We start from the raw sequence: 230,686 nt of genomic DNA, 5'->3' as shown, positions 1-230,686 counted from the left end.
CCTTTACTTTTTCTTAATTTTAGGCATTGCCTTGCCCATCAATTATTTTACATTAACCAAGATGATGCAAATGACTCATTTGATGAATACGCAAATCGGAATTATTATTCTGTACGCAGTCGTGCAAATTCCATTCAGTGTATTTATTTTATATGGATTTGTGGGAACTGTTCCCAAAGAACTCGACGAATCCGGTATTATTGATGGTTGCGGCCCACTAAAGCTATTCTTCTCCATCATATTTCCCTTATTAATGCCTGCTGTAGTGACCACATTTATTCTAGCTTTCATTAATTCATGGAATGAATTCTTACTTCCGCTCTACTTCTTAAACAATGCCAAACAGTGGCCCATGACGTTATCTGTTTATAATTTCTTCGGCCAATATCAAATGGACTGGAATTTAGTGAGTGCTGATATTGTAATGACCTGTCTGCCTGCAGTTATTTTGTATTTATTAGGTCAGCGATACATTATTTCTGGTATGACATCTGGCTCGGTAAAAGGGTAGTGGTTTCATATTTCTTTGACAAGGAGAATCATGATGCAAATCATTCGACATATTGTGCAGAAGGATCGTCTGCTGCTAGAAACGACAAGCGGGAGAATCATGCTTGCCCCATATTCCAACAAGATCATTAGGATTCGCTATACATTGGAAGCTGAATTTAGTACGCAGAAAAGTCTAATGATAACAGGTTTGCCTGATTCGAAGATTTCCTTCACCGTAGAAGATCTCCAAAGTCATCTAGTATTTTCAACGGCAGAACTGACAATCCGTATCCTCAAGAAGACGGGGGCTTTTACTTATCTGGATGCATCAGGAGCTGTACTAACGAAAGAGCCGGATCGTAGAGGCAAAACGCTGGTTCCTATGGATGTTATGAAATCCGTATTTGATGAATCCGCCAATATTGAAGCTGGACAGGGAGCCGATGGCCTGCGTGTCCGGGCTGACAACGTGACCAAAGTGAGAGATCGAAAGGCATTTCATACAAAGCTTGAGTTTGAATGGATGGAAGATGAGGCATTATACGGCTTGGGTTCGCACGAAGAAGGCGTAATGAATTTGCGGGGAACGCATCAATACTTGTATCAACAAAATATGAAGGCGGTTGTTCCCGTCCTTGTATCTACGCGTGGATATGGCATTGTAGTGGACAGCTATTCCATGATGACGTTTCGAGATGATGCTTTTGGTTCCTATATATGGACAGAAGTAGACGATGAAATGGATTATTATTTCATTCTTGGTCCGGAGATGGACAGTATTGTGCATGGGATCCGTGAATTAACTGGAAAAGCGCCGATGCTGCCCAAGTGGTCATACGGTTATGTCCAATCCAAAGAACGTTATACGTCGCAAGAAGAATTGATAGCCGTTGTTCGCGAGTACCGTGAACGAGGACTGCCGCTTGATTGCATTGTGCTGGATTGGAAGTCCTGGACTGGAGAACTTTGGGGTCAGAAAACGCTCGATCCTGAGCGGTTTCCAGATCCGAAAGCTATGGTGGAAGAGCTTCACGGGATGAATGCACGATTGATGGTTTCTATCTGGCCCATTATGAATCCTCAGAGCGACAACAATAAGGAAATGAATGAAAATGGTTGCTTGCTTGGCAATCAAGCAACGTATGACGCTTTCCAGGAAAAAGGCAGACAATTGTACTGGAAACAGGCAAACGAGGGTCTTTTTGTACATGGTATTGATGCTTGGTGGTGTGATTGCACAGAGCCTTTCGAAGCAGATTGGCATGGATCTATTAAGCCTGAACCCGAACAACGGATGCAAATTAACACAGAAGAAGCGAAGCTTTATCTTGATCCGGAGTTCATTAACGCGTATTCCTTGCTGCATTCCAAAGGCATTTATGAAGGGCAACGCCAAACCACGGAGAGCAAACGCGTCGTGAACCTGACCCGTTCAGCTTATGCAGGGCAGCATCGTTACGGGACGGTAACATGGTCGGGGGACATTGCAGCAAATTGGGAGACGCTGCGGAAGCAAATCCCAGCTGGATTGAATTTTTGCGCAACAGGATCGCCATATTGGACGTTAGATATCGGAGCTTTCTTTGTTCAAAACAAACCTGAACTATGGTTTTGGAATGGCGATTACGACACAGGCATCCAGGATATGGGTTACCGGGAATTGTATGCTCGCTGGTTCCAGTATGGTTCGTTTCTTCCGATGTTTCGTTCTCATGGAACGGATACTCCCAGGGAGGTATGGCGATTTGGTGAGCCAGGTGAGCCTGTCTATGATGCCATTGTTAAATTCCTCCGTCTTCGATACGAATTAATGCCATACATCTATTCCTTATCTGCCCACGTTCATCACTATGATTATACGTTCATGCGAGCGTTATCATTTGACTTCAGGCATGATCCGAACACATATAACATTGGAGATCAGTTTATGTTTGGTCCTGCATTTTTAGTAAATCCAGTCACTGAGCCCATGTACTACAATAGTAATTCTGAAGTGCTAGAAGGTGTGAAGAAAACCAGAGATGTGTATTTGCCAACAGGAACGGCGTGGTACGATTTCTGGACCAGTCGCATCTTTGATGGTGGGCAAATGATAGAAGCTGAGGCTCCTCTTGACCGTATACCGCTATATGTGAAGGCTGGATCGATCGTGCCTATGGGCGGAAGTATTCAGTTTGCTGAACAACGTACGGATGATAATAGACACATTCGTGTCTACACGGGGCAGCACGGCACATTCGATTACTATGAAGACGAAGGCGACAATTATAACTATGAAAAGGGTGCTTACGCGCTAATTCCTATGGTGTGGGATGAGGAGAACCGAACTTTCATTATCAAAGAGCGGGAAGGCACTTATCTCGGGATGAGCATAAATCAGTCATTTAATCTAACATTTTATGGTGTTAATGATGGTGATGGATCTCTCAAGGAGGCAGAGAAGAAAACGCAAATTCACTACACAGGAAACTACATAGAAATCACGCTAAAAGACTTGTAAGGGGAGATAGCCAAGATATAGCTTGAGTACGTTACCAAATGGTACTTGAGCTTTTCCTTGTCTTACCTTGGCATTCTTATACGATGTCCAATCAATGTTCCTACAAAATTCCTTCTGTCCGTATGATTGTCTCTGTACGAAAGAGTCGTGAAAAACTACAATGAACTCAGAAATGATATCGCTTACATAACACTGTTAAGTTCGGAATGGAAGGGGGTGATTCGAACAAAACTCCTACTGTCGTGCTAACCAGAACAGTTTATAAATTGCTATTCCAAGGAGGTTTTATGAAAGTGAGAAACAGAGCATTCATTTGGATTATGACTTTGGTAATGCTATTTTCCATGTTACCATTTTCAGGGTCGGTAGTTGCGGCTACCAGTGTGCCAAGCGCAACGATCTATGTTGCTACAAATGGCAATGATAACACAGGCGACGGAACACAAGCAAAGCCGTACAAAACGCTTGCCAAGGCAAAAACAGTAGTAAGGACTCTGCCTAAGACGGGCGGTGATATCATCGTTCAAATTGCGGATGGATATTATCCGCTTGATGAAACCCTAGTTTTTGACAAAGATGATTCCGGAAGTGCAAGCAGCACGATTCGCTATGAGGCGGCGCCGGGTGCGAAGCCGGTAATCAGCGCTGGTGAAATGTTGGAAAAAGGCGTATGGACAGAAGCTGTTGGCCTTACCCAGACTGGCGGCTTAAAGGCGTATAAAACGACCCTTAACCGGAGCGATAAGCTGCGCGCACTCTATGTAAACGATAAGGGCGCCACCATGACGAAGAGCTCGGAAATAGCTTCGGCCAACAGAACCGTTACCGGCACCCCTACAGCCAGCTTTACCGCTGCCAATAACCCTTGGGCGTGGCAAAACGGCACCAACATCCGGGCGGGTATCGTATTCGATGCCAGCGTAGGACTGACGACGGCAACGAAAAACCCCCAAAACATCGAAGCCGAAAGCACGGGCGGCTCCACAGCCAGATGGGCGAGGCCTTTTATCACCTTCGCATCGATCGAACAGGCGCCGGCAGCCAGCAACAAGCCCGGCGGTATCATGTTCCGGTTCCAGATGCCGTATGGGTTCATTTCACAGTCTTTGGGTAATAACACGCAATACAATCCTGGTAACAATCAAGTAATCCGCAACGCTTTCGAGTTCTTCAACAAACGCGGAGATTTTTATTTCGACCAGGCGGAAAGCACGCTTTACTACATCCCGCTTGCAGGCGAAGATATCAACACTGCCGACGTGGTCATTCCAAGGCTTGAGACGGTCCTCGACATTAGAGGGATCCCTGTAGGAGATCGGTTGAACCCTGTTGCGGGCTCGGACGATGGTCGTGTCAAAAACATAACTTTCAACGGGCTGAAGTTTGCCCATACCGACTACAAACTGACTGAACTGACGGGCACCTATACATATAGCGACGGGTCCGGTCCGGTAACAACAAGTTCCCGCGGCTATGCGTCCGTTCAGGGCTCTATCGTGAACAAAGTTTACTTCCCCAGCAGCATAAACTGGCATGAGACTTTCTACCGGGGGTATGACATACCGCCAGCAGCGGTAATGATCAACGCGGCGAGGAACATCAAAGTGCTGAACGGTGAGATTGGACTAACTGGATTTAATGGCATCCATGTAGAAAACGATGCCAAGGATATCGAAATCTCGGGCAACTATATCGTAGATACGCTCGCTTCCGGCATTGTAATCGGACATCCGCAGCATATCTATGAAAACGATGTAGCGATTACGCATGAATCTAGTGTTTCGGTCTCAGGCACGCCAATAAGGAACTGGGCTGGCGTTGATAAGGAGAAATTTACGGCGGGTACGGAAGCCGTGCCGGAGAATATTTATATTACAAATAACTTTTTGTACAGGACCTGCTACGGATTCCCGGGCGCCAACGCACTGGCTTCTTTCTACACAACGAATATGCAGGTACTGCACAACTACATCTATGACACCACTTACGGCGCCATGAGCATCGGATGGGGTTGGGACGAGTATGACGGGTTCGGCTTTACCGCCCAAGGGACCAACAAGACCGGTGGCCCTTACAATGGTACGAGTGAAACGAGCATCGCAAGGTCTCCAGCAATATCTACGACTTCCAGGAATAACAAAATAAACTATAACCGGGTAGAGGAAATTTGCACGGTAGTTAACGACTCCGGAGCCATTTACTCACTGGGACGGCAGGGTGATCCGGGTAATTTGCCAGGTGGAGGGACATGGGACACCATCAACACCGTCTATCCTTTGACAAACGATCCCGTCACTAACAAGAATAGTAACTGGAATTCTGACAACTGGACGAATTTCACCGAGATGAACTACAACTTCCTTAACCCAAATCCAACGGATAAACCCACGAGCTCCAACAACTGGATGAACGGGTTCCATCCCGACGAAGGCAGCACGTTCATTAAGATGATAGGCAACGTCGTGCAGGCAAAGCTCTCCTATGCCCCTGGACAGAGCCGTCTTATTGAGTTTAATAACTGGAAGCGCAAAAGCGATATGATTATGGTCCAAGGTTATGTGGACGGGGACAACAACCAGAATGGCGCCCCTAGGACTACTTTTGACAATTACAAAAGCACAAGCCGCATTTGGCCACTTAAAGGCAACGAAATCGTTTTGAATTCGGGCCTTACTAACGAATATACGAAGATGATCCCAAGAAGCCTCATTGCCGATACGGAGTTTGAGCTGGCTTCCAACGTCATTATGGGTAAAGGTGAAAAACTGAACCGCAGGGGTCTGCTAAAGGCTGAAGACACTGTCTGGCTCGCGCCCGCGAACACAACTGTCTTTAATGAAGGCAATACGATGACAAAAGCTGCCGGCGACGTTAAGTCAATCAACGCTCCGTCTGCCGCAGGAGAATACAAACTATATATCAAATATGGAGACGGCAGAGAAACGGCGACTTCCAAGTATACGGTATACGTCGATGCGAGCGGTTCAGCAACCAATGTGGAAAATGGGAAAAGCTACGAAGTTTCAGCGGTACGGCCGCTTAAACTGACTTTGAGTACTGATTACACCTTTACGCTTAACGGCAAGCCCGTGGCGAATGGGTACGAAATCCGCACCGAAGGAAGCTGGACCTTGGTAGGCAGCACTTCGACGCCTGCCATAACCCTCAACTTTACCACCACAGTATCGGTGGCGAATAGGCTGCTCCCGGCTGACGTGTCAGTAGCCCCCGGCGGGAAAGTCAGGTTTGCGTACGATTTGGACGACGCCACAAAACAGATATGGATTTCCTCATCGAGCGATGGAAATTTTATTGAAAGCGACAAAGAAACAATGGCCTCCGGCAACATGATAGAAATAACCGCGCCAAAGTTGCCCGGTCCATACATTATTTATGTACGGTCGAAAGAAGGCGATGTACTCAGCCAGTCTCACGCTCGTGTTGTGGTGCGCGATATGACGCCTGTCGATATTCCTAGAAATGGTCTTGACTTATGGCTCAAGGCTGATGAGGGCGTGGAAAAAGATAGCAGTGGCAATGTGATTGGATGGACAAATATGGGAAGCGTCCCGGCGAAGCTTGTCCCAGCGAACGTCCCCGGTAGCGGTGGCGATAATCTTGGAACACCAAATGGCAACCCCACGCTAAAGAACGATGGATACGACTATGTAGATTTCGCAGCGATGTCAAGGCCGCTAAAAGCTGCAGGCTTTAAAAATTATAACGGCAGTACGCAGATGACGATATACGCGCTGGTTAGACCAACAACCACAGCCAACAACTCGAGTGACCAAAATGGTCTTGTTTATTTCGGATTGAACGAGTCTTACCAAACTTGGGCGGCCAACAGCGGTTGGAGCGGTATTAATCTAGGTGTAGGAACAAACAGAGTTAACGTCCGCTTTGGTAACACGGATGGCAGCGTATCGGGAGGCGGGCAACAAATTACAACAACAGCCACTGACGGTCTGGCCAGCGTTCGGGCGCAGCTAAACGGAACCAATAGAGCCGTTTTTGTTAATAACAATGTCATCGGAACTGGAACCAACGCTAAGGCACTTTTAGGGAACAGCTCGGATCTGGGCGTAGGTTACACGATGGCGGCTGCAACCCCTTACCGCTTCCTGGGTAGGGTCTCGCAGATTCTCATCTACAACAGGGTGCTGACAACGGATGAAATTACGAAAGTAGAAACATATTTTAACAATGTCAAAGCGGGCCGTGGTGGACCCGCGAACCCAATTGTCTCCGCGGTCGACAAAAACCTGCTGACTGCCTTGATAGAGGCCGCCAATAACAAGGAAGCTACCATTTATACAAGCAATTCATGGAACGCTTTTGCAAGCGCATTAAGTGAGGCCAAAACAGCGCTCTCAAATGGTGAGATCGGGCAGGCAGCAGTGGACAATTCATATTACGCGCTCCGTAACGCGAGCAAAGCGCTTCAACTGGTACCCAGCGGAGTTGCGACTGCCATATACGGTACGCCTGTTCTCGGCGGGGCCGTGCTCGACCTGCTCTGGGATAAGACCGCCACGCTGCCGATATTTAAGCATCTGACAATGGTGAACGGTCCGACGGATGGCTCCGCTAAAGTGCTATGGGACGATACTAACCTGTATGTTCTGGTGCGTGTAAAATCCCCTGAGCTGAACAACAGCAGCAGCAACGCGTGGGAGCAGGACTCGGTCGAGATCTTTGTGGATGAGACCAATAGTAAACAAACCTCCTACGGCACAGGTATGGGACAATACCGTATTAACTATCTTAATTCGAAAAGCTTTAATCCAGGCAGTATCAGTGCGGGTTTTGAGTCTTTTGCCAAAGTCGTGGATGGCGGTTATTACATTGAAACGAAGATCCCCTTTAAAGCTGTCCTTCCTACGGTTGATCGTGTAATTGGATTTGATTTGCAGATCAATGACGCGAAAGCAACGGGTGGCCGTCAGGACATTATCATGTGGCACGACGTGACCGGACAGTCCTATGCTAACGGTTCACAATGGGGTGTGGTTACACTTGTGGGCAAGCCGCCGGTGGTTACCGGCGCTGCTGGAGCGACCTCCATCACGACGAAAGCCGGCACGCTGCAAATGTTGGCGGGAGTGCCCGTCGTATGGTCGGTAACCGCAGAAGACGGTTCGGAGACAAATGCGGCGATCATCAGCGAGACAGGATTGCTGTCGGCCAAAAAGAACGGCGTCGTGAAAGTAACGGCGATAGCCAACGGGTCCAGTTTGAGCGGCAGCGCGCTGGTCTCAATCAGCGGTCAAGAGGGCGATACGACTCCACCGACAACGGCCGATGATGCACCGATCTATTGGGTTAATCATGATGCAGTGGTCAATCTGACGGCAACTGATAGCGGGTCTGGCGTCGGAGAGACGTATTACACGATAGATGGCGGAGTTCAACAGGCAGGAACGACAGTGTACATTGTCGGCGAAGGCACTCATTCCCTCGTTTATTGGAGCGTGGATAACGCTGGCAATGTGGAACAGTCGCATACAGCTTCAGTGAACATTGACATGGAGGCACCTGTTACAGACTTATCTGTTAATCCCGAAGCTCCTAACGGCAGCAATGGCTGGTATGCAGAAGCTGTAACGGTAAGCTTTAGCGCAGCCGATAATCTCTCAGGTGCGGCCAAGACGGAGTACAGCCTGGACGGCGGCAGCACATGGTTAACCTATACGGCTCCGGTAACGCTTAGCCAAGACAACAAATATACCGTGAGTTACCGTTCGACGGACAATGCCGGCAATGTGGAAGCAGCGAGAACGATCAGCTTCAACCTGGATCAGGCCGCTCCGACGATTACGGTATCCGGCCTAGTATACGGCTCGTACAGTGATTCCATGGATATCACGCCAATCCTGACGCTCAGCGATAACTTGTCCGGAGTGGACAGCAGCAAAACAACGATCATGCTGGATACAAATGGCGTACAGCAAGGAGCGACGATTCCACTCTATACGCTGCCTCTCGGTTCGCACATGCTGATCGTGACGGCAAGCGATCTGGCAGGGAATACGAGTAGCCGGACGATCGCGTTCCAGACGACTGCCAGTATCCAATCCTTGCAAACTCTGGTCTCACGCTTTAAGAATGCCGGATGGATCGATAACGCAGGCATTGCGAACAGCTTGCAGAGCAAGCTCACTGCAAACAGTCTGGCCGATTTCGTGAGTGAAGTTCAGGCGCAAAGCGGCAAGCATATCTCTGCGCAAGCTTCAGGCTACTTGCTCAGGGATGCCCGGTATTTGTTATCCAAACACTAAGAGAGTATTGGCCGGCTGCCGTGAACTGTTGTAAGAGTGAACGGTGGTTCGTATGTCAGGATTCGTAATGCGGGTTTCGCTAGATTAATGCCCAATAAGCTGTATGTCTCTTTCAAGATGACATGTGCTTATTGGGCTTTTCATGCCAAAATTCTTACAAGAATGAATATTGTATTGTTAATTTCTTGCTTATATAATGGTGGGAATGGGATGAGCTGGCTCATTAGTAAACGCTTACATTACAGTTTATCTGCTTTGGTTGAAAGGTGAGGTGGCACCAACATGAAATGGTTTACGAAATATTTCAGTGGAATCTCCATTAAAAACAAAATCTTCAGCACAAATATTTTAATTATTATTATTTCGATTTCAATTATTGCACTTTTCGCCAACATCGTCTCTCAAAAAGCAATTATCGAGAAAGCAGTCAAAAATTCATCAAGGGAACTCGTTCTTATCGACAATAACCTGCAGACATTAATCACTACAGTTGAAGATTATTCAAAAATATTGGCAACCGATTATAGGTTACAAAACGAACTATATAGCGATTTTTTAGAAAATAATAACTCATCCGCCTCTCAACATGTGGGGGGATTAGATAATTTATCGATGAAGAAGACACTCTCTGAAGTCATTAGCAACATTGTTGAACCCAATACCAATATCAAAGCGGTAAGTGTTCTCACCTCGAATCATCAATGGGTCGATGTCGGCTTTGCGGATAATGAGTTTGCGTCCCGCATATTCGGATCCGGTCCAGAAGCCACTGATCATTCCTTTGAGCCTGTCTTGACAGGGTTAATGAAGTTCAAATTCCGCTATGAAGGAGATGATAACGTATTTGCTGTTTCCAAAACTGTGATCCATAAAGATACTGGAAAAACGGTTGGATTGGTTGTTTTATATGTAAAAGAAACGGTTATCGCCTCTATTTATGAAAGGAAAATGAATTACAAGGGAGGAAATTTCTATATTCTTGATCAATATGGGAAAATCATCTCCTCCCAGAATAAAGCTAATTTGTACCTGGATTTCAAAGAGGCAACCTCGATATCAATTCCTAATTCGACACAAGTAGAATCAGGTTTCTTTCAAGGAAACGGGAGCGAGAAGGTGCTGGTATCTACTCACCGATTGGAACCATTAGAATGGTCGATTGTAAGTGTTATTCCAATTGATGAAATTACGGTGGAGCGCAAAGAAATTAACAAATTAATTATTTGGATCGGCTCATTATGTCTATTGTTCGCATTTATTATCTCCTATTTATTGTCCCGATCGATCACCAGGCCAATCTTCCAACTTTCCAGAACGATGAGAGACATTCGGACTGGCCATTTGACGGTCAGAAGCTCGTACCAATCATCGGATGAAATCGGTTATTTAAACGATGTTTTTAATAATTTGATGGATCGTATCGAAGAACTAATGGCCGAAAATGTTGAGGAACAGAAGACGAAGGCCGAGATTGAATTCAAATTGCTGCAAACGCAGGTGCAACCCCATTTTTTGTATAATACCCTTGAAACGATCATATCCCTTATTAAGTTGAATATGAAAACAGAAGCCATTACAGCAGCGAAATATATGGCCAATTTCTATAAAATTTCGTTAAGCAAAGGTAACGATATTATTTCGCTTAGAGAAGAAATGCAACTATCTGAGAGTTATTTGGAAATCCAGCAATTGCGCTATGTGGAGTATATGGAATATTCAATGGATATTGACGAGGAAATTATGTCGTGTTTAATTTCGAAGTTAACGTTGCAGCCGATCGTGGAAAATGCTATCTATCATGGACTTAAGAGGAAAATGGAAAAAGGCTTATTGAGGATCACTGGGCGCCGCGTGGGTGACGAGGTGCGTATTGAAATTTATGATAACGGCGTGGGAATCGAAGAATCGCAAATAAAGGGATTGTTGAGGGAAGTTTCGGACACCAGTGAAAGAACTGGCTTCGGAGTTAGAAGTGTCCATAATCGGATTAGAATGCTGTATGGGGACAGATACGGATTAGAGGTAGAAAGCGAAGTAGGCTTATATACCAGAGTTACCATCCGTTTGCCGTTCAAACCATTGCGGGAGGTATGAGATGTTAAAGGTACTCATTGTCGATGATGAATATTACTTTAGACAAGCGTTGAAAATTTCATTGCCTTGGGAAGAGTTGGGTTTCCAGATCGCCGGCGAAGCGAAGAATGGAGAGGAAGCTCTCTCATTGATGTCTGAAATTGAACCGGATATCGTCTTGGTAGATATTAATATGCCCATTATGGACGGCATGGCATTTATTCAGAAAGCTAAACAATCTGATCAGGAAACAAAATTTATCATGTTAACAGGTCAAAGCGAGTTTGTATATGCCAAAATGGCCGTGCAGCTTGGGGTTTTTAATTATGTGCTCAAACCGATTGACGAAGATGAACTTAAAAGCTCCCTACTTGAGATTAAAAATCTGATTGACAAGGAGCACGCCGTAAAACTGGATTATGAACACTTAAAGAAGCAGGCAAAAGAGCATATGCCGATGTTGAAGGAGCGATTATTGAATGAATGGCTGCAGGGTAGTAGAGTTATAGACCCCTCATCTTCTTCAGAACGGTTGCAGTATTTGGGTATCAATCTGGATGCTCCATTTCATATGGTGGTCGTAGTCGATATTGATTCACAAGATGATCATGTTACCAAAGAAGATATGCACATTCGCAAGCTGGCTGTTCAAGATATAGCTCAAGAATTTATTCGAAACACATACTCGTTTGCGAGTTGCCACGATACCAACGATCGGGTTGTTATGATAATTGGCGTTCCTAAGGCTTCTTACGACAGAATGGAAGCGATTAGTGAAGCGATTAGGAAATCGGTTCAGGCGACTTTGGGATGTACGGTAACGATCGGCGTTGGCAATGGATACCCTGCCTTTGAATCGATATCCGTGTCCTACCAAGAAGCGTTATTTGCTTTGAAACATCGGTTTGTTTTAGGCGGCAATCAAGTTATACTTCATTCCATGATTGCCGAATCGGGTATGAAGGTCAGTTTATTCTCCGTAGAAAGGAGAATCGGACTGTTGATGAGTATGCGAATAGGTAATCTCTCTGAGGCAGAAGAGTGGCTCACGACTTTTTTCCAGGATGCTCGTACCAAGAACGCTTCCACTGAAATGCTGTTTGTTGCCGCACTTGAAATCGTATCCACTTGTTTGGAATTTTTGGATGAGATGTCTCAAAGCTTCGAACATGTATTTCAGGATACGGCTCAAACTGATATTTTTCAGTTCATTCAACAGATGAACTCTTTTGGCGAACTGGAGAGATGGATTAGTAACCTGATTCTCAAAGTGATTGCACATGTACATGGCAGAAAGCAAAATAGAGCGGCTAAAGTCGTGGACGAGGTAAAAGCGTATATTCAAAGTCATTATGGAAATGAAGAACTACGTATCGTAGATCTCGCGAAGAGTGTCCATATGAACTACAATCATCTCTGTTATGTGTTTAAAAAAGAAACCTCCATTACAATTAACGACTATTTGACCGAAATACGCATCACGAAAGCAAAGGGACTTTTCGATCAAGGAGAGAAGATTGTTCAATACGTCGCAAGTCAAGTTGGGTACGCTGATGCCAATTATTTCGGTAAATGCTTTAAGAAGTATATTGGAATTACTCCTAGTAAGTACGTGAACAATGTCCAATAAAGTACTTTTAAGAATACGGCACAATGAGGCATTTATCGATAATGTCTCATTGCGTCTTTTTTTTGCAATTGCAAACAATTTTCCTTTCTGTCCGAGAATAGTCTCTGTAATTATTTATATGGAATCCGTAGAATGAAATTAAGGATGATACCGCTTCCATTGAGGGATCAACCAAATAGATACAATTTACTTTGATCAAACTTAGGAGGTCAACAAATGGTAAGAACAGTAAAGGTACTCGGCACTTCTCTGATGGCAGGTATGCTTCTCGTTTCAGCAGGTTGTAGTACGAAGAATGAAGCCCAACCTTCCGCAACCACCGGAAATTCACCAACCCCGGCGGCAACGACAGAAAACAAGGCTGGGAGTGATAAGAAGGTAAAGCTAAGAGTTGTAACTATCACTACGGACGAGAATCGCAATAATATCATGGAAAAGCATATTAAACCGAACGTTGCCAAGGCGTTTCCGAACGTAGAAATTGAATTTGAGCCAGGTGGCGGCGGCGAAGATATGGCGAATAAACTGAAAACGTTTAACGCTGCAGGTGATATGCCTGATGTATTCTGGAACGACGCAGGTTACTTTACTCCATTGAACAATACCGGCAGTATTATGGATTTAACCTCACCGATCACCAAGGACGGGTTTTTGAACAAATTCGCTGTTCCTGATGCATTGAAACATGTTGACGGAAAGATTTACAGCTTGTCTTCCGGAGCGGATACGTATTTCACCCCGGTCATTTTCTACCATAAGGACATGTTCGAGCAAGCAGGGGTGCAAGTACCGAAAACATTCGACGAATTTATCGAAGTATCGAAGAAATTAAAAAGTAAGGGCATGGTACCAGCGGTTACTCCTGGCAAAGATGGATGGGGACCAAAGCTTTTCCTGCTTCAGCAGATGATCCAAATCGGCGATCCGCAAGCGATGGCAGATCTTGTGAGCAATAAGACAGACTTCAGTAATCCGGCGGTCAAGGCGGGGGTGTCTCGCATTGAGAAGATGGTTAAGGAAGGTGTCTTTCCGGAAGGTATTGCTAATCTAGATTACGGTCCAGCCAACGAAATGTTTACAGCTAAGAAGGCAGCTATGTACATGATGTTTACTTGGGAGCTTCCGAATTTGGCGAAAGATGATACAGTCGATTTCTTCCCGTTCCCAAGTGCTAGCGACAAATACGACCCAACTAAGCATGTTCAGTTCTGGGGATCTCCATTGAACGGATATGCAGTTAGCGCAAAAACCAAGTTTCCTGAAGAGGCAGTAAAGTTGGCGGAATTTCTAGCTATGGCAGACGCTCAATATTTTGAATCTACGGGTGCCCCAATTGCCTTGAAGACAGGGAATACAGTGGCGGAACCTAAGCCGTTAATGAAAAAATTCATTAACTGGTACAATCCTATCCCTACCAAAATTGCTTCACTCGCACTTAACTCGTTGGATGCAAAAACATCGGCAGAGCTTGCGACACAAGGGGCGAAATTGCTGACGGGACAATATCCAGCTGATAAGTTTAGTACGGAGATGGGCAAGATCTGGAGTGAAAATACGTGGTTTAAAAAGTAAATTATATAAGTTCAATTCATAAACTGAGTCCCCCTTGGAACATTGAGTTCCGGGGGGATTCTAAATCAAATCAGACGGTGGAGAGAGCCATGAACAAGTACTACAGCACCAAATTGTCCATATTTGTATTTTCCGCACCTGCGTTGATTCTGTTTACCGTTTTCTGTGTTTATCCACTCTTGCCTGAAATTTGGATGAGTTTGAATAATCATGATGGTTTTCGAACTTTAGGGTTTGTTGGTTTAGATAATTATAAGGAAATCCTAGCTTCTGCTTCTTTCTGGACTGCTCATAAGAATACGTATCTAATTGTAGGAATTTCCGTCTTTCTGGGTTTACCGCTTTCCTTAATGTTTGCTCTTTTTATGGATGTTCAAACTCTAAAGTTGCGTCGTTTTTTTAAAACGTCTGCCATGCTTCCCGCAATTTTGTCAGTTACGGTCGTCGCAGAAATGTGGATATCCTTCTATGAACCAACCTATGGGTTATTTAACAGTATTCTGAGATCTGTAGGTCTTGAAGCTTGGACTCATTCCTGGCTTACTGAAAAGAACACTGTGATGCCAAGCATCGGATTGACATTTCTATGGCAATACATTGGGCTGAACGCCATGCTATTCTATACGGGAATCAAGACGATCCCCAAAAATTATTACGAAGCTGCTTTAATTGATGGTGCTAGTTTTACCCAAGTCTGCTTACGAATTACGATTCCACTGCTTCAAGATGTAACGAAATACGTATTAATCTTGTCTACGTTAGGTTCCATGGCATTCTATTCGCAAGTCCGCGTCATGACAGCCGGAGGTCCGGGAGATTTGTCCAGGACGGTTATTTACCAAATGTATTATGTGGCATTCGAAACGTCAGAATTTGGTAAAGGAACGGCTATTGCGGTTGTATTTATTCTAGAGTGCCTATTCATCTCCTTTCTGATTCAACGGTTCGTCGCCAGAGAAAAACTGGAGTTTTAAGGAGGAGACCATCATGAAATACTTAAGCCGTGTATTTTGGCTAGCGATAGGCTGTACATTTCTGTTTCCCTTATACTGGATGATTACGATGTCACTTAAGTCCAAAAGTGAAGCTTATAATAATCAATTCGGCATTCCCTATTCATGGGATTGGATAAACTATAGTGAAGCGTTGTCAAAATATCATTTCTTTGTTTACTTCGAGAACAGTTTGATTTATACCATAGGGACAATTGCAATCACACTGACGACGGGGAGTATGCTTGCGTATTGTCTGAGCCGAATGCAATGGAGATTCAATTCGGCGGCATTACTCTATGTGTCCTTAGGGTTGATCGTGCCTATTGAAGTTGTATTAATTCCATTATTTCAATTAATAAAATGGTTACATCTTAAGGATAGTTATTGGGGACTCATATTGCCGTATTCCGGATTCGCAATCGCTTCTTGTGTGCTGATGTTATTTGCCTTTCTCCGTTCACTTCCTAAGGAATTGGAGGAAGCTGCTTGTATAGATGGGACGAACGTTTATCAGACATTCTTCAGAATTATTTTTCCGATTGTCACGCCAGCGCTAATGACACAATGCGTACTATTGTTCATGCGTATTTGGAATGAGTTCCCGCTTGCTTTCATTATAGCTTCTAAAGATCAATTTCGGCCGTTAACTGTCGGCTTGCTAAGCTTCTTCGTTAGCGTCGGGGTTTCAGACTGGGGACTTATTGGTGCAACGATGGTGCTCTCGAGTTTGCCTATGATTATTGTATATATGATAGGTAATGAAAAGATTGAAAATGCATTGACTGCAGGTGCTATTTTGAAGTAAGAGTAATAGGCACACTGTGGGAAGTCTTCAACGGCTGGTATTCGCTAATGTGTTGGCGATCAACACATACAGATTCTTCGTTACGATCTCCGGTTGGCAGTTCTAAGATGTCTAAAGAGAAGCTACAAGAAAATAACCACTTATAGTGGAAATTCACTGTACGGCCTTTACAATCAGTGTAAATTCAACAGCCACCAGTTATTTCTGGTGGCTTCATTTATTCATTCAATTCAGATTAGTTGAGCAGCTTTATACATTTTGAAAATTAGTAAAAACAGGGGGTATATGCTTTAATTTGTTAAATGGTAATGTATGCGCTTACGTACTATGATTTACTTAGGGAGGAGGTAATTTACAAAGGGTAATACTCAAGTAGTATGTAGGTACGTTGTGACAAATAAAAATATTTTAGGAGGTAGACAATGTTAAAGTTTAAAAAGAAGTTCTTGACGTTAGTTCTTACTGCTACAGTAGGTTGTACCAGCTTGTTTGCAGCAACCGCAAGTGCAGCGACAGACTACTGGCAAAATTGGACCGATGGCGGTGGAACTGTAAACGCTGTCAATGGATCTGGTGGTAATTACAGCGTTAACTGGACAAATTCAGGAAATTTTGTTGTCGGTAAAGGCTGGAATATCGGATCAGCAACTAGGACAATTAACTATAATGCTGGCGTCTGGGCACCGTCCGGCAATGGGTATTTGACACTCTATGGGTGGACGAGGAACTCACTCATAGAATATTACGTCGTTGATAGCTGGGGTACATATAGACCTACTGGAACGTATAAAGGCACTGTGACCAGTGATGGGGGCACTTATGACATATATACGACTACGCGAACCAACGCACCTTCCATTGACGGCACACAAACTTTCACCCAGTTCTGGAGTGTCCGACAATCGAAAAGAGCGACCGGTAGCAACGTCGCTATCACTTTTAGTAACCACGTTAACGCATGGCAGAGTAAAGGAATGAATCTGGGGAGTAGTTGGGCTTACCAGGTATTAGCGACAGAGGGATATCAAAGTAGTGGGAGCTCGAACGTAACGGTGTGGTAACAGCTCACCAGCAAGCAGGGCAACTGACGGGCGCCTGACGGTTTTTAGAATATTGAGAAAGTCTTTTAATCATTTGATATTGCTAAGGTCGGCCGGTCTCACAGCCGGCGGCCTTATATATGTCTAACCTACATACTACTTGAATATTACCTTTCAGAAGAGTGAAGGGGCGCGGACGGGAACGTCTTCGCGGATAAGCGGGTTTTGAGCTTATCTGAAACCATATTTATTATGGAGGGAACCGACCCCTTTTTCCTATCAGTTTAAAGGAGATATATCTATGAGAAAGCTATTAATTTTCTTTTTAATGGGAATGTTGGTTGTTGTCAGCGCTTGTTCGCAAGAAAAATCTGAAAAGAATGATAACTTTATACTCGTCAAAGGCGGGACTTTTATGAACACAAAGTCCAACTACTATGGAAAAAGTGTAAAAATATCGGACTTTTATATCGGCAAATATGAGGTAACTCAAAAAGAGTGGATTGAGGTAATGGGAAGTAATCCCTCCGAATTCAAAGGCAACAATTTGCCGGTAGAAATGGTAAGCTGGTATGACGTTGTTGAGTACTGTAATAAAAGAAGTATAAAAGAGGGCTTAAAACTGTATTACAATATAGACAAGAATAAAATTGACTCGAATAATAAGAGTGATAACGATAATATAAAATGGACAGTAACGATTAATGCGGAAGCTAATGGTTACCGATTGCCGACAGAAGCGGAGTGGGAATATGCTGCAGGTGGAGGTCAAATGAGCAAGAGTTACACTTACAGCGGAAGCAATAATGCAGATGAAGTAGCATGGTATTGGAAAAACGCTGGAGATAAATACTTATCAGGTGATTGGAACTGGCCTGCGATAGAAAGTAACCATAATAAAACAAAATCTATCGGTGACAAGAAACCCAACGAGTTAGGACTTTACGATATGTCAGGTAATGTAAGGGAATGGAGCTGGAACTGGTACGGAGACTTGGATAGTAATAGCGGGTCTTACCGGGTTGCGAAGGGCGGCGGTTGGATTGGCGATGTCAGCAACAGCCAGTTATCTTTTCGAGGCAAGTTCGAGGCAAGTGGTTTTGGCCCTGATCAAGGTTTTCGTGTGTGTCGAGGCGAGTAATCGGGAACAAGGCGTACCAAGTATGACTTGAAGTGAGAATCAAACGGCTGAGAGCAGATAGAGGATCATAGTTAAACGCTATGCCTGAACGGACGATTTTTCTAGTCGACGGCCAATCACTTGAATATTTCGCTTACTCAGTTGGTGGACGATAGCGTCTATCAGCTCACTCAATTTAAGTAAAATGGTTATCATCTTGGTATTAATATTAATTAATTGGTATCGCTTACATTTGGGGTGCCTGATAACATAGAGACGTAACAAACAAACTATAAAGCAGGAGGTAGGTTTATGAAGAAGAAATGGATGCTTGCACATATCGGAGTGATTTTATCGCTTAGTCTGGTAACGTCCGCATCAGCAGCGTGGGAGTTCTGGGAACCGCTCACTTATCACAATCCAAGCACTTGGGAAAAAGCAAATAATTACTCCAACGGTTCCATGTTTAATTGTACATGGAGAGGAAATAATGCCAATTTCACTAGCAGCGGACAATTGGAACTAAAGATCACCAGTCCATCTTACAACAAATTCGACTGTGGCGAATACCGTTCCACGAACAAATATGGCTATGGTAAATATGAGGTCAACATGAAGCCTGCTAAGAATGTGGGTATTGTCTCCTCATTCTTCACTTATACCGGTCCGAGCGATGGTACACAGTGGGATGAGATCGACATCGAATTCATTGGCAAGGATACAACGAAAGTGCAGTTTAATTACTACACGAATGGTGTGGGCGGCCATGAGAAGGTCGTTGACCTCGGCTTCGATGCTTCTCAAGGATTTCATACGTACGCATTCGATTGGCAGGCAGGCTCTATTAAATGGTATGTGGATGGCGTTTTGAAGCATACAGCCACCTCCAACATTCCACAGACACCGGGCAAGATCATGATGAATATATGGAATGGCACGGGAGTGGATTCCTGGCTCGGGACTTATGACGGTAAAAATCCTCTATCTGCTTACTACGATTGGGTAAAGTATACGAGTAATTAATATTGACTTATCGCTGAAAAAGTCATCCATCCTGCCAGCTTTTTGTAAGCGCTTGCGAGTATCCGCCGGACTTTCATTAGATGACCCATTATGCCGGGCGTACAACAGAATGGCTGCCGATGATCTAATTCATCGGCAGCCATTCGCATTTATTTCACCCGTCGTACCACCGGTTCACTTCCTCGGTGATCTGCTCCCCCCCCCGAGCTGTCTCCATGAAATCGTAAATTCACGGAAAAGTGCAGCTGGGAGCCTCGAATAATAATTTGAATCACTAACGTTCTTCATTTAGAAAATGGTTAGAGCCAATTTGTTTAAAAATTCCTTTTTGAAGTGTCAAAAAAAGTTAGTAGTCGACTCCACATTTAATATTTGTTATCCATATTAATGATTTGGTATTTCTGGCGGCAAGGGCCAAGCCTATAATGAAAACAGCCCATCGTAGCCCGCTTTACCAACTATCGTTAATAGGAGGAGTCAACGTGTATCGGAAAGTATGTTCTACACTTTTAAGCCTTAGTCTTGTTGTCCCGTTCTTCTCTTCGGCAGCGCCTGTAGTGGCTGCTTCTGCAGAAGAAAAGCCATCCTCAATGGCTGTTAATTTCGAGGACATGAATGGCCACTGGGCGAATCTTGCTGTTGCTAAATTTGCTCAGGCTGGTATTGTAACCGGTTACGAGGATCAAGAGTTTCATCCGGACGAGCCGGTAACGCGCGCTGAATTTGTTACGTTCCTTAACCGCGTTTTCCGATATGAGAGTGATGGACCGTCATCGTTTACGGATGTAAAATCTTCTGATTGGTATAAGGAAGCCGTTTCCAAAGCGACGAATGCTGGACTGATCCAAGGGTATCCGGACGGAAGGTTTCTTCCAAATGAGCAGATTCAGCGCCAGGATGCCGTACTTTTGTTAACCCGGGCATTTCAAATTAGCAGTCGTACCAATGATTCGATATCACGTTTCCATGATGCTGCAGAAATCGATGATTATGCCAAGTCCGCTATGAGCAGTCTAATCTCGGAGGGATATTTAACAGGGGACAACGGGCTGAATTTGCAGCCAAAACGTGCAATGACGCGTGCTGAAACCGTCGAGTTGCTGGGTCGCATGATTGTCTGGATGAGCCCGGATTTTGGTGATACCAAGACAAAGGAAATTAAAGGAAATGTAATCGTCAATAAGCCTGGAACGTCACTGCTAGATGTGAAAATCGACGGCAATCTTTATGTTACAGAAGGAGTAGGCGATGGAGAGGTAACGTTCAGCAACATTACGGTTGCAGGCGACACATTTATTAATGGAGGCGGCACACATTCCGTCATATTTAATAAGTCGAATCTGTCTCTCGTGGTCCTGAATAAGAAGAATAATCTGGTAAGGTTTGCTTTAAATGACAATTCCTCGGCTAAATTCGTCGAGGTCAATCACCCAGCTATTGTGGAGCTGTCTTCTGGTTCCACAGTGAAGGGAGTGCGGCTTGGGGAAGAGGCGCACGGCTCCAAGATCGTAAATAAAGGAACAATCGAGCGTCTGGAAGTAGGAGCTAACGGTGTTACGGTTAACGATAAACCGGTGAGCAAAGGCGACGATCTTAATTTGCCCGAAAATTCAGGAGTTAAGCCTGGTACGCCAACCAGTTCATCAAGCAATTCAAGCAATTCAAGTAATTCTTCGCAAGAAAATCCTTGGCAATTGATTTGGAATGACGAGTTTAACGGCAATACAATCGATACGAGCAAATGGAACGTTCAGGATACTGGAACAGTCTACAATAATGAGTTGGAATATTATAGTCCTAACAATGCAAGCATTGAGAATGACGGTAACGAAAACGTACTTGTTCTAGAAGCAAAAAAAGAATCTCACTCGGGCCGTGACTTTACGTCGGGTAAGCTGACCTCCCAAATGAAAGGCGATTGGACGTATGGAAAGTTCGAAGTTCGCGCCAAATTGCCTATTCAGCAAGGCATGTGGCCTGCCATTTGGATGATGCCTACAGATGATCTCAAGCAATATGGACCATGGCCAGGCTCCGGAGAAATTGACATGATGGAGCTTACGGGGCCATTAGCCTCTGATCCCACTAATGCGGATGTGTACCCGAGGAAGGTACAAGGCACCATTCACTACGGTAATCCTCACGAGCAGCAATATAATCATTATTTACTGCCGCAAGGACAGACGTTTGCCGACGATTATCACGTGTTTTCGGTGGAATGGCTGCCTGGGAAAATCAGTTGGTTTGTGGACGGACATAAGTTCCATGAAACCAGTGATTGGGGTTCAAGGGGTGACGGGCAGGCAGAAAATTATACGTATCCTGCGCCTTTCGATCGGCCTTTCTACATGATTCTGAATCTGGCTGTCGGTGGCGATATGCCGGGAAATCCGAAGGGCGATTTCAAGTCCGATAAAATGTATGTCGATTATGTCCGTGCCTATAAGTACAAAGATTTGGATAAATTGCCTGACGTGACTGGAAAGCGCCCAGAATCATCAAGTATCAATGTGCCGCAACGTGATCCGATGCCGGACGGGAATCAAATTTGGAACTACAAATTCGATGGGGAGATTGACGATAATGGCGTTCCTCACAAATGGCAGTTCCTTAAGAACGTCAATGGTGATGGGAATGTTAGTATCGTCCAAGATCCAGTCAAAGGAAATGTAGCGAAAGTCACTGTTACGAATGCAGGCGACCAACTTTATTCGATTCAACTAACGCAAATGCCTCTCATGTTGGAACAAGGTAAGGCATATAAGGTCACTTACGATGCCAAGGCGGATGCGCCTCGTTCGATCATGTCGAAGGTGTCGCAATATCAGGGAAGTTGGACGCCTTATTCGGGAGAAGTGACTGCACAACTTACCGATCAATGGCAGTCCTACGAGTACTCCTTCAATATGAAGAGTAAGACTGATAACAATACCCGTTTCGAGTTCAATCTCGGTAAGTCGTCTACTGCGACCGTTTATTTTACAAACGTAAGGGTGGTTGAGATTCCGTGGATTCCGGAGCCGCCAAAGGTAAGACAGCCGCTTAGCGACGGCAATCTGGTCTTTAACGGCGGATTCGATCAAGGCAGTGACAGAATGGCGTTCTGGAATATTACAAAAGCTGTAGGGGCAGTTGCATCGGCTTCGGTAAGCAATGATCTTGTACCTTCTACCTACATGATGGATCGTAAGCTTAATGTAACCGCAGCAAATGCTGGTACTACTCCTGAGAGTGTTTATTTGTCGCAATCAGGGCTTGTGCTAGCCAAAGGGGCTACGTATACGTTAACGTTTGATGCTAAGGCAGATCACAACCGTTCTATCGCAGTCGGTCTCGATACAGGTGTGAGTGGCGGTGTAACCTATACGGGAGGATCGACCGTGAATCTGACTGATACCATGAATACTTATACCAAACATTTTACGGTAATTGATACACAAACTGATTCTAACCTGAAGTTTCTTTTAGGCGGCGACACGGGAACAATTGTATTGGATAATGTACGTTTGATTAAACGTAATGATCCCTCCACAGTGAATGATTATGTTCATATTTCGGCAGACCAATATTGGGAAACGCGAGGAACAACGTTAGAAGCAAGTGGAGAGGGCGGTAAAGACGTTACAGGAATGGCCCAAGGCAATTACGCCGATTACAAAATCAGCATCGTGCAGCCAGGACGTTTTGTGCCTTCAGTAAGGGTCTCAAGCGTTAAAGACGACTCCGCATTGAACTTTACGGTTCTGGACGAATCCTTGCATGAAGTGAAATCGACCTCAGTTGCCGTTGGCAATACTGGGGGCGGGCAATCGTATAAAACGATTTATATCGAACAGTTTGATCTGCAAGCAGGAACCTATTACTTGCGTTTGGCAGGGCAGGATTATAACACCGTATGGATCGACTTCTCTCGGGAAATGATTCAAAACGGGGATTTCAGCAGCAACGATACAAGTGGATGGACACTTTTGAAAAATTCAGGAGACGCTGGCGTGCAGTCCACCGCAATTTCTGCAGCCAATGGGGAATTAAGCGTGGATATTGATGGACCTGGCGCGAACGAATACGATATCCAAGTTAAACAAACAGCAAATAAGGCGCTTGCGAACGGAAAGACGTATCGTTTCAGTTTTGATGCTTCAGCGTCAGTTTCGAGGGATATGAAAGGAATCGTACAGTTAAAAGAGGCTCCATATACGCCTTATATGGATCAAACAGTAAGTTTAACTGGCAATAAGCAGCATTTCGAGAAAGTATTCACGATGACAGCCGATGATCCGGACGCAGTACTTCTATTTAGTGTAGGCAAACTCGGCGATATTTCTGTCACTCATTCCGTTTATCTGGACAATGTTTCTCTGGTGCAGGTAATGTCACAAAAGGCGAATTTGATTCCCAATGGCGATTTTGCTTCGGGCTTATCGGGTTGGACATTATTCTCGCAAGATAGTGGCCAGCTTGCCATCTCCAATGATAACGGTTCGCTGAGGGCCGATGTCGGAACTGTCGGGACAGAATCCTGGCAGCGCCAAGTTTACTATGAGGGAGTCGGTTATAAAAATGGCAACCAATACACGCTGTCATTCAAGGCGCATTCGACAACACCGCGTAAGATGAACATCAGTATCGGTTGGTCGGATGATGCCGCCCATAACTACGAATGGCATGGTTATGGCAGTAAAATCATTGATTTGGGTACGACCGATCAGACATATACGTTTACCTTTATTGATGACAAGGATACTACGGATAAAGGACGAGTGAGCTTTGAGCTTGGGAATATTGCCGGAGGCAATGCCGGGGACTTAAGCGTATTTATCGACGACATTATCTTAGTCAATGACGGCGCGATTACCCCTTGATTTGTTAAAAGCGGGAGAGAGTATGGAAGGTCACGTGAATGCTTGTACTATATATTCGCGAACCGGGGGACTCTCCCCGTTTTTTTATATCATAAACTCATTATTTCCGACCCAATCCGATACTAATTTTGTAGTGAATAGCTCGTATATTGCTTTTTTGTTATCAATGCTGTCGATTTGTTATTTAAGGCCTATTCTCTCAAATTTATAATAAAGGAGTAACAACGGTACCGGTTACATACAACTACTTATTTAGGGGGACTATCAATGCGTCTGCTTGGCAAAAAAGGATTAACTGTATTGACTACCTGTTCAATGGCACTTGTTTTCACGGCATGCGGCGGCAATACGGCAACGACAGACAGTAAACCAAAAGATAATCAAAGCACCACTTCTGCGCAAACAGCAAAAGCAGAAAAACCGATCACGTTGAAACTGGCTACATGGGAACAGCCAACGAACATTGCGGCTTTGACGAAAGTCAACGAAAAGTTTCATGCGAAATATCCAAACATTACAATTACGTTAGATACTTCAAAACCGGACGCCGCATATCAAACATTACTGCAAACCCGCTTAAACGCTAACGATGCGGATATCATAACGGATTTCGCGATCAACCCGAAAAAAGATTGGCATAAAGGCGCAGCCGTTCCTCCGCTGCAGCAATACATCGATGCCGGCTTGATTGAGGATTTGACGGGAAAACCTTACTTGAATAATTACTTCCCAGAAGCTTTGAAAAATGCCACTACATACAAGGATAAAGTTTGGGGTGTCGATATCGGGACCGTTACTTACACAGGCGTATTTTACAACAAGGAATTGTTTGAGAAAAATGGCTTAAAGGTACCAACAACTTGGCCTGAGATGATGGACATCTCTAAGAAGCTTAAAGATAGCGGAGTTGCTCCGTTCACACTCGCAGGCAAAGATGTGTGGCCGCTTGGAATGGTAGCTAATGGATTTATTCAGGCTATTGAGCCTAATGTTGAACAATTAGACAAGAAGTTATGGTCTGGTGAAACTAAGTTTACCGATCCGGTATTCTCGGAGATATTTACTAAATATCAACAAATGTTGAACTATACCGAGAAGGATTTTATGGGTATCGACTATGCTTCGGTCGTTGGACGGTTCGCAACGGGTAAAGCGGCTATGATGCCTGACGGGATTTGGAATTCAGGTGCTATCGAGAAAGCGAATCCGAATCTGAAATTTGGATACTTCCCGATGCCAGCCAGCGACAAAGCGGAGAATAATAAAAATTTCTTCGGTAAATATGACATGTCTCTATTAGTCGCCGCAAAATCGGCCAATAAAGATGCCGCATTAAAGTATCTCGAATTTATCTCTCAACCGGATATCTATAACGAATTTATTAATACAGTTGGTTTCTTGCCCACTCAGCCAAATGTCAAATTCACGAATCCGTTTATGCAGGAAGTTGCTCCGCTTGCAAGCAGTTTGAAACTGGCTATGGATATTATTTGGCAAGCGCCACAAGGAGCTGGCGATTACACGGGCAGTCCAACTCCTGTTCAGTTTCTAAAACCGGCAGGTAAGGAAACTCCTGAAGAAATTATGCAAAAGATGCAAAAAGAATGGGATGTCGAAATGAAAAACGCTAAATAATTGAAGACAAACACATGGGGGTAGTCCTGCTTTCGCACCTACCTCCATTTTTCACCATTAGACAGGAGTTGTGAAGATGTATCCGTTCGGTAAAAAATGGCATAAATGGACTCCTTATGGGTTTCTGTTACCTGCCTTAATTATTTACATTGTATTTTCGTTTGGACCCTCAATGGCTAGCGTTATATACTCATTTACCGATATTTCGGGAGTTGCAGGAGTGAAGTGGCATTTTATCGGTCTCGACAATTACAAAGAATTTTTTCATTCAGGCAGAACAGCGGCTTATTTGGCTTCGGCCAAGAGAACTGTCATTTTTTCATTTAGTGTCACGATCTTGCAGACAGCTCTCGGGCTTTTTCTCGCTATCATTATTAATTCGAAATTAAAAGGCCATTTGTTTTACAGATCACTTATCTTTATGCCAGTCGTGTTGGGAGTTACCGTCTTCGGCTTGGTTTGGTCGCTCATGTTTAATCCGATGGATGGTCCGGTTCAGAAGCTGTGGGGAATGTTTGGCAGCTCTTCAACTTTTTTGGGATCTTACGATTTGGCGTTCTACATCGTTATCTTTATACAAATTTGGGGCTCGTTAGGGTATACGGTAGTTATCTTTCTTGCGGGATTGCAAGCAATCCCAGGTGATCTTTATGAAGCAGGTCACATTGATGGCGCTAGAGCATGGCAAACTTTTGTACATATCACTTGGCCGATGTTGGCTTCAACGGCTACTGTGAATTTACTTTTGGCCATTATTGGGTCGTTGCAAACATATGATGTCGTTTTTGTTCTGACTCAAGGCAACTTTAATACAAGTGTACTTGGTTATGAAATATATCGTGCCGCATTCGGAGGTACGCCTGGTGCTTTAGGACTTCGACAAGGATTTGCTTCAGCGGTAGCCGTAATTCAATTCGGCATTGTCTTAGTTATAGCAGTAATTGCTCAATATTATTTAAGGCGAAGAGAGGTGCAATTGTAATGAAGATGCATTTGGTACCCAGACCTCTCGGCTATCTCATCATGCTGATCATGGTGATAATTTACTTGTACCCTCTTTTATATCTGTTTAATGTTTCCTTTAAGCCGGACGTGGAATTTATTCTGGATCCGGTAGGCATCGTCAAGAATTTTCAACCTGAAAACTATGTGAATGCATGGAAACAGGGGGATTTTAGCACGTACATTTGGAACAGTATATTTTACACCGTTCTATCGGTTGGGGCGTCGGTTCTGATTTCTGCTCTGGCCGCTTTCCCTGTATCCCGTGGTTATATCAGATGGAGCAACTTTGTGTACATATTTTTTATGATATCGATTTTTTTGCCGAACAATATGATTCCGCAGTGGAATTTAATCCATTCGCTAGGTTTGTATAATACAAGAATGGGGTATATTTTGGTAAACACAGGCATTGGATTGGGGTTTATGCTCATGACGGGTTATATAAAGGCGGTTCCAAGAGAATTGGATGAAGCGGCTAGCATCGATGGCTGCAGTTATTCCAGATATGTGATGACGATGATTTTGCCATTAATAAAACCCGTATTGGCGACAAGCGCGATTTTGCAGGCAATAGGTGTCTGGAATAACGTAATAGGGGCGACCGTATACCTTTCTGATAAGAAATTATTTCCAATTGTTCTAGGGTTATTCAAATTCTACGGCCAATTCAGCAACCAATGGACTTTATTAGCTGCAGCACTTGTCATCGTGGCGAGTCCGATGGTCATCTTGTACATTTTCTTGCAGCGATATATTATTGAAGGCGCCATGACGGGAGCAGTTAAATCTTAATAAAACCTTTGATGGTGTAAGCGCAAGAAGTATTACAACAATTTAGAATTTGACCAAATAAATCATGATCGATATACAGAGAGGGAAATGATCAATGGCACAAATACGATTCCCACATGATTTTCATTGGGGAGCGGCGACTGCTGCTTATCAAATAGAAGGGGCCTGGAAAGATGACGGGCGAGGACCTTCTATATGGGACACATTTTCGCATACGTCTGGTAAAGTGAAGAATGGCGATAATGGCGATATAGCATGCGATAGCTACTATCGATACAAAGAAGATGTCGCACTTATGAAAGATTTGGGAATTACGATGTACCGTTTCTCAATTGCATGGCCCAGGATAATTCCGAGCGGCACTGGAGAGATAAATTTGAAAGGCCTCGAATATTATTCAAATCTGGTGGATGAACTTTTAGCTGCTGGAATCGAACCTGTATGTACGTTATATCATTGGGATTTGCCGCAAGCGTTGGAGGATCGGGGCGGATGGGAAAACAGAGATACAATTGATGCGTTTGTTGCCTATTCGGAAGTCATTTTTCGTAAATTTGTAGGAAGAATCAAGTATTGGATAACTATAAACGAACCATGGTGCATTTCATTTCTCTCCAATTATATGGGTATTCATGCGCCTGGGAATCGGGACTTGCAACTCGCCGTTACGATTTCACATCATCTCCTGATTGCTCATGGCCGAGCCGTGAAACGATTCAGGGAGTTGGGGATCTCAGGACAAATAGGTATTGCTCCTAATGTGACCTGGTTGGAGCCGTATTCCAATCGCAAGGAAGATGTGGATGCATGCCGCAGAGGCGTCGCTTTCTTTTTGGAATGGTTTATGGATCCGGTTTTATTAGGGAAGTATCCGCAATTTATGCTCGACTGGTTTGCCTCTAAGGGAGTCTTTCTGGAAATAAAGGAAGGCGATATGAAAGATATTCACTATCCAATTGATTATGTGGGGATTAATTATTATACGGGCAATGTGGGCAGATTCAAGCAGGATGAAGGCTTATTCGATTATGAGGATGTCGATACCGGATATGCTAAGACAGATTTTGACTGGTTTATTTGTCCCGATGGATTCTATAATGTGCTGTGCTATATTACGCAAAAGTACGGGAATTTCCCGCTTCTAATTACAGAAAATGGCGCTTGTTATAACGATGAGGTGGAGGAGGGGCGCGTAAACGATACGAGGCGAATTCAATATCTAAAGCAGCATTTGGTCCAATTGAATCGTTGTTTGGAGAGCGGTGTGAATCTGATCGGTTATCTCACCTGGTCATTGCTGGATAATTTTGAATGGGCAGAAGGATACGGCAAACGATTTGGACTCATACATGTCGATTTTCAAACGTTAACCCGAACGCGAAAGAACAGTTTTTTCTGGTATAAGGAAGTTATTCACAAAGGCGGATTTGATTTGTAGATTTAGGTCTCCTATCAAATGCTGAGGAACCTCATAGCATAATTTACCATATAACTATTATAAAAACGCGGAGTGTCGCAACGATGCTCCGCGTTTTTGGATTTTCAATAATCCTCTCAATTTGACCGTTCTCTGAATTCCTGGGGAGTCATATGACTGTACTCTTTGAACAGCTTAATAAAATAGTGTGCAGTGGAATAACCAAGCAGAGTTGAAATCTCATAAATTTTAAGCTGGCTGTTAGTCAGTAAGTGGGCCGCTTTTTCCATTTTGACCTGAAAAAAATAATCGCTGATGCTTTTTCCGGTTTCGGATTTGTAAACTTTAGAGAGATATACGGGATGTAGCTGTACATGATCTGCAATGGACTGAAGGGAGACATAACCGATATTACTATCTACAAAGTCATGCACATCTTTAATAAGAATTGAACGCTGGTTTTGATGCTCCAAATCAAAATATGCTCTTAATTGTACGATGAGTTTCATTGCCCAATCCTTCAGCATATCGGGAGAGTGGAACTTTCTGCTTTCATTCATCGAGGGGGCGAGGATATCTCTGAGCAACTTATTGTTTTTATGTGCAAAATAATAAAATGCTGTCTTCAAATAATTTCTGGTCACCTCTATATGCTCCTGAGAGTGTTCTCCACTGCCTTTTAATTCTTGAAAAACAGCATGGAGTTTTTCTTCAATGGCATCCCAACGGTTCGCTTCGAACAAATGAAGAAAGGTCGGAGGTTCATAAAGCGATTGCATAATTTGGATGTCGTGATTCCCGATCTGTTGATCTACGGTCAAGAAGATTCCAGTTTCTTGTCCGATTCTCTGCCTGATCAAGGCAACCGCAGATTGATATAGCTCGCGCACTTTGTATGGGAATATTCCCCATGATGTAGTTGCTACTGAAATATCTCCTTTGAGGTACAAGCTAACGTTTTTTTGTAGTTGAAAGGCGGTTTGAGTTAAAGAATAAGAGCGGACGTCCGGTGATTTTGGCTTGAGAAGAAAGACTAAATATTCATGTGCATCTTTACATGACCAAATATCGAACTGTTCATGAAACAACTCATTTGCAATATTGACAATAGCGTATTCAAACAAAGTTATACTGTTCATGTCTTGCCTCTGAAAGTAATCTTCAAGCCGCACGATCATAATCGCTACATGCTCGTCAATCATCGGAGACAGTTGGTATTTATGCATATGTTCTGAAAGTTGCTCATTAGTGAATCGTCGTCCTTGAAGAGTTTCATTAAGGAGCCGGTCTCGCAGCAACGGCAAATGCTCACGAAACGTCTGCATCGTATTCTGGAAGGAAGATAATGTCTCCCATTCACGTTGAATCTCAAGATGCAGTTGTTGAAGCACTTCGATCAATTGCTCATCCCCGATTGGCTTTAGCAAATAAGCGCTTGCTTGGTTCTGGATAGCTTTCTTGGCATATTCAAATTCTGCATAACCGGTAAGTAGCACACATTTGATATGCTTCCACCCGCTGCGAATTTCCTCGATCAGCTGCAGGCCGGACATTTCAGGCATGCTGATATCCGTTATGACGATATCAATAGGATTGCGCATAAGGATTTCTAACGCTTCTTGTCCTGAGTAGGCTTTATGGACTTGATCAAACTGCAAATCCGCCCAAGGTATTGTGATAGACAAGTCATCTACAACGTATGGTTCGTCGTCAACGAGTAGTATTTGTAACATGATTCAATCCTTTCTTTTGGATGCGAAGTGTGACTTTGACCCCTCCAAGTTCAGAAGGTTCAATGAGTAAACCGGACAAGCCGCCATACTGGTGTTTCAAACGCTGCTGAACATTCCAAAGCCCACATCCGCCATCCTCGCGGTTTGGCGCGTCTAATACGGCGTAGAGCTCATCCATTTGGCGGGGAGCCATTCCTGCCCCATTGTCTTCGACAGAAATGATCAACATGTCAAATTTAGTTTCTCCATAGATCATGATCCGGCCGCCACCCAATTTCTTTTCAATTCCATGGATAATACTGTTCTCAACGATGGGCTGAATTAACAATTTAGGAATGGGTTCTGTAAGTAAAGCGTCCGTGATATTTATGGAATAATCAATACGTTGTTTACGCAGATTTTGAATCGATAAATAGTTTTCCACTAATTTTATTTCATCTCTGATCGTTGTTAATGAATGATCCATTCGTGTTATGTAGCGATAATACTCGCCAAGGTTAAGCGCCATTGCTTCAACAGAGGCTGTATCGCCTACTCTTGCCTTGCTTTTCATGAAAAAAAGGCAGTTATAAAGAAAGTGAGGATTAATCTGCGCTTGCAATTGCTTCAGATAAGCATCCTTGGCACGTAGTTGCTCGAGATAGACACGTTCGATCAGTTCCTGAACCTTCTGAGCCATTTCGTTAAACCCTTGATTTAAAATGGAGAATTCGTTATTTGCTTTCGTCCGAATTCGTGTGGACCAATAACCTTCTTTCATCTTGTTTACCGCTCTGAGTAAAATACCGATAGGGCGCTGTACCTGACGGAACATGATTAGAGAAAACAAAGTACTGAGAGCAAGCAATACAAAAGAAGCGGTGATAAATGAAACCCTGCTGGTTCTAATTGGATGCAATATTTGTTCAAGCGGTGAATAATGAATCATATACCATCCTAACGATGTCGAACGAATCATACTGACCAAGTATTGCTTGCCTTGAAGATAGACTGTGGTTGAAAACTGCTGCTCAGCTTGAATGTTCTGTAAGTTGTTCATAATCCCGGTTGCTAGATTTGTATCCAAATTCTGATTTTTTATAAGACCGAGTTTTGGATGATAAAGGAATGTATCACCGTTATACTTATATTCCCCGATCATTTTTATCAAATTGGATACTGGGAAACGGACTTCAATGATCATATTTGACAACTCAGGCGTTTCTGCGAAGTTCACAGGATCGGCGAGCAGCATGCGAAATCCGCTATCTGAACTATTCATTTTCATCGACGGATCATAATTCCAGCCTTTTTCTAAAGGTTTTTTCAGCAGTGACTCTTCGAAAACAACCGAAGCATCTGAAGACAGAGCCTCCCGTTTTTGTATATTGTAAATGTTAATCTGATTCTCCCATGTACTTGAACTGGTTTGCAGAGCCAACTTTTCAAGAACTGTCAGTGTGGTTTTGTTGGGATCAATAAGATGTTGGAGATCTTGGATATGCTCATATTCTCTGATCGTCGAGTCGCGTTGTAAGGTATAAGCCAAACCGGCTAACTGATTAACGTTATTGTCCATTTGTTTTGTAAAAAAATCTAAATGATTCAAATCGGAGGTTTTGATTTGTTCTGTGATGACTTCGACATCCTTTTTGTAGGATAATCCATATAGCAACAAGGTGATAGATATGATCGTGAACAGTAATACGGTTATTTTGACGAATAGATTAGCACGCAATCGCAAGGGCCCCATCCTTTACTGCGAAACAATTTAGTTAATGAAAGTATACCATATTGATTATACCATATAGACGATTGTTCTGTTCTGATAGGACGACCTTAAAACTTTATGATAAGATGAATATACTATGAAACTGTTTGGAAGGGGGTCTTCAGGTGAGAAAGATATGGTCGCGTTTACTGATCGTATTAGTGCTGATTATTTGTTCTGGGTGCAACGAAACTAACACTGGAAAAATTGCCAACAACACTACCGACCAAATGCAAGATTCGATACATTACGACGCGAAACTAGGAAAGTATGTTCCCCCAGTTACCATGTACACAGTTGGCTCCATAAACCCTGATATGAAATTTAAAAATGGTGAGAATTTGGAGAATAATATACATACCAAATGGGCTGAGGAACGATTGGGCATCCGAATCCGGTATTTTTGGACAATCCCCGATTCCAATGGTGCCTATGCCAACAAGCTTCGTATTGAACTTGCTAAGGGGAATATGCCTGACATTGTTACCACCAGGGAACGAGATGTAATACAAGAATTAATAGACTCGGGGCAATTCAGGGAAATCGGTGATGTATTTGAAAAATACGCCTCTCCTGTCTGGAAAAGTGCCATGAAGGAAGACCCGGCCGTATGGGATTCTTTTGTGCGTGACGGAAAAAAATATGCAATTCCGATTCTTGACTATCAATATTCTACCGATCCTGTTCTTTGGATTCGTCAGGATTGGTTAGATAAGTTAAAGCTTCCTGTCCCAAGAACGATAGAAGATCTAGAAGCGGTGATGGAAGCATTCACGAATGAGGATCCCGACGGTAATGGCAAAAAGGATACATTCGGATTGACGATCGGATTAAGAAACGGCCCCAGCACATGGATGGCTGATTCCAGTTGGATTTTTGGCGCATTCGGGACAATACCTAAACAGTGGAATTTAGTTGAAGACGGCAAAATAAAGTACGGATCGGTTCAGCCCGGTGCAAAGGATGCGCTACAGGTGCTGAAAAAGTGGATACAGAAAGGTTATGTTTCAAAAGAAAGTGAATGGTACAATGAGACAAAAGCGGCTGATTTGTTCCTTGCCGGCAAGGCAGGCATTATTGCGGGACCTTACTGGATGTCTGGATGGCCGTTATCTGATCTGCTGAAAAACGACCCTAAAGTTGTAATTAAAGCGATTCCCATACCCAATGGTCCGAGCGGCTTCGTCGGGAGAAGAGGTACGTTGCCCGTTAACGGAGCCATTCTTATCAATAAAAAGATGAAGGATCCCGAAATCTTCTTTAAGTACCAAAACTACTTATTTGATTATTATGCCACTTCAACAGGAGAATTCACACAGGGGCTTGCTAGGGACTACGATTGGACGGAAGTCAATGGAGTTCCTTCTTCTGATCCTGCTTTAATTCCGGCGGGGGCCGTTCGAGTGGCATCCTATACGTTGACTTTTGACGGAGCGCGAATTCCATCGAAAGTAGTAGATGCAATTCCTAAGGATATTGCGCCCGAGTTGTTCTCTCCAGGAGGAGCTTCCATGAAAGAAGCATTTACAGGGCCACCTACTACAACCATGAAATCAAAATGGGAACTTCTTCAAAAACTGGAACAGCAGACTTTTCAAGAGTTCCTGTTCAATAGTGACCCTAAAAGCGACTTCGATTCATTTGTAAACAAATGGTTTGCATATGGGGGAGATAAGATAACTCAAGAAGTTAATGATTGGTATCGGGATCAAAGGTCGAAATAAAATGAGTAAAAACGCTCTTCAATTCATTCTTTATTTCAAGTATGAGTACTTTTTTGATCGTCATGCTGGCATCGATGGCATCCTTTTACTTGGCCAAAGCGAATGGAAAGATACGGCATTCTTTACTTATATGTGATCGTAGGCATTATGATACCCTTCCACTCGACACTAATACCATTGGTTAAATTTGTGGCGTCGGTGAATGGGTACAACAGTTACTCGACAATTGTTGTCATATACTCGACATTTCATATCCCCTTTGCAGTTTTTCTAATTACCGGGTATATCCGAGGCTTGAACAAGGAAATCGATGAATCCGCTTTGGTGGACGGATGTGGTCCAGTGCGTTATCTATTTTCTTTTGTAATCCCGATTTGCATGCCGATTATTTCCACAACTGCGATTCTGACGTTTTTATTCACTTACAATGAATTGATTTTCGCTGTCTTGTTCTTAACTAAAAAAGAAATGTATACCATCTCGCTCTCCATGCTATCTTTTGTAGGTGAAAGAAGTGTCGAAATGGGCCCGATTTTTGCCGCTATTGTCATTGCAATCTTGCCAATGATCGCAGTCTACTTGCTGATGCAGGAAAAAGTGATAGGGGGGCTGAGCAGCGGGGCCGTAAAGGGATGAGTATAGCCTGAGTGCTTAAATAAAAGAAATGAAAAAAACAAAAAAACACGGATCCCAGTTAGGGGTACCGTGTTTTTTTGTTTTAAGATTGGACGGAAAGCAAATAAGTTATACCTTTACTCAGGGTAAACCTCATTTTGTATATGCATTATAGTGAATAATAATACAGAATTAAATTTACGGATATTCTCAATCCTTATGAAAATTACGGCTTCTTAGTATTAGACTCGGTAAATTAAGTTGTAGACTGAAAAATAAAATATTAGACTCAGGTGGCGGCGCTCAACGAACGGGCAGGATAACGTGGAGATATCTTGAATAGTAATATGGTAATTGGCGAATATCAATTTCTCCCTGTATCTAAAGGGGAACGCTCCAGATTTCTCGGAAGAAGGTATCGAGTTTGTATGTATGAAGATCGTAGGAGTATAAAATGAGAGTAAATAAAACCCCGAAGTTAGAATTAGACGTTCAAGAACGAAAAGAACTAAGAAAAAATAAAATACTTTTAAGTGATATTCACAATATATCAGTGAATGATCTATGTGTAACCTTAAAAGTATCTGAATTAAGAGCCAAAGAATTAAAGGCATTATCCGAATTTCAAAGTGTGCCTTCTATTGGACCCGCATTTGCAAAAGACTTAATTAAGTTGGGTTATTATGAATTGAATGAGTTAAAAGCAAAAGATGGGGCAAGATTATTCGATAAATTGGAAGAACTATACATGGAGAGAATAGATCCATGTGTAGAGGATCAATTTAGATTTATCGTATTTTTTGCCAATCATCATGGTTGTGACAAGAAGTGGTGGGATTTTACAGAGGAAAGGAAAAATTATAGGCGTACTTATGGATATCCCAATAAGCCATATTAAAAATGATACTATTGATTTAACAGGATAACATTAGCGGAAGAGGAGTGCGTAATCGCAACTCCTCTTTTCTCTGTTACGAACGTGCAGTTTAACACAATGAAATCTACAGGAGGGTCTTTGCGTTGAGCAGTTTCTTCATACTCGTTATAAAAGCCAACAAAAGAACTCTTTCGTAGTAGGTTTTTATAATATTTTCACTTATAAGGGATTTGAACTAGCCTTACTCATTTCATCGAGCATACGTTTTCGAACGATTATGGGGTTGAGATCGGGAGAGGAGATGTGCTCCACATAATGTGAGGCACTATTTTCTATTATGTCATCCTTCGCCTTGACCGCACCATAAAATTTATAATGCGGCAGGAAGGTCATGCCGATCTGATTGGCAAACGCTTGAAAGGGTCGGATCAGTTCACTGATTGTATAGCCAATTAAGCCACCAGATTGGTAGGACGATTCATCGCCTCCAATCGACATTGCAAGGACAAGTTCTTTACCCGTAACGGCTTTCCCGCCGGCTCCAAACAGCCAGGATGTCGTAAATACGTCATCGATCCATTGCTTGAGTAAAGCCGGCATACTATACCACTGGATTGGAAATTGCAATACGATACGATCGTGCCTGGCAACGAGATCTTGTTCATTCTCCGGATTGATTGCATAATCTGGGTAAACCTTATATAGTTCATTAACCGTTATTTGATCGGGGTATTCACGCAATTCAGCCAACCAGCGTTTATTTATGCGTGACTTTTCGATGTTCGGATGTGCCGCAATGACCAGAATTCTCATCGATCTCCTCCCTTTGCTTCGGCCTCGATGGTCTCTTTCATAACCTCTGCTCCGCGATTTACACGTGCTTGAATCTCGGGAGTGAGAAGCTCCGGAAGGAAATCGGTTATCCAGACGAGCTTGGCACCGCTGTCGCCATGGGGAAAGACTTGGAAGGATGCATGATGATGCAGCAGCGGCATGCGTCCTTCTTTTACCGCGTACGCCATTCGACGTTCCTTATCATCGATGGAAACGATGAACTCGCGTACCATGCCGCCTTTTGGCAGGATGAGTGTTCTTTCGTAACCGTCAATAATAGTGTTCTCGGTATAGCCGGGGACTAGACGATGATGGACAGCACCTACGTCGCTGACCGCTTCCCATACCTGTTCGGGCGAAGCATCAATTAATATCTCCCTGTGAATCGTTGGCAAATGATCACGCTCCTTGAGCTCATTATATTTTTGATTGAGTACTCAGTCAATGATAAAGTGTAAATTTAATCTGGCTTGAAAAACGAAATTGCCGATTCGGTAATCTGTTTGAATCTATCGCTCATTGCGTTGTGAATTTCCGACTCCTTTAAGCCTTGAGCGGCTAAATCCTGAGGCAGCTGATCCAGATAACTCATTCCTTGGGAAATTGCTCCCCAAAATTGCATGGCCATAAGGTTTGCGTCTCCCTGACGGAGGACACCTTGTTGAGTTCCTTTGTCAATGGCATGTGCCATCGGCTTGATAAAGCTCTTCATCCATTCAAAGGGTGACAATTCTCCGGGCTCATATAAATGATGCAGATCCAGGCTGATTCGCATATAGAAACGCTGGGTCTGGGGATCCTTGATGACACGTTCACAGATGAGCATGGCATAGTTCTTGAATTGCTCGAGCACTGGTGCTTCCTGTTCAAAATACACCGTTGTGTAGTGAAGGGATTGATCCATCATGTATTCGTAAAGCTCCCGAAAAAGCATCTTTTTATTCTTGAAGTAGTAAAAAACCAGTCCATGTGCAAGGCCCGCCTGATCTGCAACATCACTTAATGTTGTAGCCGAATAGCCCTTATTCACATATACGTGAATGGCCGCCTGCAAAATCTCTTGTTTACGTTGCTGACGAATGAACTCGTTCTGTTTCTTTGTACGAGGAGACATGACATCACACCTTGTATAGATTATTTATTTACAGTATACGTTACAGCCAGCAAGATGGAAAACGCAAGAAATGATTAATGTAGTAAGTATCTGATGCAAATGTCTCATCACGCAAGACGTTGGGTTACCGATTGATTCCAAACGGCTCCGTACTTCGGGTCTATGCTGCAAAGAGGTAGCCGTTCTCGCCGGTGAGAGCAGGAGGAACTGGAACCAAGCATTCAAACGCAAAGCTTTTATATTAAACGGTGAACGATAGTTAACGGGCAGTTTAGTGGAACAAAAAAGGAAAAAAACAGGGAATGAAGCGAAGTCATAAAAAAGCAATTTTATTATAAGGAGTGAATTAAATGGAGAGTGGAAAAATTATGGGTATTGCATATAATGTCGTTCCTGTATCGGATGTCAAAAAATCAGGAGAATGGTTTGTAAAACATTTTGGTTTTAATATTAGAAATGATAGAGGTACTGATTTAAGTTTATTCAAGGAAAACCGCCCAATACTTGTTTTAATTGATCATTACATAATAGATTATCTTTAGAAGGAGTTACTGTAAAGAATATCTGTGATGAAGGTATCTACGGTAAGTTTTTTGTCTTTGAGGACTTAGATGGAAACTTATTTGATGTATGGGAAAATAGAGATTGCGAGTAACGGATAACTATAGCGCAGGAGCTGCATTACCTCGATATATCGAAAAGTTAAAGTCTATATCAACTAAATTAAATGCTCGACTCCTTGGGGATGAGCAAGAGGAATACTGATTTTATCGACATATTCATTAGGTTAACGCAGAACGTTAGTTCAATAAACAGCAACGGCGGCAGCTTAAGACTTTGTTTTTTCAAGTCCTAGTTCGCCGCTGTTGCTTTTTCAATATAATTACAAACAACTATATTCTTGAAATTTTATTTTATACAAAATAATGTTTGGCATTCGAATCAAACATAACACACAATCCAGTGGGATGGTTTCCTTGTGGAGCAGCATCATGTTTTTTTGAATGTCTGTTTTAGGATTCTGGAATAATGGTAAAGGCAATAGTACGAATTGGTGCATCCAGATCATTAATTTTGTTAGTAGTGTTGTAGTATTTTATCATTAGGTCGTTTAATTCATTTTGAAACTTAATAAAATTTTCATCATCAAGCTTTAATTCTACAAGTGAAAAAGTAGAACCATCATCTGAGCAATCTTGCTCTTCTAATTTGGTAAGATAGTTTTGATATTGAGTCATAAGCGATAATTGGTAATACGAAATATAATTCAGCTTTTCCTTACTAGAAGACTTTTTCCACTCATCTGCACTAAGTCGGGCTTCTTCTTCATTTAAAATGTAGTATTTTTCGGAAATGGATCTCACTTTTTTTTCTTTCATAATGCGGATAACTCCAGCATCTAATAAAACTTGTATATGTCTATATAAAGTTGCCTGAGGCACATCTTTAATGATTTTTACCATTTCAAGTGAAGTCAGTCCATTTTCTTTGTTTCTCATTAAAGCTTGAGAAATCTTCATCCTTACTGGGTGCAGGATAATTTCAGCTTTATTAGCCATTTTTTTCTCTCCTCAATCAAAAAAATATCCCGTTATTATCTATAATGATAATATTATCATTGTAAATAACAATAAGAATTAAAACAATATTCTTTAAAGAAAAAATAAGTGTAACATTTCGATTCATATGTTATCATTATCGATAATGATAACATATTGAATAATAATGACTTAGGAAGTGATTAATTTGCAAATGCATTACGGGTGGAACGAATTAAAAGATATTGATTTCATGTCTGTATTGCCGGTTATTTTACCGGTCTTTGCTGTAGGGATGATTTTGATCCTAATAGCATTAATGGATTTATTCAAGCACAGAAAAACGAGGAAAAATGTTTTGCTGTGGAGTCTCATTATTATTTTTCTAAACACGTTTGGTCCGATTCTATACTTTGTTATTGGCAGAAAGGACAATGAAAGAATATGAAATTAGAAGTCAAAAATGTTACTAAAACATATAAAGAAAAAACGGCTGTAAATAACTTTTCAATGGTTCTGCAATCTGGAGAATGTGTGGGATTGATAGGGCCGAATGGGGCTGGTAAATCGACACTCATCAAAATTATTTCAGATATTATTAATCCTACAATGGGAGAAATATTGCTTAACGGGAAGAAAATTTCGCAAATGAAAAAGGAAATTGGCTACTTACCACAGTACCCTAACTTTTATCATTGGATGACTGCACAAGAAACTCTTGCTTTTATGGGGGAACTATCAGGATTAAGAAAAGAAGAATTAACAAAGGCTATCCCAGAAATTTTATCGAAAGTAGGGTTAAGCGGGGAAGAGAATTCAAAAGTTGGAACATTTTCAGGTGGAATGAAACAGAGGCTTGGCATTGCACAGGCGTTGTTACACAAACCATCATTGATTGTAATGGATGAGCCGGTATCGGCATTAGACCCAATTGGTCGAAGAGAAGTACTGAATCTAATTGAAGAAATCAAGAGAGAGACTACGATTTTATTGTCGACGCATATATTAAGCGATGCAGAAGAAATATGTGAAAGATTTATTATAATCAAAAATGGGCAAAAAATTGAAGATACAACTATCTCCGAATTGTTAAACAGCAATCGCGAAAATAAAATGATTTTTGAAGTTACGTCTATCGATCAAGAATGGATGGAAGTTTTGAAAAATTTGAACTATGTAAAGTATGTAGAAGCAGTAGGAAATAAAATAAAAATTGAAGTTGAACATATAGGTTTGAATAAAAACATGTTAATAAGAAGTGCTTTGGAGCATCGGGTTGATCTCGTAAAGTTTGAAATCACCAACGATACATTAGAAGAGATATTCATAAAATTGGTGGTGGAAAAATGAATAATTTTAATGTGCTAATGAAAAAAGAATTTGTTCAAATGGTACGTGAATTTAAAGTTATTTGGCTACCTCTTGTATTTATATTTTTAGGAGTAACTCAACCAGTTGTTAGCCATTATTTACCCTCCATATTAAAAACACTCGGTGGAGCACAAGGTATCACAATTGATCCTAACATGGCTGCTCAACAAGGTGGAGAAGTACTCGCAACTACTTTAGCTGCTCAATTTGATCAGTTGGGGGTTATAATTATTGCAATTTCTATGATGGGGGTCTTACAGACAGATAAAGTCAACGGTATGTTGGCTTTTATTCTTACGAGACCGGTCACTATAGTATCGTACATAGGTGGTAAAATAATTGCCAATTTCATATTTGTTGCTTGTTCTGTAGTATTAGGTTACTTGATTTCGTATGTGTATGTTAAATTGTTGTTTACAAATGTAAATTTTGTGGACGCGATAATAGCCTCTTTGTTCTATTTGTTATGGGTTCTGTTTATGGTAACCTTCACTACGATGATAAGTACTATTTTTAATAGCCAAGGTATTATTGCATTAATTTCAATTGTATTCCTACTAGGCTGTAGAATTGTACTTGGTTTTCCTAATCTTCCAGATTTTATGAATCCCGCAAGTATGAGTAAACATGCCATGGAAGTATTAATTACAGGAGCAGTCAACCCCAACGTAATATGGAATGTTTTAATGGTACTTATATGGATTGTACTAACAATCATTGTAACGATCTTTTGGATTTCTAGTAAAAAGCTCAAGTCAGACTAAAGGATGGGCTCTAAGGCACCATAGTTCGACTTTGGAACGATATAGGGAGGCAACCTGTATACATAGCATATCGCAATTCGAGGGATATAGTGAATTCAAGATTTACGGCGTTTAGTTGGTCATACGAAAGTAATTATGGTGGTAGCAGGGGCTTTTGTTTTTAATGAAAAAAAACATTTATTATTACATCGTCGTTCAGACAATGGATATTGGGGACTTCCAGGTGGTTTTATGGAACTTGGTGAGAAAGTTGAAGATACAGCAAGAAGAGAAGTCTTTGAGGAAACTGGAATACGAATTGGCAAGATGGAGTTGTTTGGCATATATTCAAACACTGAAAAAGTTTTCGGAAATGGAGACCAAACATCATTAGTCCAGATTATGTTTGTTTGTAAGGAATTTGAAGGTGAATTGCGTACTTCCAATGAGTCATTGCTTTCCGGACCACATGCAATTCTTTGAGGATTTACTGTCCGGGGGAAAGCTGCCTATTGTTAAGTGAAATGGTGGGGTAATACTAGAAAAGAACATAATTGAGCTAACGGACAACGATAGTGGAGGAGTTTGCAGCGATGCAGCTCCTCTTTTTTCATTGAAGTAAAAGCAGAATGGGAAGTTATTGCGTAGTTAGCTTAACTAACGGAATCGTCAGGTTCGAAAGGGTACTAGCTTCTCCTTATTCGCTTCGGATCAAAATCCTGCTTTAGTCACCCCAACGGGTATCTTGTATACGGAGGAAGTGGCGGTGATATACATGGTCCGTCCTGATACTCCTCCCCACGTTAAATTGGTAGTTATTTCAGGAATCTTCAACAATCCGATAACGCTTCCGTCTGGTTCAAACACCCATACGCCTCCCGGTCCTGCGCAGTACACGTGCCCCTCTGCGTCCACCTTCAAGCCATCGGCGACGCCCTCTCCCTTGCTCACGTCCAGCTTGGCGAACAGTCTGCCGTACACCAATCGGCCTTGCTCATCAAGATCGAACACTCTGATATGCTGACGTTCCGTGTCGCTGACATACAGCTTTCGTTCATCAGGCGATAACGCTAAACCGTTAGGGCCAGCAAAGTCATTGATCAGTAGTGTCAGTTTGCCTGACGGAGATAACCTGTAGACTCCCTGAAAAAACTGCTCTTGCGCTTTCGGTGCATTCAATTCATTCACTAAACCGTAATTCGGGTCTGTGAAGTAAATGGAGCGGTCCGAAGCTACAATCACATCGTTCGGACTGTTCAAGCGTTTTCCCTCATAGTGGTCAGCCAGCGTAACGATCGGTCCAATCGGATCATACAGGGAATATAAAGAGAGCCTTCGACCAGCATGTTCGCAAGCAATGAGCCGCTGTTCGGCGTCAAACGCCAGTCCGTTCGACATTCCACTTGGACGCCGCACTACGGAGAGATGGTCCTGCTCCTTCAAGCGATAAATCGTGTTTGCCTTAATATCGCTGAATACAAGCGAGCCGTCCGTTTTATCCCAAGCTGGACCCTCGGTAAAAATAAATCCGGTGGCAGCCTGTTTGAGACAGGTGATCTGAGGAAACAAATCATAAAATACGTTAGATGCAATATCAGCTTTCATTTCTTTTACCTGCAATATCCAAATGTATTTCTCCTTTAAGACCCAGGATGAGTTTTTTCTTAGGATATGCAGGAGACATGTTCGTCGTCAAAAACATCACAACTTTTTATAAAGACTTGAAGACAGCTATATAACCTAACTAACAGGGGATGTAAAAGATGTATGAAGAAATTAAAGAATTACTTATAAATAAATTAGTAGAAATTCAAGAAAGAATACTGTCTGTATTATTGCAATTAAACGATGAACAAGTAAACTGGAAAGCAAATATAGCAAGTAATAAAAAAAAGAAGTTCTATTAAGAAACCACTCTTAACGCAGAAATATAGTTCAATCACAAATATTGGGCTAGTTCATCAGCTATTTAGGAGTAAAGACCCTGAAGCGTAACAGTGTAGATGTATATCCCCATAGTAAACAGCCACAATATCAAATAGATAATTCCAGTTTTAGTTTTGGAACAAATGTATCGAAGGAGGGAAATGTCTTGCATCCTCAAATACTGCAACTAAGAGTACCGATCATCTTTGGGAATGCTATCTGGTTTATAATACTAGCTGTTCTTAGCCTTCTTCTTATCGTCTTTATCTTTTGAAGGAAAAGAGATATAAAGCTTTTGGCGTTATATTTAGGTTTGGGTGCAATTGCAGGCTATTTGGAAAATGTAATTTGCATTTGGTTTCAAAGCTATGAATACTATCCCAAAATATTGGAAGACCCGTATTACGATTTGATATTAGGGACATACCTCTCCCAAGTGTATTACGTGTCATCAGTTGCTTTGTTTATCGCTGCTTTTAATCTCAGGTATGGTTGGATGTTATTTTTTTCGGCCATGTTTGTAGGCATTGAGTACTTATTTTTAGCGTTAGGTATCTACAAGCTCCACTGGTGGCATACCGGTTATACCGGAGTAGGCTTACTCATTTATTTTTGGATATCCAAAAAGTGGTACACGGTTCTGTTGCGTGATTCATCACGCTTTATTCGATGGTTCACTTTGTTTTGCTTAAACTACATAATCTATGGAGATCTTATTGCGATCCCTCTTTTTAGTAATCATTATCATTTCGTTGGCGGTTGGTTTGATAATCCCGCGAGAGATACCGTGACGGTTATTGTTGTTACCATGTTAATACGCAGTGCCGTAATTGCAACTGTTTGTTTTTATAAGTTCCGCCCAGTAATCGTGGTGTTGATTCCGATTTTGATGTGGGCAAGTTATCTTATTTTAATTAAACAACATATATTCATGTACAAGTACATATGGGGTATTTTGTTATTTGCATTATCGGATATCGTGGTTCAGTTCTGCTGTTATTATTTTAAGCGGGTATTATCGAAGATCCCCAAGTGCAGTGAAACTTTATCTTAAGCGCAGTTCATTAATTTTTTTTACCTAAATCTAGATACACTTTTTTCTTGTCAGCAGATAATAAGCGATTCTTAGCATGGCATGTGCTACTACAATAGCTGTTCTTTTCCTACTGCTTCGTGCTAGTGTTCGCCAAAGAGCGCCCTGATAATTTAGCAGGACGCTCTTGTTTTACATGGACTACAGGCTCCTCTCTTACAAGGCCCCAACTTGTTTGGCCATTGCTTGAGGTGGGGATGGCATTCCATTTCTGATCGGTGAGAAAAGTACTAAGCATTTTTTGAACACTAATTATGGATAGATATGTATATCTTGGACAGAATAAGCACACACGTAACCATGACCTGGGAAGAGGTGAACATGTTGATAGCGACATCTCATTAGATGGACATTGTGTAAAGCTTGTCAGTATCGATCCATGATAATTTGACTATATTGAATCAAATATTTGAATGTGCAAATGATCTAGTGGTTCAAGAATGGTGTTTTGGTAAGGATTTCTCCATTTCTGCCTGTTCGATTTACTTTAAACACTTTCCAAGGAAAAAGAAACCAATTACTTGAAAAAAGCGCTTCAAGATCTGCTTAAGCCTGAAAACGGAACTACCATAGACGTGACATTGGAAGCATTTACCTCATTTTTTGAAAACCATGGTGCATCTACAAAAAGTGCTGTTCTGTAAGATCTTTAGACTAATGTGGGATTGATCCGAAAAAGGTTGCGAACCCCTGAACTTAAAATGATTTTTTTGGTAGGAGGCGGCGAATCGAAGACCAATCTCGTATACGGGTATTTAAATAGCCGTGTAAGCAAGCCTTTACTGAATGCTTTCGTTGAGAAAATAAGCTGCATCCCCGAGTTGGAAATTCTCGAGACATCTTATGTCGAAGAATTGGTGGAGGATAATATCTATTCTCCGTTCCCGCAAGTGCGATTCACCGAACGTCCAGATGTAGTAGTTGCTGGACTTCTGGAAGGAAAGATAGTTGTGATGGTAGATGGAACCGGCACGATGATGTTATGCCCGGGCTTATTTATCGAATTGTTCCAATCAAGCGAAGATTATTACCAACGGACTGTCCTATCGAGTTTAATCCGGTTGTTGCGCATTTTTGCATTTTTTATCGCACTCTTACTACCCAGCATGTATATCGCGCTCACGACATTTCATCCTGAGCTCATCCCAACACGGGAAAACATCGTCCGTAAATCCAATTTCATTCGGAGATACAAAGGTGTTATTCGTGAATTGATCTATCGTTCTTATGAGCATTCCAAAACCTCCATAACATGAAATTACTTCAAATTATGTACGGATTACTTGGATTGCTACTACTAATGCCCATTTGTTACTTTATGCTTAAAGCGAACTATAAAAAAAAGCTACTTAGAGAAAAGGAATTACAATAGAGATATTGAATTAACGGGAAACGATAGTTTAACAAACCTAAGAAGGCTGCCTCGTGCAGCCTTCTGTGTTGACGGGCGGAGAATTTAACACCCACTGATATTTGGAATTTAGTAAACTACACGCTTATTATTAGTATAATTCTCTGTATCGCAGGGCTTGTATTGTTCGTGATATATCTCAATTCTCAACATAAAAAAGTTGAATAAATTAACGGGAAACGATAGTTTATAGTCCAATCTGGTGCCTTAGCAAAAAGGCCGCAATGCGGCAATGAGTGCGTCAGCCGATGGATACCTGTCCTTATTGTTTACGTCAAAGGGATTTAATAACACACGCCTAAGATCTTTATCGCGAATTTCCGCTTTATGGATATCCGCTAGCGTCCCGTTCATGAGGAAAGCGCATATTTTGCACACAGCCTGTAACTCCTTATTCATGACAGCGGGACTCACAATCTCTTTGGCAATGTTGAAGTCTATTACTTTGACCGTCTCAGGCTTATTGTGAAGTATCATTACATTTTTGGGCAGCACATCATTATGGATATACCCCGTTTTGTGGAGTTGTCTAAGCCCCTTGAGGATGTTGATTGTAATCTCTACACTTAAGTCCTGATCACGCTTATTGGTGAAGGTATTATGAAAGTCATTGCCCAAAGTCGACCCCCGGATATACTCAGTAACCAAATAGCCTTTTTCCCCGATCTCAAAATAATCATAATAGCGTGGCAAAAACTCACCGACCCGGTAACTCTGCATAATCCGCGCTTCGCGTCTTGCCGCCTCACGGTTGGAAGTCTCTTTGATTGCCAGCTGGCGTCCTTTCGAATCATAAGCTTTATAGACCTTGCCTAAAGCTCCGGATCCGATCAAGTTAAGATCAACTGTATATCCACCCCACATGGTTCCCATCATAGCCCCTCCTATTTCTACGAGATTGATAGATTGATAGAATTATTTTATGTGGACCGTGCAAAAATTGCTTGGACTATTATATCAAAAATTATAGCGGGTTAGATAACGACAACTTACGCGCTAAAAACAATGTAGGTAGATTTGTGTCATTAATGTAGGCATTTGAGGCATCATAAGGTATTATTTTCAATTTTTTTTACTAGAGCGAAGTTCAATCCCAACATTGTAGTCTTGCGACACAAATCCACCTACTTTATAGGAGTTCGATGTTCATGTTTGTATCATCACAAGAAATTCTCCGATTACCAACAGCTAAAGGGCAGTTATGCTATATTCACAATTTTAACTTTACAAAATTTGGGTTTACTCAAAAAGTAGAGAATAAAATAATTTTACTAGGGGGGAAGAACCATGGACGAAAAAATACCGTTGTTTATAGTGACAGGTGCAAGTGGTACAGGGAAGACAACAGTTTCTAAGGAACTGAGAAAATTATTACCAGATGTTGATGTTTTCGAACTGGATTTCATTCATAGAATTGTAGGGGATGACGACTGGAGAAAAATTGAGAATATTTGGTTTCGTGTTGCTAGAAATGTAGCTGCGAGTGGACGAATATCTATAATATGCGGAACGATGATGCCATAGGATGCTGAAAAGTGTGAGGATTATCAATACTTTAAGGATAATATTTACTTTTTAAACTTACATTGTGACGATGAAACACGTGAATTACGATTACGGGCAAGAAATTGGTCAGAGGATTTGATTCAGGAGCATAAATCTTTTGCAAAGTGGTTGCTTGAAAATGCTGACAAAGCATACACACCACCAATGCCGACCGTCGATACTACTAAAACAGTGGTAAAAGAAGTGGCTATTCAAATAAGTGAATGGGTACGTGGACATATCATCAACTAAGCTAATGAGGAACAAGAGCTAATAAATAGCTGATGCAACCAGTCACACAGGAACGCAATGATGAGTGTTACGACGAACACCTCAAGCATATCTTTCCGAATGTATAGGCCATCAAGAAGAGAAGGCTACCGGGTGATCGGCAGCCTTCTGCGGAACAGTGAAGAGCTATCGTGAAATTTGGCTTCCTATTTGTTCAATCAGGCTTCCGCTTCCCTCAAGTTTCGCTCTTCCAACTTCCTGCGCGAATGGGAGCGAGATAGTCCGAGCGATGCGGCGGCTGTCCCCGCGGCGATGGTAACTCCCGCCGCCCCAATCCAACTGATGGCCGGCAACGACGCTTGCTCTATGACGATGCCCCCGATCCCCGCTCCGGCGGCCATGGCAAGCTGCACGACCGACATGTTTAGGCTAAGCATAATGCCGGAAGCTTTCGGAGCAAGCGTGATTAAATGAACCTGCTGCGTTGGACCCGACGACCAGGCCGAGAACGACCAGAGCATGAGAAGCGGGAACACGAGAGCAGGGGATAGAGCTGCCAGCGATAACAGGATTAGAGCTACTGCGTGCAGCAGCATGCCGCCGACCAGCGTGCGGGGGAATCCCCATTTGTCTGTGCTATAGCCTCCGAGCTTAGAGCCGATCAAGCTTGCGATGCCGAAAGCGAACAATCCGATGCTCACCCATTTTTCGCTCATTCCCGTAACGGTAAGTAGAAACGGCGAAATGTACGTATAGGCAATCGAATATCCACCGATCCAGAAGAAGGTTACAGACAAGGCCAAAACGATTTTTCGTTCCTTCAACAGCGCCAACTGTTTGCGAAGCGGCACTGGTTCTTCGCCATCCGTTTGCGGAATCGTGAAGGCAATAACAAGCATAGCGAACAGCCCGAGTACACCGATTCCCCCGAAAATTGTTTTCCAATCGTAGGCGGAAGCGACAACCCTTCCAAGTGGAACGCCGATGATCAGCGAAGTACTGAAGCCCATAACGAGTGTCGCTATGGCGCTGCCTTGCTTTTCAGGCGGAGCCATCTTGGAGGCTACGGTCATGGCCGTAACGACAAACACCCCGGTACTGAGTGCCAAGATGATCCGAGATCCGATTATAGATTCATATCCCGGCAAAATAAAGGTGATTCCGTTTCCTATTACGAAAAGGCCGAGTGAGTAAAGCAGCAGCTTCCGTCGCTCCAAGCGGGCAGTAACGGCCATAAGGATAGGGGTCCCGAAAGCGTAAGCGAGCGAGAAAACGGTAATGAGCTGTCCTGCAGCGGACACCGAGACACCGATATCCTCCGCAACTTTATCCAAAATGCCTGCGATGATAAACTCCGACGTTCCGACAAGAAAACTGACGGCGGCCAACATGTAAATTTTCCAAGCGTATGACATGATTTTCTTACTCCTCTCTCTGTCCGATCTTCTATATTTCTAGAAATATAGAAATAATGACAAAAAATTATCCCAGCAAATACGGTGCATACTTTTGTGCTATTTCGCGGTTCACGCTGTAGTAGATGTACGTTCCATCCTTACGGAGATCGAGCAGGCCGCAATCCGTCAATTGCTTCAGGTGATGGGATAGTGTCGAGCCAGCGATGGATTCCAGCTTGCTTCCGATATCGGAGCAGCACAAATTCCTCTCTTCGGTAAGCAAGAGGGCAATTTTAAGCCGGGTCGGTTCCCCTAGTGCTTTGTATACTTTGACGGCTTGCCGTACCTCCGCGTTATCCTCGATCATCGTTACCTCACCTTTGCTTATTGTCATTATTTCTATATCTGTCGAAATAAAAGTATCATACCTTAGGAAAAAAGTAAATAGGGTTATTTTCATTCGCTTGCCGATAAAAAAAGAGCCGTCAGGTGAAAGTGATACCTATGCAAACCACACTTATCATTAATTCATTAAACTCAGTATATAAATTCAGGTTCTCTTACTATAAGTACTAATCTTATATAGTACTGTCGAGTTGGCGTTACACTAACGGGTAACAATAGTTGGGGGGCTTGCTTCGCGGCAGCGCTGGTTAAGCAGGCGGAACAATTTAGTTAAGGGGAATGGCTGGAGGGAAAGCTAGACGTTTATACGAATATGGATTCGCCTATAATGATTTATATTCAACGAACTCGTATAGGAGTAAACATGCGGATCCAACAGATGCTACAGCAAGTCGGGGCTCTATTCATGAATCATAATGCTAGATGGTTTATCATTCTTGCTGTATTGAGTTTCGTTCTACTTATTATTATTTTTTGGAAAAAAAGGGATTCGAAACTTCTGGCATTGTATTTTTTTATAGGTTCAGCTGCGGCCTGTTTAGAAAATGTGATTTTTGTTTGGTTTCCAAGCTACGAATATTACCCCCATATGTTGAAAAACCCGTATTACGACATGACTTTGGGAGCGTACTTATCCCAACAGTTTTATGTCACTTCGGTAGCCTTGTTTATCGCTGCTTTTAATCTTGGATATGGCTGGATTGTGGCCTTAGCTGCTATGTTTGCATGCATTGAAATCATATTCTTAAAATTGGGCATTTATAAGCTCATATGGTGGAATCCTGTATATACTTTCGCGGGAATCCTACTCTATTTTTGGATTGCTAAAAAATGGTATGGCATGCTGTTACATGCTACTTCGCCATTGATTCGTTTTATCACGCTGTCTGGGATTAACTATATTGTCTATGCACACCTTATCATGTATGCACTATTATCCGATCATTTTCATTATCCAGTATATTGGTATGATAGTCCTGAGAGGACTGCACTTTCGGTTATTATTATTTACTTTTATATACGAGGGCTGTTAACTGCTCTTGTTTGTTTTTACAAGTTCCGTTGGACGCTGCAAGCTTTGGTTCCGGTTTTGATGGGGGGGAGCTATCTTTTATCGATGGCTCTCCACATCTTTACATTTACATATATTTGGGATATTTATCTTTTAATTGCGGCGGATATAGTGCTGCTGTTTTGTTGCAATTATTTTAATCGTATCTTAACGAAGCATTAGCCGCTTTCTCGAAAAGGAAAACATCATTGCGTTTGCCGATGGATTACCGAGAATATCGTCCTCACGCTTTTCCCCCGAATCCTTACATTCTGCCCGTGCCATGATCTGCAACTTCGCGTTCATACCACAGTTTTGTTAAGCTAACGGGCAGTTTCACTGAGCAATGTAATTCTCATAGTAATCCAATTTCTTACATATTATTCATGATTTTTGGTTATAGTAACTTGGTCGCGACCGTGAGATTCATCTTGAAATTTTAGAGTGAAACATAAAAAATGAAATAATTAATAAAATGACGTGGAGGCATAGAGCATGTTAAATTTATCCGAACTCGAAAATGTTCATACGGATATTGAAACCGTTCACGAGGTCGTCCAATGTTTAAAGGCTAGAATCGATGGCTTCTATATTGGAATTCACATCCTTAAGAATCGGGAAGGCAATTACTTTTATGAACTCAGTCATTGTTACAGAGGCGCAGACAATGCTGGTCCTTCAGTTGCAATGGAAAACCCTTTTACCACAGTAGATGAAGCAGCAAGGGGGGCACTACAATCTGCAACGATGTGTTACCGAAGAACTGATGAAGGCGGGTCTTGGCTAAGAAACGATTCCTTTGTTCAATAAAACAAGGGCTAATGGTTGGGCGAAGCGAAATGAATGGAAGGTTGGACTAACGATGCAGCATACACTACTCTCAGAGCTAACGCAGCTTATCGCTGTACTTAAACGGAACGAGGCAGAGACCGTTTACACTATTCCAAGTGAGATCATGGGCGCTGTTAAAAAGGCAAAGCACCTGGAAAGGTTTCTACATGAAATATTTCTTACTGTTAGTGGTAGCGGCGGGATCAACATCATTAGTATCATCCGCAGAGAATTTGGTATGCGATCGGAGATCGCCAATCATATTAACCAATGGGCGCCGTATAGCAGAGATCAATTCGAGGATGAACTCCACGATGCAATAGATCGGGCAGAAATTCGACCAGGCAAGCAGAGCTTGTTTTTTGAAGATAATGCCGACAAAAAAGAAGTAGCAGAAGCGCTTTCACTGCTCAAAGGCATCGCACATGCGGCGGTTAGGTGCCAGTTTAATCCCGAGCGTGCTGGAGAGGAAGCATATATCGAGATACTGGATCATCTCATACGGTTTTGCGGGCTTCCCTATACGCATTCTGCAGGTAATATGATCAGCTTTAGAAACCTGATTTCTTCGAATCGACTGTACTCAATGTCAGGAAACAATGAGCTTATTACAACCGCATTAAAAGCTTATGTGAAAGAGTGGTATCAACATTCATCCTTTACGTTCCTTGAAGACAGGGAGTGGTATTATACGTACGAATCCGTTCTAGAATATACATATATTTTAACTGGAGAGCAACTTGAGCGATTACAAATCGATTTTATCCAGTATATCCGAAATGAATTTATATTGGTAAAGGGCAAGCCAGAACTTCACAAGGCTGAGCATTTGAAAACTATGCTAGAAAACGTATTGAACTGGATGGCTCCTAGTGAGGCAGCCGCCATTCATTCTAATTGATTCGACAAGCAGCATGCTCGACACAAGGTCGGGATTCTGCTAACGATCTTAAGATTATACTGACTACGCCTCTTGAACCCAGCATTATAGATTTAATGTTTTTTTGCAAGAGGAATCGGGCTGATAAAAGAGACTATAGTGTCCTTGGTGAAACATGGTTTAATAAATGTACTCGAAGAGCCTTAAACCTGAACCTGTACTCATTAGAGTACGGTTTTTTTGATTGGCTTGCCCACATGACAACTAATCACAAACCTAATACTATATAGAAAAAATCTCGACGGAGAGTTAGTGAATAGTCCTTGTGCTCCAGTTAAAGAAATACAGTCACTTAACCAGATAGACAAGCAATTTGGTGAGGGAATTACTCCAATAAATCAGGTGAATGTGGAATATAAAATGTGGTTTATGACGGTTAAAGACTATGATCTATTGATCTTGGGTGGCATGTTGATAGTGTGCCTTCTGGTGATTGTATTCTATTTCAAAAGACGCCGAAGAATGAAAGCAAATGATAAATGACACATAATAGGCAGTACCTTTTTTACTGCAAAACGATATTTAAATAAACTGAAGAAACGGCAGCCGACATAAGGACTTCGTTTTCTCAACTAACGGGAAGTTTAGTAATAATCAGATTTGAACTTCTTTCCTCTTTCTGGAGTCTTTTTGAAGATAACTAAAATAGTCAAATGATTAAAAACTCGGGGGGGGGGGGGGGGGACTTGTATGAGCATATTATATGGAAGGTTCACCGAGGGCATATCTTTTACAGGAGAGATTAAGAAAGATATTGAACGATTTCTTGTTAATCATAATGAGTATGATACATACCAGCATACTATTTCTGTAGCTGATGAAGCAGTTCGAATAGCAAATATGTTCAACTTAGATAACGATCTCGCATCCCAAGCGGCTTTTCTTCATGATATAAGTAACGTGATTCCTAAAACCAGCATGATGAGTATAGCTGAGAGTTCAGGTATTGATATATTGGAGGAAGAGTACAGCTATCATCGGATCATTCATCAGAAACTTTCTAAAGACATGGCAAAAAAGATATTTGGATGTACGAATGAAATTGTACTAAATGCTATTGAATGCCATACAACCTTAAAAGCAAGATCAAGCCTATTGGACAAGGTTCTATTTGTTTCTGATAAGATTTCATGGAATCTTCCTGGAGATCATCCATACCAAGAAAAAATGAGAGAAAAAATTGAGTTATTAGATTTGAATGGAGCCGTACTTATTTACTTAAATCATGTATGGGAACAGAGAGATAAGCTAAAATTAGTACACCCGTGGCTTATCGAAGCTAGAGAAGAGATGTTCGCTCTAAGCTAGCGTTCATTGGAATTTTTTATTGCCTCTGAGTTGCCTGTAACCTTAGCAGAAGATTGCAAGTTATGGAGAGATTATATGCCTAAAATCATTTTATTTAGAGGAAGAGCTGGCACTGGTAAATCGACATTATCCAACGAACTAGCTAAGAGACTCAATGTACCCGTGTTGCATAAGGATGATATTTATGATTCTGTTGCTGGTTTCGTTCCAGAGCACAGTTCAAGAAACAAGATTTGCTTCGAATTTCTTTATCGCTTCTTAGAGAACGTAATCGATTCAAATGCCACCATTATACTCGATTTCGGTCTAAATAATAATGAGGATGTAAAGAAATTGGAAAGGTGGATTACAGAAAGAGGTGGGGAATTAAAAACAATACATTGTGTCTGCGGTGATGAGACAACCTGGTCAAAACGACTTGCTAAACGAAGTATCAATCCATTACCTAACCAAATAATAACTAATTTATCAGAGCTGAAAGAACACTATAAGGATCTGGGTCCAGAGTTTTTTGAGGGAGAATTAATTTTGGATACTGTTATACCTAAAGATATAAATGTTGAGAAAATCCATTCTTTTATGTTTGAAGTTTAGCACAGTATTGCAGAATGCTTTCAATATATATTGATACTTGTCCATTAGGTACTTTGTGGGGTATTGGCCATCAAATAGGTAAGCATTGTAGTTTATCAGGTCCTACTGTGGTAAGAGTAAAAACAATATTTGAAGGGTAGCTATTCATAGAAATAAGAGCTTCATGATTAATTCCTAAAACACACTGCAGCCAATGAGCATAATTTTCGTCGTATCAAGTCACATCATGTTAAATACCTAAAGAAATTGTTTAGGGAGTCTGGGGAGTTTATATAAGTTTAAAATGGCTCGAACATTCAGTTTACAATCAACAGTTATGGTAATTCATGAGAGTTTTTACTACTGTTGATTAAGGAGTGTGGTCCATTTGGAAACAGGATGGCAGACTTTGGTATTATCGGTTTTGATGATGGCGGTTAGCGTGTATTCCTCATCGGCCGCGACGGTTTCACAGTATGGGGATTCCGTCATCATTAACGATGTTGCAGAAAACAACTCCTCTTACGACTTGGAAAACGTTGCTCAGCTTCCATCTCATGATGCCAATTCCTTGAACAAAAGTGGGAAGAGCCAGCCCTTACTCAGCTTCCCAGTGCTCAGCGACATTCATGTGCAGTCCTGGGACATACGATCCCAGCGGAAGTTCGAGGCCGCACTGCAGGATTTGGATCAAATTAACCCGCATTCGGATACGCTCGTGATCAACGGCGATTTAACGAACGGTATGCCTGAGGATTATAGAAAATTAGCTCAGATAATGAAAGCGAATCCCCACCCGGACAGGGTAGAATACTCGATTGGCAATCATGAGTTTTATAGGGCCTGGTTTGACGATAATTGGGCCTGGAGCTCGAAGACATTTCCGAACGGCGAGACAGAACAAGCCTCGATTGAACGCTTCCTCCAGTTGACGGGAGAACAGCATGTCTTTTATAACCGTGAGATCAACGGTTACACGTTTTTATTTCTAGGGATGGAGCATTATCGGCAATCGGATCCAGCGAACTTAGAGGATGCGTATCTATCCAAAGAGCAGCTGGACTGGCTGCAGGCCAAGCTGAGGCTGAGAGCCGAAGCGGATGGGGAGAAGCCGATTTTCCTATTTTTGCATCAGCCTCTGCCGAATACAGTGGCGGGTACGCTTTTTTGTTGCACGAACAACCGGGCTGTCATTCAGCACCAGGAGCTTCGTAAGATTCTTTTACAATATCCGCAGATTATATTCTTTTCCGGCCATACACATTGGGAGCTTAAGCTGCCGGATACATTCGTACGTGACACTTACACAATGGTAAATTCGGCTTCTATCGAACAACTCTGGACTGATAACGGTAGCGGGGGAGAATTGGAAATGGAGCCAGAAGAAAGTCAAGGACTATACGTCGAGGTATATCAAGACAAGGTAAAGATAAAAGGCCGCGACTTTTACCGGAAGAGATGGATCCCCGAAGCACAATTTGAGGTGCCCGTTGGCAAAATCGGGGTACGTTGATCATTTGCTTGTGTGCACTAGAATTCAAACGCCGAATTTGTGATGATCGCACGGAATCGGGATTTTTTGTGTATACACTGCATAAAAAACTCCGAGTGTATGACGAAAAATTGGATTTACTAATGGATTAATCACATGACCATTAATCTAACGGGAGGATAGTTAAATAATACATCTTTGAAGAAAGTGAATATTCCATGCAAATGTGTTAAAAAAAGTGTCCTGTCCATACATATAGAAAAGCGAAAATGTATGGACAGGGATGAACTAAATGAAAATTGCGTTGTATATTATTACTATTATTAGTTTATTTGTATTAGCAGCTTGCAGTAACTCGTTTAGTGAATCGGATGCCGTAAAATATACTTTAGCCAAGATACATGAGTTAAATGACCCTCATTTATATGTTGATTTTCCAAAACGAAATGGAATCAGAAATATGAAGGTCACGATAGGTGGTATGTATGGAAATACAACCAATTTAAAGTTAACAACGAGTGTTAAATTGATTGATAATGAAACATACGAAGTTACCCTTATTAAAGATTTGAACTATAAGGTGAATGATATAAGAGTGAGTAGCTTTTGGAAATTTAAGGTTACACAAAGCAATGTGACTCTTTTGAAAAAAGACGACAAGGATGATTTACTGTCTGCAATAGGTTGATGATTAGAGTTAGCGTCCGGATCTCAGCCAAGTACAATATGAGAAGAAACTGGTTGCCTTCTCTATGTAAAGAGGTACGATAACCTATCTCACGGAAGGAAACTGAGGGATGAATGGAATTGAATCGTTTATTGTTGGAAGAGTACAATACTTATGGGAAGAGCTCTGGACGATAGAAGGACGCGCTTTCGAGGATATTACCGTAGGTGATATGTTAAATCATGATTCAAAAAGCACCAATGGTAAAACAAAACTGGAAGTTATATCAGTTTCAACTTACGGCAGGGAAGTTACTACCTTATCTAGTGCCAGTTACATGGAATGATGGTTGGCCAGTATTCGGTATTAACGGTACGGTTCCACAAAGTATGGCTATTCCCGTTAGTGGTGTAGCATCTAAGAACAATTTGGTAGCTTCTGATGAACTCTATCAAAGCTCCAAAAAAATTGGGGCTTCGCATACCGTTATCAATACATCTACTACTTCAACCACATCATCGACAGTGACAACACCTGTGACACCATTGCCACTAAACGAGGGAACAGAACTTTTTGTGAAAAGTGGGATGGAGAACGGGTTAACGCCATGGGAGAAACATGATACTGCATCGGTTGCGGTATCAACGGATGAGCATTTTAGCGGAACCAATAGTTTATATATTAGCGGCAGGGGAGCTACTGGTGCTGGTGTGCAACAATCTGTTACTGGAAAAATAAAAACGGGGGCTACCTATAAATTTTCCGCGAAAGTGAAATATAACTCAGGTCCTGCTACGAAGCAATTCAATTTCGATATCCAAGACGGAGATTGGACGACGATCAAGATTCTTGGATCAGGTGTCATGACCAAAGGTGAATGGGGCACAATTGAAGGAACATATACGGTTCCGACCTTCACTCTACCGCGTATATTTATTGAGACAATATGGACAACCTTGGTTGAAGTAAACTGCCAATAGCATGGTTGACTTATTTAGTCGAACATTAAATTACCTGACTGTAATTCGTAGGGGTAAGACCTTTAGTTTGTGAATTGTAAGCGCATTCTTAAAAGGTATAATAAATTGTGTAAGCAATTAAATGATTGGCCTATAGGATCACGCATCTTCATGGAGACAATAAGGGAGGATTAGAAAAATGGTTAAGAAAATAAAACGTCCTGTTTTAGCAACTTTGGTACCTGTTCTGGCTCTAGGATTAACGTTGACAGGATGCACCGACTCGAAGGATGCGGCAAGCAGCACCGCTTCACCTGTCGGTAGTCAGACAAGTCCTGAAGCGGCGAAAAACGACGCGATCAAGCCAGTTACATTATCTGTTTTCATTGGTGGTCCTGGTCAACAGCCGACTCCTGACAACAAGATCTACAAGATGATTAAAGATAAAACTGGCGTTAGCCTAAAAATGGAGTTTCTGGTCGGTGACCTGCAGCAGAAGATGGGCGTTATGATTGCCGGCGGCGATTATGCGGATATTATGACCGGGGATGATAAACTAATTGCGGCCGGTGCTTTTATTCCCCTCGAGGACCTGATTGACAAATACGCGCCGAATCTGAAGAAGCACTATGCATCCGTGCTGAATCAGGCAAAGGATCCTGCAAGCGGTCACCTTTATGTTCTGCCAGCTTACGGCGTGTTCACTGGTCAAGTTAACGATACTACGTATGAAGGACCAGGCTTTTACCTGCAAAAGGATGTCCTGAAGGAAATGGGGTATCCAACTCCTAAAACGTTGGACGAATATTTCGATATCATTGCGAAATACAAAGCGAAACATCCAGATATGATCGGGTTCGAGACGTTGAGCTTCGACTGGAGAAAATTCCCGCTGCTTAATCCGCCAGAGCATTTAGCTGGTTACCCAAATGACGGTGGTGTTATCGTCGATAACGGGAAAGCGCAAATTTTTGCGGACAAGGATATTGCCAAGACCTATTACAAGAAGCTGAATGAGATCAATGCGCAAGGCTTGATGGATAAGGAAGCACTGGTACAGAACTACGATCAATACTTAGCTAAAATTGCCAGTGGTCGTGTCATTGGGATGTTCGACCAGCACTGGAACTTTGGCGATGGAGAAAATTCTTTGAAATCACAAGGTAAATTCGGCAGCACATACGTAGGGTTCCCGCTCTTATATCCAGGCGCCACAGAGCACTACCGTGACCGTCCAGTTTTGAACATCAACCGCGGATACGGGATTTCGACGAAAGCCAAGGATCCGGTTCAAATCATCAAATTCCTTGACTCACTAATGACCGAAGATTGGCAGAAGACACTCCAATGGGGTATTCAAGGCGAGGATTATGAGGTAAAGGATGGTAAGTTCTACCGTACGCCTGAACAGCGCGCGAAAGCAGACGATAATACATGGAAGCTAGCGAATAAAGCGGATGGGTTCTTTGGTGGCCTGCCTAAGATGCAAGGGACGTATAGTGACGGAAATGCAACTGATGCGGGATCACAGCCACAGGAATTCTTCGACAGCTTGAAGCCGCAGGATCAGGAAGTGCTGAAGGCATACAACCATAAGACATGGGCAGAGTTCTTCAAATCACCTGTGGAAAATCCAATATACTACCCAGCTTGGAGTATTGATCTCGTGGATGGTTCACCAGCAAAAGTGGCCAATCAGAAGATGGAAGACCTTGCCGTCAAATATTTGCCGAAAGCAATTATGGTCAAACCGGATGAATTTGATGGTGTATGGAAGGAATATGTGGATCAGATTTCCAAAAGTAATTTCAAAGCCATCGAAGATCGTATCAATGAACAAATTAACTGGCGTATTAAGAATTGGAGCAGCAAATAAGAGAATAGAAATGTAGTAGAGTGGGGGAGACTCAGGGTCTTCTCTGCTTTACTTCCTAGGAGGGAATGTCGATGGCCGAGACCATACTATCCAAAAGACCAACGAAAAAGCAAAAAATTGATCCGGAAATCGGCGTCGGTTTAAGTTGGAAGACGATCAAAAACCAGAAGCAGTTAATGCTGATGTCGTTTCCCATCGTGATTTATATTCTAATTTTCAATTATGTACCGATTTGGGGCTGGTTGATGGCGTTCCAGAATTATCGTCCGGCTTTGAAATTTTCCAAACAGCAGTGGGTGGGGCTGAAGCATTTTAAATTTCTCTTTCAAGATGATACGTTCTTGACAGTGCTTCGCAACACGCTTGCCATGAGTATGATCAATTTGGTTCTTAGCTTTTCAACAGCCATTATTTTAGCTCTTTTACTGAATGAAATTAAAGTTCGTTTCTGGAAACGGTCCATCCAAACGATTTCTTATCTGCCTCATTTTCTGTCGTGGATCATTGCTGCGGGTATTGTAGCGACTTCCCTATCCGTTGATGATGGTATCGTTAATCAGCTGTTGATGAAGCTGCACTTCATTAAGGAACCTGTGATGTGGCTTAGTCAAGGTAAGTATTTTTGGGGGATTGTGGGCTTGTCTAATGTATGGAAAGAGGTGGGATGGAATACCATCATTTACCTTGCAGCTATCACCTCGATTGATCCGTCGCTTTATGAGTCTGCCGGAATCGACGGTGCAAACCGTTACCAGAAGATCCTGCACGTCACACTGCCTGGGATCAAGTCAACATTTATCATTCTATTAATCATGAACATCGGACATATTCTGGATGCCGGCTTTGAAATTCAGTACCTGCTCGGCAATGGATTGATCGTCGACTGGTCGCAAACGATTGATATTTTCGTTCTCAAGTACGGGATTGCTCAAGGCAACTATTCGCTGGCCACTGCGGCAGGTATTTTCAAAACAGTTGTAAGCATAATCCTTATTCTAATTGCAAATTCTACCGCCAAGCGCCTTGGTGAAGAGCGGTTGATATAAAGGAGAGATGACGATGGGAACAACGACTGCGCGCAGAATTCGGATAGAGCCGATTCTGTTCCATACGATTAACGGCATCTTCATGCTCGTTCTTGCTATAGTAACATTATATCCGTTCCTTCATACACTAACGATTTCATTCAATGAGGGCAATGATGCGCTTCGGGGAGGCATCTATATATGGCCTCGTTCATGGTCATTGCAAAATTATAAGGCGATTTTCCTTTCAGGTACGATTTACCATGCGGCGTGGATTTCAGTCGCTCGTACGATTACAACGACAGTGATAGGTGTATTCCTTACCGCCATGTTAGCGTATACAGTAGCACAGCCCCACTATCTTTTTCGTAAAATCATCGGATTAATTTTTGTGTTAACGATGTATTTTAATGCAGGATTAATTCCTAACTACTTTCTGATCAAAAGCCTGGGACTCTTGAACAACTTCTGGGTGTATGTGCTTCCAGGAATGGTGAATGCGTTTAATCTCATTGTCATTCGGACGTATATTCGAACGCTTCCATCAGGCTTGGTCGAGTCTGCGAAAATGGACGGAGCCGGTGATTTCACCATATTTTTGAGAATTATCCTCCCATTGTGTACGCCTGTTCTAGCGACCATTTCCTTGTTTATTGCGGTAGGATCTTGGAATACCTGGTTCGACACGTTCCTGTATGCTTCGTCTGATTTGAAGCTGAGTACACTTCAGTACGAAATGATGAAGTTGCTTGGATCAACGATGAGCAGCAACAACGATCCCGGTCTGATGGCTGGGGCAAACACAAATCAAACGAAGGCCATGGTTACGCCTTCTTCCATACGTGCGGCGATCACGATTGTGGCGGCGGTTCCAATTTTATTCGTATATCCTTTCCTGCAAAGGTATTTTATCGTCGGCATGAATCTTGGAAGCGTCAAAGAGTAAGAAGAAATTAACCATGATGATATTCATTTCCCGTTTCAGCTCGGAGCTGGGACGGTTTTTGCTTTATTCAAATCAATCCTTTCCTGTATAATAGCCATATCTACTCCCTGAAGGGTGGTTTCCCATGTTAAAGGTCATGTTTGTTGATGACGAGCCCTACATGCTAGAGGGACTGCGGTCAATGATTGATTGGAATAAGCTAGGCTTTGAAGTGTGCGGGGAAGCGTTGGATGGTGAAGATGCGTTAGCCATGATGGCGTCGACCCTGCCTCATTTGGTGCTGACGGATGTTCGAATGCCAGTCATTGATGGATTGGAATTGATTGAACAAGCTTCCTACCTACACCCTGGGGTGAAATTTATTATTTTGAGTGGATACGCAGATTTCGAATATGCCAAAAGAGCTATGCGACATGGTGTGGCTAATTATATGATGAAGCCTTTGATTGAAGCGGAGCTTGTAGCTGCGGTGGAAGCGGTCGCAAATACGATTCAGGAGCGTGAAGCTCACAGCCAGTACGAAAGTGCTGCCTTGGATTGCTTACGATTGGAAACGATTTCAAGGTTATTGCAGGGAGAAACCAGGCAGAAATGGATTGAGCAGGCGAACGCCTTGTTGGATCTTCATGAATGTTCCAGCTTCCGCTGCATCTTACTTGAACCTGACGTTCAGGCTCATGTCCAATCGGACCTGATACAGGTTATTGTGGATAGGATCAAACTTCCTCAAGTGACTATGCTTCCATTTGGCGTGGGCAAAGAACGACATGGATTCTTGCTGGTCTCGGGAACCGAGGAGTGCGATCTTTCTCCAGCAATAATTACAGAGTTAATTGTCAGTGTCCGAAATAACTGGGGCAGTGCGCTCTCGTTTTCGGTAAGCGGCGTACACAAGGGACCGCATGCGTTAAAAGAAGCATTCCGTGAGGGACTTTTGGCCGAAATGTGCAAGTTCCCTTCTGGAACTGAGGGGATTTACATCTATCAAGGAGAACGGTCAGCGGAGACGCTGCCTGCCTTTGTTGGAGTGACGGAATCCATCCTAGCTGCCGTCGGGAGTGGGCGTCCAGAAATGGTGCGAGATCACGTGCACCACCTATTCATTGCTCTTTCGAGGCAGTCCGTCTCTGGATCTTGGCTGAGCGCTTATTTAGGCAACATTAAGCTTGAAATTGTTAAGATTGTTACCCAAGCCGGAGGTGAAGATGTGTTGGCGCCGAATTGGTGTGCTTCATACGCGCCTACAGATCTTGGCCTCTTGGAACGCAAGGTCATGCGGGAATTCCTGCAAGCTGCAGAGTGGATTGGCCAGAAGAAAGGCATAGGGCAAGATGCCGTCATATCTGCTGCGGAAGACTACGTTAAATCGCATTACAGCGAGAAGCTGCAACTCCAGCATGTCGCAGAGCATTTTCGGCTGAATCCGGCCTACTTTGGCCAGAGGTTTAAGAAACAAGTTGGCCTCACCTTTAATGAATATTTACATGTCGTACGAATTGAAGAGGCCAAAAAGTTACTTCGTCGTGAAGAACTGAAAATATCCGATGTCGCCGATCGTGTCGGCTACTCGGATTCGGAACAGTTCGTAACCAAGTTCAAGGCACTTACCGGCCTGTTACCATCTGCTTACAAAAAAGGCTGACCTACAACTGACAAGGAGATCGCATATGAGTCGGAGATGGAATCTGTTAAGTTTAGTTAATGATATTCCGCTGAAATTCAAGTTTCTGATCATTTACTTGATGTGTGTGCTGCTTCCCATTTTGTGTATAAACGGTTTATTTTACATGCAGGATAGCAAAAACACGGAACGCAGAGAGATGGACAACTTGCGAATTTCCCTGGATCGAGTCGGAAATGAAATTATGCAAATGGTGAACGAAAGTGTCGTGATTGGCAACGCCGTATCCGCTGACCGTGTCTTTAATGAAATGCTAGAATATACGTACTCTGATAATGTCGCCTATTACGAAGAATACGATCGTTACCTTCGAGATAAATTAGGTCAGTATCCGAATATTTACCCATACATATCTTGGATTGGCGTGTATACCTCTAATCCGACGCTATCCAATGGTGGGAGTTACTTTATGCTTAAGCCTAATGATCTGAAGAGTGAATGGTACCAGAAGATGAACAAACAGAAAGATAAGGTGACAGTGACCGCTTATTTGGATACGAATCCTATGAATCCAGGAGAGAAAATGGTATACTTCAGCATCATTCGGAAGCTGGACAACTTCCCTGACCTCATGCAATTCTCCAAATATCTGCGCATCGATATTCGGATGGATAAGCTGCTGGAGCTGTTTGATAAAGAACACAATTACTTACAAATCAAGCTTGTGGATGAGGAAAATCAGCTTGTTCTAGAATCAGCAGGTACGTTTAAAGGTGTTGACCCTCTGTTGCAGATCCTGCCGGTATCTGACAAAAATCAGTTGGCAGGCTTACCTGGAAATAGCTTCGTCAGTCCTCTCAGTACCGCCAGTTACGTAGTTAACTGGCGGCTGGTCGGGATTCCGGAGGGAAGTCGAATCGCGGAGGAGAGGAAAGGGGTTATCCACTTTTTTATATGGCTGACACTCATCTCTACGATTATTCCGACGATATTGATTTATATCATTATGCATTCCTTTAATTTCCGGGTAAGAAAGCTCTCCAAACATATGCAATTGGTGAAAAACGAGAGGTTTGAACCCATCACGATGTATGAAGGGAAAGATGAGATCGGTAATCTTCTTCGCAGTTTTAATCTGATGACAGGGAAAATACGCAATTTAATCAATGACGTGTACAAGCTCGAAATTCAAAAAAAAGATTTGGAGCTCGAACGCGTGCAGGCAGAGCTGAATTATTTGCAGAGTCAGGTAGATCCTCATTTCCTGTTCAATACGTTAAACGCGATTCTCGTCGTCTGTAAGAAATATCGCTATGAGCATGTGACGGAAATCATACAAAACTTGTCCCAAATTCTGAGAAGGCTGCTAAGCTGGAAGGAGGACTTGGTAACCGTAGAAGAAGAGTTAAGCTTTACCGAAATGTATCTTCAGATCGAGAAATTCCGATTCCAAGATCGGTTTCACTATGAATTATCCGTTGACGAATCTGTTCTCGCGTATCGGATCCCAAAGATGAGTATTCAATCGCTCGTAGAGAACTCTTGCAAGCATGGTCTTCAATCGGTTAAAGGGAATCGCAGGATTCGAATATCTGTAGAGAGAGCAGGAATGAACTTGCTCATGAAGGTCGAAGATAACGGCATCGGTATGAACAGTGCGAAGCTGGATGAGATTGTTCAGAGTCTATTTAAGGGAGAAGACAACGGCAAGAACATCGGACTTCGCAATGTGTACCGCCGCTTAAATCTGTTTTACGCAGAACGTTCTCTATTCCATATTGAAAGCATCCCCTTCGAGAAGACAAGTGTTACAATACAAATCCCTCTGAGTTTAATCAAGAACCAGGAGGAGGCCCGTGAACATGTATAAGGTTATTTTTGCTGATGACGAGCCTTTCGCCTTGGAAGGAATAAGTCTCATGATGGAGTGGGAAGAGCTTGGCTTTGAAGTTGTGGGAATGTGCGAGAATGGCGAAGAAGCATTGGCTTGTATTGAAGCCTGCAAGCCCGATCTCGTGGTAACAGATATTCGGATGCCTGTGATTGACGGATTAGAATTGATTGAAAGGGTGCAAAAGGCAGGCGCTGATCCGGTATTCATTATTTTAAGCGGGTACAACGATTTCGAATACGCTCGATCTGCCCTGAGGTACGGTGTTAAGCATTATCTGCTTAAACCGGCTTTAGATAGGGAATGGGATGCTATCATTCAACTTGTTATTCAGGAGCTGCAGCACCGAGAACAGCAAAAGGTACGAAATGACCTTGTTGCTAATCGTCTTGTACCGACTTTGCTTGCTCAGATACTTCGGGGAGAAATTTCGGCAACGGATGAGAACGTAGGTGAGATACTGGATCCTTTGGTAGTAGGAGATGAGGGCTGGAGGTATATCCATTTCGAATGGCTTGGTAGCCTAGAACAGGAACTGGATGCGCGTTACTTCCTTTCGCAAAAAGCTCATCCTATCGATTTGTTTGGGAATCAGGAGGGGCTCGTCATGCCTTCTGTCCCTGAAATCAAGGAGTGGGCTCAACAAGTATATGAAGATCTTCGTCAGCGGGGTATCGAATGCTGTCTTTCGATAGGACCACGGGTGGATTCCCTCCTTCATATTGCCGATTCGTATGCAGGTGCTCTAGAGACATCCGTGCATCATTTCTTTCATGTATCAGGCGGTCCACTCGAATACGAAACGATTCATCACAGGCAAATTAGCTATGATCTCAATGCGGTTTCTATCGTAGACGACATTCACAGTGCGATCGAGGCGATTCAGGAGAAACGGGTCGAGGAGCTGATTAAACAAATGTTTGTGATGCTGTCAGCTAACAAAACTGCTCGGGAAGTCGTCCATTTGTTGGTCATCCGCATTGTTCTGAAGAGCGCTGCCGTCATGCGGGAAATGGGCATCGATTCAGAGGCACTGCCTCGTGCTCGTGATTTTTTGAGAAGGGAGCATCGTTCCTTAAAAGAAGTGGAGGACTCCCTCCAGGTATATATACAGCAGTATTTGAGCCAGTTGAAGCAGCATAAAGACAAATTCTCGGGCCATCCTCTTCGGGTTATTGAGCGTTATATCCAAGAACATTATCGGGAAACGCTAACGATTAAAGATATCGGAGAACGGTTCTTCATGAACCCGGTTTACTTAGGGCAAGCGTTCATGAAGAGGTGTGGCGTAGGAATGACTGAGTATATTCATGACCTGCGTATTCATGAGGCGAAGCGAATGCTGTGTGAATCGGATGAAACGATTCGCGTGATCGCGGAGCAGATCGGATACACTCATTATCATCATTTCCTTAAAGAGTTTGAAAAACGTGTGTCCGATAAACCCGCCGTGTATAGGCAATTAAGCAAAGCCTAATAGAATAGGGAGTGAATCCTATAGTATGGGCCGCTTCTACGAAGGACGTGTATTTCTTTAGTAAGAGATACACGTCTTTTTGCTATGAGTATGACTGGAAATATTAGACGGGAATTTCAGACCAAAAAAGCATTCAGGCGTGTATTCGGGCATAATTGAGGGGGGGTTATTCTTTATTTTGATTATGTGAAGCCAATTACCTAAGTTGTAAAATGAAATTGAAATAAAATTGTAAGCGATTTCAATAAAGAGGAGGATGCTTGTGAGGAAGAAAATTAATGTATGGATGGCAATCGTGCTGCTTTTTGGGATGATCATCCCCCAACTGCTAGCGCCTTTGGAGGCAGCAGCCAGCGGATCGGTGGTTTTGTCCCAAAGCTTTGAAGATGGCCAAACAGGTGGCTGGGTAAAGGTGCCTTGGATGGGGGACGGAAGCGTTGCCATATCATCGACAACCTATTCCGAAGGATCCAAGTCCTTGGCGATGACGAACCGTGCTGCAAGTAACAGCAGCCCGTTCTTGGATTTGACTTCGTTAACGAAACCCGGCCATACGTACGATTTATCGCTGAAGCTTAAACTCGGAGCAGGAACCGACACCTTTCATATCGCTTCTAATGTCGCCGCCGCTTCGCTGACTAACCAATATCCTTGGCTGGTAGTGGATAAATCGGTTAATTCCACAGAATGGACCTCCTTTGAATTGAAGGGATACCAGCTCCCGAGCGATACCACGGGGTTCAAAATATGGGTTGAGTCGACTAATTCCACCACAACGGAGGATCTCTATATCGATGAAGTGTCACTAACGGACGTCACGTCGATTGATCAACCGGCGATCCAGGGAATCCAATCTACTTTTGAAGACGGGCAGGGGGAATGGGTACGTAGGAACGGATCCGGCAATACCGGCGTATCGTCGGTTGACAATCACACCATCGGCGGCTCCACGAGTTTGCTGACCATGGTAACAGAGCAATATGACGGACCATTGCTTAACGTCCTGGGGGAGATGTCTGCGGGCAACAAATACAATTTGTCCGCATGGGTAAAAATGGTTTCAGGGCAGTCTCCCACAGTATTGCGACTTTCTGTACAAAGCGGTGACAGTTCTTATGCCAATGTTTCTTCTAACGTGACGGTGACATCTGATCAATGGGTGCAGTTGACCGGCACGTTCACATTAACAAGCACTCCGACTGTTTTGAATGCATACGTGGAAGTAGCCGACCAGTATAGTGATGCAAGATCTTTCTATATGGACGATTTCGATTTGTCCAATGTGGGTCAAGTAGCCGGACCACTTCCGATTCAAACGGATATTGATCATTTGAAGGACGTCTATGCGGATAACTTCAAGATCGGTGCTGCGGTGGCTGGCGACCAACTTACTTCCGATGTGCACACACTTCTGGATTATCACTACAGTTCCATCGTCGCCGAGAACGCCACAAAGCCGGGCTCTCTAGAACCGACAGAAGGGCAATGGAACTGGACGGAAGCAGACAAAATTGCACAGTATGCCAAGGATCACAATATGAATTTCCGGCTGCATACGCTTGCTTGGCATTCACAAGCTGCGGAATGGATGTTTAAGGATGCCCAGGGCCAGCCGCTTGCAGCAACACCGGAGAATAAACAGCTGGTGCTGAACCGTCTCACGACTTATATTCAAACGGTAGCGCGTCACTTCACTGACATGGAAGTACCGATCAATGCCATTGACGTTGTAAACGAAGTCATCGATCCGGGACAATCGGACGGTATGCGGAAGAGCGATTGGTATAATCTGACCGGCCTGGACTTCATTCGTACAGCCTTTAATGTTGCTCGGCAAGAGTTCCCGAACACAAAGCTGTATATCAACGATTATGGGACGCAGGATCCGGTCAAACGCGATTTCTTGTTTGATTTGGTAACGCAACTGAGAGACGAGGGAGTCCCAATTGACGGTGTGGGCCATCAAACGCACATCAGTCTTGGCGGTCCCTCTATGGATCAAATCTCCGAATCCATCCGGAAATTTGGAGAAGCCGGATTCGACAATCAGATAACGGAGCTTGACGTTTCAGTTTATACGGACAATTCCACCAGCTATGATGATTCCATGCTTGTGAAACAAGGCTACCGTTACAAGCAATTGTTCCAAGAGCTAGTTCGGCTAGATAATGAGGGTAAAAATGCTGCCCATAACACTCCGGCTTATCATTCTGACGGATGGATCAGCAATGTTACGATATGGGGGATTGCAGACGACCATACTTGGCTAGATAACATCAATAATTTAATCCGTAAAGATGCTCCTCTTCCGTTCGACGTTCAGTTTCAAGCCAAATATGCTTATTGGGGAATGATTGAGGCAGTAGAGACACTGACACCTACCCATCTTCCCATAACTCCACAAACAGCAATTACGGCTCAAGGCACACCTGCAAATGCTTCGGATTCGGTTTGGAATACGATTCCGACAATCAAGACCCCACAGTCAGGTACGCTGCAAGCTCAAGTGAAAACCTTGTGGGACGAACATAATCTCTATGCCCACGTAGCGGTCAAAGACATTACCAAAACCGCAACGGATAAAATCGATCTCTTCGTGGATGACAATGGAATCAAGAAATATACTTTTGCACGAAATGATGCTCAAATTACGGAAGGTAGCGACGGTTATGTGCTGCAAGCATCGATCCCGTTGGCAGGTACCTTAGGCAAGCAAGTGAAGTTTGACGTAAGAGTGACCGACATGGGGATTAATGACGGTACGGAGCATGGCAGCAATGGTGTCATCGTTTCCTGGAGCGATCCTCGGAACGTTCAGGACAATGACAGCCTTGGTTACGGGGTCTTGACTTATATCGATGCCACCAAAGCGGCAAGTGTTCTTTACGGAACCCCCACTATCGACGGTGAAATGGACAGTATATGGGCAAACGCTCCGGTTTATACGACCGATGTAAGGGTAGAGCAACAAAACAACGCAGTCGCCAAAGCTCAATTCCGTTCGATATGGGATGAGAATAACCTTTATGTCTATGCCGTTGTGAAGGATAGTGTATTGAACGATGCCAACGTCAATACATGGGAGCAGGATTCGGTGGAAATTTTCGTTGACCAGAACAATGGAAAAACGCAGAACTACCAAGATGACGACGGCCAATACCGGATCAACTTCAAGAACGTAAAGACTGTCGGTGGCCATGCAAAACAAAATAACTATACATCAGCCACCAAATTAATTGACGGAGGGTATGTTGTAGAAGCGGCTATCGCGCTGGATACGATAGTTCCTAAAACCGGAACCATGATCGGATTTGACTTCCAAGTCAACAATGCTCAGGACCGTGGAAGCCGGGACAGCGTCTTTACTTGGAACGACCCGGCAGGTCAATCCTATCAGAATACCTCGAGATTCGGCGTTCTGACGTTTGAGCCAAAGCCTGCACCGTCCCAGACCGGTTCTACCTCGACCTCCATACCGGACGGGATCAATAAAGTGGAAGACCAAAAGGGAGGCAAGGTCGAACAAAATGGGGCGATCATTGATTTGCCGGCAGGAGCAAGTGGCAAAGACATTATCGTGGTCGTCAAAAAGCTAAGCGATTCCTCGCATCTGAATACCGACCCGAATTTGAAGCTGGCCGGAGATGTGTACGAGATTACCAAGGACGTAGCAGGACCGTTCCAGAAATCAGTCACTATTACCCTTCCGTTCAACACTAGCTTGTTGGATAACGAGCATGAGGTGGCACTGTACTGGTACAATGAAGAAATCGGCAAGTGGGTCAAACTGGACGACATTAAGGTCAACCAGGAGAAGGGCACCGTTTCCGGCAGTGTGACACACTTCACTAAGTTTGCGGTATTAGCGGCAGATAAGTCCGCACCTATCAAGGTTCTGGCCTTAACTGATATTAAAGGACACTGGGCGGAAGCAGGCATCCAAGCTCTAGTGAAGGCCGGTGTGATCGACGGCTACCAAGACGGTTCATTCCAACCTGAAGCAGCTGTAAAGAGAGCCGAGTTCGTATCTATGATCGTTAAAGCTTTCCACTTAACGGCAACTGGAGGTTCCGGTTTTACCGATACCGGCAGCCATTGGGCGAAGGAAGCGATTGCAACTGCATCCACGTTGGGGATCGTGGATGGCTATGAGGTCGGAAACTTCGGCCCGGATGACAACATTACTCGGGAACAAATGGCTGTAATCCTTGCACGTGCCGCACATTTAGCACCTGCTGACAGTGGATTGGAATATAAGGACAGCGGCGACGTCTCCGCCTGGGCCCAAGGAATGCTTGTGGCTTTGACCGCCAATGGTGTGCTAAACGGCTACGAAGACGGTACGCTGAAGCCGAAGGCTTTCAGCACCCGCGCAGAAGCGGTGGTTATTATCAGTAGGATTTTGGATGCTCGACAGGTACAATAACGCCAGCAAGGAATCGAAAGAAGGCTGTCCGCACGTGGATTTCATGTGCGGCAGCTTTGTGGGAAAATTATATCCGAAGGGACAATAATGATCGATGAGAAGCTTAAATGTGACGTCAGTGCCTGCCGAATATCTTAGGTCAGTTAATGAAGAGTATCAAGGCACGGTTCAGGAGGTTTCCTATAAGGTAGGCAACTATATTCATTTGTCTCGACAGCTTGTAACAGATAGGAGCATTGATACCAGTGAAGCAGGAAGAGAAACCGTTGCAGGAGATGCCATATTGAAGAAATGCAACGTCTACTTGCCTGCGGGTTATGACCCAAACGACACTACTGTTAGATATAATGTATTGTATTTGCTTCATGGAGTAGGTGGGGATCAATATGAATGGTTAAGTAGTAACGGTAAGGCTGACGGACGATTTATCATTTGCAATATATTTGACAATCTTATTGTAAACGGCGATATCGATCCGCTGATCGTCGTATTTCCCAACGGAAGAAGCGCGTACGACTGGACGGATAGCTCCTTCAATTCTGAAGGAACCAATATGCTGGGATTCTATTACTTCGATTATGAGTTGAGATACGATCTGATTCCATTTATAGAATCAAACTACAAAACCTACGCAGATATAACAGTCACTTCACATGAGGGAATCATATATAACCGCAGCCGCAGAGCGATCGCCGGGCTTTCGATGGGGGGAATGCAAGCCTTGAATCTGATACTCGGCGGTTACCGACATGATTCGACGCGAATCACTGGCACCGAGAGTCCTTGGAACAACGGGTTGGATAAGACTGTGCTCGCGCCAGGCATGATAGATTTGTTTGCTAATGTCGGAGCTTTTTCAAATGCTCCTACGTCGAGTGATGGCAAAACTCTTGGAGACAGTCTCGCATCATGCGTCCATAACCTTCATCTGCTATATACCACCTGTGGCGATGCAGACGGAGTAGCAAATGGCAGTTATATAAAATCTATTGATGGGCTTATACAGCAATCGGGGAATTATCTTAATCAATTTTATCAAATTCGGATTAAGAATGGTTATCATGATTTCCATGTTTGGAATAACGGTGCTTACAATTTTAGTCGATTGATATTTAGAAATAATGATGATCATGTAAGATCCCATGTTGTGAGGAAAATAATTTAATATTTTTATGTTTGATAGTACCAAGATATACAGGATATATGTCCTTAATTAACAACTGCGTTCACTCCATTGGGTGAACGCGTATTTTATTTTAGTTTCCTCCAATCGTTACCCTTTCGGAACGTTTCGAAAAGCGCTAGGTGCAGAACCGGTTATTTTCTTAAATAATCTTGAGAAATAGTAGGGATCAGAAATACCAATGTTTGCGGCAACTTCCTTGATAGATAGACCCGTTAAACTGAGCATTTGGGCTGCTTTTTGAATTTTCATCCGCAAAAAGTATTCAATCGGCGGAATTCCTGTTGCTTCGTTAAATAATAAAATTAAATGCTGTCTAGACAAACCTATGTGGTTAGCCAATTCAGGAAGTTTGATGGTATCTTCTAAATGATCATTCATGTATTGAATGGCCACTTCTATATACTGCTCTCTTTTTTTGTCCCTGGCTGTACCTCCCGCGCTAATACCGATGCTGCTAATTAGTTGCCGGATAGATTGGGAAACGTGTGTGTGGATGGGTAACGAATAGGTTTTATCGGATAAAAGGTAATAACATTTATCAAAAACATCTTTGTATTCGGTCATAGCGCCGATGGGTAAATGTAGCGGGGCCGTATCCATCCCGTACATTTGTATAAAAGCCGTTGTATGGTCGCCCTTAAGATGAAACCAGTAAATACTCCATGGTGCATGGATAGATGCACCGTATCGATGTGGTGTATGGGCAGGAATGACGGCTAGGTGATTTGGGGTCAATGTGATCGGATGTTGTTGCCCCAGTTCAATCCAACCTTCTCCTTCGGAGCAAAAGATGAAAATATGGGAGTTACTGCCCTCAGGACGTTCCCGATAATGATGACGGGCGGACGGGAAGAAGCCAATATCACTTACGAATAAATCTCGCGTCAGCTCGGAGCGGGAGAGTTCCGTCTGCATATATTCAGGAAGGATGAACAATTTCTCTTCTTCAAACACTTCAGGCTTTCTGGTCATATCCATTTGTAAGGCCTCCCTTTGACAATAAGAATATAATCCATTACATTAAGCATTTTGTCAATTGGCTGTTGCCAGCATCCAAGGTAAAGTAGAGATAATCAGATAAGGGAGTGATGATGTTGAGTCAGAAAGTTCGCATTTGGGAAGAAGAAACGTCGATCCCGACGTATGCCATTGGTGAGCCGGATCGCAATCCAATGTTTCTAGAGAAACGTGTTTACCAAGGAAGCTCTGGTAAGGTATATCCCCATCCAGTTATCGATAAAATTGAAGATGAAAAGAAGCCCCAGTCGTATCGTATGGTGATATTGGAAAATGAATATGTTCGTATCGAGATTATGCCCGAACTTGGCGGACGCATTTATCGTGCGTTGGACAAAACGAATGACTATGACTTCGTTTATTATAATCGTGTCATTAAACCAGCATTGGTTGGCCTTGCCGGACCATGGATTTCCGGTGGCATTGAATTCAACTGGCCGCAGCATCATCGTCCGAATACGTATGGTCCGGTTGAATATAAACTCACCGAACAAGAAGACGGAAGCGCTACCGTATGGGTGAGTGAGATCGACCGCATGTACGGGACGAAAGTGACGGCAGGTTTCACTTTGTATCCGGGCAAAGCCTTCCTAGAAATTTCTGCGCAGTTATATAATCGGACATCGGAACCACAAACGTTCTTGTGGTGGGCGAACCCCGCGGTTGCGGTAAATGATCATACGCAATCCGTATTTCCGCCAGATGTAACGGCTGTCTTTGACCATGGGAAACGGGACGTCTCTAGGTTTCCAATTGCAACAGGAACGTACTACAAAATGGATTATTCCGCTGGCGTAGATATCTCACGCTACAAAAACATTCCTGTTCCTACTTCGTATATGGCCTACAAATCCGATTATAACTTTGTCGGAGGCTATGATCATGGTGTACAAGCAGGTTTGCTGCACGTAGCGAACCATCATGTTTCACCAGGTAAGAAACAATGGACGTGGGGGAACGGTGAATTCGGGCAAGCGTGGGATCGCAACTTGACGGATGAGGACGGACCTTACATTGAGCTCATGACGGGTGTTTACACAGATAACCAACCCGACTTCACGTGGCTGCAGCCTTATGAAGAAAAATCGTTCAAGCAATATTTCATGCCTTACAAAAATATCGGAGTCGTAAAAAATGCTTCGATCGATGCTGCGGTCAACTTAGAAGTTGATGAAAAGACGCGCGAAGCTGTCGTATTTGCCTATGCAACGTCCGTATTTGATGGTGCTGTTATTGAGTTGAAAGGCCGCAACCGAACGTATCTGAGGGAGTTTGTGAAGCTTTCTCCAACTGACACGTTCAAATCAATCCTTACACTGGACGAAAACGACCAAGCACACGATGTGAAACTGACTGTCAGGGATGCAAAGGGGACACTGCTCATTGCTTATCAGCCTGCAAAGCCTTCCATTGAGCAAGTACCGGATGCTGCTAAGCCACTGGTAGAGCCTGCGGAGTTGAAAACGAATGAGCAGCTATATTTAGCCGGTCTGCATTTAGAGCAATATCGCCATGCTACATTCGAACCGGAGGATTACTATTTAGAAGGCTTAAAGCGCGACCCAAGCGATAGCCGTATTAACGTCGCATACGGTACACTCTTGCTGCGTCGTGGGCTATCCTCCCGCGCAGAAGAACACTTCCGGACGGCGATCAAGTCTCTTACTTGGCGCAATCCAAATCCATATGATAGTGAAGCTCTCTATCAATTAGGCGTAGCACTTAAAGAGCAGGGACGTAAGGAAGAAGCATTCGCTGCTCTCTACAAAGCGACATGGTCGGCGAATTGGCAAGATGCGGGGTTCTTCACTTTGGCACAAATTGCTTGTGAGAAGGGTTCGTATAGTGAAGCGTTGGAATTGGTTGAGCGTTCACAGGTTCGCAATTCACGCAATTACAAAGCACGTCACCTGAAAGCTGCACTTCTTCGGAAGTTGGGACAATTACAGGAAGCAGTTGTCTTCTCACAGGAGACACTGGCTCTTGATATCGCTGATTTTGGAGCGGCCAACGAACGATACCTTACGCTTTCAAGCCAAGGTGAGCAGGATCTTGCTAATGAGGCATTATTGGAGCTGACTCGCCTCATGCGCGGGGATGCGCATAATTATTTGAACTTGGCATCGGATTACGCGAATTGCGGGTTGTTCGAGGAAGCCATTGAAGTGTTAGGGAGAATTGTGCAAGGTCATGACGCTTCCAAAGTGAATCCGATGGTCCATTACACGCTTAGCTATCTCTATGAGAAAGCAGGTCATTCGGAACTAGCTAGTATTCATAGGCATGGGGGGAATACCGCAACTTCAGATTACTGTTTCCCGAATAATTTATTTGATTTGCAAGTACTGACAAGTGTTATTTCGGCGGATACGGAGGACGATGATAAAGCACATTATTATCTTGGCAATTGGTGTTATGACAAAAAAAGGCACGAAGATGCCATCATACACTGGGAAGCCTCACGTTCGATCAGAGAAGATTTCGCAACGGTACATCGCAATTTGTCTCTCGCATATTTCAACAAAAGAGGGGATTCCGCATCGGCTCTTATCGCCATGGAGAAAGCTTTTGCTTGCAGGAAGGATGATGCACGCGTCTTCTATGAACTGGATCAATTGTATAAGAAGCTTAGTTACACCGCTGAGATTCGTTGCGCTAAGCTAGAGGAACACCAAGATTTAGTGAACAAACGCGACGATCTATACGTGGAGTATGTTACTCTTCTGAATGCGCAAGGTTATCATGACAAAGCTGTTCAAGCTATTCAAGCACGCAACTTCCATCCTTGGGAAGGTGGCGAGGGCAAAATAACGGGTCAGCATGTATTTGCCCATGTCGAGCTTGCGAAGGCTGCATTAGCCGAAAATCGCTTTGAAGCAGCAGTATCATTTTTACAAGAAGCACTTATATATCCGGAGAATCTAGGTGAAGGCAAGCTATCTGGTGCGCAAGAAAATAATGTGTATTATTATCTTGGACTCGCTCATGAAGGTTTAAAGCAAACGAAGCAAGCACAGGAATGTTTCGAAATCGCTTCACAGGGATTGGAGGAGCCAGCTAGTGCCATGTATTACAACGATCAACCGCCTGATATGATTTTCTATCAAGGAATGGCATGGCTTGCTCTGGGTAACGAAAAGGAAGCGAAGCGCCGTTTCAATAAGCTGATTGATTACGCTGAGAAGCACGTGTTCGACGATGTGAAATTTGACTACTTCGCAGTTTCTCTACCAGACTTCTTGGTATTCGAGGACAATTTGAATGTACGCAATGAAGTTCACTGTCTATATATGATGGGACTGGGCCACCTCGGTCTGGGTAACATGGCAATGGCTAGAGAACAGTTCGATAAAGCTCTGGATCTAGAGGCTAATCATGCAGGAGCACGTATTCATCGAGGTATGTGTCATTGATGAAAGAGACTACGACAAGCATAACAACGGGAATCTATAAAGGATTCTTATCCATCACCATTGAAAATGAGCAAATCCGTATGGAGATCGTACCGGATCTCGGTGGGAAGTTGGTTTCACTCATTTATAAACCTAGTGGTAAGGAGTGGCTGATTGATTCAGGAGAAAGACCATTAAGACAGCCTGAATACGGTTCCAACTTTGGTGAATGGGATATGAGCGGTTGGGATGAATGTTTTCCTACAATTAATGCTTGTCCATGGGAAATGGATAAACGCATTAATCTGCCCGATCATGGTGAGATTTGGGCACTTCCTTGGACTTATAAGGTGGAAGAGAACGAGGTTGCTTGTTCTGTAAAAAGTCCATTGCTCTCATATCAGTTCACAAGAAGCATATCCTTCCAATCTGGGAAAAAGGTAAGGATGAATTACCGTGTTGATAATACGAGCGACCAGCCCATGCCGTTCTTGTGGGTGCCTCACCCGCAATTTGCAGTTACGGAACCAACTCGTATTCTTCTCCCAGAATCCATGGCGGAAATGCTTTGCGTGTACGAAGGTCATATGCTGAAGAATGGGGAAACGTATGCTTGGGATGATGTCTCTCTGATTTCCCCCGCGGTGACTGGGGATGGAAGAAAGTTTTATTATAAGGGGCAAGTACCCGTAAGTTGGTCTGGCTTATTCGGTCAGGAAAGTGAAAACTTCCTGATCGTGTCTGTTCCCAAAGAGAATGTTTCTTATTTAGGGGTTTGGATGGATGAAGGGATGTTCAATGATCGAGTGACTTGTGCTTTGGAGCCTAGTATTGGCTATTATGATTCCCTTGATATGGCGGTAAGTAATGGGTCAGCACAAATAATACCGGGAAACACATCTTTTGAATGGTATTTAGAGCTATCCATCGGTGTAGGAGATTGGCGTGATGTGAACGACAAGGTATAAGGCTAAGGCTATGCAAAACGGGAAAGAGGATGCACCTTGGTGTGTCCTCTTTTTCAGCTTTTATCACAGTTTCATAAATTGTTTAGGCGTTTGGCCATAGGTTCGTTTAAAAATACGGATAAAATAGCTGGTCTCCATGCCCAGTTGCTGCGCCACTTTTTCAATGGTGATATCATTCTCTTGCAAGAGTTGGATGGATTGACGCATCCGGATCTGCTGAATATATTGCTGTGGCGTAATACCATAGCTACCCAGGAACAACCGGTGAAAATGTTGAACTGAGTAACCGACGGCTCTAGCCAAGTTGGACAAATGCAAGCGTTCGTTATAGTGAGTATGTATAAGTTTGACTGCTTTTTGAAGAGCGCCATTAGACTGCCCCGCTAAGTGGACACTTTGCTTTACTTCTTGACTCGACAGTTTTTCAAGAACTGACAGGAGCAAGTCATACATACGTCGCGACGCTTCCCAATAGCCGCTTTCTCCGTTCAAGCTGATAAGCTGCCATAAGGCTTCAAGCTTATCCCAAAGCGCATGAAACTGAGCTTCCATTAATGGAGTGGGCTTTTGACAGCCCAGTTGCTTCAGCATGGGATCGGCAGCGGAGCCGCTAAATGCCACGAAGCCTAGCTCCCATGCATCCTCGCCTTGCACAGGGAAATATTCATGAGAGACACCGGCGGGAAGGACGAGCATGGTTCCTGGGGTCATCACCATATCAAGTCCATTGGACATACGAAAAATTCCCCTACCGTTTCGACATAAGAAGAGCTGATGAGCCGGATAGCCATCAGGCCTGAGAAGATGTTTTTGTTCATGGCTACCAAGACAATACACATAGAGCGGTACTATGTTCTCAAGCGTTACTAATTCAGCTAAAAGGAATGGCATCATGTTGTCCTCACCACCAATGTTCATATTGTACGATTTTTTATTTCATCTGTTCTACTAGTATAGGCGGAATGTGTCTTATAATCAAAATAGATAAGAGAATACGACGATATATTATGAGGAGAGAATGACGATGACACGGAAAATTCCGCCTATAAGCCATAAACTGCCAGTCTTGATGCACGGCGCTGATTATAATCCTGACCAATGGCTGCACGATCCACAGATTTTGGAGGAAGACATCCGGTTAATGAAGCTAGCAGGATGCAATGTGATGGCTATTGGCATTTTTGCTTGGGCAGCATTGGAGCCGACAGAGGGAACCTTTACTTTTGAGTGGATGGACAGTCTGCTTGATACATTTGAAGAGAATGGTATCTACGCTTGGCTAGCAACACCGAGTGGTGCGCGTCCTGCTTGGATGTCGGAACGTTATCCAGAAGTTAGAAGAGTAGAAGCGAACCGCGTACGCAATTTGCATGGTAGTAGGCACAATCATTGCTACACAAGCCCTGTGTATAGGGAGAAGATAGCGATCATAAATGATAAACTTGCTGAACGCTATGGGGGGCATCCGGCGGTCATTGGCTGGCACATTTCCAACGAATTTGGCGGAGATTGCCACTGTGCGTATTGCCAAGACGCTTTCCGTGCATGGCTGCAAAAGAAATACGGTACGTTGGATGCGCTGAACGCGGCTTGGTGGACCTCCTTCTGGGCGCATACCTACACGGATTGGAAACAGGTCGAATCCCCGGCACCGCATGGTGAGAATGGCGTACACGGACATAACCTGGATTGGCGCCGATTTGTTACGGATCAAACGGTCGATTTTTGCAAGCATGAGATCGATGCGGTTAGGGGGGCGAATCCCGACCTTCCAGTTACGACCAACATGCATATGATCGAAGGCTTGGATTACCGCAAATTTGCCGATATATTGGACGTTGTTTCGTGGGATGCCTATCCTACTTGGCATGAACATCTCGATGACAGCGAGTTGGGAGCTTCCGTTGCCTTCTACCATGATCTGTTTCGCTCATTGAAACAGAAGCCATTCCTACTCATGGAAAGCACGCCAAGTTTAACGAACTGGCAGCCAGTTAGCAAGCTGAAGATGCCAGCCATGCACAAACTGTCATCCCTTCAAGCTGTAGCGCATGGATCGGATTCCGTGCAATATTTCCAATGGCGTAAAAGCCGGGGCTCCAGCGAGAAATTCCACGGTGCGGTCGTTGACCATGTAGGACATGAGCATACGCGCGTGTTTAAGGATGTCTCGGAGCTGGGACAAACCTTATTGAACGTCTCAGAGGTGGCAGGCACAACTACGCCAGTGGAAACTGCGATTCTGTTCGATTGGGATAACCGCTGGGCGATCAAAGACGCCCAAGGCCCGCGCAATATGGGTATACACTATGAGAAAACCGTACTTGCCCATCACCGAGCGTTCTGGGAGGAAGGCGTTCCGATTGACATCATTGGCTCGGAAGATGATTTTTCTACATACAAGCTGGTTGTTGCGCCTATGTTGTATCTTTGCCGTGAAGAAACGGGTCGTAAGCTAGAAAAATTTGTTGAGCAAGGTGGAACTCTGGTAACAACGTACTGGTCCGGCGTTGTTGACGAGCATGACTTATGCCACTTGGGTGGTTTCCCTGGTCCACTTCGCAAAACGCTCGGCATTTGGGCCGAGGAAATTGAGGGATTATATGACCATGACCGAAATGGCTTATTAATGTCGGCTAATAATTCACTTGGACTAACGGGAACTTTCGAGTCGCATGAGATTTGTGAAATTATCCATTCGGAGGGCGCTGAAGTATTGGGTGTCTACACAGACAGCTTTTATGCAGGTCAACCAGCTCTTACGGTGAACCGATTGGGCAAAGGTCAAGCCTATCATATGGCGACGCGGCTGAAGTCAAATTTTCTCCATGCATTTTACAAAAAGCTAATTGAACAAATCGGAGTTGTACGAGCAATGGATACGGTTCTTCCAAAGGGTGTAACTGCCCAGGTACGAACGGACGGTGTGACTGATTATATATTTATTATGAATTTTAGCGGAAAATCAATCAGTGTTTCCCTTGATAACGAAAGCTACTCACGCTTGGAATGGAATGAAACTGTAGAAGGTGCCATCGAGTTGGCTGTTAATGGGATTGAGCTGTTAAAACGACAGGCAAAATGAAGAAACACTGATGGTAAGCCGGATGGGAGATCCAGCCGTTTCAGCAGTGATTATAGCGGGACTAACCGTTTTCGCTGTGAACGCTGTTTACAGTGGACAAGGAAGTTATACGGATTTCGTTGCCGATTCTGGCCCTTTTTATCATTTGGCGGCCCTTAAGGACGATTGGTTACTGTGCTTCCACAGCTTTGAATGTTATAGGGGAAGGCAGGATCGTTGCAGTAATGACCGTATTCGGTATGTGGGTCATACAAGCTGGCGGTGCTTATGGCTTAGGATTTGTATCGGGTTTTGGCATGATCGGGGTCTTCCTAGCCATGTTGTTGGACGAAATTGTGCGGATGCCGGTTTTTGTTATCCGTTGGAGACTACAGAAACCGATAGAGATTCAGAAGACCGAGTTGGATAGTTGAATAACTTAGGATTAGGCTGGAGGAAAACTCTTCAGTCTTTTTTATGGATGGCAGGTAGATGGCAGAAATGCTGCGGAGTTCAAGGGCACAGTAAGCCAATTGGGAGCTTAAGTTTTCAAAGGATTTCGTAACTTTAGCAGCGATACATGGCTTCTTATTCAATTTATACTATATGGAAATAGATCTAGGGGGATGTCAGCATGATACAATATCGAATTGACGCGCGTGATGATAAGAAGAACATTTTCTCTGGACATATTCGCCAAGGGGGTTCGAATCCATCTGGTGAGCATCTCAGTTTCACAAATTACTATATGGAACGTAACGGCAAACCTTTTTTTTGCATATGCGGTGAAATCCACTTTTCTAGATATAATGAGTCTTTATGGGAAGATGAAATTGTTAAAATGAAGATGGGCGGCGTCAATGTGATCGCGACCTACCTGTTTTGGAATATGCATGAGGAAACGCAAGGCGTTTTTGAATGGGAAGGCAACAAGAATGTACGGAAGTTTGTGGAATTGTGTGGAAAACATGATTTATACGTCATTATTCGGATAGGTCCGTTCTGCCATGGCGAGGTTCGTAACGGCGGGATGCCGGATTGGTTATTCGGACGCCCGTTTGAAGTTCGTTCCAATGACGAGGGGTATTTGGCTTATGTCAAGGTGCTGTACGCGGAGATAAGCCGTCAAGTCAATGGCTTGCTATACAAACAAGGTGGTCCGATCATCGGTACGCAAATCGAGAATGAGCACAATCATTCAGCTGCCCAATGGGCGCTGACAACAGGTATTAGTAATATGTGGTTAAACAAGGGCAGCGATGGGAATAGCCACATGTTGAAACTGAAGCAAATGGCCATTGAGGCAGGGATTGAGACGCCAATTTATACATGTACGGCATGGGGAGGGGCGACGACGCCTACCGAAGAGATGATGCCGTTATGGGGCGGATATGCCTACTGGCCATGGATTTATTATGAACATGACCGCTTTGGTGAAGTGAAAGAACATCCGGCTACACCCGAGTACATATTCCGGGACAAGCACAACAATACCCTTCCGAAGACCTACAACTTTGAACCGTTATACAAGCCCGAAGATTATCCGTATATGTGCTGCGAAATGGGTGGAGGCATGACGCCATTTTATCGGTACCGCTTTAATTTTGAGTACAAAAGCGTTCCCGCTATGACGAGCATGAAAGTCGCAGAAGGCTGCAACATGATCGGTTATTACATGTACCATGGCGGTTCCAACCCGAAAGGTAAGCGAGATTTGTACTTAAATGATTTGGCTACGCCTAAAATTTCCTATGATTTTAATGCCATGATTGGCGAATTTGGTCAGGTGAGGGAATCTTATCGGAGAACCAAACTACAGCATTATTTCTTTTCACAGTTTGAAGATTGGCTCTGTCGTACGAAGACTATTCTACCTCCCGGCAGCGAAGCTATTGATCCTTGTGATGTCGATGCACTTCGTTACGCCGTTCGTGCAAGCGAGGGATCCGGGCTGTTGTTTATCAATAATTTCCAGGATCATGTCGAGACGAAGGATATGACAGATTTCAGCATTGAAATCGAACTGCAGGGAGGAGAAACGGTACGTTTTCCTGCAGATGGTGCGCTCCAAATTGGTAAGAACAGTCAATGTATGCTGCCTTTTCAATTTAACCTTGGCGGTATACACTTGCAATATGCTACCGCTCAACTAATCACGAAACTGGATGTTCAAGGCGAAAGCTATTATTTCTTTGTTGTGCCAGAGGGTATGCGTGGAGAGTTCGCTCTGAGATCAAGTACTTTGCAAGGTGAAGTAACGATAGACCATGGCTCAGTTCGTCAGCAAGGGGATCTGACTATTGTGACGCCAGTAGCAGCAGATATGGCTGCATTCCAAATGGTGTCAGATTCAGGAGCCGATGTTCATGTCATAACCTTTTCGGATGAGCGTAGTCTCGATTTCTGGAAGGCTGATATACAGGGACTGGAGCGAGTCATTCTAACTCGTGCCAATCTGCTTGTAATGAATGATCAGTTAAAGTTTGAGTCCACGAACGAGGAAGAAATTTCATTTTCTATTTTCCCGGATTTGAAGCAGTTCCACTTGCAAGGTAAAGCCGAACTTAGGGGTAAAGAGCAGAATGGCTTATTTACAACTTATAATTTGAGGGTCGAGCGCAAAGAGATTTCTTTTACATGTTCGCAAGTTAATACGGATAAAGCGGAGCTTCAGTTTGCTAAAGATGCTTTCGATAACGTTAAACAAGTCTTGTTGCGTGTGGATTATTCAGGTGATATCGGATATGCCTTCATTGACGGTGATCTCATCAATGACAACTTCGGAAATGGAGTTACATGGGAGGTTGGTTTGAAACAGTTCCAAGAACGTTTGCTGGAGAAAGGAATGTACATCTACATTTCTCCAGTCAGAAAGGGATCGTTCGTAAACAGTAATACAACGATGGCTGGTTGGAGTGAGCAAGCAACAGAACTCATTGCTGATCTTCAATCCATTCGTGCAGTACCGGTATATGAGGTAATTGCAGATATCTAATCGAATTTAGAATATCAGTTACCATGAGATACGGTATATAATGATGAATAACTAACATGATAGTGAACATTGTAGCAGACCGCGTAGGCGGCCTGCTTTCTGTTATTTGTTTTCTTTTTGCGCCGAGGAGGAATCTGTATGAGGTTAATGATTGTAGATGATGAGGAAAGAACAAGAGAGCTGCTTCGTAAACATATTGCTTGGGAAGAGATAGGGATTACGGAAGTTCAAACGGCTCGTAATGGCCAAGATGCGCTTCAGATTTGTGCCGGGTGGCGGCCTGATATTATCCTTTGCGATGTTCGGATGCCGAAGATGGATGGAATTGAATTCGCGAAGCGTCTTCGATGGACGGATGCACTGTGCAAAATCATTTTCTTGAGTGGGTATTCCGATAAAGACTATCTCTTGTCAGCAATTCAATTAAAGGCAGCAGACTATATAGAAAAGCCTATCAATATGAAAATCGTTCGAAGTGCTGTAGAAGCGGCTGTATCACAGCGAATAGAGGAGGATGATCGGATCAAGAGAGAAAAGCATTTAGAAGCGGGATATGAGCGCAGTCTGCCATTTCTCAAACAAGATATCGTCCGTAGACTGATATCCGAAGGAACTTCACAAGAAATGGTTAATTTACTTCGTTATCAGCATTCCTTACCCTATCAAATTGACGGTGTTTTCACGGTAATGGCTGTTTCCTTGTACTGGGTACCCTCAAGTCTGCCGGAAGATCCTGGTCTCATTCAAGAGAAACTGCTTCATCAACTGAATGAACATCCACTTCTGATGACACTAGGCGGACTTTGCGGATTCGATGCGATCAATTGGCTCATCCTCATTTTGCCCGAATCTTATGGAAGCGCATACCGAGATAGCCGGGATGTGTTGGAACAGCTGTACAGCGAGTTAAGAGCGATGATTGACCCGCAAATTAAACTACAAGTAGGTGTAGGTGAGCCTGTGAAAGGGCTCGAGGGGATTCATCGTTCCTATAAAACGGCATTTGAAGCGGGGAATATGCATTTTTATAAGGAGGGCAGTCCGATCCTATTCGGTGATGCCATAGGGCAGAATGAGCCTTTCGAGACAGAACGAGAGCAGCTCCGCCAATATCGTGAGTTCCTGCGAAGGGGCGAGCTGAGTGAGGCTAGTGGTATTATAGAGAATTGGACGAAAGTCGCTTTTCTAAAAAAAGACCTGGACATCATTAGGGTGAAAGATGCTTACTTTCAATTGCTGCTTGTCACGCTGGAGATTGCAGCTATTCAAGGGCTCATGGAGCAGACCGAGGATGTGGAGAATCGTTATATATGGAAAGAGTTAGATAGAATTCCTACATTGAGCCTTCTTAAGTCGTATGTTCTCTCATTTTTGGAGCCTTTCAACAAGGAAACCAATGGTATAAACGGAGGCACAGGTAAGTTAAAGGAAGCGATTCGTTATATTCATGCCCACTTTCATGAAAGGGGCTTTACGATTCAGGCTATTGCGGATCATATTCATCTAAGTGAGACCTATCTATGTTCCTACTTCAAGAAGCAGAAAGGCCAAACGATTAAGGAATATATTACGCAAGTAAGGGCGGATAAGGCGATGGAGCTGCTTCGAGAGCATGATATTAAACTGTATGATCTAGCGACTCGCCTCGGATTTACAGATGCCAACTATTTCACAACCTTTTTCAAAAAATATGTCGGGTGTACACCCTCCGAGTATCGGGAGAAACATAGCAAATGAGAAAAATACACTTTGGTAAATATGCCAAATTGAGTATTAGAAACAAGTTGTTTGCTGCTTTTCTATGTGTGATCACGTTGCCCTTCTTGCTGCTTCTATTCATTCATCTGAATATGACGACGAAGGAATCGGAAGAACAAACGCTCTTCGCAGCTCATAAGGTACTGGAAGAAACGAAGTCGTATTTGGAATACAAGGCTGAGTCTATAACAGAAGTGCTGAATTTTATTGCCTTCAACGAGCAGGTGCAATCTTTAGTCATTGAAGAACCTAAACAATATGAAGATGTAAACTTGTGGGGAACAGACGCCAACAAACTATCCAAAATCTTGCTTCAGTCACGCTATAACGAGGATATTAGTGCGATCCAGATATACATGAAAGAAGGTTTGGCTGAAGCGACTGAGAACACGGATTATTTACCGCTTGATAAATTGCAAAACTTTGAATGGTATCAAACTTATAGTGCCTCTAAGGTCGCATTTACTTGGCTTCCATCCGCTTCTCTTGGCCAGAGTATGGGCAAGGATATGGTTTCAATCTTGAGGAAAATCCCGAATTCCCATAATATTCAACAGTTTAATGGCCTCGTTCGAGCGGAAATTTCTCAGAAAGCGATTCATGAGGTATTGGACCATGCTTCTATAACACCGACAGCTGCTGCTCTCTTGTTCAATGACAGAGGCGACTTGCTGAGCTCTTCGAGTAATTTTCAGAATATTGATGATGTGGTAAATCACATAAGGCAATCCGGTATAGTTTCGAATAAGAAGGATTATTGGAATGAAAATTTTGTGACAGGTGGCAAGCGATTGCTTCTCGGTATTAAGGAGATTCCGGCCACAGATCTTCAGATCGCCATACTCGTTCCTTATTCTGATATTTTGAATTCCAGTACGAAGGCGCGGAATCGACTAATTTCTATTTTTCTAATGATCATACCACTTATGCTACCCTTATCATTTTTTGTTGCGGGCTCAGCTACCAAACGTATTAGAAATTTAATTGTTCATATCCGTAAGGTGAGAAACGGCGATTTCGGGGTGGCACCGCTACCTGTCAGTGAGGACGAAATAGGGGAGCTAGCTCACAATTTCAATAAAATGGTACAAAATGTTTCCGAATTAATGGATGAAACATATAAGCTTGGGCGCGAAGTCAAGAACAAGGAATTAAAGGCGCTTCAGGCGCAAATTAATCCGCACTTTTTATACAATACGCTGGATTTAATCAATATTATGGCCATTGAGTCAGGTGCCAAAGACATTTCGACTGTCGTGGATGAATTGGCCGTTTTTTATAAGCTCAGCTTATCGAATGGGAAAGAAATGGTCACGTTAAAGAATGAAGTGATGCATGTCGAGGCGTATGTCCATATTCAGAATATGCGTTTTGGAAATAAGATCATGTTTGTCATTGATGTGCCAGTTGATCTATATGAACTAGAGGTTCCTAAAATTATTTTGCAACCTCTCGTTGAGAATGCTATTCTTCATGGCATTCTGGAGAAGGATTCCGAGCAAGGAAAGATCACCATAAGAGCGGAAAGGTCAGACAACGAGATTGTCATTATCGTAGAGGATGATGGTGTTGGCTTAACGGAGGAGCAAATCAAGAAGATTATGGTAGGTCAACTAAGCAAACGAACTGGCGGATTCGGTGTACGGAATATTATTGAACGAATTCAATTAACCTATGGAAATAAATACGGCCTGCATTACGAGAGTGAGGTAGGTCGCGGTACCATGGCCATCTTGAGATTGCCGGAATAAAGGAAGCTAAAGGTATCCTCAATAACAGTTTTTCAAAGGTAATCGTAACTTTGTCACGTATATGCTTTGTTTATCGTTCTTTATAATTAAGATATAAAGAACGAGACAACGAGGTGAGGGAATTGCGTGCAAAGGCACCTGCAGTACAACAGATTAACACACAGGGACAAAGCATAAAGGCTTCAAGATTAGCTATGTTTCTGCAAGAGATGAGAAAGCACGGGGTTCTTTACATCATGTTCATCCCTGTGGCCATTTACTTCATAATTTTTGCTTACTTTCCAATGGCAGGCATTGTAATGGCGTTTAAAGATTTCAATTACCGTCAAGGTATTTTCTTTAGTCCATGGAATGGGTTAGACAATTTTCATTACTTTTTCGTTTCAGGTAAGGCTTGGCTAGTTACGAAAAACACGATCATGTACAACCTTGTTTTTCTGGGGACGTATACGGTATTTTCTATTGCCGCTGCAATCTTTCTATCCGAAATTTATAACAAATGGTTCAAGAGGCTGGCGCAGACGTTCATGTTTCTTCCTTACTTCATTTCATGGGTAACGGTATCTGCATTTGTATATAATTTTCTAAACTACGAATACGGAATCGTGAATGTACTCCTGAAAAAAATTGGTTTCGAGGCATTGGATATTTACGCGAATCCGTCCTACTGGTTTGTATTGCTTCCATTCTTATACGTTTGGAAATGGGTTGGTTATGGATGTGTCCTTTATCTGGCAGCTATAGTCGGGATCGATCAGGAAATATATGAAGCAGCTACAATTGATGGGGCTTCTCGCTTCCAACGAATTACTCGAATAACGCTGCCGTTGTTGAAACCGACGATGATTATCTTGCTATTATTAGGACTTGGTCGCATTATGCGTGGAGAGTTTGATATGTTCTATCAGTTGATTGGCAATAATGGAACACTTATGGATGCCACAGACATTATTGATACTTTGGTATTTCGTTCACTAGTAGGCACACAAGATTTTGGAATGGCTTCTTCTGTCGGATTCTATCAATCGGTCTTGACACTTGTCATTATTCTTTTAGCTAACTGGGCGGTAAGACGATATGACAAAGAACAAGCACTCTTTTAGTAGAAGAGAAATGGAGGGAAGAAAGAAATATGGAACAGAATAAATTAAATGCAGCACCGGTGTTTCGAGCTATTTCTTATATAGCTATTGCGATCATTGCTCTCGTATGTGTCATTCCATTCATTGTTTTGTTATCAGGTTCAATGTCATCAGAGAGTGTCATTCTGAAATCAGGATATTCGCTGCTACCCAAAGATTTTTCGCTTGATGCTTACGCATTCATTTTCAGGTATCCGCAAGATGTTGTGTCGGCCTACCGTGTGTCACTAATCGTGACAGTGGTTGGTACGGTGGTCTCGCTTTTCTTGTCCTCGATGGCTGCTTATGTGTTATATCGTAAAGAAGTCAAATATCGTAACGCACTTGCCTTCTTTCTTTTCTTTACGACGTTGTTTAACGGTGGACTTGCGCCGTACTACATTATGATTACGAAGTACATGCATTTGAAAAACACGATGTTAGTACTGATTTTGGTCCCGCTATTTAACGTATTATACATTCTAATTCTGCGAAGTTTTATTCGTAGCTCTATTCCAGAGGCATTGATTGAGTCGGCGAAGATTGACGGTGCTGGAGACTTTCGAATTTTTGTTCAGTTGGTGCTTCCGCTTTGTAAGCCAGCACTCGCCTCGATTGGCATGTTCACAGCCCTGGGGTATTGGAATGACTGGTGGACGGCACTTATGTTCATTGATAAAGCGAATTTAGTTCCACTCCAGTATTTGCTTTATAAAATGCTATCTTCCATTAACTTATCTTCTTCGATGTCGCAGCACGTGTCCAACCTGGATCAGCCCAAAGAGACATTTAAGTTGGCCTTAACCGTTATTGCAACAGGACCTATTGTCATACTGTTCCCCTTCGTTCAGAAGTACTTTGTAAGCGGTGTTACAATTGGAGCTGTCAAAGGCTAAAACTCGCTATGCAATCCTGTAAGGATTCACATAGAAACCACAAGGTAGATGAGAATAGGGAGGTTGTCTTTTTGGGGAAAATTAGAAAAAGTATGGTTGTCACACTTGCTACCGTTCTCTCGGTAGGTACACTCCTGGCAGGATGTTCAAGCAGCAAGAACGAGGCTAGTCCAAGTCCTGTCTCTTCAAGCGGTGCTAGCCCAGCTGCGTCGGCTTCAGCGAAAGTTGATAATTCGAAAGAAGTTAAATTGGTTACTTATCTATTGGGTGATGCACCTAAAGGAATGCCTGAAGTTTTGAAGGCTTTAAACGAAAAGCTTAAGAAGGACATTAATGCCACAATTGATCTTAGATATATCGGTTGGAGTGATGTCAAATCCAAATACCCATTGGTGCTTGCATCTGGTGAGGATGTGGATATGATTTTTGCAGCAGATTGGAACTTCTATGTGCAAGAATCAACAAAGTCTGCCTTTTTGCCGATCACGGAAGATATGCTGAAGACTTATATGCCAAAACATGCGGCGAAGTTAGATCCATCGGCGTTGAAAGCAACACAGGTAAATGGGAAATCCTATATGATTCCGACTTCAACACCTGATCGTAAAGTAAGCGTTGCTCTGATCCGAAAGGATATTAGAGAAAAAGCGGGTTTAGCAGAAATCAAACGTTTTTCAGAGATAGGACCATATATGGAAGCGGTTAAAAAGAATTATCCCGAAATGGTTCCGTTGAATTTGGATAGTCAGTTTGACCTACCTACCCCATATCAATACTTGATGCAAGATAAAGTAGGATATGCTGGGGCTCCTCTTGATTCTGGTGATCCGTTGGCACAAGGTACTGCTTATGATTATGAGGATAAATCAGGTAAAGTATATTCGATGGTTGAAGATGGACCTTTGTTTACGGCTCAGAAGTATGCAGCAAACATTATGAAAGATTGGTACGATAAAGGTTATATAAATAAAAATCCTTATGCCAATAAAATCCGTTCAAAAGATAACTTCTGTGAAGGTAAATCGGGTGTGGCTCTGGGTAATACAATTGACGTTGCATCAGTAATGACAGCGTGTAAAGCGAAAGGAATTGAAACTGAGGTTGTTGCCTCTGTTAATTATCAAGGTCACGCACCGCAGAACTCTTGGTTGAATAACGGAATGGCCATCGCTGCAGGTTCGAAGAATTCAGCGAGAGCACTTCAAGCGCTTGACCTCATCATGGAAGATCCTGCCTATGTTTATCTTACGTACTTTGGTATTGAAGGAAAGAATTATAAAGTCACTGATGGTAAAATAGGGCTTCCAGATGGCGTGACTTCCGAAACGAATACGTATCCGGCCGATGCAGCGGGGTTCTGGTTCGTTAATAAAGATTTGTTTAAACCAATGGGTGACTGGACAAATTCCTATGTTACACATTACAACAAAGTAAAGGATTATTTAATTCCTGTCACTTACGGTTCCTTTTCCTTTAATCCAGAAAAGGTGAAAACAGAATTAGCCAACCTGGCTAATGTTTCAACACAATATGCGAATCCATTGTATATTGGGGCTGTGAAAAGTGTAGATGATTCATTCAATACACTTACTGATAAAATGAAAGCAGCAGGAATTGACAAGGTAAAGGCAGAAGTGGAAAAACAAACAGGTGAATTTTTAAGTAAAGCCAAATAAGATCAGATAAATACACCAGATCCTCTTACAAGGATTGGGTGTATTCTGATTTTATAAGAATGAACAAGGAGGAAGAAGCATGTCATCTTATTGTGTGAAAGATCAACCGTATGAAGGTTATCTATTTGTTTATTTTACTGGTGAGTTTGAAGAAGGAGAGCAAGTTTATTTCTCACTAAGCCAAGACGGCTTGAACTGGAAAGACTTAAATAACGGCAGGCCTGTATTGAAATCCAATATCGGGGAAATGGGCGTGCGTGACCCTTTTATCCTCCGTTCTCCTTTGGATGGAAAGTTCTACATCATTGCAACAGATTTGCGCATTGCGAACAATAAAGGCTGGGATGTCGCGCAATATAATGGAAGCCGCTCAATCATCATCTGGGAATCGACAGATTTGGTTCATTGGTCGAAGGAGAGTAGCTTCGATATTGATCTCCCCGATGCGGGGTGTGTATGGGCTCCCGAGTCTATTTATGACGAGGAATTAGAGGAACATGTTATATTCTGGGCATCCATGATGATTAGGGAGGGGGAGGAGTCTAAACAAATCATTTACAGCTCCAGAACCAAGGATTTTAAGAGCTTTACGAAGCCAGGACTCTATATTGAGCGCGAAAATCATGTCATAGATACTTCAATCATCAAGGAGGGGGAGAGCTACTATCGCTTTTCTAAAGACGAAACGAAGAAGTGCATTATTCTTGAGCAAAGTCGATCTTTGTTAAGCCAAACGTTCCATGATCTAGAAGCTCCCGTTTTAGATAGCATGCTCGGGGTTGAAGGACCTATTATATTCAAATTCAATGACCGGGACGAGTGGTGTCTGATGGTCGATCAATTTGCAACCCATAAGGGTTATCTGCCCTTGGTCACAGAAGATTTATCAAGTGGTCATTTCCGTGTTTTGAATTCAGATGAATATTTCCTTGGCAATACAATGAAAAGGCACGGATCTATCTTGAATCTGACGAGGGCCGAATATGATGCCTTATTGAAAAGCTATCTTCATGATAGCCTACATTAATATCTGATTGCTTAAATAAATATAGATTCAAAAAAAAGGAACACGAACCCAATGGGCTATCGTGATCCTTTTTTTGTTTTAGGATAAAATGCACGAAGGCTACTTGAGGAATTTTTCAGAGTTGTTGAGACTGGATTTTCGGAAAGAAAAGCCGATTATTAAGTAAAATTATTAACTAAATATATTGCCATAAGTTAAGCTTTTCTATAAAAATAAAACAATGAAAAGGCTTGCATTTGGTTATTTCAAGTGATAAAATTACTTTGTTGGTAAAAAAATTAACTAAAGGTGTTGAGCCGAATGGCCACAATTAAAGATATTGCCTTACAAGCGAATGTATCAGCGGCTACAGTTTCCCGTGTAATAAACAATGATGCTACCCTCTCCGTTAGTGAGGAAACGAGAGAACGTATTTTTCTTATTGCAGAGAAGATGCAGTATAAACCAAACCGCATTAAACGTATGAAACAAGAAAGTGAATTAGCGAACAAGCAGGTAGGGCTGCTTTTATGGTTATCTACAGATGATGAGAAGGAAGACCCCTATTTCTCTGAAATTCGCATTAGTGTTGAGAAAAGATGTGACGAGCTTGGTATCAACATTGGAAGAGTTATTAGAGGAAATAATGTAGACTTGAACGCTTTTCATGGAATGGACGGTTTAATTGTTGTGGGGTCAATCGATGCGGAGGATGTTAAGAAAATATTCCCTGATCATAAATCGATTGTCTTGGTAAACCATTCTCTTGACGTAAGAGGCTTCGATTCCGTGAAAATCAATTTTAAGCAGGCAGTCGAAGATGTTATCGATCACTTTATTAATCATGGATATTCGGAGATTGGCATGATCGGAGGCCAGGATTACCTGTATAAGTTGGGTCCTAATAACAAAGGGCGCGCTTTCGTGGATAATCGTCAAATTCATTTTGAGGAAATCATGAACAAAAAAGGACTCTTAAAGCAGGAGTTTATGGTAAATGGGGATTGGACAACGATGAGCGGTTATGAGCAAATGAAGGAATTGCTCAGAAAGCCGACTCGTCCGCGAGCGTGTTTTATTGCAAGCGATCCGATGGCCATCGGTGCCCTGCGGGCACTACACGAGCAAAAGGTGAATGTACCGGAGGAGATGGCCATCGTAGGATTTGATGATATTGAGGTATCGGCATTCATAAACCCTAGATTGACGAGTGTAAGGGTATTTCCGGAGCAAATAGGTAAAACGGCTGTGCAACTGCTTCTGGAGCGTATGGAAGGCAGGGAAACGGCAATCCATGTTGAGATTGAAACGGAGCTAGTCGTAAGAGAGAGCTGCGGGGGTAGCGTTCTGAGCACTTAGACGTACATTCTGTTCGGGGGGTGATGGATGAATTACAAAGCGAATTGAAATAAAAACGCCCAGTCACGGCAATGACTGAGCAGGTTTGAAAAACTATCAATATTATTGTACCGAAAGTAAAGAATCCGTTCAACTACTATTTTAGGGGGTACTCTATGAAAAAGGCATTATCAATTACTGTTGCGGTGGCATTAGTAGCATCCGTTCTTAGCGCTTGCGGAGCAAAAGAATCAGCTACAGGCAACGGGAACAAAGTTAAAGTTGAGTTTTTTCAATATAAATCCGAAGCTGTTGCTACATATGATGCTTTAATTGCTAAATTCGAAGCGGCAAATCCTAATATCGACATCGTTCAAACGAACGTTCCTGAAGCAGGGACGGTTCTGAAAACACGCGTAGCAAAAGGTGAAGTACCTGATATTATCTCCGTAGGCGGCGACGCCCAGTTCGAGGATCTTGCTAAAAACGGTGTTTTAGCCGATATGACCAATTACCCTGGCCAAGCTAACATCATTGATGGCTACAAGAAAACCCTACAATCGGTTACAGGCTCCGACAAGCTTTACGGAGTTCCTTACGCTGCGAATGCTAACGGTATTATCTATAACAAAGATGAATTCAAAGCACTAGGCTTAACAGTTCCAACTACGAAAGATGAAATGGATAAAGTGATCGCTGCCATTAAAGCTGCGGGTAAAGTTCCATTCCATTTTGCTTTCAAAGATGCTTGGACGGCTCTTCCAGCTTGGAACGTATTTGCGGCAGATCTGCAGCCTGCGGGCTTTTACGCGGACCGTAAAGCAGGCAAAACAACCTTCGCAGCCAGCCATAAAGACATGTTGAAGCAGTATGTTGACTTTATGCAAAACGGCCAGCCTGGAGATCGCTTCGCTGATTCGTATGGGGATGGAAATACGAAGTTCGCCAAAGGTTCTTCTGTGATGTATCTGCAAGGCGTATGGGCTATTCCTGAAATTGTAAAAGCAAATCCGAATATCAAACTTGGTGTTTTCCCTTACCCGTTGACCAATGATAAATCCAAGAACTTGCTCGTTTCCGGTGTAGATGTACTGTTTGCTCTTTCTGCCAAATCCAAGGCATCGGCAGAAGCTACAAAATTCATCGATTTCCTGATGCAATCGGATAACGCTCAGAAATATATTGATGAGCAAAAAGCATTCTCAACTATCAAAAATATTTTCCAAAAAGATGAAGCGTATTCCGATCTTAAAGCCGCGTTCGAAGAAGGCCGTGTAGCGGACTTCCCGGATCACTATATTAATGGCATGGCACTTGATGTCATCGTTCAAGAATTGATGCAGAAGAAGAATTTAGATGAAGCGCTGAAAAAAATGGACGCCGAGTACGACAAATTAGCGAAACGCTAAGACATAGTAGCATGCCATTAAGGGAGGAAAAGCATCGTTATCGCTTTTCTTCTCTCTATTTTATTGGGAGAAGGAGGGGTCAGGTTGAAAAGAAAAAATATGGGCACCTATCTGTTCATGGTCTTGCCCGCATCCATACTGTTTTTTATTTTTCATACAACGCCTGCATTAATGGGAATATTTTATAGCTTTACGGATTGGAACGGCCTTCGGCCAAGCTTTGAAATTGTCGGCTTAAAAAATTATTTGAATGTGTTTAAAGATAAAGATGTTTTGGACGCTTATTGGTTTACGTTCAAGTTCGCCATTGTGACTACGATTATTGTGAATATTGTAAGCTTATCCATCGCGCTGGCGCTGAACAGCAGAATCAAGTTTAAAAACTTTTTTAAAGGTCTTTATTTTATGCCGTACATTTTAAGCATGTTGATCGTTGCTTACATTTTCAACTATTTCTTTGCGAATTTCTGGATTGATATCATGAGCTACCTTGGGATTGAAAAATGGATGGTTAATCCACTAGGTAACTCCAAAGGCGCATGGCTGGCCATTGTTTTCGTTACGGTTTGGCAGTCTGCAGCCTTTAACACGGTCTTATACCTGGCAGGACTGCAGACCATTCCGGAAGATCTTTATGAGGCTTCCTCCTTGGATGGCGCAAACAAATGGCAAGAATTTTGGGGCATAACATTTCCGCTTATTGCTCCATTTTTTACGATAAATATGGTTCTTTCGCTTAAGGGGTTTCTACAGGTTTTCGATCAGATTCTTGCCCTTACAGGCGGCGGGCCTTTCGGTGTAACTCGCTCGATAGCCCTTTTAATTTACAAAAACGGTTTTTCCGGTAATGAGTTTGCGTTCCAGTCGGCGAATGCCGTTGTCTACTTTGTCATCATTGTAGCAATCTCGTTAATCCAGCTTCGATATCTGCAGAAGAGGGAGATGAATTTGTAATGAGGTTAAATCGGACCAATTGGTTTGCAACCATCTTCTTAGCCGTAGGCTCCATATTTCTTTTGTTTCCCTTGTATATGACCATCATGCTGTCGTTAAAAAGCACAGAAGAAATTGCAAAGAGCGTGCTCGCCTTTCCTGAAGTGTGGAAGCTGGATAATTTCCGCATTGCAGCGGAGAAGGTGAATTACTGGCAAAAATTTCGTAACAGTTCAATTATTACGGTACTTACCGTTTCGCTTACATTGCTGACAAATTCGTTTGTAGCGTACGCCATCAAGAGAAACTTTGACCTTAAGTTTTTTAAGGGGTTGTATTTTTATTTTGTTAGCGCGATGTTTGTTCCGTTTCCGATCATCATGCTCCCTGTGGTGAAGGTGACGGCAAAGTTTGGTTTGGATAATTTGTATGGTCTCATCGTGCTGTATATCGTGTACGGACTATCCTTTAATGTCCTGTTGTATGTTGGTTATTTAAGAAGCTTGCCACAGGAACTTGAAGAAGCGGCTGTTGTTGACGGTGCCTCGATCTGGCAAACGTTCTGGAAGGTTATTTTCCCGCTGCTGGCTCCTATTAACGCGACGGTGGCTATCATTACAACGGTTTGGGCATGGAATGATTTTATGCTTCCGCTTATCATGTTGGATCAAGAGTCACAAGCAACGCTGCCTCTTGCTCAGTTTATTTTTCAATCCAAATTCGGGCAGGATACCAACTTTGCGTTTGCATCCTACTTAATGGCTATGGCTCCGATGTTAATTGTCTATTTATTAGCTCAAAAATGGATTATTAACGGTGTTACTCGCGGTGCAGTGAAGTAAGAATATAGATCAGCATAGAGAGAGAAAGAGAAGGAGAGAAATCAGCATGTCGATTTTCTATCATGAGCAAGAAGGCGTGTTCCATCTTCAGTCCAAGGACATGAGTTACGTGATCCAACTGGCTAACGGGTATCCGGCTCATGTCTACTGGGGGAAAAAATTACGTTCCGAAGGGAATTTGTCTGGACTCCTCCGTTTTGTAGAGCGTTGTTCCTTTATTCCGAATTCGGTGTCTATGGACAAAAGTATCTCGCTGGATACTTTACCTCAAGAGTATCCCCAGTATGGGAGCGGCGACTTCCGGAACCCGGCGTATCAGGTTCAATTGAAGGATGGGACGCGGATTACGGAGCTGAAGTACCTGACCCATCGGATTATGCAAGGAAAACCAGCTCTTGCAGGTTTGCCCGCCATTTACACGGAGGAGGGAGATGATGCGCAAACTTTAGAATTAGAGTTGAGCGACAGCTATTCTGGTCTTTCTGTGATTCTTTCCTATACGGTATTCGGGGCATTTAATGTGATTGCTCGCTCTACCCGTTTCGTTCATAAAGGCGAAAGTCCGGTTAAACTAATTAAAGCATTAAGCGCCAGTGTGGATTTCCAGGACGCGGATTACGAATGGCTGCAGCTGCACGGCTCGCATGTTCGGGAACGCCAAATGGATAGAAAGCCTCTGGGTCACGGTGGCACAATCGCTGAGAGCAGACGGGGCTCAAGCAGCCACCAGATGAATCCCTTCGCTGCCTTACTTCGCCCAAATTGTGACGAGGATCACGGGGAGGTCTTTGGCTTCAGTCTCGTATACAGCGGGAATTTTGCCATTCAAGCAGAAGTGGACCAGTTCAATACAGTCCGGGTCTCTATAGGGATTAATCCCTTTGACTTCTCCTGGAACTTGAATCCAGGTGAAACCTTCCAAACGCCGGAAGCTATAATGGTCTACTCTTCCGAAGGATTGGGCGGTATGTCACGGACCTACCACAAATTGTATCGTACCCGTCTCTGCAGGGGTGTCCATAGGGAACTAGAGCGTCCGATTCTGGTCAACAACTGGGAAGCGACATATTTTAACTTTAACGCGGAAAAAATTGAAGCCATCGCCGAAACCGCGGCTGATCTAGGCATCGAGTTGTTCGTTCTGGATGACGGTTGGTTCGGCAAACGGGACAGCGACAACAGCTCTCTTGGGGATTGGACCGTAGATCTTAATAAGCTGCCGAACGGATTGGAGAATTTGGTGCGCCGAGTGAACGAGAAGGGCTTACAGTTCGGTCTCTGGTTTGAGCCTGAGATGGTCTCTCCCGACAGCGAGCTATACAGGTCGCACCCGGATTGGTGCCTGCACGTACCGGGTCGGAGAAGGACGGAAGCGCGGGACCAGCTGATTCTGGATATATCGCGAAAGGATGTCCGGGATTATCTGTTTGATGCTTTGAGCCGCATTCTGTCCTCTTCACAGATCTCTTACGTCAAGTGGGATATGAACCGAAACATGACGGAAATCGGTTCGGCGGAGGCAGACCCAGGGCATCAACAGGAGACGGCCCACCGCTATATTTTGGGACTCTATGAGCTGCTGGAGCGCCTAACATCCCAATTTCCGGAGGTTCTCTTTGAGAGCTGTTCCGGCGGCGGAGGCCGCTTCGATCCTGGGATGCTCTATTACATGCCACAGACCTGGACTAGTGATAACACGGATGCCGTGGAGCGATTGAAGATCCAGTACGGGACATCGATTGTCTACCCAATCAGCACAATGGGCGCCCATGTGTCCGCAGTGCCGAATCATCAGGTGGGGCGTATTACGCCACTTACGACTCGCGGTGATGTAGCGATGTCAGGCAATTTTGGTTATGAAATGGACCTGACCAAATTCTCAGAGGAAGAAAAGGCAATTGTGCGGAAGCAGGTCGCTGATTACAAAGAGATCCGTTCCTTGGTACAAAAGGGTGATTTCTATCGTCTGAGAGACCCTTTCGTAGGAAAAGGGAACGAAACAGCTTGGATGTTCGTTTCCGAAAACCGTGAGGAAGCTTTGGTCTTTTACTTTCAAGTGCTCGCTGTACCGAATGCGCCTTTACAAAGATTAGCCTTGAAGGGCCTGAACCCAGAGCTTGATTATCAGGTGGAAGGCTTGGAGGAATCTTTCGGAGGTGATCGTCTCATGCAGGCAGGAATCCATCTTCCTATGTTCCATCACGATTATGCAAGCAAGTGGTGGAGGGTGAAGGCGTTTACTGATATAAACGGTATGGGTGAAGCTTGATCGAACGCCGCCAGAGCTCATAAAGGAAACTCATACAGGAGTCGGACATCGTGCTGACGAATAAAGCGCCACTTCGTATAATAGCGTGAAGAAGTAAAATGAAATTAGTGTCTAAAGGAAAGTCTCTTCCGAATATCGGGGGAGGCTTTTCTTTATTCTCTGAATGAAGCAATCATTTTACTTTGGAAGCTTGCTTGTTTTTCGATACACGCTCGGACTGGTTCCGACAACCTTACGGAACAAGTCGTTAAAGTGCCCTGTGTCCCGATAACCAACGCTTTCTGCGATATAAGAGATCTTGTTATTCGTTTCTACTAATAATCGACAGGCATATTCGATCCGTTTGTGTTGGAGAAACTCCGAAAACCCTGTTCCTGTTGCCGATTGAAATAATCGAATGAAATGACGGTTACTAATGCCAAACATGGCGGATAGTTTTTCAACGGATAACCTCTCAGTAAAATGGAGTTGTACATAATCCAAAATACTCGACAGAATCGAACTAAGGTGGACAGGTTCAACGACTTCCTCTAACGCCTCTCGATGCCAAAGGCGGGATATGCGTACGGAGAGTTGCATAAGACTCCCAATAATGGACGTTGCAAAACTGGATTGATGCTCTGAAAACTCTCTATACATATGCTCGAACAAGCTCACCAGTTCCATGGTTTTGTCGACAAGCGCGACGTGGCTACCGGGTTTGCCCATGAAAATTGAGAACGTTTGGTTCCCGGAACCATCATATCGCAACAGCCACACCGTAAGATCATCCAAGAATTCTGGCCGGATACAAAGGTTGTAAACAACGAGTTTGTTTTTGTTCGATACTCCGCTCGGTCGAAATACGTGCGAGGTCCCGATCGGCAGCACGTACAAGCACCCCTTATACGTCCGCTCGACGAGATCACCGACATAGTGGTAGCCTTCGCCTGCCATAACATACACAATTTCGATATAGGCGTGATCGTGTTCCCTCAATTCGAATCCTTCCTCCCATCTATTTAGGAAGAGCGGAAATTCGTCTCTAAAATGCTCCGAAATATTAGAATGATGGACAAAGGATCGGGCTGGGGACTTTGTGAGTTCATTCTTATTTTTGGCATATTCACCATGCATGATTGTCACTTCTCCCTGTGTTTCAGCCTTTTTACATAGTATACAATCATTTTTATAAGAACCGAAAGGGGATAGCTTCGATATGGAACAAAAGATGAATAGACAAACAGCAACCTGGATTTGGTATCCCGGCGATTTCGAAATTCGATTACATGAGAAGATGTCGGTCGTACGACGGGCTCGAGGCGTCATGTATCCGGCTTATTGGAGATTAGATCGCTGTTATTCGAACATAAAGTTTCGATATACGTACGATTTGGCGAAAGAGGAGCAAATTCACATAACGGCGGAGGGAAGGTTCTCATTTTACTTGGACGGTAAGGATAACTACCGCTCTGCAGACGCAGTCATCACATTGCCAGCCGGCCGGCACGTGATTAGCGTTAGTGTCTTCAATGATGTTGAAGCACCTGCGTTATTTATCGATGGCCCTACGGTGCGAACCGATTCGTCCTGGGAGGTCACCTCTTACCAGAACGACTGGATGCAAGCGGGATCATGGACGTTTGACACCATGGAATATCCGCCTTCGCAGTTCCGACTGCCGACGACCCCGCTGGAGCCCGCGACTTTAACGATGCGGGACGGTTACCCTCTGCTCGACTTTGGCCGTGAAACGTTTGGTTATTTGCAGTTCCACAACGTTACGGGCACAGGAACGGTACGTGTATATTACGGTGAGTCGATGGCGGAGGCACTTTCTCCAGACGAATGCGTCACGCTGGATCGATTTGAAGCACTTGAAGCTACAGACAACAGCGAAAATGGCATCTATACGTTTAAAGAGGCGAAAGCTTACCGTTATGTGTGGATTCATGCGGATCAGGGCGTTGGTTGGGAACGCATAAGTATGTTATACGAGTATGTACCGGTAACGTACCGCAGCTCCTTCCAATGCTCGGATCCGATGATGAACAAAATCTACGAGATGTCGCTGTATACGTTGCATTTGAACACGAGAGAATTTTTTCTGGACGGGATCAAACGAGACCGCTGGGTGTGGTCGGGAGATGCATACCAAGCGTTCTTGATGAACTATTACAGCTTCTTTGATCTTGATGTGACGCGTAGAACGTTGGTTGCGCTGCGGGGCAAAGACCCGCTCACCATGCACATTAACACGATATTGGACTATTCGTTGTACTGGTTTATCTCGTTGTATGACTACTATTTGTATACCGGCGATTTCGAATTCATTCAACAGTATTATGATCGAGCCGTGAGTCTAATGGACTTCTGCTTGAAGCAGCGAAACGAAGAGGGCATGGTGGAAGGCAGACCGCAAGATTGGGTGTTCGTGGATTGGGCGGACTTCCAAAACGATGGCGCCGTCAGCACGGAACAGATTTTGCTCGTGCGTGGTCTGGAGGCTATGTCGAGGTTTGCTTCTTTAATGGGAGACGAGGCAGCTGCCGGTAATTACGGTGACTTGGCGAAAGAGACGATATCCAAGACGCTCCGGATTTTCTGGGATGAGGAAAAAGGCGGATTGCTTCATCATCGGGTCGAAGGTGAAACTAAGCCGACGTTGACCAAACATGCAAGTATGTTTGCGATGACTTATGGCTACTTGTCGCAAGAACAACGAGATTCAGTTGTCCGCAATGTCATGTTAAACCCTGACGTACCGAAGATTCGCACGCCATATATGCGGTTCCACGAGTTGGCAGTTCTGTGCGAAAGCGGGGCACACGATTTGGTTCGTAGGGAGATACTTTCATACTGGGGAGGAATGATCGAGCTTGGCGCGACGACGTTCTGGGAGGAGTACGATCCTTCATTGGCGGACGATGAGCACTTTGGTATGTATGACGTGAAATTCGGGAAGAGCTTGTGCCATGCCTGGGGGGCTGGTCCGATTTACATACTCGGCAAATACTTTCTTGGCGTCACGCCGACTTCACCGGGCTATGAGACATACCGAATCGCTCCCAATCTCGGCGGTCTCGCGCATATGAAGGGGACGGTACCAACTGGAGCGGGGCAAGTTTCGGTGGAGATGAGCTTGAGCACAATTAGTGTCGAAAGTACGACGGGTACAGGGGTTCTTACGTTTAGCAGTGCGGAGAGTCCCGTATGTAACGAAGGCGAGGTACGGGATGTCGGTAACGGTTCCTATGAAGTAATTATTGAGGCAGGAAATATATATCGTGTTTCTTACCAGCCAATGAAATAAGGTATTTGTTCGAATGTTCGAATTATCAGGTTAGCCAGAAATATCTGGTTGGCCTTTTTTTTATGTTCTGAATAAGGAGGATATAGAAAAGCAAACAGTCGAAATACTGTTGTCGTCAGGTCGAAGATGAGGTGGCGGATGTTAATCCTGTTTCCTACAATGGCTTTAGGATATACGTACTTAGTAAAAGATTGTTGCAGCTGCGAGTATAAGGAGGAATGACAATGTTCGCACCACTCTCGTCCAAATATTCAAATCCAATTCTACCGGGCTTCTATCCAGACCCAAGCGTTTGCCGAGTTGGAGCCGATTTTTATCTGGTGACTAGCTCATTTCATTATTTTCCTGGTGTACCTATCTTCCACAGCCGGGATCTTGTTCATTGGCGGCAGATCGGGCATTGCTTAACGAGTAGGAGCCAATTGAACCTGGATGGATGCAAAAGCTCACTCGGCATCTTTGCCCCGACGTTGCGTTTCCACAAGGGTCTCTTTTATATGATCACAACCAATACGAATGGCTTTCGAAATTTCTATGTGTGGGCGAAGCAGCCCGAGGGGCCGTGGTCCGAGCCAGTATGGCTGGATTGGCCTGGGATCGACCCATCATTGTTCTTCGATGAAGACGGACGCGTGTATATTACGGGGAACGGGGGCTTTCTCGGTGACGAGGCATTAGGTATTTATCAGGCGGAGATCAACCCCGAAACTGGAAGTCTCTTATCCGAACGACGGTTCATTTGGGCGGGAACGGGGGCTAAAGCACCAGAAGGTCCGCATCTTTACAAAATACATGGGAAATACTACTTGTTAATTGCAGAAGGTGGGACGGAATATGGGCATATGGTTACAATAGCCCGAAGTGATCATCCCTACGGACCGTATGAGAGTCATCCGTTCAATCCGATCCTAACCCATCGCAGCATCGACAGTCCCATTCAAGCTACTGGACATGCAGATTTGGTAGAACTGGAAGACGGAAGCTGGTGGGCGGTTTTTCTTGGCATACGTCCTGCACCAGTCCAATTTGGAGGATTACATCATCACTTAGGCAGAGAAACGTTCCTGGCACCAGTCACATGGTCAACGGAAGGCTGGCCTGTTATCGGTGAACGTGGGAGAGTATCGGAAATGATGGATGCCAGATCTCTTCCTGTCACTGCGGAACCTATTTCTTATTTGCTCGAGGACGAATTTAATTTGAATCAATTAGATTTCAGTTGGAACTTCTTGCGAAACCCTGAGGAAGGTAGCTGGTCCCTGACGGAGAATCCGGGTCAACTCATGCTGAAGGGCTCGGCGGTAACTCTGGATGATGCGGATTCTGTTGCTTTCATCGGTCGGAGACAGCAGCATTTCTGTTGCGCCGTTTCAACTTCTCTTTCCTTTAATCCTACGTTAGAGGGAGAAGAGGCTGGATTAACTGTATATATGAACGAGAAGTTTCATTACGAGATCGCTTTGAGCTACCGGGAAGGGAAACGTAAAGTCATTTTTCGAAGGCGTGTAGGTTCATTATGGAAACTGGAACGGGAAGAGGAGTACGACGGACCTGACGGGATCATTCTAAGTATTGACGCGGATCCTTCCAGATATATATTCTCCTATACCAGACCTGGTAGGACACAAACAGCCTACGGCAGTGGGGAGTGCAGTTTGTTGTCGACTGAAGTGGCTGGCGGGTTTACCGGTGTCTATTTTGGGCTGTATGCAACGGGAAATGGAAGGAAGTGCTCCGCTCCTGCCCTCTTTGACTGGTTTCGATACAATCCGGAGTCTCAGCGTCGTATTTAGTTCTTTTGCTTTTGACTAGATTGAAGAACCGCCTTCACTGTAGGCGGTCTTTTTCAAATAAAGGAGGACATGCCCAGTGGTGAAATGGCTCATTTACCCTTGGACTGGAAGAAACTCCATACGAATCAAACTGGTGTTTGGCGTCCTATTACTCGCCGGACCACTCATCGCACTTCTTCATTATTATAATTATTATACTGTTCGTTTGGTTCAAAATCAGGTGTCCATCTCCAACCATAACATGATCTCCTTGTATATGAACCAAATTGACAAGGGACTGGACACCGTCGATCAATACCTGCTTAGTTTGGCAACATCCAATGATGACGTCCGGATTCTGGGAGACTCAGCTTCAGATGATGAATATCGTCTAACACAGATTTGGCTGAGCAATAAATTAAACACAGATTTGCTTATGTATAAAACTGTAGCCAATTCCATGTTTGTTTATTCCCTCTCCCGCAAGGAGGTAACCGATGCAATTGTGGGGGTAAGTGATCAGGAGTATACAAGGGTATCCAGGTATATTCGGGATGAGTTGTTTGCCATCCCGCCAGAAAGAGAATTAACCGAGGGATGGTTTGTCAGGGATATTGAAGGGAACCATTATCTGTTTCGAATCTATCGTGCCGAGAATGCCTGGGTCGGCGCTTGGGTAAATCTCATTACGTTGAAGACACCATTAACTCTCGTTCATCTCGGAGTCGAAGGGACTTCCATGTTCCTGGACGACAGTAATCGACCGCTATCGGATGTGAATTATCTCGAGTCACACGGAATTGAGTTGAACTCGCAGCAACAGGAGACAGAACTGGTCGGTACGGATGAGAAATATTTGGTGGTTTTGCAGCATTCCTCCAAAGGGAATTTCAGTCTGGCTGCGATGATTCCGGTCGCAACGGTCCTGCAGAATCTTCCATACCTGAACCGTATTGTCATTATCATTACGATAATCAGCATTCTGCTGCTGCCCGTTTTTTTTCTGTTCCTTCGGAAGGTCGTGCTGACGCCGCTCAATCGGATTCTGTCTGCCATGAAGCGAATTGGAGACGGCAATGTGCATTCGCGGATTGAACCATATCGGACCTCGGTTGAATTCATGATCGTACACTCCACCTTCAACCGGATGATGGAACAGATGGAGGAGCTGAAGATCCATGTGTACGAAGAGCAGTTAAAAAAGCAGAAGGCGGAACTCGAGCATCTCCAATTGCAGATCAATCCGCATTTCTTCATGAATACCTTGAACTTAATTTATAGCCTAGCCTTGGACAAAGATTACGAATTGATCAAGGAAATGACCCTTCGTCTGGTCCGTTATTTCCGCTATATGTTCCGTAGCAATTTAACCTTTGTGCCGCTGAAGGACGAGTTGGAGCACGTCCGTAACTACATCGGAATTCATGAATTGAGATATCAGCAGAAACTGGACTGCCAAATTGAAGCGCCTGACCAGCTTATGCAGGTCCCTGTTCCACCGCTCTTGATTCAATCCTTTGTGGCGAACACTCTTAAACATGCTTATACCGTCTCGGAAACGGCTCCTGTCCTTGAGGTTCAGGTATGTGTGGATGAATCCGAAGCCATCCCTTATATGTTGATATCCGTTAAGGATGAAGGAATTGGTTTCAAGGATGATGTGCTTGAACTTCTTAACGCTGGTGAACGAATCGTGGATGAACAAGGCGAGCATATCGGGATTTGGAATAGCTGGCATCGTCTGCGTCTTTTGTACGGTAGCGAGGCGTCCATTGTCTTCTCGAACGAAGTACCGCATGGAGCCTTGGTACGTCTTAAGATTCCTCTTCATACGAACAAATAATTAGAGGGAGGTAAGCCTAGTGAAACAACTTTTGATCGTGGACGATGAACCGCTGGCCATTCGAAGTGTTATCAATTCCGTCGATTGGAAGAGCATCGGGATCACCGAGGTGTTCACCGCAAACAATGCGAATCAAGCGAAGGATATCTATGCAAAGCACGTCATTGACGTCATGCTCTGCGACATTGAGATGCCGCACGAGAACGGCATCGAACTGCTTGCTTGGGTTCGGGAGCATTCGCCGACCACGGAATCGATCTTCCTGACCTGTCATGCCGATTTCTCCTTTGCGAAGAAGGCGATCCAGTTGGGGAGCCTAGATTATCTGCTCAAGCCGATTCCTCCGGAAGAATTGGAGGCAGCTATACGCAAGGCTGTCCAGCAAATAACGGCGGTGCATGAGCTCCAGCAACAGAGTCAATCGTGGGTAAAGCACCACCCACTGTTCATTGAGAGGTTCTGGTCTGATATTCTTACTCGAACCATCCCTTCCGCTTCTTCTGCAATCAAATCCGCGGCAGTGGAGAGAAATATCTACATTCCGGAGGATATGCAGGTGCTTCCGGTACTGATTCAAGTACGTCGTTGGCATAAGCCTCTCAGTCACCGTGACGAGAAAATCATGGAATTTGCACTAATGAATGCTTTCAGAGAGACGGTTGAAGGCTGCGGCAATAATGTGGGAACCGTTCCTGTAGAGCAGGGGCAATTGCTTGCCATTCTTTCGGAGGTGAAGGCGGACAATAAGTCCATTAAAGCGGCTATGGAGTCCTATATCGCGGCATGCCGTAAATTCTTTTATTGCGACATGACCTGTTATATCGGAATTTCTGCTCCTCTATACGAACTTCCAGAGATCAAAAAGCGTCTGTCCGAATTAGCTATGAATAATATTGCCTCCGATAACCAGGTCCTCCTCTTGCAGGATAACGGTCCTACCCGACGGGAGCTGCAACTTCCTGATATGAAGGTCTGGCAGTTCATGATTCAGGAAGGCCTTCAGAATAAGCTTCTTCGCGAGGTTGATGACTATCTGGAGAAGTTGAATTCTACGTCCGGGCTATCGGCTCGGGCATTGCATCAGTTCGTACAGAATTTCCACCAGATCGTATATTCCATCCTCCATGATAAGGGTATACAGGCTCATGAGCTGTTCCAGGACTCGACCTCCATTGAATTATCGGAACGCGCTATCGGCAGTGTGACGGATCTAAAGGAATGGACCCATCATTTGATTTGTAAAGCACTTGGCTATGTAGCGGAGCTGGAAGACGGAGGCTCCATAGTCAACAAAGTCAAATCATATATTTCAAAAAATTTGGAACAGGAGCTGAATCGGGAAAGTATCGCGAGCCAGTTCTTCCTCCATCCCGACTACATTAACCGTATGTTCAAGAAGGAGACTGGCCTATCCATGACGGAGTATCTGCTTAAAGAGCGGATGTTTCTAGCCACGGAGTTGCTGGTGAAAACGGAGCTACCCGTAACTACGGTTGCAGCCAACATCGGATATACGAATCTATCTCATTTTGCCAAAATATTCCGTAACCATATCGGCATGAATCCAAACGAATACCGTAAGCAGAGAATGGACAACGAAGATCGGTAAGTCGAAAAAGTGTTGTCCATTAGTCGAAGTTCGAGCGGTCTACCGGATGTAAGCGCTGTATGATGGGATCAGAAACAATACTAATTGTTTATGGGGGTATGGTAAATGAGTAAACGAAGAAAATTAGCGGGGATTGTTATTGCTGCGACTACATTAATGGTATCCGCTTGCGGCTCCAATAATGCTGCTGACAACAAGAACACTGGCAACACTACGGCGTCCAATTCGCCTGCAACACAAACGGGTTCCGAAAAAGCGTATGAATTGGTGATGGGTTTTCCTATGCTGGGTAATGTACCTAAAGACATCGGAGAAGTAGAAGCGGCTATTAACAAGATCACCTTACCGAAAATAAACGCAACGGTGAAGCTGATGGCCATCCCGTTCGGTCAGTGGAGTCAGCAAGCCAACTTGACACTTGCAAGTAACGAAAAGCTTGATTTGATGTTGACAGATTTCGCAAGCTACAGCGCTGCTGTGGCCAAGAAGCAATATCTGGATATGAACGATCTGTTGGATCAATACGGAGGCGGAATCAAAGCGTCCCTAGGCGATAAACTGCAAGCCGCCAAAATTAACGGAAAAGTTTACGCGACGCCAGCTAACGGATTTACCGAAGGCGGTACAGCGATTGTAATGCGCAAGGATATGGTGGATAAGCTCGGCATCGATCTTAGCAAAGTTAAAACGACAAATGATTTGGATCGAGTCTTTCAAACCGTGAAAGAGAAAGCTCCAGACATTGTTCCACTGGCCGCTTCCAATAATCCAGATGGCATGCCGATGACAGCGCTGATCGATTCGCTGGAATATGACTCACTAACCGATGGTTTGGGGGTTCTAATGACCGGAGACAGCGCGATGAAAGTTGTCAATCTTTATGAAACGACTCCATATAAGGACGCACTCAAAAAAATACGCGAATGGTATAATGCCGGTTATTTGCCGAAGGACGCTGCAACGACGAAAACGTTACCGAACGATATGCTGAGATCGGGGAAGGCATTTTCCTCCATTACGGGGGATGGTCCAACTGCGGAGGACAAGGAAACGGCAAATTCGGGTACCCCAATGGTCAAGGTCTCCCTTCAGAAGCCTATGTTCACAACTCAGAATGTGCTGGGCTTAATGTGGGCCATTCCGGCGAACAATTCCAAAAATCCGAAGAAAGCAATGGAGTTCCTGAACCTGACCTATTCGGACAAAGATATTATTAATTTGATCAACTACGGCGTTGAAGGCAAGCATTACACGAAGAAAAGCGACAATGTCATCGCGCCTGTGTCTGGTGATAACGGATACGTGGTACGCCAAAGCTTTATGTTTGGTGATCCGCATCTGACCTATCTACTGGAAGGCGATAGTACGAAAGGCCGGGATGATGAAAAGGCATTTGCGGCTGGGATGGTAAAATCCAAGGCGCTGGGCTTCATCCCGAACATGGAATCTCTCAAGTCGGAGGTTTCTGCAGTCAAAAACGTGATTACGCAATATAAAGTGGCGCTAGAAACCGGAAGTGTAGATCCGGACAATACACTTCCGCAATTCAACCAGAAACTAAAAGCAGCCGGCTTGGATAAAATCATTGCCGAGAAGCAGAAGCAACTCGATGCCTGGGTAGCCGCGAACCCGAAATAATCCAAAACTTCAAGTGAACTGACTCCATGGAGTCAGTTCTTTTTTCGTTCATCCAATCAGAACGAGTCGAAAATATGTTGTTACCAAGTCGAACCCGCGGTAGTGAGGGACGCCGTTAAATTTTATGATAAGGATAGATCAAGCGATCACACTACGTACATCCCGAAAGGAGTTCCCTTATGACGTCCAAATCTCTCACATCGCCTGTGGGCGAAAAGCCGCATGCAGCGCGCAGAACACGCAGAAGCTTAAGGCCTTATCTCCCAATTCTGGTCATGATGATGCCAGGCATGATTTATCTGCTGATCAATAACTATTTGCCCATGTTCGGCCTAGTGATTGCTTTCAAAAATATCGACTACTCCAAGGGTATTCTGGGCAGTGACTGGAATGGACTGACCAACTTTAAGTTTCTGTTCCAAACGTCAGACGCTTACATCATTACACGTAACACCCTGCTGTATAACGGTGTCTTTATCATTCTTGGCATGATCTTCTCCGTAGGCCTCGCCATTCTGTTGAATGAAGTTAAGAACCGGTTCATGTCCAGACTATATCAGAGTATTGTACTGCTGCCATTTCTGATATCTATGGTCATTGTAAGTTATCTAGTGTTCGCTTTCTTGGGCGATACACAAGGCTACATTAACAAGACGCTGCTACCGATGCTCGGCTTGGATACGATATCCTTCTATCAGGACCCGAAATATTGGCCATATATCCTGACTCTCGTGAACATATGGAAGACCGTAGGCTACAGCTGTATCATTTATTTGGCAACTATTATAGGAATCGACCCGGAATATTATGAAGCGGCAACCTTAGATGGGGCAAACAAATGGCAGCAGATCCGAACCATCACTCTACCCTTACTCACACCCATAATCATCATCATGACGCTAATGGCGGTGGGAAGGATTTTCTATTCCGATTTCGGTTTGTTCTACCAGGTGCCTATGAATTCGGGAATGCTTTATGACACCACGAACGTCATCGACACTTATGTATTCAGAGGATTGCTGCAGAGCAACGATATTGCCATGTCATCCGCAGCTGGATTCTATCAGTCGGTGGTCGGACTTATCTTGGTAGTTCTGGCCAACTATGCAGTCCGTAAGTTCAGCAAAGACAACGCCCTATTCTAAGACGAGGTGAATCCCGTGAATAATGATAAAAAGTTAGGGCAATGGATTTCCCATATCGCTCTGTCACTCTTCTGCATCTTGTGTCTCATTCCCTTTCTGCTCCTGATCATAGCGTCCTTTACATCTGAGGACACCATTCTGAAGGACGGCTATTCCTTCTTTCCAAGATATTTTAGTCTTGACGCGTATCGTTATCTGTCAGGCAATCTGGCTTTGATCGGCCGGGCATACGGCATCACAGTCTTGGTCACGGTAATCGGAACAACTGTCAGCTTGTTCATGACAGCTATGCTTGGGTATGCATTATCTAAGAAAGACATGCCAGGTCATAAGATTTTTTCTTTCATCGTCTTTTTCACCTTGCTTTTCAACGGAGGACTAGTGCCGACCTATCTGATTTACACCCAGGTCTTCATGATCAAAAATACAATTTGGGCATTAATCGTACCCGGTCTGCTCATGAACGGATTCAATGTTTTGCTCGCCCGTTCCTACTTCATCATGACGGTTCCAGCTCCTGTTCTAGAGTCTGCCAAGATAGACGGGGCGGGGGAATACCGAACCTTCTTCCAGATCGTATTGCCGCTCTCCTTGCCTATAATGGCGACAATCGGCTTAACTGTGGGAATTTTCTACTGGAACGACTGGAACAACGGCTTAATTTACATCACAAATCCGAAGTTATACAGCATTCAGAACCTGTTAAACCAGATTATGCAAAATATTGACGCGCTTAAAAATTCCAACACTGCTTACGGATCTGCCAGAATTGTGGATCTTCCTGGTGAAACGGTACGTATGGCTATCGCTGTTATCGGCATTATTCCGATTCTGGTTGCGTATCCGTTCTTCCAGCGCTACTTCGTGAAGGGAATCGCTGTAGGAGCCGTGAAAGGTTAATTTTTAAGAGCTAAGGAGGAAATTATATGTTGAAGTTTCCAGAACGATTCCTGTGGGGATCGGCTACATCAGCGCACCAAGTGGAGGGCAACAATATCAATTCTGACGTGTGGTCGGAAGAATATGCAGACGGCTCGCCTTACGCGGACAAATCGGGTGATGGCGTGGATCATTACCGTCAGTATCGCACGGATATTGCCTTGATGGCCAAGTTAGGATTGAAGGCGTACCGATTTAGTATCGAATGGGCGCGGATAGAACCGGAGAAGGGTTTCTTCTCCCGATCCGAACTGGAGCATTACCGAGATGTGCTGTATGCATGCTACGAATATGGGATTACTCCCATGGTTACTATGCATCACTTCACCTCGCCACGCTGGCTGATGCGAGACGGAGGATGGTCCAATCCAGAGGTGTCTGGTCTGTTCGCACGATATTGCGAATATGTGTTTCAGGAGTTGGGAGATCTGATCCCTTACGCCCTTACTTTGAACGAAGTTAACCTTCCTATCATGCTTCGAGAGATGTTCATTAACTTTGATTTCATGCCTCCGATCGGCATCGATGCTAAGTCATGGACCGCTCCCGGCTGGCGGGAATCGGCAGCACGAATGTGCGGAGCGGATATCGAGCACTACTTTACGTTCCACATGGCCTCCGATGAAGAGTCTCTGCAGCATGTGAAGGATTCGCATGTGAAGGCTCGTGAGGTCATACGACGATGCAGCCCTTCGACTAAAGTCGGATTGTCACTGGCGCTGCCGGATGTGCAGGCGATTGCGGGAGGAGAAGAGAACGCAGAAAAGGTCTGGCATTCTTACTACCGCCAGTTTCTCCCGATTCTTCAGGAAGATGATTATTTGGGGATTCAGAATTATACGAGGGAGCGTTATGGACCAGATGGGCAGATGAAGCCGCCGGATGGAGCCGAGCTAACCTCTATGGGTTCGGAATTTTATCCGGAGGGACTAGAAGGTGCCGTCCGTAAGGCAGCAATCGATTGGAAACGGCCAATCATCATTACGGAGCATGGGATCGCCACGGAGGATGATTTGCAGAGGTGTCACTATATCCGGCGTGGATTGGAAGGTCTTCATGCTGCAATTTCGGACGGCATCTCGGTTGAGGGCTACTTGTACTGGTCAACCTTTGATAACTTTGAATGGATCTTCGGTTATTCCAGCCGCTTTGGCATCATCGGCGTAGATCGAACAACCATGGAACGGCATGTAAAAATGAGCGGCAAATTAATAGGTGAGATCGCACAAACGAACGGTTTATGACCTAAAAGGAGACTAAGACGATGAAAATCACGCAGATGAAGACGAACCGGATAGATAATCCGTTGGGGTTTGATCTAGGGAAACCGAGATTGTCTTATAAGGTAATTGAAACAGTGGCGACCAAGCAAGCAGCTGCTCAAATACAAGTTTTTTCGGATGAAAAAGGCGAACAGCTCATATTTGATACGGGCCGAAGCGAACAGATCGACAGCCTCGCCTTTGAGTTGCCCATCCTGCTGAAGCCGAGAACGCGCTATTATTGGCGCGTAACGGTATGGGCGGATAATGGCGAAACTGCGACTAGCGAAACAGTATGGTTCGAAACAGGGAAGCTGGAGGAGAAATGGAAAGCGACGTGGATCACGCCTGAGTTGGAGCCGGACATTCATCCCATTTTGTCCAAGAATTTCTCCGTCGACAGTGAGGTGAGGAGCGCTAGGGCTTATGTATGCGGTTTGGGTTTGTATGAAATGGAACTTAACGGTCGGAAGGCTGGAAACGAGTTCTTGACCCCAAATTTTAATGCCTATGATAAGTGGCTTCAGGTTCAAACCTACGATCTAACGGATTTGATTGAACTTGGCCCCAATCTGGTGGAGTTAACCTTAGGCAACGGTTTGTATAAGGGGCGGTTTGGCTTTGATGGCGGAGAGAGCAATTTCTATGGCGATCGTTACGCCGCGCTATGTGAGATCGTGATCACCTATATGGACGGTACAATTACAACTGTTCTAACCGACGAGACTTGGCAAGCTCGGCGGAGCTCCATTATGGCCAGCAGTTTATATGACGGAGAAGTTTTCGATGCAACGTTCGAGGACATGTCCCGGAATGGGGTAACCGTGGCGGATCTTGGATATGACAAGTTGAAGTCTCGTCTAAGTCCGCCAGTGGTCATCCAAGAGCGACTAAAGCCAGTGGAAGTGATCAAAACGCCGGCAGGCGAAACGGTATTGGATCTCGGTCAAAATATGGTCGGCTGGATCGAATTCACGAATCGCGCTCCTCAAGGAACGGAGATTGTGCTGCAGTATGGGGAACTGCTGCAAGACGGAAATTTCTACCGTGACAATCTGGGTACCGCGAAGGCGGAATACCGATATATTTCGAACGGGTCCGTGAGTATGGTGAGACCGCACTTTACGTTCTACGGCTTCCGATACGTTAAAGTTTCTGGCTGGTGCGGAGATCTGGATTCGGAGGATTTCACGGGCTGCGTACTTTATTCAGACATAGAGGTTACAGGCAACATCGAAACCAGCAATCCCTTAGTGAACCGTTTGTTCCAGAATGCGATGTGGGGACAGAAGGGGAACTTCCTTGACGTGCCGACAGACTGTCCGCAGCGAGACGAGCGAATGGGCTGGACAGGGGATGCCCAAGTATTTGCGGGTACAGCCTCCTTCAATATGGATACGTACGCGTTCTTTAGTAAATACGGCTATGATCTTTGGAAAGAACAGGAAGCCGCTGATGGACGGGTTCCAATGGTGGTGCCGGCCTTCAATTTAAAAGGTGGTGGTTCCAGCGCATGGGGAGACGCCGCTACCATTATTCCATGGACGGTCTACCTGCATTATGGAGATAAGGCGATCCTTGAGCAACAGTTCGACAGCATGAAGTCATGGGTGGACTATATCAAGAAAGCAGACGACGAGTCGGGATCCAGGCGGCTGTGGACGGTGGGCTTCCATTTTGGCGATTGGCTGGCTTTGGACGGGGAAGATCCGAGCATGCCGTCTGGCGGCACGGACACCGCGTTTATCGCCTCAGCTTATTACTGTTATTCTTCTGGTATCGTTGCAAAGGCCGCTAGGGTACTCGGCAAGGAGGAATTGGCGAAGGACTACGAGGCGCTGTCCAACCAAGTGAGGGAAGCTATCCGGATGGAGTATTTCACACCTACCGGAAGGCTTGCACTGAATAACCAGACTGCTCTGGTCCTTGCTCTCTTCATGGACCTGGCACCGGAGCGGGACAGGAGGCGGGTGGCGAAGGATCTGAGAGATCGACTGAGGAAGGACAATAACCATCTCAAGACCGGCTTTGTCGGCACACCGTATCTGTGCAGAGTGCTGTCCGATTCCGGCCATCATGACCTGGCCTACACGTTGCTTCTAAACAAGGATTACCCAAGCTGGCTGTATGCGGTTAAACTGGGCGCCACGACCATCTGGGAACGGTGGAACTCCGTTCTGCCGGACGGACGGATTAGCGGCTCGCATATGAATTCGCTGAACCACTACGCATATGGTTCCATTCTGGAGTGGATGTACCGGCACATGGCTGGAATCAATCCGATTGAGGAACAACCGGGCTTCAAGCAGGTTCGGATGGCTCCTCAGCCCGATTATCGCTTGGAGTTCGTCAAAGCGAGCTTGAACTCGGCCGCGGGACGGTATGAAAGCGAATGGAGGCTGAAGGAAGACGGAGGACTTTGGTTCCGCTTTGCGATTCCTTTCGATGCGACAGCGACGGTGGAATTGCCGGATGCGATAATAGAGAATGTAGCGGCTAACGGCAAGTCTTTGAAGGATGCGGGTCTACCCTCGGAGCAGGATGGGTCGGCGGTACATGTACGTCTTACAAGCGGTACTTATGAATTCGAGTATACGCCGAGTGTAGATTATATCAAGCGATGCAGTGTTGACATGCCCTTAAATGATTTACTGAAGCAGGATGAGGCTCGAGCAGTTATTACGAACGTGTATCCTCACCTTGCCGATATTTCACCTAATTTGGGAATAAAGTCTATGCCAGAGCTGATTCACATGCCCTTCCTTAAACTGACTGCCGAGACGATCGAAGCAATGGGGCCGAAGCTGCAGCAGATTAAGTTAAGCGTCCAATAAAGAGAAATAATTATTTTTTCATCAAAAAATCAATGTCGATAGGAGTGTTGTTCAATGGAACTCGTGTTTCCGAAAGACTTTATTTTTGGATCGGCTACTGCAGCCTATCAGGTTGAGGGTAATAACGTAAACAGTGATTTCTGGGCTGAGGAACAGGCAGAAGGGTCTCCGTATGCTGATAAATCAGGGGATGCCATCGATCATTATCGTCTTTATAGAGAAGATATCGCTTTAATGGCAAGCTTGGGGCTCAAGGCTTACCGGTTCTCCATCGAATGGGCAAGAGTAGAGCCTGCACCAGGACAATACTCCAATTCAGCGATCGCGCATTATCGAGATGTGCTTGCAGCTTGCTACGAGCATGGTTTGGTGCCGGTGGTTGCTATGCATCATTTCTCATCACCTCAATGGATAATGAGACTAGGTGGGTGGGCCAGCCCAGAAATCCCACAATTGTTCTCCCGGTATTGCGAGTTTGTGTTCCAAGAATTGGGATCGTTGATTCCGTACGTGTTAACGTTTAATGAAATCAATTTGCCCACCATGCTGCGCGAAATCTTCTCGAAGATCGGAATCGTCCCGCCAGTCGGGATTGACGCCGCGGCTTGGGCGGCGCCCAAATGGAGAGAATCAGCTGCCTTGTTGTGTGGAGCGGCGCCGAATCAATACGTGACTTTCCATATGATTTCGGATGAGGTGACGATCGGGCTCCTTAAGGAAACACACAGCATGGCAAGGGAAACGATTAAGCGTCTTTCGCCTGCTACCAAGGTTGGCCTATCGATGGCCTTGTCTGATGTGCAGTCGATTCCGGGCGGAGAAGGCATGGCCGAAGCGAAATGGCAGCTCGTCTTTGGTCAATTCGTGTCCATGGTAGAAGGGGACGATTTCTTCGGCCTTCAGAATTATACGAGAGAAGTCTACGGACCTGAGGGTCAAGTTAGACCTGCCGAAAGCGCCGAGTTGACACAGATGAAATACGAATATTACCCGGAAGCATTGGGGCAGGTTGTACGCAAAGTTGCACGAACACTGTCGCTCCCTATTTTTGTAACAGAGCACGGCGTTGCGACGGATGACGACGACAGGCGCGTCGAGTTTATTCGCAAGGGACTGCAAGGGCTACATTCCTGTATCGAAGAAGGGATCGATGTGAGAGGGTATTTGCACTGGTCGACCTTTGACAACTTCGAATGGAATTCCGGTTACGGCATGAAGTTCGGACTGATCGCGGTAGATCGGAATACGCAGGAACGGAAAGTGAAAAAGAGCGCGCAATATTTGGGAAGCATCGCTCAAACGAATTCAATGATTTAATGATGGAAGCATGATATCGATAGAGATTCCCAAAGGTGTGAATGTATGATAATTCGATCAAAAGTTAGACCCCAGTTATTACTGTGGGTCTATTTTGCTATGAAATAAAATGGTGAGCACATCTTCCGACGTTATTCATCAAATTTATATATAATGATTTGTAATACTATGGATGGTACTGTAAAAGAAAAATCATCTTATAATCGTCTACTTTTCTTAGATTATTGGAATTATCATAACGCTTACATTGTTTTATGATAAGGGTGTAAACATAAAGCACATCAAAATGGAGGTCATATACAATGAAGAAAGCGTTAACAACGGTAGTTATGTCATCAGTTTTGCTAGCTTCTGCAGTGGGGTGTTCATCCACGAGTAGCGAAACCAAAAATACTACAGGAACGACAGCTCCTGTAGCATCAGAAAAAAGCTCTGCAACAACGGCTCCGGCAGCTACAAAGAAAAAACTAAAACTTTGGTTCTATTTTGAAGGAAAAGAACGTTTCGACAAAATTTCAACATTGACTCAAGGCTATGCAAAGGTAGATCCGAATGTGGAAGTCGTGCCTGAGTTCATCCCATTCGCTGAATTTAAGAAACGTCTGTCTGTTGGATTAGCAGCGCAGGATCTCCCAGATATCGTGGTGATTGATAATCCAGATCATGCCGCATATGCTGCAATGGGACTATTCGCTGACATCACGGACAAGATTAAAGATTGGCCGGATAAAGACCAATTTTATGAAGGACCATGGAAATCAGCTACACTGAACGGCAAAGTTTATGGAATCCCATTAGGCAGTAACAACTTGGCTTTGTACTATAACAAAACGATGCTAGATGGTGCAGGCGTTCAGCCGCCAAAAACGTGGGATGAGTTACGTGATGCTTCCAAAAAGCTTTCAAAAGGTGACGTGAAAGGGTTAGGATTCAGTGGCTTAGGTAATGAAGAAGGTACGTTCCAATTCCTTCCATGGCTGCTTGCTGCAGGTGCTTCTTTTGATAAAGTCGATAGTCCACAAGGCATTAAAGCTTACAGCTTCTTAGCAGACTTAGTGAAAGATCAATCGGTTAGTAAAGAAGTACTCAACTGGACACAGGCAGATGTTATGAAGCAATTCGCAGCTGGTAAAGTTGCCATGATGGTCAATGGACCTTGGCAAATCCCTGAGTTGAAAACGAGTGCGCCAGATCTGAAGTACGGAGTTGTTCTTCTTCCAAAAGGCGAAAAGAACGCTTCCGTTCTTGGCGGCGAGAACTTAGGGGTTGTCAATGGTAAGAATGTGGATGATGCTGTGAAATTCATTAAGTATGTGGCAAGCCCAGATGTCATCAAGCCATTTGCTCAAAGTTTCGGTTACTTCCCATCACGTAAAGATGTCGCTACAGATAAGTTCTGGACGGAGGATCCTGTTCTCAAAGTATTTAATGAAGAAATGCAGTATGCGCAACCTCGCGGCCCGCATGCGAAATGGCCGGAAATATCCAATGCTCTTTCTTCCGCTCTTCAGCAAACGTTGACGTTGAACAAAACGCCAGAAGTTGCAGCAAAAGAAGCGCAGGATAAAATTAGTGCGGCATTAAAATAGGTTAACTCTTTATTGTTGGAGTACAAAGTAAATTTGTGCTCCAACAATTTTTTAGAAAGGTGGTGGGTCACATCAATGAAATTAACAGATCGGTTTTATAGCAATGCCTTTATTTTACCAGCGCTTATTTATCTGCTTGTGATGGTTGGATATCCGATGTTCGAAAATATTCGTTTAAGTTTTTATGATGTTAACGTTATGAATATCGCAAGTTCACCTTCATTTATTGGATTCGCTAACTACAAGCTTATTATTAAAGACCCTATATTTCTAAAGTCCACGTATAATACGCTAGTCTATACTGTGCTTTGTATTCTTTTCCAATTTATTATCGGTTTTGCATTAGCGCTCTTGTTCAGTCAAAAATTTTCAATGGCCGAACGTCTTCGAGGGTTAGTTATGATTAGTTGGCTCATGCCGATTACAGTAACGGGGTTAATGTTTAAATTTATTTTCGGATTAAACGGCGGAATCCTAAATGAAATATTGTTGAATATGCATGTGATCAAGCAACCAGTGGAGTGGCTTGTCAATCCTTCTAATTCCTTGTGGGCTGTTATTATTGCGAATACGTGGATCGGTGTTCCCTTCAATATGATATTGATTACCACGGGTTTAACCACGATTCCGAAGGATATCTATGAGAGTGCTTCGATTGATGGTGCGAATGCTTTTAATAAGTTTTTCAAAATTACATTGCCTTTATTGAAACCCGCCATTACTTCATTACTTATTCTAGGTTTTATTTATACCTTCAAAGTGTTTGATCTTATTGTGATTATGACAAATGGTGGTCCAATCAATGCGACGGAAATGTTGTCGACTTTTTCCTATAAGCTCTCTTTTGTTGAGTACAAGTTCAGTCAAGGCGCTACGGTTGCCAATGTTTTGTTTGTCATTCTATTTATTGTAAGCCTAGGTTATCTAAGATTGGTCAGTAAGGAAGAGGTGATGTAGCGTGCAATTTCATACCCCAGCAGAGCGAAGAACGAATCGAACTCTGAATCTAGCTGCACTGCTGTTTACCTGTGTATTCCTCTTCCCACTCTATTGGATGATCGTGACGTCTTTGAAGCCTGAGTCAGATATTTTTTTAGCGCATCCCACGTTTTTGCCTGAGCATTTTCAATGGGAATCCTATACGAATCAGCTCTTCGGGGCAGATAATAATATCTTGCGATCTTTTATGAATAGCGCAATCATTTCGGTCGCAACGATGATCATATCTACGGTGCTTGCGATTCCAGCAGCCTATGGTTTGGCAAGATTCAAGACACCTTGGAAAAAAGTTTTTATTCTTTTATTTCTTGTTACACAAATGTTGCCATCTTCCTTAATTTTAACACCATTATTTATTCAATTTAAAAATTTACACATTTTAAATACATACTGGGCACCGATTCTTGCCGATGCAACGATTGGAATTCCATTCTCTGTCATGATCCTTCGGACATACTTTATTTCCTTACCGAAGGAATTAGAGGACTCTGCAAAGATTGACGGATGTAACACATTCACCACTTTCTTGCGTATCATGCTCCCAATAGCGATTCCTGGCGTTGTCGTTGCTGCCGTATTTTCGTTTTTATATGCATGGGGGGACCTTATCTATGCACTTACGTTTACAAGTAAACCTGAAATGAGACCTGTGACAGCGGGCATATATAACTTCCTTGGCTATCAAGGGATTTCATGGAATAACATCATGGCATTCGGTGTCGTTTCCGTTTTACCTGTCATTCTAATTTTTATCTTTATTCAAAAATATATTGTAAGCGGCTTAACGAATGGTGCAGTTAAAGGTTAGAGAGAGCGGATAAAGGAGTAGAGACATAGATGCAATCACTTAAATGGCAAGTTGCGAAAGCATTACCTATAAAGGATGTTCGAATTCAGGATTCGTTTTGGAGCCCTTATGTGAAGTTGATTCGAGAAGTTGTCATGCCTTATCAATGGGAAGCGTTAAATGATCGGATTCCAGAAGCGGAACCGAGTCACGCCATTCTTAATTTAAAAATTGCTGCTGGAGATGAGCAAGGCGAATTCTACGGCATGGTGTTCCAAGACAGCGATGTCGCGAAATGGCTCGAGGCTGTTGGCTATTTGTTGGAAACGGGCGAGGATCCCGAATTAGAAAAGCTTGCCGATGATGTCATCGACTTGATAGGCAGAGCTCAGCGGGAAGATGGGTATTTAAATACCTATTACACGCTCAAAGAGCCTGGTCAAGAATGGACGAATTTGTGTGAGTGCCATGAGTTGTATACTGCCGGGCACTTTATCGAAGCGGCGGTTTCTTATTACAACGCCACAGGGAAAAAGAAAATTCTCGACATTGTATGTCGATTTGCAGATTATATCAATACCGTATTTGGACATGGACCCACGCAAATCAAGGGTTATGATGGTCATCAGGAAATTGAATTGGCCCTTGTGAAACTATATCGGACGACAGGAAACGAAGTATATTTAAACCTAAGCAAGTTCTTCCTAGAGGAACGTGGGCAGGGTGACTTTTATTTAGAGGAGTACGAGAAACGCGGCAAAACGAGACACTGGTATAATGCGGACATGATCAATGATAAAAAATACAGCCAGACGCATTTGCCAATTCGTGAACAGAACTCAGCAGAAGGACATGCCGTGCGCGCTGTGTATATGGCTGCTGGTATTGCCGATGTAGCCGTTGAAACCGGTGATCAAGGGATGCTGGATGCATGCCGTAAGTTGTGGAACAATATGGTCACGAAACGGATGTATATCACTGGCGGTATTGGTTCTATGGCATTCGGTGAGGCGTTTACCGTAGATTATGACCTTCCTAATGATACGGTCTATGCAGAAACTTGTGCATCCATAGGTTTAATTTTTTTCGCGCAGCGCATGCTGCAAATCGAAGCGAAGAGTGAATATGCGGATATTATGGAGCGTGCACTTTTTAACACTGTGGTCGCTGGAATGTCTCAGGACGGGAAGCAATTCTTCTACGTAAACCCACTTGAAGTATGGCCAGATGCCTGCGGGGTTAATCATAATTACGACCATGTGAAGCCTGTCAGACAAGGTTGGTTTGGTTGTGCCTGTTGCCCTCCTAATATCGCTCGATTATTAGCATCTCTTGGACAATATGTATATACGATTAAGAACGACTGCGTCTATACCCATTTATATGTTGGCGGGGATACTAAGCTTGAAGTGAAAGGCAAGCCGTTTACCTTGAAGCAGCGTTCCAACTTTCCTTGGGAAGGTAATGTTCATTTCTCCATCGAATCCGAGGAAGATATTGCGTTTACGTTGGCTTTGAGAGTACCGAATTGGAACGATCAAGCTGAATTAGTTATCAACGGGCAAGCCGTTGAATGGAAATCCACACTTGTAAACGGGTACGCTATGATTGAGCGTATATGGAAATCGGATGATCGTGTGGAATGGATGCTATCTATGCCAATTTTACGAATGAAGGGTCATCCATTGCTTCGGGAAACGATAGGAAAGGTTGCCCTGCAACGTGGGCCTTTGGTGTATTGTATGGAAGAAGCAGATAATGGCAAACACTTGCATCAAGTTCGCTTGCAAAGACAAGCACAAGTAAAAACGAGAATGGTTCCTGATCGTCTTGGGGGAATTCAAATTTTACAAGTGCCAGCCTATCGTGAGATGGATGATACATGGGGTACAGAACTTTATAAATCCGATGAGACATTGCAACAAGAACCGATCACAGTTGAATACATTCCTTATTATGCTTGGGCGAACCGTGGTGCAGGTGAAATGGTGGTTTGGGTTAGAGATTAATGAGGGAAAGGATAGATAGGGGCTAGGCAACTATCTGTCCTTTTTTCCTATTATAGCTATAGCTTTATTGATTGAGACAACTTAATATTAATAGAAAACCTACACATAAAGGTGGTTCTATGGCATTATTGAATTTTTTTAAATCCGAGATTAGTTTTAAAAATAAACTGATTATTACTTTTTTCATGGTAACATTTCTTCCTGCTATTCTCATGCAGTATTTTACTTACTACAATTCTACACATACGATGACTACGAAAATTAACGAGCTTGTTAATTATAATTTAATCCAAACGAATAAGAATCTGAATACGGCTTTGTCTGGTTATGCCGATATTTTGTATCAAGTATTTTCAGATGAGGACGTCATCAGTTCTGTGTACTACATCCTTCATGGTAATGAATCAGAAAGTTTGTTGTATGCCAGCAGGCTTCGTACGCTATTAGCGAGCTATACATACTCGAAGGAAGGTATTCGCAGTCTTTCTTTTTTTAATAATAATGGAACAATCGTATCTTTTGATCGTGCGACGGGTTCTTCTATTGATACGTTGTGGAACCAGCTTAAAGATGATTCTCGATTAAACCTGATGCAGAATCTCAAAAATAATCAACAAGGCTCGATTGTAACGGTTACGGAGAAAGTCGGTGGATCCGAGGATGCTGGGCAGTTCGTCTTCCACATTGCTCGTAAGTTAACAGGGCTTTCGAATGGTACACCAGAAGATATGGGTTATATTATTGTTAGTTTGGACGAGTCAGTGCTCTCCGATGCGGTAAATTTCACAACGAATGATACTCAAACAGGAAAAATAAACTCATCTAACTTCTTAATGGATGAGAAACGTAATCTCATTTCCTTTTCCGACAAAGAAAAAATAGGTCTCAATCTCTCCGACATTATTGCTGATAAGCAATCTCTGAAGAACGAGCTTCCTACACATGCGAAGTTACTAAAAAAAGCTTCGATCATTAACTATTTTCCTAATGAAAAGACAGGTTGGACGATTGTCAACGTGACTAACGAGTCAGATTTATTCTCAGAAATGTATGACATGCAAAAGATCAATATACTTGCGGGAGCTGCGAGTATAGCGCTCACAACATTTCTTATTATTTATTTCTCAGGTTTCTTGACCAAATCAGTGCGCAAGATTGTGAATGCTATGAGATTGTCACAACGTGGTAATTTCACTGTTCAAATTGCTCATGATTCAAGTGATGAGTTTTCTGTAATCGTTTCCAATTATAATAAAATGATGATCACTATCAATGAACTGATGGAAGAAACGCGGCAGGCTGTGCAGAAACAGAAAGAATCGGAAATTCGTTCGTTAGAAGCGCAAATCAACCCGCATTTTCTCTATAATACATTGGATTCTATTAACTGGATGGCGATTGAAAAAGATGAACATGAAATTAGCCGTATGTTAAAAGGACTTGCCCATATTCTTCGATACAGCATTAGTCACAGTAATAAATTAGTCTCACTTTCTGAAGAAATTGAGTGGCTAGAGCATTATTTGTTCCTACAGCAGAATCGATTTAATAATTCGTTCCAATATGAGATTATCATGGAATCTGGTGTGAAGAGGGCTCGGATCTATAAATTATTGCTACAACCCTTTGTAGAGAATGTCATCCTTCATGCATTTTCAGGGAAGAAGAGTGGAGGCTTAATCAAGATTCATTTCTATTCTGGATATGAAAATTCACTCTGTGTAAAACTTAATGATAATGGCTGCGGGATGGATGAAGCTATTGTTAAGAATATCATGGACGGCCACTATGAACGTGTTCAGTCAACGGGTTCTGGTATCGGGGTGCGTAATGTGATCGACCGATTGGCTTTGTATTATGGTGACAAAGCGAAATTCTTTATGACGAGTACGATTGGGGAAGGCACTGAGGTAAGCCTTATCTTGCCAAGTGTGAATGAAATCGATGTCTCGAAGGGAGAGTTACAATGAAAATTATTGTCGTTGAGGATGAAGAGAAAACGAGAAAAGGTATCATCCGATTGATCAATAAGTTTAGTGATACGTACCAGGTGGTTGGTGAAAGCGATAACGGCTTGGAGGGGGCAGCGCTAATTGAGGAACTGAGGCCTGATTTAGTGATTACCGATATACGAATGCCTGGCACGGATGGTTTAGAAATGCTAGAAAGCCTAAAAAAGAAAGGTATTATAACCAAATCAGTCATACTTAGCGGGCATTCCGAGTTTGATTTTGCACGTAGGGCTCTGCAGACAGGGATCGTCAGCGAATATCTCCTGAAGCCTATTACGGCTGACGACTTGTGTCGTGTACTTCAAGAAGCGGAGAAAACACGGATGTCTAATTTGCTAAATGGCATAGATGAGAAAGCGCCCATTGCTAGCCCTGAGCAATTGCTGGGGCGATATCTAGAACAATCGGATATCGATCATGAACTATTCCACTTGCATATCCATGAATTCCTCGGATTCGATGCTGGCTTGGAATTTCAGGCTGCATCTGTTTATTTAGGGGCTTCTGACAATAAAAGCGTATCCCTATTGAAAGATAAAATTCGACTTCTTATTGAGAATGACATACAGATACCTAACTTTTGTCTGATAGAGCTTCAAGAGCGCCATGAAATTGTTATTTTACTGCAAAAGACAGATTTGCTCGAAATAGAAGAGTTTTGGAAATCAGTGATTGCTCAATTAATCACCCTTGAAGAGTCAGACTTTGTTATTAGCTGGACCTCCCTTCCTCATCTCAGAGATTTAAAAGTCGAAATCTTAAGCTTAAGGGAGATTCACAAGTGGTCACTTACGTATGGAAATCAGCGAACATTTCTAAAAGAGGAGTTCATTGAAAGGGCGGGAAGCAAATTTCAGTATCCTACCGATATGGAATTGAGAATGAAAGAAGCTGTTTCTAATCGTGATAAAGAGAAGATCTATTCTTATATAGAGCCAATGATCGCGGCATGTCGAAATCAGGCTGTACATCCAAAAGAAGTTACCGGAGCTTGTGTCCGGTTCGCCTCCAATATGCTTCACTTGGCAGAGGTGTTAAGTGGTAATGTAACGATGACGAGGGATCGCAATGAGCTGTTCAATTTGTTGTCAGCTGCTCAAACACCAATGGAGTTAAAACATGCTATGAGACTAGCAGCTGACTATGCTTGTAAACATGTTGGACAGGAAGATAAGTCTTTCGGTTTGATCATTCATAAAGCTTCGAAACTTATCCAGGAGCGTTATCAAACGGGGATTTCATTAGATGAACTGGCTAGCCATTTTAATATTACACCTGAGTATTTGAGCTCACTTTTTCAGAAGGAATTAGGCATGTCTTATACGGCTTATATGAAAGATATTCGAATGAAGAAAGCTAAGGAACTTTTGATTAACACATCATTGAAGTCCTATGAAGTGGCGGAACAAGTTGGTTACCCGGATGCGAAGTACTTTTCTAAAGTGTTCAAAGAGGCAACAGGTCTAACTCCTGGAGAGTTTCAAAAGCTTCGGGTCTGATGAGTAATAAGTGGAATAGTAGGCTGGATGATAAAAAGGCTCCATTCGGAGTCTTTTTTCTTTATTTAGGGATAATTACATTAAATTCCTCGACTTATCTTAGAAAATTGGAATTACTTTAGTAAGCTTTTAGCTCTACTATTAAGAAGTACCTCATATTTGCAAGCGTTTTCAATATCTGATTTAAATGAAGGAGGCATGATGAATATAGTCGAGTTAGATAATCAAGCAATAATCATGTTGTAGGCAGGCCAACACCAACTTAATGGAGGGTTTAATGTGAAAAAAGCAGCAATCTTAAGTTCATTGATGATGATGTTTAGTTTATCAGCAGTAGTTCCAGCCTATGCAGCAAGTGCTCTGACCGTCGATTTATCGAGTGTGATCGGACCGGTAACTCATGGGGCGGCAGGTTCCTTATTCGGCATCATAGAAAATCAACCAGATAATAATCTATTCATTCCACTTCACGCTAAGGCATATAACAACCCTGCAGTCTCTGGCTATCAACAGCCGTGGGGAGCTGCTATCCCGGTTGCACAAAGAATCGCCCCTTCTGGCAGCCAAATGTCTATCCGTCTTGCTGACTGGTTTACCGGTTGGTATGATTACACCAATTTGACGGACTGGTTTAATAAGTTGACCACGACGGTAAATGATGTGAAAGCGGCAGGTCTTACGAATGTTTATGGATATGAATTATGGAATGAACCAGACGGTACATGGAAAGGAAAATATGTTGGTGGAATTGATACGAGTAGTAGCTATGTGCAATTCACAGTAACGGTACCTACAACTAAGGCTTATACGATAAATATTCGGTATGCCAATGGTACAGGAGCTGCTTCAACACATAATATGAGTGTCAATGGAGGCAGCGCTGCAGCAATAACATATCCGAATACGGGAGGTTGGTTTAACAGCAGCCCAGGCTCACTCACAACGACTGTTAATTTAAACGCGGGAAGCAACACGATTCGATTAGCTAAAGGTACTACAGGATATGCCGAAATCGACTATATAGATATCACGGGTGGAAGCCCTGTAAGATATGAAGCTGAAAATGCTGTAATAAGTAATAGCACTATCTATAATAGTGGCTATACTTCGTCAAATGCATCTGGGAACTTGACTTTTCGCGAATTCTTCAGTCAAACCTATGCCAAGCTTAAACAGCTAGATTCTACAGCCAAAGCAATTGGACCCTCGTTCGCTGGGTACGGTCATAATGCTATGCAAGACTTTATGGCATACCAGAAGTCCCAAAATACAGTTCCAGATATTGCATCTTGGCATCAGCTTGGGAATGAGAATTTTACCGCCAACTTTAATGATTACAGGTTGATTGAAACTTCGTTAGGGCTAACAGCAAGGCCGATTTCGATTAATGAGTACAGCGGTGCTGCTTGGTTGGATGACGAAGGGAAACCAGGAGTGACCGCACCTTTGATTGCCAAGTTTGAGAGACTTAAAGTCGATACCGCTATGCAAAGTTATTGGGATGTTCCGAATCCTGGGCGATTAGGAACCCTGCTTTCAAGCGCTACCCAAAGAAACGGTGGATGGTGGTTCTACAAATGGTATGGCGACATGTCAGGCAACATGGTAACCACCACGCCTCCAAACGTGAATGATATGCTTGCTCTTGATGCTTTCGCGAATGTAGATTCAACTAGGCAATATGCAAGCGTACTATTTGGTGGCGTTACAGATGGTTCCATCAATGCAACTATAAAGAATTTTCCTTCGTTTTTCGGAACAAATGGTAGCAAAGTGCATGTGCGTGTAGACTGGACACCTTTTGTGAATAGGGGGACTGCGGTTAACACGACAAATACATTGCTTGAAGGGGACTACACAATTGCAAATAATCAGATTTCTGTGCCGATGACTGGTTTATATAATAATGATGGATATCGAATTTATATTACGCCATATGGTCAGGCTGCTAACGTATACGAAGCAGAAAACGCAGCTGTAAACCATGCTAATATTGCAACTGGCTCCAATGCTTCGGGTAGCAAATATGTGGCACAAATGGATTATAGTGATAGTTATATTGATTTCTATGTGAAAGTACCCACTACAAAGTCTTATACCATGACGATCCGATATGCGAACGGCACTGGATCTAATTCAACACAAAGCTTAGCTTATAACGGTGGAGCATTCTCAACAGTTACATACCCAGCTACAGCAGGCTGGGGGCAATTTGGTACCGTGAATGTGAACGTTAACCTAACAGCCGGAGATAACATTATCAGGTTGACCAAAGGAAGTACAGGATACGCTGAGATTGATAATATTACAATAAATTAGGCTATCGCAGTAGGGAGTTCACTGCGAGACTATTTGAAATACGTCATTTGAATTGAATAGATTCAAAAACAAGAAAACACGAGAATCCGAATTGGGTTCCGTGTTTTTTTACTTTTTTTAATCGACGCGACCTTAGAGGATTAACGGTATCGCACACGAATTGTTTCTTATATGATTGTGTAGCGGCTTTTGGAATAGGAAGTGAAATGAGGGGATACTTCTGAAAAGAAAAATAGGAATCCGGTTTAGATTGATGGTATTGATGATTTGTTTAACTACATTACCTGTTGTGACTGTAACCTGGCTTGCTAGCAACAATACACGACATTCGGTGGAACAGGAAATGATTAGTGCCAATAACTCCCGTATGGAATGGGCTAATCAATATTTGAATGAGCTTATTGAGCAGATGAACATTTTATTTTATACCGTGCAGATCAATTCGGAATTAATGGGAAATCTGCAACAAGTAGCTAATCCGAATTTAAATGTACAATATCAAACGCAAAAATATGTTGGTGATACCCTAACCTCATTATTACATTCCAATTCCCGTAAAATTGATGATTTTACACTTTATATTCATGAAAACAAACAGGCATTATCCGTAAGTTATGTTGCCCGTTTAATTTCTTTTATGGATATCCGGACTGGACCATGGAGCCGGATGTTAGATACACCGACTAATATTTATTTTAAACAGGAACTAAATGGGGTTTATGCGTTTCACAGTATGAATCGATTTGAAGATCGTAAGCTATTGGGGGGGCTCTCCGTTAAGATCAACCGCAAGGTTTGGGATGAGGTCGGCAGTATTCTTGGATCTGAACCAGACAGCTCCATTTTCTTGAGCAACGATGAAGGGGAATTATTATCGGGGTCTAAGAATGAACAGGCATTAGGAGATATTTCTATTCTATTAAAAAGTCTTGCTGTACCTGATAGTGGTCTTGGAATTCAGAAAACCAATAAGTATTATTTCTTTATGCAGAAAGTTAGCAATGGTAAATTAACACTGATAAAAGCCATACCGCTTGAAACGATAAATCGCAGCGCTCAAGCTACGATTAATGCCGGTATTGTCACTGGGAGCTTATTTGTCGCTGCCTCGATTATTCTCTCTATCCTTTTTTCGCTTCGTATTAGTAAGCCGATTATTAGTCTAGCACGAACCATGAGAAGAGCGGAAATTCAAAGTTTTGAATTAAAATCTGTCAAAAACAGTGATGAACTTGGTCTGCTAGAGCATGGTTACAACTCAATGATGCAACGCATTAAAGAGTTAATTGAAGTAGAATACCAAGGGAAAATAGACATTAAGACTGCGCAACTGAGGACATTACAAGCTCAAATCAACCCGCATTTTCTCAACAATACCCTTCATCTAATCGGAGGGATGGCTTTAGAGAAGGATGCGCCTGAGATATATCGAGTTACACGGGTGATCGGAGATTTATTAAGATATTCAATCAGTACGGGTAGCGATTTAGTTACGTTTAGAGATGAGCTCAAGCATATGCAGAACTATATCTTTATTCAGGAGCAGCGGTTTACTGGGCGATGTCAAGTGGTGGTTGAGAAAGATGATTTGCCTTCGGAGTGCCGGCTTCCCAAATTCACACTTCAGCCTATTGTAGAAAATGCATTTGAACATGGACTGCATAAAAAAGAAGGCAACTGGCTCGTAGAGGTAAGAATCAAACGAATCCGTAATCATATTCTAATTGCTGTTCAAGATGATGGCGTAGGTCTAGACGAAGAGAAGCTGGGATATATCCGAATAGGGTTAAGGTCTGGCAATGAAAATATTTCGAAATTCTCTGAAGATGAGCAAAGCGGGATAAGAAAAGGCATTGGTTTAAAAAATGTTGATTCCCGGTTGAAGCTGCATTTTGGCGAAAGATATGGTATACGTATTTTCAGCAAGCTAGGGAAGGGAACGATCGTTTTATTCGTATTGCCGGTACTGGAAAAGGAGGAGTTTGAGGATGTATAAAGTGATGATTGTTGACGATGAGCCCTGGTCAAGAAAAGTGATCAAGCAGCTTGGAGAATGGCACAAGCTCCAATTAACGATAATAGGTGAAGCAGAGGACGGAACACAAGGATTGCGAATGATCGCAGAGCTAGCACCTGATATCGTGGTAACAGATATGAGAATGCCGGGTCTTGATGGCGTCGAGCTCTTAAAGGCGCTGAATGATAAACATCCTTTGCTTAAGATCATTGTGATGAGTGGATATGATGATTTTGTATATTTAAAGCAAGCTATTCGATCCCAAGCGAAGGAATACTTATTAAAACCGGTGGACCCCGAAGAGCTGAATGCTGCTTTAGCGCAATGTGTTCGTGAACTGCAGCAAGCCAAGCAAATTTCAGATGTATCTTGGAAAACACCGCTTGTATTTGCCGATGCGGGTTCACTCGATAAGTATTTGGAATATCGTCAATTGATTTATGGTTATATGTTGGATTTAAACGCATCAGGTGTCATTCAAACGTTGAAGTCATTAGGGGAATTTATGGAGCCGATGCACGCTGAACAATTCGATGGCAGTATTCTGAATAAAATCGGTCATGACTTTACCTTAATGCTCGAAGAGTTTGTTTCGACTAGTGAGCTGGAATGGAACCATATCATATCTGAATTGGAACAACAGCCGTCCGATCAAATGGGTTGGAATTCTGTGAAAGAGACCATTGGACAGATTGAACGCATGTATAATCAGGCTATTGCTTTACTATTGGAGGCACGGAAAAATAGAAATAAGCTGGATTTGCGAGAGGTGATCGCGTACATCAATAGGCATTATAACGAATCGATTACTTTGGAGTCACTCGCCGCTTATTTTTATATAAGTAAGGAGCACTTAAGTCGGGCATTCAAAACATTCACCGGAGAAACGATAACCGATTATATTCATCTCAAACGCATGGAAAAAGCCAAAGAACTCATTGTGGATCATAAGTTATCTATTAAGCACGCTGCTGAAATGACAGGGTATCCAGACCTTGCCTACTTCTACAGGGTGTTTAAAAAACATTATGGAATTGCCCCAGGAGAATTACGGAAATAATTGGCGTGTTTTTCCAAGTCGCATCAATATTGTGCAATAGAAGATGTTAATATCCTGAAATGAATATAGAAAACGCTTCCACTATACTGAAGGAGCAGTTAAATCAGAGGGGGGAACGATCCATGAAGAAAACGCTTAATATGAGTATTATCCTAGGCTTAATATTAGCTGCAGGATGCGGCACTAGCACAAATAAGACGAATACAGACGCTAGTAGTGCAGCACCTGCAAGCACACCAGTCAGTACAAAGGCGGCTGCAACTCCGAAAAAAGTAGAACTAAATGTATTTATGAGCTATCCCCAGTATAAAGAACAATTTGAAAAATACTTCGAGCAATTTAAAGCAAAAGAGTTGGCCGAGAAAAATGTAGATGTCACGATTAAAACGGAAATGCCTAATTCGGATCAAGCCAAGCAGATCTTACAAACTCGGCTAGCATCGAATGACGCACCGGATTTGTTTACCATTCATGCAAATGATATTCCGGCTTATTACAAAGCAGGTTACCTAAGTGATTTATCTAGTCAAACAGCCATTAAAAGCTTGTATGAACCCGTGAAGAAAACCGTTACGATCGATGGTAAAATCGTCGTGCTGCCTTTTGAAAGCACAACATGGGGATACTTGTACAATAAAAAAATATTCAAGGATTTGAGCATTACACCTCCAAACACATTGGATGAAATGAAAGCTGTTATCGCAAAAATAACAGCAGCGAATATTGCACCATTTGAACTGGCTTTTCAAGAGTCATGGGTTCCACAACTTATGACTGCGCAATCGCTTGGTGGTATTGTTTCCTCGAAGCATCCGGATTGGATTGAAAAGATGAGTGCAGGTCAGGCTTCATATAGTGACGTAGCAGCCATTTTTGATATTATCGATCTCATTAACGCAAACGGCACGAAAAAACCATTCGAGGTTGGTAATGAAGCTGGTGCCGCTGAATTTGCCAATGGAAAATCCGCTATGTGGGTACAAGGCCCTTGGAATGCGGATGCCATTCTGAAAGTTAATCCAAGTTTTGAAATGGGCGTTGCAGCACTACCTGTAAGCAATGATTCCAAAGATACCATGATTAATCTTTCAACCTCTACTTCCTTAGCTGTATCGCCAACAACTAAAAACAAAGAAGTAGCACTTGATTTATTGAACTATATGCTAGATGAGAAAGATTCTTCCGCGCTATTTAAACAATTGAAATTCAATCCCATCTCAACCGTTCATAAATTTGAAGTGAATCCGTGGGTTAAGGAATCCTCCGCATATGTAGAAAAGGGGAAAGCGTATCAGGATTTGAAGCTGCCAAACGGTGTTACAGACGAGCAAGCTAAATTATTGCAAAGCTATTATGCTAAAAACATAACCAAAGATCAATTTATTAAAACAATGGATAAAACATGGGCAGCAGCAGTTAAAGCTGCTAAGTAAAAGCTGAGTAACGGTTAACTAGGAGTGATACAAAATGATTTTTACTAGGAATAGGAAGCAAAACGTCATCCTGTTAGCCTTCGTTTTTCCCGCAATACTATTCTATTCCGTCTTTGTACTCGCCCCCTCTTTTGGGGGGATATGGTACAGCCTGACGGATTGGAATGGGCTAAATCCCACCTATAATATGGTGGGATTTAGCAACTATATCGAAGCGCTCACAGATGATCCATACTTTCTGGATGCCATTTGGTTTACACTCAAATACGTTATTTTCATGGTCGTATTATCAAATTTTTTAGCTATCCTTTTGGCAGTGTTAATAGAATCACAAAAACGAAGTAAGGTTTGGTTTCGGACGATCTTCTTTATGCCGAATATGATTAGCCTAATTATCGGCGGGTTTATGTGGATGTTTATTTTCACTAAAGTTTTACCCTATATAGCTGAACATACGATCTTTCACTTTTTAGACCAATCCTGGATAGGGGATCCAAGATTCTCCTTTTATACACTCTTAATACTTTCCCTCTGGAGTGGAGTAGGATACTTAATGGTGATATACATTGCAGCACTTCAAGGGGTGCCGCAACAGATGAAAGAAGCTGCTGCTATAGATGGGGCAAATGCGATGCAAACATTTCGAAATGTGACTCTCCCCATGATCTATCCAGCTTTGACCATTGGACTTTTTGTGACTTTAAACGGTTCCTTTAAAGTCTTTGATGCGGTTTTTGCTTTGACTGGCGGTGGACCCGGGCGGGCTACACAGGTTATCGCGCTTAATATTTATGAAGAAGCATTTAGTCTGAGTAGTCGATATGGTTATGCTAGCGCTAAGGCAATGATTCTATTCTTGATTGTCTTTATCGTCACACTCGTTCAATTGTGGATCATGAAAAGAAAAGAGGTGGAGGCATGAGTAGTCAAGATGCACGTGTTGGACTTAGCCTAGTGAGTCGTCGTGCTGGCTCATCTCTTATTTTTCTCTTCCTGTTCATCGGAACGGTTGTGATGTTATTTCCAATCTATATGGGGTTATTGAATTCTGTGAAAACGCAAAGCGAGATGCTGACGAATATTCTTTCCTTTCCTGCTGATTTTCAATTTGCCAATTATTCGAGCGCCTTTGAAAAAATACACTTTTTAAGAAGTCTATCGAATACGATTCAAATTGCTGTTGTTGGTTTATTTGGGATTATTGGTTGTGCTTCTTTGGCTGGATACAAGCTGTCCAGAACGAAAGGGAAATTGAGTGCTTTTTTGTTTGGACTTTTCATTCTTTCGATGTTAATCCCTTTTCACTCGGTCATGATCACCCTCGTGAAAATATCTAGAGAACTACACATCCAAGGTTCAATTTATGGACTTGGCTTAATCTATATCGGGTTAGGTGTGTCCATGGCCATTTTTCTATATCATGGTTTTGTCAAATCCATACCTCGAGATTTGGATGAAGCTGCCGTTATCGACGGCTGTGGAGAGTTTAAATTGTTCTTTACTGTGATTTTTCCGCTACTTCTACCTGTCACAGCTACCATTGCGATTTTGAATTTACTATGGATATGGAATGATTTTCTGTTGCCACTGTTAATATTAACCGATTCAGATCGATATACACTGCTCTTATCAACGAATATGTTATTTGGTGAATATAGCAATGACTGGTCCAATATTTTAGCTGCCTTATTGCTGGCTATGCTGCCTGTCATTATCTTTTATCTATTTCTGCAAAAATATATTCTAAATGGAATTGCTGAGGGTGCGATCAAAGGATAATACCATCAATTGGAATGGAGAGGAGGAATCTTGTTTTGGTAACTGGAGGGCATGAAGTAACTGGGTTTTTAAAGGCCAAAGGCAAAAAGCTGATAAACGGTGAAGGACAGGAGATTCTGCTTCGCGGCGTTGGATTTGGTAGTTGGATGCTTCCTGAAGGGTACATGTGGCTTTTTCCTGATCAAGGGGATCGACCAAGACGAATCGAACAGATGGTGAAGGATTTGGTTGGCGAAGAGAAGGCTGAGCAATTCTGGGAGATTTATTATAATCGATATACATCCGAGTCGGATATTCGGCAAATCGCTGCGGATGGTTACAATTCCGTTCGTGTACCGATTCTTGCCAGATTTTTGATAGAGGATAGTGATGGTGAGGTTGTTCGCTATATTCAAGCTCATTTGAAGATCTTGGACAACGTCATTGATTGGTGTCGTGAGCATAGACTGTATGTAATTCTTGATCTGCATGGTGCTACAGGAGGACAGACAGGAACGAATATCGACGATTCGGAGTTCGATAAACCTGAGCTGTTTACGAACGAACGGAATCAAGAGATCACAGTCGCGTTATGGCGAATGCTGGCTGAGCGTTATAAAGATGAGTGGATTGTAGCAGGTTATGATCTTTTGAACGAGCCGCTGCCAGAATGGTTTTCAGCTTATAATGATCAAGTAATGCCGCTTTATAAGAAAATTACTAAGGCTATTCGCGAAGTCGATGACCGTCATATGATCATTTTGGAAGGTGTGCACTGGGCCACAGATTGGTCGATTTTCGATGATAAATTTGATGATAATCTTATGCTTCAATTTCATAAATACTGGAATAACCCAGATACGGAGAGTATTCAGATTTATCTGGATAAGCGTGAAGAATGGAACGTGCCGATCTTTATGGGCGAAGGCGGTGAGAATAATAAGGAATGGTATGCAGGCGCATTTCGATTATTTGAGGATCATGACATTTCGTGGAATTTTTGGACTTGGAAAAAAATGGACAAAAATAATTCGCCATGCACTGTGATCAAGCCAGCAGGTTGGCAGCAGTTGATTGACTACTTAGAAGGTGGAGTTAAACCAGATAAAGAATCTGCCGAACACATTTTATGGGAATACCTGCACAACCTTTCTTTTGAGCAATGTTTGTATCAAAAAGAAGTAACAGATTCCCTTTTTCGCAGACCTTCGACTCGTATACCCGCTATTTTCTATGGGTACAGGGGAGAAGGGATTAGCTACGGGACCAAGAACCGTAAGGTTGAAAACATGGGATTTCGGATGAATGACAGAACAGATATCCGCTTTATAGAAGGATCTAGAACGACACCTAATTTTCAACATGGCAAAGGGGAACTTTGGCAAGCGGATGAACGATTATGCGTTCAATTAACAGCTGAAGATTGGTTTGCTTATGAATTCACAGTGGGTCATGATTCCAAAGCCTCGCTTTATACGGTTGATTTACATGCTTTTACACCTTATGAAAGAGCGCAGATGACTGTTTCAGTCGATGATAAAGTAATGGGTATAGTAGAGATTGCTGGGAATTCATGGAGTACACTGCGTTTGAATGACGAATTCCAGCTTAGTCCTGGATTACATCGCATTGTACTTACATCCATGGTAAACATAGTACGCATGGAATGGCTCGAAGTTATACCGGTGAAAGAGTTAAATCTATGAGAAAAATAATGATTAGGACGAGGTAATAGAAGGCATTCACTCATTGAGTGGATGCCTTTTTTTGCGTGGGCGGCATTTCTTAAACCCCTTCTTATCATAGGAAAAAAGCCCTTGGCAACATTGACAAAACATGTTGTCTAACATATAGTTGTTTAAACAACAATTTGAAAGGGGCAACGTATATGTCAATCGAACCCCGAATGCTGCCGATCGGATTCGCGATGGGCGTTACGCACAGAAAGCTGACGGCCTTGTTTCAGCAACGGCTAAGTGCGCATGGCATTACGCCCGAGCAGTGGTCTGCGCTGAATCAAATCGATCGCGCTCAAGGTTTGATCCAGCGTGAAATCGCCGAACGGACCGGCAAGGACAAGCCGACGACGACGCGGATTTTGGATATTTTGGAGAAGAAGGGGCTTATCTATAAGAAAGCGGGCAATCGGGACCGGCGGTCTTTTCTTGTATATAGCACTGAGCTCGGGCAAGCGATCATTCGCGAAACGACACCGATCGAAGACAGTGTGACGGCGGAAGTAAAAGCCTGCATTTCGGAAGAGGAATACGATATCATGATGGAGCTGTTGCTGCGCATTCAACTGCATATCGGCGGGAAACTAGGGCATACGGAGCTGGTAGAAGACTAATAATATTTGATGAGATTTGATTGGAGATGATGCTAAAATGCAGCAAGAACAACAAACTCCATTATGGACGAGGCCATTCATTGCTTTAACAATCTGTTTTTTTCTGTTATTTCTAAGTTTGCAAATGCTCCTTTCGTCCTTCCCAGCCTACGTGAAAAGTGAATTTCATGCAGGGAACATACAGGTAAGCCTTGTGACGTCTGTATTCGCGCTGGCAGCCATCCTATCGCGTTTCGCGACAGCTGCGCTCATGCAACGCGTTTCGCGGATGAAGCTTCTGCTCGCGGGTCTCATTGTCGCTGCGGCTACTACGGCGCTGTACTCGGCTGCGGGCTCTGTCGCTACGCTATTATCGTTGCGTATTGGCTATGGCATCGGCTTCGGAATGGCGAGCACGATTCTGCCGACACTCGTATCCCGTATTATCCCATTACGACGTATGGGGGAGGGCATCGGTTATTTCGGGTTGTCGACCAGTCTAGCCATGTCGATCGGTCCGTCTATCGGCTTGAATGTCATGAAACAAGACAGTTTCATGCATTTGACGATGATAGGATTGATTACATCCGTGGCTATCTTTCCAGTCTTATGGCTGTCACGTTCGAAGCGGGATCAAGCCTCTAAGGAGCAAACGAAGCCTGTTGGTCAAGTCGTTCTACCCAGAGCCGCAGCAAAACCCAGATTCAATAGGAAACTATTGTTTCCCGCGTTGCTGAACTTTTTTCTCTCTATCACGTACAGCGGTTTGCTTAGTTTCCTTGCCTTATTCGGCGATTATGTACATATCGAACAGGTCGGCTTATTCTTCATGTTTAACGCCGTCACGATTATTCTCGTTCGTCCGTTTTCGGGACGAATCTTCGACCGCTTCGGGCATGCTTCGGTACTGATTCCCGCAGGATTGTTCGTCATGGCCAGCATGGCGGTGCTGTCAATTACGCATGCCATGCCGATGTTGATCGTGTCCGCGCTGCTCTATGGCGTAGGATTCGGTGCCATTCAGCCTACGATTCAAGCTTGGATGCTGCGATTATCGAATCCGGAGCAGTATGGCATGGCGAACAGCATGTTCTACAATTCAACGGATTTCGGCGTTGCGCTCGGCGCAATTCTGCTTGGCGCAATCTCATCAGTAACCAACTACTCGGTGATGTACAGATATTCGGCCGGCGTAATGGCAGTTTTCGTCTTTCTTGGAGCGCTGCAGCATTTCATGGCTTCTAGACGCGTCCAAAGAAGTAATGGCGACTTGGTCGGTTCATGAACAGAAGAGCTATTTAGTTTGATTTTTCCCTAATATTATAGAATTATTTGTTATTTTTACATGTTTATTGCACGTAATGGGTAAACCAAGAAGGATTTCTTTCAAACTACCCATGCAGGTTAGGAGTGGTAACCCACGAGCGTTCAAACCTTACAGAAACCTATGATGGTACTGCCGGATTTAAAAGACAAGGTTGCATTGATTACCGGAGCAGGATCCGGTATTGGACGGGCTGCCGCCGTGCTGCTGGCGCAGCAAGGCATGAAAGTATGCCTTGTGGATTTAAATGACGATCGGCTAGAGCAGACGAAACAAGATATAGAATTAGCAGGCGGCCAGGTTATAACAGTCGACATCGACATCTCCGATCCGAACAAAGTTAAACAGGCGTTCGAGCAAACGACAAAGACCTGGGGGCGGCTTAATTTTGTCTTTGCCAATGCCGGCATCAATGGTGTTTTGGCGCCAATCGAAGATATGAAGCCAGAGGATTGGGATCGTACACTTTCCGTCAATCTAAAAGGAACGTTCCTTTGTGTTAAACATGCGATTCCACATATGAAAGAAGAAGGCGGCAGTATAGTCATCACGAGTTCCATTAACGGAAATCGCACCTTCTCGGGGTTCGGGATGACGGCTTATAGCACATCAAAGGCAGGGCAAGTTGCATTTGCAAAAATGGCCGCGTTAGAATTGGCACAGTACAAAATACGCGTCAACGCCATCTGCCCGGGGGCAATTAAGACGAATATTGGAGAAAATACGCAGCCGACAGCGGAGCTAGAGAAAATTAAAATTCCGATTAAGTACCCGAAGGGTAACCAACCATTGGAACACGCGCCTGGACAGCCTGAGCAAGTTGCCGATCTGGTAGCTTTCCTTGCTTCAGACGTTTCTAACCATATCACTGGCACAGAACTGTTCATTGACGGCGCTGAATCGCTGTTATAATTCAAAACAAAAACACGAAACCCAATAAAGGGTATCGTGTTTTTTGTTTGCTGTTTCAATCCACCAGGATGTGTGTAATTAGGATTAGATACAACAAGCGGGGAGGAAATGGAATGACAACGATTGCCTCGAAATCAAACACGGACGCTATCTATTTGCTGCATGAGGGCACACAGTATCAAAGCTATCAATTTCTTGGGGCTCACTTTGAAGAACGCGATGGCCGCAAAGGAGTCAACTTCGCTGTTTGGGCGCCGAATGCCAAGCAGGTGAACGTATCCGGCAGCTTTAACGGTTGGGATGGCAGTCATCATGCGATGGCCATGCAGGAAGGCATTTGGACACTGTTCATTCCCGAGCTTGATGAAGGCACCTTATACAAATATGAAATCGTTACGATGGACGGGGATCGTTATCTGAAGGCGGATCCATACGCGTTTCATACGGAGCTTCGACCGGAAACCGCTTCCATTATTGCTTCGCTTGAAAATTATGAATGGCAGGATAAAGACTGGTTGGAGAATAATAAGTCGAACCAACGCTTACAGCAGCCGCTTCTCATTTATGAGGTGCATTTGGGCAGTTGGAAACGCAAGGAGGACGGCGGATTTTACAGTTATGTGGAATTAGCAGATGAACTCGTCGATTACGTTCACGAGCGGGGTTATACCCATATTGAGCTAATGCCCTTAGCAGAACACCCGCTTGACTCCTCGTGGGGATATCAGGTAACCAGTTACTATTCGGTGACAAGCCGTTATGGATCACCGAAAGACTTTATGTACTTTGTTGATCGTTGTCATCAAAAGGGAATAGGCGTGATTATGGACTGGGTCCCTGCTCATTTTTGCAAAGATGCCCAAGGCTTATCCCGATTCGATGGCTCCCCCCTCTATGAGTATGCGGATAGTCGCAGAGGTGAGAATCCGACTTGGGGGACGTATATATTCGATTATGGTAAGCCAGAAGTCGTCAGCTTTTTAATTTCGAATGCTCTGTTCTGGATGGATAAGTATCATGTGGATGGACTAAGAATCGATGCCGTTTATAGTCTGTTAACGTTGAATTTTAATCGGGCAGAAGTGGAATGCATTCGGAATGAACAGGGTGGAGAGGAGAATCTGGAAGGGATTGCGTTCCTACAGAAATTAAATGCGGTCGTATTTTCCAGGTATCCGGGTGTGCTCATGATTGCAGAAGACTCCAGCGCGTATCCGGGTGTAACTACACCGGTTGAGTATGGCGGACTAGGATTTAATTACAAATGGAATTTAGCCTTTACCTGGGATACGCTAGAATTTATGAAGAAAAATCAAAGCGAACGCAGCGGACAGGAAGATCGGTTAACCCGGTCACTGCTGGGGATGATGGATGAGAATTATGTCTTGCCTTTTTCTCATGATGAAATGGTCTATCCGACCAAATCCCTGCTAGGTAAAATGTCTGGGGAAGACAATTGGCAGCGCTTTGCTAATTTGCGCGTGTTTTATACCTATATGATGGGACATCCGGGTAAAAAGCTGCTTTTTATGGGCACTGAATTCGGACAAATGGACGATTGGAATTCAGAGGGCACCTTGGCATGGGGGTTGTTGAGGATTGAAGAGCATCAGCACTTTGCGGAATTTGTGAAACAGATGAATCATTTTTACATAGAAGAAAAAGCTTTGTGGGAACTTGATTTCGAGTCGAACGGATTTGCCTCACTGGTTGCGGATGATAAAGAGGATGGTCTGGTGACGCTCTTGCGAAAATCGAAGACAAACAATGAACAGCTTATTATAATTAGCAATTTTAAGCCTGAAACGCATGAGGGTTATCGCCTTGGGGTCATGGAGGCTGGGCGCTATCAGGAGGTTTTTAACAGCGATAAGTTGGAGTTTGGCGGATCAGGAATAACGAATGAGAACATGTTGGAAACCGAGGAATGGCCTTGTCAGGGTTATGCTCAAAGTATTTTGGTTAACATACCGCCGCTTGCAGCGGTTATCGTCAAATATATCCCTATGGAAGGATGAGATCAGGGTGAAGAAACAGGAATGCGTAGCCATGCTATTAGCAGGCGGTGAAGGCAGTAGACTTAGTCCGTTGACGAAAAATATTGCAAAGCCAGCTGTTCATTTTGGTGGAAAATATAGAATTATTGACTTTGCATTGAGCAATTGCCGTCATTCGGGCATTGAGACGGTAGGCGTGATGACGCAGTACAAACCTGCAGTTCTGCATGCTCATATCGGAAGCGGGGAAGCGTGGGGGATGAAGAGTGAGAGAGGGGGTATCTCTCTGTTTGAAAGACAAGTAGGTGCACCCAATGCTTACTCGGGGACAGCGGATGCCATTTATCAGAATTTGGCTTTTCTCCGGGAACAGAAGCCAAGCTACGTTTTAATAATTTCCAGCGATCATATATACAGCATGGATTACCGAGCGATGCTCGAGCATCACAAGGTTTCTGGCGCGGATGTTACCATATCAGTGACTCCTGTTCAATGGGAGGAAGCGAATCGTTTTGGCATTATGAGCACGGATGAAGATCACCGTGTCACAGCTTTTGCAGAGAAACCACAGAGACCCGATAGTAATCTCGCCTCCATGGGTGTGTATTTGTTCAATTGGGATGTTCTTAGGTCTTCGTTAGAAGAAGATGCGGAAGATCAGGCTTCGAGCCATGATTTTGGACAAAATATCATTCCAGGACTGCTGGCCAGAGGTGCCCACTTATCGGCTTATCCGTTTCAGGGATATTGGAAAGACGTCGGTACGATTCAGAGCCTTTGGGAATCCCATATGGATTTACTTGGATATACGCCTAAGTTGCAATTGGAACAGGAAACTTGGCCTGTACTGACCCAAACAAGGAATCTCTCACAAACTCACGTTGCCTTGACGGCCAGAGTAAATAATGCGGTAATCGGGGACGGCTCGAGGGTTTATGGAAATATCAGTCATTCCGTGTTATTCGATAACGTACGGGTTGGGGAAAATAGCAGAGTATTCAATAGCGTCATCATGCCAGGTGTGCAAATTGGAAAAAATGCACTCATAAGTAATGCGATTATCGGAGAAGGCGCTATCATTAAAGATGGAGCTGTTGTAGGCCAGTTAGATAGCTTAGAGATTACAACAATTGCTGAGAGAACAACGGTAAGGCGTCAATATCCAGCTGTTATTCCGGCCAAGCTGACCAATCAGGTGTATTTCGGGTAATCCAAGGAGGAGTGTATGATGAAAGATGTTCTTGGGATGATCAATTTGATGAATGAACAAGATGACTTATCTACGCTTACACGCAATCGATGTGTGGGTGCCGTGCCTTTTGCCGGTCGTTATCGGATGGTCGACTTTGCGCTCTCCAATATGAGTAATTCGGGTATTCAGAAGGTTATGTTTTTGGCGAATGACAAAGCGGACTCCCTGCTCGAACATGTGGGTGATGGGCATCATTGGGGCTTAGATACGACCACGGAAGGCGGCGTAACGGTTCTCCCTCCTTGCCATCTCGCCAAAGATATGCGTGGGGATCTATTTCATCTATACAGTCATATTGATATGTTGAAAAACTGCACCGAAACGTATTTGCTGCTTGCACCCAGCGGTGTGATTTACCATTTGAATTTTGAAAATATGGTCGATTACCATCTTAGCAATGGCGCTGAAATTACAATTCTCTATAAGCATTTAACGGAGATGGATCGTCATGCGCATATAGGTCATGCTTATAGCCTGGAAATGAACGATCAGGGCAGAGTCATCAACGTCACACCAACCTACCATGCTTTACCAAGCTTAACACCGCAAAATATCGATTTGGATACGATGGTGATCAAACGGAGTCTGCTCATTGAGCTGATCGAGAACAGTGTGAAGCGTGGTAGTGAGAGGTATCTAAAAGAAATCATCTGGAGCCACTTAGCTGATATTGATGTCCAAGGATACGCCAATCATGGGTACGTGGCGATTATGGATTCGATAGATAGTTACTATGCGCACAGTATGCACCTCCTGCAACCGCAAGGGTGGCATCAATTCATGATTAATCATGAATCTGTGTATACAAGGCAAGAGGAGGAACAGGAAACGGCTTGTCATGACAACGCATTAATTCGTAACTCATTCATAGCTCATGGCTGCAGTATTGAAGGCTATGTGGAAAATAGTATTTTGTTTCCCGGTGTGAAGGTGAATCGAGGCGCTAGCATCAAAAACAGTATCGTGATGCATCAGTGTGCCATCGAAGCAAACGCCTATTTGGAACATGTTATTCTGGATAAACAAGTTGTTGTGGAACAAGGGGCTATCTGGCGCGGGCAGTTCGCTCACCCCATTGTGGTGTGATTTCAGCCAATAACAACAAGGTGGAGGAGGTCAAGTATGACTAGCAACGATTTCCGATGGGAACACGGTAAAAAAGTACTTTTATCGGGATTAGATCCAAACGATACAAATGCTCATCACGAAAGAGATGAAATCGAACCGAATATGGCACGTTTAAAGGAACGATTGGAAGCTCTTCAAAATATGCTTTATGCAGAAAAAAAGCGGTCTGTTCTGTTCGTCATTCAAGGCATGGATTGCAGTGGAAAAGATGGTGTCGTGAAGCATGCGCTCGGATGCCTGCATCCGCAAGGATTCCAAGTAACGAGTTTCCGAGCGCCAACAGAAGAAGAGGCATCCCATGATTTTTTGTGGCGTGCACACAAGGCAACGCCTGCCAAAGGCATGATTGGGGCTTTCATCCGATCCTACTATGAAGATGTGCTGATCACCCGTGTACATCGTTTAATTGACGATTCGGATGTCAAACAACGGTTCAAGCATATCAAACATTTTGAGAAACTGCTGGAGAGCAGTGGTGTGAAAATTGTAAAGATTTTCTTGCATATTTCGCAAGATTTCCAGCTAGCCAAGCTTAGGAATCGACTCAAGGATCCAACAAAGCGTTGGAAATTTGATAAGAATGACCTGGTTGAACGTGAATCTTGGGACGAATATCAAGCGGCTTATGAGGATTTAATTAAACAGTGCAGTACGGATTCAGCACCTTGGTATATTGTCCCTGCCAATCATCGCTGGTATCGGGATTGGGCAGTTCTACAAATTGCCGTGGCAGCGTTAGAAAGCATGGAATTAACTTATCCGGAATCGGACAAGGAGTTTGAAGACAAGCTCCTTGCCACATTGGAGTAAGATTGGCTTAGGGAAGAAGGGACAAGGATATGGGAAAAGAAATGGAAGGGGTTCAAGCCGCAGGTGATTACACACCGGAGAAGTTGTTTCATGAATTAGATAACGAACCAGACTTAAAACTGGATAATGACCAATTAGAACGCATAGCCTCCATAGTAAATGCGTATAAAGGGAACATTAAGTCCCATTTAATTGAGCAGCAGGAGAAGAAGACCTCTTGGGCAGATCGGCTTGCTGATAACATTGCAAAGTTCGGTGGAAGTTGGGCGTTCATTCTACTTTTCAGCTTGTTTTTAGTCATATGGATGACGATTAATTTCATGAGCTTCGCCTTCGATAAACCCCCGTTCATCCTGCTTAATCTTATCCTCTCTTGTATTTCAGCCTTCCAAGCTCCAGTCATTCTCATGAGTCAGAATCGACAAGCTTCTAAAGATAAGCAGGAGGCGATCCTTGACTTCGCCATTAATTACCGTGCGGAGCAGGAAAATATGGAGCTCAAGGCCATGCTGGATAGGTTGGATCAAAGGCTTGAAAGAATCGAGCAACAGGGGCGGTAGGGATTGTCGTTTTACCTTCATACATAAGTAGATAAAGAGGAGACTCCTTCGCGGAGTCTGCTCTTTCGCATTTTTGACCATTGAGGTCGTAAGAACAAGTAAAAGAACAAGAACACGGAACCCAATATAGAGTTTCGTGTTTTTTGATAAAAAATCATTTTTTACGTCAAAGACGCTCTAGGTAAAAACATTTATATTGAAAATGAGATCCATATAAAGGAGTGTATCGAAGCAATGATCAACAAAAAAGTAATATTTCTAAATCCGTGGCAGGTTGAAACGGTGGAAGAGAACTTCTCCGGGCAAATTGGCGTAGAGGAGGTACTGGTTAAGAAGATAAATACCTTAATCAGTCCGGGAACTGAACTGGCCATGTTGTCGGGGAACGAAGCTTGGTTCCAGATGCCTGGTATTCCAGGATATGCAGCCGTAAGTGAGATCGTGGAAGTGGGGGAGGGCGTGACGGGGTTTACATCCGGTGATGTTGTTTTTCATTACGGGACTCACTCCAAGTATGAGGTTGTTTCAATAAGGGGGACCTTTCTTAAAGTTCCGGAGAATCTGGATTTGAAATGGGTTCCGTTTACTCGCATGGCAACCGTCGCAACAACGGCAATTCGTATTTCGAACATTGAATTTGGTGATTATGTTAGCGTAACGGGGCTTGGACTAATCGGAAATATGGCCGCTCAACTGGCGCAGGCTCAGGGCGCTACGGTGATTGGTATTGATTTATCTGTGGAACGACTTCGAATAGCCGAGCAGTGTGGTGTTATCTATGGTTTGAATGGTAGACAAGACAGTGTGAAAGAACAAATCGCCGATATCACCCATGGAAAAGGAGTTTCTACCCATATTGAAGCTACGGGGGTCCCGCAAGTAGCGATTCAGAGCCTCCCCTATATCGGCAAATTAGGTGAAATCATTTTCTTAGGTAGTCCTCGCGGTGAGTATAACACGGATGTAACGGATGTTCTGAATTACTGTCATCTGTATGGCAGGGGCTGCATTACATTCAAGGGAGCGCATGAATGGCGGTACCCAATTGAACCTAATGAGTTTGTGAAACATTCGTTGGTCAGGAACTCGAGCATTATTTTCGAGATGATGAAGCAGAAACGGTTGCAGATCGACCCTTTAATTAGCCATGTGTTGAAGCCAGAGGAAGCCAAGAAAGCTTATGAGGGTCTTCGAATGAATAAGGATCAGTACAGCGGTGTTTTATTTGACTGGAGCGAGGCATGAGTCTGAAAAGAAAAGTTCGCATCGGTATGATAGGTTACAAATTTATGGGCAAAGCACATAGTCATGCGTACCGTGATTTACCTTTCTATTTTGACACAGATATCGAACCGATCCTTCAAACAATCGTTGGTCGCGATGAAGCTAATGTTAAACGAGCGGCTGATCAATTCGGTTGGTTATCCTATGACACGGATTGGCGTCGTCTGATCGAGAGGGATGATATTGATGTCATTGACATCGGTACCCCGAATCATACCCATGCTGAAATTGCCATAGCAGCGGCTCAAGCGGGTAAGCATATCATTTGCGAAAAGCCACTTGCCATGCATAAAGAACAAGCCTTCACCATGTGGAAAGCCGCTCAGAAGGCGAATGTGATCCACATGACTTCACATAACTACCGATTCGCACCTGCTATTCAGTATGCCAAAAAGCTAATTGCAGATGGGGTTATAGGGGACATTTATCATGTGAGAGCGCAATACTTGCAAGATTGGCTCATGGATGCGGATTTCCCTCTAGTTTGGCGTCTGAAAAAAGAGATCTGTGGCTCAGGTACCTTAGGTGACCTTATGGCTCATTCTATTGATTTGGCTCGATTTCTGGTAGGTGAAATTAAGGAAGTTACTGGCATGATGGAAACATTTATCAAGAAGAGGCCTGTAGAAGGTGAGCAATCCATGGCAGACGTAGATGTAGATGATGCTGTTGCGGCCCTGGCTAAGTTTGAAAATGGAGCCTTTGGCGTATTTGAAGCTTCGCGATATGGCAAAGGAAATCGCAATGGGAATCGCCTTGAAATCAATGGCTCCAAAGGATCTTTGCGCTGGGATATGGAAAATATGAATAGCCTTCAGTTATACTTGGACAATAATGCAGTAGGTATGCAAGGTTTTAGAACGATACATTGTACAGAGAGCGTACACCCGTATGCGGGTGCTTATTGGCCTGCTGGACACGGTATTGGCTATGAACACACGTTTATTAATCTGATGCATGCGTTTATGCAAGGAATTTCAACAAATGTGAATCCGTCCCCAAGTTTCGAGGATGGGTATCGGAATCAAGTGGTGCTAGATGCGATTGCAAAGTCGGCGTCTAAGGGAGCACGGATTAAAGTTACCTATTGACGCAATCATCAATCATTCTGCAGGAGGGAAGTACGTGGAGACTTGGATGAACAGCATAACGCCTTTCGTTAGAGTGGTCAAAATTCATAAATCCTTCTCTCTGGCGGGTGAATGGATGGATTATGACCATGTGTTTACCTATATTGAGCAAGGTGAAGCAGAGTTTTTTTTGAACGGAGTCAAATATGAGGTGAAGGAAGGGGATATTCTCCTTATGCATCCCTTCATGGCGCATATTATTCGCTCTACGTCAGAGGTGCCTTTGATCCAATATATCGTCCATTTTGACTTGTTTTATGACGAAGAGCGAAGCTCTTGGAAGGACCAAGTGATTACGGAAGAGCGTAAAGCGATTATAGAAAAAGAGATGCAACTAGCCTCTACGAGCCCCATTTCCCATTTGCAATTGCCGGACCAGATCGAGTTAAAGAAAAGATTTCTGATCATGCAGAAGGAGTTTCTGGATCGGAGATCGGGTTATTCGTTGATCCTCAAAGGCAATTGTTTGGAGTTATTAGTCCTTTTTATGAAGGGACAAGTGGGTCATAACGTTAGAGAAGGAAAGCTGACGAAGGGCTGGGTGTTCATTGAAAACACCATCACATTTATTAATGAAAGATATTGGGACCCAGAACTGGATAATCATACGATAAGTGAGCATGTCGGTATATCGACCAATCATTTATCGTTTTTATTTAAAGATCAGCTTGGCATTACGATTCATAAATATTTGACGCATATTCGAATCGAGCAATCCAAAATAAGAATGATCGAAGGGACGCAAACTTTAACCGCTATTGCTGAGCTGGTGGGCTTTTCAAGCATTTATTTATTCAGCCGATCTTTTAAGGCTACGGTCGGAGTTATGCCCAGCCAGTTTATGGCGATGAATTCTGATATTGGCAAGCGTTGAAATAGTCCGTCCTTTTGTCATAGATATCTTACTTCTGTCCTGTTGTGAACGCATCCATCCATTTCTTAGAATAAGATCATACCCATAAGATCTGAGGTGACTGAAGTCTTATTACTGGTGTGATCATAATCATGGAGGTGTGTCTCGAAATGTTGAAGAAGATGACAAGGGTACGGGAAAGTCGTGTTGTTAAAAAGGTCATAGCACTGGTCATGATTGCGATGCTGCAAAAAATGCTGACAATTTTGAGCTACGCCAAGCTACGTGCCACGTCGGGCGAGCTGCGCAACATGAACGCAGCGGAAATCGCTAAGATTCAATTTGTAAGCGATTACATAAATATGTAAATCGCTAATCCAGTCATGAAACGGAGGAAGATGACATGCCAAAACAACCTGTTCCGGTCCATACACGAACAAGCCGCCTAATTCGCTTTACACTTTGCCTGCTGCTCCTGGTGGCGACTGTTATTCCGGTTGCAACGGTTCTCCCGGCGAAGTCCGAAGCGGCCGTCGATGATACGCCCTACTTCGTCGACAACGCGACGTGGTACCGCGATTTCGCACCCGGTATCATCAGTCCGAACGAAGGGACAGTTGAAATGACCGTTCGCTTCGACAAACCCTACTCGGACTTCGGTGCCTGGTACGACTTCATGTTCCGCCTTATACCCGGGCAGAGCGGTCCGGGCAACACGCTATACAGCGTCCATATGTCCCCGCCGACGTCTAAGCCGACTGGCTCGACGTACGATCAACCGCTGACCTTCTTCGTGAAGAACGGCAACGGGACGACCGGTGCGTTCGCTTACGCGCAGCCGGCCGATCTGAACTACACGATCGGCCAGCCGTTCAACCTAGCCTTCACCTGGAAGCTCGGTCCCAGCGGATACGTGGCTATCTATAAAGACGGCGTCCAGCTCGCCAGAACGTCGACCTCGATCGATCCGGTCCAAGAGAAGTACATTCCGTACGAGTTCATGGTCGAGCGAGGCGCTCCTTACAACGTGACCAACCTGAAAGTCTCGACCCGCTCGCTCGACGCTGCGGAGCTTGAACATTCGACGTCCGCTTTTACACGCGGCACGGATACTTCACTGCTCGCCGACATTGCGCTTGGGCAGCCGGTGCAAACCCAGAAGTTCGTCACACCATGGCATGCCTCGTCTGGATACAGCGTTGTCAAGCCAGCTTTCCGCAGCGACAAGCAGGTGTTTGTCCAGAACGAGGATGCAGTTTTCCCGATGATGACCGTCAACTACGGCTCCGCCCAAAAGACGTATAACGTCAATATTAAAGTGAAATATCCGAACGGGGATACTGCATTTACCAGATCGATTCCCGTTGACGTCCCGGCGGACGGCACGTATCGCATCCAGGAGCTGCCGCTGCCGGAGCTGGACAACAAGGTCGGATTCTGGTACCTGGAGACGACCGCCAGCTCTTCGGCGTCAGATGTCGTCACCTACAATAGCGCCATTTCCAAAGTACCGTTAAACGACACCGCCGTCCCTGATGGCAAATATGCGAGCTACTACGGCACGCATGTCGACTACAAAGATTCCATGTCCTCGTGGAAGAAGATCAACACCGATACCACTCGCGGGTGGGAGGATGCGAAGGTGTTCTTGTGGTATAATATCGAGCCTACGAGCGGGCATTTTACATGGGAGCACAGCGACCAGTACGTAAGCTCCGCAAATGCCGCCGGAATGGACGTGTTGGCTGTACTCGGATACCCCTCGAACTGGAACTCGACGCGGCCGCCGGTCAGCGGCATTCCGGCCGAAGGGTACAAGTCCACTTATCAATATCAGCCTGACCGATATGTTTCCAAGGACATTCAGTATCATGACGGTGTGCCCGGATCCGGAGACCGCTGGACGAACTACGTTTACCAGACGATGAAGCGTTATGCGGGCAAGGTCAAGTACTACGAAATCGTCAACGAGGTGAACTTCCACCCGCCGTATTTGCCGGCCAGCTTTTCGGGCACAGCGGATGAATATTTCCTCATGCTGAAAATCGCCCACGAGCAGGCACAGCGAGTGAAGACTGAATACAAAGCGGAAACAGGCCAAGACCTGGAGCTCTACATCTCGTCCAGCGGCTTCACCTCCGTCGCGGGATCGTCCGCCGATAGGCAGATGGCCATCGATGTGCTGAAGGAGCCGTACGTCGGTTACTACGACATTTATAACATCCACGGCTACAGTGGGACGAAAACGATTAAGGACGATGTTCTTCCGGCCTTCAAGGCAGCGCAGATAACGCACCCGAACTTGAAGCTGTGGCAGGGCGAATTCGGCCCGCTAAACGACCTGTATTCGACCAATATTCCTGCCAAATTGTACGGCACTGTGGACAAGTATCTCGATTTCCTATCGAACGGTACGGACAAATATTTCGGTTTCGGCAGCCCGGGAGACGACACATTTGCTACCCGCCATACAGTGTCTCCGACCGAGGTGTTCCAGACGACGGCGGTCATGCAGAATCAGATTCGCAAGGTCGACCAGTATATCGGTTCGTACACCGGCTTTACGAATGAAGCATATCTGACCATTAATCACTACATGCGCCGGACCGATGGCAAATACCTCAGCATCCTGTCGGCCGACAGGCAGCCACTGAATATCAACATCCAAAATTCGGACAAAATCGTCCGCGTGGAAGATAACTACGGGAACGTTGTTCCGGTTCAGCCGGGCGGTACCGTCTACAAGAAGGACACGGTGTTCATCGTCAGCAACGAGCCGCTCTGGATTGACAGCGTGACTGGTAACGTCCTGCTGACTACGATCCGCAATGGCGACTTCGAAAAGCTGTCGGGGGACCCGATGGGCGGGCCGTCTGCCGTCACAATCGATAATTGGACGATGATCTCGGGTGTTTACGGTACGAATGCTTACGTGAACAAAACGAGTCCGTACCAAGGAGCTAACGTCGTAGAATTCAACTCCTCGGGCGCACCGGGTAACCGGACTTTTATGAATCAGTCGTTCAGCATCACGAAGTCAGGCCGGTACGTGCTGTCCGCCTATATCAAGAAGGTGGAAGGCGGATCGGACGTTCAACCCGAGCTGAACATTTGGGCTGGGAATACCGACCATCAGCTGGCGCCCGTGACGCTAAGCAACCAGTACGGGTACTATACGAAGTCTTTCGACGTTTCGCAGCCGATGGACATCACCGTCAATATCGGGATTCTCTCGGGTGTCGGGAAAGTGGCGTTCGACAATGTTTCGTTCGAGCTCGTACCGGACAACGTTACGATCGAGATGGACAATTCGGATGCAACCGGTGTGAAATTTTTGAGCACCACAACGAGCAACGCTTGGGACAACTCGAAACTCAACGCATCGGCGAATAAGGGTAATTTTGCGTTGAATACGAGCCGTGACGGTCTGGCCAGTGCAACGTTCACCCCGTCCGTTCCTCTGTCCGGCATGTACGATGTGTATGAGTGGCATCACATCACGGATTCCACGACCGCAGCGCCATTCACGATCAACCATGCGCGAGGCACTGCTCAAGTGCTGGTCAATCAGTCGAATACCTACGGAGGCAAGTGGAACAAAATCGGCAGCTATCCGTTCAACGCTGGATCTGCGGGCAGCCTCGTTATCTCGAACGGCTTCGCGAGCGGAACAGGGAACTTCATGCTGGCAGACGGCATCAAGTTCGTCCGAACGGGCGACATCCCATCGCTGTTCGCGAACGGCGATTTTGAGAGCGCGACCGGCAACCCGCTCGTACTCAGCAATTGGAGCATGGGCGCGGGCACTTACGGGACGAACGTTTATGTCAACCAAACAAGTCCGTACCAAGGAACAAACGCAGTTGAGTTTAGCTCGGCGGGGGTACCCAGTGGCCATAGCGAGCTGACGCAGAAGTTCACCGTGCTTGATTCAGGCACCTATTCGCTGTCGGCCTACATCAAGAAGGTGGAAGGTGGATCGGACGTTCAACCAGAGCTTAGCATAGGGGACGGTACAATCGATCATGCAATGGGATCGGTTGCGCTGACCGACAAATATGCGTACTATGCGTCGACGTTCACGGTACCGCAGAGGATGGAGGTTACCGTCAAAATCGGCATGTTGTCTGGAGCGGGTAAAGTCGTCTTTGACAATGTCGCCTTCACCTTAGTGCCGGATAACGTGGAGATCATCATGGATAACAAGGATACGTCCGGCGTGATGTTCTCCGACGCGACATGGAGCAACGCGGGGGTTAATGCGGGAGCTTATAACGGGGGATTCGCCCTTAACACGACCAAGGGAGGCAAATCGAGTGCGACCTATACGCCCGCCATTCCGGAAGCCGGGGTGTACGATGTGTACGAGTGGCATCATTCGACAGCCGGCCCGACGGACGCACCCTTCACGATCCGTTACGCGACGGGCTTAGCGAAAGTTGCCGTCGACCAATCGAAGAACGGCATCAAGTGGAACAAGATCGGTACGTTCCCGTTCCTGCCGGGTTCGACAGGGAACGTCGTTATCACGAACGGTAACCTGACGGGCAACTTCATCCTGGCGGACGGTATTCGCTTCGTCCGCACCGGTCCGTATGTGCCGGTCGAGAGCATCGCCGTCATTGCCGGGAACACGTCCGCCACCGTGCCCAAGGGCGACACGTTGACGCTTAAAACGGTCGTCGCACCGTCTAATGCGGCGAATCCGGTGGTCGTCTGGAGCGTCGCGAACGGCACCGGCCAGGCGACGATCGATACGGTTACGGGCGTGCTGACGGGCTTGGTGACCGGAACCGTTAACGTAATTGCAACGGCGACCGACGGCACCGGGATCCAAGGGCGGCTACAGGTGAACGTCGTTGAGCTGGATCATGTCACCGTAAGCGCGAATAAATCCATTCTTAAGAGCGGAGACCAGGCCGCTTTGAGCGTCGCCGGTTTCCTGACCGACGGGACACAGGCCGATCTTAGCAAAGCGGTCGTCGCCTACTCCAGCGACAGCGCTGCAGCTTCGGTCGATACGATGGGTGTGGTAACGGCGACCAGCGCAGGGGAGGGAACCGTAAACCTGACGGTGAGTGTCACACTTGGGAACAGGACGGTGGCAGCGGGGACGACCGTGCAGGTCGACAATACGCCGCCAGCAGACGCTGCGTTGTCGGCCGACATTACAACGCCGACCAACGCCGATGTGACTGTAACGATTAACTATCCTGAAGATGTAGCGGTAAAAGAATATAAGCTGGGCATAAGCAGCACATGGACAGTTTACGGGGCACCCGTGGTTGTTTCCGAAAATGCTACTTTGTATGGAAGAGGAACGGATGCAGCGGGCAATGTCTCGAATGTAACGAGTTATGTGGTGGGCAATATCGATCATATTGCTCCGGCCGATGCCACCTTGGCTATCGATACGACAGCGCCGACCAACCAAGGCGTAACGGTAACAATCAGCTATCCTGACGACGCAGCGGTGAAGGAATACAAAGTGGGCGCAAGCGGCGGATGGACAGCATACACCGCCCCGATTGTTGTTGCTGACAATGACACGGTGTATGCGAGAGGAACGGATGCCGTAGGCAACGTCTCGAACGTAACAAGTATTACGGTTAACAACATTTACAAGATTGCCCCTATCACCACGGCAACGTTAAGCCCTGCTGCGCCTAACGGCAAGAACAGCTGGTATACGACAGATGTTTCGGTAAGCTTCTCCGTCTACGCGAGCGTATACGGAGGAACGGTGACAACGGAGTATCAAGTGAATGACGGTGCCTGGACCAGCTATACCGGATCCATTCCTGCCTTCGGGGAAGGAACGTATAAGCTCGGTTACCGCAGCAAGGATCAGGCAGGCAATGTCGAACACCTCAAAACCGTCGAGTTTAAGGTTGACAAGACAGCGCCAGCGCTTTCCGTCCAGCTCGATAAAACGACGATTTGGCCGGCGAATCATAAAATGGTCACGGTGAATGCTGTGCTAAATTCGAGCGATGCAACATCGGGCGTTGAATCCGTGGTGTTAACGTCTATCACGAGCAATAAACCGGATAGCGGTCAAGGCGACATTCAGAACGCCGATTTTGGTACAGCCGACACTTCCTTCAGCTTGCGTGCAGAGAAATCGCGCACCTACACCATCACGTATACGGCAACCGATAAAGCGGGCAATAAAACGGTGACAACTACAACCGTCACAGTGCCTCATGATCAATCCGGTAATGGCAACAATAATCAATCAGGAAATCAATAAGATAAGAAGCCGTTCAATGGTTGTCGGAAGTCGAATTATCGTCGCAAATATCTGCAAGGCGGGGGACGGCGTTCAGCGTTCCTCATAACCGATAATCGTATATTAACGTTTACGGCAGCCTTGGTTCGTCAACTTGGCGATTCAGGGCTGCCCTAATCCAAATCCTAAATGAATGGGGAGAATTGATGATCATGAAAAAATCGGTGTGGCTCTGGGGCTTGTTGGTGCTGGGTCTATTACTCGCATTACCTACAGCAGGATCGGCAGCGACGCTGAATGTGACGAACGGAGGCTTCGAGAACGGGTACGACCTTGACGGTTCCGAACGGCGCGACCCTGAGCTTCTCGAGCGTACTGAATAATGCGGTCGTCGGCTTTGGGATATACGGCAGCCAACCTGGAACTATCATCATCGATAACGTGAAACTGGCGTATTTAGGGCCTTAATATTTCAGGTAGATTAATGTGAATCGGAGCAAAGGGGATTATGGTAAATGACAGAGAGAATCACTCTTATAACCAGACCACGGAAAAGCTTCCTCCGCCGCATGAGTGACTGTTCATGTAGATTTTGAACAACAGAAACGGAGCCGTGCTTGTTTTTTTGCGGGCTCCGTTTTCTCATTTCCCACTTTTTCTTCACGTAGCTTTCGTTCATGATTGAGAAAGTTTAATTTTCACAAGAAGTCTCTTACCCTACGATTACTCTACATTCTGATTGAGCAAATCTATCGCAGTAAGATACAATTAAGAGAACGCTCTCAAATTGCCAAGGAGGTCCCTGCCCATGTATACAATGATGCTTGTCGACGACGATTATATTTCGAGGGAAGGCCTGCGAGATCTCATCGATTGGGATAGTCTGGGTATCGAGATTACGGGGGAAGCGGAAGATGGGGCGGAAGCTCTGCTCGTTGCCCGCGACCTGCGGCCAAATATCGTGATTACGGATGTTGTGATGCCAGTGATGGACGGCATTCAATTTGTAGACAAGTTGAAACATGAGCAGCCTGCGGTAATGGTGATCATGATAAGCGCTCATCAAGACATTCAGTATGTGAAGGCTTCAATTAAATTGGATGCGATTGATTATATATTGAAACCTTTTAATCGAGAGGAATTAAAGCAGGTAGTAGCCAAAGTTGTCGCCAAGTTGGATAAAGAAAGAGCCGAGAAGCAATTAAAGGACGATGTTAGCCAATATTATTCAGGCAGCATCTCATCTACGGGGTTGCCGGTGATTGTGGATTCCATAGAGAAGATCGTAGGATTGTGCAGCACAGGGCAAACAGACGCACTAACGACTGAGGTCCAGCAGCTCTTTATTACGATTCGACAATTGAAAATGGAAAGCATGCTGTTCCTAACGACCATATGCAGTGAGCTGCTGATTAAAGCGATAAGAAAAGCATCCGTGCTTGTAGATTCTGCCATTGCGCAAGAGGTGAAAGAGTCCTTGCACCAATTCAGAACGATGCAGAGCCCTCAGCAAATCGAGCTGTTTGTGCTCGAAAAGCTGATCTATTTGGAGATGGCTTCCAATGAGTTGCGAAACAGCAAGTCCCGACGAATTATTCGAGATGTTGAGGGGATTATTCATAAGATTTACTATCAGAATCTGACCATTGGGCAGCTGGCGGCAGAGGTATTCATGTCTCCAGGGCATCTTCAAACGTTATTCAAAAAAGAAACAGGGCACACGATTAACGATTATATCACGCATGTACGATTAAAGAAGGCGCAGGAGCTGCTCAAGGACGCCTCAATCAAAATATATGAAGTAGCCAATCAGGTCGGCTATCAGGACACGCACTATTTTACCAAAATTTTTAAAAAAGTGGTGGGCGTCAACCCTATGGAATATCGGGAGAAAATGTTATGAGAAAAGTGCTAAACAAGCTCAGTGGCATGTACTATAACATCAATTTGCGGACCAAGCTGGTTATTTCTTATTTAATTCTAATTATTATTCCGGTTATGGTATTGGTCTATTTCTCCTATATTACGATTCATAAATCTGTGGTTGAACAGACAGGCAAGGCTTATTTGGAAACCCTGAAGCAGGCCGAGAAAAACATTGCCTTCGGCATTGAAACTGCCTATAACATTGCCGATCTGACGCAAAGCAATTATGATATTCAACTCATTCTAAGAACGGTATCTGAACGAGCTTTGACTTCGGGGGAAGTGATTGATTTTTTCAATCTGCTTAACAAAAATGTGAGCAATTACGTGGGCAAGAGCAATGTGCTTAAGGTTAGCTATTTTATGAAAGGAAACCCAACCTTCGTTTCGGCTAGCCCTAATTTTTTTGGTATAGATCAGCTTCAACTTGAAGCTGGTCTACAGCCACTTTTGGAAGGCAAAATCAAAGAAAAGTGGTTCTATGCAAGTGACGTGGAACATCTAAGCATCGTTCAAGGGGATGAGGTTCTCTTTATAAAAGAGATCAAGGATATCAACCGATTTCAGCATGTTCTTGGCTATTTGATGGTGGAGCTGGATGCCAAATTTATTTGGTCTATTCTGAATGATATTCGGCTTCCAGATGGAGCGGAAACGCTTGTCATGTCCCCTAACAAGCGGATAGGACATACACAATTACTAGCAGGGGGTAGCGGTGTAAGCGACCTCTTTTTGAAGTCTTTGCCGGAAGAGGAAGAGGGGATTGTCAGTTTCGGACCTGCGGAGAGAACCAATTATGCTGTCTTCAGCAAGGCGAAAGGTCTGGATTGGCAAATTGCACTGCTCATGACGGAGAAGCATCTTGGGATGAACAGTAGGTGGATTCAGAACTTCATGCTCGGCTTGGCGGGGATAGTCTCGATTATCGCGATCATTACTGCCTTCATTATTTCAGGAAGCATTACCAAAAGGTTGAAAAAGCTAGTGAAGCTTATTAAACATGCAGAAAAAGGGAGCTTTGAGACAGAAGACAATATTCGAGGAAATGATGAATATGCTCGGCTGCAGCGCTCTTTTAACAAGATGAGCACGCGAATTAAAGCTCTTATCGAAGAGGTGTACCAGGCACAAATTAGCAAACAAGAGGCGGAAATGAAACTGCTGTATGCGCAAATAAACCCGCACTTTTTGTATAACACCCTAGATATTATTCAATGGAGCGCCCTACGAATAGACGCGAAGGAAATCGCAGAATTGACGGAATCACTTGCTAAGTTTTTGAGGTTAAGTTTGAACGAAGGCAAGGAGCATATCTCCGTTGCTGAAGAGGTTATGGAGGTCAGCAAGTATATGCAGATCATCAATTACCGCTATCGAGGAGCCATCCAGTTCATAACGGACGTCGAAGAGGGGCTGGAAGAGAAGATCATGATCAAAATGATTTTACAGCCACTCGTTGAAAACGCAGTTATTCATGGCATCAGGCCCAAAAAAGGGAAAGCTGGGACAATTATGGTCCGTGCTTATCAGGAAGGCGTCTATATGTATTTGGAGGTTATCGATGATGGCGTCGGGATAACGGTAGAGAGGCTTCAGGAACTGTTTGAAACGGAGAGCAGAGGGTACGGCGTGAAGAACGTACATCAGCGTATACAAGTCTATTATGGTGAGGAATGCGGCTTGCAGTTTTACAGTGAACCTGGCAATGGCTGCCGTGCAGTTGCAAAGTTAAAGACTTCGGGGAGCGTATAATCCGTATTTTTGTCAGTGATATCTTACTTCTGTCCTGTTGTGGCTTATAGGTCAATTTACGTAAAATAAAGCTATACAACAAGGAGTTGAGGTGATGAAATGGCAAAGATTACACCCTCCCATGCGATCAAATCTCTAGACGCAGGTGTGATCCCCAAGACAAAAAATCGCCTGAAGGCAAGAATCGTACATAATCTAGACTTATATCTGATTATTTCGATCCCCTTACTGGTGCTTTTGATTTACAGCTACGTCCCAATGCTGGGGATCGTCATCGCATTTAAGAACTATCGGGTATTCGACGGCATACTGGATAGCAAGTGGGTAGGGCTGGCTCATTTTCGAACATTGTTGACCGATCCTAAATTTTTTAGCGTGTTGAGCAATACGATGCTGATCAATCTGTTCAAATTTATTTTTCAGTTTCCTCTGCCCATTATCTTGGCACTGCTATTAAATGAAGTCAGGTCGGGTTTGGTTAAACGCATGACGCAAACGCTTACCTATCTGCCACATTTTCTATCGTGGGTCGTTATTGCAGGGATTTTTGTGGATATCCTGTCCCCAAGTACAGGCATTATCAATGGCATCCTGAAGGCATTCGACATTTCGCCGATTTCATTTCTTGGCGATGATAGCTACTTCCGAAGTGTTCTCGTCGCATCAACGGCTTGGAAAGAAACCGGTTGGAGCGCCATCATTTACTTGGCTGCTTTAACGTCAATCGATCCCGATCTGTACGCTGCGTCCAGCGTTGACGGTGCAGGTAAGCTCAGACAAACGTGGCATATTACGCTCCCTGGCATATCCAGCACGATCGTCTTCATTATTATTCTAAGGGTGTCTACCTTATTGGGCAGCGATACAGAACAGGTGCTACTGCTGTACAATCCCCTTGTATACAATGTTGGGGATGTCATCGGAACCTATGTATACCGCGAAGGGATTCAGAACGGTAGTTACAGCTATACAACCGCAGTCGGTTTGTTTGTATCCGTTATTGGATTTACCTTAATGGTTACGGCCAATAAGATTAGTCGCAAGTATTCGAACCGAGGGATATGGTAAATAATCAGCAGAGAGGAGCAAATAGCTTTGTTCGACAAGAGGATGAAGACCGGGGAAAAGGTATTTACGGTTGTGAATTACACTTTGTTGATAACAGTAGGTCTCATTTGCGTCCTACCGTTTATCACACTATTAGCGAAATCGGTTAGTGAGGAAGCTTATGTCGTCAGCGGTCAGGTTAGCTTATGGCCAATGGGCTTTCAGTTAAAAGCTTATCAAGTGTTATTATCGGGCATTGATTTTCGTACTGCTTTTACGAATAGCTTGTTCGTCGCCGTGTTGGGTACAGCCATTCAAGTGTTTTTTACAGCTTGTGTGGGGTATGCCATTGCAAAAAGGGATTTGGTAGGCCGCAAAGCGATCAATATTCTGTATGTGTTCACGATGCTGTTCAACGGGGGAATGATCCCTACCTATATGGTCATCAAAAATACCGGATTAATTAACCATCTGTGGGTGCTTATTATCCCCGGGATGGTGAGCGCTTTCAATTTGATTCTGGTGCGAAATTACTTTGAGTCTCTGCCTTATAGCCTTGAGGAATCTGCGAGAATTGATGGAGCTGGCAATCTTACCATCTTATTCCGCATCATGCTTCCGATCTCCAAGCCTTTGCTTGCGACAATTGCGATTTTCAGCGCAGTAGGGATTTGGAACAACTATATGGACCCTTTAATGTATTTAACGAAAAAAGAGGTTCAAGTTCTACCTTTATTTTTGCAAAACGTAGTGGCCGCAGCCAATAAGAACGGTTTGGAAAATCCCGAGCAATTGGCTAATATCGCATCGGAGACATTTAGAGCCGCAGCCATCTTCGTTTCTTCGATACCGATCCTGCTCGTTTATCCTTTTCTACAAAAGTATTTTGTCACAGGCTTAACGCTAGGTGCTGTTAAACAATAGCTACATATTTGAAGGGGGAAATAAAGATGCGGAAAAGATTAAACAAATGGTCCACGACAACATTACTAGTAGCACTTGCAGCCTCGGTATCTCTTGCAGGTTGCAGTAATGAAGCGAAGCCAGAAAGCAAGGAAACGAAAGAGGCGACTGCTACCCAAGGCCCAAAACTGAATAAGGCGGCCAAAATCAGAATCGCCGTTCCCGATAATGCCGGAGTCAAGGGATACGAGCAAGGAGCAAGCGCAAACGATAACCAATTTTTGAACATGATCAAAGAGAAGACTGGTTACACGAATATAGAATGGAATGTCATTCCGACTGCGAATCAATTGGATACGTACAATTTGATGTTTGCCTCTGGTGATGTGTATGATCTGATTTATACGAATGATTTGAATATTTTCAAACGTTTCAGCGCACAGGGAGCTCTCCTGCCAGTGGACGATGCGATCAAGCAATTCGGCAGCGAGGTCGATAAATTAGTGACCGAGAATGCATGGACGGCCGTATCGCTGGAAGGAAAGAAATATGCCATCCCTGTCCCTCCTTTTCAGAAATTTGAAAATGTAGATCTAGGTGCAGGATTTCTAGCTAGACAAGATTGGATGGATAAACTAGGACTGAAGGCGCCTAAAAACCTCGACGAGTTATATACCTTCTTAAAAACCATGAAGGACAAAGATCCAAGCGGAAAGGGAACCATCCCTTACGTAGCAGCAGCTGGCAATAACGGGAATCCACTTGATGGGCTAGATGTCATTACCGCCGCTTTTGGAATGTCCGGCATAAATAACCTCGCTGTCCCTTTCATTGTTAAGGATGGCAAGTTGGTTGATGCACAAGATGTGAATCTGAAGGATTTGCTGACCTACCTGAATAAACTCTACAAAGAAGGCTTGATTGACAATGAGTACCTATTCAACAAAACACAGCAAGTGACCGAAAAAATGTCGTCGGGGAAAGCAGCAGCCGTGTACGCAGGCTACTGGGATCCTGCTACCTACCAGGCAGGTTTAAGTAAAACAGATGCTAATGCGAAGTTAAGCTTCTTGCCTACAGTAGAAGGAAAAGACGGACAAAAAGGCTATGCAATGCCTGCTCCTGTATCCAACTTCTATATCATTCCTAAAAGTTCGAAAAATGCGAATGAAGCTGTGGATTTACTGAACACTTATTTGAAAGATAAAGATCTGCAGAAGTTTGTGAATTTCGGCAAAGAAGGCGTTCACTATGACATGGTAAACGGCGCGCTGAGTCCGAAGAAGCCTGCTTATGATCAGATCATCTATAAACTGTATTACAGAATGTGGAATACACCGGACATTTGGCTGCCTAACGCATTACTTGGCGGATATGAGCCAGCTATGAAAAGCTTTGCCCAAGCGGGTGCCCAGCTGACGGCATTCAATATCAACCAGTACAGACCGCAGACGGAAGTCGAGCTTGCCAAGGGGAGAGCGTTGATCGACCTGAGAAATGAGTACGTTGCCAAAATCATCAACGGTGCATTACCGCTTACAGCATTGGATGAGTATTTTAAAAAGGCGGATGCTGCCGGCAGACAAGATGTTATCAAAGCATCGCAGGATTGGTTTACCAAAGAAGGCAAAGCTATTTATGATAAATTGAATAAGAAATAGCAAGAAGAGCAGTTCACCTTGAATGGGGAACTGCTCTTTTTTTGTTAGGCGGCCACGCTAGGGGTCCGTCATCATGGCATGGGTGGTGTATGGATGCATTTATGGAAAAATGCAAAAGAGCATCTTTGACGATCCATCTTTGATAATTTCGTTATTTTACCACTACGCGTACACGGCATAAATTCAACACTTGCGTATAAACGTCACTTTGGTTAAACCTGAGGATAACTTGATTTGACGGAGATCTCCCTATTTATTATCTTTTACACAATCGTATTCCTATCTTTACTGTCATAAAATGAAGGAGAAAGTAGTTGTAGTCACCCTACAAATAAAGAAAATTAAAATATGAATGTAAAGGGGAAGATGAACATGCAAATCGCACGTAAATTTGCTTCAGTACCCTCCAAGTTACAGGGTGGCCGCACCCAAGAACTCATGGATAAAAGACAAGCATTCGTACCCAGAGGTGTTGGCAATAATACACCCATTTTTGTTGAAAAGGCAGAAGGGGCTTTGATTTATGATGTGGATGGTAATGTGTTCATTGACTTTGCCGGTGCCATCGGAACGCTGAATGTGGGCCATTGCCCGCCAGAAGTTGTCAAAGCTGTTCAAGAGCAACTTGAAAAATACATTCATCCTTGCTTTCATGTCGCTATGTATGAACCCTATCTAGAACTTGCTGAGAAATTGGCGCAAATTACGCCAGGCAGCTTCCCGAAGAAAACCATCTTTCTAAATAGCGGTGCAGAAGCGGTTGAAAATGCAGTGAAAATTGCTAGGAAATTTACAGGGAAATCAGGTATCGTCTCCTTTTCAAGAGGATTTCATGGTCGGACACTCTTGGGCATGTCGCTTACAAGCAAGGTCAGACCCTATAAGTTCCAGATGGGTCCGTTTGCTCCGGCCACCTACAAAGCACAATTTCCGTATCCGTTGAATCGTCCGCCAAGCATGTCGGAGACAGATTATGCGCTTTATTGTGTTCAGCAATTTCAGGATTTCCTCCTTACCGAGGTTGCACCGGAGGAGTTAGCAGCGGTCATCATGGAGCCGATCCAAGGTGAAGGTGGCTTCATCGTTCCTCCAAAGGAATTCGTTCAAGGTATATATGAGATTTGCAAAAATAAACAAATTCTGTTTATTGCCGATGAAATTCAAACAGGTTTCGGACGTACGGGAGAAATGTTCGCTTCGACACATTTTGGGATTGAGCCCGATTTGATGACGATGTCCAAATCCATTGCGGCAGGCTTGCCGATATCGGCAGTTACGGGACGTTCGGAGATTATGGATGCGCCTGCACCTGGCGAAATCGGTGGGACCTATGGTGGAAGTCCACTGGGATGTGTGGCGGCTTTGGCGGTTATCGAGAAGATGGAACGCGAGAATCTCGTAGAACGATCACGTGTTATCGGTGAGACGATCCGTGGATTCTTTACGGACTTACAGAAGACAATCCCGCATATTGCCGAGGTGCGAGGATTAGGTGCGATGTGTGCAATCGAATTCGTACATCCCGATACGAAAGAACCTGATAAAGCGAATACAGCTGCGATTCAAAAAGGCTGCTATGAAGCAGGGGTCATCCTATTAAGCGCTGGGGTGCAGAGTAATGTGATTCGTTTTCTGACTCCACTCGTAATTACGGATGAAGAACTTGCTGAAGGTCTTGATATCATCCAACATGTTATTCGTGACCAATATGCCCAAGATAGAAAGTAGGAGTGCAGATGATAAGGCATTTGTTTATTAACGGACAATGGAAAGAAGCTGCTCGTTATGAAGCACTTTACTCACCTTTTTCAGGTGAATGGATTGCAGACGTGGGGTATGCGAATGAAGCAGAAACGGATGAAGCGATCCAAGCTGCGCAAGCAGCTGCACCGGTCATGGCCCAGATGCCTGCGCACGAACGTACGACTATTTTGAATAAAGTCGCTGAAATAATAGAAAAGCGGAAAGAGGAGCTCTCCCGTCTCGTGGCTATGGAAGCAGCTAAGCCGCTCAAGACCGCGCGAGGTGAACTTGCTCGGACGATTCAAACGTATAAATTCGCTGCGATGGAAGCAAGTCGAATTCATGGAGAAACGGTCCCTCTGGATGCAGCTCCTGGCGGAGAGGGACGCATTGCCTTTACGATGCGCAAACCGCTGGGTGTGATCGCGGCAATAACGCCATTTAACTTCCCTTTTAATTTGGTAGCACATAAAGTTGGCCCTGCGATCGCGGCGGGGAACACGATTGTACTCAAACCTGCAGGGCAAACGCCACTCTCTTCCTTGGTACTTGCAGAAATTTTTCGAGAAGCTGGACTTCCGAAGGGGGCACTGAATGTTATACCTGGACCCGGTGCGGTTGTGGGAGAGAAGCTCGTGAGCGATCCACGGGTGAAGGCTGTTACCTTCACAGGTAGTCCTGCCGTCGGGATTGCTATGAAAAACAAAGCCGGCTTAAAGCGAGTTACCTTAGAGTTAGGTTCGAATTCAGCTTTACTGATAGACAAAGCCTACGAGATTACAGATGAGTTAATCGGCCGATGTGTGCTCGGTGCATTTTCATATAGTGGTCAAGTATGTATTTCAATTCAGCGGATTTTCGTCCATGAGCTTCATCATGATGACTTTTTAAATAGATTTAAATCGCAAGTGGAGAAATTGGTAATTGGTGACCCGCTAGAAGAGACAACGGATGTATCTGCGCTGATTAGTGAGAAAGAAGTTCGTCGGATGCAGGATTGGGTAGACAGTGCGGTCTCCAATGGAGCTGTTGTGATCACGGGCGGCAAAGAGCTGAATTCTCGGATATACCCACCAACCATTTTAACGCACGTAGCTGCTGATGAGCCTGTTTCCTGTGAAGAGGTGTTTGGACCGATCGTTACGGTTTCCTCTTTCAACTCGCTGGATCAAGCTATTAAGGAAGTTAACCATTCTCGCTATGGACTACAAGCAGGCATTTATACGAATGACATCCGTACCGCGATGCGTGCTGCTGAGCAGTTGGAAGTAGGCGGTGTGATGATTAATGATTTCCCTACGTTCCGCGTGGATAACATGCCCTATGGGGGTGTGAAGGAAAGTGGATTCGGACGGGAAGGTATCCGATATGCGGTTGAGGAATTGACGGAGTTGAAGTTCATTTCAATTAAGTTATAGGTGTGGGAAAACAACGGAGTTAGGTGCAAAAAAAGAAGAACCGGCAGAAATGCCGGTTCTTCTTGCTAAATCATATATTTACAGACAACGTGGCTTTATGTTAGAATACAAAGACCATTGCTGTCTTCTATTTATTTTGAGCATAGTTATAACATTTTATCTTTAATTAAATTTTAGCATGAAGAACGGCAGGTTGTCAAACATTATTTTGCTTTTTTCACACAAGACCCAAAAGGAGCGTGTTCGTGAAGATGATTAAGGCGAACGAATGGCAGCAAGAACAAGAGCGATTAGATATAGTTACGGAAAAATTACAATCTACAATCGCAGAAATTGAACCTGAAGTTGTCGGGTTGCGCGATCAGGTAACGGACTTCCGTAAGCGTTTTTGGGAAGAAGTGTCGATCAACACGAGCACGCATGAAGATTTCGAGGAAGCATTTTATAGTATAAGACAGCAAGAAACGTTGTTATCGGAGCGGGAGCGGAGTCACCAGCAGCGGATGCAACGGTTGAAGAGCATGAAGCGGTTGCTGCCGTCGCCATATTTCGGGCGTATTGATTTTCAAGAAGATGGCCTTAGCTTTAGCGAGCAAATTTATATCGGCGTTTCGTCTTTCGTGGATGTTGACGGCTTAAGCTTCCTGGTGTATGACTGGCGAACACCCATTGCCAGTATGTACTACGACTATTCCCCAGGGGCTTCTGCCTATGAAACGCCAGGGGGTCGAGTTGCAGGGGAGATGACGCTGAAGCGGCAATATCACATCGGAGACGGTCAGTTAAAGCGTGTATTCGACACGAGTGTAACCATCGGCGATGAATTGCTCCAACAAGTGCTTGCGCAAGGTGCAGATTCGCAAATGAAGAGCATTGTGGCGACCATTCAGAAGGAGCAAAATGCCATCATTCGCAACGATAAAACTCGAATGCTTATTGTACAGGGAGCGGCCGGCAGTGGCAAGACGTCAGCAGCTTTGCAGCGAGCCGCATACTTATTATATAAGCACCGCGATAAGCTTAAAGCGGACCAGATAGTACTTTTTTCCCCGAATCCCATGTTCAACAGTTATGTTTCAACGGTTCTTCCTGAGCTCGGTGAAGAGAACATGCAGCAGACGACCATTCAAGAATATCTGGTCTATTGGCTTGGATCCACGTTACAGCTGGAGAGCCCGTTCGAGCAGATCGAATATATACTTACGTCATCATCTTCTCACGAGTATGAAGCACGACGAAGTGGGATTCACTATAAAGCATCTGAAGCTTTTCTCCATGCCCTGCAGCAATACGCGTTATGGCTGGGGAAAGAAGGCATGCTGTTCCGCGGCATCCAATTCCAGGATCGTGAGTTAATTACCGCGGAACAGATTCAATTACAATTTTATAGCTTTGACCCTACCATCCGTCTGGCGAATCGAGTCCTTCTTTTACAGGAATGGATCCTGCAAAGGCTGACAACGCTCGAGCGTAAAGAACAAAAAGCGCATTGGGTTCAAGATGAACTCGATTACCTCGACAACGAGCAATATGCCGAAGCCTACAGAGAGTTGCTCAAGAAGTATAAGCAAGAAGAGGAAGTAGTCCTCCATATGAATGAGCAGCTTCTGGATGATTATGGACAGTTTCTTGGCAAGGAGCAGGACGAAGAGCATGATGTTGATTTTGCCATGCAGGAAATCGAAGAGCTGCTTCGGAAAATGATCGTGAGTGAGCATTATAAGCCTTTGAGAAATGACGTAAAGCGATTTAAGTTTATAGATATCATCGGTTTGTACGATCAGTTGTTCAGTGATGAGGCCATATATCGGAGCATGACGAACGAGCATGAGGTGCCGGAACATTGGACGGAAATTTGCAGGCAAACGAAGGAAAAGCTGAGTAGACACGAACTATTTTATGAGGATGCAGCGCCGTTCTTGTGTTTGAAAGAATTCGTAGAGGGGACTCGGAGGAACACGAGTGTGCGGCATGTATTTGTCGATGAAGGACAGGATTATTCACCCTTCCAATTCTACTTCCTCAAGCAGCTGTTTCCCCGCGCCAACATGACCGTGCTCGGAGATTTTAGCCAAGCGATCTTCCCACAGGCGACCAATCTATCCGAGGTGGATTCGCCATTAATTCGGCTATATGGCCAACATGAAACGAATCTGATTCGCCTTGTTCGAAGCTATCGCTCCACTCGCGAGATTGTGGAGTTTACGAAGGCATTGCTGCCTAGCGTAGAAATCGTGCCTTTTGAGCGGAGTGACCAGAAGCCGCACCTCATTAAGGTTAGCAATAATGTGAGTAGAGCGGAACGAATTATCGAGCATCTCGCTGAACTAAAGGCAGAGGGCTTCGAGTCGATTGGCGTTATTACGAAGACCGCAGCGGAGAGCCAGGAGGCGTATGAAGCTTTGGTATCACACGGCGCTGGGGCGCTGCGACTCATTACGAAGGAAACATCAACTTTTGAGAAAGGGACGATGATCATACCCGCATACCTCGCCAAAGGGGTCGAGTTCGACGCGGTATTGATTTATGATGCCTCATCACAAGTGTATAATCGAGAGAGCGAACGTAAGCTATTTTATACGGCTTGTACGCGCGCGATGCACCGGCTGCTACTCTATACGACAGGAGAGTGGACACCATTTGTCCAGTCACTGAATCCGAATTTATATGAGGTAGAGGGTTAATAAATAAAGATAATTATGACTGAAATGTGAGCGATCCGTCAGTGTGAAGGGGTTTTATTCACCTACAGTTTGAGTTACGATAAGTAATGGGGCTATTTCCCAAGATAGTTGGTAAGCTGCATTAGCAAACGGAGGGGACATAACTGGAAAACTTTGCATGCTTATATGTCGTACGCGGTGAGCCCTATCGAGCGGGCACTTGCGTGAATTTGAGCGAGGATGAAACAATGGTTGGCCGGGTATCCAATGAATTAACGCCGGATTTGGCTTTCACGAACGCTTTTATTTCCCGAAAGCATATCATCATTCGCAAGGAGCAAGACAAGGCGGTGCTCTATGATTTGGGTAGTCGCCACGGCACAGAGATTAACGGCGTACGACTAACGCCGCACACCCCGTATCCGTTGAACAATTTTGATATTATTAGGCTTGCCAAAGGGATGAGCGTCATCCATTTTTCATATATGTTTGCTGATCAAACTCTTGAAATCGAACCGCTCAGCATCACCAGACAGCTAGAAATCCCCAAACTCCCTTTAGAAATAAGTTGGGAGAAAAGGGAGTGTGTGGTGGAGGGCAGGCGAATCCCTATGTCAGAAAAAGAATATCTATTGATCCGTATGCTGCATGAGCATACAAACCGACTCGTCCCGCTTGAGGAAATTAAATCCAAGGTATGGCCAGAAAGATCACCGGGAGCAGAAGGCTTCTCGGATGTGACTCTCGACGAACTGAACGCCCTTGTCTATCGGGTGCGCAAAAAATACGGAAAAGATACCTTTCTCATTAGTGCCGTGCGCGGCGGCGGTTATATGCTCGAATCCGAATTGAAATCGTCATAACGAAAGTTGGGATACCTTCATGAAGTATATACAAGCGGAGTACTCAGGCCCACTAAACGGAACCGTACACATACCAGGAGCAAAAAATAGTTCTCTTGCCATACTTGCAGCTGCTTGTTTGGCAGATAATATCGTAACATTAGAGGGTATTCCACACATAGATGATGTCCGTCTTATCGCGGATATTGGCCGAGATATCGGCCTGAAGCTCTCACAAGCAGGCGGTCAAGTCACTATTGACCCACGCTGGATCCACAGCTCCGTCATTGATCCCGGCAAAGCATCGAGCTACCGAGCGTCTTATTATTTTGTAGGCGCGTTGCTGTCCAAATTCGGCAGAGTCACGATCGGATTACCTGGTGGTGACGATTTTGTTTCAAGACCGATCGATCAGCATATCAAGGTGTTCAAAGCACTTGGAGCTCAGGTGCGGCTCTTCAAGGACTACTACGAAGTCGAAGCCGCAGAGTTGAAGGGAGCGGACATTTATTTCGATACCATTACCTCAGGTGCGACGATGAATGCGATGATGATGGCTGTGTTGGCAAAAGGACGTACGCAGTTGCATAACGCGGCTGTGGATCCGGAGGTATGCGATACAGCAAGATTCCTGAATCAACTCGGAGCCCGGATTTATGGAGCTGGTACGGATCGTATTCGGATTGAAGGTGTCCCTTACTTGAATGGAGGCATCCACACGGTAATTCCAGATAGGTTGATCGCTGGTGCTTTTCTGATGGCGGCTGGGCTCAACGGGGGACAAGTGACGGTCATGGATGTGATTCCAGAGCATCTTGGTTCCTGTCTAGCTAAGCTGGAGGAAGTCGGACTGCAAGTGGAATGCGGTGAAAATCGAATCACGGCTTACGGTTCAGGTTCTCTGAAAGCAACGCGAATTCGCACAGGCATGTATCCAAGCTTCGCCACCGATTTACAGCAACCTATGACTGCGCTTCTATTGCAGGCCGAGGGCAAGAGTATCGTGACCGATCGCGTGTATCCAAAACGGTTCGCTCATGTGGCGCAGTTGAGAAGGCTTGGCGCTGACATAGAGATACGGCAAGAATCTGCATTTATTCGCGGCGGACTCCCCTTGCGAGGCGGTTGGGTGCATGCGACAGATGTGCGCGCAGGTATTTGTCTGCTGATGGCTGGTTTCACGGCGGAGGGCAGCACGTTTCTAACTGGTGTTGAGCACATCGAGCGCGGCTATGAGGACGTTATTGGCAGCTTTAGATCCATCGGAGCTAAGCTCTCAATGCGCGAGTTGGATGCACAGGAGCTTTCCAGTAGAATCCACATGCAAGGGTAAAACTTATCCTTATCCATTTCCATACGAGCGAGTAACTCAAATAAGGACGGTGTCTTCACTCTAATGAATTTAAACACTCAAATTGAGAAGTATCTGGATCGCATCGGTTTTCATGGTTCGCTCGATGGCAGCGCAAAGACATTAGCTGACCTGCAGGAACGACATCTGCACACGGTTCCCTATGAGAATTTGGATATTCTCGAAGGGAGAGCTTTATCTCTTGATCCGCAGGAACTGTATCAGAAGATTGTTATACGCCAGCGTGGTGGGTATTGTTTTGAAACCAATGCCTTATTCGGTTGGCTGCTTCGTGAACTCGGCTACACGGTGACGGATTTGGTCGCCAGATTTTGGCGTGATGAGCCGAATCTACCGCCCAAAAGGCGTCATCACGTCTTGAAGGTAGAAGCCGAAGGCGCCCACTACCTCTGCGATGTTGGGGTTGGCGGGATTGTACCCCGCAGGCCCCTTTCTTTTATCGAAGATCTTGTACAGCAACAAGGCGATGAGAGCTACCGCCTTGAGAGAGATCCCCAGGATGGCTGGGTGCTTTGCGAACAGAAGAAGGAAGCATGGCATCGCATCTACTCTTTCACTGAGGAGCCTCAACTGCCGAAAGACTACCTATTCGCGAGTTTCTGGTGTGAAAAAGCCCCAGATTCGATTTTCAACAAGTACCCGATCGTTGCGATACGCACGCCAGAGGGAAGGCATACACTTGCTGACAAGGAGTTCCGCATATTCAGCGCTACAGACGTAAGAACCTTCACGCCTCAAACGAATGAAGCGTATAAAGAAGCTTTGCTAACGTATTTTGGCATTCGACTTAGCTAAATAGAAGCGTGTGAGAAGGCAGCGGACCTCGTGGTTCGGTTGCCTTTTTCAACTATCAGGGAAAGATTGGAGGCATTTTATAGTGAAAAATGCTAGGAATATCGTACTTATCGGTATGTCAGGCGCTGGGAAAAGCACGCTAGGTGTATTATTAGCTAAAGCTTTAGGCATGAATTTCGTGGATACAGATATAGTGATACAGCAACAGGAAGGTAGGTTGTTACAAGAAATAATTGATTCCGATGGAATCGATGCATTTATGGAAGTCGAAGAAAGAATCGTGTCGGGACTACAACTGGAAAATTCTATTATTTCTACAGGTGGCAGTGTTATATATTCAGACAAAACTATGAAAGTCCTTCGACAAAGTGGGCGGATTATTTATTTGCATGTTCCATATGAAAAAATTGAACGGAGACTAACGAATATTACAACCAGGGGCATTGTAAAGAAGAATGGGAATAGTCTTAAGGATGTTTATGATGAAAGAATTCCTCTATACATGAAGTATTGTGATGTAACGCTTGATTGCACGAGTAAGAATATTGAACATTGCGTAAGTGAGATTGTTGAGAGCCTAAGTACCCCCTGAAATCGACGAATTTCGACGAATTTGTATACAAGTTATTGCATAAGGAGTGAATCACGATGGCGAACAATTACAAACGCTTCATTCATCATCAATTCGAAAAAGCGAAGTCTACCGCATCCGAGTTCATTTCTTCAAGAAGTGTGGAACAAGAAGAAAACATGCTTGAGCTCGACCCACGATATGTTGATCAGCTGAAAGAAATCGCTGATCTGCAGCATACAACCGTACAAGCAATCGTCAATGGACTCATTGCTCAATATCTAGCAAGCGCCTCTTACGAATTAACCCCCATCTCTGTGGATCAAAAGGAAGCAAATCCGCTTCTGTATTTGGATGGTATTTGCAAACAAGAGGATTAAGGAGGTTTGATCTATGGATAATCACTTGAATATTCAGGATGCTATTTTTCTGGATGAAACAGCTCTAGCCGCTTTAATGAACCCTGAAGACCCACGCTATGCTAAAGCACGTTCCATGTTCCTAGATTTACATGATCTTGAACGTAATTACATGACGACGAACTCCATTGTATTCGATCTCCACGAATGGCTTCGTAATGAATACAGCTACGAGCAGGCGGAATATTTTCTGAAGGCGATTGAAAAAGCAGTAAGTAAAGGCAAATTGGCGGTCATCTCAAGCGGCCCTGAATTTGAGGGGGAATCGCGCAGATTATTAATGGACAGGCCAGAGCTCCGATTCTCTCTCAGCGAAGCCCTTACGGCTGTGACCATGTCGTATTACCAGGTAAAACGCATTTTTACTTTCAATCGTAATTTCATGATGCTAGCTAATTTGGATAAGGATATGCGCATTATTCCATCCTATCATTTCGGCAGCTAAGGCGTGATTGAATTTGTTTGAGTGATAGGCTCAACGCCCGAATTGACAGCAGTCACTTCCATTTTGTCATTATAAGCCACCACGTACCAAGATGCTGATTCAGCTTGAACCCCAATGTCGATTTCCCATGGAGCTTCATAACTGACGCCAAGGAATTGATTGCCTTGGTAAATGGCGATTGCAAAGGGTGGTTTCCCCTGTTCATTCGCAAGCTTGGGATAGACAAGGACGGTCTGTTGACCAGTAGGCAGAGAACGTTCTATGACTGGTGTATAGCGGTATTGAATGGGATCTGCCCCTGGCTCTACCTTGCTTAGAAACCAATCAGATGCGATCAGTCTTTGATAATACCCGTCCATAAATGGATTTTCCCCGATGTCATAGACATAACTTCCGTTGGTTCGAATCACCTGAGCTTTGCTGAAATTAAAGTAGGTGATGGCTTTAACTTGAGGAAATAATCGCGGAAGCAGACCATACATGTAACCTAACTGGCTTTCTGCCCAGCTCCAGTAAGCCTGGTTAGTTGGCAAATACGTATGAGCAACAGCACCCTCAGAAATCATAATAGGTTTATGGCTATATCGTTTATAAAGAGGAGCGAAGGTATCGATCACGGTGCCCTTTAGCTGCTCTTTTTCTGCTGAGAAAGGGGTGCTGTATAACGAGAAACCAACCCAATCCACGTAGTTGTCACCTGGATAGTAGCTGTCGATCGTATCCGGCGGCCAGAAGTTAGGTGACCACACCATGGCGACATTAGGCGCTTCTTCGGCCATAATGTCGTGAATAAGACGGAATTTCTGAATATATTTCTGGGGCTCGCCGTGCCATGGCACCCAAGCTCCGTTCATCTCTGAAGCATAACGCAGGAAAATGGGTATGCCGGAGGCTTTGGCTTCACGTGCGAAACGACGAACATATTCATCATCCTGCACATCGTCTAAGCCAAACCGCGGTTCCCAACCGATCTGAAGTGCACCGTCAAGTTCCTTCACTCTTTCTGCTGTTCGCGTGGGGAAGTAAGTATTGGTATCGGTTTGTACTTTACGCCAGCCAACGTAAGACAAATACAGCGCGTGCTTGCGACCGTAGACATCTTCAATCTTCGTAACATCGTAGCCGACTCTGCGATCTGCGCCGAGCATACCGATATAAACCCCCGATGCAGGCTCATGTTTGGCTAGCTTGGAAGTTGCAGGGATCGCTGATTCTGTTGGTTTAAGGGATTGAACGGACTGAACGGATTGAGCTGGCATCGGAACGCGGAGATAGAGTTCCATATCTGTTGAAGGTGTCTTGATATTAGGCCAATTAGGCGTAAACGGAGGCACCGAAGGAAGTCCGGCTGCGTATACATCGATCCGATTGCGATATTCTGCGGCGGTCTCTGTATGTCCAGCTTGCTCGGATTTCTTCTCTTGGTTGACCCAAAAGGTTAATATATCTGGCTGCTTAGGTCGTAAAGGAGGGGCAGCGGCAGGAGGATTATCCAGCCTGGCAACGGCATCAAGTGATTTTGGCTCGTGCGTATCGCCGTCGGTCTTCATTACAAGTAAGGGAAGCGCGATACAGCTCGCCAAGCCGAGAAGGGCTGTAAGCCCCCAGGCAACTTTATTTCGCATGATACAGGTTCCTCTCAAAGGGGATTCCTCATAATTGTATGCCCAAACCTGAGAGTCGGTCAATGGAGCATAACCTCCTGTCCGCGTAAATTAAAACGAGGGTCCCCACCGCCACATGCATGGCTTTTGGGAAACCCTCGTTTATTATACCTAGAAACTGACTTATCCTTTTTTGGCTTGAAGACGGATAACGTTCCAAGATGCTTTGGCAAGGTTGCTTTTGACGTGTCCATTGTCAAGAACGGATAGACCGCCACGATGTGGCGTAACATGATGTGGGTTAGCCTTCGTGTTCACCGCTTTCAGGTCTTCGTGTTCAAGCACGATGTGCTCGATCAAGCTAACATCGCCGAAGCTGCGGATGTCGAGATCCAGTTCCATGGCTTCTGAGAGATGACGATTGACGGCAAATACCGTAATATGACCCTGCTCCTCGTCATATACGCAAATCGATTCCAGATAAGGGACATCCGTATAATCTTTGGAATCATATTTGGGTGAAGAATTGACGGTATGAAGCACTGTTCCTCTGCCATAAATGGAAGCATGAAGGAATGGATAATAAGTCGTTTGCAGCCACAGAGGACCACCTGTTTCTGTCGTAATCGGTGCGATAACGTTAATCAATTGCGCCATACAAGCCATTTTGACACGATCAGCATGTTTGAGCAACGTTATAAGGAAGCAGCCAACGGCTAGTGCATCTGCATGGGTATACACATCTTCAAATTCTGGTGGAGCAATCTGCCAGCGTTCTGTTGCGCGACTGGTTCCAATGGTGTTCCACACATTCCATTCATCCAAGGAGAGCATAAGCTTTTTCTTACTGCGCTTCTTGGCTTTCACATAATCACAAATGGATGCGACACTGCTAATGAACTGATCTAGATTAAGTGATGAGGCAAGGAAGTTCGCTGTATCGTTGTTGTTATTATTGTAATAGGCATGCAGCGACAAATAATCAACATTCTCATAAGTCAAATCCAGAACGGTAGCTTCCCAATCTGCAAATGTACTCATGCCGCTTGACGAGCTGCCACAAGCAACTAACTCGATGGAAGGATCTACCCAACGCATTACTTTTGCGGTTTCATTCGCGAGGCGACCATACTCAACAGCTGTCTTCGTGCCGATTTGCCAAGGCCCGTCCATTTCATTGCCAAGGCACCAGGTTTTGAAACGATGAGGTTCCTTGTAGCCATGGGAAATGCGCAGATCACTATAGTAAGAGCCGGACGGATGATTACAGTACTCGATCAGATTTCTGGCATCGTCAATGCCGCGTGTGCCGAGATTGACCGCCATCATAACCTCGGAACCAACTAATTTCGCCCAATCCGCGAATTCATTGGTACCGACTTCATTCGTCTCCGTTGTCCACCAAGCGAGCTCTAGCAATCGCTTACGGTCTTTCTTAGGTCCAACCCCATCCTCCCAATTATATCCGGAAACAAAGTTGCCTCCTGGATAGCGAATAATCGGAACTTGCAATGCACGGATGGCTTCAATTGCATCTTGCCTGAAGCCGTTCGCATCTGCGGTAGGGTGACCAGGTTCATAAATACCGCCATAAACAGCCCGTCCCAGGTGTTCGATAAAGGATCCATATAGACGAGGGTCAATTTGGGCTTTAATAAAATTTTTGTCGATGAGCATTTGTGAACGTAAAGACATGAGTTATCGCTCCTTATATTAAGAATTAGCTTATTTATGAATTCTAAAATCATTGATTTCTCTTACATTATGGATCATAATGGAGTAAATGTTCAATACCTATTTTGTAGGATTAATAAAATTGCATATTCTAAGGGGTGCTAACGGATGTATCTAAAGACGGATGCTGCGTCTCTACAGGTGTACGAAGCATTGGCGAGCGAAGTTCGCCTGAAAATCATAGATAAACTATTCATCAAAGAAATGCATATTAAAGAACTCGCTGCCGAGCTTTATCTCAGTAATGCGATTGTGAGCAGCCATGTGAACAAACTCGAGCAAGCAGGTCTTGTAGGGAGCAAGATGAAGCGAGTTAACGGTGGAACCTATAAGTTTTGCTTCGTGAATACGTCATTTTTGCAGATCAAGCTCTCTCCAGAAAGAACATCGTTGCACAAATATAAGGAAGTGTCCGTGCCGATAGGTCATTATACTGATTATGAAGCATGGCCGACATGTGGACTTGCCACTACCGAGAAGATCATTGGCCACTATGATAATCCGACCTATTTTATGGATCCGGAAAGGGTAGATGCAGGTATTCTTTGGTTTGCGAAAGGATACGTCGAGTATAAAGTGCCCAATTACTTGTTAAAAGATGACAGTTTAAAGGAAATAGAAATTTCGCTGGAAATTGGATCGGAAGCTCCTCAAGTGAATGAAAACTGGCCCTCAGATATTTGTTTTACACTGAATGGGGCACAGCTGGGTACATGGACAAGCCCTGGCGACTATGGTGAGACGAGAGGGAAGCTGACCCCTGAGTGGTGGCACTCGGACGTGAATCAGTATGGGTTGCTGAAGGTGCTTCGTATTACGGACAACGGTACGTATATGGATGGTCAACGTCTTTCAGATATCAACATCATGGATCTGCGAGTTGATCCGAAGTACTGGGTATTTCGAATTAGCGCGAAGGATACCAAGCGTGGACGTGGGGGTTTAACGCTTTTTGGTAAAGGATTTGGGAATTACGAGCAAGATATCTGGATGAGATGTTTCTATGAATGAGTATAGAGATAACGAAAATGGGTGAAAGAAAAAAGTGCAGGGCACGAAGGAGTTAAAGGATAAATAAGGAAATAGTAGTGATCAAGAAACGATCACCTATGAACCTCAATCATTTCTTGGTACTCATATAGGAAGGGTGAAGAACTTCGTGGAACGATTGCAAGAGCGTTTAACGCCGTTACTGAAGGAATGGATCGAAAAAGGACCTCCTGGATGTGCCTGCACAGTGATTCGAAATGGTGAAGTTGTGTATCAGGAGAGCTTTGGATATGCAGATGTTGAACTTAAAAAGAAGATTGAACCGGACACCATCTTCCGCATTTATTCGATGACCAAGGTGATTACCTGCGTAGCTGCATTAAAGCTATACGAGAAGGGACTGTTTCTTCTAAACGATCCGCTCGAAGATTATTTACCGGAGTTTAAAAATTCTATGGTGCACCAGCATAATGAATTCGGTGTAAGATCAGTATCTCCGGCAACATCTCCGATCTTAATCAAAGATTTGTTCACCATGACTTCGGGGCTCACATACGGCGGGGACGGCTTAGAAACCGAACGGTTGACCGCTAAGGAAATGGGAAATGCCGCTGAAACAATGAATATGCGCACCTTATCGAAAGCTCTTGCGGAGATTCCGCTCGCCTTCGATCCTGGCACACATTGGAAGTATGGATATAGCCATGATGTTCTTGCCGCGTTGATTGAGGTAATCTCTGGTGAAACATTAGGGGAATTTCTGAAGAAGGAAATCTTTGATCCGTTAGGGATGACCGACACTTCATTCCGTATTACCGAAGAGAAACGTGATCGGCTATGCAAGATGTATAATCGTGCAGATGACGGGGCGCTGACCCTCAATATTACTGCGGATGTCCCTTATCAGCCTGGATGCAAGTATGAAAGCGGAGGGGGCGGACTGCTATCGACTATTGGGGATTACAGCCGGTTTACGCAAGCACTGGCGAGAGGTGGCGAGTTGGATGGCGTGCGGATTCTTAGCCGGAAGACAGTGCAATTGATGGCTACTAATCACTTAGGACCACAACAGCTCCAAGATTACAATTGGCCGCAGCAGAAAGGCTACGGGTATGGGTTAGGCGTCCGGGTTTTGATTGATCCTGCAGCAGGCGGCTGTAACGGCTCGGTAGGCGAATTTGGTTGGGCAGGTCTAGCTGGATCATGGGTCATGATCGATCCGCAAGAACAACTGACCGTTGTGTATATGCAGCAGATGCTGCCGAGTTTGGAACCATATATTCACCCGCGTCTGCGTTCGGTCATCTATGGAGCACTATAGTTTTGCAATAAGAGGGGAAAAGCAGGTTGCATATGCAACCTGCTTTTTCGTGTGCGCCCAGCGGAGGGGGTAAATGGAACGGATGTTCCATTGAGGTTCTAAATAATAAATAGGAGAAACACGTTCCCTATTCGGGGTATCGTGTTTTTTATTTTGCGGAGAGAATGAATTTGGTAAAAATAGGTACTGTTCTATGACATTCGGAGATAAAATAAGATGGTATATATGGATTCACCTGAGGAGGGATTGCGTGGATTGGTCACGTAAAGAGTTGAAGAGTAGGGCGAAACATGTACTGCGCACATCGTATTGGAAGGCATTTCTGGTCAGCTTGCTGCTTGCCGTCGTTGGTGGCGGGGTTCCAAGTTGCTCATGGAATTCAGACAGTGGCACATCATCGTCCTTTAACTTAGGTAACATGGATCTAGGGATGGGGGATATCTCGAGTGGTGTAGGTGCACTCATTATTATTCTCATCGTGATTGTTGCGATTCTAGCTGGTTTGACAGCGGTAGCATTCAGCATCTTCGTGCTTAATCCGTTTAAGGTGAATGCGCAGCAATATTTTAAACAAGCCTCTCAAGGCGATGTCGACATGCACTATCTGCTTTACGTATTTGGCAAAGGGAGATATCTGGGCACGGTTGCTAGCATGTTTTGGAGTGCATTACTTAATTTCTTGTGGTATTTATTGCTCATCATTCCAGGCATCGTGAAGTCCTATGCTTACAGTATGGTTCCGTATCTCCTTGGTGATAATCCGACGATTGGTCGAAAAAGAGCCGTTCAACTCAGCAATCAGATGACGCGAGGCCATAAATGGCGGATGTTTGTTCTGGATCTGTCGTTTATTGGGTGGTTTCTCCTCGGTACCATTGCGCTTGGCGTAGGTGTGTTGTTCGTATTACCATATTATAATTCTACGAAAGCAGAGTTATATGTGGTATTGCGTCAGCAGGCATTATATGATGGACTGAGTACCCCGGAAGAATTAAATTTACCCATTTCATAAGGAGCTGATTGTTGTGTCTGTCCAAGTAGAGGTGAGTAAGGCGCGAGCAACCACGACGACGTCCAAGCATTCGATCACGATGATCATGGGCATGTGGCTTATCATTGGTTTGTTTATTGATGGTTTCGCCCATAACCATGGTGCAGTAGAAACTTTTTTTACACCGTGGCACGCGATTCTTTACTCTGGCTATTTGGCTTGTGCAGTGTGGATCTTTATGATGATTCGTTCGAACAAAATCAACAGTCAATCAACCTCTTGGTTCGCAGCGATTCCCGTTGGCTACAAGCTTGGTGTTGCGGGCGTCATTCTCTTCTTTGTAGGTGGACTTGGTGATATGTACTGGCATACGGTGTTTGGTATTGAAAAAAATATCGAAGCCCTGCTAAGTCCTACGCATCTTCTGCTGCTGTCGGGTGCCTTAATGATTCTGACAAGTCCCTACCGTGCAATCAGCGCTGCTGAAAAGGGAGCTGCGCCGACGTTTCGCCAATTGTTACCGGCGTTAACTTCGATAGGGCTTACCTTTACGGTGTTCGCCTTCTTCCTCATGTATGCATGGTCCTTCCGTCAGAATCTATGGATGGCCAGAGGTGAGGATGCCATTGGCAGAGCTGTGGTGGATTTCCTCATTACGACGATGATTCTTGTGATTCCATTGATGTTTGTCCTGCGGAGATGGAAGCTTCCGTACGGTACGGTAACTTTCTTCTTTCTATTTGAGTCGATCTTTTTAGCGGTGTTGGACGGATTTAGAGACTACAGCTCGATAATCATTTTGCTTATAAGCGGTGTGATCGGTGATGTATTATTTCGAGAGATCAAAGAGCGGGACGCAGCAGACTGGCGGTATAAAGCTGTCTTCTTTGTACTCCCTGTCTTGGTCTGGGGATTATATTTTGCACATTTGAAATTATTTGAAACGTTGAACTGGTCTCCAGAGCTATGGGGTGGCTCGATCTTCCTATGTGCACTGTCCTCACTTGGTTTAAGTATTCTTGCAGCGCCAGTTTCGTCAGTCAAAAGCGAATGAGATTAAAGAAGCTATTGCCCTTATGTTGCTTAGCTGTATTCCTATCCGCATGCGGTTCGTCAGCCACGACGACAATTGATATGTCCGATGTGTCCGGCATGTCGGGTATGACGATGTCATCGTCATCTGTTACACATCAGCATACGAGCGATGCAATTGCTCATTTTTCGGTGGATTCACCTCGTTATTTACCGAAGGAATTATCCAACATAACGATTCTGGTTCAAAATAAATGGAATCGTCCCATCGAGAAGTTCGATGTGATACACGAGAAGCTCATGCACCTTATTGTAGTTAGTAAGGATTTGTCCTACTTCGAACACTTGCATCCAACCTATGCAGGCGCTGGGCGATTCGATGTCCAAACCTCGTTCCCAGCAGGAGGCTACTATCAGCTAATTGCAGATTTCACGCCAACGGGCTTAGGGGATAGTGTGCAGTCCCATTGGTTGACCATTAATGGGAAAGCGCCGAAGCCTGTTAAGCTGCAACCGGACAAAAGCTTAACGAAACAAGTCGGTGACAAGGAAGTCACCCTAGCCTTCGATCATCTCATGGCAGGCATGGAGCTGGATATGGTGTTCACGTTTAAGCAGGGAGCTGCCAAAACACCTGTAACGAATCTGCAGCCCTATCTGGGGAGTGTAGGACATGTTGTTGCCATTAGCGAGGATGGGAACGATTTTGTCCATGTGCATCCGACCGATCCTGGAGCAACATCTGGGCCTACCGCGGCTTTTAAAATTGTATTCCCTTCGAAAGGGATCTACAAAATTTGGGGCCAGTTTCAGCAAAATAACGAAGTTTTCATCGTTCCATACGTGATTCATGTAAATTTGTAATATAAAAGAAATAAAGTAGTCATCTGCCATACATGTTAGTCGGTTATAATAAAAGACGACCCCCTTTTAAAATATAAACCTTTAGACCCGCAGCCCGTTGCTGTGGGTCTCTTTTTGTCCATCTGTGGTACAATAAGGAGCATACATTGAATAGGAGTGAGAAGAATGACTGCAAGCGTGAATGAGCAGGAGCTTTTACAATTCATTATTAGCAAGACGAAGGCAGATCCGAAGCAGATTGAGTTAGTTTTGAAGCATGAGAAAGCCTACATAGCCAAAGCGGAACAAGGCTCGAAAGGTGCTGTAGATATCGACAGCGATGATCTAATCGATCATATTCTGGGTCGTCCAGACGTGAAGCTTAGTGAGCTTGCGGTGGATACGATTCTGGAAGCCGAGATGGAGTACTTAATGAAAAATGGCATGGCTGGCTACATCGACTAAATCATGATTTGAGGACCCTCACGTAGAGAATTTCTATGTGGGGGTCCTTTTATTTTTTAAGGAGTAGGTTCCACATCTGCTTACACGGCTAACAACGCCAAATAAATATTGTAAATCGAGAAATGAAGGGAATTAGATGTACATTTTCCAGTTAATTGTGAATTTTAAAGGAAAAACGCTGAAATAGATGTAGTTTTTCCAGTTAAACGTGTCTGAGAGTAGGGGAGGGAGGAAAGAGCAGCATATTGGAGCGGGAGGTAGGTGGGAAACATTAGAGTAACTTAAAAGTTAATTGAATAACATGTATTGACATTGTATTCGGGCGATTGCATAATGAATTTAGGAATTATTACGTTATTTAATTAACTTATAAATTATCTATTTGGAGGTTTTCTTTACAATGAGCAACCAACCGAGAGCTGAATATCCTAGACCGCAATTTGTACGAGATAGCTGGATTAATCTGAACGGTGAATGGCAATTCGAGTTCGATGATGCCTGTGTAGGAACGAAACAAAAATGGCATAAAGGTGAAAAGGCGTTCTCGCAGACGATTCAAGTTCCTTTTGCTTTTCAAAGTCAATTAAGCGGAATTGGCAGTAATGAATTCCACGATATCGTTTGGTACCGCCGTGAGCTCGAGATTCCACAGTCGTTTGCCGATAAACGAATTCTGCTTCATTTTGGTGCGGTGGATTACCTAGCATCGGTTTGGGTGAATGGCATTCTTGTAGCGACTCACGAAGGCGGTCATACGCCATTCCATGCGGATATTACGGAAGCGCTTCAAGCGGGGACGAATATGCTCGTTGTGAAGGCAGTGGATTTTAGCAAAGATGTTACACTACCTAGAGGGAAGCAGTATTGGAAAGCGGATTCCGCAAGTATTTTTTACACAAGAACAACAGGGATTTGGCAAACAGTGTGGTTAGAGGCTGTTTCTGCGAACGCCTACTTAGATAAGGTGAAGATGACGCCTGACATTGATACGAAGCAAATTGAAATCAGCTACGCAATCGAAGGAATCGACGCACATTCGACGTCCAAGTACCAACTGAAGGTTGATATTTCTTTTAAAGGCGAGCTAGTTTCGGAGGATGTTTATGGTATTAGAAGCGGGACAGGTACACGGAAGATACGTTTGAATGACTTTAATGATCATGGGCTTGGCGGTTGGTGGACACCAGAGAAACCGAACTTATACGATGTTACGTTCACACTGCTGGTAGATAATGAGGTTGAGGATGTTGTAGGAAGCTACTTCGGTATGCGCAAGGTTTCGATCGAGGATGGCAAATTGTGCTTGAATAATCGACCTTATTTTCTGAAAATGGTGCTGGATCAAGGCTATTTCCCAGATGGGAATTTGACGCCGCCGAGCGACGATGCGATTAAACAAGATGTTGAGCTTACCAAAGCGATGGGATTCAATGGGGCTCGGAAGCATCAGAAGCTTGAGGATCCAAGATTCCTGTATTGGTGTGATGTCCTTGGGCTTGTAGTCTGGAGTGAAGCAGCGAATGCCTATGAATATTCGGATAAATACGTAGGTCAATTTACCAAAGAATGGATCGCTTCGATGGAGCGGGATTATAATCACCCGTCTATTATTGCTTGGGTACCGCTGAATGAAAGCTGGGGTGTCCCGAACATTCAAATTGATAAACTGCAGCAGCAGCATGCTTTAACGATGTATCATTTGAGCAAATCGCTAGATCCAATGCGCCCAGTTATCTCAAATGATGGATGGGAACTGGTGACGACGGATTTATTCGCTATTCATGATTATGAATGGCGGGAAGAGGTCCTGACCGAGCGCTACAGCTCCAAGGAAAAGGCCGTTCATGCGATGCCGGCGAATCGACGTTTGTTTGTAGAAGGTTTCCCTTATCAAGATCAGCCGATCCTTGTAACCGAATTTGGCGGGATTGCGTACAAGAAGAGTGAATGGGAAGGTTGGGGCTACTCCGGTGCAGATAATGACGAGGACTATGAGCAAAAGCTGCGCGCCGTCATTCATCCACTCCTGAACTCAGGTGTTGTGCAAGGCTACTGTTATACGCAATTGACGGATGTTGAACAGGAGATTAATGGGTTGCTCACCTATGATCGCAAGCCGAAAATCCCTGTGGAGATCATCAAAGCGATTAATGATCGAAATTAATGGAACACATAGTAACGCCGTCTGCTCCAATGGAGTCGACGGCGTTTTTTTACCCTTTGACAGCACCAATCATGACGCCTTTCACGAAATACTTTTGAACGAACGGATAGAGGATGAGAATCGGTACAGAGGCAACCATAATGGTCGCATACTTAATCGTTTCCCCGATCTGGAATTGATCAGCGGCATTGGCGCCAGAAGACATCATGTCTGTGTTATTGGCGATTAAGATTTCCCGAAGGGTGAGCTGGAGCGGGTACAATTCTCGATCCTTAAGGAAGATTGAAGCCCAGAACCATCCGTTCCATTTCTCAACGGCATAATACAAGATCATGACCGCGATTACTGGCATGGAAAGCGGGATAATGATTTTAAACAAGATGGTGAAATGATTGGCACCGTCCATTTTCGCTGATTCTTCGAGACTCTCCGGAACCGCCATAAAGGCTGTGCGCATAATGATTAAGTTAAACGTGTTGACTGCGAATGGTAAAATCGTTGCCCATAAGGAGTCGATTAGTCCGACGCCCTTCACGACAAGGTACATCGGAACAAGTCCACCGCTGAAAAACATCGTGAGAATCACGACGAAAATAAACACTTTGTTCCACATGACATTTTTACGCGAGAGCACATACGCTCCTAACGCCGTGACAATAAGGTTGGTCGTAACACCGAAGACGAGAATAAATAGGGTGTTGCGGTAACCTTTTAATATCGAAGGGTTTTTAAATACATTTTGATAAGCTTCCAAACTGAAGCCCAGTGGGCGATAGAGCAAGCCTTTATGGGTGATAAGTTGGGCGCCGTCGCTGATGGAAGCGAAAGTGACATAGATGAGCGGATAAAGTGTAACAATCACTAACAAAATTAATAGGACATGGTTAAATGCGTAAAATACGCGGTCTGAATAGCTGGTTCTCATCGTATCCCCTCCTTCACTACCATAAGCTATTTTCACTAATTCGTTTACTTATTTTGTTGGCTGTAATGAGCAAAGCTAAATTGATCACGGAATTGAATAAACCAACTGCCGCACTATAGCTCCAACCAAATTCGAGCAAGCCTTTGCGGTAAACGAAGGAAGAGATAACATCAGCCGTATCGTAGGTACTTGGGTTGTAGAGTAAGATAATTTTCTCAAAGCCTACGTTGAGCAAATTCCCCATTCGTAGAATGAACATAATCGAAATGGTAGGTAGAATACCCGGCAGGGTAATGTGCCAAATGGATTTGAGTCGTGAGGCTCCATCCATTTTCGCGGCTTCGTATTGCTCTTGATCAATGCCCATGAGTGCTGCTAAATAAATGATGGATTCCCAGCCAATTTTTTGCCAAATTTCAGATAACACGTATATGGTTCGAAACAGCTCAGGCTTCTGCAGCATCGCCGTATCATTCGCGCCAAAATAAGTCAATAACGTATTCACTACGCCGCCATTATTCGTAAAATCTTTAATCATTCCGGCAATGACGACTAGCGAGATAAAGTAAGGCATATAAGTAACCGTTTGCACAAAACGTTGGAATCTTTTATTCGCCAACTCATTAATTAGAATAGCTAAAATAATCGGGGCAGGAAATTCAAAACATAACGTATAGAGTGAAATCAGAACTGTATTTTTAAGGATGCGCCAGAAATAATAACTGGTGAAGAAGTCATGAAAGTTTTGGAATCCGATCCATGGGCTACCTAGTATCCCTTTGATCGGGGTATACTCTTTGAACGCAATAATAGCTCCATACATCGGCGCATAGTGGAAGATAAAGTAGTAAGCCAGGACGGGAACCATCATCAGGTATAAGTATTTATTCAATAGAAAATCGCGTTTGAAGCGTACAGAAAAGCTAGCCTCCGCTGTTTTACGCATCATATCTCTCCTTTCGCCGAGGAAAATGAATCCATGGAGAGGAGGAGCTTGTGCTCCCCATCCCCATGTTAGATTCTAACGTTTGTTATAACGATCTAAGGATGCTTTCTTGATTTCGATTGCACGGTTCAATTTTACGGAATTGAATTTCTCCATATACTTGTCAAAGCTTTCAACAGGCTCAGTTCCCAAGATGATTTTCAATGTCATTTCATCCACAATGGTGTTCAGATCTGTCATGATTTTAGCAAGCTCTGTACTTTCTTCTGGTGTTGCTGTAATTGGCGGCAATTTGTGCTTATCCACGTCGGTTTTGGACCACGTGGTTAAAGCGTCTCGTTGTGTTTGCAAAGCCAAATATTGTTCGATATAGCGTTTATCCTGGATGAAAGGACCATTGTAGTTACCGCGGATATACATGGACATTGCTTGTGCTGGAGCCAATTTATCCGGATTTTTCATAAGCAAATCTGTGTATTTCGGATAGTTCCCTTCCATATTATATGAAACGCCAGGAGTTCCGAAGTTGAAGAATAGACCGCCTTCGGTCGAATAACCATAATCAAGCAATTTAGCAACAGTTTCGATGTTTTTGGATGTAGCTGTAATCGCTACAGATCCGCCTGGTGCATTCGCAGGGTCTTTTTGACTGTACATGGCGATGTCGCCTTTTTTGAGAACCGGGTATGGGGCTGCGATCAGAACGCCTTTAGGATCTTTGGCTGAAATAAGCGGTTGCCATTTGCCAATCCCGCCACCTGCATTCCCTACAGTTACACCAGTAGCTCCAGACGCAATGTTCGCATCTAAGGCTTTGCTGTCAGCAGTTGCAAAGTTCTTATCGATCAAACCTTCCGCATACCATTTGTGGAAGGTAGCCAGGAAGTCTTTGTAGCCTTTCTCAGCAGGACCGAACTTGATTGCGCCTTTATCATCCATGAAGAAATCACGTGTTACTCCGAAAGCACTCGCAAATGCACCGTTGGCTAATTCGTTGAAGGGTCTAGGAACACTAACGACGGAGAAAGAAGCTGTGGCACCTTTCTTCTCTTTGAAGGCTTTGAGTGTGGTATACCACTCGTCAATCGTTTGAGGAACAGGAAGTCCTAACTCATCCAACCAGTCCTTACGTACGATAGGTCCTTGGAAAACGCGCAGCAAATCGTCGCCACGGATGAATGGGAATACATAATAACTGCCATTGTCTGTTTTCACTTGCTTATCAATTTCCGGATGTTCTTTCAGATATTTCTTAAGGTTCGGTGCAAATTTATCAATCGTATCATTCAATTTGAGAATATAACCATCTTTGATTGCTTTTTCAGGTCCGCCTGGGAATTTACCTTGGAAATCATATTCAATCATATCCGGTAAATCACCAGTTGCTAACATGACGTTGATGGCTTGATCCGCTTGGTTGGTCGGCGGTGCCGTAAACTTCATAGGAACACCAGTGACTTTTTGCCAATTTTGGAAGAATGGTGTATCGGCATGTGTACCCTTTACCCCTGTCAAGTTCCCAGTAACCTCTCCCCAATAGGTCAAGGTTTTGTCCGTTTTGAGCGGATACGTAACGGCTCCACCGGCGGCAGGTGCTGTTGATGCCTTTGTCGCACCTGAAGCTGCTGGACTCGGCGTGCTTGTCGTAGAAGAATTGGATGAACAGGCAACAACTAAGCTTCCCATTAAAGATGTGGTAACCAACATGGTGAACATTTTTTTACTGTTTCTTTTCATGTGTTGACCTCCTCAAAGTTTTTCGCCATACCTAATGGCAACGAAAGCGCGACTGGTGATTCGCCAAACTAGCTGGCAGCTGAGCTGAGAAATTGACCAGAAAAACAGGCTTCGGAAGTCTTAGATTGTTGTTGCCTGTGCTATACCCTAACTATATGATAACGCTTACATCATTGAAATCTCGAATTTATCCAATTTCGTCTTGATAAATAGTGAAAGAATCTACAAAATGTCCAATTCCTTCATGAAAAAAGCCAATTTTGTGGTGAAAAGTCCTTATTTCATGAAAATAAGAGCGGTTGCCCGCTCTTATCTCAATCCGTCACGTACTTATTTCCTTCGTTCATTTCTCGAGCATTTCCTTATATTTACCTGGCGTAATGCCTTCGACCTTCTTAAATACACGAATAAAAGCGTTAATATCATTAAAGCCGACACCGTATGCGGCATCTCCAACGGATTGTTCTTTCCCTTTGAGCAGCTGTTTGGATTTCTCAATCCTTACTTTATTGATCCGATCTAGTAAACCTTCTCCGACGTAATCCTTGAAGAGTTTGGATAAATACGTGGCTTTACGATCAAAATGGCTGCCAATCATCGTAACATTCAAGTTCACATCGGTATAATTGTGCTCAATATAGGTATTTACTTGCTCCACGAGCTGTTGCAGCGCCTTCTGTTTCGTTATCGAATTCGCATGTTGCCGCTTAGCAGCGGTATACGCACAGACTTGTGTAAGCATTTCACCTAGTTGGAGCTCCATATCTTGGACGGTTTTCGCGTTCAAGAGGCGGTCCAGCTGCTTCGGATTGCGAATGAAGAAGCTCTCCTGCATTCCGCCAGTATCGTTAAGACTTTTCATCATCGTCGTCACTAAGCCCATCATTAAACATTTGGTTAAAGAGACGGATATACCTGAGCCTTCATAATTTTTCTCCATAACCTCACGAAGAATTTGGCGCGCGTCTGCCAGTTCTCCGAACTTCAATGCATTGAGGAATTGTTGTTCCACGCCCATTGGATAATAATAACCAGAAGGATTATCACAGTGGGTATGCGGCTTGAGATCATTGTAGGAGAGAATTTCGTGCCCGCCCATGACAAGCTTGTAAGTCATCGCATCCAATGCTTCCAAGAAAGCTTGCGGAACACTTGAAATGTGCTCATTAACGTTACTTATTGCGATAGTAAGATGAATATCATAGGTGGAAGCAAGGAACGTTTGCGCCTCATCTGCAATGCGTAGTAACTCCTCTTTGGCGCTGCGGCCATCCTCCATGGACAGATTAACTAAGCACGCAAGTGTATCATCAATTTCTGCGACGTAGCCGCGATGCTGCTGTGAGACGAGTTCTTCAACCACATTACTTACGATAAATTGAAGCAGCTTCCACTTCTCCTCTTCAGGCGTATTCGTAATACGTTCGAAGAAAGATTCACTTTTATCAGTGACGAAGAGCATGACGGCAAATTCTTTTCGATCCAGCTTCATATCAAATGTCGTTAAGGCTTCAGCGATAGGTATTTTACCGTCAAGTTTACCTTTTAAGAGCTTTTCTACAAAATGAGACCGCACGATATGCCGGTGTTGCTCGACTTTGCTTTTGAAATCAGCCATCTCAATTAACGTACTATCCAAGGCTTCCTGAATAAAATGAAATTCATTATAGGTTTTGCCGGATTCCATGGACTGCTTCTTGGAAAAAGCGTGTACCAAGCGCCGAACAGGGTTGTAATTTCTTCTAAGGAAAAAGAATGTCAGTAGACCTCCGCCTAGCAAACTAATCAGCATACTAAGGTAGGTCAGGTTGCGTATATGTGAGGCCTTCTGCCAATAAGTCGTGCTAGGCATGATGGAGACGTATTTGAGCTTGGAACGCGGCGATTGAATATTAAACACTTCATATTTCTCGCCGTCCTTGCTTTTAAAATAGAAGTTCGTAGCTTGATCCAATTTCGGATATGGGAAATCGTCAGGCATCGTGCTTGAAGAACTGGAAGCTAACACTTGATTCTGTTCATTAAGAATAAGGACGTGGCCTTTATTAAAGATTTCCATGTTCTGAATGGCACCAAGAATGCGCGATTGATCAATCATGATGACATTCGTTGCGAGTGGTTGGTCGTGTTCAAAGGGATAAGTGCTAATATACGCAACTGTTTTCCGAAGGCTATTATCGTCGCCAATACGGTACATTGGGATGAAACCTTTGAAATTGCTGCGTGTTATTATCGATTGCCAGGAAGTGAAGGAGAAATCATTGCTTTTATGCAGCGTTTCGTACGCAAAATCTTTCGAACGAACGGTCGTCGGGAGAATGACAGACTGATTCTTGTTCAAGTACACATAAAAAGAGTCGATCAACGGATAGGAGTTTTTGTACAAAGAGAAGCTCTTTGCAATCTGATAGGTATCATAAGGAAGATCTTTCGGATAGGTTTCATATTTGTTCGAATAGAGCAGCTCTTGTACATTAACATTCCATGTGATTTCAAAATTGAGCTGTTCCATAGCTTTGAATTGGTTGTCCATGACTTCGCGGACTTGTTTGAGCAAGGAATCATTCGCTTGTTGAATTTCTTCCTTTAACGTACGGTTGGACTCTACATATAGTAAGAGGCCGATCACGACAGGAAGTAGGAGGATAACAATATAGGAAATTAACCAGGTTAAGACGATACTTTGTCCATTAAAAATGAGCTTTTTCCGCATAGGTAAGGCCCCCTTGGCATTCTACTTGTCATTTGAGCACTGAGAAGTAGTTATGAATGCGCTCTCATCCTATTGTATTTCCTTTCCTTCGTCTACGTCAACGAGGGAAAGGGGCTTTTTTCGGTGGGTTTATTCTAGGGTTTTAAAACGCTGCTTGCCAAAGAAAAAATAAAATAAAAATGAAATAACCGAATATACGACAGCTGTGATGCAAAAGGCGTACGCATAACCGAAATAACTTCCGTATCGGAATACAAGGCCTGTACTAATTGGAGAAGCGATAAACCAACCTAGGTTGAATACAGCCTCTCCAGAACTTGAGGCAAGCCCGCGAAGCGAGCGATGGACATAACTCATTTTGATCGAATTGTAAAAAGGATTAGCAGCGTTCATAAGCGCCTGGCGGAACAGATAGCCACCTGATGATAAATAAAGGTTAGCTGAAAAAGCGGTGATGAGCAGAAAAGGAATGGAACTCAGCTGCAGATAGACGACTGACTTCACTTCACCATAACGCTTGGCAATCATAGGTCCTATTAAGAAGGCTACTCCAGTAGCTGCTTGTCCTAAGGCAACGATGATGCCGATTGCGGATTTCGATGCTTCAAAGCGATCCTCAAAATAGACATTGAGATAGGGGACGATCATCCCACCGCCGAGTGAGGAGAGTAGACCTAGCAAACAAAATATGGCGATAACTTGGATCGACGTTTTGTGCTCACGCCAAGTGGCTTTCCAGCTCAAAGATTCGCGGTGTGGAGCATCTTCTTCCTTCTCAAGATCACTTTTTTCAAATAGAGACATCGGAATGACACCGAGTGCTGCGATGGCGACGCCAATGAGCAAGGTATACCGTAAGCTATGTATTTCATCTAAGCCAATCATGAATTGAAAGAAATCACACAGCACACCTCCGATTGCAATTCCAATGACATTAGCCAGCATAACCAAAGCCATATTGAGAGAGAAGAGATGAACCCGCTGCTGAGGTGTTGAGTTATTGGCCATGAAGGGAAGAATCGTCGCGGAGACGACAGCTAGCGCCATACCACCTAAGAAAGCGGAAATCAGCATACCTTCATGCAGATGAATGAGTGAACGTGCGGTCAGTGCTGCAATTGTAAAAATGAGACCGAAAGAAATGACGCGTTTGGGACCAAATCGATCATTCATGATGCCTGCCGGGATGAGGATGATGGCAGCTGCCAAAGCTGTCATCCCTACGATGCTGCCTACCATCGTTTGCTCGTAACCTAAGCTTCTTACATAGAGGTTGTACACGAGCCCAAACATGCTAATGCCTAAATTCCAAACAAAATTGAACCAGAAAAATAGCTTAATATTTCGGCTATAGCCTTCGAGTTGAAGCTTCCATTCACGTAGTAGATTGATCATGCGATGTTCCTGCCTTTGTATTTTGTGTCTAAATTGCAATCGCTTTGTCTATTCTACCACTGGTAAATACTTTTGAACACGGGAAAGACTTGATATTCGATCCGATCTGTATAATAATAAGTAGTCTAATCTACGAAGCAGGGAGCACATAATTGAAATGTCTACAACAACGAGTATTGTAACGGAAGAACAGAAACCAGAAGTTGAACAGATTGAGATTTGGAAATGTAAAGCAACGGAATGTAAAGCTTGGGTTCGTAAAGAATTCGTGACGGAAGCTTTACCAACTTGCCCGCTTTGTAAAACACAGATGGTACGCAGCTACAAGCATGTACCGGTAGCAGCTAAAAAAGGAAATAAAAAGTTTCTTGTAGGAAAGAAAAGGTTTTAATCGGAATTATTGAAAAGTTTCTACTAAATAATAGGTCAAGATCGAGAGCATCTTCAGCAAAGCGTGAAGAGTGATGCTCTTGGTCTTTTTTTTATGGAAAGAATAGCCATAGACAAGCATAGCATGGTAACGAGGGGGAGATGCTGTGATTGGACCAAAGATAAATGTAAGTGATGATACAGAAGTCATGCTGAAAGAGCTGCAGGAACGTAAACAGAAATGGGATAAGCTCAAGCAGATCCAACCGATCTTATCGATCATGACAGGAGCCATCTTACTTATCGTCATTTATTTGTTATATCGGCAAGTCATCGTCCGTTCGGGCGGTAACGCAATCATGATATTGGATTTACTCATTTCGAATAAACTGTTATGCGGCTTGTTGCTCGCATGTATTTCACTTTTTCTGTATGCCTCTAATCAGTCGCGTGAAACTGAGAAGGCGAAGAGTAAATATGAAGATTTACGTATAGAAGCTATTGAACGATTGGAGGCTTCGTGGTTGAAAGATGTGAAGTCAGAGGCAAGAGATCAAATTTCGAGCTTCCTTTCCAAGGAGCATGATATTAATATAGTCTATAAGAATTGATTTGGAAGAGCGGGGGAGCAACGGATTCAGATGAGATACATTTGTCGATACATAGATGAAATTAGTGATGTGAAATGGGGAGATACGCAAGTGGGCTACTTGCGTGAGGTGGTGTCTGCGGATGCTCCGAGGCTGGAGACTCGCTTTCAAGCATGCTGGACGATGGACAGTCTGCACATCCGATACGAATGTGAGGATGACTATGTAGTGTCGACGATGACGCAGCGTGACGATCCTCTTTATGAGGAAGACGTTGTAGAGGTGTTCCTGGACCCATTCGGCGGCGGCACGACTTACTACGAGTTTGAAGTAAGCCCACGTGGCGTATTGTTCGATGCGTTGATCCATAATAGGTTGGATGGAAACAAGGATGTCGTTACTTCATGGATCGCGGAGGGATTCCAAGCAGAAGTCACGCAGGGTACGGATAAAGGCTGGTTCGTCTATGATGTGCGAATCCCATTTGCGGATTTAGATGAGGCAGGTGTGCCTCATTCTGGAACGGTCTGGCATTGGAATGTATTCCGTATTGATGATGATCGCGATGGCGTTCGGCATTATTCAGCTTGGTCGCCTACGGGGAAGGTCAATTTCCATATTCCTCAGCAGTTTGGGGAGCTTGTGTTTGTTAAGGAATGAAGAAAGACTCCTGTTCATGGAAAGATACTTTTCGAAACGAATGACTTCTCTTTGTACACCGTACCTAGTCCGAAAATGCCGAATTAATCTCACTATTCGCATCCTTACAATGGTAATAGTCCGAAATAGCCTAACTAAATTGACCTAAACACCGCTCAGACGGGGAAGAAGGGTGAATAAGTCGGTGAAATCGGACTATTGGGCCATTTGTAGCAAGGAATTCTCGATTTAGTTCGGAGATATCGGACTACACAGACTGCCGTGTATACCAAATTCTTCTCTGACTATCCACCTACCTACCATCCCTCTCCAACAAGCTACTCTTACCTGCCAATCCCGAAAAAATCGACTTAGAGACGTCCCAAAGCTAAGCTACGCCTCTGTAAGACGAAAAAATCGACTTAGAAACTTCCACCGCCGCGACTCACTCCACTCGCAACACTTCGTGTAGCTGCTGCCAGGCCCAATCCAGCTCATCCTTGGTGATGACAAGGGGAGGCGCCAAGCGAATGATATGCTCATGTGTTTCCTTGCACAGCAGGCCTTTATCCTTCAATGCTTCGCAGAATGGCCGGGCCGGGACCGTCAAATCGATCCCGATGAATAAGCCGCGGCCGCGAATCTCCTGGATGAGCGGATTCTCGATTTCCTGAAGCCGCTTCAGGAAATAGGCCCCAAGCGCGTCGGAACGCTCTGCGAGCTGTTCCTGCTCCAACACCTCAAGTGCAGCAATCCCGACGGCGCAGCCGAGCGGGTTGCCTCCGAACGTCGAGCCATGCGAGCCCGGCTCGAAAACCTCAAGTACCTCACGATCTCCGGCCACGGCGGAGATCGGAAAAACACCGCCGCCAAGTGCCTTGCCAAGCACATACAGGTTCGGCGTGACGCCTTCCCAGTCGCAGGCAAAGCGGCGGCCCGTGCGGCCGAATCCCGTCTGGATTTCGTCCGCGACGAACAACACCTGATTCGCCTTACATAGCTCATAGCTTTCCCGCAGAAAACCTTCCTGCGGGATCACAATGCCGGCTTCGCCCTGAATGGGCTCCACAATAAACCCTGCTGTATTCGGCCCAATCGCCTCACGCAACGTATGAACATCGCCGTATGGAATCATCCGGAAGCCCGGCGTGAAAGGCCCGAAACCCCGTTTGTATTCCGGAGACGAGGAGAAGGATGTGACCGTCACGGTACGACCGTGGAAATTACCCTCACAGACAATAATCTCCGCCTGATTCTCCGGAATTCCTTTCACATCGTAACCCCAACGACGGACGGCTTTGACAGCAGTTTCAACCGCTTCGGCCCCCGTATTCATAGGTAATATCATGGGTTTACCTGTATATAGCGCCAATTTCTCATAGAACTGTCCAAGTATTTCGCTATGAAAGGCTCTTGAAGTCAAAGTAACCTTGCCTGCTTGTTCAACTAATGCATGAATTATATGTGGATGACGATGTCCCTGATTCAGAGCTGAATACGCGCTCAGCATGTCCATATATCGTTGACCTTCGGGGTTTTCAACCCAAACACCTTCGGCTTTTGATATCACCAGCGGCAGCGGGTTGTAATTACGTGCACCATATTTCTCAGTTTGTTCAATAATCTTAGAACTTTGTGTAGGCATTAGTTTTCCTCCCCCTATCATAGATCAAAGCACCTTCAGGTTGTACTTCATTGTATTCTATTATTAGCGTACGATGACTTCCTGAGTATATAATTGAAAAATAGGCGAGGATTTGCAATCTTAGCTCCCCCGTGCATATCCCTCACTTTTAAGCTAAAAATAACCATGTTAAAGAACTTATTGTCGTTCAGGGTTGTTCTGATTTTCTGATGTTCTGGCTTGTTCAGGTTGTTCAGGGTTCAATCAAGCTTTGGGAATGAAATATGAAGTGAAAAAGGATGGTAGTCGGATGACTTATCGCATCGAGAAAGACTTTTTAGGAGAAAAGCAAGTCCCGTCTCATGCCTATTATGGCATTCAAACGATGAGAGCAATTGAAAATTTTCCAATCACAGGTGTTACCATTCATGGTGAGCTTATTACAGCGTTGGCGGAAGTGAAGCGTGCTGCGGCACAAGCGAATATGGATACACATATGCTGCCTAAGAAAATTGGAGAAGCCCTAGTAAAAGCTGCTGAAGAAGTGAGTAAAGGACAGCTCTTAGAAGAATTTATCGTCGATTCCATTCAAGGCGGAGCAGGTACCTCCATCAATATGAATATGAATGAAGTGCTGGCCAATCGGTCCTTAGAGCTTTTAGGAGAGGAAAAAGGAAGCTACTTCCATTGTAACCCGAATAATCATGTGAATATGTCACAATCGACGAATGACGTGATTCCAACAGCGATCAAAATAGCTGCCTACCGCTTGTCGGAGCAATTAATAGAAGCTTTAATTTCCTTACAAAGTGCTTTCGCACGGAAAGAAATTGAATTTGATGATGTGATCAAAATGGGGAGAACCCACCTCCAAGATGCCGTGCCGATCCGTATGGGTCAAGAGTTTGGCGCCTATGCTCGTGTGTTGATGCGTGATATTAATCGAATCAAGCAAGCGATGCGGGGACTTCTGATTGTCAATATGGGAGCAACGGCCGTAGGTACAGGGCTTAATGCCAAGCCTGAATACGTGGAGCGAGTTATGTTTCATTTGAAAGCAGCAGCTGGTATTCCGGTTGAGATCTCGGAGCATTTAGTCGACGGCACACAAAACATGGATGCTTACACCGAGTTATCTGCATCGCTTAAAGTATGTGCGGTGAACCTCTCGAAAATATGCAATGATATTCGGATGATGGCTTCTGGACCTCGCGCGGGGTTAGGCGAGCTCAAGCTACCGCCAAGACAGCCAGGTTCGTCCATTATGCCGGGTAAAGTAAATCCGGTGATGCCCGAGGTTGTGAATCAAGTGGCCTTCCAGGTCATAGGAAATGATCATACGATTTGTTTGGCCTGTGAAGCAGGGCAGTTTGAGCTTAACGTGATGGGGCCGGTTCTTGCTTTTAATCTCTTGCAATCCCTTAAAATATTGCGAAATGCAGCAAGTGTATTCGAACGTTTCGCTATAGAAGGCTTGGAAGCCGATCGCGAACGGTGTAAGAATTATGTGGAGCAAAGCTTCGGTATCGTAACCGCATTAAATCCACATCTGGGCTACGAGGTTGCCGCGCAGCTGGTCAAAGAGGCGGTGCGCACGGGTCTTACCTTGAAGGAACTCATTTTAGAAAGAGGACTTCTCACAACAGAGGAGATTGAGGAAATTCTGAATCCGATTCAGATGACCACGCCTGGCATAGCTGGAGACAGACTGCTTCGCCCCGCAGATTAAGGCGAGTTCTCAAATAACAATACCCCCATCTCAAGCGATGAGATCGGGGGTATTTTGTTTGTTACTTTGCATGTCTTTCGAATAAGATAATTCGGTTACTAAAAGGATCAATCACCGCGACTTCGCGGGTGTCCCAAGGTGTTTTATGGATGTCGGGTCGAGAAATGCTCGGTATCAGATTCCCCTCCTACACAGTCAATTATAAAATTTGATCACCGAAGAAAGAACTGATAAGGCTTACTGCTAATTCGGAGGTTTTGTTACTCTCATCCAGTAGCGGATTGACCTCAACGAATTCAGCAGACGTCACAATGCCGGCTTCATGCAGCATTTCTACAGCGAGATGAGCTTCGCGGAATTGTAGCCCACCTTTGACAGTTGTTCCTGTCCCAGGTGCCTCTATGGGATCCACGGAATCGACATCATAACTAAGATGAACGCCATCTGTTCTTATTTTAATATAATCGATGGCTTCTTGCATCACTTGGGCCATCCCTTTGCGGTCAATATCGTACATCGTATAACATTTGATGCCGAGCGAACGAATCAGCTTCTTCTCTCCTTCATCCAACGAACGTGCGCCAATAAGTACGATATTTTCAGGCTTCACCTTGGGGGAAATCCCACTGATCTGGGTCAATAAGGGATGCCCGATCCCAAGGCTGACGGCGAGCGACATCCCGTGTATGTTTCCAGAAGGGCTAGTTTCTGGTGAATTTAAGTCCGAATGTGCATCAATCCAAATGACCCCTAATTGCTGATAATGACTTGCTAGTCCCGCAATTGTGCCAATAGCAATACTATGGTCGCCACCGATAACGAGTGGGAAATTATCTTGAGTCACGACGTTAGAAATTTGCTCGGCTAGTCGTGTGTTTATATCAATGACTTCAGCAAAATACTTGAGATTTGTGGTATCCACTTGATCATCTAAGGGAGTTACCTTCTCATTCAGGTGCAGATCTGAAACATGATCAACGGTATAACCCATTTGGTGTAAAGCGGGAAGTAATCCAGCTTCAAAAATGGCTTTAGGCCCATGGCTCGCACCTCGGCGGCCTGCCCCAAGATCAAAGTTGACACTGATAGCCGCGATGTTCGGTTTGATACTCATCGGATCAACTCCTTCTGATGGGATGACTTAACAATAAATCCTCGGGTTGCACTCCTTTGACTAACATTCCCAATCTACATGTAACCATCCTTCTATACTATATGAAGCTATATTTTCTTTGTTCGCTCGTTAATTCCTTTTTTATGTGAGGTAAAAACAAAACAAGCCGGGACACATTAAATAGCGCCCAGCTTGTTTTTGATAGTAAAACCTCTTCGTCAATCAAACGGCGTTCGAACGTTAATCACTCTCGGGTCAGACAAATGTTTGCATTCGCGGAAGGCAAAGCGCTTGCACCCCAGACATTGCGCGTGGTTAAGTTTCGTTAAGGCGAAGTTAAGGGCATCCCCTGTTTTATCGAAAAAGTGCTCCTGCCCAATCCAGTCGTCCAATCTTGTTTTTCGCAACATGCGGCGTGGTTGGTTTTGTACTTCAGAAATGATTACATTGCAACCGTGATGGTCAAAGTGTCTGATAATCCGTGATAAATGGGCTGTTCCTGTTGTGTCCATATAGGGGACATTCCCCATTTTCAGCAGTAATACTTTGGGGTTGGTATGGATTTCTGCCATAATGGATTGCTCAAATGCACTGGCAACCCCAAAGAATAAAGCGCCTTCCACGGTATAGATACTAATTTGAGGACAATTATGCTGCTCAGTAACGATATGTGCGGTTACGTGTTCATGCTTATCAGAAGGGTTAGGCAAAACCTTGGTAGTACGGAGTAAGTCGCTCATATGTTTCACAAAAATGATGCCAGACAAAAGCAACCCAACTTCGACTGCGGTTGTCAGATCCGTAAGCACAGTAAGAAGAAAGGTAATAAGCAAAACGACGGACTCCGCAGTTTTAGTTTTTAAGACGTGAGCGAACTCTTTGCGTTCACTCATATTCCAAGCAACGACCATTAAGATCGGCGCCATACTTGCAAGCGGAATGCTTGAAGCATAGGGAGCGAATATGAGCAAAACTAGCAGAACCACAATGCCGTGGAAGATGCCGGAGAAAGGAGATTCCGCACCGCTCTTTATATTGGTTGCCGTTCGGGCAATAGCCCCGGTTGCAGGTATGCCGCCAAACAACGGCGTTATCATATTGGCTATACCTTGACCAATCAATTCCCGGTTGCTGTTATGCTGTGTTTTTGACATCCCGTCAGCAACGACAGCAGAGAGCAAGGATTCGATGCCGCCTAACATCGCGATGACAAGAGCAGGTTTTATTAGAAATTGCATACGTTCCATGCTAAGTTCAGGGAAGTGAATACTTGGCAAGCTATTCGGAATTGCGCCGTAAGTTGACCCGATGGTTGCAACCTTGTCAGGATAGAAGAGGGAGGCGATAACCGCTGAAATCAACAATCCCACTAAGGAACCAGGAATTTTAGAGGACACGCGTGGTGTGAGAAGAATAAGCACCAGACAAATCACAGCAGTTAGGATGCTGTACATATTGATTGTTGAAATGTGAATGATTAATTCCTTCATATTGAAAAGAAATTCTTGATGTTTTTGAAGATCATGCAGCCCAAGAAAATTGGCGATTTGTCCTGTAAAGATGGTAACAGCAATTCCTGTGGTAAAACCGATCGTGACAGGACGTGGAATAAATTTAATGACTCCGCCTAATTTGAAAATCCCCATGAATAACAAAATAACACCAGCCATAAAACCTGCGATAAGCAAGTTTTCATACCCATATTGCATGACGATCGCGAAGAGGATGGGGATAAATGCGCCTGTCGGACCGCCAATTTGAAACTTGGAACCACCGAATAAAGAAATGAGGATGCCCGCTACAAAAGTCGTGTATAACCCGTACTCAGGCTTTACGCCTGAAGCAATTGCAAACGCCATTCCTAATGGAATGGCGACAATTCCGACAATCAGACCTGAAACCAAGTCTTTTTGAATTTTTTTTCTATTGTAACCTTGGAATCTGCCTCTAAAAGAAAGTTTCATATCGAATCCCACCAACTTAAATATTTGATTATTTAAATATATATAAAATCATATATATAAAACAAAGAGATGTCAATTTGATATTTCTGCTAAGAAATCACAAAAAAAAAGGAGGTAAATCGAGAACAGTGGACCCGATTCACTCCTTTTTGTGAAAATAGAAGCAGTTACTGATTCTTTATGTTTTCTAACATGGAAATCGCATTCACAAGATGGTTATCAAATATTTGCTTGGCAACAATAAGCAGATCTTTAATTAAAGGATCTGTCAGGGAGTAGATCACAGAAGTTCCGTCTTTGATCCCACGGACAACGTTTTTATTTCTTAATACGGCTAACTGTTGTGATACGGCAGAACCTTCACTGCCCAATATCGTTTGTATCTCATTCACGTTTTTATCGCCATCCACTAAAACTTCAAGGATTCTTATACGTAAAGGGTGTGCTAATGCCTTGAAAAAATCGGCTTTAAAATGCTGTATTTCTTGATACATAACGTTCTCCTCTACTATCAATATTCGAACATTTGAATATATAGAATATCATAACATAAACCGGAATGTTTGGAAGCAAGTGTTAAAAGCCTTTGCGTTATTGATTACTTTTCAGTTATAGTATAATTGTAATATTCAAAAAATCAAATATATTGTTATTTGAAAATAAGGATCTGGTCTAAATGTTAGTTGGCGATGAATTATATATTGCTACTTTCATGCGTTTAAACAAATTCTCAAAAGCATCGATAATGGGAGGTGATCCTTGTGTTCGAGAAATTAGCATCTGGCGTCATACGTATATCAGACGATGTTATTTCTACCATAGCTGCATTCGCTACCCTACATACACCTGGTATTGATTCCATGTCGGGCGGCCTCTCTGAGGAACTGACGAAGCGCTTGAGTGGAAAAAGTGCCAAAAAAGGCGTATTAGTCGAGGTCATGGAGTCGGATGTCGTCATCCATTTACGTGTCATCATCAATTACGGCATGATGATTCATAACGTATGTCATGAGCTTCAACAAAACGTTAGGGAAGAAGTGGAAAATTTGACAGGACTTCGCGTTCTGAAAGTGAACGTAAGAGTAGAGAACCTGGCAGTTTAGAAAGTAGAAATGAATAGGCTCGGATCGTAGTTGAATAACTACAATCCGAGCCTTATTACATTTCCTTGATTGATGGGGGTTGCTAACATTGATAAGTTAATCCAAGAAAGTTAAACTAATATAGACAAACTAAACGCTAAAGGTAGGTTACCATGTTAATCAATTTGGTTTTAATCGCAGTCCTGATTGTACTTACCGCTTTTTTTGTCGCGACAGAATTTGCAGTTATTCGAATTCGTCCAAGCCGCGTAGACCAAATGGTTGCGGAAGGCAAGAAAAATTCACTAGCTGTTCAAACCGTTACCTCCAATCTGGATGGCTACTTATCCGCATGTCAACTCGGCATTACGATTACTGCTCTAGGTCTTGGTTGGTTAGGTGAGCCCACGGTCGAAAAGCTCCTCGGTCCCTTGTTCGTTGGACTTGGTGTAGGTGAAACACTTTCACATATTTTATCGTTCGGTATCGCTTTTTTATCCATTACCTATATCCATGTTGTTCTTGGGGAACTAGCTCCCAAAACGTTAGCCATCCAGAAAGCGGAAGCGATTTCCATACTAACAGCTCCGTTCATTATCTTTTTTTATAAAATGATGTACCCCTTCATATGGATATTAAATGGTTCAGCAACGCAGCTTGTTCGAATATTTGGCGTCAAGCCTGCAAGCGAACACGAAGAAGCTCATTCCGAAGAGGAAATACGAATTATTTTATCAGACAGCTTCGAGAGTGGAAAAATAAATAAGACAGAGTACGGATATGTGAATCGCATCTTTTCATTCGATGAATTGTTGGCGCGTGAAATCATGGTTCCACGTACGGATATGATCTGTCTCTATGCGGATAAATCACTTGAAGAGAACATGAACATTATAATCAAAGAACAATACACGCGTTTTCCCGTAGCAAAAGAGAGCAAAGATCATATCATTGGATTCGTCAATACGAAGCAATTTTTCTTAAGTTACATCTCGAATCCTGATTTTAATTTTAAAGGTTTACTTCAACCGATCATGACGATTCCCGAAGGAATGCCTGTGAAGTCCCTGCTCAAAAAGATGCAGCGTGAAAACGTACATATCGCTCTGCTTATGGATGAGTACGGCGGAACGTCAGGATTGATTACGATTGAAGATATTCTGGAGGAAATTGTCGGTGAGATTCGTGATGAATTTGATAAAGATGAACTGAAAGAAATTGACAAGTTAGCGGAAGGACACTACGTAGTCGACGGTAATGCCTTGATCATCGAGTTAAATGCTAGATTGGGAATTGACATTCATGACGAGAATGTGGATTCTATAGGTGGATGGCTGTACAGTAAGCAGTCAGAATTGAAAATAGGTGAGCAATGGCAGTATCAGGATTGGACATTCATTGTACGTGAAAGAGACACGAATCGAATTCGAAAAATTGAGCTTATTAAAAATTAGGTCAACCATACGCAAAAAGAGGGTTCCCTGGCCAAAAATGGCTTTTTTCAGGGACACCCTCTTTTCTATTTAAAACGCCCAATTTCCTTTGCGGAAGATCGGCACGATTGTGCCATCTGCGTGTTCACCGTCAATATCCATCTCGGCAGAGCCGATCATAAAGTCGACGTGAATGAGACTGTCATTCAGTCCTGCTTGCAGCTGTTCCTCTTTGGTCATCTTCGTGCCGCCTTCAATACAAGTCGGGAAGGCACGACCGAGTGCCAGATGATTTGAAGCATTTTCATCATAGAGCGTATTGAAAAAGATCAGGTTCGTGTTCGAAATCGGCGACACATGCGGTACAAGGGCGATTTCGCCTAGGAAGTGTGCGCCTTCATCCATTTCGATCATGGCTTGCAGGGACTCAAAGCCTTGCTCTGCTGAATACTTCGTGACGCGGCCTTGCTCGAAAGTGATCGAGAAATTATCGATCAAGCTGCCTTGATAGCTCAGTGGCTTCGTACTTCGGACCGTTCCATGCGTTCCCAAACGGTTCGGTGAAATGAACACTTCCTCTGTCGGGATGTTCGGGTTGAAATCGAAGCCGCCTGTTTCGTTCGTCGCGGAACCGCCTCGCCATATGTGCTGAGGTGGAAGCTCAACAGTAAGCTCAGTTCCAGGAGCGCGGTAATGGATTTTATGAAATTGCATCTCATTCAATTGTTCCCGTTTGCTGCGGAGAGTAGCGTTGTGATCCTGCCACGTTTGTACAGGATTTTCTTGATCTACGCGGGTAGCTTCAAAGATCGCATCCCATAGGGCAGTGACCGCAGCCTGTTCTTCGAGATCAGGAAATACCTTTTGTGCCCAAGCTAGAGAAGGGGCAGCAATGATGGACCATGTCATTTTGTAAGAGGACATGTATTCACGCCATTTGACCAGCAGGGGCCCTGCGGCTTTCGCATTCGCTGAGATGCGAGCAGGATCCACATCCTTCAGCAGCTCCGGGTTGTCCGCGTCGATCCATAGGTATGCGCCGTTTCTTTCGGCTAACTCGGTTAGTGCTTGCGCACGCCAAGCTGGGTACTCATTGAATGATTCGTCGGGCGCGTGCGTATAGCGGATTTGGGTGCAGATTTCATCCTGCCATTCAATATGTACATGCTTAGCACCAGCTTCGTATGCTTTACGCGTGATGAGTCTTACGAATTCGGGGTGCCCAATTGGCGCATTAATCCAAAGCGATTGACCAGCTTGAATGTTGAGTGCTACTCGAACAGTCAGCTCCGCATATTTCTCAAGATTGTGTTCAAACGTCATTAGAAAAATCCTCCTTTTACTTCGTCTTGCTTGAAGTTTATCGCTCTGTTCGCTGACTGTCAAATAAATTTTACCGTCTGAGGAATTCCTTTTTCAAAATGTATCTGAGTTGTCATTGCATGGAATTTTGACATTTGTTTACACTAGTGGCAGGAGGTGAATTACGTTCATGCGCTATGAATGGCTATTGGGCCTGTTGCTGCTTGCCCAGCCCAAAGAATTGCCTTTTCAACTATCAGATAACCCGAATGGCGAGAAGATGGCTCAGATTAGTCGAGAGCCGTATACGACCCATCTCTTGGATGTTCCGCTAGTAGATACGCAGAAATTAAACCGGCTTGCCGAGCAAATTGACAAATCGATTTACCGAAAGCCGCTTAACGCTACAATTAGTGACAGTGGGGGCATTGTGAAAGAGATTGCAGGCGTTAGACTGAATCGAGGCGCTTTTCTCAATCAGTTCTATGGTCAATTTTATTCAGAGGGACCCATGAATGTGGTGTTACCGCTGCAAACCCTGTATCCCAAAGTAGATAGTGAACTGCTTGCCAGCATTCGAGTCCGTCCAATAGGCTATTATGTTACCTATTTTAATTCCCGTAATAATCACCGTGTTACGAATCTCAAATTAGCTGCACAGGCGATCAACAATTATGTTGTGCAGCCGAATGAGACGTTTTCTTTCAATCGCGTAGTTGGCGTTCGAACACCGAGCAGGGGGTATATGTCAGCTAAGGTGATTGTAAGAGGGGAATTCTCCGAGGGAATCGGCGGCGGTATTTGTCAAATATCTTCAACACTATTTAATGCGGTTGACCGTGCAGGTCTCACGATTATTGAAAGATACTCCCACAGTCGATCTGTGCCTTATGTGCCCCATGGAAGAGATGCTACCGTGAATTGGGGCGGGCCTGATTTTAGTTTTAGAAATGATTATAATCAGCCTATATTAATTCGCGCGCATGTATTGCCTGGTTCTGTCCATATTAGCATTTCTTCTTCGGACCAGATTAATGTCAAATCCCGTCATGTTCCTGGTGCTACAGAAGCGATTCCAGAGGAAATTGAAACGAATTCTAATGTAAAAAATGCGCACCATTAGCCGCTATACACCCTTCTTGAGGTCAAGATATGCATATTTTATGAAATAAAAGCACGAAATCGCAAGATTTCTGAGCTGATTTTTTGCTAATATAGATGGCAGATCATTCAGCTTGAGAAGGGTGGAAATCGCTTTATGAAAACGTTTTTAGACGAAAATTTCTTACTTAACAATGAAACTGCCGTACATCTTTTTCATGAATATGCCAAAGAACTGCCGATTATTGATTATCACTGCCATTTAAGTCCTAAGGAAATTTATGAAAATAAACAATTTAACAACATAACCGAAGCTTGGTTATACGGTGACCACTACAAATGGCGGATGATGCGTGCCAACGGTATCGACGAGTCCAAGATTACGGGTGAAGCTAGTGATTATGATCGCTTTGTAGCATGGGCTTCCACACTTCCTATGGCGATTGGCAATCCTTTGTACCACTGGTCCCATATGGAGCTTCAAACCTATTTCGGTGTGTACGATATCATTAATGAGCAGAATGCACCAGCAATTTGGGGAAAAGTGAATGCGAAGTTGGCTGAGGGGGGATCCCGCGCCAGAGACCTGATCACAAACTCCAAAGTAACGGTCATTTGTACGACTGACGATCCTGTGGATACCTTGGAATACCACATCAAAATCAAAGACATTGAAGGATTCGATACGCAAGTATTGCCTTCCTACCGTCCGGACAAGGCGCTGGAAATCAATCGCGCTACGTTCCTTCCGTGGATTGCTCAGCTTGAAAAAGCGGTAGGTACGCCGATTCGCACGTATGATGATTTATTGGCTGGTCTAGAAAGCCGCGCTGTCTTCTTTGACTCTGTCGGCTGTAAAGTGTCTGACCATGCATTGGATTATGTACCATTCGCGGCAGCGACCAAAGAAGAAGTTGACGCAATCTTCGCAGCAGGACTTGCTGGTCAAGCGGTAAGTCTGGAAGACGAGAAGAAGTATAAAGCATTCACGCTTATTTTCCTTGGCGGCATCTACAAGAAATTGGATTGGGCGATGCAATATCATATCAATGCTTCGCGTAACAACAATGGACAGGCGTTCGCTAAGCTAGGTCCAGATACAGGATTTGACTCCATAGGTGATAGTCCTGTTGCGGGAGCGTTAACAGGCCTATTGTCCGCACTAGCTGTAGCGGATTCCTTGCCGCGTACTATTCTGTATTCCTTGAACGCGCGGGATAACGAAATTCTTGCTTCCTTGATGGGCAGCTTCCAAGGCGACGGCATCGCTGGCAAAATCCAATTAGGCGCCGCATGGTGGTTCAATGATACACGCGACGGCATGATCTCCCAAATGAAATCCCTCGGCAACTTCGGATTGCTCGGCCGTTTCGTTGGGATGCTAACGGATTCGCGCAGCTTCTTGTCCTACACACGTCATGACTACTTCCGTCGCATTCTATGCAACATGATTGGTGAGTGGGTTGAAGCGGGCGAATTCCCGAATGATGAGCAGTTGTTGAAGCAATTGGTTCAAGGCATTTCGTACAATAATGCGAAGCAATATTTCGGATTTTAAGTGAAAACCTCCGTGCGAGCGATAGCTTCCCAATGGTGCTGGTCTTTCGATTACGTTAAGTCCTGAGGAAATTGCATCGCTGGAGGAGCTAAATGTCTCCCATCGGGGGAGCGCTATATGTCTTAAAAAAGAAAAAACGCTAAGCAAGCTAGCGTTTCTGACAAATGAAGAAAAAGTCTGCCTGGCGGGTACAATTACCGCTTGGCAGACTTTTTAGCTTCTGATGGTTGGGCAGCTATCCTTTAACAGCACCGGCAACCATTCCCTTGATGATAAATCGCTGCATAAACAAGAAAAATAGAATCGGAGGCGTTGTCGTGAAGACTACCGCGGTCAACGCGTAGTTCCACTCGCTTTTATATTGGCCGAAGAACTTGTAGGACGCAAGCTGCAACGTGGCTTCTTTGCCGTTTAGCATAATGAGCGGCAGCAAGAAGTCGTTCCAAATCCACATGACATTTAGGATGGCAACCGTGCTGATGACGGGAACCATGATCGGAAATACGATCCCATAAAAAATGCGGTAAGACGAGCACCCGTCAATGGCCGCGCACTCTTCCAGCTCCATCGGTATCTGTTTCACGAACCCGTGGAACATGAATATCGCAAGCGGACAGCCCAGACCCCAGTAAATCACATTCAGTCCGCCCAAGCTGTTAATGAGATGCAATTCTTTGGATAGCTTCGTCAACGTAATCATGAAAGATTGGAACGGCAGCATCATGGGTGAAATGGCCAGGAAGAACAAGAAAGCGCTGAGTCTCGACTTGGTACGGGATAATTTATAGCCAGCCATCGAACCGAAGAGGAGAATCCCGATAACGCTAACGCCTGTTATAAACAAAGTGTTCCAAAATAACCTCGGATATTTCATCAAATCCCAAACCTGAACGTAATTCTCAAAGCTGGATGTGCGGGGCAAGCTAACCACATTGGTTACGACTTCCTTATAGTCCTTGAAAGTATTGATGACGACTAGGAAAAGTGGGTAAAGAAAGGCACAAGTTAATAAAATCGTGACAATCTCTAGCAGTATCAAATTTCTACGGCTGCGCTTGGTCATGCTTCCACTTCCTTACTTTTGAAGAATTTCACCTGTAAAATGGTAATGAGCAGGATCAGAACTACGAATAGCAGTGATTTAGCAGTTGCATACCCGAAGCGATTATTCACGAAGGCTTCGTTGTATATGTCCATTGTGATACTCGTCGTCGAGCCGCCAGGACCGCCGAAGGTTAACGTATAAATAATATCGAACACCTTAAGAGAGTTCGCAATTGTCAAAAAGAAGGCAACAGTTAAGGAAGGCATCAATAAGGGCAGTGTAATGGTGAAAAAACGCTTCAAACCGACTACGCCATCAATGGAAGCTGCTTCATTCAACTCCGAAGGAATGGATTGGAGACCTGTAATATAAATCATCATATAGAATCCAACAGACTGCCAAACACTGACTAGTAAAATGGAGATAAAAGCCAAATGCTGATTACCTAGCCAGCTCCACTGAAACACAGACCAATGAGTCAGTTCATATAAAGCATCGAAAACCCGCGTGAACATAAACTTCCAAATAAAACCGATAATAACCAAGCTTATAATGTTCGGGATGAAAAAAGCGGCGCGAAGCACAGCTTTCGATTTCAATCCTTTAGTTAAAATAACGGCAAGCGTGATGGCGATCACATTCGTCAAAATCACATTCATGATACCGTACAACAACGTAAATAACAGGGATTTCAAGGTGCCTGTATCCGTTGTAAAAAGCTCAACAAAATTATCGAAGCCGATAAATTTAATGTTTTTCCCTACACCGTTCCATTTGGTCAACGAGTAATACAGGGACATACAGAAGGGGATGATGGCTGCAAGCAAAATGAAAATCATTGCCGGCGAAACAAAGACGAAAAATTCCGTGTAGCTTCTGGCTTTTTTATGGATTGTATTCATTATTTTCACTCCGGTACTTAGGAATTCTTAAATATCAAGCCAGAAGAGAACTCCCTTCTGGCTCGACAGTTGATTTGACTTTACTCAGCAGCTTTGGCTAATTTAGTCCACATTTTATCTAATTCATCTTTCACTTGATCGCTCGTTGCTGCGCCGCCAACATACTTTTGCAAAATTTCGCCGGCTTTTTGCTCATAACCGTCTGGCCAATAGCCTTTCACCCACGGATAAGTGACACCGCTTTTTACGAACTCTGACGTTGATTTCGCCAGCTGTGCTTCCGGGAACGGAGCATCTTTGATGGTGGAAATTTGTTTGGTCTCACCTGGTACGAATTTCTTTCCGTAATCAGATGTCGTCAGCCAATTGAAGAATTTCAATACTTCTTTCAGGTTTTTGGAATCTTTGTTAATGCGGTACACGATGTTGGAATCGACCATAAGACCAGCTTTAGAAGCATCTTCCCCTACAGGACCTGGCATGAAGCCGATGTCCAAATCTTTATTGATTTTGCGAATCGATTCTTCCGCCCAAGTACCTTGGTGCATGATAGCTGCTTTGCCTTGCGCGAACAGATTTACTTGTGCATTGAAGTCCGTTTCAAGCGGCTTTGGATTACCATACTTCAACGTAATATCCAGCAAGCCAAAAATGTTCTTCACGGAAGGGATATCGCTTAATTTCTTCTTGCCTGCGGAAACCTCGGCGAAACTTGCTGCATAGTCACCACCCATGGAAGCCATGACTTGTGTGAAGGTTTGCTCGAGAACCCACCACTCCTTGTAACCGTTAGAGAAGGGGATTATCCCTTTGGCTTGCAGCTTTTTCGCGGCTTCTTCCAATTGGCTGTATGTTTTTGGCAGCTCGGTAATACCTGCGTCAGCAAACAGTTTTTTGTTGTAAATGAAGGAGTGGGATTGAAGAATCAACGGATAGCCAATGACTTTACCGTCCAACGTAACCCCTGTTTTCGCTGAGTCAGCGATATTTTTCATGAAATCTTCTTTGGACAAATCATAAGCGTAGTCTTTATAGGTTTTATTGTCGTTATAAGCACCGGACATAAAGATGTCAGGGATGTCGCCCGAGTTGATTCTCGTTTTTAATAGCGTCGGGTAATCGTCTTGATGGATCGTGATATCAATGGTTACGTTCGGGTTTTGCTTATGGTACTCATCTGCTAAGTGGTGCATTGCATCAGTCATTTCTGGTGCATATTGCAGGATGTTTAACGTCACTGGTTTGGTGCTTGCAGGTGTTGCGGCTCCCGCTGCAGTCTCTTTCGCTGCTTCTGGCTTGGCCTCGCTTGCACAACCTGCCAATAACGACATGGTAAGTACCGAGGTTCCGAGTATAGTTAAGGATCTTTTTGACATGTAATGCTGCCTCCCTTTGTTTGTAAGCATCTTTCTTATCTCTATTAAACTAAATTTCAAAGGTAGGATATACGTAAAATGGTGCCTTCCTTAGGGTAAAAAAATGTCATAAACGTCTTAATCAAGAATGAGGGTAGATTGCCTTCTGAATGCCAAGGGTGACACACCAAAATGCTTTTTGAACGCTTTACTAAAGTAGTTCGTATCATTGTACCCGATCTTTTCACTTACGGTTTGGATTTTCAGCTCCGGATCCTGCAGCAGTTCTTTGGCCTTATCCATACGAACTTGCAGCGTATATTCATAAATACCGCAGCCGTATTTTTGTTTAAACAAACGGAGCAGATGTTCTTTGGAGATAAAATGTTTTTCCGTAAATAAAGAAATGGATATATCTTCGAAATAATGATGATCAATATAGGTTTTAATGTGTTCGATGCCTAGCTTATCGGCAGATTTATGGCTTTGCAGCAGGAGGACAAACCATTCCTCAAGAAACGACGTAATCGCATCCATATACCGATCGAAGTTCATAATTTGGTTGTCAAAAAGAAGCCCAAACCGCTCGAGATGAGATGCTTGTTCAGGTGACAATACGTTTCCTGTCGGAACTAGCTGCTCGGCAATAACGCGGAATTCCTTATTGGACTGGAGCATCATCTCGATACTGAAATAGCTTAGTCGTCTAATCTCTTCGAAGTATTCTTTGAGGATACTACTCGCATACACCACGCTGCCGGTATCCAGCGCATGAAGCAATAAATCCTTCTTGGCCACAATGGATATGCGATTGATAGAACTCGTCAACGAGCTCGTATGGACCGTTTGGGAGGCAAGAAGATTCGCTTGCTGCAAGTAACTCTTAGCCGTCTGATAGGAGGCATCCAGCTGATCCAAGCGATCAGCCCGTTCGCCAATAGCGACCATGCATTCGATTCCGAAGGTTTCCTTCAAACGTAAAACCGTCTCTTCAACATGGCTAAGCATCCTAGCCGACATGGATTCATCTGGAGAAAGCACGACGATGAATTCCTGTTCTTCTTTGCTGCTTTTAAAGCTGAAGGTCTGGCCTGCTGCTGATAAGAGCTCACTAAGCGCATTCGTAAGCGCATAATTACAAGCATGTGTATCTCCGCGGAACTTCATTTGACAAACTGTGGCCAAATTCATAATCGTGATGATCATCACCTGAAACTGGTCTGTCGGCTTGGCATCGATTAGCACTTCGAGCTCTTTGATTTTATGGAATTTACCGTTCTGCTCGATAATGGATGCGAATATCTTCTCTTTTACCAGGGGCATCGATATGTTTTGTAAAATCGCCTCGGATACCTGACTATTTCTTTCTGCCCGCTCTTGATCAAGCTGAGAAATCGCACCAGCAATCGCCGCATTCAATTCAAGCTTCTTAATCGGCTTTAACAAATAATCCAAAGCACCTGATGTAATGGCGCCACGGGCAAAGGCAAAGTCATCATATCCGCTCACCACAATGCTTTTACCAGAGGACAATGACTTCGCTTTTTGCAAAAACTCGACTCCGCCTATGAAGGGCATACGCATGTCTACGAAAATCAAATCGGGTTGAAGGGAGGCGAGTAGGTTCAATCCTTCTAGTCCATCTTTCGCTTCCACAATGGAAGTAATCCTGTGCTCTTGCCACGCCCCAAGGGCGTGAATCGCACGTCTTGCCGGCTCTTCGTCATCAATGATTAGCGCTGTGTACATGCGAATCCTCCTGGCATTTAAGGATAGGGAGTCCGATTTCAATCTCCGTGCCTTGATTAGGTTGGCTTCTTAAACGCATATAGGCATCACTGCCGAACATGAGCTTAATGCGGGAATACAAGTTCTTCAACCCGATTTCTTCCTGAACCTCCATGTAATTCTCATTCATACTTGTCGTTACTTGTTCAAGCCGCTGAGCGGTCATACCGGGGCCGTCATCCGCCACATGCAGGATGAGCCACATACCATCAAAGTCAGCTCTTATTTCGATATAAATGGCTTCAGATATTTGCTCGAGTGCATGCTCGATGGCATTTTCCAATAGAATCTGAAGCGTCATTTTCGGGATGAGGATAGCCATGGTTTCTTCCGGTACATCAATGGTTACTTGCAGACGTTCCGCAAATCTTGCTTTTTGTAAAATCAAGTAGTTCTGAATATGATCCAGCTCATCCTGCAAGCTGACGGTTTCGCCATCTTTAATGCAATATCGCATGGTGGAAGCAAGCGCATCGACCATCTGCTGAATAGAATCGACCTCATGAATAATCGCTTCTGTCGAAATGGCTTGGAGTGAATTATAGAGAAAATGGGGATTAATTTGTGCTTCGAGCGCTTTCAACCGGGCATTGCGTTCATTCAGCTTAATTTCGTAACGCTCGGCGATGAGATCGTTGATTCTAACCACCATTTGGTTGAACTTCCTGGACAGATGGGCGATTTCGTCTTTCCCTTTGAATTCATAGTCGAGTTCAAAATTCCCTTCGCCAAGCTGCTCAATTCGTCGAGAGAATTCCTTCAATCTACGTGTTATGGCATTAGAAACGAAGATAACGACGATAATGAAGAACATCACAAACGTACTGCCCACAACTAAATTAATCGATCTTGCGTTCGCTGCGGCTTTATTCAGCTCTGCAATGGGCGTTAATTTAACAAGCTTCCACTTATTTTGCGCTGAAATATTGTAAATGGTTAGATAAGACTCATGTCCGAATCGCTGATCCGTAGAACCCGACTCGCTAGTCTGCGTATCCAAGTAGGCTAATACATCTTGCCATTGAAGCTGGGATATGCCTTCTTTGTTTAAATAAAATGGCTGGTTTGCGTTGTTAAATAGCCCGACAACCTCACCTGATTTGTTCGATAGATCCCCAAAAATGCGATTCAACTCACGGTAGTTCAATGTAATGGAAATAACGGCTAACGGCCTTTTGTCTGCAATATTAATCAAAATACGGTGAAACACGAGAAATTGTTGCCTCTTAGACGCAGGCTCCATACTGCGGAATTTAGGTGTTTCCGCTGCTTCTTTATACCAAGCTTCTTGCTCGGTCTGGTAATCAGAACTCTGCGTCAAATTGACGGTAGAACGCGAGAGTCGGTACTGGGTGTGGTTAATTGGCGTGTAGATGGTCATTTCTTCAATATCTTCGCGAGAGTAAAACATATTTTTAATTTGGTTTTGGATATTAAATTGAGACAAATACTCGTTTGAAATAACGGCATCCATGAAAACAGCATCTTTCCGTGGAGAAAGCGTAAACTCATCAATCTTGCTGATGTAATTATCTAGATTTTGATTGACCAACCCCATGATTTTCTGGTTGCTGTCAATGAAATTTTCTTCATTCATCAAGGAAGATTGCCGATACGAAAGATAGGAGAGTAGGATCACAATCAAGACGACAATCAGCGAAAATACGATGATCAGCTTACTGCGAAGCCGTCCGTTAAAAAATCTTATATGTCGGAAAATACGTTCCATGTGAAGTCATTCTCCTTGCTTGCAGGGTTCAAATAGGATAAAACTCCCCCCTCACAACGAGAAAGAAGTGAAGGGGAAGTCTGTATAAGTCATATTAGAAAGTTATGCTGACAGCTGAACTTGCGTTGTCCGCGGTGATTCGTACGCCAAATTCATGCGATGCTACCGTGCCATTTTCCACTTGAGGTGTCGAGGATGCGCCTCTAAGTACGATGCTCCATGAATGGCCACCCGCAGCAGCATCACCAGAAACTGCTGCCTGAAGGACGTTGCCGTTTCGTGTAACAGTGAGTGTAAGCTCAGCCTTCGTTGTCGGATGATACACGCGGGAAACGGCAACACGACCGTCCTCCAACTCAAAGAGATGAAACTCGCTGTTCGCTGTGTAGTCATAGTCTGGCTTATCATCTACCGTCCCGACCGCTAGTAGTGTGTTTGATCGCACTAGAAGTGGGATGCTCATGTAATCATGATGCTCCTTGAACCAACGATTGCCTTCGACTTTCTCCCCGGTCAAGAAATGTGTCCAAGTTTCGGCAGGCAGGTAGTAGGACACGATACCCGATTCGTCAAAGATAGGTGCGACGAGAAGCGATTCCCCGATCATATATTGGCGGTCTAAGTTATCACAAGTAGGGTCGCTGCCGAATTCCAGTACCATTGCACGCATCAGCGGTAATCCGAGCTTGGAGGCGTCAACAGCCGTTTGGAATATATAAGGCATCAATCTGCTTTTGAGCTTCGTGAAAAAGCGCAATACATCAACCGCTTCGTCATCGTACATCCACGGCACACGATAAGAACGGCTGCCATGCAGACGGCTGTGACTGGAAAGCAGTCCGAATGCAGCCCAACGTTTATAAAGGTCCGCGCTGGATGTACTTTCAAATCCTCCAATATCGTGACTCCAGAACCCAAAACCAGAAAGTCCAAGCGACAATCCGCCTCGTAAGCTTTCAGCCATCGATTCGTAGGTTGCGGTACAATCACCGCCCCAATGAACAGGGAATTGTTGTCCACCCGCTGTCGCGGAACGTGCGAATAAGGCAGCCTCCCCTTTACCAAGCTTCTCCTCTAGCACATCGAATACCACTTTGTTATACAGCTGGGTATAATAATTGTGCATTTTGAAAGGATCAGAACCATCATAATAGACGACATCCGTTGGAATGCGTTCGCCGAAATCAGTCTTGAAAGAGTCCACACCCATATCGACAAGCTTTCTTAGCTTCGCTGCATACCATTCACACGCAGCTGGATTCGTAAAGTCGACGATGCCCATGCCTGGCTGCCACATATCCCACTGCCAGACATCCCCGTTTGGTCTTTGCAGCAAATATCCACCTTGCATACCTTCTTCAAACATCGGAGAACGCTGCGCGATATAAGGATTAATCCACACGCAAATTTTCAAGCCTTTGTTCTTGAGGCGCTGCAGCATCTTCTCTGGCTCTGGGAAGATCCGAGTATCCCACTCGAAATCACACCAATGGAATTCCCGCATCCAGAAGCAATCGAAGTGGAACACGTGCAGCGGTAGTTCACGCTCAGCCATGCCATCAATGAAGCTAGTCACAGTGGATTCGTCATAATTGGTTGTGAATGAAGTTGTCAGCCAAAGACCGAAAGTCCAAGCTGGCGGCAGGGCAGGCTTTCCTGTTAGCGTCGTGTAGTTTCCAAGTACTTCCTTCAAATTGGCTCCGCCAATCAGGAAATAGTCGAGGTATTCACCTTCTACACTGAATTGCACCTTGGAAACTTTCTCGGAGGCAACCTCAAAGGAAACATTCTCGGGATGATTGACGAATACACCATATCCTTTATTGGTAATGTAGAAAGGAATATTTTTATACGATTGTTCGGAGTTTGTTCCTCCGTCACGATTCCAGATATCAACGCTTTGCCCGTTTTTGACAAATGAGGTAAATCGCTCACCGAGCCCGTAAACGCTCTCACCAACCCCTAGGTCTAACTGATCTCTTACATAAGTTGCAGCGTTATCAGAGATTACGTATCCGATGCCTTTGAAACCGCTTGAAGTGAGTTTACGCCCCTTGTAATCAAATGCCAGATGCCAAGGTTGATCTCTTCGTATGCTGGCCCTTAGGTTGCCGCTAGTTAAGCTTGCTTCCAGTTTATTTGACTCAATCTGAAGGGCGTGGCCCTCATCTGTGTTGAGCGAAAAGTAGGGACCAACTTGTTTTTTACCTTTATGATGATAAATTTGAACACGAATAACATCCTTCAAGGGAGAGGATAATTTGACTTCAATTAAAGGAGTGTCTAATTCACCAGCACGGTCAATGATCGGTTTAGGCGGGCCGAAAAGGGTAAGAGAACGATCTGTTGTATACGCATCATGTACTTCAACAGGACTAATAATTTGGTATTCCTTGCGGGTCATCCATTGACCATCACTAAATTTCAAAGCAGTCAGCTCCTTATGTCTAAATTGTATAACTATATTGATATAGAAAAGTGTTGTTGATTAAAAGTGTAATCGCTTTATGGTATGATTGTCTTGCATAATGCTGATACAGATATATAACAATTTTGATAAAAGGGGGGCGACGTTATGAATTTGGATGCCTTGCATGAAGGTCGAATTCACGGCGATCTCATGTTCCCGCTAAGTGTATACCAAGTTGAGAAAGTCAATGATGTTTTCTTCAACTACCACTGGCATGAGGAAATAGAATTTATTTATATGACCGAAGGAAGCGCAAGCTTCTATATAGGTTCGTCTATGACTGAGCTTCAGCAAGGTGAGGCACTGCTCATTCCAAGCGGGCAATTACATGCATGTTATCCAGCTGGCGAACTACCGGCCTATTTTCATGCCATTGTATTCGATTCCGAATTACTCAGCAGCAGCGCTTACGATGTCATCCAAAGTAAATATATACAGCCGTGGATGGAACAGCGATTGATCCTGCCGGGGGTTTTCCGCTCGAAGGACTCGTGGGAACAGCAAGTACGCCTGATGCTTGTGGACATGATTAAGCAATACGAGGAAAAGCCGCTGGGTTATGAACTAAAAATAAAAGCGGATCTGCTGGGGATATTCGCTGAACTGCTGCCACATGGCGAGCAATCCTCTGATCTGCCTCGAAGCTTAACGCAATCAAGCAAAATTGAGAGAATTAAGCCTGCGCTTCAATTTATGCATGAGCATTATAAAGAGCGGATTATGATTCAAGAGCTCGCAGCTTTGATAGCGATGAGTGAGGGACATTTCTGTCGATTTTTCAAAGCGATCGTCAAAAAGACACCCGTCGAATACCTCAACTTCTATAGAGTCGAGAAAGCGATGAAGTGTCTGGAAGATCCAAGGATCAAAATCATTGATGTTGCTAGTGAGGTTGGATTCGAGAGTCCGAGTTACTTTATTAAGACATTCAAAGCGCTCAAACAGATGACGCCGTCCGATTATCGTAAATTGATCAGAGCCCCAGATGCGTCATCTTCCGGCATTGCAACGGGGTCTGCGAAGTGACCTGCTTGAATACACGTCCGAAGTGAGCGACGCTGTCAAAGCCAGCTTGCTCGGCAATGTGGATCACTTTAAGCTTCGTTTCCCTTAATAAGCGCTGCGCCTCGCGGATGCGCAGGTTGTTCAAATATTCGACGAACGAGAAGCCAATCGTATCCTTGAACGAGCGACAGAAGTAACTCGGACTAATATGGAACTTTTCGGAGATTAGCGCCAGTGTCAGTCGTTCATTGAAATGCTCATTGATATAGGTTACGATCTCGAATATCTTCGGATTATAGGCCTGTGGATGCTCTTCGGACGTCTCTGACTGGCTCATAAGTCTCGAACAGAATATAAGCAACTGTGTAAGCAATGCTTTGCTATTTAGCTCCCAACCAAGCTGCTCTTGCTGCTTTTCCCGCAATAAGCTGAAGAGCAAATTCTCAACGAGCGTGCGATTTGCGCCGGAAAGTGAGACGATATAATGCTTTGGACGAAAAGGAGATAGCGCAATCGAATAAGTCTCATCTTCTTTCATAGCGAGCCAGCGTTCTTCGAAATTGATTAGGATGCGTTCGTGCGGACGATCATTGGCATCTAACGTTTTGTGAAGTGTATGTTTATCTATAAATACAAGATCACCCTCTTGCATAGCATAGACGCGGTCTTGAATGAAATAATTGCGTTTACCGTTGAGTAAGTAATAAATTTCGTAATGGTCATGGAAATGATTCACAAGCATTGTATAGGGCTGCTCTCTGCGAATTCTTTCAATCTCGTAATGAAACAACATAGACACCTCTCTAAGTTAGGTTCTGCCTCTCTATTTTACAGCAATATATGCAAGGAAATAAAGGCATGGGGTAATATTTGATTAGAAACACAACAAATATTGTATTAATCTTGCAATAAGAGATGAAATTCTTTGTAAATCGAGAGGGGCAATAACTGATGAAAACACGTTATGCGATTGTAGGTACAGGAGGACGAGCTGAATTCTTCTATGGCTCCATGGTGAAGGAATTTCGAGATACATCGGAACTTGTTGCGATTTGTGATATTAATCAAACACGCATGAATTATACGAATGACAGGCTTGCTAAGAAGTATGAATATCATGCTGTTCCTACGTATAAAGCTGACCAATTTGAGGAAATGATTCGCCAAGAAAAGCCGGATGTGATCATCGTTACAACTGTAGACCGTACACATCATACGTATATTATCAAAGCGATGGAGCTCGGTTGTGATGTTATTTCAGAGAAACCGATGACGGTTGATGAAGAGAAATGCCAAGAGATTCTTGATGCGATTAAACGAACAGGACGCCAGCTTCGCGTGACCTTTAACTACCGTTACGCGCCGCACAATACGAAAATTCGTGAGTTAATTATGGATGGAACGATTGGCGATGTCCATTCGGTACATTTTGAATGGTTGCTTAATACGGAGCATGGTGCGGACTATTTCCGCAGATGGCACCGTGATAAACGTAATGGCGGCGGCTTGCTTGTTCATAAGTCAACCCACCATTTCGATCTCGTTAACTTCTGGTTAGGAACGCAACCAGAGACGGTTTTCGCAATGGGTGATCTGATGTTCTATGGAAAAGCGAATGCAGAGAAGCGTGGGGAAACAAAGTTTTATCAACGTGCAACTGGGAATGCGAATGCTAAAGATGACCCGTTTGCCTTGCATTTGGATAAAAAACCGAGTCTGAAAGGGTTATATTTGGATGCAGAGCATGAGGATGGTTATCAACGGGATCAGAGCGTATTTGGCGATGGGATCTCCATTGAAGACACGATGGGCGTGATGGTTCGCTACAAGAACAAAGCGATTCTTACTTATTCCTTGAATGCGTATTTACCTTGGGAAGGCTTCAATGTGAATATCAATGGCAGCAAGGGCCGAATTGAAATGAGCGTTGTTGAGAAATCCTATGTCAATTCGGGCGGGGAAAAAGCAGATGAGGGCGCATTGAAGGGGAAATCGATCAAAGTATTCCCGATGTTCGCGGCACCTTATCAAGTAGAAATCGAAGAAGGTGTTGGTGGTCACGGCGGCGGAGATCCTGTGTTGCTGAAGGATATTTTCGACAAGCCATCCGACGATAGATTCAACCGCGCGGCATCCCATGTGGATGGAGCGATGTCCATTCTTACAGGTATTGCTGGCAATATTTCATTGCGTACGGGGCAACCAGTTACTGTAGATAAACTTGTGAAATTTTAACCTATGACGGAGGTTGATCTAGATGTGGAGTCCTGACGCGAGTATGGAACAGCTCTATCGCGCTTTCGAGTTGAAACGCGAGCAGAGTCGTACGGAATGGGCTGAACATTCAAAAGCTCATATGAAAAAGCGCTTGGCTGACTCCTTAGCTGTGACCATGGAAGAACAGGACGATCTTCGTCCTGTTCTTCTTGATCGTGTTGAGCTTGAGGATCATATCCGAGAGAGAATTGAAATCGGTACGTTTTGGGGCTTTCGGGTCCCTGTGTATGTGCTGTTGCCAAAAGGCGATTCCCATAAGCGTGCTGCCGTACTAGCTCTGCATGGTCATGGTTACGGGAGCAGGCAGATCGTGGGCTTGCATGCAGATGGGACAGAGAATACGGGGGAATGGGATCTTCATGGCAACTATGCCTTGGAAATGGTAAGGCGAGGCTTCGTCGTTGTTGTCCCTGAAATCCTAGGTTTCGGTGATCGGCGATTGGAAGTCGACCAGAAGGATGGTCAAGTGGGCAATTCTTCCTGTCAGACGCTTGCTTCTCATCTGATGCTATATGGCGTCTCTCTAGCTGGTGTTCGTGTGCAAGAAGCTATGCGGGCGCTCGATTACCTCGTGTCACGCGAAGAAGTAGATGCGAGTCGAATCGGTTGTTTTGGATTTTCGGGCGGCGGCTTGCTCGCAGCATACACGGCAGTATTAGATGAACGCATTCAGGCTACCGTCCTGTGTGCGTTCACCAATACGTTCAAGCGCAGCATCATGGGCGTGCGGCATTGCATTGATAACTATCTGCCTGGCGCACTCGACTTTGCGGAGCTTCCTGAATTAATCGGTTTGCTTGCTCCGCGCCCGTTGTTCATTGCATCAGGAAGACAGGATCCGATTTTTCCCGTTGATGGCGTGGAAACAGCCGTTTCCTACTTGGAGCGAGAGTATGCGTTGGCAGGTGCGCCAGATCAACTGGGTGTACATCTCTATGAAGGTGTTCACGAAGTGAATGGGAGCCAGGCATATCCGTGGTTGGTGGAGGTTTTAAAGAGGTAAGTGGAAACGTAAATGGACGCAAATAAAAGCACAAAAAGACTACTGAAATCTTTCAGTAGTCTTTTGTTTTTTTGTTTTTTGAATGAAGATATAAGACTGAAGATTCTCGATGTAAAACTTACTACACTTTTTTACGGACGATACTCTCAATAATCAATTTGTGTCCAACCACGACTCCCAGTCGAATGACACCAGTTGTTCTACCGGAAATGATGTGGCGGTGTCCATCTGCAATGTTTGTTAAGATTTGAAAACGATGAAAATGGTTTGGCCCTGTACCGATGTTAAGGCCAGTGCGACCAGAATAGGAATGACGATGTCCATCAGCTGTTGTCGTAATACCTTGGAAGGTGTGACGGTGTCTGCCATCCTCCGGGATCACAATATCTGTTAAATTGCCGAATGAATGACGATGATTTTCTACTCGTGACGTTAAGCCCTCCATGCGATGTCTGAATTGTACGGGCCCGCCAGATCCTTGTTTGATTCTTGCCATTGTTATAATCATCCTTTCGAGAAGAGATGATATTAAAGTATGCAATACATAGTGGACTGGCTTGGTCGAGCGGCTAGAACTATGCAAATTTCAGCGGATTTATTGGAATGGTATGGCTGAGTTTACGAATTTCTTCGCGCCAAGAGAGGAAGCCGTTTTCCATAGCTCTAATCAGCATTTCTGCGGTTGCAAGATTGGTTGTAAGAGGGATCTGCTGCACATCACAGAGGCGAAGGAAAGCTGTAATATCGGGTTCATGACCCAATGCTGAGATCGGATCACGAAAAAAATTAGCAAGTCAATGTCATCCATGGCGATCATGGTGCCAATCTGCTGATCCCCTCCAAATGGACCCGAGCGTAGTCGAATTACTTCCAGCTTTGCTGCCTCACTAATTCTTCTTCCTGTAGTTCCTGTTGCAAGTGCACAGAGAAGAGCTACTTCCTAATTATAAGCAACTGTGCTAACCTGTTAGGATGATTAACAAGGAGGTGAGTTCGTTTGAAACGCGTGCTGATTACGGGGTACAAAGCGAATGAACTTGGCATTTTCTCATTGAAGCATCCTGGCATTCCGATTATCAAAAAAGCAATTCAAAAGCGACTCATCGCCTTGCTAGATGACGGGCTCGAATGGGTTGTTGTGAGTGGTCAATGGGGGGTAGAATTGTGGGCGGCAGAAGCTGTGTTAGAGCTGAGAGAACGTACCCATCCCGACCTGAAACTTGCAGTGATCACGCCATTTTTGGAGCAAGAAGAGAAGTGGAGCGACGATAAAAAGGGGTGCTACGCTAGCGTAATGCAGCGGGCCAATTACGTGAACAGTATAACGAAGACCAAATACGAGGGGCCTTGGCAGTTCAAGGAGAGAGACAAGTTCCTCCTACGAAACTCTGACGGTATTCTGCTGGTCTATGATGAAGAGACAGAGGGCTCACCGAAGTTTATGAAATTGCAGGCTGCTCAAATCGCCGCGCACCATACATATCCGATCATAACGATCAACGCTTTTGATTTGCAAAATGTGGCCGAGGACGAGATCGGGGATTACGGCGGAGATATGCAGGATGACATGTCTGGGGATTCAGTTAGTGGAGGAGATAAGTGGCATTTTGATGATGACATTTAGGCTGACTGATTCCCCCGGCATCTAGCCTCCCTACCGAATAAATGGAAAACATACAGTTAAATTCAGTGTTATAGGTGGAAAAATTAAATTAAATGGAAAAAATGTAGCTAATAGTTAGGTTTTAATCTGAATCAGCGATTCTAGCTGAAAATAGCTGTAGGTTATCCAGTTAATGTCCTGGAAGAGGTGATTTCCCCAAAATTAGCTGTAGTTTTTCCAGTTAGTGCTCAGCTGGAACGACTTTGTTGAGTTCAAAGACAGATTCAAAGTCTAATTCAGGAGTAATCACATACAACCACCAAACTTGCCTTCGTATACCATAGCTAATCAACAACCACCAAACTTGCCTCCGTATACCATAGCTACTCAATAACCATCAAACTTGCCTCCGTATACCGTAGCTACTCAACATACATCAAACTTGCCCCCTTGCACCATAGCTACTCAACATACATCAAACATACACCCCTGCACCGTAGCTACTTTTTTAACATCAAACTTGCCACTCACCCTTTGTTACTCGGATGGACACCGAAGGACTCCCCCAGCATACACCCTTCCAAATAAATGGAAAACATACAGTTAAATTCAGTGTTTTAGGTTAAAAAATCGAATTAAATGGAAAAATTGTAGTTATTAAATTAGGTTTTTAGCTCAATCAGCGATTTCAGTTGAAAATAGCTGTAGGTTATCCAGTTAATGTGCTGAATGAGATAATTTCCCTAGAATTAGCTGTAGTTTTTCCGGTTATTGCTCAGCTGGAGTGTCGTAGTCGAATTCAAAGACAGATTCAATGCCTAATTCAGAAATAATCCCACACAATCGCAGATTAACATAGCATCACATATCCCCAAATCTTTTGTTATCATCGAATCGTCCCTAATAATCCAGTCAATCCAATCATTCTATACACAAAACACGGAGTAATTTGTGTTTCTCTTCGCTAAAAACAAACACAAAAATAATTATTCAAAAACAAACAAAGATGTGTTATGATGAAACCATCAAAAACAAACACATACTCATGGGAAGTAAAACTTAGGAGGGTACTTAAATGGTTGCGAATTTATGGGAAGCTTCAAAAGCGAATGCGGTATCGAAAGGTGTAGAGGAAATTGTTTATCGTTCTAATTTATTAGGAACAGATCGTGCTGTTTGTAACTGGGGCGGCGGCAACACTTCTTACAAAACGATCGAGAAAGATTTCCGTGGTCGCGATGTTGAAGTGATGTGGGTCAAAGGCAGCGGTTCTGACCTTGGAACGATGAAAGCAAAGAATTTCACAGGTCTTCGCATGGAAGATATTCGTCCTTTGATCGAGCGTGACGAAATGTCTGACGAAGAAATGGTTGCTTACCTTGCGAACTGTATGATCGACAGCAAGCACCCGCGTGCTTCCATTGAGACGCTTTTACATGCTTTCTTACCATTCAAAAACGTTGACCACACGCATCCAGATGCGATAATCTCGCTTTGCTGCGCACACAATGGACGTGAGCTTGCAAAAGAAATTTATGGCGATCGTTTCGTATGGGTACCTTATGTACGTCCTGGTTTTACACTTTCCAAAATGATCGCTGATGGCGTTCGCAACAATCCAAAAGCTGAGCTTGTTCTTATGGAGAAACATGGTCTAGTTACTTGGGGCGAAACGTCCGAAGAGAGTTATCTCAAAACTATTGCTATCATTAATGAAGCAGCAAGCTTCATCGAAGCTCGCGTGAACGAAGCCAACCTATATGGCGGCTCCAAATACGAAACACTTAGCGCTGATGCTCGCAAGGAACTATTGGCTCAGGTTCTGCCAGTCGTACGCGGTGCAGTAAGCAACGAGAAAAAAATGATTTTGACAATTGACAGTGCTGATGATGTGCTTCAATTTGTAAATAGCCGTGATGCAGCAACGTTATCCCAAGTAGGTGCAGCTTGCCCAGATCACCTTGTTCATACAAAAATGAAGCCTTTATATATCGATTGGAACCCAACAACAGGTGACGCGGCTTCCTTAACTGAAGCACTTAAGTCCGGCATCGAAGCTTACAAAGAAGAGTACAAAGCTTATTTTGACCGTAACAAAAATGAAGGCGACGTTATCAATGAAGCAGCTCCACGTGTTATCCTTATTCCAGGAATCGGGATGATCAACACAGGGAAAAGCTGGGCTATGGCACAGATTAGCGGCGCGCTTTACCACCGTGCAATCTCCGTTATGAGAGGCGCTACAGCGCTTGGAACATTCGTATCCCTAAGTGAAAATGAATCTTTCAATGTCGAGTACTGGCCTCTTGAACTTTATAAATTAACACTAGCTCCTGCTGAAGCTGAATTCTCCCGTCAAGTTGCTTTCATCACAGGCGGCGCGGGCGGAATCGGAAGTGTAACAGCTCGTCAGTTCTTGAAAGATGGTGCACACGTAGTGCTAGCTGACCTTAACCTTGAAGGTGCACAGAAGCTTGCAACTGAATTAAACGAACAATATGGCGAAAACAGAGCGATTGCTGTTCGCATGGACGTTACGAAGGAAGAAGAAGTTGAAGCAGCGTTCCGTGAATCCATTCTTAGCTACGGCGGCATCGATATTATTGTGAATAATGCAGGTCTAGCGACTTCCAGTCCTTTTGACGAAACATCTCTTAAAGAGTGGAACTTGAACATGAACGTGCTTAGCACAGGGTATTTCCTTGTAGCAAGAGAAGCGTTTAAAATTATGAAAAAGCAAACGATCGGCGGCAGCATGGTATTTGTAGGCTCCAAGAACTCCGTATTTGCTGGTAAAAATGCTTCAGCTTACTCCACTGCAAAAGCGGCAGAGATTCACTTGGCGCGTTGTATTGCGGCAGAAGGCGGCGAATTCGGAATTCGCGTGAACTCCGTATTGCCAGATGCGATTCTTCAAGGCTCCGCAATTTGGAACTCCGGCTGGCGCAATGAACGTGCTGCGGCATACGGGATTGAACCGGATCAACTGGAAGAGCACTACCGTAAAAGAACGACGTTGCTTGTTAACATTTTCCCGAAAGATGTTGCAGAAGCTATCGTGTACTTCGCTTCATCAAAAGCAGCTAAAACAACAGGTTGCATGATCACAGTTGATGGTGGCGTTCCTGCTGCCTTCACACGCTAATTCATTTACTAGGAGGCAACAAACCGATGAGCGACAAAGCCTACGCATTATTCGAAGAGCAACAAGCCCTGAGAGGCATTGATATAGCAGCTGTCAAAGCGAAGCTGAAAGCCCTAAAAGTTGAGACGCCATCATGGGGCTACGGGGATTCAGGAACACGCTTCAAAGTTTACCAACAAACAGGTGTACCGCGTAATCCCTTTGAGAAATTCGAAGATGCTGCACAAGTGCACAAACTGACGGGTGTTTGCCCGTCGGTTGCGATCCACATTCCTTGGGACAAAGTAGACGATTACGCAAAGCTGAAGCAGCATGCTTCTGATCTAGGCGTTTCCATCGGTGCGGTGAACCCGAACCTTTTCCAAGAAGATGATTACATCTTCGGAAGTGTAACGAACTCAAACGCAGCGATTCGCCGCAAAGCAACTGACCACCTGTTGGAGTGCGTAGATATCGCCAAAACAGTGGGCTCTGATGTGTTGAGCTTATGGTTCGCAGACGGCTCCAACTACCCAGGTCAAGTGGATATTCGCGCTCGTAAAGCGTGGATGTACGAGTCACTCAAAGAAATGTACAACGCGATGACACCAAGCATGCGTATGTTGATCGAATACAAGTTCTACGAGCCTGCTTTCTACCACACAGATCTAGCTGACTGGGGTATGGCATTCAATTTGGCTAACAAATTGGGTCCACAAGCCGAAGTCCTCGTAGATACAGGACATCACCCGCAAGGAACGAACATCGAGCACATCGTGACGTACTTGTTGGATGAAAATAAATTAGGCGGTTTCCACTTCAATTCCCGTAAATACGGTGATGATGATTTGATCGTTGGATCTGTGAATCCGTATGAATTGTTCTTGATTTTCTACCAAATCATTGATGCTGCCAACGACAAGAATCCACAGATTCGTCAAGCTGCAGACAACATTGCGTATATGATCGACCAAAGTCATAACATTGAGCGTAAAATCCCAGCAATGTTGCGTTCCGTACTTAACGTACAAACGCAATATGCGAAAGCACTTTTGATTAACCTTGAAGAGGTTCGTGCTGCGCAAGCAAACCAAGACGTTCTTGGTGCTGAAGATGCGGTTCGTAAAGCATTTGAATTTGATGTAACGCCTCTACTACAAGCGGTTCGTGAAGAAATCGGCGTGCCAGTTGATCCGATGAAGGCTTACTTGGCAAGCGGCTATGACGAGAAGATTAACGCGCGTGGCAAAGGCGGTGCAAGCTGGTGAGTACCTCTTCGACAGTTCTAGCCTTTGATTTGGGAGCAAGCAGCGGCAGAGCGATCGTCGGACGTCTTGATTCTGATGCGGGCCGGATTACGATCGAGGAAATTCACCGCTTCTCCAATGATCCAGTGCAGGTGGGCAACCACCTTCACTGGGACATTTTGCGGCTGCTTCATGAGCTGAAGCAAGGCATTTTACAAACGAAGCATCTGGGCTACTCAAATATTGAAAGCTTGGCAATTGATTCATGGGCAGTGGATTTCGGTCTATTAGCTGCAAATGGCGAGCTATTAGGAAATCCGTATCATTACCGGGATCACCATACGGACGGCATCATGTGCGAAGTAATGGATATTGTAGGTCGTGAAAAGCTGTATGCGCTAACAGGGCTGCAGTTTTTGCAATTCAATTCCATTTTCCAACTGTACGCACTCCAGCAAAACAATCCGGAATTACTTAGCCGGGCGGCAACGTTTCTGATGATTCCAGACTTGCTTCGCTACTTCCTAACAGGTGAAAAGCATAGCGAATTCACGAATGCTACAACGTCGCAGTTGTTTAATGCAACGAGCTTCACATGGGATGCTGAGCTGATTGATCAGCTAGGCCTGCCGGCTCAGATCTTCTTACCGCCAGTCGCTTCTGGCTCTCGAGTTGGATCACTAAGTCTATCTGTGTGCGAGGAACTGGATGTTCCTTCCATTCCTGTCATCGCCGTTGGCGAGCATGATACAGCATCTGCTGTCGTTGCCGTTCCTGCGCTTGATGATGACTTCGCTTTCCTAAGTTGCGGGACGTGGTCGTTGCTTGGAACTGAAACGAGCGCTCCAGTGCTCACGGAACAAGCTTTAGCGTGGAATTTCACGAATGAAGGCGGCGTGTATGGAACGAATCGCTTATTGAAGAACATCATGGGGCTATGGCTCATTCAAGAATGTAAGCGGACGTGGGAAAAAGAAGGCAAAGCAGCTAGCTTCGCTGAACTTGTAAAGCAAGCGGAATCCGTGAAGCCTTTCCAATTCTTCATCGATCCAGATGACGATATGTTCCTTAACCCTGCTCATATGCCGAAGCAAATTCAGCAATACTGTCGTGACACCCAGCAGGCTGTACCTCAAACCGATGGTGAAATCGTGCGCTGTATCCTGGAAAGCTTAGCGCTGAAATATCGCTTTATCTTGGAGCGTACAGAGCAGCTTTCAGGCAAGTCATACCGCGGTCTACATATCGTAGGTGGCGGCATTCAGAATGAGCTGCTTTGTCAGTTCACAGCGAGCGCTACACAGCGTGAAGTATGGGCAGGGCCGGTAGAGGGTAGTGCCTTAGGAAACCTTGTAGTACAATGGATAGCACTAGGGTATATCGCGAATTTGCGCGAAGCCAGGAAGCTGATTCGGAATTCGTTCCCAGTCAAGACGTATCATCCTCAGGATGAGGCGGGTTGGCAGGCGGCGTATGCAAGTTTTTGTCAAGTGGCCTCCCGATCGACGGTGAAATGAGGGGTAACGATGCTGGTAGCAGAAAGATGGCAGAGAATCGTTCAATTGGTTAATGAAAGAGGAAGCATTCGAGTAACCGAGTTAAGCGAGCTATGTCAGGTCACGGAAGAAACAATTCGACGTGACTTGGATCGCTTAGAAGCCGAAGGCAAGCTCATGCGCAGCCATGGCGGTGCGGTGAGTGTGAAGGAAGCGCAGACCGAAGTTCCTTTCATGGAGCGGGAGACGGCTCACGCGGATTTCAAGAATAGCATTGCGAAGGAAGCTGTTTCACATATTCAGGAGGGGGACCGCATCATTCTCGATGCGAGTACCACGGCTTGGTATATGGCGAAAATGATTCCAGACATGGCGATTACCATCATCACCAATTCGATGAAGGTTGCACTTGAGGTAAGCGGCAAAGAGAAAATTCAAGTCATATCCACCGGCGGCTTGCTTTCTCCGAAGTCTTTATCCTACGTAGGTCCATTATCGGAGCGATCCTTGGATATGTACCATGCGCATAAGCTGTTCCTCTCATGCAAAGGGGTTCACGTGCAGCGAGGGATCAGCGAATCCAATGAGTTACAAGCATTGATTAAGCGCAAAATGATCAGCATCGCAGACGAAACCTATCTGCTGGCTGACCATAGTAAATTTGGCATGCAGGACTTAACGCAAGTCGCAGACTGGTCGGATATTCAACATGTGATTACGGATCGGCTCACTAGTAGGGATGCGCTTGCGCGTATTCGCGAAAAAGGCGTGCATGTCCGCCAATTGGATTAAATTAGCAGTCGTCATTTAACAGCCGCCCCATGTTCAATGGGGCGGCTGTTTGTAGGTTGACTCACTGATCACAAAAACGTATTTGCATTCCTACTTTATCCTGACTAGTATATCCTTAATGACTAGTTGATGTTGGAAGGAGTAAAAGCGATGCGAATAGGTGTTATAGCAGATACTCATTTATCCTACCGTGCACAGAAGCTGCCCGATGCGCTTATAGCTGGTTTACAAGGTGTCGATCTTATCATTCATGCCGGTGATTGGGTGAGTGAGCATGTCATCGAGCTTGTCGAGCAGATTGCGCCGTGTGAGTCTGTAGCGGGTAATAATGATGGTGATGACATTGTGGAGAGATTTGGGAAAAAGAAACTATTAACCTTTGGTAATTTCCGAATAGGGCTTATCCATGGGGATGGCCTCCGGAAAACGACAGAAGAAAGAGCGCGTGAGGCATTCGAAGCCGAGCGGCCTGATATGGTGATTTTTGGACACTCACATATCCCATATCTACAAAATGTACAAGGAACGATCATGTTCAATCCAGGTTCACCTACGGATAAAAGAAGACAACCTCGCTACTCGTATGGCATTCTCCAATTAGGGGAGCAATGGAAGGCCGAGCATTTCTTCTTCGATTCCAAACAATAGACTGCTGTGAATCAATAGTTACCTAGTAAGACATAAGCCCGATTGGCTCATCTGAGCTAATCGGGCTTTCCTGTTTTACCGTACATACCACTCGCCGGACACCCAATCCGTCGATTTCCACTTCAGTACATCCGGGTTCGCCAGATGCATAATCTCCTTCAGGAAATCGAGCTGTTCGAGATCGGTCATGGGGGTGAAGTTGTTAGCAATGGCCAAATTTTGCTCGAGCTGTTCCATTGACTCCATGCCAACGATAGCCGTAGAAATCGGCAAAGACAGTGTGTAACGCAAAGCTTTCTCATACCACGGAGCCAATTTGCCTAATGCCATGACCTTCATGCCAATGATTGCGATGCCTTTCTCATTGGCCTTCGGTAGGAACTCATGAGCGAAGCTATAAACAAGGTGATCGGCAGCGGACAGTGCGACAAGCGCACTATCGAACGGATAGCGGTCAATTGCTTCCAACTGGACCTGAGGATTCGTATGTCCACTGATCGAGATATGCTTGATCATACCTTGTTCTTTCGCTTCGATCAGGGCCTCAAGTGCTCCACCTTTGGCAAAACATTGTTCCAGCTCTTCCATTTTCATAATATTATGTAGGCGCCACTCCTCGACGTGATCCGTCTGCAGACGCTTTAAGCTGTCTTCGAGAAGTCGCAGGGAACCGTCCCGCGTACGGTCATGGGTCTTGGTTGCAATCCATACGTTGTCCCTGCGATTATGCAGGGCTAGTGCTTTACCCAACCGCTCTTCCGATTGCCCCTTAGAGTAGCTAGGCGCTGTATCAAAATAAGTAATTCCCTCATCAATCGCACGGTTCACAATTTGAATGGCTTGTTCCTCTGTACATTGATGTTCATCCACAATACGCTGAGCACCAAAGCTTAATAGTGGGAAATTTGCACCTGCCTGGCCAAAAGCTCTATTCTCCAATCCAATCATTCCTCCTACAATGGCATCCTGAAGTGATACTATCCTATCGTGCCCAAAATGACTACCAAGACATACCAATTTTACCACATAAGAAAATGGCATCAATAGAGGTTTTCTCACTACACATAGGGGGAATTCCATAAGAGAGCGAAACAAGCAGGAATCCAATACATCTCTATATAATTTAAATGCTAGCGGATCTTCGTCAGGATTCGACCTAAATAGTTCGAAATCATGAACAGATGGGTCTTAAGACCTAAAATTTTTATGGAAAAGGATTGTGGTAAAGCGCAATTAAACTTATTATTAATATAGGACTCAGTTCTTGTCGAAAGCTTGGTTGAACAAGTTGAAATACATAAATCGATCTTGAAGAGGTGCTTTGAGGATGGAAAAATCATCAATTATTGGTATTGTACTGGCTGCAGTATCCATTGGCTTTGGTATGGTGCTAAAAGGTGCAAGTCTAGCGGCCTTATTAAATCCTGCGGCTGCTTTAATCATTTTCGGAGGAACAGCTTCTGCGCTTCTCATAGCCTTCTCGCTGGATGAGATCAAGAAAATCCCGGTCTTATTAAAAATTATTTTTACCGAACAGAAATTAATGCCCAAGAAAGAATTGATCGAGACGTTCATTAACTGGGTGAGTATTACGCGTCGTGAGGGACTGCTTTCTTTGGAGAAGCAAGCTGAAGAGCTTTCTGATCCTTTCATGAAAAGTGGCATGCGACTGATTATCGATGGGAATGACCCTGACTTCGTACGTGATGTTCTTCTTGAAGATATTGCTGAAATGGAAACGAGACATAAGAAATTTGCGAGCATCTTTACACAAGCAGGTACGTATGCGCCTACATTAGGGGTACTTGGTGCCGTCGTCGGACTTATCGCCGCACTTGGTAATTTGAGTGAAGTGGAGAAATTGGGTCACTTGATTTCAGCAGCATTCGTTGCTACCATGTTCGGTATTTTCTTGGGCTATGTTATTTTTCACCCTTTTGCAAACAAACTTAAGCAGAAGTCCAAGAAAGAGGTTGAAATTAAGCTGATGGTCGTAGAAGGCCTACTTTCCATCCAATCTGGTGTGTCTGCCAATTCCGTGAAACAGAAGATGATGATTTTTGTTGCTAATAAAGATCGTGTGGAATATGAAGAAGGAAATGAAGGGGGGGCATCTGTACAGTGAGTAAAAAAAAGAAGCATGAGGATCATGAAGAACATATTGATGAAACATGGCTGATTCCCTATGCTGATTTATTGACCTTACTACTGGCCCTTTTTATCATTCTATTTGCATCAAGTCAACTTGACTCGAAGAAATACGACTCCATTATGCGATCGTTAAATAATGCTTTCACAGGTGGAGAAGCACCCTTCGCCATGTCGAATTTAATTCCAATTGATGATGCAGCAAACTCGACGAAAAATAATTTTAAGAACCAAAATCCACCTTCCAAAGAAGAGAACAAAATCGAGAGCCAGCTGGCTACTAAGCTTCAGAAGGAAGAGAAGGATCTGGAAGAACTAAAGAAGAGTATGGATGCGTTCATTAAAGAAAATAGCATGAGTGAACAATTAACCACCAAGTTGGATAATGAAAAGTTGACGATTACGATAAGTGATCGAGCACTGTTCGACTCCGGATCTGCTACTATCAAGCAGGAGTCCCAAAAGCTAGCCACATCGATGTCGAATTTACTGGGGCAATACCCTGGCTATGAGGTCGAAGTGGCTGGACATACGGATAATATACCCATTCACCGGGCAGATTTTGAAACGAATTGGGATTTAAGTGCCAAGCGCGCCGTGAACTTTATGAAATTGCTGCTCGTTAACACCAAGATTCAGCCGGCGTCTTACTCCTCAGTTGGCTATGGCGAGTATCGCCCAATTGCTGAGAATGCGACAACCGAAGGCCGGGCCAAAAACCGCCGAGTGGAAGTGAGCATTCTCCGTAACATCAAAGCAACGGATGAGATTGCGAAATAAAACGATTCTCGGAAATTAATAAGAGCTAAGCGGCTTAAAATGCGCTTAGCTCTTTTGATTGTGTGCAAGCGGAAGTTAGTCGGAAAAACCGACTAACTCTAACTCGGGTCCGAAAGAAACGGGCAACTGTTCTACCTTTGAGGCAGCTTCTTCGAATGTATTCGTTACTTGATCTCGACCAATTCTTTCTTTACTTGAAGCTGCTCCTCGTCCTTGATTACCTTCTGTTGAGGCACTTCACGACGCTGTTCAAATACGGGATCTACGTTCAATTCCTCTTCAATCGCTGCGATTTGTTCCACAATTTGTTCCACGATTAGATCTCCAGCTGCATTGACTTCTATTGTCTCGTCCCTACTTACAACCGCAGCAATCTGAAACTTGCTAATTTCTGCGAAAAGCTGCTGAGCCAGCTCAAGAATATCATCTGACTCTTCGGCAATACGCCGAATTGAAGCGTCCTGTTGGATGCTGGTTGAGTTTACCTCTTCAACACCTGCCGCTGTTTCTTGCGCTATTGCGGCAACAAACTGAACGGAATCGACAAGGTGATCGTTTTTCGATTGGGCTTGCTCGATTTTCTGATGTATCTGCACAATCTGCTCACGGATGACTAACGTTGATTGCTCAATTCTGCTAAAGGAACCGAAGGTCTCCTCCACGTGATTGCTTTGCGTTAGCGCAGATTCACGCGCATCGGCAAGTGAAAGCTGCAGCTCCTGAATCTGTCCCTGCAGCGTCCCGATTATACCGCTGATCGTCTTCGACGATCCGTTCGTTTGCAGGGAAAGCTCGCGTACTTCGTCCGCGATCACAGAGAAGCCGCGTCCGTGCACACCGGCTCTGGCCGCTTCGATCGCGGCATTCAACGCAAGGACATTCGTCTGCGTTGAAATATCCATGATCGAGCGCACGATGGCGCCGATCTGCTTCGAGCTGGCGCTGAGCGTCTGCATCGCCGCATCTACCTTCTGCAGAAGGAGCTGCGACTGCGCAGTCGATGCTTTGAGCGCCTGCACGGACGCAGTACCTTGCTGCGTATCGACAGCAGCCTCGTCGCTGCTGCGTTTCATTTCATGGGTATACGCGCTGATATCGCGGATCTCATCTTCAAGCTCGGCAATGAGCAAGGAGCTGCTCTCTGTTTTCATCGCT

Annotated in this window: 174 protein-coding genes and 2 pseudogenes (2 of these 176 cut by a window edge); 139 read left to right on the top strand and 37 right to left on the bottom strand. The window is 44.3% G+C overall.

The window, feature by feature from the left end; genetic code table 11:
• The 16 genes from ACSQ8P_RS26585 to ACSQ8P_RS26510 form a co-directional block, all read left to right on the top strand.
• Positions 1-511: the 3' portion of a carbohydrate ABC transporter permease gene (locus ACSQ8P_RS26585; protein WP_436237943.1), read on the top strand. The gene continues 311 nt to the left of window position 1, outside the view; the window shows 511 of its 822 coding nt (coding positions 312-822); its start codon lies beyond the left edge, outside the window; the stop codon is at positions 509-511.
• A 33-nt stretch (positions 512-544) separates the two neighbouring features.
• Positions 545-2,992 (top strand): TIM-barrel domain-containing protein, encoded by a 2,448-nt coding sequence (locus ACSQ8P_RS26580; protein ID WP_436237942.1) that lies wholly within the window; start codon positions 545-547, stop codon positions 2,990-2,992.
• 293 nt (positions 2,993-3,285) lie between these two features.
• Positions 3,286-9,273 (top strand): sugar-binding protein, encoded by a 5,988-nt coding sequence (locus ACSQ8P_RS26575; RefSeq protein ID WP_436237941.1) that lies wholly within the window; start codon positions 3,286-3,288, stop codon positions 9,271-9,273.
• 282 nt (positions 9,274-9,555) lie between these two features.
• Positions 9,556-11,367: a sensor histidine kinase gene (locus ACSQ8P_RS26570; RefSeq protein WP_436237940.1), complete on the top strand. Its 1,812-nt coding sequence runs from the start codon at positions 9,556-9,558 to the stop codon at positions 11,365-11,367.
• Position 11,368: 1 nt separating this feature from the next.
• Entirely contained in the window at positions 11,369-12,976 is a 1,608-nt protein-coding gene (locus ACSQ8P_RS26565) for a response regulator transcription factor (RefSeq protein WP_436237939.1), read from the top strand.
• A gap of 216 nt (positions 12,977-13,192) precedes the next feature.
• On the top strand, positions 13,193-14,548 hold the full coding sequence (locus ACSQ8P_RS26560; RefSeq protein ID WP_436237938.1) for an ABC transporter substrate-binding protein: 1,356 nt from the start codon (positions 13,193-13,195) through the stop codon (positions 14,546-14,548).
• Positions 14,549-14,637: 89 nt separating this feature from the next.
• Positions 14,638-15,522, top strand: coding sequence for a carbohydrate ABC transporter permease (locus ACSQ8P_RS26555; RefSeq protein ID WP_436237937.1), 885 nt, complete (start codon positions 14,638-14,640; stop codon positions 15,520-15,522).
• 13 nt (positions 15,523-15,535) lie between these two features.
• A complete protein-coding gene (locus ACSQ8P_RS26550; RefSeq protein ID WP_056619182.1) occupies positions 15,536-16,348 on the top strand; it encodes a carbohydrate ABC transporter permease in 813 nt (270 codons plus the stop codon).
• Between the two features lie 422 nt (positions 16,349-16,770).
• Positions 16,771-17,409, top strand: coding sequence for a glycoside hydrolase family 11 protein (locus ACSQ8P_RS26545; RefSeq protein WP_436237936.1), 639 nt, complete (start codon positions 16,771-16,773; stop codon positions 17,407-17,409).
• A gap of 280 nt (positions 17,410-17,689) precedes the next feature.
• Positions 17,690-18,529 carry a formylglycine-generating enzyme family protein gene (locus tag ACSQ8P_RS26540; protein WP_436237935.1) on the top strand — a complete coding sequence of 280 codons (840 nt, stop codon included), beginning with the start codon at positions 17,690-17,692 and terminating at the stop codon, positions 18,527-18,529.
• Positions 18,530-18,820: 291 nt separating this feature from the next.
• Positions 18,821-19,531, top strand: coding sequence for a beta-glucanase (gene bglS, locus ACSQ8P_RS26535; RefSeq protein WP_436237934.1), 711 nt, complete (start codon positions 18,821-18,823; stop codon positions 19,529-19,531).
• Between the two features lie 482 nt (positions 19,532-20,013).
• Positions 20,014-24,393, top strand: a complete 4,380-nt coding sequence (locus ACSQ8P_RS26530; RefSeq protein WP_436237933.1) for a carbohydrate binding domain-containing protein — start codon at positions 20,014-20,016, stop codon at positions 24,391-24,393.
• A 267-nt stretch (positions 24,394-24,660) separates the two neighbouring features.
• A complete protein-coding gene (locus tag ACSQ8P_RS26525; protein WP_436237932.1) occupies positions 24,661-26,028 on the top strand; it encodes an ABC transporter substrate-binding protein in 1,368 nt (455 codons plus the stop codon).
• Positions 26,029-26,248: 220 nt separating this feature from the next.
• Positions 26,249-27,010, top strand: a complete 762-nt coding sequence (locus ACSQ8P_RS26520) for a carbohydrate ABC transporter permease (protein ID WP_436237931.1) — start codon at positions 26,249-26,251, stop codon at positions 27,008-27,010.
• Entirely contained in the window at positions 27,010-27,825 is an 816-nt protein-coding gene (locus tag ACSQ8P_RS26515) for a carbohydrate ABC transporter permease (RefSeq protein ID WP_436237930.1), read from the top strand. Before ACSQ8P_RS26520 ends, ACSQ8P_RS26515 begins: the two co-directional genes overlap by 1 nt.
• A gap of 94 nt (positions 27,826-27,919) precedes the next feature.
• Entirely contained in the window at positions 27,920-29,263 is a 1,344-nt protein-coding gene (locus tag ACSQ8P_RS26510; protein WP_436237929.1) for a GH1 family beta-glucosidase, read from the top strand.
• A 116-nt stretch (positions 29,264-29,379) separates the two neighbouring features.
• Here the strand turns inward: ACSQ8P_RS26510 and ACSQ8P_RS26505 are convergent, their stop codons facing one another.
• Positions 29,380-30,975 (bottom strand): response regulator transcription factor, encoded by a 1,596-nt coding sequence (locus ACSQ8P_RS26505; RefSeq protein WP_436237928.1) that lies wholly within the window; start codon positions 30,973-30,975, stop codon positions 29,380-29,382.
• Positions 30,953-32,692, bottom strand: a complete 1,740-nt coding sequence (locus ACSQ8P_RS26500) for a sensor histidine kinase (protein WP_436237927.1) — start codon at positions 32,690-32,692, stop codon at positions 30,953-30,955. Before ACSQ8P_RS26500 ends, ACSQ8P_RS26505 begins: the two co-directional genes overlap by 23 nt.
• 158 nt (positions 32,693-32,850) lie before the next feature.
• Between ACSQ8P_RS26500 and ACSQ8P_RS26495 the strand changes: the two genes are divergently transcribed.
• From ACSQ8P_RS26495 to ACSQ8P_RS26480, 4 genes are all read left to right on the top strand, one after another.
• The gene (locus tag ACSQ8P_RS26495; RefSeq protein ID WP_436237926.1) at positions 32,851-34,449 is read left to right on the top strand and encodes an extracellular solute-binding protein; all 1,599 of its coding nucleotides are present in this window, start codon (positions 32,851-32,853) and stop codon (positions 34,447-34,449) included.
• A 1-nt stretch (position 34,450) separates the two neighbouring features.
• Complete coding sequence (locus ACSQ8P_RS26490) at positions 34,451-34,585, top strand: hypothetical protein (RefSeq protein WP_436237925.1); 135 nt, start codon at positions 34,451-34,453, stop codon at positions 34,583-34,585.
• Positions 34,552-35,085, top strand: a complete 534-nt coding sequence (locus tag ACSQ8P_RS26485) for a carbohydrate ABC transporter permease (RefSeq protein ID WP_436237924.1) — start codon at positions 34,552-34,554, stop codon at positions 35,083-35,085. Before ACSQ8P_RS26490 ends, ACSQ8P_RS26485 begins: the two co-directional genes overlap by 34 nt.
• Before the next feature lie 433 nt (positions 35,086-35,518).
• A complete protein-coding gene (locus ACSQ8P_RS26480) occupies positions 35,519-35,962 on the top strand; it encodes a helix-hairpin-helix domain-containing protein (protein ID WP_436237923.1) in 444 nt (147 codons plus the stop codon).
• 198 nt (positions 35,963-36,160) lie between these two features.
• Here ACSQ8P_RS26480 and ACSQ8P_RS26475 read toward each other — a convergent pair whose 3' ends face one another.
• From ACSQ8P_RS26475 to ACSQ8P_RS26465, 3 genes are all read right to left on the bottom strand, one after another.
• Positions 36,161-36,754, bottom strand: coding sequence for an NAD(P)H-dependent oxidoreductase (locus ACSQ8P_RS26475; RefSeq protein WP_436237922.1), 594 nt, complete (start codon positions 36,752-36,754; stop codon positions 36,161-36,163).
• A complete protein-coding gene (locus ACSQ8P_RS26470) occupies positions 36,751-37,170 on the bottom strand; it encodes an SRPBCC family protein (RefSeq protein ID WP_436237921.1) in 420 nt (139 codons plus the stop codon). Before ACSQ8P_RS26470 ends, ACSQ8P_RS26475 begins: the two co-directional genes overlap by 4 nt.
• A gap of 65 nt (positions 37,171-37,235) precedes the next feature.
• Positions 37,236-37,889: a TetR/AcrR family transcriptional regulator gene (locus ACSQ8P_RS26465; RefSeq protein ID WP_436237920.1), complete on the bottom strand. Its 654-nt coding sequence runs from the start codon at positions 37,887-37,889 to the stop codon at positions 37,236-37,238.
• 350 nt (positions 37,890-38,239) lie between these two features.
• Here ACSQ8P_RS26465 and ACSQ8P_RS26460 point away from each other — a divergent pair, with 350 nt between their 5' ends.
• A complete protein-coding gene (locus ACSQ8P_RS26460; RefSeq protein ID WP_436237919.1) occupies positions 38,240-38,431 on the top strand; it encodes a hypothetical protein in 192 nt (63 codons plus the stop codon).
• A gap of 471 nt (positions 38,432-38,902) precedes the next feature.
• Here the strand turns inward: ACSQ8P_RS26460 and ACSQ8P_RS26455 are convergent, their stop codons facing one another.
• Positions 38,903-39,448 (bottom strand): helix-turn-helix domain-containing protein, encoded by a 546-nt coding sequence (locus ACSQ8P_RS26455; protein ID WP_236286881.1) that lies wholly within the window; start codon positions 39,446-39,448, stop codon positions 38,903-38,905.
• A 187-nt stretch (positions 39,449-39,635) separates the two neighbouring features.
• Here ACSQ8P_RS26455 and ACSQ8P_RS26450 point away from each other — a divergent pair, with 187 nt between their 5' ends.
• The 4 genes from ACSQ8P_RS26450 to ACSQ8P_RS26435 all read left to right on the top strand — a co-directional run bounded on the left by ACSQ8P_RS26450 (position 39,636) and on the right by ACSQ8P_RS26435 (position 42,024).
• The gene (locus tag ACSQ8P_RS26450; protein ID WP_236286879.1) at positions 39,636-39,875 is read left to right on the top strand and encodes a PLD nuclease N-terminal domain-containing protein; all 240 of its coding nucleotides are present in this window, start codon (positions 39,636-39,638) and stop codon (positions 39,873-39,875) included.
• Positions 39,872-40,777 carry an ATP-binding cassette domain-containing protein gene (locus ACSQ8P_RS26445; RefSeq protein WP_436237918.1) on the top strand — a complete coding sequence of 302 codons (906 nt, stop codon included), beginning with the start codon at positions 39,872-39,874 and terminating at the stop codon, positions 40,775-40,777. The genes ACSQ8P_RS26450 and ACSQ8P_RS26445 overlap by 4 nt, the downstream gene beginning before the upstream one ends.
• Positions 40,774-41,562, top strand: a complete 789-nt coding sequence (locus ACSQ8P_RS26440) for an ABC transporter permease (RefSeq protein WP_436237917.1) — start codon at positions 40,774-40,776, stop codon at positions 41,560-41,562. The genes ACSQ8P_RS26445 and ACSQ8P_RS26440 overlap by 4 nt, the downstream gene beginning before the upstream one ends.
• 135 nt (positions 41,563-41,697) lie before the next feature.
• Entirely contained in the window at positions 41,698-42,024 is a 327-nt protein-coding gene (locus ACSQ8P_RS26435; RefSeq protein WP_436237916.1) for an NUDIX domain-containing protein, read from the top strand.
• A 228-nt stretch (positions 42,025-42,252) separates the two neighbouring features.
• Here the strand turns inward: ACSQ8P_RS26435 and ACSQ8P_RS26430 are convergent, their stop codons facing one another.
• The gene (locus tag ACSQ8P_RS26430; RefSeq protein ID WP_436237915.1) at positions 42,253-43,146 is read right to left on the bottom strand and encodes an SMP-30/gluconolactonase/LRE family protein; all 894 of its coding nucleotides are present in this window, start codon (positions 43,144-43,146) and stop codon (positions 42,253-42,255) included.
• 158 nt (positions 43,147-43,304) lie between these two features.
• Between ACSQ8P_RS26430 and ACSQ8P_RS26425 the strand changes: the two genes are divergently transcribed.
• The 3 genes from ACSQ8P_RS26425 (at position 43,305) to ACSQ8P_RS26415 (ending at position 45,816) form a co-directional block, all read left to right on the top strand.
• Positions 43,305-43,448 carry a hypothetical protein gene (locus tag ACSQ8P_RS26425; protein WP_436237914.1) on the top strand — a complete coding sequence of 48 codons (144 nt, stop codon included), beginning with the start codon at positions 43,305-43,307 and terminating at the stop codon, positions 43,446-43,448.
• A gap of 314 nt (positions 43,449-43,762) precedes the next feature.
• Positions 43,763-44,521, top strand: a complete 759-nt coding sequence (locus ACSQ8P_RS26420) for a hypothetical protein (RefSeq protein WP_436237913.1) — start codon at positions 43,763-43,765, stop codon at positions 44,519-44,521.
• A 698-nt stretch (positions 44,522-45,219) separates the two neighbouring features.
• On the top strand, positions 45,220-45,816 hold the full coding sequence (locus tag ACSQ8P_RS26415) for a spore germination protein (protein ID WP_436237912.1): 597 nt from the start codon (positions 45,220-45,222) through the stop codon (positions 45,814-45,816).
• A gap of 362 nt (positions 45,817-46,178) precedes the next feature.
• On the opposite strand, the gene ACSQ8P_RS26410 is transcribed toward ACSQ8P_RS26415, so the two are convergent.
• On the bottom strand, positions 46,179-46,844 hold the full coding sequence (locus ACSQ8P_RS26410; RefSeq protein WP_436237911.1) for a protein kinase family protein: 666 nt from the start codon (positions 46,842-46,844) through the stop codon (positions 46,179-46,181).
• A 414-nt stretch (positions 46,845-47,258) separates the two neighbouring features.
• On the opposite strand from ACSQ8P_RS26410, the gene ACSQ8P_RS26405 reads away from it, so the two are divergent.
• On the top strand, positions 47,259-47,495 hold the full coding sequence (locus ACSQ8P_RS26405) for a hypothetical protein (RefSeq protein ID WP_436237910.1): 237 nt from the start codon (positions 47,259-47,261) through the stop codon (positions 47,493-47,495).
• Positions 47,496-47,612: 117 nt separating this feature from the next.
• On the top strand, positions 47,613-47,768 hold the full coding sequence (locus ACSQ8P_RS26400) for a hypothetical protein (RefSeq protein ID WP_436237909.1): 156 nt from the start codon (positions 47,613-47,615) through the stop codon (positions 47,766-47,768).
• 197 nt (positions 47,769-47,965) lie between these two features.
• Here ACSQ8P_RS26400 and ACSQ8P_RS26395 read toward each other — a convergent pair whose 3' ends face one another.
• Positions 47,966-49,162 (bottom strand): MFS transporter, encoded by a 1,197-nt coding sequence (locus tag ACSQ8P_RS26395; protein ID WP_436237908.1) that lies wholly within the window; start codon positions 49,160-49,162, stop codon positions 47,966-47,968.
• Positions 49,163-49,229: 67 nt separating this feature from the next.
• The gene (locus ACSQ8P_RS26390) at positions 49,230-49,511 is read right to left on the bottom strand and encodes an ArsR/SmtB family transcription factor (RefSeq protein WP_436239611.1); all 282 of its coding nucleotides are present in this window, start codon (positions 49,509-49,511) and stop codon (positions 49,230-49,232) included.
• 444 nt (positions 49,512-49,955) lie between these two features.
• Between ACSQ8P_RS26390 and ACSQ8P_RS26385 the strand changes: the two genes are divergently transcribed.
• The 16 genes from ACSQ8P_RS26385 (at position 49,956) to ACSQ8P_RS26310 (ending at position 71,797) form a co-directional block, all read left to right on the top strand.
• Positions 49,956-50,783, top strand: coding sequence for a hypothetical protein (locus tag ACSQ8P_RS26385; RefSeq protein ID WP_436237907.1), 828 nt, complete (start codon positions 49,956-49,958; stop codon positions 50,781-50,783).
• Positions 50,784-51,095: 312 nt separating this feature from the next.
• Positions 51,096-51,410: a hypothetical protein gene (locus ACSQ8P_RS26380; RefSeq protein ID WP_436237906.1), complete on the top strand. Its 315-nt coding sequence runs from the start codon at positions 51,096-51,098 to the stop codon at positions 51,408-51,410.
• Complete coding sequence (locus ACSQ8P_RS26375) at positions 51,400-52,332, top strand: hypothetical protein (RefSeq protein WP_436237905.1); 933 nt, start codon at positions 51,400-51,402, stop codon at positions 52,330-52,332. The genes ACSQ8P_RS26380 and ACSQ8P_RS26375 overlap by 11 nt, the downstream gene beginning before the upstream one ends.
• Before the next feature lie 729 nt (positions 52,333-53,061).
• A complete protein-coding gene (yqeK, locus tag ACSQ8P_RS26370) occupies positions 53,062-53,679 on the top strand; it encodes a bis(5'-nucleosyl)-tetraphosphatase (symmetrical) YqeK (protein ID WP_436237904.1) in 618 nt (205 codons plus the stop codon).
• A gap of 6 nt (positions 53,680-53,685) precedes the next feature.
• Positions 53,686-54,273 (top strand): AAA family ATPase, encoded by a 588-nt coding sequence (locus tag ACSQ8P_RS26365; RefSeq protein ID WP_436237903.1) that lies wholly within the window; start codon positions 53,686-53,688, stop codon positions 54,271-54,273.
• A 367-nt stretch (positions 54,274-54,640) separates the two neighbouring features.
• Positions 54,641-55,765 carry a metallophosphoesterase family protein gene (locus ACSQ8P_RS26360; RefSeq protein ID WP_436237902.1) on the top strand — a complete coding sequence of 375 codons (1,125 nt, stop codon included), beginning with the start codon at positions 54,641-54,643 and terminating at the stop codon, positions 55,763-55,765.
• Between the two features lie 271 nt (positions 55,766-56,036).
• The gene (locus ACSQ8P_RS26355) at positions 56,037-56,432 is read left to right on the top strand and encodes a hypothetical protein (RefSeq protein ID WP_436237901.1); all 396 of its coding nucleotides are present in this window, start codon (positions 56,037-56,039) and stop codon (positions 56,430-56,432) included.
• A gap of 221 nt (positions 56,433-56,653) precedes the next feature.
• Positions 56,654-57,391, top strand: a complete 738-nt coding sequence (locus ACSQ8P_RS26350) for a carbohydrate binding domain-containing protein (protein WP_436237900.1) — start codon at positions 56,654-56,656, stop codon at positions 57,389-57,391.
• Between the two features lie 178 nt (positions 57,392-57,569).
• The gene (locus ACSQ8P_RS26345; RefSeq protein ID WP_436237899.1) at positions 57,570-59,246 is read left to right on the top strand and encodes a sugar ABC transporter substrate-binding protein; all 1,677 of its coding nucleotides are present in this window, start codon (positions 57,570-57,572) and stop codon (positions 59,244-59,246) included.
• Between the two features lie 71 nt (positions 59,247-59,317).
• A complete protein-coding gene (locus tag ACSQ8P_RS26340; protein WP_436237898.1) occupies positions 59,318-60,292 on the top strand; it encodes an ABC transporter permease in 975 nt (324 codons plus the stop codon).
• Between the two features lie 13 nt (positions 60,293-60,305).
• Positions 60,306-61,217: a carbohydrate ABC transporter permease gene (locus ACSQ8P_RS26335; protein WP_436237897.1), complete on the top strand. Its 912-nt coding sequence runs from the start codon at positions 60,306-60,308 to the stop codon at positions 61,215-61,217.
• A gap of 124 nt (positions 61,218-61,341) precedes the next feature.
• On the top strand, positions 61,342-62,859 hold the full coding sequence (locus tag ACSQ8P_RS26330) for a response regulator transcription factor (RefSeq protein WP_436237896.1): 1,518 nt from the start codon (positions 61,342-61,344) through the stop codon (positions 62,857-62,859).
• Between the two features lie 25 nt (positions 62,860-62,884).
• Complete coding sequence (locus ACSQ8P_RS26325) at positions 62,885-64,708, top strand: sensor histidine kinase (RefSeq protein WP_436237895.1); 1,824 nt, start codon at positions 62,885-62,887, stop codon at positions 64,706-64,708.
• A complete protein-coding gene (locus tag ACSQ8P_RS26320; protein WP_436237894.1) occupies positions 64,701-66,206 on the top strand; it encodes a response regulator transcription factor in 1,506 nt (501 codons plus the stop codon). The genes ACSQ8P_RS26325 and ACSQ8P_RS26320 overlap by 8 nt, the downstream gene beginning before the upstream one ends.
• 262 nt (positions 66,207-66,468) lie before the next feature.
• Positions 66,469-70,632, top strand: a complete 4,164-nt coding sequence (locus tag ACSQ8P_RS26315; RefSeq protein ID WP_436237893.1) for an endo-1,4-beta-xylanase — start codon at positions 66,469-66,471, stop codon at positions 70,630-70,632.
• A 94-nt stretch (positions 70,633-70,726) separates the two neighbouring features.
• Positions 70,727-71,797 (top strand): alpha/beta hydrolase, encoded by a 1,071-nt coding sequence (locus ACSQ8P_RS26310; protein WP_436237892.1) that lies wholly within the window; start codon positions 70,727-70,729, stop codon positions 71,795-71,797.
• A gap of 108 nt (positions 71,798-71,905) precedes the next feature.
• On the opposite strand, the gene ACSQ8P_RS26305 is transcribed toward ACSQ8P_RS26310, so the two are convergent.
• A complete protein-coding gene (locus ACSQ8P_RS26305) occupies positions 71,906-72,796 on the bottom strand; it encodes a helix-turn-helix domain-containing protein (RefSeq protein WP_436237891.1) in 891 nt (296 codons plus the stop codon).
• A gap of 113 nt (positions 72,797-72,909) precedes the next feature.
• Between ACSQ8P_RS26305 and ACSQ8P_RS26300 the strand changes: the two genes are divergently transcribed.
• Positions 72,910-76,248, top strand: a complete 3,339-nt coding sequence (locus ACSQ8P_RS26300) for a DUF5107 domain-containing protein (RefSeq protein WP_436237890.1) — start codon at positions 72,910-72,912, stop codon at positions 76,246-76,248.
• Entirely contained in the window at positions 76,248-77,195 is a 948-nt protein-coding gene (locus tag ACSQ8P_RS26295; RefSeq protein WP_436237889.1) for a DUF5107 domain-containing protein, read from the top strand. Before ACSQ8P_RS26300 ends, ACSQ8P_RS26295 begins: the two co-directional genes overlap by 1 nt.
• 63 nt (positions 77,196-77,258) lie before the next feature.
• Here ACSQ8P_RS26295 and ACSQ8P_RS26290 read toward each other — a convergent pair whose 3' ends face one another.
• The gene (locus ACSQ8P_RS26290; protein WP_436239610.1) at positions 77,259-78,086 is read right to left on the bottom strand and encodes an AraC family transcriptional regulator; all 828 of its coding nucleotides are present in this window, start codon (positions 78,084-78,086) and stop codon (positions 77,259-77,261) included.
• Between the two features lie 133 nt (positions 78,087-78,219).
• Between ACSQ8P_RS26290 and ACSQ8P_RS26285 the strand changes: the two genes are divergently transcribed.
• The 14 genes from ACSQ8P_RS26285 to ACSQ8P_RS26220 all read left to right on the top strand — a co-directional run bounded on the left by ACSQ8P_RS26285 (position 78,220) and on the right by ACSQ8P_RS26220 (position 98,253).
• Complete coding sequence (locus tag ACSQ8P_RS26285) at positions 78,220-80,280, top strand: beta-galactosidase (RefSeq protein ID WP_436237888.1); 2,061 nt, start codon at positions 78,220-78,222, stop codon at positions 80,278-80,280.
• Positions 80,281-80,372: 92 nt separating this feature from the next.
• Positions 80,373-80,693, top strand: coding sequence for a hypothetical protein (locus tag ACSQ8P_RS26280; RefSeq protein WP_436237887.1), 321 nt, complete (start codon positions 80,373-80,375; stop codon positions 80,691-80,693).
• Positions 80,694-80,893: 200 nt separating this feature from the next.
• Positions 80,894-83,254: a beta-galactosidase gene (locus tag ACSQ8P_RS26275; RefSeq protein ID WP_436237886.1), complete on the top strand. Its 2,361-nt coding sequence runs from the start codon at positions 80,894-80,896 to the stop codon at positions 83,252-83,254.
• A 138-nt stretch (positions 83,255-83,392) separates the two neighbouring features.
• A complete protein-coding gene (locus ACSQ8P_RS26270; RefSeq protein ID WP_436237885.1) occupies positions 83,393-84,991 on the top strand; it encodes a response regulator in 1,599 nt (532 codons plus the stop codon).
• A complete protein-coding gene (locus ACSQ8P_RS26265) occupies positions 84,988-86,763 on the top strand; it encodes a sensor histidine kinase (protein ID WP_436237884.1) in 1,776 nt (591 codons plus the stop codon). The genes ACSQ8P_RS26270 and ACSQ8P_RS26265 overlap by 4 nt, the downstream gene beginning before the upstream one ends.
• A 194-nt stretch (positions 86,764-86,957) precedes the next feature.
• Positions 86,958-87,866 (top strand): ABC transporter permease, encoded by a 909-nt coding sequence (locus tag ACSQ8P_RS26260; protein WP_436239609.1) that lies wholly within the window; start codon positions 86,958-86,960, stop codon positions 87,864-87,866.
• A 29-nt stretch (positions 87,867-87,895) separates the two neighbouring features.
• On the top strand, positions 87,896-88,780 hold the full coding sequence (locus tag ACSQ8P_RS26255; protein ID WP_436237883.1) for a carbohydrate ABC transporter permease: 885 nt from the start codon (positions 87,896-87,898) through the stop codon (positions 88,778-88,780).
• A 71-nt stretch (positions 88,781-88,851) separates the two neighbouring features.
• Complete coding sequence (locus ACSQ8P_RS26250) at positions 88,852-90,456, top strand: ABC transporter substrate-binding protein (RefSeq protein ID WP_436237882.1); 1,605 nt, start codon at positions 88,852-88,854, stop codon at positions 90,454-90,456.
• Positions 90,457-90,535: 79 nt separating this feature from the next.
• Positions 90,536-91,483, top strand: a complete 948-nt coding sequence (locus tag ACSQ8P_RS26245) for a glycoside hydrolase family 43 protein (RefSeq protein WP_436237881.1) — start codon at positions 90,536-90,538, stop codon at positions 91,481-91,483.
• A 300-nt stretch (positions 91,484-91,783) separates the two neighbouring features.
• Positions 91,784-92,821 carry a LacI family DNA-binding transcriptional regulator gene (locus tag ACSQ8P_RS26240; RefSeq protein ID WP_436237880.1) on the top strand — a complete coding sequence of 346 codons (1,038 nt, stop codon included), beginning with the start codon at positions 91,784-91,786 and terminating at the stop codon, positions 92,819-92,821.
• 155 nt (positions 92,822-92,976) lie between these two features.
• Positions 92,977-94,209, top strand: coding sequence for an ABC transporter substrate-binding protein (locus ACSQ8P_RS26235; RefSeq protein WP_436237879.1), 1,233 nt, complete (start codon positions 92,977-92,979; stop codon positions 94,207-94,209).
• A gap of 99 nt (positions 94,210-94,308) precedes the next feature.
• Positions 94,309-95,163 (top strand): carbohydrate ABC transporter permease, encoded by an 855-nt coding sequence (locus ACSQ8P_RS26230; RefSeq protein ID WP_436239608.1) that lies wholly within the window; start codon positions 94,309-94,311, stop codon positions 95,161-95,163.
• Entirely contained in the window at positions 95,163-95,984 is an 822-nt protein-coding gene (locus ACSQ8P_RS26225) for a carbohydrate ABC transporter permease (protein WP_436237878.1), read from the top strand. The genes ACSQ8P_RS26230 and ACSQ8P_RS26225 overlap by 1 nt, the downstream gene beginning before the upstream one ends.
• A gap of 46 nt (positions 95,985-96,030) precedes the next feature.
• Positions 96,031-98,253: an alpha-galactosidase gene (locus ACSQ8P_RS26220; protein WP_436237877.1), complete on the top strand. Its 2,223-nt coding sequence runs from the start codon at positions 96,031-96,033 to the stop codon at positions 98,251-98,253.
• Between the two features lie 177 nt (positions 98,254-98,430).
• Here the strand turns inward: ACSQ8P_RS26220 and ACSQ8P_RS26215 are convergent, their stop codons facing one another.
• Positions 98,431-99,231, bottom strand: a complete 801-nt coding sequence (locus ACSQ8P_RS26215) for a helix-turn-helix domain-containing protein (protein WP_436237876.1) — start codon at positions 99,229-99,231, stop codon at positions 98,431-98,433.
• 220 nt (positions 99,232-99,451) lie between these two features.
• Here ACSQ8P_RS26215 and ACSQ8P_RS26210 point away from each other — a divergent pair, with 220 nt between their 5' ends.
• The 51 genes from ACSQ8P_RS26210 (at position 99,452) to ACSQ8P_RS25960 (ending at position 170,754) form a co-directional block, all read left to right on the top strand.
• Complete coding sequence (locus ACSQ8P_RS26210) at positions 99,452-101,545, top strand: alpha-rhamnosidase (RefSeq protein WP_436237875.1); 2,094 nt, start codon at positions 99,452-99,454, stop codon at positions 101,543-101,545.
• 224 nt (positions 101,546-101,769) lie between these two features.
• On the top strand, positions 101,770-103,338 hold the full coding sequence (locus ACSQ8P_RS26205) for a glycoside hydrolase family 43 protein (RefSeq protein ID WP_436237874.1): 1,569 nt from the start codon (positions 101,770-101,772) through the stop codon (positions 103,336-103,338).
• Between the two features lie 76 nt (positions 103,339-103,414).
• Complete coding sequence (locus tag ACSQ8P_RS26200; protein WP_436237873.1) at positions 103,415-105,160, top strand: sensor histidine kinase; 1,746 nt, start codon at positions 103,415-103,417, stop codon at positions 105,158-105,160.
• Between the two features lie 19 nt (positions 105,161-105,179).
• A complete protein-coding gene (locus tag ACSQ8P_RS26195) occupies positions 105,180-106,769 on the top strand; it encodes a response regulator transcription factor (protein WP_436237872.1) in 1,590 nt (529 codons plus the stop codon).
• A gap of 105 nt (positions 106,770-106,874) precedes the next feature.
• Positions 106,875-108,407 (top strand): ABC transporter substrate-binding protein, encoded by a 1,533-nt coding sequence (locus tag ACSQ8P_RS26190; protein ID WP_436237871.1) that lies wholly within the window; start codon positions 106,875-106,877, stop codon positions 108,405-108,407.
• Positions 108,408-108,586: 179 nt separating this feature from the next.
• Positions 108,587-109,552, top strand: a complete 966-nt coding sequence (locus tag ACSQ8P_RS26185) for an ABC transporter permease (RefSeq protein WP_436237870.1) — start codon at positions 108,587-108,589, stop codon at positions 109,550-109,552.
• Between the two features lie 15 nt (positions 109,553-109,567).
• Positions 109,568-110,452, top strand: coding sequence for a carbohydrate ABC transporter permease (locus tag ACSQ8P_RS26180; RefSeq protein ID WP_436237869.1), 885 nt, complete (start codon positions 109,568-109,570; stop codon positions 110,450-110,452).
• A gap of 26 nt (positions 110,453-110,478) precedes the next feature.
• The gene (locus ACSQ8P_RS26175; protein ID WP_436237868.1) at positions 110,479-111,735 is read left to right on the top strand and encodes a glycoside hydrolase family 1 protein; all 1,257 of its coding nucleotides are present in this window, start codon (positions 110,479-110,481) and stop codon (positions 111,733-111,735) included.
• 20 nt (positions 111,736-111,755) lie between these two features.
• Positions 111,756-114,587 carry a family 78 glycoside hydrolase catalytic domain gene (locus ACSQ8P_RS26170; RefSeq protein ID WP_436237867.1) on the top strand — a complete coding sequence of 944 codons (2,832 nt, stop codon included), beginning with the start codon at positions 111,756-111,758 and terminating at the stop codon, positions 114,585-114,587.
• A gap of 54 nt (positions 114,588-114,641) precedes the next feature.
• Positions 114,642-115,904 (top strand): glycoside hydrolase family 1 protein, encoded by a 1,263-nt coding sequence (locus tag ACSQ8P_RS26165; protein WP_436237866.1) that lies wholly within the window; start codon positions 114,642-114,644, stop codon positions 115,902-115,904.
• A gap of 302 nt (positions 115,905-116,206) precedes the next feature.
• Positions 116,207-117,493, top strand: coding sequence for an ABC transporter substrate-binding protein (locus ACSQ8P_RS26160; RefSeq protein ID WP_436237865.1), 1,287 nt, complete (start codon positions 116,207-116,209; stop codon positions 117,491-117,493).
• Positions 117,494-117,568: 75 nt separating this feature from the next.
• Entirely contained in the window at positions 117,569-118,450 is an 882-nt protein-coding gene (locus ACSQ8P_RS26155) for a carbohydrate ABC transporter permease (protein WP_436237864.1), read from the top strand.
• Between the two features lies 1 nt (position 118,451).
• Entirely contained in the window at positions 118,452-119,300 is an 849-nt protein-coding gene (locus ACSQ8P_RS26150; protein WP_436237863.1) for a carbohydrate ABC transporter permease, read from the top strand.
• 29 nt (positions 119,301-119,329) lie between these two features.
• Positions 119,330-121,288, top strand: a complete 1,959-nt coding sequence (locus tag ACSQ8P_RS26145) for a glycoside hydrolase family 127 protein (protein ID WP_436237862.1) — start codon at positions 119,330-119,332, stop codon at positions 121,286-121,288.
• Positions 121,289-121,407: 119 nt separating this feature from the next.
• Positions 121,408-123,258 (top strand): cache domain-containing sensor histidine kinase, encoded by a 1,851-nt coding sequence (locus ACSQ8P_RS26140; RefSeq protein WP_436237861.1) that lies wholly within the window; start codon positions 121,408-121,410, stop codon positions 123,256-123,258.
• Positions 123,255-124,799: a response regulator transcription factor gene (locus ACSQ8P_RS26135; RefSeq protein ID WP_436237860.1), complete on the top strand. Its 1,545-nt coding sequence runs from the start codon at positions 123,255-123,257 to the stop codon at positions 124,797-124,799. The genes ACSQ8P_RS26140 and ACSQ8P_RS26135 overlap by 4 nt, the downstream gene beginning before the upstream one ends.
• 279 nt (positions 124,800-125,078) lie before the next feature.
• Complete coding sequence (locus ACSQ8P_RS26130) at positions 125,079-127,118, top strand: CBM35 domain-containing protein (RefSeq protein WP_436237859.1); 2,040 nt, start codon at positions 125,079-125,081, stop codon at positions 127,116-127,118.
• 289 nt (positions 127,119-127,407) lie between these two features.
• Entirely contained in the window at positions 127,408-129,114 is a 1,707-nt protein-coding gene (locus ACSQ8P_RS26125) for a sensor histidine kinase (protein ID WP_436237858.1), read from the top strand.
• Complete coding sequence (locus ACSQ8P_RS26120; protein WP_436237857.1) at positions 129,107-130,195, top strand: response regulator transcription factor; 1,089 nt, start codon at positions 129,107-129,109, stop codon at positions 130,193-130,195. Before ACSQ8P_RS26125 ends, ACSQ8P_RS26120 begins: the two co-directional genes overlap by 8 nt.
• A gap of 122 nt (positions 130,196-130,317) precedes the next feature.
• Complete coding sequence (locus ACSQ8P_RS26115; protein WP_436237856.1) at positions 130,318-131,628, top strand: ABC transporter substrate-binding protein; 1,311 nt, start codon at positions 130,318-130,320, stop codon at positions 131,626-131,628.
• 34 nt (positions 131,629-131,662) lie between these two features.
• Positions 131,663-132,550, top strand: coding sequence for a carbohydrate ABC transporter permease (locus ACSQ8P_RS26110; RefSeq protein ID WP_436237855.1), 888 nt, complete (start codon positions 131,663-131,665; stop codon positions 132,548-132,550).
• On the top strand, positions 132,547-133,407 hold the full coding sequence (locus tag ACSQ8P_RS26105) for a carbohydrate ABC transporter permease (protein WP_436237854.1): 861 nt from the start codon (positions 132,547-132,549) through the stop codon (positions 133,405-133,407). The genes ACSQ8P_RS26110 and ACSQ8P_RS26105 overlap by 4 nt, the downstream gene beginning before the upstream one ends.
• Before the next feature lie 35 nt (positions 133,408-133,442).
• A complete protein-coding gene (locus ACSQ8P_RS26100; RefSeq protein WP_436237853.1) occupies positions 133,443-135,092 on the top strand; it encodes a cellulase family glycosylhydrolase in 1,650 nt (549 codons plus the stop codon).
• Between the two features lie 182 nt (positions 135,093-135,274).
• Positions 135,275-135,736 (top strand): MarR family winged helix-turn-helix transcriptional regulator, encoded by a 462-nt coding sequence (locus ACSQ8P_RS26095; RefSeq protein WP_436237852.1) that lies wholly within the window; start codon positions 135,275-135,277, stop codon positions 135,734-135,736.
• A 37-nt stretch (positions 135,737-135,773) separates the two neighbouring features.
• Positions 135,774-137,000: an MFS transporter gene (locus ACSQ8P_RS26090; RefSeq protein WP_436237851.1), complete on the top strand. Its 1,227-nt coding sequence runs from the start codon at positions 135,774-135,776 to the stop codon at positions 136,998-137,000.
• Positions 137,001-137,165: 165 nt separating this feature from the next.
• Entirely contained in the window at positions 137,166-137,951 is a 786-nt protein-coding gene (locus ACSQ8P_RS26085; protein WP_436239607.1) for an SDR family oxidoreductase, read from the top strand.
• A 113-nt stretch (positions 137,952-138,064) separates the two neighbouring features.
• Positions 138,065-139,969 carry a 1,4-alpha-glucan branching protein GlgB gene (glgB, locus tag ACSQ8P_RS26080; RefSeq protein WP_436237850.1) on the top strand — a complete coding sequence of 635 codons (1,905 nt, stop codon included), beginning with the start codon at positions 138,065-138,067 and terminating at the stop codon, positions 139,967-139,969.
• Positions 139,970-139,976: 7 nt separating this feature from the next.
• Positions 139,977-141,158 carry a glucose-1-phosphate adenylyltransferase gene (locus tag ACSQ8P_RS26075; protein ID WP_436237849.1) on the top strand — a complete coding sequence of 394 codons (1,182 nt, stop codon included), beginning with the start codon at positions 139,977-139,979 and terminating at the stop codon, positions 141,156-141,158.
• Between the two features lie 18 nt (positions 141,159-141,176).
• Entirely contained in the window at positions 141,177-142,286 is a 1,110-nt protein-coding gene (glgD, locus tag ACSQ8P_RS26070) for a glucose-1-phosphate adenylyltransferase subunit GlgD (RefSeq protein ID WP_436237848.1), read from the top strand.
• 36 nt (positions 142,287-142,322) lie between these two features.
• Complete coding sequence (locus ACSQ8P_RS26065; protein ID WP_436237847.1) at positions 142,323-143,138, top strand: PPK2 family polyphosphate kinase; 816 nt, start codon at positions 142,323-142,325, stop codon at positions 143,136-143,138.
• 29 nt (positions 143,139-143,167) lie between these two features.
• Complete coding sequence (locus ACSQ8P_RS26060; protein ID WP_436237846.1) at positions 143,168-143,698, top strand: DUF1003 domain-containing protein; 531 nt, start codon at positions 143,168-143,170, stop codon at positions 143,696-143,698.
• Positions 143,699-143,932: 234 nt separating this feature from the next.
• Entirely contained in the window at positions 143,933-144,943 is a 1,011-nt protein-coding gene (locus ACSQ8P_RS26055) for a zinc-dependent alcohol dehydrogenase (protein WP_436237845.1), read from the top strand.
• On the top strand, positions 144,940-146,073 hold the full coding sequence (locus ACSQ8P_RS26050) for a Gfo/Idh/MocA family protein (RefSeq protein ID WP_436237844.1): 1,134 nt from the start codon (positions 144,940-144,942) through the stop codon (positions 146,071-146,073). The genes ACSQ8P_RS26055 and ACSQ8P_RS26050 overlap by 4 nt, the downstream gene beginning before the upstream one ends.
• A 34-nt stretch (positions 146,074-146,107) precedes the next feature.
• Entirely contained in the window at positions 146,108-146,986 is an 879-nt protein-coding gene (locus tag ACSQ8P_RS26045) for an AraC family transcriptional regulator (RefSeq protein WP_436237843.1), read from the top strand.
• A gap of 149 nt (positions 146,987-147,135) precedes the next feature.
• On the top strand, positions 147,136-147,333 hold the full coding sequence (locus ACSQ8P_RS26040; RefSeq protein WP_436237842.1) for a hypothetical protein: 198 nt from the start codon (positions 147,136-147,138) through the stop codon (positions 147,331-147,333).
• Positions 147,334-147,368: 35 nt separating this feature from the next.
• Positions 147,369-153,218, top strand: a complete 5,850-nt coding sequence (locus ACSQ8P_RS26035) for an OmpL47-type beta-barrel domain-containing protein (RefSeq protein WP_436237841.1) — start codon at positions 147,369-147,371, stop codon at positions 153,216-153,218.
• 203 nt (positions 153,219-153,421) lie between these two features.
• Entirely contained in the window at positions 153,422-153,580 is a 159-nt protein-coding gene (locus ACSQ8P_RS26030) for a hypothetical protein (RefSeq protein ID WP_436237840.1), read from the top strand.
• A gap of 425 nt (positions 153,581-154,005) precedes the next feature.
• A complete protein-coding gene (locus ACSQ8P_RS26025) occupies positions 154,006-155,100 on the top strand; it encodes a response regulator transcription factor (RefSeq protein ID WP_436237839.1) in 1,095 nt (364 codons plus the stop codon).
• A complete protein-coding gene (locus tag ACSQ8P_RS26020) occupies positions 155,097-156,875 on the top strand; it encodes a sensor histidine kinase (RefSeq protein ID WP_436237838.1) in 1,779 nt (592 codons plus the stop codon). The genes ACSQ8P_RS26025 and ACSQ8P_RS26020 overlap by 4 nt, the downstream gene beginning before the upstream one ends.
• A gap of 99 nt (positions 156,876-156,974) precedes the next feature.
• The gene (locus ACSQ8P_RS26015; protein WP_436237837.1) at positions 156,975-157,943 is read left to right on the top strand and encodes an ABC transporter permease; all 969 of its coding nucleotides are present in this window, start codon (positions 156,975-156,977) and stop codon (positions 157,941-157,943) included.
• Positions 157,944-157,970: 27 nt separating this feature from the next.
• Positions 157,971-158,846 (top strand): carbohydrate ABC transporter permease, encoded by an 876-nt coding sequence (locus ACSQ8P_RS26010; protein ID WP_173119501.1) that lies wholly within the window; start codon positions 157,971-157,973, stop codon positions 158,844-158,846.
• A gap of 26 nt (positions 158,847-158,872) precedes the next feature.
• Complete coding sequence (locus ACSQ8P_RS26005) at positions 158,873-160,486, top strand: extracellular solute-binding protein (protein WP_436237836.1); 1,614 nt, start codon at positions 158,873-158,875, stop codon at positions 160,484-160,486.
• Between the two features lie 372 nt (positions 160,487-160,858).
• Positions 160,859-162,214: a 4-aminobutyrate--2-oxoglutarate transaminase gene (gene gabT, locus ACSQ8P_RS26000; RefSeq protein ID WP_436237835.1), complete on the top strand. Its 1,356-nt coding sequence runs from the start codon at positions 160,859-160,861 to the stop codon at positions 162,212-162,214.
• Between the two features lie 8 nt (positions 162,215-162,222).
• Positions 162,223-163,647 carry an aldehyde dehydrogenase family protein gene (locus ACSQ8P_RS25995; protein WP_436237834.1) on the top strand — a complete coding sequence of 475 codons (1,425 nt, stop codon included), beginning with the start codon at positions 162,223-162,225 and terminating at the stop codon, positions 163,645-163,647.
• Positions 163,648-163,898: 251 nt separating this feature from the next.
• The gene (gene helD / locus ACSQ8P_RS25990; RefSeq protein ID WP_436239606.1) at positions 163,899-166,331 is read left to right on the top strand and encodes an RNA polymerase recycling motor HelD; all 2,433 of its coding nucleotides are present in this window, start codon (positions 163,899-163,901) and stop codon (positions 166,329-166,331) included.
• 203 nt (positions 166,332-166,534) lie between these two features.
• Positions 166,535-167,173, top strand: coding sequence for an FHA domain-containing protein (locus ACSQ8P_RS25985; protein WP_436237833.1), 639 nt, complete (start codon positions 166,535-166,537; stop codon positions 167,171-167,173).
• A 19-nt stretch (positions 167,174-167,192) separates the two neighbouring features.
• Entirely contained in the window at positions 167,193-168,485 is a 1,293-nt protein-coding gene (gene murA, locus ACSQ8P_RS25980) for a UDP-N-acetylglucosamine 1-carboxyvinyltransferase (protein ID WP_436237832.1), read from the top strand.
• Positions 168,486-168,548: 63 nt separating this feature from the next.
• Entirely contained in the window at positions 168,549-169,319 is a 771-nt protein-coding gene (locus tag ACSQ8P_RS25975; RefSeq protein ID WP_436237831.1) for an arylamine N-acetyltransferase family protein, read from the top strand.
• Between the two features lie 82 nt (positions 169,320-169,401).
• Positions 169,402-169,911, top strand: coding sequence for a shikimate kinase (locus tag ACSQ8P_RS25970; RefSeq protein ID WP_436237830.1), 510 nt, complete (start codon positions 169,402-169,404; stop codon positions 169,909-169,911).
• A gap of 56 nt (positions 169,912-169,967) precedes the next feature.
• Positions 169,968-170,270: a hypothetical protein gene (locus ACSQ8P_RS25965; protein ID WP_436237829.1), complete on the top strand. Its 303-nt coding sequence runs from the start codon at positions 169,968-169,970 to the stop codon at positions 170,268-170,270.
• A 13-nt stretch (positions 170,271-170,283) separates the two neighbouring features.
• Complete coding sequence (locus ACSQ8P_RS25960) at positions 170,284-170,754, top strand: type II toxin-antitoxin system VapC family toxin (protein WP_436237828.1); 471 nt, start codon at positions 170,284-170,286, stop codon at positions 170,752-170,754.
• Here ACSQ8P_RS25960 and ACSQ8P_RS25955 read toward each other — a convergent pair.
• A complete protein-coding gene (locus ACSQ8P_RS25955) occupies positions 170,751-172,379 on the bottom strand; it encodes a glycoside hydrolase family 26 protein (protein WP_436237827.1) in 1,629 nt (542 codons plus the stop codon). The two genes, ACSQ8P_RS25960 and ACSQ8P_RS25955, sit on opposite strands and share 4 nt — an antisense overlap.
• A gap of 162 nt (positions 172,380-172,541) precedes the next feature.
• The gene (gene arfA, locus ACSQ8P_RS25950; protein ID WP_436237826.1) at positions 172,542-174,053 is read right to left on the bottom strand and encodes an arabinosylfuranosidase ArfA; all 1,512 of its coding nucleotides are present in this window, start codon (positions 174,051-174,053) and stop codon (positions 172,542-172,544) included.
• Positions 174,054-174,200: 147 nt separating this feature from the next.
• On the opposite strand from arfA, the gene ACSQ8P_RS25945 reads away from it, so the two are divergent.
• The 7 genes from ACSQ8P_RS25945 to ACSQ8P_RS25915 all read left to right on the top strand — a co-directional run bounded on the left by ACSQ8P_RS25945 (position 174,201) and on the right by ACSQ8P_RS25915 (position 181,898).
• On the top strand, positions 174,201-175,103 hold the full coding sequence (locus ACSQ8P_RS25945) for an ArsR/SmtB family transcription factor (RefSeq protein WP_436237825.1): 903 nt from the start codon (positions 174,201-174,203) through the stop codon (positions 175,101-175,103).
• Positions 175,104-175,251: 148 nt separating this feature from the next.
• Positions 175,252-176,403: a serine hydrolase domain-containing protein gene (locus ACSQ8P_RS25940; RefSeq protein ID WP_436237824.1), complete on the top strand. Its 1,152-nt coding sequence runs from the start codon at positions 175,252-175,254 to the stop codon at positions 176,401-176,403.
• Between the two features lie 250 nt (positions 176,404-176,653).
• The gene (locus ACSQ8P_RS25935) at positions 176,654-177,415 is read left to right on the top strand and encodes a DUF975 family protein (RefSeq protein WP_436237823.1); all 762 of its coding nucleotides are present in this window, start codon (positions 176,654-176,656) and stop codon (positions 177,413-177,415) included.
• Between the two features lie 13 nt (positions 177,416-177,428).
• A complete protein-coding gene (locus tag ACSQ8P_RS25930) occupies positions 177,429-178,448 on the top strand; it encodes a hypothetical protein (RefSeq protein WP_436237822.1) in 1,020 nt (339 codons plus the stop codon).
• Positions 178,445-179,290 (top strand): hypothetical protein, encoded by an 846-nt coding sequence (locus tag ACSQ8P_RS25925; RefSeq protein ID WP_436237821.1) that lies wholly within the window; start codon positions 178,445-178,447, stop codon positions 179,288-179,290. The genes ACSQ8P_RS25930 and ACSQ8P_RS25925 overlap by 4 nt, the downstream gene beginning before the upstream one ends.
• A gap of 165 nt (positions 179,291-179,455) precedes the next feature.
• The gene (locus ACSQ8P_RS25920; protein WP_436237820.1) at positions 179,456-179,734 is read left to right on the top strand and encodes a hypothetical protein; all 279 of its coding nucleotides are present in this window, start codon (positions 179,456-179,458) and stop codon (positions 179,732-179,734) included.
• A 400-nt stretch (positions 179,735-180,134) separates the two neighbouring features.
• Complete coding sequence (locus tag ACSQ8P_RS25915) at positions 180,135-181,898, top strand: glycoside hydrolase family 2 protein (RefSeq protein WP_436237819.1); 1,764 nt, start codon at positions 180,135-180,137, stop codon at positions 181,896-181,898.
• 49 nt (positions 181,899-181,947) lie between these two features.
• Here the strand turns inward: ACSQ8P_RS25915 and ACSQ8P_RS25910 are convergent, their stop codons facing one another.
• The 5 genes from ACSQ8P_RS25910 to ACSQ8P_RS25890 form a co-directional block, all read right to left on the bottom strand.
• Positions 181,948-182,823: a carbohydrate ABC transporter permease gene (locus tag ACSQ8P_RS25910; protein ID WP_436237818.1), complete on the bottom strand. Its 876-nt coding sequence runs from the start codon at positions 182,821-182,823 to the stop codon at positions 181,948-181,950.
• A 16-nt stretch (positions 182,824-182,839) separates the two neighbouring features.
• On the bottom strand, positions 182,840-183,769 hold the full coding sequence (locus ACSQ8P_RS25905; protein ID WP_436237817.1) for an ABC transporter permease: 930 nt from the start codon (positions 183,767-183,769) through the stop codon (positions 182,840-182,842).
• A gap of 75 nt (positions 183,770-183,844) precedes the next feature.
• Positions 183,845-185,506, bottom strand: coding sequence for an extracellular solute-binding protein (locus ACSQ8P_RS25900; RefSeq protein WP_436237816.1), 1,662 nt, complete (start codon positions 185,504-185,506; stop codon positions 183,845-183,847).
• A 343-nt stretch (positions 185,507-185,849) separates the two neighbouring features.
• Positions 185,850-188,219: a helix-turn-helix domain-containing protein gene (locus ACSQ8P_RS25895; RefSeq protein WP_436237815.1), complete on the bottom strand. Its 2,370-nt coding sequence runs from the start codon at positions 188,217-188,219 to the stop codon at positions 185,850-185,852.
• A 129-nt stretch (positions 188,220-188,348) separates the two neighbouring features.
• Positions 188,349-189,614, bottom strand: a complete 1,266-nt coding sequence (locus ACSQ8P_RS25890; RefSeq protein ID WP_436237814.1) for an MFS transporter — start codon at positions 189,612-189,614, stop codon at positions 188,349-188,351.
• 157 nt (positions 189,615-189,771) lie between these two features.
• Here ACSQ8P_RS25890 and ACSQ8P_RS25885 point away from each other — a divergent pair, with 157 nt between their 5' ends.
• From ACSQ8P_RS25885 to ACSQ8P_RS25875, 3 genes are all read left to right on the top strand, one after another.
• On the top strand, positions 189,772-190,005 hold the full coding sequence (locus ACSQ8P_RS25885) for a cold-inducible protein YdjO-related protein (protein ID WP_056616791.1): 234 nt from the start codon (positions 189,772-189,774) through the stop codon (positions 190,003-190,005).
• 145 nt (positions 190,006-190,150) lie between these two features.
• Positions 190,151-190,594, top strand: a complete 444-nt coding sequence (locus ACSQ8P_RS25880) for a DUF2663 family protein (RefSeq protein ID WP_436237813.1) — start codon at positions 190,151-190,153, stop codon at positions 190,592-190,594.
• 30 nt (positions 190,595-190,624) lie between these two features.
• Positions 190,625-191,233, top strand: a complete 609-nt coding sequence (locus ACSQ8P_RS25875; RefSeq protein ID WP_436237812.1) for a carbohydrate-binding family 9-like protein — start codon at positions 190,625-190,627, stop codon at positions 191,231-191,233.
• 424 nt (positions 191,234-191,657) lie between these two features.
• Here the strand turns inward: ACSQ8P_RS25875 and ACSQ8P_RS25870 are convergent, their stop codons facing one another.
• Entirely contained in the window at positions 191,658-192,857 is a 1,200-nt protein-coding gene (locus tag ACSQ8P_RS25870) for an ornithine--oxo-acid transaminase (RefSeq protein ID WP_436237811.1), read from the bottom strand.
• A 289-nt stretch (positions 192,858-193,146) separates the two neighbouring features.
• Between ACSQ8P_RS25870 and ACSQ8P_RS25865 the strand changes: the two genes are divergently transcribed.
• On the top strand, positions 193,147-194,565 hold the full coding sequence (locus tag ACSQ8P_RS25865) for an aspartate ammonia-lyase (protein WP_436237810.1): 1,419 nt from the start codon (positions 193,147-193,149) through the stop codon (positions 194,563-194,565).
• A gap of 61 nt (positions 194,566-194,626) precedes the next feature.
• On the opposite strand, the pseudogene ACSQ8P_RS25860 reads toward ACSQ8P_RS25865, so the two are convergent.
• From ACSQ8P_RS25860 to ACSQ8P_RS25845, 4 genes and pseudogenes are all read right to left on the bottom strand, one after another.
• Positions 194,627-194,728: pseudogene (locus ACSQ8P_RS25860) on the bottom strand (VOC family protein); the annotation flags it as partial.
• Between the two features lie 36 nt (positions 194,729-194,764).
• Complete coding sequence (gene rocF / locus ACSQ8P_RS25855; RefSeq protein ID WP_436239605.1) at positions 194,765-195,673, bottom strand: arginase; 909 nt, start codon at positions 195,671-195,673, stop codon at positions 194,765-194,767.
• 224 nt (positions 195,674-195,897) lie between these two features.
• Entirely contained in the window at positions 195,898-197,643 is a 1,746-nt protein-coding gene (locus ACSQ8P_RS25850) for a SulP family inorganic anion transporter (protein WP_436237809.1), read from the bottom strand.
• 167 nt (positions 197,644-197,810) lie between these two features.
• Positions 197,811-198,137: an ArsR/SmtB family transcription factor gene (locus tag ACSQ8P_RS25845; protein WP_056616766.1), complete on the bottom strand. Its 327-nt coding sequence runs from the start codon at positions 198,135-198,137 to the stop codon at positions 197,811-197,813.
• A gap of 267 nt (positions 198,138-198,404) precedes the next feature.
• Here ACSQ8P_RS25845 and ACSQ8P_RS25840 point away from each other — a divergent pair, with 267 nt between their 5' ends.
• Together ACSQ8P_RS25840 and ACSQ8P_RS25835 are read left to right on the top strand one after the other, a co-directional pair.
• Positions 198,405-198,746 carry an Asp23/Gls24 family envelope stress response protein gene (locus tag ACSQ8P_RS25840; RefSeq protein ID WP_436237808.1) on the top strand — a complete coding sequence of 114 codons (342 nt, stop codon included), beginning with the start codon at positions 198,405-198,407 and terminating at the stop codon, positions 198,744-198,746.
• A gap of 152 nt (positions 198,747-198,898) precedes the next feature.
• Complete coding sequence (locus ACSQ8P_RS25835) at positions 198,899-200,179, top strand: hemolysin family protein (RefSeq protein ID WP_436237807.1); 1,281 nt, start codon at positions 198,899-198,901, stop codon at positions 200,177-200,179.
• A 69-nt stretch (positions 200,180-200,248) separates the two neighbouring features.
• Here the strand turns inward: ACSQ8P_RS25835 and ACSQ8P_RS25830 are convergent, their stop codons facing one another.
• Positions 200,249-201,481 carry an aminopeptidase gene (locus tag ACSQ8P_RS25830; protein WP_436237806.1) on the bottom strand — a complete coding sequence of 411 codons (1,233 nt, stop codon included), beginning with the start codon at positions 201,479-201,481 and terminating at the stop codon, positions 200,249-200,251.
• A gap of 169 nt (positions 201,482-201,650) precedes the next feature.
• On the opposite strand from ACSQ8P_RS25830, the gene ACSQ8P_RS25825 reads away from it, so the two are divergent.
• Both ACSQ8P_RS25825 and uxaC read left to right on the top strand, forming a co-directional pair.
• A complete protein-coding gene (locus ACSQ8P_RS25825; protein ID WP_436237805.1) occupies positions 201,651-202,583 on the top strand; it encodes a VanW family protein in 933 nt (310 codons plus the stop codon).
• A 135-nt stretch (positions 202,584-202,718) separates the two neighbouring features.
• Positions 202,719-204,119: a glucuronate isomerase gene (gene uxaC, locus ACSQ8P_RS25820; RefSeq protein WP_436237804.1), complete on the top strand. Its 1,401-nt coding sequence runs from the start codon at positions 202,719-202,721 to the stop codon at positions 204,117-204,119.
• Positions 204,120-204,354: 235 nt separating this feature from the next.
• Here the strand turns inward: uxaC and ACSQ8P_RS25815 are convergent, their stop codons facing one another.
• From ACSQ8P_RS25815 to yicI, 6 genes are all read right to left on the bottom strand, one after another.
• Positions 204,355-205,182, bottom strand: coding sequence for a carbohydrate ABC transporter permease (locus ACSQ8P_RS25815; protein WP_436237803.1), 828 nt, complete (start codon positions 205,180-205,182; stop codon positions 204,355-204,357).
• The gene (locus tag ACSQ8P_RS25810; RefSeq protein ID WP_436237802.1) at positions 205,179-206,066 is read right to left on the bottom strand and encodes a carbohydrate ABC transporter permease; all 888 of its coding nucleotides are present in this window, start codon (positions 206,064-206,066) and stop codon (positions 205,179-205,181) included. Before ACSQ8P_RS25810 ends, ACSQ8P_RS25815 begins: the two co-directional genes overlap by 4 nt.
• Before the next feature lie 80 nt (positions 206,067-206,146).
• Positions 206,147-207,442 (bottom strand): ABC transporter substrate-binding protein, encoded by a 1,296-nt coding sequence (locus tag ACSQ8P_RS25805; protein ID WP_436237801.1) that lies wholly within the window; start codon positions 207,440-207,442, stop codon positions 206,147-206,149.
• 117 nt (positions 207,443-207,559) lie between these two features.
• On the bottom strand, positions 207,560-209,170 hold the full coding sequence (locus ACSQ8P_RS25800; RefSeq protein ID WP_436237800.1) for a response regulator transcription factor: 1,611 nt from the start codon (positions 209,168-209,170) through the stop codon (positions 207,560-207,562).
• Entirely contained in the window at positions 209,148-210,938 is a 1,791-nt protein-coding gene (locus ACSQ8P_RS25795; RefSeq protein ID WP_436237799.1) for a sensor histidine kinase, read from the bottom strand. The genes ACSQ8P_RS25800 and ACSQ8P_RS25795 overlap by 23 nt, the downstream gene beginning before the upstream one ends.
• 94 nt (positions 210,939-211,032) lie before the next feature.
• The gene (yicI, locus tag ACSQ8P_RS25790) at positions 211,033-213,366 is read right to left on the bottom strand and encodes an alpha-xylosidase (protein WP_436237798.1); all 2,334 of its coding nucleotides are present in this window, start codon (positions 213,364-213,366) and stop codon (positions 211,033-211,035) included.
• Positions 213,367-213,513: 147 nt separating this feature from the next.
• Between yicI and ACSQ8P_RS25785 the strand changes: the two genes are divergently transcribed.
• Positions 213,514-214,434, top strand: coding sequence for an AraC family transcriptional regulator (locus ACSQ8P_RS25785; RefSeq protein ID WP_436237797.1), 921 nt, complete (start codon positions 213,514-213,516; stop codon positions 214,432-214,434).
• On the opposite strand, the gene ACSQ8P_RS25780 is transcribed toward ACSQ8P_RS25785, so the two are convergent.
• Positions 214,382-215,206 (bottom strand): AraC family transcriptional regulator, encoded by an 825-nt coding sequence (locus tag ACSQ8P_RS25780; RefSeq protein WP_436239604.1) that lies wholly within the window; start codon positions 215,204-215,206, stop codon positions 214,382-214,384. The genes ACSQ8P_RS25785 and ACSQ8P_RS25780 overlap by 53 nt on opposite strands.
• Before the next feature lie 155 nt (positions 215,207-215,361).
• Here ACSQ8P_RS25780 and ACSQ8P_RS25775 point away from each other — a divergent pair, with 155 nt between their 5' ends.
• Both ACSQ8P_RS25775 and ACSQ8P_RS25770 read left to right on the top strand, forming a co-directional pair.
• Positions 215,362-216,648, top strand: coding sequence for a Gfo/Idh/MocA family oxidoreductase (locus tag ACSQ8P_RS25775; RefSeq protein ID WP_436239603.1), 1,287 nt, complete (start codon positions 215,362-215,364; stop codon positions 216,646-216,648).
• A 22-nt stretch (positions 216,649-216,670) separates the two neighbouring features.
• Positions 216,671-217,693: a dienelactone hydrolase family protein gene (locus tag ACSQ8P_RS25770; protein ID WP_436237796.1), complete on the top strand. Its 1,023-nt coding sequence runs from the start codon at positions 216,671-216,673 to the stop codon at positions 217,691-217,693.
• A gap of 121 nt (positions 217,694-217,814) precedes the next feature.
• Here the strand turns inward: ACSQ8P_RS25770 and ACSQ8P_RS25765 are convergent, their stop codons facing one another.
• Positions 217,815-218,189 carry a YmaF family protein gene (locus ACSQ8P_RS25765; protein ID WP_436237795.1) on the bottom strand — a complete coding sequence of 125 codons (375 nt, stop codon included), beginning with the start codon at positions 218,187-218,189 and terminating at the stop codon, positions 217,815-217,817.
• 79 nt (positions 218,190-218,268) lie between these two features.
• A pseudogene (locus ACSQ8P_RS25760) lies at positions 218,269-218,609 on the bottom strand (methylglyoxal synthase); the annotation flags it as partial.
• Positions 218,610-218,690: 81 nt separating this feature from the next.
• On the opposite strand from ACSQ8P_RS25760, the gene ACSQ8P_RS25755 reads away from it, so the two are divergent.
• The 6 genes from ACSQ8P_RS25755 to ACSQ8P_RS25730 all read left to right on the top strand — a co-directional run bounded on the left by ACSQ8P_RS25755 (position 218,691) and on the right by ACSQ8P_RS25730 (position 226,603).
• Entirely contained in the window at positions 218,691-219,317 is a 627-nt protein-coding gene (locus ACSQ8P_RS25755; RefSeq protein ID WP_436237794.1) for a DUF1273 domain-containing protein, read from the top strand.
• 1,054 nt (positions 219,318-220,371) lie between these two features.
• Positions 220,372-222,441, top strand: a complete 2,070-nt coding sequence (locus ACSQ8P_RS25750) for a bifunctional aldolase/short-chain dehydrogenase (protein ID WP_436237793.1) — start codon at positions 220,372-220,374, stop codon at positions 222,439-222,441.
• 26 nt (positions 222,442-222,467) lie between these two features.
• On the top strand, positions 222,468-223,688 hold the full coding sequence (rhaI, locus tag ACSQ8P_RS25745) for an L-rhamnose isomerase (RefSeq protein ID WP_057310545.1): 1,221 nt from the start codon (positions 222,468-222,470) through the stop codon (positions 223,686-223,688).
• A complete protein-coding gene (gene rhaB, locus ACSQ8P_RS25740; RefSeq protein WP_436239602.1) occupies positions 223,682-225,184 on the top strand; it encodes a rhamnulokinase in 1,503 nt (500 codons plus the stop codon). Before rhaI ends, rhaB begins: the two co-directional genes overlap by 7 nt.
• Before the next feature lie 9 nt (positions 225,185-225,193).
• Complete coding sequence (locus ACSQ8P_RS25735; protein ID WP_436237792.1) at positions 225,194-225,955, top strand: DeoR/GlpR family DNA-binding transcription regulator; 762 nt, start codon at positions 225,194-225,196, stop codon at positions 225,953-225,955.
• Between the two features lie 150 nt (positions 225,956-226,105).
• Entirely contained in the window at positions 226,106-226,603 is a 498-nt protein-coding gene (locus ACSQ8P_RS25730; RefSeq protein ID WP_436237791.1) for a metallophosphoesterase family protein, read from the top strand.
• Between the two features lie 75 nt (positions 226,604-226,678).
• Here the strand turns inward: ACSQ8P_RS25730 and ACSQ8P_RS25725 are convergent, their stop codons facing one another.
• Entirely contained in the window at positions 226,679-227,542 is an 864-nt protein-coding gene (locus ACSQ8P_RS25725) for an aldo/keto reductase (RefSeq protein WP_436237790.1), read from the bottom strand.
• Between the two features lie 388 nt (positions 227,543-227,930).
• On the opposite strand from ACSQ8P_RS25725, the gene motA reads away from it, so the two are divergent.
• A complete protein-coding gene (motA, locus tag ACSQ8P_RS25720; protein ID WP_436237789.1) occupies positions 227,931-228,728 on the top strand; it encodes a flagellar motor stator protein MotA in 798 nt (265 codons plus the stop codon).
• Complete coding sequence (gene motB, locus ACSQ8P_RS25715; protein ID WP_436237788.1) at positions 228,725-229,531, top strand: flagellar motor protein MotB; 807 nt, start codon at positions 228,725-228,727, stop codon at positions 229,529-229,531. The genes motA and motB overlap by 4 nt, the downstream gene beginning before the upstream one ends.
• A 164-nt stretch (positions 229,532-229,695) precedes the next feature.
• On the opposite strand, the gene ACSQ8P_RS25710 is transcribed toward motB, so the two are convergent.
• On the bottom strand, positions 229,696-230,686 hold the 3' portion of the coding sequence (locus tag ACSQ8P_RS25710; protein ID WP_436237787.1) for a methyl-accepting chemotaxis protein. It continues 932 nt past the right edge of the window; 991 of the gene's 1,923 nt are visible here — the last part of the coding sequence; its start codon lies off the right edge, out of view; it ends in the stop codon at positions 229,696-229,698.

The organism is Paenibacillus sp. LjRoot153, from assembly GCF_964253085.1.
In the GTDB taxonomy this organism is placed as follows: Bacteria; Bacillota; Bacilli; order Paenibacillales; family NBRC-103111; genus Paenibacillus_E.
The sequence above is the reverse complement of the archived record's forward strand: the minus strand, read 5'-3'. Positions and strand labels throughout refer to the sequence as shown.

Bases quoted from the DNA above. Each gene is read 5' to 3' on its own strand.
- ACSQ8P_RS25830 (WP_436237806.1), bottom strand. From the start codon at position 201,481: ATGACGTTTGAACACAATCTTGAGAAATATGCGGAGCTGACTGTTCGA.
- ACSQ8P_RS26310 (WP_436237892.1), top strand. From the start codon at position 70,727: ATGAGAAGCTTAAATGTGACGTCAGTGCCTGCCGAATATCTTAGGTCA.
- ACSQ8P_RS26145 (WP_436237862.1), top strand. From the start codon at position 119,330: ATGCAATCACTTAAATGGCAAGTTGCGAAAGCATTACCTATAAAGGAT.
- ACSQ8P_RS26155 (WP_436237864.1), top strand. From the start codon at position 117,569: ATGAAATTAACAGATCGGTTTTATAGCAATGCCTTTATTTTACCAGCG.
- uxaC (WP_436237804.1), top strand. From the start codon at position 202,719: ATGAAAACGTTTTTAGACGAAAATTTCTTACTTAACAATGAAACTGCC.
- ACSQ8P_RS26440 (WP_436237917.1), top strand. From the start codon at position 40,774: ATGAATAATTTTAATGTGCTAATGAAAAAAGAATTTGTTCAAATGGTA.
- ACSQ8P_RS25800 (WP_436237800.1), bottom strand. From the start codon at position 209,170: ATGTACACAGCGCTAATCATTGATGACGAAGAGCCGGCAAGACGTGCG.
- ACSQ8P_RS26335 (WP_436237897.1), top strand. From the start codon at position 60,306: ATGGGAACAACGACTGCGCGCAGAATTCGGATAGAGCCGATTCTGTTC.
- ACSQ8P_RS26115 (WP_436237856.1), top strand. From the start codon at position 130,318: ATGAAGAAAACGCTTAATATGAGTATTATCCTAGGCTTAATATTAGCT.
- ACSQ8P_RS26350 (WP_436237900.1), top strand. From the start codon at position 56,654: ATGATTCAAAAAGCACCAATGGTAAAACAAAACTGGAAGTTATATCAG.
- murA (WP_436237832.1), top strand. From the start codon at position 167,193: ATGAAGTATATACAAGCGGAGTACTCAGGCCCACTAAACGGAACCGTA.
- ACSQ8P_RS26160 (WP_436237865.1), top strand. From the start codon at position 116,207: ATGAAGAAAGCGTTAACAACGGTAGTTATGTCATCAGTTTTGCTAGCT.
- ACSQ8P_RS26325 (WP_436237895.1), top strand. From the start codon at position 62,885: ATGAGTCGGAGATGGAATCTGTTAAGTTTAGTTAATGATATTCCGCTG.
- ACSQ8P_RS26445 (WP_436237918.1), top strand. From the start codon at position 39,872: ATGAAATTAGAAGTCAAAAATGTTACTAAAACATATAAAGAAAAAACG.
- ACSQ8P_RS26435 (WP_436237916.1), top strand. From the start codon at position 41,698: ATGGTGGTAGCAGGGGCTTTTGTTTTTAATGAAAAAAAACATTTATTA.
- ACSQ8P_RS26230 (WP_436239608.1), top strand. From the start codon at position 94,309: ATGGGCACCTATCTGTTCATGGTCTTGCCCGCATCCATACTGTTTTTT.
- ACSQ8P_RS26065 (WP_436237847.1), top strand. From the start codon at position 142,323: ATGACTAGCAACGATTTCCGATGGGAACACGGTAAAAAAGTACTTTTA.
- ACSQ8P_RS26165 (WP_436237866.1), top strand. From the start codon at position 114,642: ATGGAACTCGTGTTTCCGAAAGACTTTATTTTTGGATCGGCTACTGCA.
- ACSQ8P_RS25965 (WP_436237829.1), top strand. From the start codon at position 169,968: ATGGCGAACAATTACAAACGCTTCATTCATCATCAATTCGAAAAAGCG.
- ACSQ8P_RS25915 (WP_436237819.1), top strand. From the start codon at position 180,135: ATGAGCAACCAACCGAGAGCTGAATATCCTAGACCGCAATTTGTACGA.
- ACSQ8P_RS25825 (WP_436237805.1), top strand. From the start codon at position 201,651: ATGCGCTATGAATGGCTATTGGGCCTGTTGCTGCTTGCCCAGCCCAAA.
- ACSQ8P_RS26295 (WP_436237889.1), top strand. From the start codon at position 76,248: ATGAAAGAGACTACGACAAGCATAACAACGGGAATCTATAAAGGATTC.
- ACSQ8P_RS26240 (WP_436237880.1), top strand. From the start codon at position 91,784: ATGGCCACAATTAAAGATATTGCCTTACAAGCGAATGTATCAGCGGCT.
- ACSQ8P_RS26220 (WP_436237877.1), top strand. From the start codon at position 96,031: ATGTCGATTTTCTATCATGAGCAAGAAGGCGTGTTCCATCTTCAGTCC.
- ACSQ8P_RS25995 (WP_436237834.1), top strand. From the start codon at position 162,223: ATGATAAGGCATTTGTTTATTAACGGACAATGGAAAGAAGCTGCTCGT.
- ACSQ8P_RS25925 (WP_436237821.1), top strand. From the start codon at position 178,445: ATGAGATTAAAGAAGCTATTGCCCTTATGTTGCTTAGCTGTATTCCTA.
- ACSQ8P_RS26035 (WP_436237841.1), top strand. From the start codon at position 147,369: ATGCCAAAACAACCTGTTCCGGTCCATACACGAACAAGCCGCCTAATT.
- ACSQ8P_RS26210 (WP_436237875.1), top strand. From the start codon at position 99,452: ATGGAACAAAAGATGAATAGACAAACAGCAACCTGGATTTGGTATCCC.
- ACSQ8P_RS26025 (WP_436237839.1), top strand. From the start codon at position 154,006: ATGTATACAATGATGCTTGTCGACGACGATTATATTTCGAGGGAAGGC.
- ACSQ8P_RS26475 (WP_436237922.1), bottom strand. From the start codon at position 36,754: ATGAGAATTCTGGTCATTGCGGCACATCCGAACATCGAAAAGTCACGC.
- ACSQ8P_RS25890 (WP_436237814.1), bottom strand. From the start codon at position 189,614: ATGATCAATCTACTACGTGAATGGAAGCTTCAACTCGAAGGCTATAGC.
- ACSQ8P_RS25770 (WP_436237796.1), top strand. From the start codon at position 216,671: ATGTGGAGTCCTGACGCGAGTATGGAACAGCTCTATCGCGCTTTCGAG.
- ACSQ8P_RS26005 (WP_436237836.1), top strand. From the start codon at position 158,873: ATGCGGAAAAGATTAAACAAATGGTCCACGACAACATTACTAGTAGCA.
- ACSQ8P_RS26565 (WP_436237939.1), top strand. From the start codon at position 11,369: ATGTTAAAGGTACTCATTGTCGATGATGAATATTACTTTAGACAAGCG.
- ACSQ8P_RS25910 (WP_436237818.1), bottom strand. From the start codon at position 182,823: ATGAGAACCAGCTATTCAGACCGCGTATTTTACGCATTTAACCATGTC.
- ACSQ8P_RS26460 (WP_436237919.1), top strand. From the start codon at position 38,240: ATGGAGAGTGGAAAAATTATGGGTATTGCATATAATGTCGTTCCTGTA.
- ACSQ8P_RS25835 (WP_436237807.1), top strand. From the start codon at position 198,899: ATGTTAATCAATTTGGTTTTAATCGCAGTCCTGATTGTACTTACCGCT.
- ACSQ8P_RS26235 (WP_436237879.1), top strand. From the start codon at position 92,977: ATGAAAAAGGCATTATCAATTACTGTTGCGGTGGCATTAGTAGCATCC.
- motA (WP_436237789.1), top strand. From the start codon at position 227,931: ATGGAAAAATCATCAATTATTGGTATTGTACTGGCTGCAGTATCCATT.
- ACSQ8P_RS26410 (WP_436237911.1), bottom strand. From the start codon at position 46,844: ATGGGAACCATGTGGGGTGGATATACAGTTGATCTTAACTTGATCGGA.
- ACSQ8P_RS25805 (WP_436237801.1), bottom strand. From the start codon at position 207,442: ATGTCAAAAAGATCCTTAACTATACTCGGAACCTCGGTACTTACCATG.
- ACSQ8P_RS26110 (WP_436237855.1), top strand. From the start codon at position 131,663: ATGATTTTTACTAGGAATAGGAAGCAAAACGTCATCCTGTTAGCCTTC.
- ACSQ8P_RS26175 (WP_436237868.1), top strand. From the start codon at position 110,479: ATGTTGAAGTTTCCAGAACGATTCCTGTGGGGATCGGCTACATCAGCG.
- ACSQ8P_RS25810 (WP_436237802.1), bottom strand. From the start codon at position 206,066: ATGAATACAATCCATAAAAAAGCCAGAAGCTACACGGAATTTTTCGTC.
- ACSQ8P_RS26085 (WP_436239607.1), top strand. From the start codon at position 137,166: ATGGTACTGCCGGATTTAAAAGACAAGGTTGCATTGATTACCGGAGCA.
- ACSQ8P_RS26485 (WP_436237924.1), top strand. From the start codon at position 34,552: ATGGAAAGATACGGCATTCTTTACTTATATGTGATCGTAGGCATTATG.
- ACSQ8P_RS25975 (WP_436237831.1), top strand. From the start codon at position 168,549: ATGAATTTAAACACTCAAATTGAGAAGTATCTGGATCGCATCGGTTTT.
- ACSQ8P_RS26580 (WP_436237942.1), top strand. From the start codon at position 545: ATGCAAATCATTCGACATATTGTGCAGAAGGATCGTCTGCTGCTAGAA.
- gabT (WP_436237835.1), top strand. From the start codon at position 160,859: ATGCAAATCGCACGTAAATTTGCTTCAGTACCCTCCAAGTTACAGGGT.
- ACSQ8P_RS25865 (WP_436237810.1), top strand. From the start codon at position 193,147: ATGACTTATCGCATCGAGAAAGACTTTTTAGGAGAAAAGCAAGTCCCG.
- ACSQ8P_RS26555 (WP_436237937.1), top strand. From the start codon at position 14,638: ATGAACAAGTACTACAGCACCAAATTGTCCATATTTGTATTTTCCGCA.
- ACSQ8P_RS26055 (WP_436237845.1), top strand. From the start codon at position 143,933: ATGATCAACAAAAAAGTAATATTTCTAAATCCGTGGCAGGTTGAAACG.
- ACSQ8P_RS26395 (WP_436237908.1), bottom strand. From the start codon at position 49,162: ATGTCATACGCTTGGAAAATTTACATGTTGGCCGCCGTCAGTTTTCTT.
- ACSQ8P_RS26275 (WP_436237886.1), top strand. From the start codon at position 80,894: ATGATACAATATCGAATTGACGCGCGTGATGATAAGAAGAACATTTTC.
- ACSQ8P_RS25945 (WP_436237825.1), top strand. From the start codon at position 174,201: ATGTATCTAAAGACGGATGCTGCGTCTCTACAGGTGTACGAAGCATTG.
- ACSQ8P_RS25815 (WP_436237803.1), bottom strand. From the start codon at position 205,182: ATGACCAAGCGCAGCCGTAGAAATTTGATACTGCTAGAGATTGTCACG.
- ACSQ8P_RS25735 (WP_436237792.1), top strand. From the start codon at position 225,194: ATGCTGGTAGCAGAAAGATGGCAGAGAATCGTTCAATTGGTTAATGAA.
- ACSQ8P_RS26270 (WP_436237885.1), top strand. From the start codon at position 83,393: ATGAGGTTAATGATTGTAGATGATGAGGAAAGAACAAGAGAGCTGCTT.
- ACSQ8P_RS26560 (WP_436237938.1), top strand. From the start codon at position 13,193: ATGGTAAGAACAGTAAAGGTACTCGGCACTTCTCTGATGGCAGGTATG.
- ACSQ8P_RS26380 (WP_436237906.1), top strand. From the start codon at position 51,096: ATGTTAAATTTATCCGAACTCGAAAATGTTCATACGGATATTGAAACC.
- ACSQ8P_RS26465 (WP_436237920.1), bottom strand. From the start codon at position 37,889: ATGTCTCCTCGTACAAAGAAACAGAACGAGTTCATTCGTCAGCAACGT.
- ACSQ8P_RS26305 (WP_436237891.1), bottom strand. From the start codon at position 72,796: ATGGATATGACCAGAAAGCCTGAAGTGTTTGAAGAAGAGAAATTGTTC.
- ACSQ8P_RS26455 (WP_236286881.1), bottom strand. From the start codon at position 39,448: ATGGCTAATAAAGCTGAAATTATCCTGCACCCAGTAAGGATGAAGATT.
- ACSQ8P_RS26265 (WP_436237884.1), top strand. From the start codon at position 84,988: ATGAGAAAAATACACTTTGGTAAATATGCCAAATTGAGTATTAGAAAC.
- ACSQ8P_RS26245 (WP_436237881.1), top strand. From the start codon at position 90,536: ATGTCATCTTATTGTGTGAAAGATCAACCGTATGAAGGTTATCTATTT.
- ACSQ8P_RS26185 (WP_436237870.1), top strand. From the start codon at position 108,587: ATGACGTCCAAATCTCTCACATCGCCTGTGGGCGAAAAGCCGCATGCA.
- ACSQ8P_RS26430 (WP_436237915.1), bottom strand. From the start codon at position 43,146: ATGAAAGCTGATATTGCATCTAACGTATTTTATGATTTGTTTCCTCAG.
- ACSQ8P_RS26355 (WP_436237901.1), top strand. From the start codon at position 56,037: ATGAAAATTGCGTTGTATATTATTACTATTATTAGTTTATTTGTATTA.
- glgD (WP_436237848.1), top strand. From the start codon at position 141,177: ATGAAAGATGTTCTTGGGATGATCAATTTGATGAATGAACAAGATGAC.
- ACSQ8P_RS26480 (WP_436237923.1), top strand. From the start codon at position 35,519: ATGAGAGTAAATAAAACCCCGAAGTTAGAATTAGACGTTCAAGAACGA.
- ACSQ8P_RS26190 (WP_436237871.1), top strand. From the start codon at position 106,875: ATGAGTAAACGAAGAAAATTAGCGGGGATTGTTATTGCTGCGACTACA.
- ACSQ8P_RS26425 (WP_436237914.1), top strand. From the start codon at position 43,305: ATGTATGAAGAAATTAAAGAATTACTTATAAATAAATTAGTAGAAATT.
- ACSQ8P_RS25730 (WP_436237791.1), top strand. From the start codon at position 226,106: ATGCGAATAGGTGTTATAGCAGATACTCATTTATCCTACCGTGCACAG.
- ACSQ8P_RS25780 (WP_436239604.1), bottom strand. From the start codon at position 215,206: ATGTTGTTTCATTACGAGATTGAAAGAATTCGCAGAGAGCAGCCCTAT.
- ACSQ8P_RS26330 (WP_436237896.1), top strand. From the start codon at position 61,342: ATGTTAAAGGTCATGTTTGTTGATGACGAGCCCTACATGCTAGAGGGA.
- ACSQ8P_RS26385 (WP_436237907.1), top strand. From the start codon at position 49,956: ATGAATCATAATGCTAGATGGTTTATCATTCTTGCTGTATTGAGTTTC.
- ACSQ8P_RS26120 (WP_436237857.1), top strand. From the start codon at position 129,107: ATGTATAAAGTGATGATTGTTGACGATGAGCCCTGGTCAAGAAAAGTG.
- ACSQ8P_RS26340 (WP_436237898.1), top strand. From the start codon at position 59,318: ATGGCCGAGACCATACTATCCAAAAGACCAACGAAAAAGCAAAAAATT.
- ACSQ8P_RS25765 (WP_436237795.1), bottom strand. From the start codon at position 218,189: ATGGCAAGAATCAAACAAGGATCTGGCGGGCCCGTACAATTCAGACAT.
- ACSQ8P_RS26345 (WP_436237899.1), top strand. From the start codon at position 57,570: ATGGTTAAGAAAATAAAACGTCCTGTTTTAGCAACTTTGGTACCTGTT.
- ACSQ8P_RS26020 (WP_436237838.1), top strand. From the start codon at position 155,097: ATGAGAAAAGTGCTAAACAAGCTCAGTGGCATGTACTATAACATCAAT.
- ACSQ8P_RS26090 (WP_436237851.1), top strand. From the start codon at position 135,774: ATGCAGCAAGAACAACAAACTCCATTATGGACGAGGCCATTCATTGCT.
- ACSQ8P_RS26490 (WP_436237925.1), top strand. From the start codon at position 34,451: ATGAGTAAAAACGCTCTTCAATTCATTCTTTATTTCAAGTATGAGTAC.
- ACSQ8P_RS26510 (WP_436237929.1), top strand. From the start codon at position 27,920: ATGGCACAAATACGATTCCCACATGATTTTCATTGGGGAGCGGCGACT.
- ACSQ8P_RS25845 (WP_056616766.1), bottom strand. From the start codon at position 198,137: ATGTATCAAGAAATACAGCATTTTAAAGCCGATTTTTTCAAGGCATTA.
- ACSQ8P_RS26205 (WP_436237874.1), top strand. From the start codon at position 101,770: ATGTTCGCACCACTCTCGTCCAAATATTCAAATCCAATTCTACCGGGC.
- ACSQ8P_RS26105 (WP_436237854.1), top strand. From the start codon at position 132,547: ATGAGTAGTCAAGATGCACGTGTTGGACTTAGCCTAGTGAGTCGTCGT.
- ACSQ8P_RS26285 (WP_436237888.1), top strand. From the start codon at position 78,220: ATGACACGGAAAATTCCGCCTATAAGCCATAAACTGCCAGTCTTGATG.
- ACSQ8P_RS26095 (WP_436237852.1), top strand. From the start codon at position 135,275: ATGTCAATCGAACCCCGAATGCTGCCGATCGGATTCGCGATGGGCGTT.
- ACSQ8P_RS25785 (WP_436237797.1), top strand. From the start codon at position 213,514: ATGAATTTGGATGCCTTGCATGAAGGTCGAATTCACGGCGATCTCATG.
- ACSQ8P_RS26550 (WP_056619182.1), top strand. From the start codon at position 15,536: ATGAAATACTTAAGCCGTGTATTTTGGCTAGCGATAGGCTGTACATTT.
- ACSQ8P_RS26570 (WP_436237940.1), top strand. From the start codon at position 9,556: ATGAAATGGTTTACGAAATATTTCAGTGGAATCTCCATTAAAAACAAA.
- ACSQ8P_RS26170 (WP_436237867.1), top strand. From the start codon at position 111,756: ATGAAAATCACGCAGATGAAGACGAACCGGATAGATAATCCGTTGGGG.
- ACSQ8P_RS25875 (WP_436237812.1), top strand. From the start codon at position 190,625: ATGAGATACATTTGTCGATACATAGATGAAATTAGTGATGTGAAATGG.
- ACSQ8P_RS26135 (WP_436237860.1), top strand. From the start codon at position 123,255: ATGAAAATTATTGTCGTTGAGGATGAAGAGAAAACGAGAAAAGGTATC.
- ACSQ8P_RS26515 (WP_436237930.1), top strand. From the start codon at position 27,010: ATGAAGATGCATTTGGTACCCAGACCTCTCGGCTATCTCATCATGCTG.
- arfA (WP_436237826.1), bottom strand. From the start codon at position 174,053: ATGTCTTTACGTTCACAAATGCTCATCGACAAAAATTTTATTAAAGCC.
- ACSQ8P_RS25850 (WP_436237809.1), bottom strand. From the start codon at position 197,643: ATGAAACTTTCTTTTAGAGGCAGATTCCAAGGTTACAATAGAAAAAAA.
- helD (WP_436239606.1), top strand. From the start codon at position 163,899: ATGATTAAGGCGAACGAATGGCAGCAAGAACAAGAGCGATTAGATATA.
- ACSQ8P_RS26140 (WP_436237861.1), top strand. From the start codon at position 121,408: ATGGCATTATTGAATTTTTTTAAATCCGAGATTAGTTTTAAAAATAAA.
- ACSQ8P_RS26040 (WP_436237842.1), top strand. From the start codon at position 147,136: ATGTTGAAGAAGATGACAAGGGTACGGGAAAGTCGTGTTGTTAAAAAG.
- ACSQ8P_RS25885 (WP_056616791.1), top strand. From the start codon at position 189,772: ATGTCTACAACAACGAGTATTGTAACGGAAGAACAGAAACCAGAAGTT.
- ACSQ8P_RS26290 (WP_436239610.1), bottom strand. From the start codon at position 78,086: ATGCCATTCCTTTTAGCTGAATTAGTAACGCTTGAGAACATAGTACCG.
- ACSQ8P_RS26050 (WP_436237844.1), top strand. From the start codon at position 144,940: ATGAGTCTGAAAAGAAAAGTTCGCATCGGTATGATAGGTTACAAATTT.
- ACSQ8P_RS26015 (WP_436237837.1), top strand. From the start codon at position 156,975: ATGGCAAAGATTACACCCTCCCATGCGATCAAATCTCTAGACGCAGGT.
- ACSQ8P_RS26225 (WP_436237878.1), top strand. From the start codon at position 95,163: ATGAGGTTAAATCGGACCAATTGGTTTGCAACCATCTTCTTAGCCGTA.
- ACSQ8P_RS25920 (WP_436237820.1), top strand. From the start codon at position 179,456: ATGACTGCAAGCGTGAATGAGCAGGAGCTTTTACAATTCATTATTAGC.
- ACSQ8P_RS26405 (WP_436237910.1), top strand. From the start codon at position 47,259: ATGGACGAAAAAATACCGTTGTTTATAGTGACAGGTGCAAGTGGTACA.
- ACSQ8P_RS26545 (WP_436237936.1), top strand. From the start codon at position 16,771: ATGTTAAAGTTTAAAAAGAAGTTCTTGACGTTAGTTCTTACTGCTACA.
- ACSQ8P_RS26390 (WP_436239611.1), bottom strand. From the start codon at position 49,511: ATGATCGAGGATAACGCGGAGGTACGGCAAGCCGTCAAAGTATACAAA.
- ACSQ8P_RS25795 (WP_436237799.1), bottom strand. From the start codon at position 210,938: ATGGAACGTATTTTCCGACATATAAGATTTTTTAACGGACGGCTTCGC.
- yqeK (WP_436237904.1), top strand. From the start codon at position 53,062: ATGAGCATATTATATGGAAGGTTCACCGAGGGCATATCTTTTACAGGA.
- ACSQ8P_RS25905 (WP_436237817.1), bottom strand. From the start codon at position 183,769: ATGCGTAAAACAGCGGAGGCTAGCTTTTCTGTACGCTTCAAACGCGAT.
- ACSQ8P_RS26060 (WP_436237846.1), top strand. From the start codon at position 143,168: ATGGGAAAAGAAATGGAAGGGGTTCAAGCCGCAGGTGATTACACACCG.
- rhaI (WP_057310545.1), top strand. From the start codon at position 222,468: ATGAGCGACAAAGCCTACGCATTATTCGAAGAGCAACAAGCCCTGAGA.
- bglS (WP_436237934.1), top strand. From the start codon at position 18,821: ATGAAGAAGAAATGGATGCTTGCACATATCGGAGTGATTTTATCGCTT.
- ACSQ8P_RS25960 (WP_436237828.1), top strand. From the start codon at position 170,284: ATGGATAATCACTTGAATATTCAGGATGCTATTTTTCTGGATGAAACA.
- ACSQ8P_RS25955 (WP_436237827.1), bottom strand. From the start codon at position 172,379: ATGCGAAATAAAGTTGCCTGGGGGCTTACAGCCCTTCTCGGCTTGGCG.
- ACSQ8P_RS26525 (WP_436237932.1), top strand. From the start codon at position 24,661: ATGCGTCTGCTTGGCAAAAAAGGATTAACTGTATTGACTACCTGTTCA.
- ACSQ8P_RS26260 (WP_436239609.1), top strand. From the start codon at position 86,958: ATGTTTCTGCAAGAGATGAGAAAGCACGGGGTTCTTTACATCATGTTC.
- ACSQ8P_RS26300 (WP_436237890.1), top strand. From the start codon at position 72,910: ATGTTGAGTCAGAAAGTTCGCATTTGGGAAGAAGAAACGTCGATCCCG.
- glgB (WP_436237850.1), top strand. From the start codon at position 138,065: ATGACAACGATTGCCTCGAAATCAAACACGGACGCTATCTATTTGCTG.
- ACSQ8P_RS25750 (WP_436237793.1), top strand. From the start codon at position 220,372: ATGGTTGCGAATTTATGGGAAGCTTCAAAAGCGAATGCGGTATCGAAA.
- ACSQ8P_RS26320 (WP_436237894.1), top strand. From the start codon at position 64,701: ATGTATAAGGTTATTTTTGCTGATGACGAGCCTTTCGCCTTGGAAGGA.
- ACSQ8P_RS26255 (WP_436237883.1), top strand. From the start codon at position 87,896: ATGGAACAGAATAAATTAAATGCAGCACCGGTGTTTCGAGCTATTTCT.
- ACSQ8P_RS26540 (WP_436237935.1), top strand. From the start codon at position 17,690: ATGAGAAAGCTATTAATTTTCTTTTTAATGGGAATGTTGGTTGTTGTC.
- ACSQ8P_RS26505 (WP_436237928.1), bottom strand. From the start codon at position 30,975: ATGTTACAAATACTACTCGTTGACGACGAACCATACGTTGTAGATGAC.
- ACSQ8P_RS25900 (WP_436237816.1), bottom strand. From the start codon at position 185,506: ATGAAAAGAAACAGTAAAAAAATGTTCACCATGTTGGTTACCACATCT.
- ACSQ8P_RS25895 (WP_436237815.1), bottom strand. From the start codon at position 188,219: ATGCGGAAAAAGCTCATTTTTAATGGACAAAGTATCGTCTTAACCTGG.
- ACSQ8P_RS25870 (WP_436237811.1), bottom strand. From the start codon at position 192,857: ATGCCTACACAAAGTTCTAAGATTATTGAACAAACTGAGAAATATGGT.